202 protein-coding genes and 4 tRNA genes (1 of these 206 running past the window's edge) are annotated in these 209037 nt (G+C 67.3%); 96 read left to right on the top strand and 110 right to left on the bottom strand.

Annotation, left to right across the window (positions count from 1 at the left end; genetic code table 11):
• The 5 genes from B146_RS28270 to lipB form a co-directional block, all read right to left on the bottom strand.
• Nucleotides 1–169 (bottom strand): helix-turn-helix domain-containing protein (locus B146_RS28270; protein WP_155897396.1); only part of this gene is annotated, 169 nt, incomplete at its 3' end.
• Between the two features lie 91 nt (nucleotides 170–260).
• The gene (locus B146_RS0107260; RefSeq protein WP_019995762.1) at nucleotides 261–1040 is read right to left on the bottom strand and encodes a molybdopterin-binding protein; all 780 of its coding nucleotides are present in this window, start codon (nucleotides 1038–1040) and stop codon (nucleotides 261–263) included.
• Entirely contained in the window at nucleotides 1037–1861 is an 825-nt protein-coding gene (locus B146_RS0107255; protein WP_019995761.1) for a cytochrome b/b6 domain-containing protein, read from the bottom strand. Before B146_RS0107255 ends, B146_RS0107260 begins: the two co-directional genes overlap by 4 nt.
• Nucleotides 1862–1943: 82 nt before the next feature.
• Entirely contained in the window at nucleotides 1944–2405 is a 462-nt protein-coding gene (locus B146_RS0107250) for a YaiI/YqxD family protein (protein ID WP_019995760.1), read from the bottom strand.
• Nucleotides 2402–3151, bottom strand: a complete 750-nt coding sequence (gene lipB, locus B146_RS0107245) for a lipoyl(octanoyl) transferase LipB (protein WP_019995759.1) — start codon at nucleotides 3149–3151, stop codon at nucleotides 2402–2404. The genes B146_RS0107250 and lipB overlap by 4 nt, the downstream gene beginning before the upstream one ends.
• A gap of 217 nt (nucleotides 3152–3368) precedes the next feature.
• Here lipB and B146_RS0107240 point away from each other — a divergent pair.
• Nucleotides 3369–3453, top strand: a tRNA-Leu gene (locus tag B146_RS0107240).
• A gap of 103 nt (nucleotides 3454–3556) precedes the next feature.
• On the opposite strand, the gene B146_RS28935 is transcribed toward B146_RS0107240, so the two are convergent.
• The 5 genes from B146_RS28935 to B146_RS0107215 form a co-directional block, all read right to left on the bottom strand.
• Nucleotides 3557–3910 carry a hypothetical protein gene (locus B146_RS28935; RefSeq protein WP_155897395.1) on the bottom strand — a complete coding sequence of 118 codons (354 nt, stop codon included), beginning with the start codon at nucleotides 3908–3910 and terminating at the stop codon, nucleotides 3557–3559.
• A gap of 320 nt (nucleotides 3911–4230) precedes the next feature.
• Entirely contained in the window at nucleotides 4231–5163 is a 933-nt protein-coding gene (locus B146_RS0107230; RefSeq protein WP_019995757.1) for a sugar phosphate isomerase/epimerase family protein, read from the bottom strand.
• 69 nt (nucleotides 5164–5232) lie between these two features.
• Nucleotides 5233–6744 carry a glycerol-3-phosphate dehydrogenase gene (locus B146_RS0107225; protein WP_026358417.1) on the bottom strand — a complete coding sequence of 504 codons (1512 nt, stop codon included), beginning with the start codon at nucleotides 6742–6744 and terminating at the stop codon, nucleotides 5233–5235.
• Entirely contained in the window at nucleotides 6744–8381 is a 1638-nt protein-coding gene (locus B146_RS25305) for an FGGY-family carbohydrate kinase (protein ID WP_019995755.1), read from the bottom strand. The genes B146_RS0107225 and B146_RS25305 overlap by 1 nt, the downstream gene beginning before the upstream one ends.
• Nucleotides 8382–8511: 130 nt before the next feature.
• Complete coding sequence (locus tag B146_RS0107215; protein ID WP_019995754.1) at nucleotides 8512–9483, bottom strand: sugar-binding transcriptional regulator; 972 nt, start codon at nucleotides 9481–9483, stop codon at nucleotides 8512–8514.
• Between the two features lie 336 nt (nucleotides 9484–9819).
• On the opposite strand from B146_RS0107215, the gene B146_RS0107210 reads away from it, so the two are divergent.
• The 7 genes from B146_RS0107210 (at nucleotide 9820) to B146_RS0107180 (ending at nucleotide 18374) form a co-directional block, all read left to right on the top strand.
• Nucleotides 9820–10479 (top strand): DUF2291 family protein, encoded by a 660-nt coding sequence (locus tag B146_RS0107210; RefSeq protein WP_019995753.1) that lies wholly within the window; start codon nucleotides 9820–9822, stop codon nucleotides 10477–10479.
• Nucleotides 10479–12017, top strand: a complete 1539-nt coding sequence (locus B146_RS0107205) for a sugar ABC transporter ATP-binding protein (RefSeq protein ID WP_026358416.1) — start codon at nucleotides 10479–10481, stop codon at nucleotides 12015–12017. The genes B146_RS0107210 and B146_RS0107205 overlap by 1 nt, the downstream gene beginning before the upstream one ends.
• Before the next feature lie 29 nt (nucleotides 12018–12046).
• A complete protein-coding gene (locus B146_RS25300; RefSeq protein ID WP_019995751.1) occupies nucleotides 12047–13135 on the top strand; it encodes an ABC transporter permease in 1089 nt (362 codons plus the stop codon).
• 83 nt (nucleotides 13136–13218) lie between these two features.
• On the top strand, nucleotides 13219–14163 hold the full coding sequence (locus B146_RS0107195; protein WP_019995750.1) for a D-ribose ABC transporter substrate-binding protein: 945 nt from the start codon (nucleotides 13219–13221) through the stop codon (nucleotides 14161–14163).
• Nucleotides 14164–14362: 199 nt separating this feature from the next.
• A complete protein-coding gene (locus B146_RS0107190) occupies nucleotides 14363–15889 on the top strand; it encodes an FGGY-family carbohydrate kinase (protein WP_019995749.1) in 1527 nt (508 codons plus the stop codon).
• On the top strand, nucleotides 15889–16665 hold the full coding sequence (locus B146_RS0107185; protein WP_019995748.1) for a DeoR/GlpR family DNA-binding transcription regulator: 777 nt from the start codon (nucleotides 15889–15891) through the stop codon (nucleotides 16663–16665). The genes B146_RS0107190 and B146_RS0107185 overlap by 1 nt, the downstream gene beginning before the upstream one ends.
• Nucleotides 16662–18374 carry a glycerol-3-phosphate dehydrogenase/oxidase gene (locus tag B146_RS0107180; protein ID WP_019995747.1) on the top strand — a complete coding sequence of 571 codons (1713 nt, stop codon included), beginning with the start codon at nucleotides 16662–16664 and terminating at the stop codon, nucleotides 18372–18374. Before B146_RS0107185 ends, B146_RS0107180 begins: the two co-directional genes overlap by 4 nt.
• Before the next feature lie 126 nt (nucleotides 18375–18500).
• On the opposite strand, the gene B146_RS0107175 is transcribed toward B146_RS0107180, so the two are convergent.
• On the bottom strand, nucleotides 18501–20480 hold the full coding sequence (locus B146_RS0107175) for a BCCT family transporter (RefSeq protein WP_019995746.1): 1980 nt from the start codon (nucleotides 20478–20480) through the stop codon (nucleotides 18501–18503).
• Here B146_RS0107175 and B146_RS29350 point away from each other — a divergent pair.
• Complete coding sequence (locus B146_RS29350) at nucleotides 20440–20613, top strand: hypothetical protein (RefSeq protein ID WP_162141925.1); 174 nt, start codon at nucleotides 20440–20442, stop codon at nucleotides 20611–20613. The two genes, B146_RS0107175 and B146_RS29350, sit on opposite strands and share 41 nt — an antisense overlap.
• Nucleotides 20614–20628: 15 nt before the next feature.
• On the opposite strand, the gene B146_RS0107170 is transcribed toward B146_RS29350, so the two are convergent.
• From B146_RS0107170 to B146_RS0107150, 5 genes are all read right to left on the bottom strand, one after another.
• Nucleotides 20629–21648: a sulfate/molybdate ABC transporter ATP-binding protein gene (locus B146_RS0107170; RefSeq protein WP_019995744.1), complete on the bottom strand. Its 1020-nt coding sequence runs from the start codon at nucleotides 21646–21648 to the stop codon at nucleotides 20629–20631.
• The gene (gene cysW / locus B146_RS0107165) at nucleotides 21645–22517 is read right to left on the bottom strand and encodes a sulfate ABC transporter permease subunit CysW (RefSeq protein ID WP_019995743.1); all 873 of its coding nucleotides are present in this window, start codon (nucleotides 22515–22517) and stop codon (nucleotides 21645–21647) included. Before cysW ends, B146_RS0107170 begins: the two co-directional genes overlap by 4 nt.
• Nucleotides 22514–23335, bottom strand: a complete 822-nt coding sequence (gene cysT / locus B146_RS0107160) for a sulfate ABC transporter permease subunit CysT (protein WP_026358414.1) — start codon at nucleotides 23333–23335, stop codon at nucleotides 22514–22516. The genes cysW and cysT overlap by 4 nt, the downstream gene beginning before the upstream one ends.
• 82 nt (nucleotides 23336–23417) lie before the next feature.
• On the bottom strand, nucleotides 23418–24422 hold the full coding sequence (locus B146_RS0107155; RefSeq protein ID WP_026358413.1) for a sulfate ABC transporter substrate-binding protein: 1005 nt from the start codon (nucleotides 24420–24422) through the stop codon (nucleotides 23418–23420).
• 243 nt (nucleotides 24423–24665) lie between these two features.
• Nucleotides 24666–26861 carry a lytic transglycosylase domain-containing protein gene (locus B146_RS0107150; RefSeq protein ID WP_019995740.1) on the bottom strand — a complete coding sequence of 732 codons (2196 nt, stop codon included), beginning with the start codon at nucleotides 26859–26861 and terminating at the stop codon, nucleotides 24666–24668.
• Between the two features lie 314 nt (nucleotides 26862–27175).
• Between B146_RS0107150 and dapA the strand changes: the two genes are divergently transcribed.
• The 3 genes from dapA (at nucleotide 27176) to B146_RS0107135 (ending at nucleotide 29318) form a co-directional block, all read left to right on the top strand.
• On the top strand, nucleotides 27176–28060 hold the full coding sequence (gene dapA / locus B146_RS0107145; protein WP_019995739.1) for a 4-hydroxy-tetrahydrodipicolinate synthase: 885 nt from the start codon (nucleotides 27176–27178) through the stop codon (nucleotides 28058–28060).
• 89 nt (nucleotides 28061–28149) lie between these two features.
• The gene (gene smpB, locus B146_RS0107140) at nucleotides 28150–28626 is read left to right on the top strand and encodes an SsrA-binding protein SmpB (RefSeq protein ID WP_019995738.1); all 477 of its coding nucleotides are present in this window, start codon (nucleotides 28150–28152) and stop codon (nucleotides 28624–28626) included.
• 107 nt (nucleotides 28627–28733) lie between these two features.
• Nucleotides 28734–29318: a peroxiredoxin gene (locus tag B146_RS0107135; protein ID WP_040408362.1), complete on the top strand. Its 585-nt coding sequence runs from the start codon at nucleotides 28734–28736 to the stop codon at nucleotides 29316–29318.
• 4 nt (nucleotides 29319–29322) lie between these two features.
• On the opposite strand, the gene B146_RS0107130 is transcribed toward B146_RS0107135, so the two are convergent.
• Together B146_RS0107130 and B146_RS0107125 are read right to left on the bottom strand one after the other, a co-directional pair.
• Nucleotides 29323–30036 (bottom strand): uracil-DNA glycosylase, encoded by a 714-nt coding sequence (locus B146_RS0107130; protein ID WP_407638536.1) that lies wholly within the window; start codon nucleotides 30034–30036, stop codon nucleotides 29323–29325.
• A 5-nt stretch (nucleotides 30037–30041) separates the two neighbouring features.
• Nucleotides 30042–30641 carry a LabA-like NYN domain-containing protein gene (locus B146_RS0107125; RefSeq protein ID WP_019995735.1) on the bottom strand — a complete coding sequence of 200 codons (600 nt, stop codon included), beginning with the start codon at nucleotides 30639–30641 and terminating at the stop codon, nucleotides 30042–30044.
• A 229-nt stretch (nucleotides 30642–30870) separates the two neighbouring features.
• Here B146_RS0107125 and rpoZ point away from each other — a divergent pair, with 229 nt between their 5' ends.
• From rpoZ to recO, 9 genes are all read left to right on the top strand, one after another.
• Entirely contained in the window at nucleotides 30871–31278 is a 408-nt protein-coding gene (gene rpoZ / locus B146_RS0107120; RefSeq protein WP_019995734.1) for a DNA-directed RNA polymerase subunit omega, read from the top strand.
• A gap of 114 nt (nucleotides 31279–31392) precedes the next feature.
• Nucleotides 31393–33570, top strand: coding sequence for a RelA/SpoT family protein (locus B146_RS0107115; RefSeq protein WP_019995733.1), 2178 nt, complete (start codon nucleotides 31393–31395; stop codon nucleotides 33568–33570).
• 37 nt (nucleotides 33571–33607) lie between these two features.
• A complete protein-coding gene (pyrE, locus tag B146_RS0107110; RefSeq protein ID WP_019995732.1) occupies nucleotides 33608–34186 on the top strand; it encodes an orotate phosphoribosyltransferase in 579 nt (192 codons plus the stop codon).
• Nucleotides 34187–34214: 28 nt separating this feature from the next.
• Nucleotides 34215–34811 carry a DUF2062 domain-containing protein gene (locus B146_RS0107105; protein WP_019995731.1) on the top strand — a complete coding sequence of 199 codons (597 nt, stop codon included), beginning with the start codon at nucleotides 34215–34217 and terminating at the stop codon, nucleotides 34809–34811.
• Nucleotides 34808–35215 (top strand): holo-ACP synthase, encoded by a 408-nt coding sequence (gene acpS, locus B146_RS0107100; RefSeq protein ID WP_019995730.1) that lies wholly within the window; start codon nucleotides 34808–34810, stop codon nucleotides 35213–35215. The genes B146_RS0107105 and acpS overlap by 4 nt, the downstream gene beginning before the upstream one ends.
• A 167-nt stretch (nucleotides 35216–35382) precedes the next feature.
• On the top strand, nucleotides 35383–36117 hold the full coding sequence (gene lepB, locus B146_RS0107095; protein WP_019995729.1) for a signal peptidase I: 735 nt from the start codon (nucleotides 35383–35385) through the stop codon (nucleotides 36115–36117).
• Nucleotides 36105–36827 carry a ribonuclease III gene (gene rnc / locus B146_RS0107090; RefSeq protein WP_019995728.1) on the top strand — a complete coding sequence of 241 codons (723 nt, stop codon included), beginning with the start codon at nucleotides 36105–36107 and terminating at the stop codon, nucleotides 36825–36827. The genes lepB and rnc overlap by 13 nt, the downstream gene beginning before the upstream one ends.
• Before the next feature lie 47 nt (nucleotides 36828–36874).
• Nucleotides 36875–37873, top strand: coding sequence for a GTPase Era (era, locus tag B146_RS0107085; protein ID WP_081630928.1), 999 nt, complete (start codon nucleotides 36875–36877; stop codon nucleotides 37871–37873).
• 105 nt (nucleotides 37874–37978) lie between these two features.
• Nucleotides 37979–38701 carry a DNA repair protein RecO gene (gene recO, locus B146_RS0107080; protein WP_019995726.1) on the top strand — a complete coding sequence of 241 codons (723 nt, stop codon included), beginning with the start codon at nucleotides 37979–37981 and terminating at the stop codon, nucleotides 38699–38701.
• Here the strand turns inward: recO and B146_RS0107075 are convergent.
• The 3 genes from B146_RS0107075 to ygfZ are packed head-to-tail and all read right to left on the bottom strand — an operon-like array spanning nucleotide 38698 to nucleotide 40720.
• On the bottom strand, nucleotides 38698–39213 hold the full coding sequence (locus tag B146_RS0107075) for a tyrosine phosphatase family protein (protein ID WP_019995725.1): 516 nt from the start codon (nucleotides 39211–39213) through the stop codon (nucleotides 38698–38700). The genes recO and B146_RS0107075 overlap by 4 nt on opposite strands.
• Nucleotides 39210–39878 (bottom strand): HD domain-containing protein, encoded by a 669-nt coding sequence (locus B146_RS0107070; protein ID WP_019995724.1) that lies wholly within the window; start codon nucleotides 39876–39878, stop codon nucleotides 39210–39212. Before B146_RS0107070 ends, B146_RS0107075 begins: the two co-directional genes overlap by 4 nt.
• Nucleotides 39875–40720: a CAF17-like 4Fe-4S cluster assembly/insertion protein YgfZ gene (gene ygfZ, locus B146_RS0107065; RefSeq protein WP_019995723.1), complete on the bottom strand. Its 846-nt coding sequence runs from the start codon at nucleotides 40718–40720 to the stop codon at nucleotides 39875–39877. Before ygfZ ends, B146_RS0107070 begins: the two co-directional genes overlap by 4 nt.
• A 113-nt stretch (nucleotides 40721–40833) precedes the next feature.
• Here ygfZ and B146_RS0107060 point away from each other — a divergent pair, with 113 nt between their 5' ends.
• Nucleotides 40834–42174, top strand: coding sequence for a dihydroorotase (locus B146_RS0107060; protein ID WP_019995722.1), 1341 nt, complete (start codon nucleotides 40834–40836; stop codon nucleotides 42172–42174).
• Nucleotides 42175–42208: 34 nt separating this feature from the next.
• On the opposite strand, the gene B146_RS0107055 is transcribed toward B146_RS0107060, so the two are convergent.
• The 4 genes from B146_RS0107055 to B146_RS25295 form a co-directional block, all read right to left on the bottom strand.
• Nucleotides 42209–43114 carry a hypothetical protein gene (locus tag B146_RS0107055; protein WP_019995721.1) on the bottom strand — a complete coding sequence of 302 codons (906 nt, stop codon included), beginning with the start codon at nucleotides 43112–43114 and terminating at the stop codon, nucleotides 42209–42211.
• A gap of 31 nt (nucleotides 43115–43145) precedes the next feature.
• On the bottom strand, nucleotides 43146–43403 hold the full coding sequence (locus B146_RS0107050) for a hypothetical protein (RefSeq protein ID WP_026358407.1): 258 nt from the start codon (nucleotides 43401–43403) through the stop codon (nucleotides 43146–43148).
• Nucleotides 43404–43492: 89 nt separating this feature from the next.
• A complete protein-coding gene (locus tag B146_RS28265) occupies nucleotides 43493–43906 on the bottom strand; it encodes a TIGR02301 family protein (protein WP_244498146.1) in 414 nt (137 codons plus the stop codon).
• 127 nt (nucleotides 43907–44033) lie between these two features.
• Nucleotides 44034–44483: an NUDIX domain-containing protein gene (locus B146_RS25295; protein ID WP_019995718.1), complete on the bottom strand. Its 450-nt coding sequence runs from the start codon at nucleotides 44481–44483 to the stop codon at nucleotides 44034–44036.
• Nucleotides 44484–44608: 125 nt separating this feature from the next.
• Here B146_RS25295 and B146_RS0107035 point away from each other — a divergent pair, with 125 nt between their 5' ends.
• From B146_RS0107035 to B146_RS0107025, 3 genes are all read left to right on the top strand, one after another.
• Nucleotides 44609–45355 carry an SOS response-associated peptidase gene (locus tag B146_RS0107035; protein ID WP_019995717.1) on the top strand — a complete coding sequence of 249 codons (747 nt, stop codon included), beginning with the start codon at nucleotides 44609–44611 and terminating at the stop codon, nucleotides 45353–45355.
• Between the two features lie 110 nt (nucleotides 45356–45465).
• On the top strand, nucleotides 45466–46506 hold the full coding sequence (locus B146_RS0107030; RefSeq protein WP_019995716.1) for a M42 family metallopeptidase: 1041 nt from the start codon (nucleotides 45466–45468) through the stop codon (nucleotides 46504–46506).
• A 183-nt stretch (nucleotides 46507–46689) separates the two neighbouring features.
• Nucleotides 46690–46875: a hypothetical protein gene (locus B146_RS0107025; RefSeq protein ID WP_019995715.1), complete on the top strand. Its 186-nt coding sequence runs from the start codon at nucleotides 46690–46692 to the stop codon at nucleotides 46873–46875.
• A 75-nt stretch (nucleotides 46876–46950) separates the two neighbouring features.
• Here B146_RS0107025 and B146_RS0107020 read toward each other — a convergent pair whose 3' ends face one another.
• Nucleotides 46951–47136, bottom strand: coding sequence for a hypothetical protein (locus tag B146_RS0107020; protein WP_019995714.1), 186 nt, complete (start codon nucleotides 47134–47136; stop codon nucleotides 46951–46953).
• 293 nt (nucleotides 47137–47429) lie between these two features.
• On the opposite strand from B146_RS0107020, the gene cysS reads away from it, so the two are divergent.
• The 4 genes from cysS to rarD all read left to right on the top strand — a co-directional run bounded on the left by cysS (nucleotide 47430) and on the right by rarD (nucleotide 51358).
• Nucleotides 47430–48869 carry a cysteine--tRNA ligase gene (cysS, locus tag B146_RS0107015; RefSeq protein WP_026358405.1) on the top strand — a complete coding sequence of 480 codons (1440 nt, stop codon included), beginning with the start codon at nucleotides 47430–47432 and terminating at the stop codon, nucleotides 48867–48869.
• Nucleotides 48869–49822 (top strand): prolyl aminopeptidase, encoded by a 954-nt coding sequence (pip, locus tag B146_RS0107010; RefSeq protein WP_019995712.1) that lies wholly within the window; start codon nucleotides 48869–48871, stop codon nucleotides 49820–49822. Before cysS ends, pip begins: the two co-directional genes overlap by 1 nt.
• A 17-nt stretch (nucleotides 49823–49839) precedes the next feature.
• A complete protein-coding gene (locus tag B146_RS0107005; protein ID WP_019995711.1) occupies nucleotides 49840–50301 on the top strand; it encodes a GFA family protein in 462 nt (153 codons plus the stop codon).
• A 136-nt stretch (nucleotides 50302–50437) separates the two neighbouring features.
• The gene (rarD, locus tag B146_RS0107000; protein ID WP_019995710.1) at nucleotides 50438–51358 is read left to right on the top strand and encodes an EamA family transporter RarD; all 921 of its coding nucleotides are present in this window, start codon (nucleotides 50438–50440) and stop codon (nucleotides 51356–51358) included.
• A 61-nt stretch (nucleotides 51359–51419) separates the two neighbouring features.
• Here the strand turns inward: rarD and B146_RS0106995 are convergent, their stop codons facing one another.
• The 5 genes from B146_RS0106995 to B146_RS0106975 form a co-directional block, all read right to left on the bottom strand.
• The gene (locus tag B146_RS0106995) at nucleotides 51420–52025 is read right to left on the bottom strand and encodes an LOG family protein (protein ID WP_026358404.1); all 606 of its coding nucleotides are present in this window, start codon (nucleotides 52023–52025) and stop codon (nucleotides 51420–51422) included.
• 64 nt (nucleotides 52026–52089) lie between these two features.
• The gene (locus tag B146_RS0106990) at nucleotides 52090–52680 is read right to left on the bottom strand and encodes an energy-coupling factor transporter transmembrane component T family protein (RefSeq protein WP_019995708.1); all 591 of its coding nucleotides are present in this window, start codon (nucleotides 52678–52680) and stop codon (nucleotides 52090–52092) included.
• Nucleotides 52677–53351, bottom strand: a complete 675-nt coding sequence (locus B146_RS0106985; RefSeq protein WP_019995707.1) for an energy-coupling factor ABC transporter ATP-binding protein — start codon at nucleotides 53349–53351, stop codon at nucleotides 52677–52679. The genes B146_RS0106990 and B146_RS0106985 overlap by 4 nt, the downstream gene beginning before the upstream one ends.
• A gap of 10 nt (nucleotides 53352–53361) precedes the next feature.
• Nucleotides 53362–53931: a biotin transporter BioY gene (locus B146_RS0106980; RefSeq protein ID WP_019995706.1), complete on the bottom strand. Its 570-nt coding sequence runs from the start codon at nucleotides 53929–53931 to the stop codon at nucleotides 53362–53364.
• A 66-nt stretch (nucleotides 53932–53997) separates the two neighbouring features.
• Complete coding sequence (locus B146_RS0106975; protein ID WP_019995705.1) at nucleotides 53998–54855, bottom strand: D-amino-acid transaminase; 858 nt, start codon at nucleotides 54853–54855, stop codon at nucleotides 53998–54000.
• 200 nt (nucleotides 54856–55055) lie between these two features.
• Between B146_RS0106975 and xylB the strand changes: the two genes are divergently transcribed.
• Nucleotides 55056–56516, top strand: coding sequence for a xylulokinase (xylB, locus tag B146_RS0106970; RefSeq protein ID WP_019995704.1), 1461 nt, complete (start codon nucleotides 55056–55058; stop codon nucleotides 56514–56516).
• Between the two features lie 154 nt (nucleotides 56517–56670).
• Here the strand turns inward: xylB and B146_RS0106965 are convergent, their stop codons facing one another.
• The 6 genes from B146_RS0106965 to B146_RS0106940 form a co-directional block, all read right to left on the bottom strand.
• Nucleotides 56671–57780 carry a branched-chain amino acid ABC transporter substrate-binding protein gene (locus B146_RS0106965; protein WP_026358403.1) on the bottom strand — a complete coding sequence of 370 codons (1110 nt, stop codon included), beginning with the start codon at nucleotides 57778–57780 and terminating at the stop codon, nucleotides 56671–56673.
• Between the two features lie 154 nt (nucleotides 57781–57934).
• Entirely contained in the window at nucleotides 57935–58291 is a 357-nt protein-coding gene (locus B146_RS0106960; protein WP_019995702.1) for a DUF6867 family protein, read from the bottom strand.
• Nucleotides 58291–59058: an ABC transporter ATP-binding protein gene (locus B146_RS0106955; RefSeq protein ID WP_019995701.1), complete on the bottom strand. Its 768-nt coding sequence runs from the start codon at nucleotides 59056–59058 to the stop codon at nucleotides 58291–58293. Before B146_RS0106955 ends, B146_RS0106960 begins: the two co-directional genes overlap by 1 nt.
• On the bottom strand, nucleotides 59055–60062 hold the full coding sequence (locus B146_RS0106950; RefSeq protein ID WP_019995700.1) for an ABC transporter ATP-binding protein: 1008 nt from the start codon (nucleotides 60060–60062) through the stop codon (nucleotides 59055–59057). The genes B146_RS0106955 and B146_RS0106950 overlap by 4 nt, the downstream gene beginning before the upstream one ends.
• Before the next feature lie 2 nt (nucleotides 60063–60064).
• Entirely contained in the window at nucleotides 60065–61531 is a 1467-nt protein-coding gene (livM, locus tag B146_RS0106945) for a high-affinity branched-chain amino acid ABC transporter permease LivM (protein WP_019995699.1), read from the bottom strand.
• A 4-nt stretch (nucleotides 61532–61535) separates the two neighbouring features.
• Complete coding sequence (locus B146_RS0106940) at nucleotides 61536–62438, bottom strand: ABC transporter permease subunit (protein WP_019995698.1); 903 nt, start codon at nucleotides 62436–62438, stop codon at nucleotides 61536–61538.
• Nucleotides 62439–62726: 288 nt separating this feature from the next.
• Between B146_RS0106940 and rirA the strand changes: the two genes are divergently transcribed.
• On the top strand, nucleotides 62727–63200 hold the full coding sequence (gene rirA / locus B146_RS0106935) for an iron-responsive transcriptional regulator RirA (RefSeq protein WP_026358401.1): 474 nt from the start codon (nucleotides 62727–62729) through the stop codon (nucleotides 63198–63200).
• Nucleotides 63201–63211: 11 nt separating this feature from the next.
• On the opposite strand, the gene B146_RS0106930 is transcribed toward rirA, so the two are convergent.
• Nucleotides 63212–64429 (bottom strand): glycosyltransferase family 4 protein, encoded by a 1218-nt coding sequence (locus B146_RS0106930; RefSeq protein ID WP_019995696.1) that lies wholly within the window; start codon nucleotides 64427–64429, stop codon nucleotides 63212–63214.
• Nucleotides 64430–64580: 151 nt separating this feature from the next.
• Here B146_RS0106930 and B146_RS0106925 point away from each other — a divergent pair, with 151 nt between their 5' ends.
• Nucleotides 64581–65606, top strand: a complete 1026-nt coding sequence (locus B146_RS0106925; protein WP_019995695.1) for an acyltransferase family protein — start codon at nucleotides 64581–64583, stop codon at nucleotides 65604–65606.
• A gap of 5 nt (nucleotides 65607–65611) precedes the next feature.
• Nucleotides 65612–66793, top strand: coding sequence for an acyltransferase family protein (locus B146_RS0106920; protein WP_244498147.1), 1182 nt, complete (start codon nucleotides 65612–65614; stop codon nucleotides 66791–66793).
• 16 nt (nucleotides 66794–66809) lie between these two features.
• On the opposite strand, the gene B146_RS0106915 is transcribed toward B146_RS0106920, so the two are convergent.
• Nucleotides 66810–67856, bottom strand: a complete 1047-nt coding sequence (locus tag B146_RS0106915; RefSeq protein ID WP_019995693.1) for an SGNH/GDSL hydrolase family protein — start codon at nucleotides 67854–67856, stop codon at nucleotides 66810–66812.
• A 286-nt stretch (nucleotides 67857–68142) separates the two neighbouring features.
• Between B146_RS0106915 and B146_RS25290 the strand changes: the two genes are divergently transcribed.
• From B146_RS25290 to B146_RS0106890, 5 genes are all read left to right on the top strand, one after another.
• Entirely contained in the window at nucleotides 68143–69543 is a 1401-nt protein-coding gene (locus B146_RS25290; RefSeq protein WP_155897394.1) for a LysM peptidoglycan-binding domain-containing protein, read from the top strand.
• Between the two features lie 199 nt (nucleotides 69544–69742).
• On the top strand, nucleotides 69743–71593 hold the full coding sequence (locus B146_RS0106905) for an ABCB family ABC transporter ATP-binding protein/permease (protein ID WP_019995691.1): 1851 nt from the start codon (nucleotides 69743–69745) through the stop codon (nucleotides 71591–71593).
• Nucleotides 71594–71702: 109 nt separating this feature from the next.
• A complete protein-coding gene (locus B146_RS0106900; protein WP_019995690.1) occupies nucleotides 71703–72401 on the top strand; it encodes a phosphatidylserine decarboxylase in 699 nt (232 codons plus the stop codon).
• A gap of 4 nt (nucleotides 72402–72405) precedes the next feature.
• Complete coding sequence (locus B146_RS0106895; RefSeq protein WP_019995689.1) at nucleotides 72406–73203, top strand: CDP-alcohol phosphatidyltransferase family protein; 798 nt, start codon at nucleotides 72406–72408, stop codon at nucleotides 73201–73203.
• 12 nt (nucleotides 73204–73215) lie between these two features.
• Nucleotides 73216–73770 carry a pyridoxamine 5'-phosphate oxidase family protein gene (locus tag B146_RS0106890; protein WP_019995688.1) on the top strand — a complete coding sequence of 185 codons (555 nt, stop codon included), beginning with the start codon at nucleotides 73216–73218 and terminating at the stop codon, nucleotides 73768–73770.
• A 12-nt stretch (nucleotides 73771–73782) separates the two neighbouring features.
• Here the strand turns inward: B146_RS0106890 and B146_RS0106885 are convergent, their stop codons facing one another.
• The 10 genes from B146_RS0106885 to rpsF form a co-directional block, all read right to left on the bottom strand.
• Nucleotides 73783–74523 (bottom strand): SDR family NAD(P)-dependent oxidoreductase, encoded by a 741-nt coding sequence (locus tag B146_RS0106885; protein WP_019995687.1) that lies wholly within the window; start codon nucleotides 74521–74523, stop codon nucleotides 73783–73785.
• 94 nt (nucleotides 74524–74617) lie between these two features.
• Complete coding sequence (gene purF, locus B146_RS0106880) at nucleotides 74618–76069, bottom strand: amidophosphoribosyltransferase (RefSeq protein ID WP_019995686.1); 1452 nt, start codon at nucleotides 76067–76069, stop codon at nucleotides 74618–74620.
• 157 nt (nucleotides 76070–76226) lie between these two features.
• Nucleotides 76227–76865, bottom strand: a complete 639-nt coding sequence (locus B146_RS25285; protein ID WP_040408354.1) for a CvpA family protein — start codon at nucleotides 76863–76865, stop codon at nucleotides 76227–76229.
• A 79-nt stretch (nucleotides 76866–76944) separates the two neighbouring features.
• Nucleotides 76945–78333 carry a DNA repair protein RadA gene (radA, locus tag B146_RS0106865; RefSeq protein WP_019995684.1) on the bottom strand — a complete coding sequence of 463 codons (1389 nt, stop codon included), beginning with the start codon at nucleotides 78331–78333 and terminating at the stop codon, nucleotides 76945–76947.
• Nucleotides 78334–78337: 4 nt separating this feature from the next.
• Entirely contained in the window at nucleotides 78338–79480 is a 1143-nt protein-coding gene (gene alr, locus B146_RS0106860) for an alanine racemase (RefSeq protein WP_019995683.1), read from the bottom strand.
• 23 nt (nucleotides 79481–79503) lie between these two features.
• Nucleotides 79504–80988, bottom strand: coding sequence for a replicative DNA helicase (locus B146_RS0106855; RefSeq protein WP_019995682.1), 1485 nt, complete (start codon nucleotides 80986–80988; stop codon nucleotides 79504–79506).
• Between the two features lie 267 nt (nucleotides 80989–81255).
• Entirely contained in the window at nucleotides 81256–81831 is a 576-nt protein-coding gene (gene rplI / locus B146_RS0106850; protein ID WP_019995681.1) for a 50S ribosomal protein L9, read from the bottom strand.
• Nucleotides 81832–81849: 18 nt separating this feature from the next.
• Nucleotides 81850–82800 (bottom strand): hypothetical protein, encoded by a 951-nt coding sequence (locus B146_RS0106845; RefSeq protein ID WP_019995680.1) that lies wholly within the window; start codon nucleotides 82798–82800, stop codon nucleotides 81850–81852.
• 211 nt (nucleotides 82801–83011) lie between these two features.
• On the bottom strand, nucleotides 83012–83260 hold the full coding sequence (gene rpsR / locus B146_RS0106840; RefSeq protein ID WP_019995679.1) for a 30S ribosomal protein S18: 249 nt from the start codon (nucleotides 83258–83260) through the stop codon (nucleotides 83012–83014).
• Complete coding sequence (rpsF, locus tag B146_RS0106835) at nucleotides 83260–83703, bottom strand: 30S ribosomal protein S6 (protein ID WP_019995678.1); 444 nt, start codon at nucleotides 83701–83703, stop codon at nucleotides 83260–83262. The genes rpsR and rpsF overlap by 1 nt, the downstream gene beginning before the upstream one ends.
• Nucleotides 83704–84111: 408 nt before the next feature.
• Here rpsF and fabD point away from each other — a divergent pair, with 408 nt between their 5' ends.
• The 7 genes from fabD to gmk all read left to right on the top strand — a co-directional run bounded on the left by fabD (nucleotide 84112) and on the right by gmk (nucleotide 90437).
• Nucleotides 84112–85053, top strand: coding sequence for an ACP S-malonyltransferase (fabD, locus tag B146_RS0106830; RefSeq protein WP_026358399.1), 942 nt, complete (start codon nucleotides 84112–84114; stop codon nucleotides 85051–85053).
• A gap of 30 nt (nucleotides 85054–85083) precedes the next feature.
• Nucleotides 85084–85821, top strand: coding sequence for a 3-oxoacyl-[acyl-carrier-protein] reductase (gene fabG / locus B146_RS0106825; RefSeq protein WP_019995676.1), 738 nt, complete (start codon nucleotides 85084–85086; stop codon nucleotides 85819–85821).
• A gap of 178 nt (nucleotides 85822–85999) precedes the next feature.
• A complete protein-coding gene (locus B146_RS0106820; RefSeq protein WP_026358398.1) occupies nucleotides 86000–86236 on the top strand; it encodes an acyl carrier protein in 237 nt (78 codons plus the stop codon).
• 40 nt (nucleotides 86237–86276) lie between these two features.
• A complete protein-coding gene (gene fabF / locus B146_RS0106815; RefSeq protein WP_026358397.1) occupies nucleotides 86277–87542 on the top strand; it encodes a beta-ketoacyl-ACP synthase II in 1266 nt (421 codons plus the stop codon).
• A gap of 163 nt (nucleotides 87543–87705) precedes the next feature.
• Nucleotides 87706–88830, top strand: a complete 1125-nt coding sequence (gene mltG / locus B146_RS25280) for an endolytic transglycosylase MltG (RefSeq protein WP_019995673.1) — start codon at nucleotides 87706–87708, stop codon at nucleotides 88828–88830.
• A gap of 45 nt (nucleotides 88831–88875) precedes the next feature.
• Nucleotides 88876–89763, top strand: a complete 888-nt coding sequence (locus B146_RS0106805) for a YicC/YloC family endoribonuclease (RefSeq protein ID WP_026358396.1) — start codon at nucleotides 88876–88878, stop codon at nucleotides 89761–89763.
• Nucleotides 89760–90437: a guanylate kinase gene (gene gmk / locus B146_RS0106800; protein WP_026358395.1), complete on the top strand. Its 678-nt coding sequence runs from the start codon at nucleotides 89760–89762 to the stop codon at nucleotides 90435–90437. Before B146_RS0106805 ends, gmk begins: the two co-directional genes overlap by 4 nt.
• A gap of 57 nt (nucleotides 90438–90494) precedes the next feature.
• Here the strand turns inward: gmk and rsmA are convergent, their stop codons facing one another.
• The 6 genes from rsmA to B146_RS0106770 all read right to left on the bottom strand — a co-directional run bounded on the left by rsmA (nucleotide 90495) and on the right by B146_RS0106770 (nucleotide 98158).
• Complete coding sequence (gene rsmA, locus B146_RS0106795; RefSeq protein WP_019995670.1) at nucleotides 90495–91325, bottom strand: 16S rRNA (adenine(1518)-N(6)/adenine(1519)-N(6))-dimethyltransferase RsmA; 831 nt, start codon at nucleotides 91323–91325, stop codon at nucleotides 90495–90497.
• A complete protein-coding gene (gene pdxA / locus B146_RS0106790; RefSeq protein ID WP_019995669.1) occupies nucleotides 91322–92386 on the bottom strand; it encodes a 4-hydroxythreonine-4-phosphate dehydrogenase PdxA in 1065 nt (354 codons plus the stop codon). Before pdxA ends, rsmA begins: the two co-directional genes overlap by 4 nt.
• A gap of 10 nt (nucleotides 92387–92396) precedes the next feature.
• Complete coding sequence (locus tag B146_RS0106785) at nucleotides 92397–93332, bottom strand: SurA N-terminal domain-containing protein (protein ID WP_019995668.1); 936 nt, start codon at nucleotides 93330–93332, stop codon at nucleotides 92397–92399.
• A gap of 98 nt (nucleotides 93333–93430) precedes the next feature.
• Nucleotides 93431–95887 (bottom strand): LPS-assembly protein LptD, encoded by a 2457-nt coding sequence (locus B146_RS0106780; RefSeq protein ID WP_026358393.1) that lies wholly within the window; start codon nucleotides 95885–95887, stop codon nucleotides 93431–93433.
• Between the two features lies 1 nt (nucleotide 95888).
• Nucleotides 95889–96968 carry an LPS export ABC transporter permease LptG gene (lptG, locus tag B146_RS0106775; protein ID WP_019995666.1) on the bottom strand — a complete coding sequence of 360 codons (1080 nt, stop codon included), beginning with the start codon at nucleotides 96966–96968 and terminating at the stop codon, nucleotides 95889–95891.
• The gene (locus B146_RS0106770) at nucleotides 96965–98158 is read right to left on the bottom strand and encodes an LptF/LptG family permease (protein ID WP_019995665.1); all 1194 of its coding nucleotides are present in this window, start codon (nucleotides 98156–98158) and stop codon (nucleotides 96965–96967) included. The genes lptG and B146_RS0106770 overlap by 4 nt, the downstream gene beginning before the upstream one ends.
• A gap of 268 nt (nucleotides 98159–98426) precedes the next feature.
• Here B146_RS0106770 and B146_RS0106765 point away from each other — a divergent pair, with 268 nt between their 5' ends.
• Both B146_RS0106765 and B146_RS0106760 read left to right on the top strand, forming a co-directional pair.
• Nucleotides 98427–99926, top strand: a complete 1500-nt coding sequence (locus B146_RS0106765; protein ID WP_019995664.1) for a leucyl aminopeptidase — start codon at nucleotides 98427–98429, stop codon at nucleotides 99924–99926.
• A gap of 1 nt (nucleotide 99927) precedes the next feature.
• Nucleotides 99928–100380 (top strand): DNA polymerase III subunit chi, encoded by a 453-nt coding sequence (locus B146_RS0106760; protein ID WP_019995663.1) that lies wholly within the window; start codon nucleotides 99928–99930, stop codon nucleotides 100378–100380.
• On the opposite strand, the gene B146_RS0106755 is transcribed toward B146_RS0106760, so the two are convergent.
• The 3 genes from B146_RS0106755 to B146_RS0106745 form a co-directional block, all read right to left on the bottom strand.
• The gene (locus B146_RS0106755; RefSeq protein WP_019995662.1) at nucleotides 100331–101206 is read right to left on the bottom strand and encodes an alpha/beta fold hydrolase; all 876 of its coding nucleotides are present in this window, start codon (nucleotides 101204–101206) and stop codon (nucleotides 100331–100333) included. The genes B146_RS0106760 and B146_RS0106755 overlap by 50 nt on opposite strands.
• A gap of 142 nt (nucleotides 101207–101348) precedes the next feature.
• A complete protein-coding gene (locus B146_RS0106750; protein ID WP_019995661.1) occupies nucleotides 101349–103250 on the bottom strand; it encodes an ABC-F family ATP-binding cassette domain-containing protein in 1902 nt (633 codons plus the stop codon).
• Between the two features lie 42 nt (nucleotides 103251–103292).
• Nucleotides 103293–103799 carry a DinB family protein gene (locus B146_RS0106745; protein ID WP_019995660.1) on the bottom strand — a complete coding sequence of 169 codons (507 nt, stop codon included), beginning with the start codon at nucleotides 103797–103799 and terminating at the stop codon, nucleotides 103293–103295.
• 29 nt (nucleotides 103800–103828) lie between these two features.
• Here B146_RS0106745 and B146_RS0106740 point away from each other — a divergent pair, with 29 nt between their 5' ends.
• On the top strand, nucleotides 103829–104521 hold the full coding sequence (locus tag B146_RS0106740) for a glutathione S-transferase family protein (RefSeq protein ID WP_026358392.1): 693 nt from the start codon (nucleotides 103829–103831) through the stop codon (nucleotides 104519–104521).
• A gap of 73 nt (nucleotides 104522–104594) precedes the next feature.
• On the top strand, nucleotides 104595–105017 hold the full coding sequence (ndk, locus tag B146_RS0106735; protein WP_019995658.1) for a nucleoside-diphosphate kinase: 423 nt from the start codon (nucleotides 104595–104597) through the stop codon (nucleotides 105015–105017).
• A gap of 99 nt (nucleotides 105018–105116) precedes the next feature.
• Here the strand turns inward: ndk and B146_RS0106730 are convergent, their stop codons facing one another.
• From B146_RS0106730 to uvrC, 4 genes are all read right to left on the bottom strand, one after another.
• Nucleotides 105117–105578: a molybdenum cofactor biosynthesis protein MoaE gene (locus B146_RS0106730; protein WP_019995657.1), complete on the bottom strand. Its 462-nt coding sequence runs from the start codon at nucleotides 105576–105578 to the stop codon at nucleotides 105117–105119.
• A gap of 1 nt (nucleotide 105579) precedes the next feature.
• The gene (gene moaD, locus B146_RS0106725; protein WP_019995656.1) at nucleotides 105580–105831 is read right to left on the bottom strand and encodes a molybdopterin converting factor subunit 1; all 252 of its coding nucleotides are present in this window, start codon (nucleotides 105829–105831) and stop codon (nucleotides 105580–105582) included.
• Between the two features lie 104 nt (nucleotides 105832–105935).
• Nucleotides 105936–106517, bottom strand: coding sequence for a CDP-diacylglycerol--glycerol-3-phosphate 3-phosphatidyltransferase (gene pgsA / locus B146_RS0106720; protein WP_019995655.1), 582 nt, complete (start codon nucleotides 106515–106517; stop codon nucleotides 105936–105938).
• 146 nt (nucleotides 106518–106663) lie between these two features.
• Entirely contained in the window at nucleotides 106664–108790 is a 2127-nt protein-coding gene (uvrC, locus tag B146_RS0106715; protein ID WP_019995654.1) for an excinuclease ABC subunit UvrC, read from the bottom strand.
• A 341-nt stretch (nucleotides 108791–109131) separates the two neighbouring features.
• Here uvrC and B146_RS0106710 point away from each other — a divergent pair, with 341 nt between their 5' ends.
• The gene (locus B146_RS0106710) at nucleotides 109132–109785 is read left to right on the top strand and encodes an outer membrane protein (RefSeq protein ID WP_019995653.1); all 654 of its coding nucleotides are present in this window, start codon (nucleotides 109132–109134) and stop codon (nucleotides 109783–109785) included.
• A 69-nt stretch (nucleotides 109786–109854) separates the two neighbouring features.
• On the opposite strand, the gene B146_RS0106705 is transcribed toward B146_RS0106710, so the two are convergent.
• From B146_RS0106705 to B146_RS25275, 3 genes are all read right to left on the bottom strand, one after another.
• Nucleotides 109855–110451 carry a glutathione S-transferase family protein gene (locus tag B146_RS0106705; RefSeq protein WP_019995652.1) on the bottom strand — a complete coding sequence of 199 codons (597 nt, stop codon included), beginning with the start codon at nucleotides 110449–110451 and terminating at the stop codon, nucleotides 109855–109857.
• Between the two features lie 11 nt (nucleotides 110452–110462).
• Nucleotides 110463–110909, bottom strand: a complete 447-nt coding sequence (locus B146_RS0106700; RefSeq protein ID WP_026358389.1) for a hypothetical protein — start codon at nucleotides 110907–110909, stop codon at nucleotides 110463–110465.
• 70 nt (nucleotides 110910–110979) lie between these two features.
• A complete protein-coding gene (locus B146_RS25275; RefSeq protein ID WP_019995650.1) occupies nucleotides 110980–111822 on the bottom strand; it encodes a 23S rRNA (adenine(2030)-N(6))-methyltransferase RlmJ in 843 nt (280 codons plus the stop codon).
• A gap of 130 nt (nucleotides 111823–111952) precedes the next feature.
• On the opposite strand from B146_RS25275, the gene B146_RS0106690 reads away from it, so the two are divergent.
• Nucleotides 111953–113065 carry an alkene reductase gene (locus B146_RS0106690; protein WP_019995649.1) on the top strand — a complete coding sequence of 371 codons (1113 nt, stop codon included), beginning with the start codon at nucleotides 111953–111955 and terminating at the stop codon, nucleotides 113063–113065.
• Nucleotides 113066–113169: 104 nt separating this feature from the next.
• Nucleotides 113170–115275, top strand: a complete 2106-nt coding sequence (locus tag B146_RS0106685; protein WP_019995648.1) for a molybdopterin-containing oxidoreductase family protein — start codon at nucleotides 113170–113172, stop codon at nucleotides 115273–115275.
• Between the two features lie 159 nt (nucleotides 115276–115434).
• On the opposite strand, the gene B146_RS0106680 is transcribed toward B146_RS0106685, so the two are convergent.
• From B146_RS0106680 to purM, 3 genes are all read right to left on the bottom strand, one after another.
• Complete coding sequence (locus B146_RS0106680; RefSeq protein WP_019995647.1) at nucleotides 115435–116028, bottom strand: HdeD family acid-resistance protein; 594 nt, start codon at nucleotides 116026–116028, stop codon at nucleotides 115435–115437.
• Nucleotides 116029–116108: 80 nt separating this feature from the next.
• On the bottom strand, nucleotides 116109–116795 hold the full coding sequence (gene purN / locus B146_RS0106675) for a phosphoribosylglycinamide formyltransferase (protein WP_019995646.1): 687 nt from the start codon (nucleotides 116793–116795) through the stop codon (nucleotides 116109–116111).
• Entirely contained in the window at nucleotides 116792–117862 is a 1071-nt protein-coding gene (purM, locus tag B146_RS0106670) for a phosphoribosylformylglycinamidine cyclo-ligase (RefSeq protein ID WP_019995645.1), read from the bottom strand. The genes purN and purM overlap by 4 nt, the downstream gene beginning before the upstream one ends.
• A 337-nt stretch (nucleotides 117863–118199) precedes the next feature.
• Between purM and B146_RS0106665 the strand changes: the two genes are divergently transcribed.
• The 4 genes from B146_RS0106665 (at nucleotide 118200) to B146_RS0106650 (ending at nucleotide 123988) form a co-directional block, all read left to right on the top strand.
• Nucleotides 118200–119369: an AI-2E family transporter gene (locus tag B146_RS0106665; protein ID WP_019995644.1), complete on the top strand. Its 1170-nt coding sequence runs from the start codon at nucleotides 118200–118202 to the stop codon at nucleotides 119367–119369.
• Between the two features lie 2 nt (nucleotides 119370–119371).
• Nucleotides 119372–120058, top strand: coding sequence for a P-loop NTPase family protein (locus tag B146_RS0106660; protein WP_155897409.1), 687 nt, complete (start codon nucleotides 119372–119374; stop codon nucleotides 120056–120058).
• 62 nt (nucleotides 120059–120120) lie between these two features.
• Complete coding sequence (locus B146_RS0106655; RefSeq protein ID WP_019995642.1) at nucleotides 120121–122478, top strand: RNA degradosome polyphosphate kinase; 2358 nt, start codon at nucleotides 120121–120123, stop codon at nucleotides 122476–122478.
• Complete coding sequence (locus B146_RS0106650; RefSeq protein ID WP_244498148.1) at nucleotides 122453–123988, top strand: Ppx/GppA family phosphatase; 1536 nt, start codon at nucleotides 122453–122455, stop codon at nucleotides 123986–123988. Before B146_RS0106655 ends, B146_RS0106650 begins: the two co-directional genes overlap by 26 nt.
• A gap of 64 nt (nucleotides 123989–124052) precedes the next feature.
• Here B146_RS0106650 and rnd read toward each other — a convergent pair whose 3' ends face one another.
• Nucleotides 124053–125204: a ribonuclease D gene (rnd, locus tag B146_RS0106645; protein ID WP_019995640.1), complete on the bottom strand. Its 1152-nt coding sequence runs from the start codon at nucleotides 125202–125204 to the stop codon at nucleotides 124053–124055.
• A gap of 169 nt (nucleotides 125205–125373) precedes the next feature.
• Between rnd and aspS the strand changes: the two genes are divergently transcribed.
• Nucleotides 125374–127164: an aspartate--tRNA ligase gene (gene aspS / locus B146_RS0106640; protein WP_019995639.1), complete on the top strand. Its 1791-nt coding sequence runs from the start codon at nucleotides 125374–125376 to the stop codon at nucleotides 127162–127164.
• Nucleotides 127165–127213: 49 nt separating this feature from the next.
• Here aspS and B146_RS0106635 read toward each other — a convergent pair whose 3' ends face one another.
• Nucleotides 127214–127729, bottom strand: coding sequence for a 2'-5' RNA ligase family protein (locus B146_RS0106635; RefSeq protein ID WP_019995638.1), 516 nt, complete (start codon nucleotides 127727–127729; stop codon nucleotides 127214–127216).
• Nucleotides 127730–127798: 69 nt separating this feature from the next.
• Entirely contained in the window at nucleotides 127799–128980 is a 1182-nt protein-coding gene (locus B146_RS0106630; protein ID WP_019995637.1) for a hypothetical protein, read from the bottom strand.
• Between the two features lie 221 nt (nucleotides 128981–129201).
• On the opposite strand from B146_RS0106630, the gene parC reads away from it, so the two are divergent.
• Nucleotides 129202–131448 carry a DNA topoisomerase IV subunit A gene (gene parC, locus B146_RS0106625; RefSeq protein WP_019995636.1) on the top strand — a complete coding sequence of 749 codons (2247 nt, stop codon included), beginning with the start codon at nucleotides 129202–129204 and terminating at the stop codon, nucleotides 131446–131448.
• On the opposite strand, the gene B146_RS0106620 is transcribed toward parC, so the two are convergent.
• The 3 genes from B146_RS0106620 to hemB all read right to left on the bottom strand — a co-directional run bounded on the left by B146_RS0106620 (nucleotide 131441) and on the right by hemB (nucleotide 133914).
• Nucleotides 131441–132235, bottom strand: a complete 795-nt coding sequence (locus B146_RS0106620; RefSeq protein ID WP_019995635.1) for an arginyltransferase — start codon at nucleotides 132233–132235, stop codon at nucleotides 131441–131443. The genes parC and B146_RS0106620 overlap by 8 nt on opposite strands.
• Before the next feature lie 127 nt (nucleotides 132236–132362).
• Nucleotides 132363–132827 carry an RDD family protein gene (locus B146_RS0106615; protein WP_019995634.1) on the bottom strand — a complete coding sequence of 155 codons (465 nt, stop codon included), beginning with the start codon at nucleotides 132825–132827 and terminating at the stop codon, nucleotides 132363–132365.
• A gap of 64 nt (nucleotides 132828–132891) precedes the next feature.
• Entirely contained in the window at nucleotides 132892–133914 is a 1023-nt protein-coding gene (gene hemB / locus B146_RS0106610) for a porphobilinogen synthase (RefSeq protein WP_019995633.1), read from the bottom strand.
• Nucleotides 133915–134196: 282 nt separating this feature from the next.
• Between hemB and B146_RS0106605 the strand changes: the two genes are divergently transcribed.
• The 9 genes from B146_RS0106605 (at nucleotide 134197) to nusB (ending at nucleotide 141687) form a co-directional block, all read left to right on the top strand.
• Nucleotides 134197–134613, top strand: coding sequence for a DUF6163 family protein (locus B146_RS0106605; protein WP_019995632.1), 417 nt, complete (start codon nucleotides 134197–134199; stop codon nucleotides 134611–134613).
• 168 nt (nucleotides 134614–134781) lie between these two features.
• Complete coding sequence (gene ldtR / locus B146_RS0106600) at nucleotides 134782–135291, top strand: transcriptional regulator LdtR (RefSeq protein WP_019995631.1); 510 nt, start codon at nucleotides 134782–134784, stop codon at nucleotides 135289–135291.
• 315 nt (nucleotides 135292–135606) lie between these two features.
• A complete protein-coding gene (locus tag B146_RS0106595) occupies nucleotides 135607–136938 on the top strand; it encodes a L,D-transpeptidase family protein (protein WP_019995630.1) in 1332 nt (443 codons plus the stop codon).
• A 160-nt stretch (nucleotides 136939–137098) separates the two neighbouring features.
• Nucleotides 137099–138418: a serine hydroxymethyltransferase gene (glyA, locus tag B146_RS0106590; protein ID WP_040408266.1), complete on the top strand. Its 1320-nt coding sequence runs from the start codon at nucleotides 137099–137101 to the stop codon at nucleotides 138416–138418.
• A gap of 9 nt (nucleotides 138419–138427) precedes the next feature.
• The gene (nrdR, locus tag B146_RS0106585; RefSeq protein WP_026358386.1) at nucleotides 138428–138910 is read left to right on the top strand and encodes a transcriptional regulator NrdR; all 483 of its coding nucleotides are present in this window, start codon (nucleotides 138428–138430) and stop codon (nucleotides 138908–138910) included.
• Nucleotides 138897–139988: a bifunctional diaminohydroxyphosphoribosylaminopyrimidine deaminase/5-amino-6-(5-phosphoribosylamino)uracil reductase RibD gene (gene ribD / locus B146_RS0106580; protein WP_019995627.1), complete on the top strand. Its 1092-nt coding sequence runs from the start codon at nucleotides 138897–138899 to the stop codon at nucleotides 139986–139988. Before nrdR ends, ribD begins: the two co-directional genes overlap by 14 nt.
• A complete protein-coding gene (locus B146_RS0106575) occupies nucleotides 139988–140602 on the top strand; it encodes a riboflavin synthase (RefSeq protein ID WP_026358385.1) in 615 nt (204 codons plus the stop codon). The genes ribD and B146_RS0106575 overlap by 1 nt, the downstream gene beginning before the upstream one ends.
• 140 nt (nucleotides 140603–140742) lie before the next feature.
• Entirely contained in the window at nucleotides 140743–141189 is a 447-nt protein-coding gene (locus B146_RS0106570) for a 6,7-dimethyl-8-ribityllumazine synthase (protein ID WP_019995625.1), read from the top strand.
• A gap of 3 nt (nucleotides 141190–141192) precedes the next feature.
• Nucleotides 141193–141687 carry a transcription antitermination factor NusB gene (nusB, locus tag B146_RS0106565; RefSeq protein ID WP_019995624.1) on the top strand — a complete coding sequence of 165 codons (495 nt, stop codon included), beginning with the start codon at nucleotides 141193–141195 and terminating at the stop codon, nucleotides 141685–141687.
• A gap of 111 nt (nucleotides 141688–141798) precedes the next feature.
• Here the strand turns inward: nusB and B146_RS25270 are convergent, their stop codons facing one another.
• Entirely contained in the window at nucleotides 141799–142296 is a 498-nt protein-coding gene (locus tag B146_RS25270) for an outer membrane protein assembly factor BamE (protein WP_040408265.1), read from the bottom strand.
• A gap of 176 nt (nucleotides 142297–142472) precedes the next feature.
• On the opposite strand from B146_RS25270, the gene B146_RS0106555 reads away from it, so the two are divergent.
• The 8 genes from B146_RS0106555 to B146_RS0106520 all read left to right on the top strand — a co-directional run bounded on the left by B146_RS0106555 (nucleotide 142473) and on the right by B146_RS0106520 (nucleotide 147498).
• Complete coding sequence (locus B146_RS0106555; protein WP_019995622.1) at nucleotides 142473–143024, top strand: ubiquinol-cytochrome C chaperone family protein; 552 nt, start codon at nucleotides 142473–142475, stop codon at nucleotides 143022–143024.
• The gene (locus B146_RS0106550; protein WP_019995621.1) at nucleotides 143011–143574 is read left to right on the top strand and encodes a YceD family protein; all 564 of its coding nucleotides are present in this window, start codon (nucleotides 143011–143013) and stop codon (nucleotides 143572–143574) included. The genes B146_RS0106555 and B146_RS0106550 overlap by 14 nt, the downstream gene beginning before the upstream one ends.
• Nucleotides 143575–143714: 140 nt before the next feature.
• Nucleotides 143715–144767, top strand: coding sequence for a phosphate acyltransferase PlsX (gene plsX, locus B146_RS0106545; protein WP_040408344.1), 1053 nt, complete (start codon nucleotides 143715–143717; stop codon nucleotides 144765–144767).
• Nucleotides 144764–145738 carry a beta-ketoacyl-ACP synthase III gene (locus B146_RS0106540; RefSeq protein WP_019995619.1) on the top strand — a complete coding sequence of 325 codons (975 nt, stop codon included), beginning with the start codon at nucleotides 144764–144766 and terminating at the stop codon, nucleotides 145736–145738. The genes plsX and B146_RS0106540 overlap by 4 nt, the downstream gene beginning before the upstream one ends.
• Nucleotides 145739–145855: 117 nt before the next feature.
• Complete coding sequence (locus tag B146_RS0106535; RefSeq protein WP_026358383.1) at nucleotides 145856–146197, top strand: integration host factor subunit alpha; 342 nt, start codon at nucleotides 145856–145858, stop codon at nucleotides 146195–146197.
• 15 nt (nucleotides 146198–146212) lie between these two features.
• Complete coding sequence (locus tag B146_RS0106530) at nucleotides 146213–146761, top strand: MerR family transcriptional regulator (protein WP_040408343.1); 549 nt, start codon at nucleotides 146213–146215, stop codon at nucleotides 146759–146761.
• Nucleotides 146762–147002: 241 nt separating this feature from the next.
• Nucleotides 147003–147079 (top strand) — tRNA-Pro (locus B146_RS0106525).
• A gap of 161 nt (nucleotides 147080–147240) precedes the next feature.
• Entirely contained in the window at nucleotides 147241–147498 is a 258-nt protein-coding gene (locus B146_RS0106520) for a TRAP transporter large permease subunit (protein WP_019995616.1), read from the top strand.
• Nucleotides 147499–147730: 232 nt separating this feature from the next.
• Here the strand turns inward: B146_RS0106520 and B146_RS0106515 are convergent, their stop codons facing one another.
• Entirely contained in the window at nucleotides 147731–149341 is a 1611-nt protein-coding gene (locus B146_RS0106515) for an ABC transporter substrate-binding protein (RefSeq protein WP_019995615.1), read from the bottom strand.
• A gap of 487 nt (nucleotides 149342–149828) precedes the next feature.
• Between B146_RS0106515 and B146_RS0106510 the strand changes: the two genes are divergently transcribed.
• A complete protein-coding gene (locus tag B146_RS0106510) occupies nucleotides 149829–151637 on the top strand; it encodes a glycoside hydrolase family 15 protein (RefSeq protein ID WP_019995614.1) in 1809 nt (602 codons plus the stop codon).
• 321 nt (nucleotides 151638–151958) lie between these two features.
• On the opposite strand, the gene B146_RS0106505 is transcribed toward B146_RS0106510, so the two are convergent.
• Together B146_RS0106505 and B146_RS0106500 are read right to left on the bottom strand one after the other, a co-directional pair.
• Nucleotides 151959–152186: a hypothetical protein gene (locus tag B146_RS0106505; RefSeq protein ID WP_019995613.1), complete on the bottom strand. Its 228-nt coding sequence runs from the start codon at nucleotides 152184–152186 to the stop codon at nucleotides 151959–151961.
• A 276-nt stretch (nucleotides 152187–152462) separates the two neighbouring features.
• Nucleotides 152463–152537, bottom strand: a tRNA-Gln gene (locus tag B146_RS0106500).
• A gap of 174 nt (nucleotides 152538–152711) precedes the next feature.
• Between B146_RS0106500 and B146_RS0106495 the strand changes: the two genes are divergently transcribed.
• Nucleotides 152712–152788, top strand: a tRNA-Pro gene (locus B146_RS0106495).
• A 705-nt stretch (nucleotides 152789–153493) separates the two neighbouring features.
• On the opposite strand, the gene B146_RS0106485 is transcribed toward B146_RS0106495, so the two are convergent.
• From B146_RS0106485 to B146_RS0106460, 6 genes are read right to left on the bottom strand one after another with little or no spacing between them, the layout of a single operon-like run.
• The gene (locus tag B146_RS0106485; RefSeq protein WP_019995612.1) at nucleotides 153494–155386 is read right to left on the bottom strand and encodes a bifunctional sugar phosphate isomerase/epimerase/4-hydroxyphenylpyruvate dioxygenase family protein; all 1893 of its coding nucleotides are present in this window, start codon (nucleotides 155384–155386) and stop codon (nucleotides 153494–153496) included.
• 30 nt (nucleotides 155387–155416) lie between these two features.
• Nucleotides 155417–156250 carry a shikimate dehydrogenase family protein gene (locus tag B146_RS25265; RefSeq protein ID WP_019995611.1) on the bottom strand — a complete coding sequence of 278 codons (834 nt, stop codon included), beginning with the start codon at nucleotides 156248–156250 and terminating at the stop codon, nucleotides 155417–155419.
• 11 nt (nucleotides 156251–156261) lie between these two features.
• Nucleotides 156262–157011 carry an amino acid ABC transporter ATP-binding protein gene (locus B146_RS0106475; protein WP_019995610.1) on the bottom strand — a complete coding sequence of 250 codons (750 nt, stop codon included), beginning with the start codon at nucleotides 157009–157011 and terminating at the stop codon, nucleotides 156262–156264.
• A 55-nt stretch (nucleotides 157012–157066) separates the two neighbouring features.
• On the bottom strand, nucleotides 157067–157888 hold the full coding sequence (locus tag B146_RS0106470) for a transporter substrate-binding domain-containing protein (protein WP_019995609.1): 822 nt from the start codon (nucleotides 157886–157888) through the stop codon (nucleotides 157067–157069).
• A 49-nt stretch (nucleotides 157889–157937) separates the two neighbouring features.
• Complete coding sequence (locus B146_RS0106465) at nucleotides 157938–158594, bottom strand: amino acid ABC transporter permease (RefSeq protein ID WP_019995608.1); 657 nt, start codon at nucleotides 158592–158594, stop codon at nucleotides 157938–157940.
• A 10-nt stretch (nucleotides 158595–158604) separates the two neighbouring features.
• On the bottom strand, nucleotides 158605–159273 hold the full coding sequence (locus tag B146_RS0106460; protein WP_019995607.1) for an amino acid ABC transporter permease: 669 nt from the start codon (nucleotides 159271–159273) through the stop codon (nucleotides 158605–158607).
• Between the two features lie 145 nt (nucleotides 159274–159418).
• Here B146_RS0106460 and B146_RS0106455 point away from each other — a divergent pair, with 145 nt between their 5' ends.
• Entirely contained in the window at nucleotides 159419–160333 is a 915-nt protein-coding gene (locus tag B146_RS0106455; RefSeq protein ID WP_019995606.1) for a LysR family transcriptional regulator, read from the top strand.
• An 11-nt stretch (nucleotides 160334–160344) separates the two neighbouring features.
• Here the strand turns inward: B146_RS0106455 and B146_RS0106450 are convergent, their stop codons facing one another.
• Genes B146_RS0106450 through B146_RS0106435 form a run of 4 tightly spaced genes read right to left on the bottom strand, consistent with a single transcriptional unit; the run spans nucleotide 160345 to nucleotide 163478 of the window.
• Nucleotides 160345–161025 carry a type 2 periplasmic-binding domain-containing protein gene (locus B146_RS0106450; protein WP_019995605.1) on the bottom strand — a complete coding sequence of 227 codons (681 nt, stop codon included), beginning with the start codon at nucleotides 161023–161025 and terminating at the stop codon, nucleotides 160345–160347.
• Nucleotides 161022–161795, bottom strand: coding sequence for a 4-hydroxy-2-oxoheptanedioate aldolase (gene hpaI / locus B146_RS0106445; RefSeq protein ID WP_019995604.1), 774 nt, complete (start codon nucleotides 161793–161795; stop codon nucleotides 161022–161024). Before hpaI ends, B146_RS0106450 begins: the two co-directional genes overlap by 4 nt.
• Nucleotides 161792–162574, bottom strand: coding sequence for a 2-oxo-hept-4-ene-1,7-dioate hydratase (gene hpaH / locus B146_RS0106440; protein WP_019995603.1), 783 nt, complete (start codon nucleotides 162572–162574; stop codon nucleotides 161792–161794). Before hpaH ends, hpaI begins: the two co-directional genes overlap by 4 nt.
• Nucleotides 162575–162584: 10 nt before the next feature.
• Complete coding sequence (locus B146_RS0106435; protein WP_019995602.1) at nucleotides 162585–163478, bottom strand: dioxygenase family protein; 894 nt, start codon at nucleotides 163476–163478, stop codon at nucleotides 162585–162587.
• 326 nt (nucleotides 163479–163804) lie between these two features.
• Between B146_RS0106435 and B146_RS0106430 the strand changes: the two genes are divergently transcribed.
• The 10 genes from B146_RS0106430 to B146_RS0106380 all read left to right on the top strand — a co-directional run bounded on the left by B146_RS0106430 (nucleotide 163805) and on the right by B146_RS0106380 (nucleotide 173451).
• The gene (locus B146_RS0106430; RefSeq protein ID WP_051091522.1) at nucleotides 163805–164488 is read left to right on the top strand and encodes a GntR family transcriptional regulator; all 684 of its coding nucleotides are present in this window, start codon (nucleotides 163805–163807) and stop codon (nucleotides 164486–164488) included.
• On the top strand, nucleotides 164485–165303 hold the full coding sequence (locus B146_RS25260; protein ID WP_019995600.1) for a sugar phosphate isomerase/epimerase family protein: 819 nt from the start codon (nucleotides 164485–164487) through the stop codon (nucleotides 165301–165303). Before B146_RS0106430 ends, B146_RS25260 begins: the two co-directional genes overlap by 4 nt.
• A gap of 368 nt (nucleotides 165304–165671) precedes the next feature.
• Nucleotides 165672–166511: a transporter substrate-binding domain-containing protein gene (locus B146_RS0106415; protein ID WP_019995599.1), complete on the top strand. Its 840-nt coding sequence runs from the start codon at nucleotides 165672–165674 to the stop codon at nucleotides 166509–166511.
• Nucleotides 166512–166590: 79 nt separating this feature from the next.
• Complete coding sequence (locus B146_RS28930) at nucleotides 166591–166758, top strand: hypothetical protein (RefSeq protein ID WP_019995598.1); 168 nt, start codon at nucleotides 166591–166593, stop codon at nucleotides 166756–166758.
• A gap of 43 nt (nucleotides 166759–166801) precedes the next feature.
• Nucleotides 166802–167248, top strand: a complete 447-nt coding sequence (gene aroQ, locus B146_RS0106405) for a type II 3-dehydroquinate dehydratase (protein ID WP_019995597.1) — start codon at nucleotides 166802–166804, stop codon at nucleotides 167246–167248.
• 26 nt (nucleotides 167249–167274) lie between these two features.
• Entirely contained in the window at nucleotides 167275–168300 is a 1026-nt protein-coding gene (locus tag B146_RS0106400; RefSeq protein ID WP_019995596.1) for a Gfo/Idh/MocA family protein, read from the top strand.
• Nucleotides 168301–168420: 120 nt separating this feature from the next.
• Entirely contained in the window at nucleotides 168421–168732 is a 312-nt protein-coding gene (locus B146_RS0106395) for a type 2 periplasmic-binding domain-containing protein (protein ID WP_019995595.1), read from the top strand.
• A gap of 199 nt (nucleotides 168733–168931) precedes the next feature.
• Nucleotides 168932–169489: an SCO family protein gene (locus B146_RS25255; protein WP_162141930.1), complete on the top strand. Its 558-nt coding sequence runs from the start codon at nucleotides 168932–168934 to the stop codon at nucleotides 169487–169489.
• Nucleotides 169490–169538: 49 nt separating this feature from the next.
• The gene (locus B146_RS0106385; RefSeq protein WP_155897391.1) at nucleotides 169539–172346 is read left to right on the top strand and encodes an RICIN domain-containing protein; all 2808 of its coding nucleotides are present in this window, start codon (nucleotides 169539–169541) and stop codon (nucleotides 172344–172346) included.
• A gap of 259 nt (nucleotides 172347–172605) precedes the next feature.
• Entirely contained in the window at nucleotides 172606–173451 is an 846-nt protein-coding gene (locus B146_RS0106380) for a sugar phosphate isomerase/epimerase family protein (protein WP_019995592.1), read from the top strand.
• Between the two features lie 104 nt (nucleotides 173452–173555).
• On the opposite strand, the gene B146_RS0106375 is transcribed toward B146_RS0106380, so the two are convergent.
• The 10 genes from B146_RS0106375 to B146_RS0106330 all read right to left on the bottom strand — a co-directional run bounded on the left by B146_RS0106375 (nucleotide 173556) and on the right by B146_RS0106330 (nucleotide 184110).
• The gene (locus tag B146_RS0106375) at nucleotides 173556–174404 is read right to left on the bottom strand and encodes a GGDEF domain-containing protein (protein WP_019995591.1); all 849 of its coding nucleotides are present in this window, start codon (nucleotides 174402–174404) and stop codon (nucleotides 173556–173558) included.
• A gap of 72 nt (nucleotides 174405–174476) precedes the next feature.
• Nucleotides 174477–176231 (bottom strand): acyltransferase, encoded by a 1755-nt coding sequence (locus tag B146_RS0106370; RefSeq protein WP_019995590.1) that lies wholly within the window; start codon nucleotides 176229–176231, stop codon nucleotides 174477–174479.
• 4 nt (nucleotides 176232–176235) lie between these two features.
• The gene (gene kduD / locus B146_RS0106365) at nucleotides 176236–176979 is read right to left on the bottom strand and encodes a 2-dehydro-3-deoxy-D-gluconate 5-dehydrogenase KduD (protein WP_019995589.1); all 744 of its coding nucleotides are present in this window, start codon (nucleotides 176977–176979) and stop codon (nucleotides 176236–176238) included.
• Nucleotides 176976–177800, bottom strand: coding sequence for a 5-dehydro-4-deoxy-D-glucuronate isomerase (kduI, locus tag B146_RS0106360; protein WP_026358380.1), 825 nt, complete (start codon nucleotides 177798–177800; stop codon nucleotides 176976–176978). The genes kduD and kduI overlap by 4 nt, the downstream gene beginning before the upstream one ends.
• Before the next feature lie 102 nt (nucleotides 177801–177902).
• A complete protein-coding gene (locus B146_RS0106355; RefSeq protein ID WP_019995587.1) occupies nucleotides 177903–179159 on the bottom strand; it encodes an ABC transporter substrate-binding protein in 1257 nt (418 codons plus the stop codon).
• A 4-nt stretch (nucleotides 179160–179163) separates the two neighbouring features.
• A complete protein-coding gene (locus tag B146_RS25250; protein WP_019995586.1) occupies nucleotides 179164–179910 on the bottom strand; it encodes a DUF624 domain-containing protein in 747 nt (248 codons plus the stop codon).
• An 11-nt stretch (nucleotides 179911–179921) separates the two neighbouring features.
• On the bottom strand, nucleotides 179922–181031 hold the full coding sequence (locus tag B146_RS0106345) for an ABC transporter ATP-binding protein (RefSeq protein WP_019995585.1): 1110 nt from the start codon (nucleotides 181029–181031) through the stop codon (nucleotides 179922–179924).
• 43 nt (nucleotides 181032–181074) lie between these two features.
• Nucleotides 181075–182274, bottom strand: a complete 1200-nt coding sequence (locus B146_RS0106340; protein WP_019995584.1) for a glycoside hydrolase family 88 protein — start codon at nucleotides 182272–182274, stop codon at nucleotides 181075–181077.
• A complete protein-coding gene (locus B146_RS0106335) occupies nucleotides 182271–183164 on the bottom strand; it encodes a carbohydrate ABC transporter permease (RefSeq protein WP_019995583.1) in 894 nt (297 codons plus the stop codon). The genes B146_RS0106340 and B146_RS0106335 overlap by 4 nt, the downstream gene beginning before the upstream one ends.
• 10 nt (nucleotides 183165–183174) lie before the next feature.
• A complete protein-coding gene (locus tag B146_RS0106330; protein WP_019995582.1) occupies nucleotides 183175–184110 on the bottom strand; it encodes a carbohydrate ABC transporter permease in 936 nt (311 codons plus the stop codon).
• A 169-nt stretch (nucleotides 184111–184279) separates the two neighbouring features.
• Between B146_RS0106330 and B146_RS0106325 the strand changes: the two genes are divergently transcribed.
• The 4 genes from B146_RS0106325 (at nucleotide 184280) to B146_RS25245 (ending at nucleotide 189845) form a co-directional block, all read left to right on the top strand.
• A complete protein-coding gene (locus B146_RS0106325) occupies nucleotides 184280–186163 on the top strand; it encodes a heparinase II/III domain-containing protein (RefSeq protein ID WP_019995581.1) in 1884 nt (627 codons plus the stop codon).
• A 13-nt stretch (nucleotides 186164–186176) separates the two neighbouring features.
• Nucleotides 186177–186989: a hypothetical protein gene (locus B146_RS0106320; protein ID WP_019995580.1), complete on the top strand. Its 813-nt coding sequence runs from the start codon at nucleotides 186177–186179 to the stop codon at nucleotides 186987–186989.
• A gap of 93 nt (nucleotides 186990–187082) precedes the next feature.
• Nucleotides 187083–187841 carry a FadR/GntR family transcriptional regulator gene (locus B146_RS0106315; RefSeq protein ID WP_019995579.1) on the top strand — a complete coding sequence of 253 codons (759 nt, stop codon included), beginning with the start codon at nucleotides 187083–187085 and terminating at the stop codon, nucleotides 187839–187841.
• 111 nt (nucleotides 187842–187952) lie between these two features.
• Nucleotides 187953–189845: a DUF2264 domain-containing protein gene (locus tag B146_RS25245; RefSeq protein WP_019995578.1), complete on the top strand. Its 1893-nt coding sequence runs from the start codon at nucleotides 187953–187955 to the stop codon at nucleotides 189843–189845.
• A gap of 44 nt (nucleotides 189846–189889) precedes the next feature.
• Here B146_RS25245 and B146_RS0106305 read toward each other — a convergent pair whose 3' ends face one another.
• The 4 genes from B146_RS0106305 to B146_RS0106290 are packed head-to-tail and all read right to left on the bottom strand — an operon-like array spanning nucleotide 189890 to nucleotide 196005.
• Complete coding sequence (locus tag B146_RS0106305; protein WP_019995577.1) at nucleotides 189890–191887, bottom strand: acetyl-CoA carboxylase biotin carboxylase subunit; 1998 nt, start codon at nucleotides 191885–191887, stop codon at nucleotides 189890–189892.
• Nucleotides 191888–191896: 9 nt separating this feature from the next.
• The gene (scpA, locus tag B146_RS0106300) at nucleotides 191897–194059 is read right to left on the bottom strand and encodes a methylmalonyl-CoA mutase (RefSeq protein ID WP_019995576.1); all 2163 of its coding nucleotides are present in this window, start codon (nucleotides 194057–194059) and stop codon (nucleotides 191897–191899) included.
• Nucleotides 194046–194462: a methylmalonyl-CoA epimerase gene (gene mce / locus B146_RS0106295; protein ID WP_019995575.1), complete on the bottom strand. Its 417-nt coding sequence runs from the start codon at nucleotides 194460–194462 to the stop codon at nucleotides 194046–194048. Before mce ends, scpA begins: the two co-directional genes overlap by 14 nt.
• A gap of 16 nt (nucleotides 194463–194478) precedes the next feature.
• Nucleotides 194479–196005, bottom strand: a complete 1527-nt coding sequence (locus B146_RS0106290; RefSeq protein ID WP_019995574.1) for an acyl-CoA carboxylase subunit beta — start codon at nucleotides 196003–196005, stop codon at nucleotides 194479–194481.
• Between the two features lie 117 nt (nucleotides 196006–196122).
• On the opposite strand from B146_RS0106290, the gene B146_RS0106285 reads away from it, so the two are divergent.
• From B146_RS0106285 to B146_RS27610, 4 genes are all read left to right on the top strand, one after another.
• Nucleotides 196123–197517, top strand: coding sequence for a helix-turn-helix domain-containing protein (locus tag B146_RS0106285; protein WP_019995573.1), 1395 nt, complete (start codon nucleotides 196123–196125; stop codon nucleotides 197515–197517).
• Between the two features lie 207 nt (nucleotides 197518–197724).
• Nucleotides 197725–198336: a hypothetical protein gene (locus tag B146_RS27615; RefSeq protein WP_019995572.1), complete on the top strand. Its 612-nt coding sequence runs from the start codon at nucleotides 197725–197727 to the stop codon at nucleotides 198334–198336.
• Between the two features lie 210 nt (nucleotides 198337–198546).
• Nucleotides 198547–199197 (top strand): hypothetical protein, encoded by a 651-nt coding sequence (locus tag B146_RS0106275; protein ID WP_026358375.1) that lies wholly within the window; start codon nucleotides 198547–198549, stop codon nucleotides 199195–199197.
• 247 nt (nucleotides 199198–199444) lie between these two features.
• Complete coding sequence (locus tag B146_RS27610; protein WP_019995570.1) at nucleotides 199445–200467, top strand: helix-turn-helix domain-containing protein; 1023 nt, start codon at nucleotides 199445–199447, stop codon at nucleotides 200465–200467.
• Nucleotides 200468–200595: 128 nt separating this feature from the next.
• Here B146_RS27610 and B146_RS0106265 read toward each other — a convergent pair whose 3' ends face one another.
• From B146_RS0106265 to B146_RS0106230, 8 genes are all read right to left on the bottom strand, one after another.
• Nucleotides 200596–202323, bottom strand: coding sequence for an ABC transporter substrate-binding protein (locus tag B146_RS0106265; protein ID WP_019995569.1), 1728 nt, complete (start codon nucleotides 202321–202323; stop codon nucleotides 200596–200598).
• Between the two features lie 147 nt (nucleotides 202324–202470).
• Nucleotides 202471–202761: a DUF2160 domain-containing protein gene (locus tag B146_RS0106260; RefSeq protein ID WP_019995568.1), complete on the bottom strand. Its 291-nt coding sequence runs from the start codon at nucleotides 202759–202761 to the stop codon at nucleotides 202471–202473.
• Nucleotide 202762: 1 nt separating this feature from the next.
• On the bottom strand, nucleotides 202763–203575 hold the full coding sequence (locus tag B146_RS0106255; RefSeq protein WP_026358373.1) for a carbohydrate ABC transporter permease: 813 nt from the start codon (nucleotides 203573–203575) through the stop codon (nucleotides 202763–202765).
• A gap of 83 nt (nucleotides 203576–203658) precedes the next feature.
• Nucleotides 203659–204546: a carbohydrate ABC transporter permease gene (locus B146_RS0106250; protein ID WP_019995566.1), complete on the bottom strand. Its 888-nt coding sequence runs from the start codon at nucleotides 204544–204546 to the stop codon at nucleotides 203659–203661.
• Entirely contained in the window at nucleotides 204543–205625 is a 1083-nt protein-coding gene (locus B146_RS0106245) for an ABC transporter ATP-binding protein (protein WP_019995565.1), read from the bottom strand. Before B146_RS0106245 ends, B146_RS0106250 begins: the two co-directional genes overlap by 4 nt.
• Before the next feature lie 13 nt (nucleotides 205626–205638).
• Nucleotides 205639–206718 carry an ABC transporter ATP-binding protein gene (locus B146_RS0106240; RefSeq protein ID WP_019995564.1) on the bottom strand — a complete coding sequence of 360 codons (1080 nt, stop codon included), beginning with the start codon at nucleotides 206716–206718 and terminating at the stop codon, nucleotides 205639–205641.
• Nucleotides 206719–206793: 75 nt separating this feature from the next.
• Entirely contained in the window at nucleotides 206794–208302 is a 1509-nt protein-coding gene (gene glpD, locus B146_RS0106235; protein ID WP_019995563.1) for a glycerol-3-phosphate dehydrogenase, read from the bottom strand.
• Between the two features lie 83 nt (nucleotides 208303–208385).
• Nucleotides 208386–209037: the 3' portion of a DeoR/GlpR family DNA-binding transcription regulator gene (locus B146_RS0106230; protein WP_019995562.1), read on the bottom strand. Its footprint extends 140 nt past the window's final position; the window shows 652 of its 792 coding nt (coding positions 141–792); the start codon falls outside the window, past its right edge — the gene reads right to left on this strand; it ends in the stop codon at nucleotides 208386–208388.

Here is a 209037-nt window from a genome sequence, read left to right as displayed (position 1 = left end):
CGCCCATCTTGCCCGGAGCCAACGAGCCCGTCGTGCGATAACGTTGCGACCACTTTACCGCCGAGGACACCGCGACCCCAAACCGCGTGGCCGCAGATCGGCAGCTCTCGCCGGCTTCGATCGCACCAACGACCCGCTGGCGAAGATCATGCGAAAGAGGTGCTGTCATCCGATGCCGGCCTCCCATCCAGTCAGCATCTTGAATCACACATCAGCCGCGATCGGAACCACAAGTCGATTCCGATAAAACCCGAAACGCTCTAGATGCCCGCGAACCACTCGTAGCCGCGATCTTCCCAATAGCCGCCCTGGCCCTCGCCGAAGGCGGTGAGGCTGTCGGCGAGGGTGATGGCGCGGATATATTTCGCCATCTTGTAGCCGAGCTGCCGCTCGACGCGCACGCGCAGCGGCGCGCCATTTGCGACGGGGAGGGCCTGACCGTTCATGCCATAGGCGAGGATGGTCTGCGGATGGCGCGCGTCGAGAAGATCGATCGACTCGTAGTAGCGCACCGGCCCGGCGAAGCTGTTTTCCAACGTGTCGAAGCAGGAGAACACGACATAGCGCGCCTGCGGCTTCACGCCGACCTGATCGAGAAGAGGCCCGAGCGGCGTGCCGGTCCAGGCCGCGATACAGCTCCAGCCTTCCACGCAGTCGTGCCGCGTGATCTGCGTGCGCGCCGGCATGGCGCGAAGCTCGGCCAGCGAAAAGCGTCCCGGCCGCTCCACGAGCCCGCCGATCTCCAGAGCGTAGGTCTCGAAGCCACGGTTCGCCAAGGCCAGATAATCGGCGTCCTGCGGGTTGGTGACGCCGTTCGGGCGCATGGGCTGGCGGATTTCCGACGCGGAGAATTCGCGCGCCAGATGGTCGCTTCCCAGAAGCAGCCGCTGGGCGCGGTAGGTCAGGTCGTTGGCCTTCGCGAGAAAGCCGCGCACCTGCGAATCCTGCTGCAGGAGCGGGTCGAAGCAGCCCGCCAGCGCCGAGGTCGAAGCGATTGCGGCGCCGGTCAGGAAGCGGCGGCGATCGATCTTGAAGCTCATCGGACGTCCTCCTCGCGATCGATCCGCATTCGGCCGGTTGTCATGGAGCGCAACTCGTTGATCGGGCCGGCGAGCAGCACCATCGCGACATGCACCACGACAAACAGGACGAGCAGCAGCATCACGACGAAATGGATCGTGCGCGCCGTCTGCCGCCCGCCGAACAGATCGAGCATCCAGGGCGCATAGGCGTTGATGCCGGGCGACATGGTGAGGCCCGTCGCGATCATGAGCGGCAGGGCCACGAGGAGCACGCCGAAATAGGAGAGCTTCTGGAGCGGGCCGTAGGTGCGGCGGTGATGGAGGCGCAGCCGGGCATGGTCCGCGACGTCCCGCCCGAGGCCCGCCATGTCGCGCCCACGCGGCAGGATGTCCCGCGACAGGTGCCGGTTGAACAGGCTGCCGAGCAGCCAGACGAGAAGCGTTCCGACGAGAAGCCAGGCGAAGAAGAAATGCACGATGCGGCCGGTCGCGAGGTCGCGGTAGGACGGCACGGTCATCCAGGAGGGGAAGGTCTGCGGCTGAAGCGTTCCGGCGCGCTCGATCGCGCCGAGCCAGCCGGTCGTGTCGAAGGTCGAGCCGAAGAGCCGCGTGACGCCGACGAGCTGCCCGTCCTGATAGGCCGCGCCAACGGAGAGAACCGTGTTGTCGAAGGTGAAGCCCGATTGCTGGCCGATGTAAAGGTCCGGCCGCGCCATGAAGATCTGCAGGCCCGACAGGAGCAGGAAGAAAAGGCAGAGCGCCCAGAGCCAATGCGTGAGGCGTGTGGTGAGGGCGTGGCGGCGGACGATCGGTCCGTCGCGCGGAGCGGTGAGTTTCATCGGGCAGGCACCATGCGGTCGCGAAGGGCTGGTCTCCCATATACGGCGCATCGGGCCGTCGGGATGCCGGCAACGCGGATTTTTATGCGGTGAGCCGTCGCAGGGCCCGGTCCAGCTCGGCGCGAAAGCGCGAGCGGTCCTGCGGCGTGAAGCTCTTGTTCAGCCCCTTGCTCTCGCCGGTTTCGCGTAAATGCTGGTTGAAGCTGCGCATGGACAGGGCATAGCCGATGGATTCGGGCGTGAAGGCGCGCCCGTCCGGATGCAAGACGAGGGCACCCTTTTCCAGGGCGCGGGCGGCGAGCGGAATGTCGGCGGTCACCACGATGTCGCGCGCGCCCGCCGCTTCCGCGATCCAGTGATCGGCCGCATCCGCCCCGGCCGAGACGGTGACGAGCCGCGCGCCGGGATAGCGCGAGGGTCGTAGGCCGCCATTCGAGACGAGCACGGTTTCGGCGCCGAAACGGTCGCCGACCTCCAGCGCCTCGTCCTTCACCGGGCAGGCATCGGCATCCACGAGCAGGCGAAGCGGCGCGATATCCGTCATGCGGCTTCGAAGGGGCGAGTGACGGTCGGGCCGAACACGGTTTCAAAGCGCGCACGCATCACGCTGTCGACTTCGGGCACGGACACCGGCAGGCCGAGATCGACGAGGCTGGTGACGCCGTAGCCGGAAATGCCGCAGGGCACGATGCCTGAGAAATGCGTGAGGTCCGGATCGACATTGAGGCTGATGCCGTGAAACGTCACCCAGCGGCGCAGGCGGATGCCGATCGCGGCGATCTTGTCCTCGGCCGGCGATCCGTCGGGCAGGGGCGGGCGGTCGGGGCGCGGAACCCAGACGCCGACGCGATCCTCGCGCCGCTCGCCGCGCACATGATACTGCCCGAGCGTGTCGATCACCCAATGCTCCAGCGCCGAGACGAAGGCGCGAATGTCCTGCCGGCGGCGCTTGAGGTCGAGCAGCACATAGGCCACGCGCTGGCCCGGCCCGTGATAGGTGTATTCGCCGCCGCGCCCCGCCGCGAAGACCGGGAAGCGGTCGGGCTGGAGAAGGTCGGAGGCCTGCGCCGAGGTGCCGGACGTGTAGAGCGGGGGATGTTCGACGAGGAGCACCGCTTCGCTCGCCTCGCCGCGCGCGATGGCGTCCACCCGCGCTTCCATCCAGGCGAGGGCTTCCGGATAGGGCGTGAGGCCGTCCCGGATGATCCATTCCACGGGCGCGCTGCCCTCCGCCGGCAGGAAGCGGACGGATTGCGTGGCGAGTCGGGGCTGAGGCGAGGGGGCGTCCATGAGCGAAGCCTAGAGAAGGGGACGAGCGATGTCCCGAACAGAGCTCACGTCTAGCCTTCCACGACGAAACTGCAAAGAGCGTTCGCCAGTGCGATCAAGGGCTTCGAAGAAATCGCCGCGCGCTTTCGCGAAAAGGCTTGTGCGCTTCGGGGGCGTTTGCTACACGCCGCTTCACCGGTCGCAAGGCCGGCCCCGAGCGAAAGCGCGGGCACGACGTGCGGTCGTGGCGGAATTGGTAGACGCGCAGCGTTGAGGTCGCTGTGGGGCAACCCGTGGAAGTTCGAGTCTTCTCGACCGCACCATTCATCCGACGATGACATTCTCCGACATCTCGTCCCGATCGCTGCATGGCCCTGGCCTGTGTCCGCTGCTCGAAAGGGCACATCGAGCCTTATGGCTCCCTTTTTAAAGCCTGTGCACTTTTACAAGTTGACCGAGTTGTATTTCTACAACCTTGGCAATGTCATCCTCGCGTGCGATCAGCATATTGACAAAGGTCGCCGCTTGATCTGGGCTCGCCTTGAAGCCGGATCCATCGACAAATTGGTGATCGCGGGAGAACACTGAGTACAGCAGGTGCTCGACCATTTGTATGGATTGCGCATTCCCGTTTACGACTTCCAGCGTCCATAGAGCCTTCCAAGGCCTATTCTGGGTCGTCCAATTTTCAGGATTTTGTTTTCGTCTGTGAAAGCTGAGCCGGCTGTGGAAACTGCCTCCCCTCAGGCCTGCGATGCCTATGCGGAAAAGCTCCTGCACTTTCTCGGATTGGAGAAGGTAAGCCCCATGGAGAGTGATTTTTCCGATTGGCCGAGTTGGCACCGTGGCGGAAAATCAACGTCGTTTCGGAGGGCTTGCTCATGATGTCCTTGAGACCTTTTCCTGTCACATGCCGACGCCGCGTTGGTATGCGCCCGAGTGGGATAGCTGATCCTATTATTGAACAAAGAGCCACCCAGGCGCGCACCGCTTGTGCGCTTAGGATTATAGTGGGTGTTGGCGCTTTTCGCGTTTGGCGCGCCTTTCCCTGCCGAATCACGGGCAAAGAAAAGGCCGGCGCTGAGGCCGGCCTTGTTCCGTCAGATCTTGAGGTCGCCCGCGCCCGTGTCGATATGGGGCGCCCAGAAGGCGATGCTCTCGGCGATCGCGGGAATCACCGCCCGGTCGTTCGGCTCCCGCTCCTTGAAGGAGAGCTCGAGGCAGATTTCGTTGTCCACCGCGCCGCCTTCCGCAAAGGCCGTCAGGAGCGGCTCGGGCTGGATGCGGCCCTTGGCATTGTGCTCGGCCGTGAAGGGGCGATGGCCGCTCTTGTCCATCGTGGATTGCTTGATGTGGATGATCGGCGAGACCTTCGGCACGGCGCGCGCCCAGGCATAGGGGTCGGTGTCGTCCGGGTTGGGGGAGGTGATGTCGCCATGGTCGATATCGGCCATCATCCACATGGGCACGGCCATGTTGGCCGCCGTCAGCCGGTCCTGCAACGCCATGGTCTCGGCGATCGTGTGGCCGAACTCCCGGCCGACCGACATGGGCTCCCAATAGACATAGGAGAGGCCCGCGCCCTTCGCATGCTCGGCGACCTCGGCCCAGCAGTCGATGGATATCTGGATCAGCTCCTCGCGCCGCGCCGCATCGTCATAGTCCTGATAGGTGAAGATCGCGAACTGCGTGCCGACCGACTGGCCGCCGAGATCGGCGGTGATATCGGCGAAGGTCTTGAACCAGTCGACATAATAGCGGCGCACGTCGCGGTCCGGGTGGCCGAAATGGTTGAGCCGGCCATAGGGGCCGGTCATGCCGGAGGTCACGCGAACGCCCGTGCGCTGAAGCGCGGCGCCCATCTGCCGCGTCAGGCGGCGGATGACGGGCGCTGGCCAGGACGGGTTGATGAACTCGTGCGTCAGCTGAAGGTCACGGATGCGCAGATCCCGCGCGACGGTCTCGATCAGATCGTCCGGATCGGCGAAGCGGTTCACCAGGGGATTGGTGTTGAGGGAAAGGGTCAGGGCCATGGGGCTCGTCTCAGGATAGGAGGAGGCGGGGGCGCGCGGCCGGCGCGAGGCTCGGCCGCGCTGCGACCCTCAGGCGGCGCGCAGCAGCTCGCCGTCGAACCATTGCGCGAAGGCTTCGCGCTCGGCCGGGCTCATGTGCAGCCCCTGCTTGGTGCGGCGGAACAGGACGTCCTCGGCGCTGAGCGCCCATTCGTTGTTCACGACATGGCGCACTTCGGCCTCGTAGAGCTTGGCGCCGAAATGGCGCCCGAGCCCGGCCATCGAGGTGGCACCCGCCAGAAGCTTCGTCATGCGCGCGCCGTAGAGATGGCCGTAGTGGTGCAGGAGGCCGCGCGGCAGCCAGGGATAGGCCTCGCGCATCCGCTCGGTGAAGCCGACGAAATCGGCATTCTCGATCTCGCCGCCCGGCAGCTTGGATTCGGCCGTCCAGTCCGGCCCCATCTCGGGGAAAAACTTGCCGACCTTCTGGACGGCATGTTCGGCCAGCTTGCGGAAGGTCGTGATCTTGCCGCCGAAAATGTTGAGCAAGGGCGCGCCTGATGTTTCATCGAGATCGAACGTGTAGTCGCGCGTCACGGCGGACGGATTGCCCTGGCCGTCGTCGAAGAGCGGCCGCACGCCCGAGAAGGTCTCGATCACGTCGCTTCGGCGCAGCTTTTCCTTGAAGTAGCGGTTCACGGCGGCCAGCAGATATTCGACCTCCGACTCGTCGGCCTTCACCTCTTCCGGCCGGCCTTCATAGGGAATGTCGGTCGTGCCGATCAGCGCCTTGTCGCCCTCGTAGGGGTTGATGAAGATGACGCGCTTGTCGTGGTTCTGGACGAGATAGGCATGGTCGCCGTCCCAGAATTTGGGAACGATGATGTGGCTGCCCTTCACGAGGCGCACGTTGCGGCGCGAATTGCTGCCGGCCACGCGGCCGACGATGTCGTTGACCCAGGGGCCGCCGGCATTGATGAGGCAGCGGGCGAGAACGGTGCGCACCGCGCCCGTGCGCTCGTCGCGCATCTCGACCCGCCAATGGCCGTTCTCGCGGCGCGCGCTGGTGCAGGCGGTGCGGGTCAGGATTTCGGCGCCCTTCTCGGCCGCGCCGACGGCGTTCAGCACCACGAGGCGCGCATCGTCCACCCAGCAGTCCGAATACTCGAAGCCCTTGGTGTACTGGTCGAGGATCGGCGCGCCCTCGGGGTCGCGACGCAGATCGAGCGAACGCGTGCCCGGCAGCTTCTTGCGACCGCCCAAGTGATCGTAGAGGAACAGGCCGAGGCGAACGAGCCAGGCCGGGCGATCGTCGGGGCTGTGCGGCAGCACGAATCGCATCGGCCAGATGATGTGGCTCGCCGAATTCAGAAGCACTTCGCGCTCGATCAGCGCTTCGCGCACGAGGCGGAACTCGTAATATTCGAGATAGCGAAGCCCGCCATGCACGAGCTTGCCCGAACGCGAGGAGGTGCCCTGCGCCAGATCGTCCTTTTCGCAGAGAATGACCTTCAATCCGCGCCCGGCCGCGTCGCGCGCTATGCCAGCGCCGTTGATACCGCCGCCGATCACGAAGAGATCGACCATCGGGATGTCCGTCATCATGCGCTCCTTTCGGCCGAAATGGCCGCGAGTAGAGTCTGTTCTGTGTGTTCGGGTTCCGCCTGAACGGGCAGGGACGCCGCTTCGCGCTCTCGGGCGAGCTGGCTCCAGACCGGAACGAGCGCCCGGCGTGCCTCGGCATAGGCCGGGAAGAGGCCTCGATAGGTGCGCACGAGATCGGCGTTCGGCGCTTCTGCCTCGCCCAGAAGCGGCGTCACCCACTCGGCGATGCAGGCGTCCATGGTCGGATAGGCGCCGACCGCGACGGCCGCCATCATCGCCGCGCCCGCCGCGCCCGCTTCTTCGCGCGCGGAGACGCGAACCGGCGCTTCGACGCAGGCCGAGAGAACCGCGCGCAGGGCTTTCGAGCGCGCCGCGCCGCCAGTGAGGCGCAACTCGCCCGGCAGCTCGCCCATCGCCGCGTAGCAGTCGCGCGCGGCGAGGCCCAAACCTTCCACGACGGCGCGAAGAAGGTCCGGGAAGCGGTGATTGGCGGACAGGCCGATGAAGTCGGCGCGTGCGTCGGCGTTCACGAAGGGGCCGCGCTCGCCGGTGTCGGAAATATAGGGGTGGTAGAGAAGGGCGCCCGGCTGGCTCCGCTCCATCCAGCCCTCGATGCGCCCGACGAGATCGGCATGGCTCGTCTCGCAGCCCATCTCGGCCAGAAGATCGCCCGCCATGCGCAGCGCCCAGTCGATATTGAGCGTCGCGGCCATGTTGGTCTGGACCTGCGTCACGATGCCGGGAATCGGCAGCGCGATCACATAGCCCGTGCCTTCCGCGTTCAGCATCACGTCCGTCGCCGGAACCGCGCGCGTGTGGACGCCGGTCGAGCCGACCGTCGAGCAGGCGGCCGGCGCGCCGCCGGCATGAACGCCCGCGCCGAGCGCCGTCATCACCATGTCGACATAGCCAAGGCTCACCGGCGTTCCGGCGAGAAGCCCCGTCGCGCTCGCGGCCTCCTCGGACAGGGGATGCGTCGTCTGCGTCCCCTCGACGATCTCAGGCAGGAGCGAGCGGCGATGGGTGAGGCCGAGCGATTCGATCACCGTGTCGTCGTAAGCCCTCGTGCGAAAATCGCCGAAGGTGAAGCTCGCCTCGGACGGGTCCGTCGCGCGGACGCCGGTCAGGTTGAGATAGAGCCAGTCCTTGCAATGGAGCGCGACTTGCGCGCCGTCGAGCAGCTCGGGCGAGGTGGCGTCCATATGCGCCATCTGCGCGCCCTGCTGGCAGGTGTTCAGCCCCGTGCCGGTGCGCTCGAAGCGCTGGCGCTCGAGGGGCGAGCGCACGAGCCGGCGCACGCTCGGCGCGGCGCGGGCATCCAGCCAGAGCCAGGCGTCGGTCACGGGCCGGTTGCCGGCGCCGACGAGCCAGGTCCCGTCGCCCTGCGCGGTCACGGCGAGCGCGGCGGTGCGCCGGGCGAGCCCGTCCACCTTCGCGCCGAGATCGCGCAGCGCGCGGGCGCAATCGTCCCAGGTCTGCGCGAGCGACTGGCGCGCCGAGCCGTCGCGGCCGATCGTGTAGTGGTTCAGAACCGAGGCGACGGCGATCTGCCGGCCGCCGAGATCGAAGGCCACGGCCTTGATCACGGACGTGCCGGCGTCGATGCCGATCAGAATGTCCCGAGACTCAGTCATGACGGGCTCCGGCCGCTCGCTTCTGCCGCGCCCATCCCTTTCGAATGGTCGAAACCTGCATCCGAATTCCTCCCCTTTGGCACCGGCCATGCGATCGTTCGGATCGTCTGACGGCCGGCTGCCGCGTGTCTCAACAGGCGGTGTCGTCGTCGCTGACGAGAACCGTCGCGGTTTCCTCGTCGGTCACGAGGCCGGCCAGAAGCCCGCTGCGAAGGATCGAGGCGAGGGCGCGGGTCTTGGCGGCCCCGCCGGCGATCGCCACGACGCGACGGCCGCGAAGCGAGTCGAGATCGGGCGACAGCGTGCGCGCGGTGAGCGAGGTGGCGACGGGCAGTCCCGCGCGGTCGAAGAAATGGCCGAGAATCTCGCCGACCCCGCCGCCGTTCTGGACCTCGCGGATTTCGTCGCGGTCGATCATGCCGGCGCCCACGAGCTGCGCGTCGGGCTCGGTCGTGCCGATGCCGACGATCATCAGGTCCGCCCGGCTGGCAAGGTCGAAGACCTCCGCGACGCCGCGCTGCGACAGGAGCACGTCCCGGTCGGCGGCGGAATTGGCGACGAAGGGCACGGGCAGGACATAGGCCGAGCTGCCCGTGCGCTCGGCCAGCCGGTGCATGACGTCGTGCGGGTTGGCCGCGAAATTGCGCGTGAGGCCGCCCATCAGCGACACGAAGCGCGTCGAGCCGCAGTCGATCCGGGGCAGGGCGGAAATCGCGGCGGCGAGCGTGCGCCCATGGCCGATGCCGATCACGCGGCCTTCGGCGCTCTCGATCTCGCGCTTCAGGTAGCCCGCGCCCGCAATGCCGAGCGCCCGAAGCGGCAGGCCCTCTTCGTAGAGATTGGGAACCACATGGGCATGGGCAAGGCCGAATCGCGCGCAGAGGCGATCTTCGAGCCGCAGGCATTCGGTGACGTCGCCGTCGATCGTCACCTTCACCGCGCCGGACTGGCTCGCCCAGCTCACGAGGCGATGGGCCTTCACGCTGGACACGCCGAGCCGTTCGGCGACCTCGGCCTGCGTCAGGCCGGCGGCGAAATGCAGCCAGGCGGCGCGAATGGCGAGGCTGTCGTCATCGACGCGCTTGGCGGCATTGCGAGCCATGTCCGATCCCAGAGAGTTGCGTATTGAATTATTTTTCAATTGGTGCAAAGTCTTTCACGCAGACTCGCTCTTGTCAACGAAATCACAAGGCGGAAGCGGGAGTGTGCAGGCGCTTGCGGCGGGCCGAACGACGGCAGAACGCGAGGCGCCGAAGGGCCGCCCGGCGTGGAGGAAACGGGCTGGGGCGGCCTTTGACGGGAGGAGAGCCATTGCGTATCGACGCGACATCGATCAACGCCAGCCCCGGGCTCGCCGCCCGGCCGTGCGTTGCCGCGCGCCTCGCTCCCCGCACGCTCCGCTCGCGTTCCCGGCATCAATCTCGTGGGAGGTCGTCTCATGACCGCACCTAGCTTTTCCGCGCCCAAGGCCAAGCGCCGCCTCGTCGGCACGGGCACGATCGTCACCTCGCTGATCGGGATCGCGCTTCTCGTCGGCATCGCCATCGACACCAAGGTCGTGCGCATCGGCTCCGAAGCGGCCACCGGACCCGTCGGCTTCTCGGCCGAAACCTACGGCCCGACCGAATTCCCCAAGGTGCGCGACGCGATCGCCGCCAAGGCCGTGGACGCGCCGGTGCTCGCCGCCGCGATCACCGAGGACAAGGCCGCCGCGACCGAGAAATACGGCGTCGCCTCGGGCGGAACGGCGGTCTTCCCGGTCACCTTCACCGGCACGGCGGGCGAGCCCAAGGCCGGCATCTACACGATCACCGTGCCGGACATGCCGGCGGGCGTCGTGGTGCGCGTCCAGACCGGGCCGGCGATCAACGGCACGGAGCTGCGCGATGCGACCGGCACGATCGAGTTCGGCCAGTTCACCAACCAGATCGAATATCAGGACGCCGGCTCGTCGCTGAACAACGCCATGAAGGCCGAGGTTCTGGCACCGGTCGACACCAAGGCCCTGTCGGGCAAGACCGTGACCGTCACCGGCGCCTTCCGCCTCGTCAATCCGAAGAACTGGCTGGTCACGCCGGTCAAGCTGACGGTGCAGTGATGGCGAAGGCTTCCGCAGCCCCCGCCTTCACCATGGGCGAGACGGTTATTTCGGCCCGCAACGTCGCCAAGATCTACGGCAGCGTGCAGGCGCTGAAGGGCGTCAATTTCGACATCCGGCGCGGACAGGTGACGACGCTGTTCGGCGAGAACGGCGCGGGCAAGTCGACGCTCATGCGCATTCTTTCAGGCGTCACGCCGCCGAGCTCGGGCGAGATCGTCTTGGACGGCGAGCCGGTGGTCTTCGCCTCGGCCAACGACGCGCGCGACCGGGGCATCTCGATCATCCATCAGGAGCTGAGCCTCGCGCCGAACCTCAGCGTGCGCGACAACATCTTCATGGGCCGCGAGATCCAGACCGCGACGGGCGTCGATTTCGAGCGCGAAGCCGAGATCACCCGCGCTCTGATGGTCGAGCTGGAAGAGGATATCGACCCGCTGACCCCCGTCGAGGCGCTTCGCCTCGGCCAGCAGCAGATCGTAGAGATCGCCCGCGCGCTCGCCATGAACTCGCGCATCCTGATCATGGACGAGCCGACCTCGGCGCTCAGCGCCTCGGAGGTCGAGGTCCTGTTCAAGGTGATCCGCGACCTGACCAGCCGCGGCGTCGCGATCGTCTATATCTCGCATCATCTCGAGGAAGCGCTGCAGATCACCGATCATGCCGTGGTGCTGCGCGACGGCGCGATGACTGCCTATGCCGAGCGCCGCGACATCGATCTGGAATGGATCGTGCGGCACATGGTCGGCGAGAATTTCGATTTGGGCTCACCGCCCACGGGCTACGCCTTCGGCGAGACCGCGCTCTCGGTGCGCGATGTCAGCGTCACGCTGCCGACCGGCGCCGATGTGGTGGATCGCTTGTCGCTCGACGTGCGGGCCGGGGAGATCGTCTGCATCTACGGGCTCATGGGCGCCGGGCGCACCGAGCTTCTGGAAGCGGTCGCGGGCCGCACCCCCGTCAGCGGCGGCCACGTGCTCCTGCGCGGCGAGGACATTTCGGACCTGTCGATCGCCGAGCGCATCCAGGCGGGCCTCGTTCTCGTGCCGGAAGACCGGCAGCGCGACGGTCTGGTGCAGACCATGTCGGTCGGCGAGAACCTGTCGCTCGCCAGCATCAAGGCCTTCACCCGCCGCCTCTTCACCTCGGGCCGGGCGGAGCGGGATCTCGTCGCCGATTCGATCCGCCGCGTCCACGTCAAGACATCGGGCGGCGACGCGCCGATCGGCTCGCTCTCGGGCGGCAACCAGCAGAAGGTGGTGATCGGCAAGATGCTGGCCACCCATCCCAAGGTCGTGCTCTTGGACGAGCCGAGTCGGGGCATCGACATCGGCGCCAAGTCGGAAGTCTTCAAGCTTCTGGCCGAGCGGGCGAGGGACGGGCTGGCCGTGGTGTTCTCGACCTCCGAAGTCTCGGAATGCCTGAGCGTCGCCCATCGGATCATCGTGATGAGCAAGGGCCGCATCGCTGCGGAATTCCCCTCCGACGTCACCAAGGAAAAGATCATGGCCGCGTCGGGCGAGGCGGTGGTCGCGTGAACAAGAAAGCAGAGAGCGGAACTCCGATCATGAGCACCAGCACCGCCGCCCCGAGCGCCAAGGCAGGCTCGGAAGGCTTCGACCTCGCCCGCCTGCTTCTGGAAGGGCGCGCCTTCTTCGCCCTCGTCGCGATCATCATCGTCTTCTCGATCCTGTCGCCGTTCTACTTCACGGTGAACAACTTCCTGATCATGTCCTCGCACGTGGCCATTTTCGGCCTGCTGGCGATCGGGATGCTTCTCGTCATCCTCACCGGCGGCATCGACCTGTCGGTCGGCTCGACGCTGGGTCTTGCGGGCGTCGTCGCCGGCTTCCTGATGCAGGGCGTGTCTCTGCCCCTGTTCGGCGTCATCCTCTACCCGCCGGTCTGGGCCGTGGTGGTGATGACCTGCGCGCTCGGCGCCCTGATCGGCGTCCTCAACGGCGCGCTGATCGCCTATCTCAAGGTTCCCGCCTTCGTCGCGACGCTCGGCGTCCTCTATGTGGCGCGCGGCGTCGCGCTTCTGATGACCAACGGCCTCACCTACAACAATCTCGGCGGCCGGGCGGACCTCGGAAACACCGGCTTCGACTGGCTCGGCTTCAACCGCCTGTTCGGCGTGCCGATCGGCGTCCTGATCCTGGCGGCGGTCGCGATCATCGGCAGCGTGCTTCTGGCGCGCACCGCCTTCGGCCGCTGGGTCTACGCCACGGGCGGCAACGCCCGCGCGGCCGAGCTGTCGGGCGTTCCGGTCAAGCGCACGCAGATCCTCGTCTATGTCCTGTCGGGCGTCTGCGCGTCGATCGCCGGTCTCGTCCTGTCCTCGCAGCTGACCTCGGCGGGGCCGACGGCCGGCCAGACCTACGAGCTGACCGCCATCGCGGCGGTGGTGGTCGGCGGCGCGGCGCTGACGGGCGGGCGCGGCACGATCCGCGGCACGCTGCTCGGCGCCTTCGTGATCGGCTTCCTGTCGGACGGCCTCGTGATCATCGGCGTGTCCTCCTATTGGCAGACCGTCTTCACCGGCGCGGTGATCGTCCTGGCGGTTCTCCTCAACAGCCTTCAATACGGCCGTCGTCCCAAGCGCTCCGGCGCCGGCGCGGCCGCGCCTTCCCCGCAGCAGGGAGCCAAGGCCTGAGATCAGGCCGGACCGACGCGCGGAAAGTTCCGGGTCGCTGCGGCCCGGCGCAACCTCAGCCACAGACCAAATGGGAGAGTAGCATGTTGAAATCGGGCAAGAGCCTCCTGCTCGCGGGTATCATGGCCATCGGCCTCGCCAACTCGGCTTGGGCCGACGGCCTGATGACGATCATCGTCAACGATCCGTCCAACCCCTACTGGTTCACGGAAGGCGAGATCGCGTCGAAGACCGCCAAGGACCTCGGTTACGAGACGGTCGTCGCCTCGCACAAGGGCGACACCAACACCGAGAGCAACCTGATCGACACCGCGATCACCAACCGCTCCAAGGCGATCATCCTCGATCCGGCCAATGCCGACGGTTCGGTCGGCGCGGTGAAGAAGGCCGTCGCGGCCGGCATCCCGGTCTTCCTCGTGAACGCCGAGATCAATCAGGAAGGTCTCGCCAAGGCGCAGCTCGTGTCGAACAACGCGCAGGGCGCGGCGCTCGGTGCGCAGCAGTGGGTCGAGACGGTCGGTGACACCGGCAATTATGTCGAGCTCCTCGGCGCGCCTTCCGACAACAACGCGGCCACGCGCTCGAACGGCTACAAGACCGTTCTCAGCCAGTATTCCGACCTGAAGCTCGTCGGCTCGGACGTCGCCAACTGGGATCGCAGCCAGGGCTACTCCAAGATGCAGAGCCTGATCCAGGCCAACCCGAACATCATCGGCGTCATCTCCGGCAACGACGAAATGGCGCTCGGCGCCATCGCCGCGCTGAAGGAAGCCGGCAAGCTCTCGGGCATCACGGTCGGCGGCTTCGACGGCTCGCCGGACGCGGTCTCGGCCATCAAGGCCGGCGAACTCGCCTACACCGTGCTTCAGCCGGTCGCCGTCTTCTCCAAGGAAGCCGTGCGTCAGGCCGACAACTTCATCAAGACCGGCAAGACGGGTGCCGCCAGCGAGAAGCAGCTCTTCGACTGCATCGTCGTCAACAAGGACAATGTGGACCAGTACGCTTCGCCCTTCGTCATGAAGGAGTAAGCGGCGCGGCCGCAAGGCTGTCGCACTGCTCTGACCTCACGAGCCGGTCGCAGCGTCGCTGCGGCCGGTTTTTTCGTGTTGCCGGACGCAACACGCCGGCAAAAATACCATCGCGATCCGTTACTCTAACGCGATTATCTGTTAGATTTTTCGCACGGAAGGCGGCCGGTTGAGGTCGCCGCTCACTCGGAACACATGCATGGCCAGCCTTCTCGGCATCGACAACGGTCTCACCGTCACCAAGGCCGTGATCTTCGACGCGGACGGAACGCAGCTCGCCGTGGCGCGGCGGCGCGTTCCCCAGTCCATGCCCCGGCCGCGCTGGGTCGAGCGCGATCCCGCCGGGCTCTGGCGCGCGACCGCCGAAGCGATCCGCGAGGCGATCGCGCTCTCCGGGCGCCCGGCCGCCGACATCCGCGCCGTCGCGGCGACTGCCCATGGCGACGGCGTCTATCTTCTCGATCGCGACAAGCGCCCGCTGCGGCCCGGCATCCTGTCGCTCGACAGCCGGGCACTCGATCTCGTCGCCCGCTGGCGCAAGGACGCGCTCTTTGCCGAGGCGCTGGCGCTCACCGGCCAGACACCGCATGTCTCGGCGCCGTCCGCTCTGTTGGCCTGGATCAAGGCGGAAGAGCCCGAAACCTATGCCCGCATCGGCCATATCCTCGCCTGTAAGGACTGGCTGCGCTTCTGCCTGACCGGCGAGGTCGCAACCGACCGGACGGAAGCCAGCACCTCCTTCACCGATGTCGCCACGCAACTCTATTCCCCCCGGGCGCTCGAACTCTTCGGTCTCACCGATCTGAACCAGGCCCTGCCGCCGATCTTCGGCTCGGGCGAGATCGTCGGCGCGGTGACGCGCGAGGCGGCCGAAGCGAGCGGCCTTAATGAGGGCACACCCGTCGCCTGCGGCCTCCACGACGTGACGGCCTCCACACTCGGCATCGGCGCGCACCGGACGGGCGTCGTCGGGATCGTCGCGGGCACCTATTCGATCAACGAAGTGGTGAGCGAGGCGCCGCGCACCGACCCGCGCTGGTTCTGCCGCAACGCCATCGAACCCGGCCGCTGGAACAACATGGCGATCTCGCCGGCCTCCACCGCCAATTACGACTGGTTTCTCGACCGGCTCTGCGAGCGCGACCAGCGCGCGGCGATCGAGGCGGGCCAGTCCATCCACGTGGTTCTGGCCGAGGAGATGAAGGCGGCCTTCGACCGATCCTCGACGCTCTTCTTCCACCCCTATCTCTTCGGCTCGCCGCATGGCGAAGCGTCCAGCGCCAGCTTTCTCGGGCTTCACGGCTGGCACGACCGGGGCGACATGCTGCGCGCGGTACTGGAAGGGATCGCCTTCAACCACCGCGTCCATGTCGATGCCTTGCGCGACGGGTTTCCCTTCGACCGGGCGATGCTGACCGGCGGCGGCTCGCGCAACCCCGCCTTCGCCCAGCTCTTCGCCGACGTCCTCGCCATGCCCGTCGCCGTGCCCGGCACGGAGGAAGCGGCGGCCTTCGGCGCGGCGCTCTGCGCGGGGGCGGGCGTCGGCCTCTATGCCTCGCCCTTGGCCGATCCGCGCGATCTCTCCAGCGTCACGCGCCTCTTCGAGCCGAATGCCGCGCGCGCTAGCGAGATGAACGAGCGCTATGCGCTCTTCAACCGCTTGGCCGAGGCGATGAAGCCCTATTGGGCCGAGCTCGAGGCGATCGGCTCGGGCGGGCAGGGCTGATGGGCAAGGGGGATCGACGGCGCGAGGAGATCGCCAATTTCGTGATCGCGCAGGGACAGGTGCGCATCGACGATCTGATCGAGCGCTTCGGCGTGTCGCGCATGACGGTGCATCGCCATATCGACCAGCTCGCCGCCCAGGGGGTACTCCGCAAGCTGCATGGCGCCGTCTCCGCCCAGCCGAGCGGCATCTACGAGAGCCTGTTTCGCTACCGCACGACGCTCGCGACCCCGCAGAAGCAGGCGCTGGCCCGCGCCGCGCTCGATCTGATCGAGCCGGGACAGGTGGTGATGCTCGACGATTCCTCCACCGCTGCAGCCCTCGCGCCGCTTCTGCCCGAGCGCGCGCCGCTCACCGTCGTCACCAACGGCCTGCCGGTCGCGACCGCGCTGAAGGAGGCGGACGGCGTCGATCTGATCTGCCTGGGCGGCCAGTATCATCGCACCTACGACGCCTTCATCGGCCTCGTCTGCGAAAGCGCCATCGCGCGGCTCAGAGCCGATGTTCTCGTCTGCTCGGCTTCGGCCGTGTCGGGCACCAGCGCCTTCATTCAGGACGGGCAGATGGTGCGCGCCAAGCAGGCGATGATGGCGGCGAGCGCCCGCCGGCTCCTGCTTCTGGACGACACCAAGTTCGGCCGCACGGCCCTGCATCTTTTCGCCGACCTTTCCGCCTTCGACACCGTTCTCGCCAGCGCCTCGCTCGACGCCGAAACGGTGCGGAGGCTGGACGAGGCCGGCATTGCCCTCCGTCTCGTGGAGACCGAAATCCGATGACCGCCCCTGCTTCCGCCGCTTCGCTCTTCGACCCGGAGCGTCTCGCCTCTCTCGACGGGGGCGAGATCGACGTCCTGATCCTGGGCGCCGGCGTCAACGGCGCCGGCCTCTTTCGCGATCTCTGCGAACAGGGCCTGACCTGCGTCCTTCTCGACAAGGGCGACTACGGCTCCGGCACCAGCGCCGCGCCCTCGCGGCTCATCCATGGCGGGCTGAAATATCTGGAGACCGGCGAGTTCGGCCTCGTCGCGCAGTCGACGCTGGAGCGCAATCTCCTCCTGCGCAACGCCCCCCATTGCGTCGAGCCGCTGCCGACCGTGATCCCCGCCTTCTCCTGGACCAAGGGCATCGGCGCGGCGCTGCGCACGCTTCTGGGCTCCACCACCGCGCCGCGCAGCCGGGGCGCGGTGCTCGTCAAGATCGGCCTTGCGCTCTACGATTTCTACGGCTCGCGCCACCGCGTCATGCCGCGCCACCGCCTGTTCGGCCGGGCCCGCTCGCTGCGCGACATGCCCATGCTGACGCCCGCCGTGAAGGCGACCGGCCTTTATTACGACGCCAAGATCGCGCGGCCCGAGCGCCTCGTGCTCGAACTCGTGATGGATGGGCTGAAGGCCTCGCCGCGCTCGGCCGCCGCGAACCATGTCGAGCTATTGGGCGCGGAAGCGGGCGCGGTGGCGGTCCGCCTGCCCGAGGGCGAGCGTCGCACGCTTCGCCCGCGCCTCGTCGTCAACGCCGCCGGCCCGTGGATCGACCATGTGAACGCCGCGCTCGGCGCGCCGTCCAGGCTGATCGGCGGCACCAAGGGGTCGCATATCCTTCTCGATCACCTCGAACTCCTGCGCCAGCTGGATGGGCGGATGATCTATTTCGAGGCCGACGACGGGCGCATCTGTCTCGTCTTCGACTATCTCGGCCGGGCGCTCGTCGGCTCCACCGACATCAAGGCGGCAAATCCCGACGAGGTGCGCTGCGAGGAGGACGAGATCGACTATTTCCTGGCGAGCCTGCGCAGCCTCCTGCCGGGCCTCGGTTTCGAGCGCAGCCAGATCGTTTCCACCTATAGCGGCATCCGGCCTCTGCCGGCGTCGGACGCGGCCAATCCCGGCCTCATCAGCCGGGATCATTCCGCGCCGGTGGCGGAGGCGACGGGCGAGCGTGGCTTCGCGATCATCTCGCTCGTCGGCGGCAAATGGACGACCTTTCGCGGCTTTGCCGAAGAGGTCGCCGACACGGTGCTCGGCCGGCTCGGCGGCGCGCGGCGCATCTCGACGCAGCACCTGCCGATCGGCGGCGGGCGCGACTTTCCGACCGACACGGTTGCGCGCAAGGCCTGGGTGACGCGCGTCGCGAGCGAAAGCGGCCTTGCCCCAGCGCGGGTGGACGAGCTTCTTTCGCGCTACGGCACGAGCGCGTTGGCCGTGATCGAGCACAAGGGTCAATGGACGGATGCCGACCGTCTGCCGGGCGCGGAAAGCTATTCGCTGGGGGAGATCGAACATCTCGTGGCTTGCGAGGCCGTCGGGCATCTGAGCGATCTCGTCCTGCGCCGAACGACGCTCACGGTGCGCGGCGAGATCACCCGGGCGATCCTCGAACGGCTCGCTTATGTCGCGGCGGAAGGGCTCGGCTGGAGCGAGGCGAGGCGGATGGAAGAGGTGGAGCGCACGGTTGCGACGCTCGCCGCGCGACACGGCATCATTTTGTAGGGCGGACAGTCCGCGCCGATCGGTCGGGTGGTCCGGGGCGGTTGCGCCGAAATCGATCATCCGAAATGCGCCGGGGGCGGCCTTCGCCACCCCCGGATTTTCTACCTGTCGGATCTCGAGCGCGCGTCAGGTGGCCGGCGTCGGGTCCGGGGAGGCCGTGTAGAGCGAGGTGCTCGGCGCCTCGGTCAAGACGCGGTAGCGCTCGAACTGCGCCAGAACGTCCGAGATCAGATCGTCGCGGTTGAAATCCGCGACGTCGTAGCCGCGCGAGCCGTCCGAAAACACGGTGCGCGCGACCCAGACCTGTTCGCGCCGCGTGTCCGAACGCGAGGCGTCGCCGGCCGAGAAGACCATGGCGGGCCGCGCCGTCGGCGTGACGCCATAGACGAAGTTGCGCGAGGCTTCGGACGGCACGGTCAGCGTCACGCCGCCATCCTCGTCCCGCTCGCTGACGGCGCCGAGCCCACGCTTGTTCAACTCGCGGCAGACCTCATCCAGCGCTGGCGCGGCGGTGCGCTCCACGAAGGCGAGAATGTCGCGCTTCGTCGGCTGGTTGAGAATGGCGCCGAGGCGCGACTGCCAGTTCGACGAGCGGGTGCGGATCGCCGGGCGCGACTCGCGATGCGTGTCGAGCCGAGCCATGTCGGCGCGCATTCCCTTCACGAGGCCGAAGCCGAGGAGGAGCAGGATCACCGCGAAGGGCAGGGCGGTGATCAGCGTCATGGTCTGCAGCGCGCCGAGGCCGCCGGCCAGAAGCAGCGCCGCCGCCACCACGCCTTCGAGGCCGCACCAGTAGATGCGCTGCCAGACCGGCGTGTCGGAATTGCCGCCCGCCGCGATCGTGTCGATCACCATGGAGCCGGAATCGGCCGAGGTGACGAAGAAGATGGCGACGAGGGCGCAGCTGAGCGCCGAGGTGATCATCGTCAGCGGCAGATGCTCGAAGAACTGGAACAGCGACACCGAGATATCGGCCGCGACCGCGCGGGAGATCGCGCCCGCCGCTTCGCCCATGTCGAGGGAGATCGCGGTGTTGCCGAATACGGTCATCCAGAAGAAGGTGAAGGCGGAGGGTACGAACAGGACGCCGACGACGAACTCGCGCACCGTGCGCCCGCGCGAGATGCGCGCGATGAACATGCCGACGAACGGCGACCAGGAGATCCACCACGCCCAGTAGAAGAGCGTCCAGTCGCTGATCCAGTTCTTCGGCTCGTAGGCATAGAGCTTGAAGGTGCGGCTCACGAAATCGGACAGATAGGTTCCGACATTCTGCACGAAGGCGCGGAAGATGAACTCCGTCGGCCCGACCACGAGTACGAAGAGCATGAGAACGACGGCCAGAAGGAGATTGCCCTCCGACAGGCGGCGAATGCCCTTGTCGAGACCGGACAGGACCGAAATGGTCGCAAGGCCCATGACCACGGCGATGAGGCCGACCTGGATCAGCGGCGTCTGCGGCAGGCCGACGAGATAGTTGAGGCCGGCATTGATCTGGAGAACGCCGAGGCCGAGCGAGGTCGCGATGCCGAACATCGTGCCGCAGATGGCGAAGATGTCGACCGCGTTGCCGATGGGCCCGTGGATGCGGTCGCGGATCAGCGGATAGAGGCCGGCGCGGATCGTCAGGGGCAGATTGTAGCGGAAGGAGAAATAGGCGAGCGACAGGCCGACCACCGCATAGATCGACCAGGCATGGATGCCCCAGTGGAAGAAGACGATGGACATGGCCTGACGCGCCGCGTCGAAGCTTCCGGGCTGGGCTTCGGGGGGCACCGAATAATGCAGGATCGGCTCGGCGACGGCGTAGAACATGAGGCCGATGCCCATGCCGGCGGCAAACAGCATGGCGAGCCAGGAGACATAGGGGTAGTCCGGCTCGGCGTCGTCGGGTCCGAGCTTCAGCGTGCCGTAGCGGCTGGTCGCCAGGAACAGGATGGTGAAGACCAGAATTCCGACGGCGAGGAGATAGAACCAGCCGAAGGTCTCCAGCACGAAACTCTGCACGGCCGAGAAGATGCGCGCCGCGTCCTGTGGGTACACGACGCCGATGAAGGCGAGCAGGATGATGATGGCGCTGGCCGTCAAGAAGACCGGCTTGTTCATGGTGGATGAAGGCAAGGGGCAGATGTTCCCGGGTCTGTTGTCGATCGCCGCGCGCGAGCGAACGAGAGCGGCAAGACCCGAGATAGGCCACGATCCGGTCTTGGGAACGTTTTTTGGCCACAAAGCGGCCTAGATCGACCGCCCGACGCTATCGCGCGGCGAAAACCTGGGCGCGCGTCGCGGTCAGCGAGCCGATGTCTCCCTTGGCGACGGGCTGGTCCAGGGGCGCGTCGAGTTCGGCGATCGTGCCGTTTGGGGCTTCCACCACGAGGCGGCGGGAATCGGGCCGCTCCAGAACGCGCAGGATGGTCGCGGGGATGCCGAGGCCCGCCGCGGACCAGACGAGGTCGCGCGGCCGGGCGAAGAGATCGGCCGGTCCGTCCCCGAGCCCGGGCGCCGGCCAGACGAGCGCGCCGACGCGCGCTTCGCCGCCCCGCACTTCGGCGGCGAAGCGGTTGGTGTCGCCGAGAAACCCCATGACGAAGCGCGTCGCCGGCCGGCGCGTGACCTCTTCCGGCGTGCCGCGCTGGACGATGCGGCCACCGTCGAGGATCACGACCTCGTCCGCGAGATCCAGCGCTTCCTCCTGGTCGTGCGTGACGAAAAGCGTGGTGATCGGCATGTCCTCGTGCAACTCGCGCAGCCAGCGGCGAAGGTCGCGCCGCACGGCCGCGTCGAGCGCGCCGAAGGGCTCGTCCAGAAGCAGAACGCGCGGCTCGACGGCGAGCGCGCGGGCGAGCGCCACGCGCTGGCGCTGGCCGCCGGAAATCTGGTTGGGATAGCGCGCGCCGAGACCGTCGAGCTTCACGAGGCGCAGAAGCTCCGCCGCCCGCTCGCGGATATCGGCCTTGGAGCGCTTGCCCTTGGCCTCCATGCCGAAGGCGATGTTCTCGGCGAGCGTCATGTGCGGAAACAGCGCGTAGTGCTGGAACACGAAGCCGACGCCCCGGTCGCGGATGGCGATGTCGGTCGCGTCCTCCTCGCCGAAGAAGATGCGGCCCGCATCGGGAAACTCGAGCCCGGCCACCATCCGCAGGATCGTCGTCTTGCCCGAGCCCGACGGCCCGAGCAGCGCCACGAGCCGGCCGCTTTCGATTTCCAGGGACACGTCGCGCACGGCGCGGAACGTCTCGAACGTCTTGGAAACGGACTGGAGCGCGATCCTCATCGGGCGGCCTTTTCTGGTTCTGTGCCGGCGTCGCGCTGCGCGCGTCCCGCTCCATGCCCTTCCAGCCAGACCTTGGCGGCGAGCGTGACGAGCGCGAGCAGCGTCAGGATGGAGGCGGCGGCGAAGGCGCCGACCGTGTTGTAGTCGTTGTAGAGAAGCTCGATCTGCAAGGGCAACGTGTTGGTCTGACCGCGAATGTTGCCGGAGACGATCGACACGGCGCCGAACTCGCCCATGACGCGGGCGTTGCACAGGATCACGCCGTAGAGCAGCGCCCAGCGGATATTGGGCAGCGTGACCTTGACGAAGGTGCGCCAGCCGGAGGCGCCGAGCGAGGTCGCCGCCTCCTCCAGATCGCGCCCCTGCGCCTGCATGAGCGGGATCAGCTCGCGCGCGACGAAGGGCGCGGTGACGAACATCGACGCCAGCACGATGCCGGGCAGGGCGAAGAGAATGCGGATGTCGGCGCCCTGGAGCGCGGGACCGAAGAGGCCCTGCAATCCATAGACGAAGAGATAGGCGACGCCGGCCACGATGGGCGAGATCGAGAAGGGAATCTCGATCAGCACGATCAGGAGGCGGCGGCCGGGAAAGTCGAACTTCGTCACCGCCCAGGCGGCGGCGAGGCCGAAGATCGTGTTGAGCGGCACGGCGATCAGCGCCGTCACGACCGTCAGAAGGATCGCGTGGCGCGTTTCCGTGGCGGCGATCGTCGCGCCGAAATAGCCGATCCCCATCGAGAAGGCCTGCGCGAAGATGACCGCGAGCGGCGCGAAGATGAGGATCGCGGCGAGCGCCACGACGAAGCCGATGAGGAGGCGGCGGGCGAGCGGCCCTTCGCCGATGCGGGGCGGGCGATGGCTGGTCATGCGGCCCTCTTGTAGCGCAGGGCGCGGGCCTGAAGCGCGTTCGTCACCGCCAACATCAGAAAGGCCGCGATCAGGATCACCGAGGCGATCGCGGCGGCCGCCGCGTAGTCGTATTCCTCCAGGCGGATGAAGGTCAGGAGCGAGGTGATCTCGGTGGAGAAGGGCTGGTTGCCGGCGATGAAGATCACCGCGCCGAACTCGCCCAGCGACCGCGCGAAGGACAGGGACGTGCCCGCCAGAAGCGCCGGCGCCAGAAGCGGCAGGAGAACGCGGCGGAAGATGCGGACCTCGCCCGCGCCGAGCGACAGCGCCGCTTCTTCGAGCGCCGGGTCGAGATCCTCCAGAACCGGCTGGACCGTGCGCACCACGAAGGGCACGGAGGTGAAGGTCATCGCCACCATGATGCCGAGCGGGGTGTAGGCGACGCGGATGCCGAGTTCGGCGAGCGGCGCGCCGAACCAGCCATTGGCCGAGAAGAGCGAGGTGAGCGCGATGCCCGCCACCGCCGTCGGAAGGGCGAAAGGCAGGTCCACCACGGCATCCAGAAGCCGGCGCCCCGGAAAGCGGTAGCGCGTCAGGACGAAGGCGAGCGCCAGCCCGAACACGACGTTGACGAGGGTCGCGACGAGGGCCGAGAGCACGGTGATGCGATAGCTCGCCAGCGCGCGGGGCGAGCTGACGATCGCCCAATAGGCCTCCGGCCCGAGGCTCGCCGCTTTCCACACGAGCGCGCCGAGCGGCAGGCAGACGATGAGGGAGAGATAAACGAGCGTGATGCCGAGGCTCAGCGGGAGCCCGGGCAGAACACGGCGAGACAGGGCCACGGACGATCCTCGGAACGAAATGCGCGGAAGCCGGCGCGAGGCCGGCTTCCGGTCGGGTCATTGTGCAGTACGAAGCTCAGCGCTGTCCGTAAAGCTGGTCGAGCTTGGCGCCCGAGGCGAAATGCTCGGCCTGGATCTTGTCCCAGCCGCCATAGACGTCCGCCACGGTCAGGAGGCGCACTTCGGGGAAGCGATCGGCGAACTCCTTGGAGACGCTCTCGTCGCGAACCCGGTTGCCGTTTTCGGCAAGGATGCGCTGGCCGGCCGGCGAGTAGAGGAAGTTGAGATAGGCGGTCGCGATCTCCCGCGAGCCGCGCTTGTCGGCGACGCGGTCCACCACGGCGACCGGGAACTCGGCGAGCAGGCTGACCGGCGGGATCACGGCCTGGAAGCGGTCCTTGCCGAATTCGCGGGCGATGCCCTGCGTTTCCGCCTCGAAGGTGACGAGCACGTCGCCGATCTCGCGCTCGGCGAAGGTCGTGGTGGCGCCGCGCCCGCCCGTGTCGAAGACCGGAACGTTGGAAAAGAGCTTCTTGATGAACGCGTCCACCTTCGCCTCGTCGCCGCCGAAGGCCTCTTCGGCATAGGCGCGGGCGGCAAGGTAAGTGTAGCGGCCGTTGCCCGAGGTCTTGGGATTGGGGAAGACGACCTTCACGTCGTCGCGCACCAGATCGTCCCAGTTGCGGATCGACTTCGGGTTGCCGGCGCGCACGATGAAGGCGGGCAGCGAGTAGTAGGGCGAGGCGCTGTTGGGGAAGGCCTTCTCCCAGTCGGCCGAAACGAAGCCGGTCTTCTGGAGGAAGTCGATATCCGTGACCTGATTGAGCGTCACGACGTCGGCCTCCAGCCCTTCCGCCACGGCGCGGGCCTGGCGCGAGGAGCCGCCATGGCTCTGGTCGACGGTGACATCCTTGCCCGTCTCGGCCTTGTAGGCGGCGGTGAAGGCGGGATTGATCGCCACGAACAGCTCGCGGGCGACATCGTAGGAGGCGTTGAGGATCTTGGTCGGCGCGTCCTGCGCCGAGGCCGGCGACAGGACGAGGGCGGCCAGCGAAACGCCGAGAAGCACGGAACGGATCATCGGGAAGGGCACCAGAAGCTGCGAGAAGCGGGTCGGTGCCATGATGACGCCTCGCCCGCTGCCACGCGAGGCCCGCGAGGCGGATGCTGCCGTCGCCGGAGAGCATAGCGTTCCAAGAATGCGGCGCTCGGCGACAGGATCGTTCCAGGCCGACGCCGACGCCACTGTCCGATCGCGAACAACTATTCCTGCCGGTGCTTTCGAGGGCGGCGCGATTCGCGCGCCGCCCGTCGAGCGGTCAGGTCATCCGCGCCGGCCCTGCATCAGGTCGCGTTCGATGTCGAAGCCGGCGCCGAGCCGCATCTTGTAGACCTGATAATTCTCCATCACGCGCTGCACGTAGTTGCGCGTTTCCGTGAAGGGGATCAGCTCGATCCAGTCCACCACCTTGTCGATGCTCTGGCCGCGCGGATCGCCGAAGCGGTCGATCCACTCCTTCGCCCGGCGCGGGCCGGCATTGTAGGCCGCGAAGGTGAGGATATAGGAGCCGTTGAAGTTGGAAATCTGCTGGCCGAGATACTGGCTGCCGAGCAGCGCGTTGTAGGACGTGTCGTTCAGGAGCCGTGCTTCCGAATAGGGAAGGCCGGCATTGCGGGCGAGGCCCTTGGCGGTGGCCGGCATGACCTGCAGGAGGCCGAGCGCGCCGACCGGCGACTTGGCGCGCGGGTTGAAGGCGCTTTCCTGGCGCGCGATGGCGTAGGCGAGGGCCTTGCCGCTGGCCGAAATGTTCGCGCTTTCGGGGATCACGCCGATCGGGAAGGCGAGGGCCGGCGCGTTGACGCCGCGCCCATAGGCTGTCTTGCCGACGCTGAGCGCCAGGGAATGGTCGCCCCGCCGCTCGGCCATCGAGGAGAGGATCGCGAGTTCGCCTGGACTGTCGAGATCGTCCGCCAGCGCCTTGTAGAGCGCGTCGGCGCGGCTTTCCGAGCCGATCTGCTCCAGCCGCCGAATGGCGCGGACGGCCTCGCGGTTCTCGAAGGTCCGGCGCTCGGCGTCGGACGGGCGCGGATAGGCGATCGCGCCGGGCGCGCGGCCGAGCTTGGCGGCGGCGAGCTGGCCGTAGAAGGTCGCGCCGTGGCGGGCGGCCTGCTCGTAATAAGTCCGCGCGCTGCCGGGCCCGCCGGCTTCGGCGGCGCGGCCGAGCCAGTAGAAGGCGCGCGACTGCGACAGGGGGCGCGAGGAAATCTGCTGGATGCGGCTGAAATGCTTGGCCGCCGTCGCCGGGTCGTTGAGGTAGCGCAGCGCGTACCAGCCGGCATGGAACTCCGCCTCGACGGCCTCGGTCTGGCCCTCGGCGGAATGGTTGGCGACGAGCCGGTAGGCGGCCTTCCGGTCGCCCTTCTCGAGCAGCATGCGCGACACGATGCGCCGCTCGTTCCACCACGCGTCGGGATCGACGAGGCTGGCGCGATCGCGCGGCGCGCGCTCGATCAGCGCGGCGGCTTCCGCGATGCGGTCCTTCTTGCGCAGGTTCTCGGCGGCGGTGAAGAGATAGCTCGGGTCAGAGCGCAGGTTGGCAGGGACCTTGGCGAGAAGCGCGTCGGCAGTGCTCTCGCCCCGGATCGAGGCGGCGCGGGCGCGGAACAGCGATTCCGCATTGGCGAGCGAGGCCATGCGCTGCGCGTCGCTGACCCGGTCCGCATAGAGCAGCATGTCCATGCGGAACTTGTGGTCGGCGCGCGTCAGAAGCGAGCCGAAGCTCGACAGCATCTGCGTTTCCAGCGGCTTGTCGAACTTCACGTTGCGCCAGAAATGGACGATCAGCCCCTTGGCCTTGCCGGCCTGGCCGAGCTCGATATAGGCGCGGGCGAGCGCCATCGCGCCTTCCGGCGTCTGGGGCGCGTCCTGCGCGAAGGCCGAGACGACGTCGCGCGCGGGCATCCGCTCGCGGTTGAGCGCGCGCTCCAGATTGGCGCGCACGGTCTTCATGCCCGGCCAGCCGCGCAGCTCGACGGCGGTGTGGGCGATCTCGGCGGCCGGCACGTCGGTCGTGCCGCGAAGGGCGATGGCCCAGGACAGGATGTGCCGGTCGAGCGAGCCCGGGGTCATGCCCTCGCGGATGGCGAGCGCGCGCGGAATGTCGCGCCAGGTGGCGTCGAGCCCGTCCTTCAGGTCGCCGCGGATGGGCGCGACGCTCGACACGCGCGATCCCATCGCGGCGATCGAGGAGGTGAAGGCCATCGTGTCGGTCGGCGCCGCCGCGCGGGGCGCCGGGGCGGCGGGCTGGCGCAGCAGCGGGTTGCCGGACGGGGCGGGTGCGCCGAAGCGCTCGGGCGTCGGCTCCGGCGCGGGGCGATCCCGGCCGAGTCCCAGATGCGGCATGCGGAAATTGGGCAGCGGCAGACGGTCGAGCAGGGATTCGGCGTTCGCGGATCCGGTCAGCAGCGCCGCCACGAGGGCGGGCAGGAGAAGGGCCTTGGCGCGGGTCGCGTGTCTCATGGGTCTTCCCGTTGCATCGCAATCACAGAGGCGCCCCGAAAGGCATCCATTCGTTAGACTTTCCATCAACGCTATGAAGAACTCGTAAACCATGCCCGATCGACGGCGCTCGCGGCGGAACGGCGCGGCGAGGCTGGGGACGCGAGGCGCTTGCTGCTTGTCTCCGTTCGGCGGCTTTATTATGGTGCCGCGTCCGCGCGTGGGTCGAGTGCGCTTCGATGTCGCCCGATGGCGGTGCGGATGGTCGAAAGCCGGCGGCGCGAGCGCCTCGCGCGGCGGACCTTCCCCTCTTTGTAAGTCGCCGGGAGTGACACATGACCTTCAAGGGCTCGCTGACGGCTCTCGTGACCCCCTTTGCCGAAGACGGCAGCGTGGACGAGAGCGCTTTCCGCGATCTCGTGGAATGGCAGATCGCGGAAGGCACGCACGGCCTCGTCCCGGTCGGCACCACAGGCGAAAGCCCGACCCTGACCCATGCCGAACACAAGCGCGTGGTCGAGCTCTGCATCGAGGCGGCGGCCGGCCGCGTGCCGGTGATCGCGGGCGCGGGCTCCAACAACACGGTCGAGGCGATCGATCTGGCGCGCTCGGCGGAGGCGGCGGGCGCCGACGGCATCCTCGTGGTGACGCCCTATTACAACAAGCCGACCCAGCGCGGCCTCTACGAACACTTTGCCGCGATCGCGCGCGCCGTGACCAAGCCGATCATCATCTACAACATCCCGCCGCGCTCGGTGATCGACATGAGCCCGGAGACGATGGGGCGGCTCGCGGCCGACTTCGAGAACATCGTCGGCGTGAAGGACGCGACCGCCAAGCTCGACCGCGTGTCGGAGCAGCGCATCACCTGCGGTCCGGACTTCATCCAGCTTTCGGGCGAGGACGCCACGGCTCTCGGCCATATCGCGCACGGTGGCCATGGCTGCATCTCGGTGACGGCCAATGTCGCGCCGCGCCTGTGCGCCGAGTTCCAGAACGCCTGCCTTTCGGGCGACTTCAAGAAGGCTCTGGACTATCAGGACCGGCTGATGCCGCTGCACAAGGCGATCTTCATCGAGCCGGGCCTGTGCGGCGTGAAATACGCGCTGTCGCGCCTCGGCAAGGGCCGCAACGGGGTGCGCCTGCCGCTGGTGCCGATCGAGGCCTCGACGGAAGCCGCGATCGACGCGGCGCTGCGCCATGCCGGGCTTCTGAATTGACGCCGGGCCGACCCGGCCTCATCTAAGAGACAACGCATCATGACGAACGGGGCGCTTCGAGCGCCCCGCTTCGCAACCGGACGGACCCCATGGCCAAGAAGCCGGCTCGAAACAATGTCGCCGCCGAGAACCGCAAGGCGCGCTTCCACTACGAGATCATCGACACGCTGGAAGCGGGCCTCGTGCTCACCGGCACCGAGGTCAAGTCGCTGCGCGAGGGCCGGGCGACGATCGCCGAATCCTACGCCACGGAGGAGGGCGGGGAAATCTGGCTGATCAATTCCAACGTCCCGGAATATCTCCAGGCCAACCGCTTCAACCACGAGCCCAAGCGCCGGCGGAAGATCCTCGTCCATGCCGCGCAGCGCAACCGGCTGGCCGGCGCCGTGCAGCGCGACGGCATGACCCTCGTGCCCCTCAAGATCTACTTCAACGACAAGGGCCGGGCGAAGCTGGAACTCGCGGTCGCCAAGGGCAAGAACGCGCCCGACAAGCGCGAAACGCTGAAGGAGCGCGACTGGAACCGCCAGAAGCAGCGCGTCATGAAAGAGGGCGGGCGGGACTGACGCCCGAGGGGCGCGGACCCTCCGGACCGAGGCTTCCCTTCACAATCTCCTTGCGCATGGCGGCCGGCGGCTTCAGCATGGCCGGAGCGCATTCGGGAGGTTGCGACATGACGGACTTCACCATTCTGCCGGAAGGACTGGAAGCGCCCGTCGACGACGGCGGCGCGTCCCATCTCGCCGGGCGGCGGTTGCCGTCGCTGCATCTGTCCTCCACCGCGGGCGGGCAGGTCGATCCGTCCCGCCTCAAGGGCGTGGCGGTTCTCTATCTCTATCCCATGACCGGCCGGCCGGGCCTGCCCTTGCCGGGCGGCTGGAACGAGATTCCGGGCGCGCGCGGCTGCACGCCGCAGGCCTGCGGCTTTCGCGACCATTTCGAAGAGCTGCGAAAGCTCGGCGTCGCCCATGTCTTCGGCATCTCGACGCAGACCACGGCCTATCAGCGCGAGGCGGCCGAGCGGCTGCATCTGCCGTTTCCGCTCCTGTCGGATGCGGCGGTGGACCTTGCCGAGATGCTGGACGTCCCGGTCTTCGACGTGGACGGCGACACGCTGTTCAAGCGGCTGACGCTGATCGCGAAGGATGGCGAGATCGTGAAGGTCTTCTATCCCGTCTTCCCGCCCGACCGGAACGCCGAGGACGTCGTGGACTGGCTGGCCGAGCACCGCGAGGCGCTGAGCCGGGCCGACATTTGACTGTTCAGACCGTCTTTGCCAGATGGCGGGCGACGGTCTCGAACACGTCCGTGAACATGGCCTCGGTCAGGCGGCCGGTGTTCGTGTTGTAGCGCGAGCAATGATAGCTCGACGCCACGAAATAGCCGGCCACCTCATGCGTGCCGCCATGGCTGAAAGGCGCGTCTTTCAGCTTCGCGCCGAGCGCGCGCAGCGTCGAATCGTGCGCGATGCGGCCGAGCGTCACGATGGCGCCGAGCCGGGGCAGGGCCTCGATCGTCGGTGTCAGGAAGCGCCGGCAGTCGTTGATCTCCTGGCCGATCGGCTTGTTCTCGGGCGGCACGCAGCGCACCGCATTGGTGATCGCCGCGCCGACGAGGCGCAAGCTGTCGTCCGGCCGCGCCTCGAACTCGCCCGCCGCAAAGCCGAAACGCTTCAGCGTGGCATAGAGAAGATCGCCGGCATAATCCCCCGTGAAGGGCCGCCCGGTGCGATTGGCGCCGCGCACGCCGGGCGCGAGACCTACCACGAGAAGCCGCACGCTCGCCGCGCCCTCCGGCGGCAGGAAGGAGCGCACGGGCGCATTGTGCCAGCCGGGCTCGCGCGCCCGCCATTCCTCTCGGAAGGCGGCGAGGCGCGGGCAGATCGGACAGTCCCTCGGCGGCGCGATCGCGTCCGGCTCGGTCGGCTGCGGGGCGGGGCTCGGCGGCGAAGTGTCGGGCAGGGCGGTGCGGGTCACGGCGCTCAATCGTCGCCGTCCGTCACGGGCAGCGTGTCGTCGGCCTCGATGCGGCGGGCGAGCCGCGCCTCGCGCTCGGCCGGGTTGCGCCCGACCTCGGCCTGCAGCGAGCGCAGGTCGATGAAGTGATCGGCCTGCCGGCGCAGATCGTCGGCGATCATCGGGGTCGGCGAGGCGAGGGTGGAGACGACCGAGACCTTGCGGCCCTTGCGCTGCAGCGCCTCGACCAGCGAGCGGAAGTCGCCGTCGCCCGAGAAGAGCACGAAATGGTCCACCGTCTCGGCCAGTTCCATGGCGTCGATGGCGAGCTCGATGTCCATGTTGCCCTTGATCTTGCGCCGGCCCATCGCGTCGGTGAACTCCTTGGCCGGCTTGGTGACGACGGTGTAGCCGTTATAGTCGAGCCAATCGATCAGCGGGCGGATGGAGGAATATTCCTGATCCTCGATCATCGCGGTGTAATAATAGGCGCGCAGCAGGTAGCCGCGCTTCTGGAAGCTGGTGAGCAGCTTCTTGTAGTCGATGTCGAAGCCCAGCGCCCGCGAGGTGGCGTAGAGATTGGCGCCGTCGATGAAGAGGGCGATCTTTTCACGAGGATCGAACATCGCTTCGCTTTCCAGTCATGCGAAAGGGCCGAGGGGACCCGGAGGCGACCCGGGCGCGGGAGGGCGCCGGGTGAACTTCGCTGCACAATAGGGTGGCGGCCGGGGCCTGCCAACTCGGCCCCATCCTGAGGATTTGGCCAGAAAGGCCGGCTTGCCTCTTGAGATTCATTTGTCAAGAGACTACACGGGCGGTTCAGCTCTTTGCCACCGTTCCCCAAGGAGACAGGCCATGGCCCGCGTCACCGTAGAAGATTGCGTCGATAAGGTCGAGAATCGTTTCGAGCTCGTCCTGCTCGCCAGCCACCGCGCGCGCCAGATCGCCCAGGGTCAGCCGATCACGGTGGATCGCGACAACGACAAGAATCCGGTCGTCGCGCTGCGCGAGATTGCCGACGAGACCCTGTCGCCGGACGATCTGAAGGAAGACCTCATCCACTCGCTGCAGAAGCATGTCGAGGTGGACGAGCCCGAGCCGGCCGCGCCCTCCGCCGGCGCGCTGGTGGATGCTCCCGCCGAAGGCGTCATCACGGCCGGCGACGACGAGGACGACAACATCGCCTTCGACCGCATGTCGGAAGACGAGCTCCTCGCCGGCATCGAGGGTCTCATCCCGCCGGAAAAGAACGAAGATTTCTAAACTTCGAGCGGATTGGGCCTTTCTCCGATTCCGCATTGCAACCTATATAAAGGGGACGCCGGCTGATGGGTCGGCGTCCCCTTTTTCGTGCGGTGATGGAGTGTTCGTCCGGTCATGATGCGGCAGTATGAGCTTGTCGAGCGCGTGGCCGCCTACAAGCCAAACCTCGACGAAGCCCTGCTGAACCGAGCCTATGTCTATGCGATGCAGAAGCATGGGGCGCAGATGCGGGTGAATGGCGACCCGTATTTCTCGCATCCGCTCGAAGTCGCGGCGATCCTGACCAAGCTGCATCTCGACGAGGCGACGATCGCCGTCGCGCTGCTGCACGACACGATCGAGGACACCGACGCCACTCGCAAGGAGATCGACCAGCTCTTCGGCGCCAAGATCGGCCAGCTCGTGGAAGGGCTGACCAAGCTGAAGCGCCTCGACCTCGTGTCGAAGAAGGCGGCTCAGGCAGAGAACCTGCGCAAGCTTCTCCTCGCCATCGCCGACGACATCCGCGTGCTTCTCGTCAAGCTCGCCGACCGCCTGCACAATATGCGCACGCTTCATCACATGAAGATCGAGAAGCGCGCGCGCATCGCGCAGGAGACGATGGATATCTATGCCCCGCTCGCCGGGCGCATGGGCATGCAGGACATGCGCGAGGAGCTGGAAACGCTCTCCTTCCGCCACCTGAACCCCGAAGCCTTCGAGACGATCTCGACGCGCCTCGCCGAGCTGATGGATCGCCACGCGCTCACCATCAACGAGATCGAGCGCACGCTGACCGAGAAGCTGAAGGAAAACGGCATCGAGGCGCTAGTCTCGGGCCGGCAGAAGAAGCCCTATTCGGTCTTCTCCAAGATGCAGCGGAAGGCGCTGTCGCTGGAGCAGCTTTCCGACATTTTCGGCTTCCGCGTTCTCGTCGGCACGGAAGAGGACTGCTACCGCACGCTCGGCATCGTCCACCGCACCTGGCCGCTCGTGCCCGGCCGGTTCAAGGACTATATCTCGATCCCCAAGCAGAACGACTACCGCTCGATCCACACCACGATCGTCGGCCCCTCGCGCCAGCGTGTCGAATTGCAGATCCGCACCCATGCGATGCATCACATCGCCGAATACGGCATTGCCGCGCACGAGCTCTACAAGGACGGCGAGCACGCGCTGTCGACCGAATCCTCCGCCTATGCCTGGCTGCGCCGCACGGTGGAGATGCTGGCCGAGGGCGACCAGCCCGAGGAGTTCCTGGAGAACACCAAGCTCGAGCTGTTTCAGGATCAGGTCTTCTGCTTCACGCCCAAGGGCCGGCTCATCGCGCTGCCGCGCGGGGCGACGCCGATCGATTTCGCCTATGCCGTCCACACCGATGTCGGCGACACCTGCGTCGGCTGCAAGATCGACGGGCGCATCATGCCGGTCGTCACCGAACTGACCAATGGCGACGAGGTGGAGATCATCCGCTCCAAGGCGGCGACCCCGCCCCCCGCCTGGGAAAGCGTCGCCGTCACCGGCAAGGCCAAGGCGGCGATCCGGCGCGCCACGCGCCTCGCCATCCGCAAGCAATATTGCGGGCTCGGCCAGCAGATTCTGGAGCGCACCTTCCAGCGTGCCGGAAAGACCTTCACCCGCGACGGGCTGAAACCCTACCTTTCCAAGGTCGGCCACCGCGACGTGGAAGACGCGCTCGCCGCCGTCGGGCGAGGGGAACTGGCCTCCAACGACGTGTTCCGCGCCGTGCATCCCGATTTCCAGGACACGCGCGTCACCAAGCCGGCGGCGCGGCCGGACGGCGATGGCTGGTTCGCGCTGCGCTCGGGCTCGGGCATGGTGTTCCGGCTGCCCGGCCATCTCGAAAGCAGGCATAGTGGCTTCGCGCAAGGCGACGTGCCGGTGCGCTTCAATCCGGACGGCGCCGTGCCGGGGGATCGGATCGTCGGCATTCTGGAGCCCGAAAAGGGCATCACGATCTACCCGATCCAGTCGTCCGCGCTGACCGCCTATGACGACGTGCCCGATCGCTGGATCGACGCGCGCTGGGATCTCGACGCGCAGATGACGCAGCGCTTTCCCGCCCGCGTGAAGCTCCAGTCCTTGAACGAGCCGGGCGCGCTCGCCGAGATCGCCGAGACGATCGCCCTCAACGACGCCAATATCCACGCCCTCAATCTCACCTCCACCGCGCCGGACGTGTCGAGCATGGTGATGGATCTGGAGGTCTGGGACCTGCAACACCTGACGCGCACGATCAATCAGTTGCGCGGAAAGCCTTGCGTGACGGACGTGGTTCGTGTGAACGGCTAGGCCCGGCAGGAATCGCGAGAAGGCTGGGCCGGGTATCATGGAAACCAACGACGTCATCGACATCTTCCGCAAGGCGGGCGCCTTTCTGGAAGGGCACTTCATCCTGACGTCCGGCCTGCGCAGCCCGATCTTCCTGCAGAAGGCGCGGGTCTTCATGCACCCGCACTACACCGAGACCCTGTGCCGCGCGCTGGCCGAAAAACTGCGCGCCGGGGTCGAAGGGCCGATCGACTACATCGTCGGCCCGGCCGTCGGGGGCCTGATCCCCGCCTACGAGACCTCGCGCCATCTCGGCGCGCCCTCGATCTATGTGGAGCGCGAGAACGGCACGTTCCGGCTGCGCCGCTTCGAAATCCCGGCCGGCGCCCGCGTCGTGATCGTGGAGGACATCGTCACCACCGGCCTGTCGATCCGCGAGACGGTCGCCTGCCTGCGCGATCTCGGGGCCGAAGTGCTCGCCGCCGGCTGCGTGGTGGACCGCTCCGCCGGCAAGGCCGAGATCGGCATCCCCCTGATTTCCCTCGCTCAATACGAGGTTCCAGCGTATCATCCGGACAATCTGCCGCCCGAGCTTGCCGCAATTGCGCCGATCAAGCCCGGTAGCCGCTCTCTCTGACGTTCCCTGATCGGAAGCTAGGTTCACGATGCTGTTTCGGCGGCGACAGCCAGAAACCCGACTTCAGCGCCTGCGCGCCACGCTTTGGCCGCGGCGCTCCTGGCGCCGGTCGCTGCGCTACATGCAGAAGCGCGTCCTGCGCCTTCGCGCGACGCCCCATGCCATCGCGGCGGGCGTCGCGGCGGGCGTCTTTGCGACCTTCACGCCGTTTCTCGGCCTGCATTTCATCCTGGCCTTCGCGATCGCCTATTGCGTCGCCGGCAACATGGCGGCGGCGGCGCTCGGGTGCCTTCTCGGCAATCCGCTGACCTTTCCGCTCGTCTGGGCCTCCACCTACGAGGTCGGCCGCGCCATCCTGCGCGCCGAGGTGCCGGATGGCACCGCGCCGGCCGGGCTGGAAACGGCGCTGCGGCATTTCGATCTCGCGGCGATCTGGCAGCCCTATCTGAAGCCCATGCTGGTCGGGTCGATCCCGCTCGGCCTCGCCTTCGCGGGCCTCACCTATGCGCTGGTGCGCTTCGGCGCCGCCTCGTTCCAGGCGAGCCGCGCCCGCCGCGCGCAGGAGCGCTCGGCCACGCGCGCCCGGCCGGTTTCGGTCCGCACGCCCTCGGACGCGACGTCGTGATCGTCGGCATCGGCAGCGACCTGATCGATATCAGGCGCGTGGAAAAGACGCTGGAGCGCCATGGCGAGCGCTTCGTGGCCCGCGTTTTCACGCCGGTCGAGCGCGAGAAATCGGAGCGCCGCGCCCAGCGCGCCGCCTCCTACGCCAAGCGCTTCGCCGCCAAGGAAGCCTGCGCCAAGGCACTCGGCACGGGGCTGGCGCAGGGCGTCTTCTGGCGCGACATGGGCGTCGTGAACCTGCCCGGCGGCAAGCCGACCATGGCGCTCACCAACGGCGCCGCGACCCGTCTCGCCGCGTTGATGCCGGCGGGGCACCGTCCGGTGATCCATGTCACCATCACCGACGACTTTCCGCTTGCCCAGGCCTTCGTCATCATCGAAGCGCTGCCGGACACGCCCTCTTAACGTTTCTCTAACGATTGCCTGCGAGCCGCCGACCCATTACACAGCCGGGACGAGACGCGGCTCCGCGACGGGCAGCGATCGATTCCTCACGGCTTCTCTTTCTGGCGCGCTTCAAGATGGCGCGACGAGACGAGAGCCGCAGGGGCGGCAACTAGGAAGGACTTCGCATGGTCGATCGGGCCGTTGGCAAGAAGAAGGAAGGCTGGGGCGAGACGGTCAAGGTCATCGTCCAGGCGCTTCTTCTGGCGCTCGTCATCCGCACCGTCCTGTTTCAGCCCTTCTCGATCCCGTCGGGCTCGATGATGCCGACGCTTCTGATCGGCGATTATCTCTTCGTGTCGAAATGGAGCTACGGCTTCTCGAAATATTCGCTGCCCTTCTCGCCGGACCTGTTCGAAGGGCGCGTCCTCGCCTCGGACCCGCATCGCGGCGACGTCGTGGTGTTCCGCAAGCCGAGTGAGCCGCAGACGGACTATATCAAGCGCCTCGTCGGCCTGCCTGGCGATCGTATCCAGATGCGCGGCGGCGTCCTCTACATCAACGGGCAGGCCGTGCCCAAGGAGCCGGCCGGTTTCTTCGTGACGGGCGGCGGCACGCAGATCCCGCAGTTCCGCGAAACGCTGCCGAACGGCGTCACCTATCTGACGCTCGACGCCGACCCGGATTCGATCGGCGACAACACGCGCGAATTCGACGTGCCGGCCGGCCATTACTTCATGATGGGCGACAATCGCGACAACTCGCTCGATAGCCGCTTCGACGTCGGCTACGTGCCCTTCGAGAATTTCGTGGGCAAGGCGCAGATGATCTTCTTCTCGATGGAGAACGACACCTCGCCGCTCGAAATCTGGAACTGGCCGTCGAGCCTTCGGCCGAGCCGGATCTTCACATGGCTCGGGTGAGGGGCTCCGGCCCGGCGCTCGACCGGCTGGAAGAGCGTCTCGGCCTCGCCTTCAAGGATCGCGCGCGCCTCGAGCGCGCGTTGACGCATTCGAGCCTCGCCAACACGGGCTCGAAATCGAGCTACGAGCGGCTGGAATTCCTAGGCGACCGCGTGCTCGGCCTGACGATCGCGCAGAAGCTCTTCGAGCTGTTTCCCCAGTCCGACGAGGGCGATCTGTCCTTGCGCCTCAACGCGCTGGTGAGCGCGGAGACCTGCGCGACCGTCGCCGACGAGATCGGGCTGCCGGAATTCATCCGCCACGGGGCCGACCTGAAGCGTGCCGCCGCCGGGCGCAACCGCAACATCCGCGCCGATGTGGTGGAGGCGCTGATCGCCGCGATCTATCTCGACCACGGTCTGGAAGCGGCGCGCAGCTTCATCCTGACGCATTGGGACGCGCGCTTCCACGACGTCGCCGAAGCGCGGCGCGATCCCAAGACCGAACTGCAGGAATGGTCGCACAAGCAGGCCGGCGTGCCGCCGACCTACGAGTTGATCGAGCGCAGCGGCCCCGACCACGAGCCGGTCTTCACCGTGCGCGCCTGCGTGCCCGATCGGGCGCCGGCCGAAGGGCGCGGGCGCTCCAAGCGCATTGCCGAACAAAACGCGGCGGAGGTCATTCTCCTGCGCGAGGGCGTCTGGCAGACCGGCGTGCCTGATAAGACCTGACCGACAAGAGCTGCCGAAACGATCCGCCTTCCCATGGGCGGGCTTGAATGAGACAAAAGGCGGGCCCCTTGGCCGGCCGACACGAGGAGAGCCGATTGACCGACGACCTGACGAACGAACAGCCCCATCCTGAAGCCGGCGAGACCGCGCCCGGCGCGACGCGCTCGGGCTTCGTGGCGCTGCTCGGCGCGCCCAATGCGGGCAAGTCGACCCTCGTCAACCAGCTCGTCGGCACCAAGGTCTCGATCGTCACGCACAAGGTGCAGACGACGCGCGCGCTGGTTCGCGGCATCGCGATCCGCGACAATGCGCAGATCGTCTTCGTGGACACGCCGGGCGTCTTCAATCCCAAGCGTCGGCTCGACCGCGCCATGGTCCGCACCGCCTGGGGCGGCGCCAAGGATGCCGACATCGTTTTGCCGATCGTCGATGCGCAGCGCGGCATCAGCGACGAGGTCGAGGCGATCTTGGAGCGCCTGAAGGACGTCAAGCAGCCCAAGGTCCTGCTCCTCAACAAGGTGGACCAGATCAAGCGCGAGAAGCTGCTCGGCCTCACGCAGGAAATCTCCGCCAAGGGCGATTTCGAGCGCGTCTTCATGATCTCGGCGCTGACCGGCTCGGGCTGCGACGATCTCATGGCCTTCCTGGCCCAGCGCCTGCCGGAAGGCCCCTGGTACTACCCGGAAGACCAGATTTCCGATCTGCCGCTGCGCCAGCTCGCCGCCGAGATCACCCGCGAGAAGCTGTTCCTGCGCCTTCATCAGGAAATTCCCTACGCCTCGACCGTCGAGACCGAGCTTTGGGAAACCCGGCCGGACGGTTCGGTGCGCATCGAGCAGACGATCTATGTCGAGCGCGACTCGCAGAAGGCCATCGTTCTCGGCCACAAGGGCGAGACGGTGAAGGCGATCGGCCAGGCCGCGCGCAAGGAAATCACCGAGGCCGCCGAGCAGAAGGTGCATCTCTTCCTGTTCGTGAAGGTGCGCGAGAACTGGGGCGACGACCCCGAGCGCTATCGCGAGATGGGCCTCGACTATTCGTCCTGATCCCGCGAGGCGGCGTTGAAAGCGCCGCCATCGGGACTTACCTTCTTCTGATAATGATCGGCCGCGAGGAGTGCTTCGCGGCCCTTTCTGTTTTGGAACCCTCTCATGGAATGGCGCGAGGAAGGCATCGTTCTCGGCGTGCGCCGGCAGGGCGAGACGAGCGCCGTCGCGGAGGTGATGACGCGCGAGCGCGGGCGTCATCTCGGCCTCGTGCGGGGCGGGCGCTCGCGCCGCCTCCAGCCCGTGCTCCAGCCCGGCAATCAGGTCGAGGCGACGTGGCGGGCGCGGCTCGACGAGCATCTCGGCTTCATGACCGTGGAGCCGGTGCAATTGCGCGCCGCGCGGCTGATGGAAAGCGCGGTCGGGCTGCACGGCATCCAGCTTCTCGCCGCCCATATCCGCCTCCTGCCGGAGCGCGACCCGCATCCGCGCCTTTACGACGCGATCCAGACCATCGTCGCGCATCTGGAAGAGCCGCTTCTGGCGGGCGCGCTCATCCTGCGCTTCGAGGTGATGCTGCTCGAAGACCTCGGTTTCGGCCTCGACCTCGAAACCTGCGCGGCGTCGGGCCGGCGCGACGATCTCGTCTATGTCTCGCCGAAATCCGGCCGTGCCGTCAGCCGCGAGGCGGGCGAGCCCTGGAAGGACCGGCTTTTGCCCCTGCCGCCGTTTCTCGCCGGAGAGGCGGAGGCGCCGAGCGCCGCGACGCTTCATCAGGGCTTTCGCATGACGCGCTTCTTTCTGGCGCGCCATGTGTGGGAGCCGCGCGCGTTGGAAGAGCCCGTGTCGCGCGGCGGAGCTTTGGCGGCGATCGGCCGTGGTTCCTAAAGCTCCAGCGGCAGAACGAAGGGCGTGCCGCTGAAGGCGTTTTCGCCGCGCCCGATGGAGCGGATCGCCTCGACCATCCGGCCGTCGCGGCCGAGCCGGCGATCGGCGATCGACACGAGAAGCGCGTTGGGCGTCGCGGACGGCGCGCGTCGGCGCAGCTCCTGCGCCAGTGCCATCTCGTCCAGCGCCGGGTTGATCGCGCAGGCCAGGATATAGGCCGCCGCCGTGGAGCGGCTGATGCCGGCCCAGCAATGGATCACCAGCGGCTGGTGGCGATCCCAGCGCAGGCCGAACTCCAGAAGCTGGTCGAGATGGCTTTCCCCCGGCGGCACGAGCCCTTCGGTGGGCGCCGCGATATCGTTCATGCCGAGAAACAGATGGCGCTCGGCGCTGACGCTCGCCGGCCGTTCCACCAGCGTGTCGGCATTGATGAGCGTGACGATATCGAGCGCCCCGTGCTGGGCGACCGTGCCCGGCATGTCGGCGAGCGAGGAAACGACGAGATAGGTCATGAGCGGGCCTTTCGGGCGGGCGGCGCGGGAGGCAGGGCGCTCAGCGCCGCGTCGAGCTGGTGGAATCGTTCGAGAAAGGCCGCGCCGACTTCGGCAGCGGGGCGGGGCGCGAAGAGGGCCTCGTCCGGCGCGTCGCGGCCCGGCCGGCCGAACAGCTCGTTGGCCTCGCCGCTCGTGAAGCCGGCGAGGAGCTTGGCCTCGAAATGGGCCGACAGTCGGTCGGCCGCCTTGACGAGTTTGAGGATCGCGGGCGGCAGATGTTCGGGCAGGCCGAAGCGGCGGTTGATCGCGCCCTGAAGCCGCGCCTCGACGCCGCGATAGTCGCCGCCGAGAACCGCCTTGAAGGGCGAGATCATGTCGCCGATCACATATTCCGGCCCGTCATGCAGAAGGGCGGCGAGGCGCCAGCGCGGATCGCTTTCGCTGACTGCCACGATGCTCTCCACGATCAGGGAATGCTGGGCGACCGAAAAGGCGTGATCGCCCAATGTCTGCCCGTTCCAGCGCGCGACGCGCGCCAGCCCATGCGCGATGTCGCCGATCTCGATGTCGAGCGGCGAGGGGTCGAGAAGGTCGAGCCGCCGGCCGGACAGCATCCGCTGCCAGACGCGCGGAACCTTGGCACCGCGGCGGGCGGGAGAGGTCGGGGGCAGCGCCGAACTCATCGCTCTCCTTCGGCCGGCTCGGCTGCGGCGTCCGGCAGCGTATAACCGGCCCAGGCAGGCACTTCGGTTTCCAGGGGCACGCCGTCGGCCGAAACGACCTGTCCGGCGCGCAGCGCGTCGGCGAGCTTGTCGATGCGCATCAGGCCGATGCCGAGCGAGCCGGAGGCACTGAGCACGGTGCCGACGGGTTTGCCGGCCGCTTCCACCACCGCGCCGGGCGTCAGATGGCGTTCCGCGCGCAGCACCATGACGCGCCGCCGCGCCGTGCCGCGATGCTGCATCCGGGACACGACCTCCTGCCCGACATAGCAGCCCTTGCGGAAGGAGACGCCTTCGTTCTGATCGAGAAGCACGTCATGCGGGAAGACGTCGGAGGCGGGAAAATCGCGCTCGGCCTCCGCGATGCCGGCCGACAGGCGCAGCCGCTCGAAGGCCTCGTTCTCTTCGCCCGCGCCGAGCGCCGCCTCGCCATAAAGACGGAAGACGCCGCCGGGAAAGCGCCGGTCGGCGAGCGCGCCTTGCGGCGCGGCTTCGTCCCAGAGCGCCGCCACCGCCTCGTCCACGGGCGCGATCGCGATCTTGGCGCGCAGCTTGTAGAGCGTCAGCCGCTTGGCGAGATCGCCGCGCGCGCCGGCCGCCACGTCGAGGCGCAAGCCCTCCGGCGTCGCGCTGACGAGGAAATCGAACAGGATCTTGCCCTGCGGCGTCAGAAGCGCGGCGGGGCGCGCTTCGCCCGCATCCAGCTTGTCGAGATCGGCGGTGACGAGATTCTGCAGGAAGGGTTTGGCCTCCTCGCCCGAAAGGTGAAGCGTCGAGCGATCGGTCAGGCGGGCGGAGGGCATGAGCGTGCATCCCATTTCGGCGCGGCCGGCGAACGAGGTTTGCGACGGCCGAGCCTTTGGCTAGAAGGCATGGGACCGTATTTGACGGAACGGCGGCAAGAAGCAAGGACGGGATGATGAGCAAAGGGTTCGAGCGGGTTCTGCGGGGCGGAACCGTCGTCAACCAGGATGGGGTCGGCGCGCGCGATATCGGCATTCGCGACGGGCGGATCGCCGCGATCGGGACGATCCCGGCCGGCAGCGGGGGCGAGGAGATCGACTGCACGGGCCTGCATATCCTGCCCGGCGTCATCGACAGCCAGGTTCATTTCCGCGAGCCCGGCCCGACCCATAAGGAAGACCTCGAATCGGGTTCGCGCGCGGCCGTGCTCGGTGGCGTCACCTGCGTCTTCGAAATGCCCAACACCGATCCGCTGACGACGAGCGAGGCGGCGCTGGCGGACAAGGTGCGGCGCGGCCATCACCGGATGCACAGCGACTTCGCCTTCTGGGTCGGCGGCACGCGCGAGAACGCGGGCGACGTCGCGGAACTCGAGCGCCTGCCGGGCGCGGCGGGCATCAAGGTCTTCATGGGCTCCTCCACCGGCTCGCTCCTCGTGGAGGACGACGAGGGCGTGCGAGAGATCCTGAAGCGCGCGCGCCGCCGCGCCGCCTTCCATTCGGAGGACGAGTTCCGCCTGCGCGAGCGCATGGGGCTGCGCGTCGAGAACGACCCGGCCTCGCATCCGGTCTGGCGCGACGAGGTGGCGGCGCTTCAATGCACCGAGCGGCTGGTGCGGATCGCCGAGGAGACCGGCGCGCGCATCCATGTTCTCCATATCTCCACGGCCGAGGAAATCCTGTTCCTGGCCGAGCACAAGGCCAACGCGACCTGCGAGGCGACGCCGCACCATCTGACGCTGTCGGCCGATGACTATGCCCGGCTCGGCACCAAGCTTCAGATGAACCCGCCGGTGCGCGACGCCAGGCATCGCGACGGCATCTGGTTCGGCATCGAGCAGGGGATCGTGGACGTGCTCGGCTCCGACCACGCGCCGCACACGCTAGAGGAGAAGGCCAAGCCCTATCCGGCTTCGCCTTCCGGCATGACCGGCGTGCAGACGCTGGTTCCGGTGATGCTGGACCATGTCGCCAAGGGCCGGCTGTCCTTGGAGCGCTTCGTCGATCTCACCTCGGCCGGGCCGCAGCGCATTTTCGGCCTGTCGGGCAAGGGGCGCATCGCGGTCGGCTGGGACGCCGACTTCACATTGGTCGACTTGAAGCGCCGCGAGACGATCCGCAACGAATGGATCGGCTCCAAGTCGCAATGGACGCCGCATGACGGGCGCGAGGTCACGGGCTGGCCGGTCGGCACGATCGTGCGCGGTCGTCGCGTCATGTGGGAAGGTGCGCTCGACGAGGCGGCACAGGGCGAGGCCGCGCGCTTCGTGGAAACGCTGGCGCCGCGCGGCTGAGACGTCGATCGGAAAACGAAAAAGCCGGCGACGCTCAGTCGCCGGCGATGAAGAACTCGAACCGGCCTTCGGGCGAGATGCCGACGCGGTAGAAATCATAGGAGCCGTTGCCGAGCATCCGCTCGTAGTCCCCGGCCGTGACCAGCTCGAACAGCTCCACGAGCTGCGGCTTGGTCAGCTTTTCCAGATTCACCTGCGTGAAATAGGGCCACATGAAGAGTTCGTTCTCGCCGCCCCGGTCGAGATGGACATAGCCCGCATCCAGCGTTTCGAGGAGGATGGCGAGGATTTCGACGCCCTGGCCGTCGCCGGACGCGTTCTTGAGGATTTCGATCGGGTCCTGCCCGTCGTCGCTGGTGGAAACCGCCGTGGCCTCCGAACCGGTTTCCAGGAGAGGGCGCAGCTTCTCGATGTCGCCCGACTTGGCGACCTCCAGGAGCTTGCGGCGCAGATCGCGCACGGGCGCCGGCAGCTTGTCCTCGCCATAGAGAATTTCGGCCGGCGGCACGTCGCTCGCCTGCGGAGCGCCCGTCGTGGCATCGGGATCGCCTTGGGGCGCCTGCGGCACGGCCTCGCCCGGCTTGGCCGGGTCCGGCGTCAGTTGCGATGCGGGGGCGGAGGGGGGCGATGCGGGAGCGGACGGTGTTGAAGAGCCGGCAGCGGGTGCGGCGGGCGCGTCTCCGGGCACTTGCGGGGCACCGGCCGGCGCGGCGGCGGGGGGCGTCGGCCCCGGCTGCGCGCCTTGCGCGGGCGGCGCGTCGGCAGGTGGGGTCGCCCCCGGGATCGGCGGCAGCGGCACCGAGACGATGCCGCCCTGGCGGGTCGCCGCCGCTCCGTCCTCGTCGGTGATCTGCGAGAAGGCGAGGGCGGGGGAGGAGACGCCGACCGCCATGGCCAGCGCCCCCGTCAACCGAAACGCGCGGAAGGAACGGGGTCGCATGGAAAACCTCGGAAAAACGCTCTGGAAAGCCCTATTGAAGGGCGCGGTCGGCCCGGAACTCGCCGTATTCGACGCGCTTGCGCAGCGAGTCGATCATGTCGAGCACGTCGGTCTCGCCATAGCGGCGCACGAGTTCGGTGACGGCTGTGGTGATCGCGGTCTCGGCGAGGATCTCGGTCTCGATCCCGTCCGAGATACCGTCCGCCCAGGCCTCGTTGTGATATTCGATGGCGACCTGTTTCTTTTCGGCGATGATCATCTCGTCGAGTTCGGAACCGTTCAGATCCATCATGCCGATGACTCCATCTTTCTGGTCGGGCTCCCGTGCATCATGCGCGGGCCGAAACGGGGCACGGAGCTCCGCTTCTTAATCCAATCTTAATTTCCGTACCTTGCGCTGATCTCTCGCGAAAGGTTGGCGCCTTCCTGGCGGTATCTTTCCATCGCAACCGTCGCAGCCGGGGTACACTTGCGATAGGTCGAGGCGAAGGCCCGGTAGCCCTGGTTGAAGCTCGCCACGAGAATGCGGCGGTCGGCCTCGTTAGGCGCCTGCGCCGTCAGGATGTCGTCCATCTTGGCGCGCCAGACCTCGGCGTCGGCATCTCCGCAGAGACCGCGAAGAAAGTGCATGGAGCCCAGAATCGTCGCCAGACGCCCGAGCGGCTTCATGAAGGGCGCGTTGCTCGGCTTCACCGTCTCCACGGGCGCGGGCTTGGGCTCTTCGGCCTTCGGCTTCTTGTCCTGCGCTGCGGCCGGCCCGCTCGGCGAAAGAGCCAAAACGACGACAAACACAGACAGAATTTGACACAAATCGCGCCGAAGGTTCATGTCCCGAGGTTTGCCGGGGGATTAAGGAGATTGCAAGACACGCTTGCGGCTTCGGCCCTGATCCCGCCAACATGGTTATCGCCGGAGCGGGTCAGCGCGGATCGGCCGCCCTCGCGATGGCGACGACATCGGCCAGACCCGGCGTCGTCGCCCCGGCGGCGTCCAGCGCGGCAAGCTCGGCCATCGGCACGAAACGCGCCTCCGCCGCGTCGTCGCTCGCGAGGATCGCCGCATCCTCAGCCGCGAGGGCCAGCGCGCGAAACACGGCGATCACGGCATGGGCGCCCTGCGCGGCGTCGATCGCCTCGTGCAGATGCACGAAGGCGAGGGCGGTAACGGGGAGGCCGGTTTCTTCGACAACCTCGCGCCGCGCGGCGTCCTCCAGCCGCTCGCCGAACTCCACCCGCCCACCCGGCAGGCTCCAGAGCCCCGCGAAGGGCGCGCGGCCGCGCAGAACCAGCAGCACGGCCGCGTCGCGATGGCTTTCTTCGCCGCGAAAGACGGCGACCGAAACGCCGACGAGAGGGCGGGGCGGGGGCATGGCGTTCCTTTCGGGCGGGGGAGGCGCTTCAACAAAGCGCGGCAAGCCGGTGAAGCGCACCTAACGCTGTGGGCGGCTTCCGGCCAGACCTTGCGCCAATGGAGCCCGTGCGCCACCTCTAGCCCATGTGTGGCCGCTTTACCCTGACCGACAGTCCGCGCGCGATCGGCGAGCGCTTCCTTGTGGACGCGCTGGAGCCCTTCCCGCCGCGCTACAACATCGCCCCGACGCAGCCGATCCTCGTTCTGCGCGCCGACGAGCATCGCCGGGCGGGCGATGGCGGCGTGCGGCGCATCGCGCATCTGGCGCGCTGGGGTCTTATTCCCGGCTGGACCAAGGACCCTTCGACGATCCCGCTTCTGTTCAACGCCCGCAGCGAGAGCGCGGGCGAGCGCAACAGCTTCAAGGCGGCCTTGCGCCATCGCCGCTGCCTCGTGCCCGCCAGCGGCTTCTACGAATGGCGGCGCGAGGGCGGCCGGCGCGGCACGCCCTTCTTCGTGCGGCCCCGCGCGCCCGGCCCGATCGCCTTCGCGGGCCTCTGCGAAACCTATCTTGCGGCCGACGGAAGCGAGATCGACACGGCGGCAATTCTCACCACGCACAGCAATGCCGCGCTGGCCGATCTGCACGAGCGCATGCCGGTCGTGATCGGCCCGGACGATGCCGAGCGCTGGCTGGATTGCCGCGACAGCGAGCCGCGTGATGTCGTCGATCTCCTGCGCCCGGCCGAGAATGCGTTCTTCGAGGCGATCCCCGTCTCGGAGCGCGTCAACGCGGTTGCCAATATGGGGCCGGAGGTGCAGGAACCGGTCGAGCCCTCATCCAAGCCCCCTGGCGAGCCGCCGCCCGCCGCGCAGGGCTCCCTGTTCTGACGGGTCGCCGGCGGCCCCGATCCGCCGGAGGCCTTTTCCTCTCGTTCCCGTTTCCGGCCTCAAAGGCTCCTCCCGCCTTCGCCGCCGAGACTTCCAGAAAGGCCGCTCGCATGAATATCGACCTTCTCAAGCGCCTGTGCGAAACGCCCGGCGTGCCCGGCCACGAGCATCGCGTGCGCGATCTGATCGCGGCGGAAGCGAAGGATCTGTTCGACACGATCGAGACGGACGTGATGGGCAATCTCGTCTGCACCCGGAAGGGGCAGGGCGAGAACCCCGAGCGCATCATGCTCGCCTGCCATATGGACGAGATCGGCTTTCTCGTCAGCCATGTTTCCGACAAGGGCTTCATCAACGTCTCGCCCGTCGGCGGCTTCGACCCGCGCAATCTCTTCTCGCGCCGCGTCCTCGTCTGCACCCCGAACGGGGACTACAAGGGCGTGATGATGGCCGAGGGCAAGCCGATCCACATTTCGGCGCCGGAAGACCGCAAGAAGGTGCCCGAGCCGACGGACTTCTTCGTCGATCTCGGTCTCGGCGCTGAGACCAAGTCCAAGGTGCGCATCGGCGACTTCGTGGTCATGGACGAGCCCTTCCTGGAACTCGGCACCGAGCGCATCGTCTCCAAGGCGATCGACAATCGCATCGCCTGCTGGCTCGGGCTCGAAGCGGTGCGCAAGCTCGTGGAGGACAAGGCCTCGCATCGCTGCGAACTGACGGTCGCCTTCACCGCGCAGGAGGAGGTCGGCCTTCGCGGCGCCAAGACCGTCGCCTATGCCAAGCGCCCGCATATCGGCATCGGCGTCGACACGACGCTCGCCTGCGACACGCCGGGCGTGCCGGAAAAGGATCGCACCACCGAGCTCGGCAAGGGCGCGGGTCTCCACCTGAAGGACGGTTCCTTCATCGCCGACATGGCGCTCGCGGACGAGTTCGACGCGCTGGCGGCCGCGCATTCCATCCCGCTCCAGCGCACGATCCTGGGTGGCGGCGGCATGGACAGCGCCTCGCTGCAACAGGCGGCGAGCGGCGCGCGGGCGATCGGCATCGTGGTCGGCACCCGCTACATCCACACGGTCGGGGAGATGATCGACCGGAGCGACGCGCTCGCCGCGCGCGACATTCTCGCGGCCTTCATCGCCGCGCACTGAGACCGACAAAGGGGGAAGGGCTACGGCTCTTCCCCGACCGCTCGGAGACGGGTGGAGACCTTTTGCCACGTCTTGCGCGGGCGCGCCGCCGGTCTAGCTGGTCTCGTGACGAGGGGTCCGAAGGCTGCGCCGCGCTCGATCGGTCGACCCGCCCCGCATCCCCGTCGGCCGGGGAGGGCGCGCATGTATCTCGACACCAAGAACGACTGGGACCCGCCGGACGGCCTGCCACCGCCGCCCCCGCGCTTGAACCCGCGCCAGGAGCGCGTGCTCCTGTGGCTTCTGGCTGTGAATCTGCTTCTGCTCTTCGTTGCGCCGCTGGCGGGCGTCACGATCTTCGAAGGGCTTTACGCGCTGCTCGTCAACTGACCGCGTGTCGAACGCACAAAAAAGGGCGCGCCGGACTTTCGTCCGACGCGCCCTTTTTCACTTGGAGATGTCCGATCAGGCCGACCGCTTGAGGGGCGCGGTCTTGAGCTGCCGGTCGGAATCCTTGGCCTGACGGCAGGACTCGTGTGCGGCGGCGGCGATCGCTGCGATCCCGATTTCGCGGTAATTCTTCATGAGATCGTTTTCGCGTTCCCGCTCGCGCTCACTGCGGGATTTGAAGACGATATTGGCGGCGGTCATCGAAGGGGCTCACTGCTGATGCGATGGGTGGATTAGGCGGCTCGATTGCGACAGTTTAGGGGCAAGTGTCTGAAAAATCGCTGAATCTATACTTAACAAATCGTTGCATGACGGGAATGTTGCGTGATGGTGACATGCTGCGCCGCGAAGGATCTTGCGCGTTGCCGATTTGTTCTTCCCGCCGGATGGCGCTGCGAAGACGGCCGGCACGGCTCCGCGGCGTTTGTGCGCGGCGGCTTTTTTCGGTAGCAAAACGGCCTCGGCCCATTCGGGCGCAGATGGAGACGCAGGTTTTGGACGACGGTTTTCGGGGTCTCTTCCTCACCAACACCCTGACGCGGCGCAAGGAGCGGTTCCTGCCGCTGGATTGGCGCGAGACCTGCCATGCCGTTCCCGAAGCGGATCGGCGCGTGCGCATGTATGTCTGCGGCCCGACCGTCTACGACTTCGCCCATATCGGCAACGCCCGCCCGGTGATCGTCTTCGACGTCCTGTTCCGCCTCCTGCGCCATCTCTACGGCGCGGACCGGGTGGTCTATGCCCGCAACATCACGGACGTGGACGACAAGATCAACGCGCGCGCTCTGCGCGACCATCCCGAGCTTTCGCTGAACGAGGCGATCGCCCGCGTGACGGAAGGCACCGCCGCGCAGTTCCACAAGGATGTCGCCGCGCTCGGCACCCTGCCGCCGACCTTCGAGCCGCGCGCCACAGGCTTCGTTACGCCGCGCGCCGACGGTCTGCCGGACATGGTTTCGATGATCGAGACGCTGATCGCGCGCGGACATGCCTATGTGGCCGCTGGCGAAGTGCTGTTCGACGTCGGCTCCATGCCGAACTACGGGGCGCTCTCGCATCGAAAGCTCGAGGACCAGCAGGCCGGCGCGCGCGTCGCCGTGGAAGCGCACAAACGCAACCCGGCCGATTTCGTCCTGTGGAAGCTTTCCTCCACGGATGAGCCCGGCTGGGACAGCCCCTGGGGCCGGGGGCGGCCTGGCTGGCATATCGAATGCTCCGTCATGAGCGAGGCCTATCTCGGGCGCACCTTCGACATTCACGGCGGCGGGCTTGATCTGATCTTCCCGCATCACGAGAACGAGATCGCCCAGAGCTGCTGCGCCCATGGCACGCAGAAGATGGCCGAGGTCTGGATGCACAACGGCTTCGTCCAGGTGGACGGCCGCAAGATGTCGAAGAGCGAGGGCAATTTTGTCACGATCGCCGACATTCTGGAAACCGACAAGGTCGGCGGCCGGCGCTGGCCGGGCGAGGCGGTGCGGCTTCTCATGCTGAAGACGCATTACCGCGAGCCGATCGATTTCACGGCGGCCCGGCTGGACGAGGCGGTGCGCGAACTCGACAAGTGGGAGCGACTGGCGCGCCAGGCCGACGCGCGGGCGGCCGATGCGCCGGACGAGGCCTTCCTTGCCGCCCTGTGCGACGATCTCGCCGGCTCGGTGGCGATCGCGCGCGTGCACCAGCTCTTCGACGAGGGGCGGGCGGCGGAAGCGCTGGCGAGTCTCGCTCTCGTCGGCATCGACCCGGTGCGCGAGAGCGGCGTCAGCGAGGACGTGGCGCGGCGGATCTCCGAGCGCCTCGAATGCCTGAAGGCGAAGGATTTTGCAGAGGCCGACCGCATCCGCGCGGAACTCGCCGATGAGGGCATCCTCCTGAAGGACGGCAAGGACCCCGAGACCGGCGAGCGCGTGACGAGCTGGGAACTGAAGCGTTGATGCGCACGCCCGGCGTGCTCTACCCGCCGATCCAGCCGTTCCGCACGGAGCGGCTGGATGTCGGCGGGGGGCACACGCTCCATGTCGAGCAATGCGGCAACCCGGCCGGCAAGCCGGTGATCTTCCTGCATGGCGGGCCGGGCAGCGGTTGCAGCCCGGCGCATCGTCGCCTGTTCGATCCGGCCCGTTACTGCGTTACCCTGTTCGACCAGCGCGCCTGCGGCCGCTCCACCCCGCTCGGCCTGCTCGAGGCCAACACGACCCACGATCTCGTGGCCGATATCGACCGCGTCGCCGATCATTTCGGGCTCGGCCGCTTCATGCTGTTCGGCGGCTCCTGGGGCTCGACCCTGGCGCTCGCCTATGCCGAAACGCGGCCGGAGCGCGTGAGCGAGATGGTGCTGCGCGGCATCTTCACCGGCCGGCGCGCCGAGATCGACTGGTACTACAAGGACGGCGCGAGCCGGCTCTTTCCCGACGAATGGGAGCATTTCATGGCACCCCTCTCGGAGGCCGAGCGCGCCGATCCGATCGCTTCCTACCATGCAAGGCTGGACCATCCCGACCGCGCCGTGCGCGCGCAGGCGGCCCGGAGCTGGACGGACTGGGAAGCGCGCACCGTCTCCATGCGCACGCTGCGCGACGGGGTCGGCGCCTTCGGGGCGAGCGACGCGGCCATAGCCTTCGCGCGGATCGAGAACCATTTCTTCATCCACGAGCTCTGGCTGGAGGAAGGGCAGCTCATCCGCGAAGCCGGCCGGCTCGCCGGCATTCCCGGCATCATCGTGCAGGGACGCTACGACGTGGTGACGCCGCCGGTCACGGCCTGGGACCTTCACCGTGCCTGGCCGGGTTCGGAACTCCAGATCGTGGAAGAGGCCGGCCACGCATTTTCCGAGCCCGGCACGCTTGACCGCCTCCTGGCCGCGACCGATCGTTACGCGGACGTCTGAACCTGCGCGAGGCGCCCATGACCCTCGACAATCGACCCGTTCACACCGGCGGCTGCCAATGTGGCGCCGTGCGCTTCCGCATCGAGGGAGCGCTCGGCCGCGCCTCGATCTGCCATTGCCGGATGTGCCAGAAGGCGTTCGGCTCGTTCTTCGCGCCGCTCGTCTCGGTCGATCCCGCGACGCTGCGCTGGACGACGCGCGAGCCGGATCGCTTCCCATCCTCCAATCTGGTGCAGCGGGGCTTCTGCTCGGCCTGCGGCACGCCGCTGACCTACGAGGCGCCGGACGGCCCGGCGCTCAGCATCGGCGCTTTCGACGATCCGACGGCGATCGCGCCCGACATCCAGTTCGGATGCGAGACCAAGCTGCCCTATGTCGATCGGCTGGCGACGCTGCCGGTTCGCAGGACGGAGGAGGACGAAGCGGACAACCCCTATCTCGGCGACATCCGCTCCTTCCAGCATCCGGACCACGACTGATCGAGCGCCGAGCGCCGGCTTTCCGCCCAGCGACCCATTCACGGGATTGATGCATCCATAAGGGGAAATCGGGTGTCGTTCGTAAGCGAGGCTGGTAAACCGGGGAGGACCGGACCCAATCTTCGAGAGTGACGCCATGTCGGATCTGCCCGCAGAAACCTCGCGCGGCTATGTCTACGGGGTTTCGGCCTTTCTGATCTGGGGCCTCGTGCTTCCCATCTACATGAAGGCCCTGTCGCACGTCCCCCCGCTGGAGATCGTCGCGCATCGCATTCTCTGGGCCATGCCCTTCGCGCTTCTGGTTCTGGCCCAAAGCGGCCAGCTTCGCGGGATCGGGCGGATTCTGACGCCGCGCATTCTCGGGATGATGACGCTGACGGCGGCGCTGATCTCGGTGAACTGGGGCACCTATGTCATCGCCATCATCTCGGGTCACGGCGTCGAGGCGGCGCTCGGCTACTACATCAACCCGCTTATCAACGTGCTTCTGGCGGCCGTCTTCCTCGGCGAGCGGCCGAACCGGCCGCAGGCGCTCGCCATCGCGCTCGCCGCCTTCGGCGTTCTGATCCTGACGGTGAAGGCCGGCGGACTGCCCTGGGTGTCGCTCGTTCTGGCGACCTCGTTCGGCTTCTACGGCCTGATCCGAAAGACAGTCTCCGTCAGCGCGGCGGAAGGGTTCTTCCTGGAGATCGCCATTCTCTTCGTGCCGGCGCTGCTCCTGGCCGGATGGGTGGCCGGAACCGGACAGAGCCATTTCGCCAGCGACGGAGCGGAAACGCTGCTCCTCATCGGCGCCGGCGCGGTGACGGCGATCCCGCTGATCCTCTATGCGGCGGCGGCGCGGCTTCTGCGCTTCACCACGATCGGCCTTCTGCAATATCTCGCGCCGACCTTCATCGCGCTGACGGCGGTGTTTGTGTTCGGCGAGCCCTTCGGCGTCTGGCAGGGCGTCGCCTTCGGCTTCATCTGGGTGGCGCTTGCCATCTACACATGGTCGATGCTGGCGGCCCGGCGCCCGAAGCCGGCGGTCGCCGCGCGATCCTGTCCGGCGGAATGATCCGGCCATGAAAAGGGCGGCTCCAGGGCCGCCCTCGTTGCATCCGTCAGCGTCGCGCGGCTCAGAGCCGTTCGATCACGGCTTCCACGCCATCGCGCTCGGCCGGCACGGCCGCGGCTTCGATGGCGGGCAGAAGGTCCTCGATCCGGTCGCGGATGATCGGGCGCACCTGATGGGCGGTGTGGATGAAGCCCGCTTCGCGCATATGGTCCAGAAGGCTGGAGAACGGGTCCCAGAACCCGTCGATATTGGCGATGCCGATCGGCTTGCGATGGCGGCCGAGCTGGCTCCAGGTCATGATCTCGACCAGCTCTTCCAGCGTGCCGATGCCGCCCGGAAGCGCGATGAAGGCGTCCGAGCGCTCGAACATCATGTGCTTGCGCTCGTGCATGTCCTCGGTGATCACCAGTTCGTCGAGCCGCTTCAGCTCGCTTTCGGTGGCTTCCATGTCGATCAGGAAGCGCGGGATGATGCCGGTCACCTGACCGCCGGCGGCGATCACCGCGTCGGACACGGCGCCCATGATGCCGCGCGTGCCGCCACCATAGATCAGGCGGATGCCGCGATGCGCCATGGCGGCGCCGAGCGCCTGGGCGGCTTGCACGTAGGAAGGATCACGGCCCGAAGCGGAGCCGCAGTACACGCAGAGAGATCGAATCGTCGTCATGGGCTGAAAGTCGGCCGGCGCGCCGTCCGGGTCAAGGCGCATTCGCCGGGAATGCTGCGTCGCGTCAGCTTCGCGCGTCGATCGCCTCGGCCACCTCGTCCGCCATCTTCAGCGTGCGCACCAGAAGCGGCACGAGAAGCGCGATCATCGAGCGATCGAGCCCACGTGCGCGCTGCGCCTCGCGCACCTGTTCCAGCACCGCTCCGAGCGCCGGCAGAAAGCGGATCGCGAGCGCGATCGCGAGACTCACCCGTTCGGGATCGACGCCGAGGGGGCGCAGCACCCTGAGGCCGCGCTCCAGCGTCTCGGTCATGTCGGAGACGCGCGTCGTCAGCGTCACCAGCGCGGCGGCAAGGAGAAGCGCCGCCAGCCGCAGCGTCACCACGAGGGCAGCGTCGAGCCCGGTGATCCAGAGCTGCGCCAGAAACAGGAGGGCAAGAACGATCGCGGCCGGGCGCAACTGACGGAGCGCCGTGCCGAGCGAGAAGGAGGCGAGGGGAAACAGGCCGATCGCGAGGAGAAGAAGCCCGAGGAGGGCGAGAGGGTGGCTGACGAAGATCGCAAGCGATCCTCCGAGCGCCAGAAGCGCGAGCTTCGCGCCGGCCGGGATCCGGTGCAGGAGGCTGTCGCCTGGTCGATAAAGGCCGCCGATCATGCCGTGAGCGTCAGATAGGTCTGGATGGCGCGGGCCGGCGGGGCATCGTCCACGAGCCGCCCGTTCTCGAACACGAGAACCCGGTCGAAGCTGTCCAGAAGGTCGAGATCGTGCGTCACCATGGCGACGGCGCAGGACATGGCATGAACCGCCTCCATCACGCGGCGCTTGTTGCGCCGGTCGAGAAGCGTCGTCGGCTCGTCCAGAACCAGGAGATCGGGGCGCAGGATGGCGACGCCCGCGATCGCCACCATCTGCCGCTCGCCACCCGAAAGCTCATGCGCCAGCCGCTCCTCGAAGCCGGAAAGGCCGGCTTCCGCCAGCGCCCGGCCGACCCGCGCGGCGATTTCGGGCTTGGGCAGTTTGAGCGGCTTCAGGCCGAAGGCGAGATCCTCGCCGACGCTTGGATAGACGATCTGGTTGTCGGGGTTCTGGAACACGAAGCCGACGCGGCGGCGCACCGCGCGCGCCGCGCTTTTCGTGTCCATTCCGAAGACATGGACCGTGCCGCTCGTGGGCAGAAGCAGCCCGTTCAGCAGACGGACGAAGCTCGACTTGCCCGAGCCGTTGGCCCCGATCACGCCGATCCGGCGCTCCGTCAGCTGCAGGTCGAGCCGATCGAGAACGAGGCGGCCGCCCCGTTCGAGCGACACCGCCTCGAACGCGATCACGACGCCTCTCTCAGAGCCGCGCGCTGCGCAGGGCGTTCGCCTCGATGAGCGGATAGGCGCGCTTGACGATGAGGATCGCGGCGGTCGCAAGGCCTGCCTTCACGAGGTCGCCGGGGATGAAGGCGATGGCGGACGTGGCGAAAGCCTTGCCGAGGCCGAGGCCCGAGAACGCCGCGAACCAGGGAACGCCCACCGCATAGATGATGCCGATGCCGCCGAGGACGCAGATCCCGAAGGCGGACACGGGACCCAGCCGATCCCAGCGCCGCTCCACCAGCCATCCGATCGCGAAGGCGGCGAGGACCCAGCCATAGATGAAGCCGGACCACGGACCGACGAAGGGGGCCAGACCCCCGCGCCCACCCGACAGGAGCGGCAGGCCCATGGCCACCAGAACGAGAAAGAGCAGCATGGAGAGCGCGCCGCGACGCGCGCCGAGAATGCCGCCCATCAGCATCGGACCCATGGACTGCGCCGTGATGGGAATCGCGATGATCGGCAGCATGAGCGGCGGAAAGGCGCCCAGAACGGCCATCAGGGCCGCGAACAGGGCGATCAGGACGATATCGCGAGTGCTCATCGAGGAGGTCCCGGTGTCGGTTGCGTGGAAATCAACGTTTCGTCATTAGCAGCGTCGCCGGAGACCTCAAAGCCCCGTGCGCAGCGCCTCTTCCAGGTAAAGGCCGCGCAGCCGGCGCGCGATCGGGCCGGGCCGCCCGTCGCCGACCGGAACGCCGTCGATCTCCACCACCGGCGTCACGAAGGCGCCGGCCGAGGTGATGAAGGCTTCGCGGGCGCCTTGCGCCTCCGCGATCGTGAAGGGGCGCTCTTCTACCGCCAGATCGGCTTCCGCCGCGCCACGCAGGATGGCGGCGCGCGTGATGCCGTGCAGGATCGCGTGGGACAGGGCGCGGGTGACGATCCGGCCCTCGTCGGTCACGATATAGGCGTTGTTGGACGTGCCTTCGGTGACGAACCCTTCCTCCACCATCCAGGCATCGTCCTTGCCCTGACGCTTGGCCTCCATCTTGGCGAGCGAGGGATAGAGAAGCTGGACGGTCTTGATGTCGCGCCGGCCCCAGCGCAGATCCGGCACGCTGACGACGCGCAGGCCTTCCTGCGCTTCGCGCGTTTCCACCGCGTCGCGACCTTGGGTGAACAGGACGAAGCTCGGCGGCGTGTCGCCCTTCGGCCAGACGAAGTCGCGGTCGGCCGCCCCGCGCGTCACCATCAGATAGACATGGCCGAAGGTGAGGGCGTTGCGCCGGAGGAGCTCGCGATGGATCGCGAGAATCTCCTCGTCGCTGGCGGGCGAGGCGAGTTTCAGTTCGGCGAGCGAGCGGCGCAGGCGCGCCATATGGCCGGGGAAGTCGAGAAGCTTGCCCTCGATCACCGCCGTCACCTCGTAGACGGCATCGGCGAACAGGAGCCCGCGATCGAAGACCGAGAGCTTGGCTTCGGCTTCCGGCACATAGGCGCCATTCACATAGACGATGCGGCTCATGGGCGTTCTTCCCTTCAGATCGGCCAACCGGCTGGAGATTGCTGTAGCGCGAAGAGTCGCGTCGCGAAAGAAAAGTCCTTATGGAAAGACAGGGGCGAGGGGAGGCGCCGCGCCGCGCGAGGCGGCCTCGAAGCGTCTTCCTGCCCGATCGGCAATCCGCCCGCCTGGAAAGCGCGGGCCTTTGGAGGCTTCGCGTTCGCATGGGTCATTATCTCGGGCTCGATCTCGGCACCTCGTCGCTGAAGGCGCTGGTGATCGACGAGAACCAGAAGCCGCTGGCCAGCGCCACCGCGCCTTTGACGGTGGAGCGTCCGCATTTCGGCTGGTCGGAGCAGGACCCGGCCTCCTGGATCGCCGCCTGCGAACGCGTCATCGACGAACTCAACGCACGCGATCCCTCGCTGCTCGCCGGCGTCTCGGGCATCGGCCTGTCCGGCCACATGCACGGCGCGACGCTGATCGGCGAAGCCGACGAGGTCCTGCGCCCCTGCATCCTCTGGAACGACACGCGCTCCCATGCCGAGGCCGACGAGCTGGACGACGAGGAGTCGCGCGCCATCACCGGCAATATCGTCTTCCCCGGCTTCACGGCGCCCAAGCTTCTCTGGGTCGCCCGGCACGAGCCGGCGATCTTCGCCAAGGTTCGCCGCGTTCTCCTGCCCAAGGACTATCTCCGCCTCTGGCTGACGGGCGAGGCCGTGTCGGAGATGTCGGACGCGGCCGGCACGTCCTGGCTGGATACGGGCGGACGCGACTGGTCGAGCGAGATGCTGGAGCGCACCGAACTCACGGTCGAGCAGATGCCGCGCCTCGTGGAAGGCACCGAGGTCAGCGGCACGCTGCGCTCCGAACTCGCCGCCCGCTGGGGCATGGGGTCGGGCATCGTCGTGGCGGGCGGCGGCGGCGACAACGCGGCCTCGGCCTGCGGCGTCGGCGTGACCCGGCCGGGCACGGGCTTCCTGTCGCTCGGCACGTCGGGCGTCCTGTTCACCGCGAGCGCCGGCTACGATCCGGTGCCCGACACGGCGCTCCACACGTTCTGCCACGCCATTCCGGGCCTGTGGCACCAGATGGGCGTCACGCTCTCGGCCGCCGGCTCGATCGAATGGCTGTCGCAGGTGCTCAAAGAGAAGCCGGGCGAGCTGACCGGCGCGCTCGGCTCCGACCTCAAGGCGCCGGGCCGCCTCCTGTTCCTTCCCTATCTCTCCGGCGAGCGCACGCCGCACAATGATTCGGCCGTGCGCGGCGCCTTTATCGGGCTCGAGGCCGACACGACACGCGAGGACATGACCCGCGCCGTCATGGAAGGCGTCGCCTTCTCGATCCGCGACTGCCTGGACGCCGCGCCGGACGCGTCCTGGGTGCGCCAACTGATCGCCGTCGGCGCCGGCTCGCGCTCCGAGCTTTGGCTGAAGATGATGGCGAGCGTTCTGGAAACGCCGATCGCGCTGCCGGCGGCGGGCGATTTCGGCGCGGCCTTCGGCGCGGCGCGGCTCGGCCTCTGCGCGGCGACCGGGGCGGACCCGGCAAGCGTCATGGTGGACCCGCCGATCTCCGCGCGGTTCGAGCCGGACACGGCGCTGGTGGAGGCCTTCGCCGCCGCGCATCACCGCTACCAGTCGATCTATCCCGCGCTGAAGGAAGCCGCGCGCCGGCATTGATCGCAGAGGGCGAGGCGGGTTCAGAGCCCCCTCGCTATCCGCGCTGGGGGGCTCTGACCCCGCCGAGACACGAAGAAGCCCGGCCGCTCGCGCGACCGGGCTTCTTTCATGGGTGTCGGCGCCGCCGGAGCGGCGCCTTGTCCGGCCTTGCGCCTTACTTGGCTTCGGCGGTCAGGTAGTCGTACTTGCCGTTCTTCCACTCGTAGATGACGTAGCCCGGAAGGGTGACGTCGCCCTTGGCGTCGAACTTCAGGTCGCCGATGACGGTCGGCAGCGAGTCGCTGTTGAGGGCGGCGGTGACCTTCTCGAAGTCGGTCGAGCCGGCCTTCTTGGCGGCTTCCGCCCAGGCCTGGATCGCGGCGTAGGTGTAGAGGACGTAGCCCTCGGCCGTCTTGCCCTGCTTCTCCAGCTCGGCGACGATGGGGGCCGCCTGAGGGTTGCGGCGCGGATCGGGCGAGAAGGTCATGAGCGTGCCTTCGCCGGCCGGGCCGGTGATCGCCCAATATTCGTCGGTCACGATCGCGTCGCCCGACATGACCTTCGCGTCGAGGCCCTGCTCCTTGGCCTGGCGGGCGATGAGCCCGGCCTCGGTCTGGTAGCCGCCGATATAGATCAGCTTGACGTCGGCCTGCTTCATCTTGGTGATGAGCGAGGAGAAGTCCTTTTCGCCGACCGTGTAGGATTCGGAGATGGCGGCCTTCTTGCCGGCCGCTTCCATGAACTTCTTGGTCTGATCGGCCAGACCCTTGCCATAGGCCGACTTGTCGTCGAGCACGGCGACGGCGCCGTCCTTGTAGTTGTCGGCGATGTATTTGCCGGCGACTTCGCCCTGCTGGTCGTCACGGCCGCAGACGCGGTAGATGCCTTCGCCGGCGCGCTTGTCGGTGAAGTCCGGGTTGGTGGAGGCCGGCGAGATCTGGACGATGCCTTCCTCGGCATAGACCTGGCTGGCCGGGATCGAGGAGCCCGAGCAGAAATGGCCGGCCACGAAGGGCACGCTCTGCGAGGCGAACTGGTTCGCCACCGCCACGGCCTGCTTCGGATCGCAGGCGTCGTCGCCGACCGAAAGCTTCAGCTGCTCGCCGTTGACGCCGCCCGCCTTGTTGATGTCGGCCACGGCCTGCTCGGCGCCGATGCGCAGCTGCTCGCCGAAGGCCGCGTTCTGGCCCGTCATCGGGCCGGCGACGCCGATCGTGATGTCGGCGAAGGCGGCACCCGAAAGGAGGACGTTGAGGGCCACACCGGCCAAGAACGCTTTTTTCATGTCGAACTTCCCCATTGATCTATCGCCGCTTCGCCCACTCTTGATGAGCGGTTTCAAGCCGTTGCGGTCGAGAGATTAAAGACCAGCTTGAGCGCGCCGAAAATAGGCAAAACGCTGATTCGGCGCGTTTTTACGCGAAAAATAAAGTCGAAGCTCAGCTCCCGTTTCCGGCCGACAGAAAGCGATATTGCCGGGCCATCTGCGCCGAGCGCATCGTCAGCCGCCCGGCGGCCGCGAAGGCGACCAGCACCACGAAGTCCACCAGCGCATAATGCAGCGCCGTGCCGACCGTGGCCGGGGGCAGGAAGAACGTGCCGTGGAACAGGCTGAAATGCAGGAACCGGATCGCGACCGTCAGAAGCAGGACGTCGAAGACCAGGACGCCCCAGCCGCTCCAGCTCCGGGCGGTGGAGCGGCCGATCGCGAAGGCGAGGCCCCCGCCGATCACCACGGTCACGATCAGGAACTCGACCAGCGAGACTTCCCAGAGGAGAGCCATTTCGGGTGTCATCAGTGATGGCCTCCTTCCAGATAGGCGCTGCGCACTTCCTCGCGGGCGAGAAGCTCGCGCCCCGTGCCCTTCATGGTGATGCGCCCGTTGACCATGACATAGCCGCGATGGGCGAGGCGCAGGGCGTGGAAGGCGTTCTGCTCCACGAGGAAGACGGTGAGGCCTTCCGTTCGGTTGAGTTCGCGGATCACCTCGAAAATCTGCTTCACCACGATGGGAGCGAGGCCCAGCGAGGGCTCGTCCAGAAGCAGAAGGCGGGGGCGGCCCATCAGGGCGCGGGCGATGGCCAGCATCTGCTGCTCGCCGCCCGACAGGGTGCCGGCGCGCTGCGAGGCGCGCTCCTTGAGGCGCGGGAACATCTCGAAGACCCGGCGCAGGTCCTGGTCGAAATGCTCGAGACCCACCAGCGTCGTGCCCATCTGGAGGTTTTCCAGAACCGTCATCCGCCCGAAGATGCGCCGGCCTTCCGGCGACTGGGCGATGCGGCGCGACATGATCGAGTGGGTGGGAAGCTGCGCGATGTCTTCGCCGGCATAGACGATCTGCCCGGCGCGGGCGCGCGGATTGCCGCAGATCGTCATCATCAGGGTCGACTTGCCGGCGCCGTTGGCGCCGATCAGCGTGACGATCTCGCCTTCGTGGACGTCGAGATCGACGCCCTTCAGCGCCTGGATCTTGCCGTAGAAGGTCTCGACGCCGCGAATGGAAAGGAGCGGCGTGCGGGTCGCCTCGGCGGTGGCCGGAGCCTGCGTCATGACGGTGCTCATCCCTGCGTCCCCCCGCTCACATGCGCGCTCGCGACGGCGCCGTCGACATCGCCCTTGTCCAGCTTCTCCTCCACCTCTTCCACTTCCTCGTCGTCGACGCCGAGATAGGCGGCGATGACCTTCGGATCGTTGCGGACCTCGGGGGCGGTGCCGTCCGAAATCTTCTTGCCGTAGTCGAGAACCACGATGTGGTCCGAGATTTCCATGACGACGCCCATGTCGTGCTCGATCAGCAGAATCGAGGTATCGAACTGCGAGCGGATCTGGCGCAGGAGTTCGTTCAGCTCGGCCGATTCACGCGGGTTGAGACCCGCCGCCGGCTCGTCGAGGCAGAGGACCGAAGGGCCGGTGCACATGGCGCGGGCGATCTCCAGACGACGCTGGTCGCCATAGGAGAGGTCGGCCGCCGGATCGTCCGCCCGGTGAAGGAGGGCGGTGCGCTTCAGCCAGTCGACCGCCAGATCCTGCGCCGCCTCGCGGGCGCGCCGGTAGCCCGGCAGGCCGAACAGGCCGGCGATGGTGAAGCCGGAGGCGCGCATCAGGGCGTTGTGCTGGGCCACGAGAAGGTTCTCGTAGACCGTCATGCCGCCGAACAGGCGGATGTTCTGGAAGGTGCGGGCGACGCCGGCCGTGCGCGTGATGCGGAAATCGCTCATGCGCTCCAGAAGGAAGACCTCGCCCTTGTCGGTCTTGAGGCTCTGGGCGCCCGAGCGGGTCAGCTCGGCCAGCGCCTCGTCCGTGATGCCGCGCCCGCGGCGAAGCGAGATGCGCCCTTCGGTCGGCTTGTAGAAGCCGGTGACGCAGTTGAACACGGTGGTCTTGCCGGCCCCGTTCGGGCCGATCAGCGCGGTGATGTCGCCGCGCCCGACCGAGAAGGACAGATCGTTGATGGCGACGAGGCCGCCGAAGCGCATGGTCAGATGCTCGACGGTCAGAACCGGATCGTCGAGCCAGCGGCGCGGCTCCGCGCCGAGAGGGGCGGGGGTCTGCTGTGCGTTCGTCATGGTCAATGTCCCTCGCCCTGGGCCACCATGTCGGCGCCGATGCTCTTGCGTTCCTTGTAGACCGCCGAGGGTTGTCGGGACGACACGAGGCCTCGCGGCTTCCAGACCATGATCGCCACCATGGCGACGCCGAAGAGCACCATGCGGTAGCGGCCGGGATCGAAGTCGTTGCCCAGAATGTCCTGGATGAAGGTCAGGTTTCGCATCAGCTCGATGCCGCCGATCATCACCAGCGAGGCGAAGACGACGCCGAGCTGCGAGCCGAGACCGCCGAGAACCACGATGGCGAGAATGATCGCCGATTCCAGGAAGGTGAAGCTTTCGGGCGAGATGAAGCCCTGGCGCGTCGCGAAGAACGAGCCGGCAAAGCCGCCGAACATGGCGCCCGTGGCGAAGGCCGTGAGCTTCACGTTGGTCGTGTTGATGCCGAGCGCGCGGCAGGCGATCTCGTCCTCGCGCAGCGCTTCCCAGGCGCGGCCGACCGGCATCTTGCGAAGCCGCAGCGTCACGAAATTGGTCAGGAGCGCCAGCGCCAGGATGATGTAGTAGAGGAAGATGAAGCGGTGGATGCTGTCGTAGGGAATGCCGAAATAATCGGAGAAGGACCCTTCGCCGCGCCCGAAGTCGAGGCCGAACAGGGTCGGGCGGGGAATGCCGAGAAGGCCGTTCGGGCCGCCCGTGAACTCGCCCCAGTTCAGGAGAACGACGCGGATGATCTCACCGAAGGCGAGCGTCACGATGGCGAGATAGTCGCCGCGCAGGCGCAGCACCGGGAAGCCAAGCACGATGCCCCACATCGCGGCGAAGAGGCCGGCCATGGGTAGGCAGACCCAGAAGCCCAAATCGAAATTGATCGCGAGCAGCGCGAAGGAATAGGCGCCGACCGCGTAGAAGGCGACATAGCCGAGGTCGAGAAGACCGGCGAGACCCACCACGATGTTGAGACCCCAGCCGAGCATGACATAGGTCAGGATCAGGATTGAAAGGTCGATCAGGTAGCGCGAGCTGGACGGAAGGACGGTCTGGATCAGGAAGGGCAGGACCAGCGCGACCACGAGGAAGACGGCGCTGAGCACCTTGCCGAGCGTCAGGCCGCTCTTGGCCTTGACGCTCTTGGTGGTCTTGGACGCCTTGCCCGCCACGCCTGCGGCGCGGCGCTGAAAAAGCGCGAGGCTGAGCACGAGACGCACCGCGAAGGCGATGGCGACGAGCGTCAGCCACAGGTCCCAGCGGGTGTAGAGGACGAGGCCGCCCGGCGCGATGTCGCTGCGCACGGCCACGAAGAAGAGGGTGAGAAGACCGACGATCGCGGCCGTGATGGCCGCCTCGCGGAAGGCTTGTCCGAAGGACAGGCGGAAGGCCGGCTCGGGCGTGAAGGGCGGCTCGCCGGAAACGGCGTCGCGCTGGTTCTCGAACTCGCGCTCGGCGCCGACGGGCGACGAGGAGGGGACGTTGGGCGTCGTGGCCATATCTTCAGACCTTCTCGACTTCCGGGCGGCCGAGAAGGCCGGAGGGCAGGAAGATCAGCGTGATCGCCAGGATCGAGAAGGCGGCGACGTCCTTGTATTCCACCGAGAAATAGCCCGACCAGAAGGTTTCGATGAGGCCGATCGCCAGACCCCCGAGCATGGCGCCCGGCAGGGAGCCGATACCGCCCAGAACCGCTGCGGTGAAGGCTTTCACGCCGGCCAGGAAGCCGATGTAGAAGTCGATCACGCCGTAATAGAGAAGGTACATCGTGCCGGCGACGGCGGCGAGCGAGGCGCCCATCACGAAGGTCAGCGAGATCGTGCGGTCGACGTTCACGCCGAGGAGCGAGGCCATCTTGGCGTCCTGCTCGCAGGCGCGCTGCTGTCGGCCGAGCGGGGTGCGCGTGATGAGGATCGTGAAGCCCGCCATCAGAACGATCGTCGTCAGGATGATGACGATCTGCATGTAGGAGATCTGGACGCCGTCCATGACCGCGATCGAACCCTGCACCTGCGGCGGCAGCGGCTTGACGCGCGCCCCTTGGGCGAGCTGCACGAAGTTCTGCAGGAAGATCGACATGCCGATCGCCGTGATCAGCGGCGCGAGGCGGAACGAGCCGCGCAAGGGACGATAGGCGATGCGCTCGATGGACCAGCCCCAGAGCGCAGTGAAGATCATGGCCACGACGACCATGAGGAGAAGGATCAGGGGCAGGGAGCTGAGGCCGATCGCGGTCAGGATCAGGAAGACCGTGAGCGCGATGAACGAGCCGATCATGAAGACCTCGCCATGGGCGAAGTTGATCATGCCGATAATGCCGTAGACCATCGTGTAGCCGATGGCGATCAGCCCATAGATGGAGCCGAGCGTCACTCCGTTGATGAGCTGTTGGAGGAAATAATCCATGAAACGCCTTTGTCTCGTGCCAAACCCGCCGGATTGCCCTGCGCTGCACAAACGATTTGCGCGCCTCTCTTGGAGGCATTCCCGATTCCTTACCAATCGTTGAATGCTTCGCCAATGGCCGGTCCTCGCGCCAGTCGTGGAAAATGCCGGTGTGCGACGCTTCCGTGACAAAAAGGCCGTCGCGAAGGGGTTACGGCGCACCGTCTTCCCTTGAACTTGGAATTATTCTAATGATCTACGGGAAGACAGCGCTTGCCGACCGAAGCGGCGCGCCTCGAGGAGTGCGCCATGCGCCTGACCCGCCAGACGAACTACGCCATTCGCATTCTGATGTACTGCGCCGCCAACACGGACCGTCTGAGCCGGGTGGGCGAGATCGCGGCGGCCTACAACGTCTCGGAACTCTTCCTGTTCAAGATCCTCCAGCCGCTGGTGGAAGCCGGTTTCGTGCAGACCGTGCGCGGCCGCAACGGCGGCATTCGCCTGGCCCAGCCCGCCGGAGCGATCACGCTGCAAGCGGTGGTCGAGGTGACGGAAGAAAGCTTCGCCATGGCCGAATGCTTCGAGACCGGCGCGGTGGACTGCCCCCTCATCGACAGCTGCGCCCTCAACGCCGCGCTGCGCGAGGCGCTGAACGCCTTCCTGTCGACGCTTGGCGGTTACACGATCGAGGCGCTCGTGAATTCCAGCGGCGCGATCCGAAACCGGCTCGGCCTGACGGTGCCGACGCCCGCCCCCGCGCTGGCCGCCGCCCTCAACTGAATCGTCGGCGTCTACCCGATCATCTCGGCCAGAAGCGTGAGCTGCCGGGGCAGGCAGACGCGCTTGAGGTCGTAGCGATCCAGGATCGTCTGCCGCGCGGCCTCTCCGAGGTGCCGGAAGCGCTCCGGCGCGCGCAGCGCCTCCGCGACGCGCTCGGCAATGCCGTCCACGTCGAAGAAATCCACGAGACAGCCGTTCGCACCGTCCTCGATCACCTCCCGCACCGGAGCGGTGTCGGAGGCAATGACGAGGCAGCCCGTCGCCATGGCTTCGAGAACCGACCAGGACAGGACGAACGGGTAGGTCAGATAGACATGCGCCCGCGAGACCTGCAGCAGGTTCAGATAGGTGGCGTAGGGCAGTCGCCCCGTGAAATGGACGCGCGAGAGATCGATCGGCGCTTCGCTGAGCGCGCGTTCACGATAGGTCTCGCCCTCCGGCAGCCGCGCGCCGTAGCTCACCTCGTCTCCGCCGACCACGACGACCCGCGCTTGCGGATGATCGGCGAGGATGCGCCGTGCGGCACGTATGAAGATGTGGAAGCCGCGATAGGGCTCGAGGTTTCGCGCCACATAGGTGACGACCGGCACGCCTGAATCGAGGCGCGTTCCATCCGGCAGCGTCACGCTCGGGGCCGGCGAGGGGTGCGCGATGTCGGTGTCCACCCCGTCGTGGATCACGCCGATCTTCGGCTGGAAGGCGAGGGGCAGGCGCGACTTCTGCCAATGGGTCGGCGAAAGCCCGCGATCGGTCGCCTCCAGACACGAAAGGAGGCCCTGGTTTCGGATGCGGAGGCGGAAGGCGGCGTCCGGGTCCGCCGGGAATTCCGGGTCGAAGCCGACATCGGCGCCCGTCGCGCTGTAGAAGAATTCGAAATAGCTGAGAAGCGGCACGTCGGGAAAGACGTCCTTGACGAAGAGCGTCTCGCCCCAGCCCGTATGGCCGATCACGAGATCGGGCCGGACGCCTTCGGCCCGCAGCGCCAGAAGACGCCGCGCCGTCGCCTGGCCTTGGAGCACGGCGCGCTCGGGGCCCGCGAGATAGGGATGGATGCGCGGGTCGGGCTCGCGATGCGGCGCGTCTTCGAGGAGTTGGACGCCGGGCAGCCGGTTCGGCGATCTGCGGCTGAGGAACAGGACCCGGTTGCGCCGGGCCAAGGCGGCGCAGAGATGCCGGAACTGGCCGGGAAAGTTCTGATGGAGAAAGAGGATCGTCCGGTTCTCGATCATGCGGAACGAGCCCTCCGGCCGCGTGCGAGGTCGACTAAGCCGGTCCGGTCTCCAAACCGTGAGCGGGAATGACGGCATTAGACCCTTTTGCTTGAGCGGCCGTTAACGATCCTCCGGTAGCGTCCGCATCCAAGCCGAGGCCGCGACGTCCATGATCATTCAGATCCAGTATCTGCGCGGGATCGCCGCCCTGATGGTCGCGGTGTTCCACGCCTTCGAACTCATCGAGCGCCAGAGCGGCATCGCCAACCCGTTCAAGGTCGGGGCGCTGGGCGTCGACATCTTCTTCGTGGTCAGCGGCTTCATCATCTTCGTGGCGGCCGAGAAGTCCGAGCCGAGGCCGGCTGATTTCATGATACGGCGCATCCTGCGCATCGTGCCGCTCTACTGGGCGCTGACGCTCTTCATCGCGGGTCTCGCGCTGGTGCGGCCCGATCTCCTGGCCTCCACCGTCTTCGATCCGGTCCATCTCCTGGCCTCGCTGTTCTTCGTGCCGATGGCCCATCCCAAGCTCGGCGAGCTCTTCCCCGTGCTCATTCCCGGCTGGACGCTGAACTACGAGATGGCCTTCTATCTCGTCATGGCCGGCGCGCTTCTGGCGCCCCGCGCGCACCGCCCCTGGATCGTCCTCCTCGTGCTCGTCGCCCTCGTGGCCCTCGGTGCGATGGGCGCGCCGATCCCCGCCTTCTACGCCAATTCGATCATCCTCGAATTCGGCTTGGGGCTTCTGATCGGCATGGCTTACCGCGCCGGGCGGCGGATAGACGGCGGGATCGGGATGATCGTGACGCTCGCCGGCTTTGCCGCGCTGGTCTGGCTCGAGCCTCTGGATCTGCCACGCATCGTGAAGGCCGGCCTGCCGGCGGCCCTGATCGTCGGCGGCGCAGCGCTGGGCTTGCGCCCGGCCGCGCGCGCGCCGCAGCCGCTTCTCCTCCTGTTGGGGGATGCGTCCTATTCGCTCTACCTCACGCAGGCCATCGTCCTGCCCGCCGTGGCCAAGGCGTGGGACGCGGCCGGCCTGTCGCTTGCGCTCGGCGGCGGTCTGCCCTTCGTGGCGGCGGCGAGCGCCGTCGCGGCCCTTTCCGGCATCGCTTGTTACATGACATTGGAAAAGCCGCTTCTCGGCCTGTCCACCCGGCTTCCAAGGCGGCCCAAACCTTCGGTGAACACATGGTAGATGGCGTGGCACAGAGGCGAATCGGGAGTGCGGGCGAGACGCGTTTCGACGCGCTGGACGGCTGGCGCGGCCTTTGCGCGCTGATGGTCGTGTTTCTCCATGCGCCGATCGCCGGGCCGATCGGCCAGTCGGGCTTCGTGCGGCACAGTTTCCTGTTCGTGGACTTCTTCTTCGTCCTGTCCGGTTTCGTGATCGCCCATGCCTGGGGCGAGCGGCTCTGGACCGAGGGCAATTGGAGAGCCTTTCTCAAGGCGCGCTTCTGGCGGGTCTATCCGCTGCATCTCGTCATGCTCACGGCCTTCGCCGTGTTCGAGGCCATCCGCATCCGGCAGGGGCCGACCGGCGTCGTGGGACATGCCGAGACGCCCTACAGTTTCGTCCACAATGTCCTGCTCACCCATTCGCTGGGTTTCGTGCAGAATCTCGGCTGGAACTATCCGAGCTGGAGCATCTCGGCCGAGTTCGTGTCCTATGTCCTGTTCGCCGCGCTTCTCCTCTGGATGCCGCGCCGGATGGGCACGATTCTCGCTATCGCCGTCCTCGGCGGGCTTCTGTTCCTTCTGGTTCGGCTCGGTCATATCGAAGCCCATGTCGATTATGGCTGGCTGCGATGCCTGGCCGGCTTCTCGCTCGGCGCGCTCCTGCGGCTGCGGGTCTGGAACGCGCTGCGCTGCGACGTGCGCTCCGATCTCGCGTCTCAATGGACGTTGGTCGAGATCGGGACGGTCGCCTATGTGATCGCCTTCGTCGCCCTGTTCGGCACGTCGCCGATCTCGGTCGCCGCGCCATTCGTCTTCGCGGTCGCGATCTTCGTCTTCGCCCATGAGGGCGGCGCGCTCAGCCGCCTTTTGAAGACGCGTCCGGCTGCGATCCTCGGCCTCCTGTCCTATTCGATCTACATGACCCACGCCTTCGTCATCGCGCGCGTGACGAATGTCGGCACGCTCCTCGAGCGGCGCCTCGGCTGGGACATCTTCGTCGGGCCGGCGCCGGACTCGCGCCTTCTGGCGGACAGTCTCGGACGCGAGCTTCTCGCGCTCGGCCTGATCGTTGGGGGAACGCTGGTCCTATCCGCCGTCACCTGGCGTCTGGTGGAAAAGCCCGGTCAGGCCTGGGGGCGCTCGCTCGCGCGCCGCGAGACGCAGCGCGCCGCGAAGGCGCGCATCGGAAAGGCGCGCCGTATCTGAGGCACGGTCGGCGGGGCTACCAGCCGAGATCGCTCTTCAGGCGTGCGGCCAGGAGATCGGCCATCTGACGGTTGGCGGCGACGCTCGGGTGCCAGTCGCAGCCATAGGACGAGGAGGGCGCGGGAAAGGCGAGGAAGCGCACCGCCCGGTCGCCCGCCTTCTGCCGGCGCGTCAGCGCGTTCTCGATACCGGCTTTGGCGAGGTCCAGACGATCCGGCCCGAGCATGGGACCGATCAACGCGTAGATCGGGGCGCTCGGATAGCGCGCGCGCAGCTTTTCCAGAAGCGCGACATAGGCGGTCTCGAACCCGTAGGGTTCCTCGCTGCCGCTGAAATCATTGGTGCCGAGGTGAACGAGAACGAGATCGAACGGCCCGCGCGCCGTGCCGGCGGGCGTCGGCTCGCCCGGCAGGGCGCGGTCCATGAGGTCGCGCATCGTGCCCTCCCGCGCGCCGCTGTAGTTGCGCACCAAGCCCCGGCCGGAGGCCGCCAGCGTGACATTCTGCGCGCCGAACCGCTCCGCCACCTGCGCGGCATAGGTCAGCGTCTGGTTCTGCGTGTCGGGCGAGAAGGGACAGTTCGGCCCGGCCCCTTCGATCCCGTAGCCCGCCGAGATGGAATCGCCGATCACGAGAATCCGCCGCTCGGGCGAGGGAGCCTCGAGGAAGCGCCCGTCCGTCTCCGCGCCGAGAAAGCGCACGAGGCCGACATCGCCTTCCGTGCGCTTGCGCAGCTCGATCACATGCGATCCGGCCGGCCCGTCGAACAGCGTGTAGGTCTTTTCGCCGGGCGCCAGATCGATGCGTTTGCGGAGGCCGTCGATCGTCGCGACGAGACTGTTCTCGCCATGGTTTCCGAGGCGCACGGTGAGCCGGCGTCCTTCGAAGCGCAAGGCGAAGCCGCTGCCCGGCCAGCCGAAGCGCTGGCTCGTCTCGTCGACGCGCCCGATCCAGCGCCCCGGCGCCTTCGCGCTGTCGGCCCGCGCGGGCGCGATCGGCGACAGCCCGAGCAGAGCCGCGCAGGCCACACGAGCGAAGGCCGTCCTGGCCGATTGGCGCATCATGCGCTCCCGTTCTCGAAGTCCTCGCGCCAGCATAGGCGCTTGGCCTGTCCGGGGCTTGGTCGGCGGCGGGTGAGGCGATCGGCACTTGCCGCCTGTTGCCCTTGCGTCACGTTTGGCGACCGCAGGCGTACCCAGACCCCGGTGCACGGTTCGACGGCACCGGAAACTCGGGGCGAGCGTTGCCGTGACAAGGCGGCGCGGCTAAACTCGGTGAGGAATCAAGTTTTTACATCAAATTGGCAGTAATCGGATGAAGGCGCGTCTGGGAGTCTCGGTTTTGGCCATCATGGCGGCAGCCTTTGCCGCCGGGTGGCATTTCGGCCTGTTCGAGACGCCGAACCCGGTCGCGACGGTGGCTGGCACCTCCGCGCCTGCGGCCCCGACATCGGCCCCTATGTCGGCCTCCGCTTCGGCCGCTTCCGCGCCCCAAGCCTCTACGCCGGCCCCCGCGGCTTCGACGCCGCCGGCCGCGCCCGCCGAACCCGCGAAAACGCAGGAGGCTGGCGCCGCCGCGTCGGCCGAGCCGAGCGCGCCGAGCTTCGACGTGGTTCGCGTCGAACCCGATGGCGCCACCGTCCTGGCCGGCCGTGCCGCGCCGAACGCCACCGTGAGCCTCCAGAGCGGCACGGAGCGCTTGGCGGACGTCAAGACCGACGCCAGCGGCGCCTTCGCGCTCGACCTGACGCTGCCGGTCGGCCAGCATCGCCTTGCCCTCAACGACGGAACGGGGCGGGCCGACGCCTCGAAGCTCGAGACGGCGATCGTCAATGTGCCGCCGAAGGGCAAGGAGGGCGAACTCCTCGTCATGCTGGAGCGGCCGGGCGAGGCGTCCGAAATCCTGGTGAAGCCCAAGCCCGAGGCGGCGATGGCTTCGACGCCCGCGACCGAGACACCAGCGCCCGAAACCAAGGCCGAGACGCCCCGGCCGACGGACACCGCCGCGCTCGCTCCGAGTGCCGGAGAGCAGGCGACCACCACCCAAACGCCGGCACCTCAGCCGGACAAACCCGCCGCGCCGGCCAAGCCTGCCTCGCCTTTGAGCGTCGAGGCGGTGGAAGCGGAAGGCGGCAAGCTTTTCATCGCGGGCGCCGCCAGCGAAGGCGCGCGCGTGCGCGTTTATCTCGACGATGCGCTGGTCGCCGAAACGCGGGGCGGGGCGGGCGATCGCTTCATCGCGAGTGCGCAGGCGCCGGTCGCCGTCGGCGATCACCGCGTGCGGGCCGACGAGGTGAATGGCGCGGGCGAGGTTCTGGCCCGTGTGGAAGTCCCGTTCAACCGGCCCGACACCGCACCGCTCGCCGCGATCGCGCCGCCGCCGGCCGCCGAACCCGCCGCAGATGCGCAAACGGCCGATGCCCCGGTCGCATCTCCCAGCGTTGCAGGGTCCGCGCCTTCGGCTCCGATCGAGAGCGAGAGCCCGGTTGCCGCCGCGCCGGCGGCGCCGACGGAAAGTCCGGTCGTCGCCGCGAATGCGCCCCCCGCCGGCACCACGGTGCAGCCCGCGCTGGAGCGGGTCGAGGCGCGGGTCATCATCCGCAAGGGCGACACGCTCTGGCGCATTTCGCGCAATTCCTATGGGCGCGGCAGTCGCTTCACGGTGATCTATCTCGCCAATGGCGATCAGATCCGCGACCCGAACCGCATCTATCCGGGGCAGGTCTTCCGCGTTCCCGACAAGGACGGTTGACGCGACCTCAATCGTGCCGGTCCGTTCACCGGACGGCGGGTGAACAGGGCTGGTCTCGGACAGGGGGCAGGACTAGAACCGATCCAAATCGGGCGGCGCGCGAGCCGCCCTTGCGGCGCCGGCCCTGGCGCCGCCTTCTGATTGGATCGCTTCCTTGTCCGACACCCAACCCAAAGCCGTTTCCGGCGACAGCGGCGCCATGTGGCAGACGCTGAAGAATCTCTGGCCTTATATGTGGCCGCAGGAGCGGCCGGACCTGAAGCGGCGCGTCCTCTGGGCGAGCTTCTTCCTCGTGCTCGCCAAGTTCCTGACGGTCGGCATTCCCTATTTCTTCAAATGGGCCGTCGATGCGCTGGACGGCACCAATTCGGCGGTCGGCTGGCTGCCGCTGGTCCTGACCGGGGCGGTGACGCTCGTCGTCGCCTACAACGTGGCCCGCATCGTCTCGGTCGCGCTCAACCAGCTGCGCGACTCGCTGTTCGCCAGCGTCGGCCAGTATGCGGTGCGCATCCTCGCCTACCGCACCTTCGTCCACATGCATCAGCTCTCGCTGCGCTTCCATCTGGAGCGCCGCACGGGTGGACTCAGCCGCATCATCGAGCGCGGCACCAAGGGCATCGAGACGATCGTCCGCTTCACGATCCTCAACACGCTGCCGACGCTCATCGAATTCGCACTGACGGCGGCGATCTTCGGCTTCTCCTACGGTGTGTCCTATCTCCTGGTCATCACCGCGACCGTGGTCTTCTACGGCTGGTTCACGATCAAGGCGAGCGACTGGCGCATCACCATCCGCCGCGAGATGAACGATAGCGACACCGACGCCAACACCAAGGCGATCGACTCGCTCCTGAACTTCGAGACGGTCAAGTATTTCGGCAACGAGACCATGGAGGCGGAGCGCTACGACCGCTCCATGGCCCGCTACGAGAAGGCCGCCACGCAGACCTGGACCTCGCTCGGCTGGCTGAATTTCGGCCAGGGCGTCATCTTCTCCGTGGGCATGGGCATCGCCATGGTCATGTCGGCGCTGGAGGTGCGGGCGGGCACGCAGTCGCTCGGCGATTTCGTCTTCATCAACGCGCTCTTGATGCAGCTCTCGGTGCCGCTCAACTTCATCGGCTTCGTGTATCGCGAAATCCGGCAGGGGCTGACCGACATGGAGGAGATGTTCAACCTCCTCCACATCCGGCAGGAGGTGCGCGACCGCGCCGGTGCGACGGATCTCGTGGTGGGGCAGGGCGCCATCCGCTTCGAGGACGTGCGCTTCGGCTATGACCCCGAGCGCCAGATCCTGCGCGGCGTGTCCTTCGAAGTGCCGGCCGGCAAGTCGGTCGCCATCGTCGGGCCGTCCGGGGCGGGCAAGTCCACCATCTCGCGGCTTCTCTTCCGCTTCTACGATCTCGATTCCGGCCGCATCACGATCGACGGGCAGGACATCTCGGACGTTCGCCAGGAAAGCGTGCGCAAGGCGATCGGCATCGTCCCGCAGGACACGGTCCTCTTCAACGACACGATCCGCTACAACATCCGCTATGGCCGCCCTTCGGCGTCGGACGAGGAGGTGGGGAAGGCCGCCGATCTCGCGCAGATCTCGCGCTTCATCGAGCTTCTGCCCGATGGTTTCGACACGATGGTCGGCGAGCGCGGCCTCAAACTCTCAGGCGGCGAGAAGCAGCGCGTGGCGATTGCCCGCACGCTTCTGAAGAGCCCGCCCATCCTCGTTCTGGACGAGGCGACCTCGGCGCTCGACACGCACACGGAACAGGAAATCCAGAGCGCGCTGCAGCTCGTCTCGCGGCACCGCACGACGCTGACGATCGCGCATCGCCTCTCCACCATCGTCGATGCCGACGAGATCATCGTGCTGCGCGCCGGCGTGATCGTGGAGCGCGGCTCGCATCGCGATCTTCTGGCCTCGAACGGTCTTTATGCCGAAATGTGGCGGATGCAGCGCGAGGAAAGCGAAGCGGAGGAAACGCTGCGCCGCGCCCGCGAGGCGGATGCGCTCGGCGTGCTCGAACGCAAGCGGCCGACGGAAAGCGTCTGATCTCCTATCGGAGCGGGCCGGCGTTGAGTGCCGGCCCGTTTCTCCCTATGTGTCGTGTCCCGGCGGCCTGCCCTGTGGCCGCGTCGTGCAGCGAAGGACCGATTCCCTGATGGACATGATCGCCTCGATCCGAAACGCCTTGGTGCCGATCCATCGGGCGGGCTATCCCTTCATCGCCGGCTTCTTCGTCGCCTCGATCCTGCTCGGGCTCCTGTGGGAGCCGCTCTTCTGGGCCGGCCTCGTCCTGACGCTCTGGTGCGCCTATTTCTTCCGCGATCCCGAGCGCGTGACGCCGGTGGCCGATCACCTTGTGGTGAGCCCGGCCGATGGGCGCGTGTCGCTGGTCGGCCATGTCGTGCCGCCCGCCGAACTCGGCCTCGGCGACGAGCCGCTCCTGCGCGTGTCGATCTTCATGAACGTCTTCAATTGCCACGTGAACCGCGTTCCCGTGCGCGGCCGCATCGCGCGCATCGCCTACAAGGAAGGCAAGTTCGCCAATGCCGAGCTCGACAAGGCGAGCGAGGTGAACGAGCGCTCCTCCCTGGTGATCGAAAGCCCGCGCGGAGAGGTGGGCGTCGTGCAGATCGCCGGCGCCATCGCCCGGCGCATCGTCGTGTTCTCCCGCACGGGCGATCATCTGGAAGCTGGCGAGCGCTTCGGCCTCATCCGCTTCGGCTCGCGGCTCGACGTCTATCTGCCCGATGGCGCCGTCCCGCGCGTTGCCGAAGGGCAGACGGCGATTGCCGGCGAAACCGTGATCGCCGAGTTCACCGACGCTCCGGCGCATGTCTCCTGGCGCAAGGATTGATCCGATGAGCCATGCGATCCCTCCCGGCGACGGCGCCCCCCGCCCGCCGGCGCCGCGCGTCACCTTCCGGCAGGTCCTGCCCAATATCGTCACGATCCTGTCGATCTGCGCCGGCGTCACCGGCATCCGCTTCGCCTTCGAGGGGCGGTTCGAGCTGGCGGTCGGCCTGGTGCTGGGCGCGGCCTTCCTGGACGGGATCGACGGGCGCATCGCGCGCCTCGTCAATGGCCAGAGCCGCTTCGGCGCGGAGATGGATTCGCTCGCCGACATCGTGAATTTCGGCGTCGCCCCCGCGCTGCTCCTCTATGCCCATTCGCTTCACGCGGTCGGCTCGATCGGCTGGATCGCCGCGCTTCTCTACATCGCCGGCTGCGCGCTGCGCCTCGCGCGCTTCAACACGATGCTGGACGAGCCCAACCGGCCGGCCTGGAAGAGCGCCTATTTCACCGGCGTTCCCTCGCCGGCGGGGGCGGGGCTGGCGCTGTTCCCGGTTTACCTGAGCTTTGCCGGCAATCTGAACATGCCGGAAGTCTCGGGCGCCTTCGCCTCGGTCTATCTCGTCTGCGTCGGCCTTCTCATGGCGAGCCGCATCCCGACCTTCTCGGGCAAGACGATCGGCCTGCCGGTGCGGCGCGACCATTTCGTCTGGATCGTTCTCGTGGTCGTTCTCTATATCGGCCTGCTTCTCAGCTTCTTCTGGGAAACGCTGACCGTCTCGGCGCTCGCTTATTACGCGGCGATCCCCTTCTCGGTGCGCTCCTATCGCCGCCAGGAAGCCGCGCACGCCGCCAAAACCGTCTAAAGGCTTCCCGAAATGGCCAAGCAGTTCCCACGGATCGACGAGCGCCTGGCCGGTTTCATCGACGCGCAGGCCATCTTCTTCACGGCGAGCGCGGCGGAGGGGACGCGGATCAACATCTCGCCTCGGCCGACCGACCATTTCCATCGGCTCGGCCCCAACGCCGTCGCCTATCTCGATCTCACGGGGTCAGGCAGCGAAACGGCGGCGCATCTGCGGGTGGACGGTCGTCTCACCATGATGTTCTGCGCCTTCCAAGGTGCGCCGCTGATCCTCCGCCTTCACGGTCAGGGCCGCGTGGCCTTTCGCGGCTCGCCCGACTATCGCGCCTTTCTGGAGGCGCATTATGCGGGCGTGGAGCCCGTCGGCGCGCGGCAGGTCGTGTTTCTCGACATCGACCTCGTGCAGACCTCCTGCGGCTTCAAGGTGCCCCTGTTCGAGCCGGCGGGCGAGCGCCCGACGCTGGATCGCTGGGCCGAGGCCAAGGGCGAGGAGGGTCTGCGCGCCTATCGGCAGGAAAAGAACCTCACCAGCATGGACGGGCTGCCGACCGGCTTCGTGGAAGGCTGAGGCCGGCGCGCCCTATTCCGGGTCGCGGTAGCGCAGGAAGCGGTTCTTTCTGACATCGAAGAGCTGGCCGGTTTCCGTCACGCTCGGGAAGGCGAGCGGCAGGATCTTGGCGGCGACCTCGGCCGGGCTCGGCAGCGTGGCCGGGTCTTCGCCGGGCATCGCAAGCGCGCGCATGGCCGTGCGCGTGCCGCCGGGATTGACGGAATTGACCCGCAGCGGCGTGTTGACGGTCTCGTTGGCCCAGGAGCGCACGAGCGCCTCTTCCGCCGCCTTGGTGGCCGCGTAGAGCCCCCAGAACGCCTTGCAGGAATGCGCCGCGCCGGACGACAGGACGATGGCGCGCCCGGCGTCCGAAAGGCGCAGGAGCGGATCGACCGTGCGGATCACGCGCCAGGTCGCGTTGACGTTCACGTTCATCGTCTTTTCGAAGGTCTTGGCCTCGATATGGCCGATCGGCGCCAGAATGCCGAGAACGCCCGCATTGGCGACGAGCACGTCGAGCTTGCCCCAGCGCTCGTGAATGGCGCCGCCGAGCCGGTCGATGCCGGCCATGTCCGTGAGGTCGAGGGGAACCAGCGTCGCGGAGCCGCCCGCCGCCTTGATCTCGTCGTCGAGATCTTCCAGCCCGCCCACCGTGCGGGCCACGGCGATCACATGCGCGCCCTCGGCGGCCAGGAGCTTGGACAGCTGATAGCCGATGCCGCGCGACGCGCCGGTGACGAGCGCGACGCGCCCTTCGAGTTGACGAGCCATAGCCTGAAGCCTCCCGTTGCGGAGGCGGCCGACAGGCCGCGTCCTTCGGCGGCCTGTCTATCCCATGAGGATGCGGGTTTGAACCCGGTTCGGCTCAGCCGTTGCCGCCGAGCATCGACAATTGGCGGACATTGTCCGCGCCGTCGAAGTCGGTGAGCGCGGTCGGATAGTCGCCCGTGAAGCAGGCATCGCAGAACTGCGGCGCATGCGGGTTGCGCTCGGGCTCGAAAGAGGCGCGGTAGAGGCCGTCGATGCTCACGAAGCCGAGGCTGTCGACCTGGATATAGTCGCGCATTTCCTCGATCGTCATGCGCGAGGCGAGGAGCTTCGACTTCTCCGGCGTGTCGACGCCGTAGAAGCAGGAGGCGCGCGTCGGCGGCGAGGCGATGCGCATGTGGACTTCCACCGCGCCGGCCTCGCGCACCATCTGCACGATCTTCTGCGAGGTGGTGCCGCGAACGATCGAATCGTCGACCAGAATCACGCGCTTGCCCTCGATCATCGCGCGATTGGCGTTGTGCTTCAGCTTCACGCCCATGTGGCGGATCGAGTCGGTCGGCTGAATGAAGGTGCGGCCGACATAATGGTTGCGGATGATGCCGAGCTCGAAGGGAAGCTTGGCTTCCTGCGCGTAGCCGATCGCGGCCGGCACGCCGGAATCGGGAACCGGCACGACGATGTCGCCCATTTCCTTGCTTTCGCGCGCGAGCTCCGCGCCGATGCGCTTGCGGATCTCGTAGACGTTGCGGCCCTCGACGTTGGAATCGGGCCGCGCGAAATAGACATATTCGAAGATGCAGAAGCGCGAGCGGCGCGACTGGAACGGGAAGGCGGACTCGAGGCCGCTTTCGGTGATCGTCACCATCTCGCCCGGCTCGATGTCGCGCACGAACTCCGCGCCGATAATGTCGAGCGCGCAGGTTTCGGAGGCGAGGATCAACGAGCCTTCGAGTTCGCCGAGGACCAGCGGACGGATGCCGAGCGGATCGCGCACGCCGATCATGCGGCCGGGCGCCATGCCGACCAGCGAGAAGGCGCCTTCGAGACGCGACAGGGCGTCGATCAGCTTGTCGTTGAAGTGCCGCGCGCCGCTCGTCGCCACGAGATGCAGGATCGTCTCGGTGTCCGAGGTGGAGGAGAAGATCGAGCCGCGCCGCTGAAGCTCGCGCTGCACGGTGAGGGCGTTGGTGAGATTGCCGTTATGGGCGACCGCGAAGCCGCCGGCCGAAAGCTCGGCGAAGAAGGGCTGGACGTTGCGCAAGCCGCCGCCGCCGGTCGTGGCGTAGCGCGTATGGCCGATCGCCGCCTCGCCGGGCAGGCGCTCCAGAACCGACTGCTTGGTGAACGTGTCGCCGATCAGGCCGGCATGGCGCTCCACATGGAACTGCTTGCCGTCGAAGGAGACGATGCCGGCCGCTTCCTGGCCGCGATGCTGGAGGGAATGAAGCCCAAGCGTGACGAGAGCCGCCGCGTCGGCCCGCCCGAAGATTCCGAAAACGCCGCACTCTTCATGCAGGCTGTCGTCGTCGAAAGGTGTCTCGTCCATGCTCGAACTTTCCCTGCACGCCGTTTCCGGCCTTTCGCTCCCCGTTTGTCATATAAGGGGTCGGCCACTGAAACACGAATGAAAAACCTAAAAGGCCCGGGACGTTGCTGCCCCGAGCCACATGCGCTCGCTTGGAGGGGCCGAGGGCCCCGTGCCTCTAGTTGGCCGGCGCTTCGGCCGGCTGTTCCTCGTTCTGCTGGATCGCGTCCTCGATCGAGGCGGGCTGGTCGGCCGGGGCCGCGTTGCCCTGCACCGCGCCGCCGGTGGCCGGCTGCGTCGTGCCTTCGAAGCGCTGGCGGATCGTGGCTTCCGGATTGTCGGGGAGGGCGGCCACGAGCTTCGTGCCGAGCTCGTCCAGCATGGGCTTCGATCGGGCCTGCATGACCCAGGCCGGCTGGTTGCCGCTTTCGGGCGGCGTCAGCCAGTTGAAGAAGACCATGGCGACCACGACGAGAAGAAGCCCGCGCGCGGCGCCGAACACGAAGCCGAGCGTGCGGTCGAGCGCGCCGATGCGGCTGTCGATGATGAAGTCCGCGATCTTCAGCGTGATGAAGGAGACGATCAGCAGTGTCAGGAAGAAGATGCCGGCGGCGGACGCCGCCATCGCGACCTTCTCGTTGTGGATATATTGCAGCGCGAAAGGCGTCAGCTGCTTGTAGAACAGGAAGGCCGCCGCCGCCGCCGCGACCCAGCTGAGGACGGACAGGACCTCGCGGGAGAAGCCGCGCACCATGGCGAGCAGCGCGGAAACGAGCATGATGGCGACGAGGATCGCATCGAGAAGCGTCAGGGTCATCGGTTCCATGCCTTCGGCGGGCCGTTTGGGACGGCTCTCCGCCCGATCAGGGTTCTTTGCCGTGCGATCGGGCGAAAAATCAAGCCTCGACTTCGATCTGCCGGCCCGCGACTTCGGCCACGAGATGGGGAAGCGTCTCGATTTCCAGCGTCTCGACCTCCTTGGCCTTCGGCGTTTCGCCTGTGGATGCCGGCATCATCGAGCGGCGGAAGCCGAGCTTCTCGGCCTCCTTGATGCGCTGCGCCGCATGCGACACGGGGCGCACCGAGCCCGAGAGGCTGATCTCGCCGAAGAACACGCATTCGGCCGGAAGCGGTCGGCCCGACAGCGAGGAGACCAAGGCGGCGGCGACGGCGAGATCGGCCGCCGGCTCGCGGATGCGATAACCGCCCGCGACGTTCAAATAGACGTCATGCTGCCCGAGCCGCACCCCGCAATGGGCTTCCAGAACCGCCAGCACCATGGCGAGGCGCGGCGTGTCCCAGCCGATCACCGAGCGGCGCGGCGTGCCGAGCGGCGAGGGCGCAACCAGCGCCTGGATTTCCACCAGAACCGGCCGCGTGCCCTCCATGCCCGCAAAGACCGCCGCGCCCGGCGACTTGCCGTTGCGCTCGCCGAGGAAGAGTTCGGACGGATTGGCGACCTCGCGCAGCCCCCCGTCGCCCATCTCGAAGACGCCGATCTCGTCGGTCGGGCCGAAGCGGTTCTTCACCGTGCGCAGGATGCGGTAGTGATGCCCGCCTTCGCCCTCGAAATAGAGGACGGCGTCGACCATGTGCTCCACCACGCGGGGGCCGGCGATCTGGCCTTCCTTGGTGACATGGCCGACGAGAATCACCGTCGCGCCGCTCGATTTGGCGTAGCGGATCAGCGCCTGCGCCCCGGCGCGCACCTGCGTCACCGTGCCGGGCGCCGATTCCGCCATGTCGGTCCAAACGGTCTGGATCGAATCGATGATCACGAGATCGGGGCGCTTGTCCTGCGCGAGGGTCGCGAGAATGTCCTCGATATTGGTCTCGGCCAGAAGCTGGACGCTCGTGTCGGCGGCGTGCAGGCGCTGGGCGCGCAGGCGCACCTGCGCGACCGCCTCTTCGCCCGACACGTAGACGACCCGGTGCCCGCCGCGCGCCAGGGCGGCGGCGGCCTGCATCAGGAGCGTCGACTTGCCGATGCCGGGATCACCGCCCACGAGAAGCGCCGAGCCGCGCACGAAGCCGCCGCCCGTCACCCGGTCGAGTTCGGGAATGCCGGAGACGATGCGCGGTGCTTCCTCCATCTCGCCCGACAGCGGCAGGAGCGCGGCCGGGCGGCCCTTGCGGCGCGACTGCATCGGTCCGCCGCCGATGCCGCCCGTCATGTTCTCCTCGACGATCGTGTTCCACTCGCCGCAGGATTCGCACTTGCCCATCCAGCGCGAATAAACCGAGCCGCAGTTCTGACAGATGAAAGTCGTCTTGGTCTTGGCCATGGCGTCAGACCGCGAAACGCTGGACGCGGGGTCCAAGCGAGGTCAGGAGCTCGTAGGAGATCGTGCCGCAGCGCCGCGCCACCTCGTCGAGCGGAACGGTCGGGCCGAACACCTCCGCCACCTCGCCCGGGCGCACCGCGTCCTCGGGCAGGTCGGTCACGTCGAGAAGGGTCATGTCCATCGAGATGCGGCCGAGCACCGGGGCGCGGTGGCCGCCGATCGCCATTTCGGGCGCGGGCTCGCTCGCGCGCAGTGGCGTCACGCCGGAGGCCGCGCGCGGATAGCCGTCCGCATAGCCGATGCCGACCGTCGCGATGCGCGTCGCGCGCTCCAGACGCGCGCTCGCGCCATAGCCCGCCGCCTCGCCGCGCGGGGCGGTGTGGACCTGAAGAATGCGGGCGTGGAGCGTCACGACCGGCCGGATCGCGCCGAGCGGGTCGAGCCCCGTCTCGCCGCCATAGAGGGCGATGCCCGGCCGCGTCAGGTCGAAATGGAAGGGCGCGCCGAGAAACACGCCGCCGGAATTGGCGAGCGAGCGCGCCACATGCGGAAACAAGGCGGCGAGGCGCTCGAAGCTCTGGCGCTGCCGGTCGTTCTCGGGCGAGTCGGGATCGTCGGCGCAGGCGAGATGGCTCATCACCAGCGTCACGTCGAAGCCGCCCTGACGGGCAAGGCCGAGCGCCTTGCGTGCGTCCGCCTCGTCGAGCCCGAGCCGGTTCATGCCCGTTTCGAACTGGAGCGCGGCCGGCGCTGGCAGCGCGCCGGAGGCCGCTTCGGCGAAGAGCCGCACGTCGTCCAGAGTCGAGAGAACCGGGATCAGGCGATGCGCGCGGCAGAGTTCGGCGGCTTCCGCGTCCAGCCCCTGCAGCACGAAGATGCGGCAATTGGTGTTGGCGAGCGCCTGTCTCACCTCCACGCCCTCGCTCGCCCAGGCGACGAAAAACTCGCGGCAGCCGGCGGCGAAGAGCGCCTTCGCCACGAGCGCGGCGCCCAGCCCGTAGCCGTCGGCCTTCACGGCCGCGCCGGTGCGCGCGCCGGGCGCGAGATTGGCGAGATGGCGCCAGTTGGATTTCAGCGCCCATCCGTCGATCGTGACGAAGGGGCCGCGACCGCTGACGGGAACGGCGGAAAGGACGGATTGGGTCATGGCTGTCAGTCTGGCTGGGTCTGCTATTCGAAGCGTTCCGGCAGATGGCTCTCCTCGGCGAGATCCGAGAAGCGGGTGAACTCGGCCTGGAAGGCAAGCGGCACGGTGCCGGTCGGTCCGTGACGCTGCTTGGCGATGATGACCTCCGCCTTGCCGCGCGCCTCGTTCATCTCCTGCTGCCACTTCAGGTGATCGTCGGTGCCGAGCTTGGGCTCCTTGCTCTGCAGATAATATTCGTCGCGGTAGACGAAGAGCACCACGTCGGCGTCCTGCTCGATCGAGCCCGATTCACGAAGATCGGAGAGCTGCGGGCGTTTGTCGTCGCGCGATTCCACCTGACGCGAGAGCTGCGACAGGGCGAGGATCGGGACTTCCAGCTCCTTCGCCAGGGCCTTCAGGCCCGTGGTGATCTCGGTGATTTCCTGCACGCGGTTGCCAGCCGTCTTGGCCGAGCCCTGCATGAGCTGCACGTAGTCGATCACCATCACGTCGAGGCCGCGCTGGCGCTTCAGGCGGCGCGCGCGGGCGGCGAGCTGGGCGATCGAGATACCGCCCGTCTGGTCGATATAGAGCGGAGCCTTCTGCATCATCTCGGTGCAGGCGACGAGCTTGGAATATTCCGCGTCCGTGATGTTGCCGCGCCGGATCTTCGAGGAGGACACTTCGCTCTGCTCGGAAATGATACGGGTCGCCAGCTGCTCGGCCGACATTTCCAGCGAGAAGAAGGCGACGACGCCGCCGTTCTTGGCCTTGTGCGAGCCGTCCGCCTGCTCCACCGGCTCGTAGGCCGAGGCGATGTTGAAGGCTATGTTGGTGACGAGCGAGGTCTTGCCCATGGCCGGACGGCCGGCCAGGATGATGAGGTCGGACCGCTGAAGGCCGCCGAGACGCTTGTCCATCTCGCGGATACCCGTCGAGATGCCCGACAGGCCGCCGTCGCGATCCTTCGCCGCGCCCGCCATTTCGATGGCCTGCGCCATCGCGTCCCCGAAGGACTGGAAGCCGCCGTCGTAGCGGCCGGTTTCGGCGAGCTGATAGAGCGCGCGCTCGGCATCTTCGATCTGCTTGCGCGGCTCGGCATCGACCGGCGCGTCGAAGGCGACGTTCACCATCTCCTCGCCGATCCCGATCAGGGAGCGGCGGATCGCCAGATCGTAGATCGCGCGGCCATAGTCGGCCGTGTTGATGATGGTGGTGGCTTCCGTCGCGAGCCGGGCGACATATTGCGCCATGGTCATGTCGCCGACGCGGTCGTTGGCGGCGAGGAAGGTCTTGAGCGTGATCGGCGTCGCGATCTTGCCCATGCGGATCATCTGGCCGGCCTTGAGGAAGATCTCCTTGTGGATCGGCTCGTAGAAATGCTCGGGCTTCAGGAAGTCGTGGACGATGTAATAGGCGTCGTTGTTGACGAGGATCGCGCCGAGAAGTGCCTGTTCCGCCTCGATATTCGCCGGGGCTTCCCGGTAGAGCGGCTGCTCCTCCTCGAACTTGCGCGCGGCTTCCGCCATTGTCCTGTCACTCCATGCGTCGGGTAAAGAACCCTTCTACAGGAGATCGGCATCGGGAACCAAGTTCGCGAGGGGGCGTATCCAAGTTTTGCTGCGGCCCAGTGTCCTCCTGGCGGATATCAGGTGGAAAACCTGTGGACGGCCGGGCGCGGGGCACCCGCCCGAAAGCGAGCCGCCTATGAAAAAAGAAGGGCCGGCGCGAGCCGACCCTTCTTTTCATTCGCATATGGGCTCGTCGGCTTGCAGCCGCCGAACCGGGCCCGATGATCAGGCCTTGTCTTCTTCGGTCTCGCCCTCGGCGTCGTCGGCCTCGTCCTCGAGTTCCTCTTCCTCGTCGATGCCGTAGATGGCTTCGGCCGAGGTGAGGGTCTCGCCGCGCGCCTGACGCTCGGCCTCATCGGGCGAACGGGCGACGTTCACCTTCACGGAGACGTCGACTTCCGGGTGCAGGGCGATCGAGACGGTGTGGAGACCGATCGTCTTGATCGGCAGGTTCAGCTCGACCGCGTTGCGGTTCACGGCGAAGCCCTGCTCCTTCAGGAGGTCGGCGATGTCGCGCGCCGAGACCGAACCGTAGAGCTGGCCGGTTTCGCCAGCCGAACGCACGATCACGAAGCTCTTGCCGTTGAGCGTGCCGGCGACGCCCTGGGCTTCCGTGCGGCGCTCTTCGTTGCGGGCGATGAGCGAGGCCTTCTGGGCTTCGAACTTGGTGCGGTTGGCCTCGTTGGCGCGCAGCGCACGGCCGGTCGGCAGGAGGTAGTTGCGGGCGTAGCCGTCGCGCACGCGGACGGTGTCGCCGATGCCGCCGAGACGGTTGATGCGCTCGAGAAGAATGACGTCCATGGTCTTTTTCCTTGGGTTTTAGCGGGTTTGGTCACTGTCGGCCGCCAGGGCCGGCGATTTCGCGGTCTCGAACATGCCGAGAGCCAGGAAGGCGAGAAGCGGGATCGAAAGAAGGACGATCGCCACGTAAGCGGTGAAGAGAAGGAGGCCGCGCCCCGTCCGGCCGCGCGAGCGCCGGTGCATGGCGGCAAGGCCGACCAGCGTGAAGGCGCATCCGAGCGCGCCGGCGAACACCGCGCCGAGGAGCGCCACCGTTCCGCCCGTGAAGCACAGGGCGAGCGCGAGGGCGAAGAGCGGAAGCGCGATGCGGGGCAGGCCGGCCGTGGCCGGCACGTCGTCCTTCGGGCGCGGCAGGCGGCCGCTCGTGCGCACGATCGCGGCCGAAACATAGAGGCAGACGGCGAGCGTCAGAACCAGAAAGGCCGGCTGGATATAGGGGATGACGGAAACCACGAAGCGGGCGAGCTCCGCGATCTGCTGGGGCGGCACGGTGGCCGTGGCTTCGCTCGACAGCGCCTGCGACACGGCGGGCGCGAGTTCGGCGGGGTCGTAGTCGATCAGCCAGCCCATGGCGATGCAGCCGAACGAAGCCAGAAGCACCATCGCGAACAGGATGCGCGGGAGCGGAAACCAGACGAGCTCGGGCGCCGCATCGCCGGCGCGAGCCGGCGCATCGACGGGACGGGCGAGGCCCGCGACATGGCCGAGAACGGCGGAAGGAAGACCGACGCTGAGGAAGATCGAGAGGCCCGCATAGACGGAGCCGAGCGCGCCGGCGACGGCGCCGAAGGCCGAAAGCGCCGCGACGAAGCCCACCACGCTGCCCCAGCCGAGGCTCGCGATCAGGATCGGCACCGGCGCGACGAAGGCGAGCGCCACGGCGCTGGAGGCCTGCGTCACGAGACCGGCGAACAGAAGCGCGGACGCAAGTCCGGCCAGAAGTCCGATCAGGATGGATTTGGCGTTCATGGTCTGGTGTCGCTGTCCTGCGGCGTGGCAGTTAGGGGCGTTAAGCCCCAACTCGGCTCGTTCGGGGAAACCGGGGCGCCGAACGGAACCGGTTTCCGACAACCCGTGACGAAACATCCCTCGCAAGGCGGTTTCGTCACGGGTTAGGCGCGCGGCCGATCGAGGGCCGCGCGCCGAGCTTTGAGATCGGAGCCCCCGAAGGGGCGCCCGATTACTTCAGGACGTAGGGCAGGAGGCCCAGGAAGCGGGCGCGCTTGATGGCCTGGGCCAGGGCGCGCTGGTTCTTCTGGGAAACCGCCGTGATGCGGGACGGGACGATCTTGCCGCGCTCGGAAATGTAGCGCTGCAGGAGACGGACGTCCTTGTAGTCGATCTTCGGCGAGTCGCTCGCCGCGAACGGGTCGGACTTGCGGCGACGGTGGAACGGACGCCGGGTCGGGAGCTGAGCCACGTCAACCATTATGCAGCCTCCTCGGTGCGGGGACGGCGCGGACGATCGTCGTCGTCGCGGCGCGGACGGTCGTCGCGGTCACGGCGCGGACGATCACCGCCGTCGCGGTCCGAACGGCGCGGACGGTCGTCGCGCTTCTGCATCATGGCCGAGGCCGCGTCGTCATGCGCTTCGACGCGCACGGTGAGGTAACGCAGGATGTCCTCGTTGAAGCGCATCTGGCGCTCCATCTCCTCGACGGCGGCCGAAGGCGCGTCGATGTTCATCAGCGTGTAGTAGGCCTTCCGGTTCTTCTTGATCCGGTAGGTGAGGGTCTTGAGACCCCAGTTCTCGATCTTGCCGACCTTGCCGCCATTGGCCTCGATCACACCGCGGTACTGTTCCACGAGTGCTTCGACCTGCTGGCCGCTGATGTCCTGTCGGGCAAGGAATACGTGCTCGTAGAGCGCCATATCGTGTCGCCTTTCCTTCGGTTGCGATTGCGTCGAACCAGCGGCTAAGCCTCTGCGACTCTCCTGTTGGCCGCTGGGGCCGAATGGGGAAAGGCGCGCTCTTAGAGACGGTCGAGAGCGGGAACACGGGAAGCGGATGGCAAGCATCCAACGGGCAAAAGCAAGCCGTCTTCCGTTCAGCCCCCGGCTGGTTCGGACAATACGGTGCGGCGCATATCCCGTTTCAGCCCGTTTGGCAAGTCGGCGGTCGGGCGATCGCCGATCGAAAGAGTCCGCGCGCGGGTCGCGAATCGCGGCGTCCGCGGCTTCAGCGAAGCTTCGCCATGACATGTAAATGTCGCGCTAAACTTGACACTCCGCCGGCGCGCCCCCATTCACCCCGACGATCCAACGATAAATGGGATGGCGATGTCGCTTGCTCTAGTGTTCCCCGGCCAGGGAAGCCAGACCGTCGGGATGGGCCGCGCGCTCGCCGACGCGTTCCCCGAAAGCCGCCGCGTCTTCGAGGAAGTCGACGAGGCGCTCGGCGAGCGCCTGAGCGACACGATCTGGAACGGGCCGGAAGACAAGCTGACGCTGACGGCCAATGCCCAGCCGGCCCTGATGGCCGTGTCGGTCGCCGCGATGCGCGCCCTGGAGGCCTCCGGCTTCGATCTCGGCGAGCGCGCCGCCTTCGTCGCCGGCCATTCGCTCGGCGAATATTCCGCGCTCGCCGCCGCCGGGGCGCTGACCGTCACGGACGCCGCCCGTCTCCTGCGCATTCGCGGCGAGGCCATGCAGGCCGCCGTTCCGGCCGGCGAGGGCGCCATGGCGGCGATTCTCGGCCTCGACGAAACCGCCTTGGCCGAGGTCTGCACGCAAGCCGGCCAGGGCGGCGTCTGCCAGATCGCCAACGACAATGGCGGCGGTCAGATCGTGATTTCCGGCACCAAGGCGGCGGTGGAGCGCGGCATGGCACTGGCGCTCGAAAAGGGCGCCAAGCGCGCCATTCCGCTGCCGGTCTCCGCGCCCTTCCATTCCATGCTCATGCAGCCCGCCGCCGAGCGGATGCGCGAAGCGCTGGCGAGCGCACGAATCGAGGCGCCGCGCGTGCCCCTCGTCGCCAATGTGCTCGCGTCCGCGATCTCCGATCCGGACGAGATCCGCGAGCGGCTGGTGGAGCAGGTGACGGGGCAGGTGCGCTGGCGCGAAAGCATGGTCTATCTCGCCGATGCCGAGGTCGATCTCCTGTTCGAGATCGGCAATGGCAAGGTTCTGGCGGGCCTCGCCAAGCGCATCGACAAGCGCCTGTCGGCCGTCTCGATCGGCGCGCCCGCCGATATCGAGCCCGCGCTCGCCAAGCTCGCCTGACGCACCTTTCTTGAGAATCGGGGACACACGATGTTCGATCTTACCGGCCGCAAGGCTCTCGTCACCGGCGCCAGCGGTGGTCTCGGCGAGGCGATCGCCAAAGCGCTGCACGGCGCGGGCGCGACCGTCGGCCTGCATGGCACGCGCCGCGAGAAGCTGGAGGAGGTCGCCGCCTCGCTCGGCGAGCGGGTCCACGTCCTGCCGGCCGATCTCGGCTCGCGCGAGGGGCAGGCCGGCCTTGCCGAAGCGGCCGACGCCGCGCTCGGCGGCGTCGACATTCTCGTCAACAATGCCGGCATCACCAAGGACGGCCTCTTCGTGCGCATGTCCGACGAGGACTGGGACCGCGTGATCGAGGTCGATCTCACCTCCGTCTTCCGGCTGACCCGCGCGCTGACGCACCAGATGATGCGCCGCCGCTATGGCCGCATCATCAACATCACCTCGATCGTCGGTGTCACCGGCAATCCGGGCCAGGCGAACTATTGCGCGGCCAAGGCCGGCATGATCGGCTTCTCCAAGTCGCTCGCGCAGGAAATCGCCTCGCGCAACGTGACCGTGAACTGCATTGCGCCGGGCTTCATCCAGAGCGCCATGACCGACAAGCTCAACGACAAGCAGAAGGACGCGATCATGGGCGCGATCCCGATGCGTCGCATGGGGGCGGGCGAGGACATCGCGGCCGCCGCGCTCTATCTCGCTTCGGAGGAGGCGGCCTACGTCACCGGCCAGACGCTGCATGTCAACGGCGGCATGGCGATGATCTGAACACCCGGCGCCGGTTTCCCCGCCTTGGATGGGAACCGGCTCCGTGCTAAGCCGCCGAGGTGGGGCTTATCCCCGTCGTTCGGCATAGATCGGCGCGTCCTCTCGGGGCGCGCTGCTTGATTAACCAGACTCCGGCGTCTAACGAAGCGACGGAAGCCAATCCAACTGAGGAATGACTATGAGCGATACCGCTGAACGGGTTAAGAAGATCGTCGTCGAGCATCTCGGCGTCGAGCAGGAGAAGGTGACGGAAAACGCCTCCTTCATCGACGATCTCGGCGCCGACAGCCTCGACACGGTCGAGCTCGTCATGGCCTTCGAGGAAGAGTTCGGCGTCGAAATCCCCGATGACGCGGCCGAGACCATTCTCACGGTCGGCGACGCGGTGAAGTTCATCGAGAAGAACCAGGCCTAACGCTCTGGCGGACGTGTCCGCCGCTGCTCGCGAGTACCGAATGAGACGAGTCGTCATTACCGGCGTCGGTATGGTCAGCCCTCTTGGCGCCGGGGTCGAAGTCACTTGGAAACGCCTTCTGGAAGGCCGCAGCGCGGCCTCTCGGATCGAAGGGTTCGAAGTCTCCGACCTGCCCTGCCAGATCGCTTGCCAGATCCCGAAAGGGGACGGCTCCGAGGGAACCTTCAATCCGGATCTCTGGATGGAGCCCAAGGAGCAGCGCAAGGTCGACGACTTCATCGTGTACGCCGTGGCGGCCGCGTCCGAAGCCCTGGACGATGCCGACTGGCATCCCGAAACGGACGAAGATCAGTGCGCCACGGGCGTGCTGATCGGCTCCGGCATCGGTGGTCTCCAGGGGATCGAGCGCAATGCGCTTCTTCTGGCGGAGAAGGGGCCTCGACGCATCAGCCCCTTCTTCATTCCCGGCAGCCTGATCAATCTGGCCTCCGGCCATGTGTCGATCCGCAACAAGCTGCGCGGCCCGAACCATTCGGTCGTGACGGCCTGCTCGACCGGCGCGCACGCCATCGGCGACGCGGCCCGGCTCATCATGCTCGGCGATGCCGACGTGATGGTGGCGGGCGGCGCCGAATCGCCGGTCGGTCGCCTGTCGATCGTCGGTTTCTCGGCCTGCCGCGCTCTTTCCACCAGCTACAACGACAATCCCACCGCCGCCTCGCGCCCCTATGACAAGGGCCGCGACGGGTTCGTGATGGGCGAGGGCGCCGGCATCGTCGTTCTCGAGGAGCTGGACCATGCGCTGGCGCGTGGCGCCCGCATCTATGCCGAGGTGATCGGCTACGGCCTGTCCGGCGACGCGCATCACATCACCGCCCCCGCCGAAAACGGCGACGGCGCGTTCCGCTGCATGAGCATGGCGCTGAAGCGCGCCGGCATCGCGGCCAGCGAAATCGACTATATCAACGCGCACGGCACTTCGACGCCGCTCGGCGACGAGATCGAACTGCGCGCCATCGAGCGGGTTCTGGGCGAGGCGGCCGAACGGGCCACCATGTCCTCCACCAAGTCCTCGATCGGCCATCTTCTCGGCGCGGCGGGCTCGGTCGAAGCGATCTTCTCGGCGCTCGCGATCCGCGACAATGTCGCCCCGCCGACGCTCAATCTCGACGACCCCTCCGTGGAAACCGCGATCGACCTCGTCCCGAAGGTCAAGCGCGAGAAGCAGATCGACGTCGCCCTGTCGAACTCCTTCGGCTTCGGCGGCACGAACGCATCCCTGGTGCTGCGCCGCTACAAGGCGTGATCGACGCCGCCCTGTCTGAACCGGCTTTCGCCACATTCGGATGATGGTTCGGACCTCAATGGCATGGCTGCGAAAGCGGCCATCGGCCCGACCCATTTCACGATGACGAGCGAGGCACCGAGCCCGGTCCTCGCCCGTCTCGTTTCGATTCGAAGGGAGCCTCATGGTGAACGGTTCTGACGAGACCTTGATCGACCGTGAGACGGATTCCGGCGAGACCGATCGCCCCCGGCGCGTGCGTTCGAAATCCGCCCGAAACAGCTTCGTCGCCTTTCTCAGCTTCTGCTTCAGCGGCGCCCTGGCCCTGGTCCTGGCCGCCGTCGCCGTTCTCTACTGGGGCAAGACGCAGTTCGACGGTCCCGGCCCGCTGCGGCAGGAGGCGACCTTCCTCGTGCCGAAGGGCGGCGGTCTCGACGGCATCTCGGCCTCGCTGGAGCGCAGCGGCATCGTCAGCGACGCGCGCATCTTCGAATACGGCGTTCGCTTCGAGCGGGCGGCGGGTCAGTTGAAGGCCGGCGAATACGCCTTCGCGCCGGGCGCCAGCATGCGCGACGTGATGAACACGATCCGCTCGGGCAACTCGATCCTCCACGCGATCACGATTCCCGAGGGCTGGACGGTCGCGCAGATCTACGCGCGCATCGCCGCCGACGACACGCTGGTCGGCGATCTGCCGCCCGAAGCGCCGGAAGGCTCGCTCCTGCCGGAAACCTACAAGTTCACGCGCGGTCTCAGCCGGGCCGAACTCGTGTCGCAGATGTCGGCCGCGCAGACCAAGCTCGTGTCGGACATCTGGAAGACGCGCGAGGATGGCCTGCCGATTTCCGATATCGGCCAGTTCGTGACGCTCGCCTCGATCGTGGAAAAGGAAACCGGCATCGATTCCGAGCGCCCGCATGTGGCCTCGGTCTTCGTGAACCGGCTGCGCAAGAACATGCGCCTCCAGTCGGACCCGACGATCATCTACGGTATCTGGGGCGGGGCGGGGAAACCGGCCAACGAGCCGATCCGCCAGTCGCATATCGCGAGCGACACGCCCTACAACACCTATGTGATTCGCGGCCTGCCGCCCGGTCCGATCGCCAATCCCGGCCGCGCGGCGCTGGAAGCCGTCGCGCACCCGCTGGACACCGACGATCTCTACTTCGTCGCCGACGGAACCGGCGGTCACGCCTTCTCGCGCACGCTGGACGAGCACAATTCGAATGTCCGGCGCCTGCGCGACATCGAGAAGCGCGCGGCCGTCACCCGTGGCCAGTCGGCGGCGCCGGGCGCCGAGGTCGAATGAGGAAAACGTCCGCGCTTGTGATGACCCTAGACCGGAAGGCCCGCAATGCCCGTCAGTAGCATGACGGGCTTTGCCCGTTTCGAAGGCCAGGCCGAGGGCGCGGGCTTCGTCTGGGAGCTGCGCTCGGTCAACGGCAAGGGGCTGGAGCCTCGCATCCGTCTGCCGCAGGGCTTCGAGAGCATCGAGGCCGAGGTGCGCAAGCGTCTCGGCGCCCGTCTGTCGCGCGGCAATCTGCAGGTGTCGCTGACGCTGGACCGGCCGGAAGGCGTTTCGAACTTTTCGATCAACCATGCCTTTCTGAGCGAGCTTCTGCGCCTGTCGGACGAGATCGTGCGCAGCGAACGCGCCGCGCCGCCGCGCGCCGATGGATTGCTGGCGCTGCGCGGGGTGATCGAAGTCTCCGACGAAACGCATTCATCGGACTGGTTCACGGCGCGCGCGCCGGCTGTGCTGCAAGGGCTGGACGGCGCGATCGCCGCGCTGGTCGCGGCGCGCCAGAGCGAAGGGCTGGCGCTGAAGGCCATTCTGGACAGGCGCGTCGACGAGATCGAGGCGCTGGCGAAAGCGGCGACCGACGATCCCTCCCGCTCGCTCGCCGCCATTCAGGCGCGCTTGCAGCGGCAGGTGAGCGAGCTTCTCGGCCTTGACGCCGGGCTCGACGCCGCTCGCCTTCACCAGGAAGCGGCGATGATCGCCGCCAAAGCCGATATCCAGGAAGAACTCGACCGGCTGACGGCCCATGTCGCCGCCGCGCGCACGCTTTTGAGCGAAGGCGGTCCTGTCGGTCGTCGTCTCGACTTCCTATCGCAGGAATTTAACCGCGAATCGAATACGATCTGCTCCAAGTCCCATACGGCGTCGCTGACGGCCATCGGCCTGCAGCTCAAAACCGTCGTCGATCAGTTTCGCGAACAGGTTCAGAATCTCGAATGAAACCTCACTTGGATGTGGAAACGAATCCGCCGATCGCGCGACGCGGCCTGATGCTGGTGATTTCCTCGCCATCGGGCGCAGGCAAATCCACGATCGCGCGAAACCTCCTCGAACTTGACCCGAAATTCTCGCTCTCGATCAGCGTGACGACGCGCAAGCGCCGCCCGAGCGAGATCGACGGGGTGCACTACCATTTCATCACGATCGAAGAGTTCGAACGCCTTCGCGCGTCCGACGCGCTTCTGGAATGGGCGCAGGTCCACGGCAATTTCTACGGAACGCCGCGCGCGGCGGCCGAACAGGCGATGCGCGAAGGGCGGGACATGCTCTTCGATATCGACTGGCAGGGCGCGCTGCAGCTGCAGGAACAGGCCAAGACGGATATCGTCTCGATCTTCATCCTGCCGCCGTCCATGGACGAACTCGCGCAGCGCCTGATGCGCCGGGCCGAAGACTCCAAGGAAACGATCGCGATGCGGCTGAAGAACGCCTGCGTCGAAATCGAGCGCTGGCGCGACTACGAATATGTCGTGATCAACGACGATCTCGACCGCGCCTTCTCGGCCGTCCTGTCGATCGTCAACGCGGAGCGCCTGCGCCGCGACCGTCGGCCGGGCCTGTTCGACTTCACCGCCAAGCTTCTGGACGAGGCCACCAAGGCCTCCAACACCTGAAATCGCGATCCCTTGAAACGAAAGCGGCGCCCTCGGGCGCCGTTTTCGTTTGAGATCTCAGGACAGCGCGTTGGCGAGCCGGACGAATTCGGCGACGTCCAGCGTTTCCGCCCGCCGCGTCGGATCGATCCCGACGCGCGAGAGCAGCGCTTCGCCGCCGACAGGCTTCAGACTCTGGCGCAGCATCTTGCGGCGCTGGCCAAAGGCGGCGGCCGTCACGCGCTCCAGCGCTTCCAGCGAAACGGGGAGAGGCTCGGAGCGAGGCACGACATGCACGATCGCCGAGGTCACCTTGGGCGGGGGCGTGAAGGCCTCGCGCGACACGTCGAACAGGATCTCGGCTTCGGTTCGCCAGCCGGCGAGAACGCCGAGCCGTCCGTAATGATCGTCGTCGGCGCCCGCGACGATGCGCTCGGCGACTTCCTTCTGGAACATCAGCGTCAGATCGGTCCAGCGCGGCGGCCAGACGGGAACCGTGATCCAGTTGAGAAGCAGCTGCGTGCCGACATTGTAGGGCAGGTTCGCGACGATCTTGTAGGGCTCGGCGGTGAGGCTGGCGGGATCGATTTCCAGCGCATCGCCTTCGATGAGGGTGAAGCGGCCCGGATAATGCGCGCCGATCGCCTCCAGTGCGGGTCGGCAGCGCGGGTCCTTCTCGATCGCGATCACATGCGCCGCGCCATGCGCCAGCAGCGCGCGCGTCAGGCCGCCGGGGCCGGGCCCGATCTCGATCACGGTTCGCCCTTCGAGCGAACCGGCCTGACGCGCGATGCGGCCCGTCAGGTTGAGATCGAGAAGGAAGTTCTGGCCGAGCGCCTTGCGCGGGTCGATGCCGTGGTCGGCCAGCACCTCGCGCAGCGGCGGCAATCCGTCGAAGGCGAGGGTCATGCGTCGGCTTCGCCGGAAAGGGCGGCATTCTCGCGCGCGATCTTGGCCATGCGGCTGGCGAGCCGGAGCGCCGCCACGAAACTGTTCGGCCGCGCCGTGCCCGTGCCGGCGATGTCGCCCGCCGTGCCGTGGTCGGGCGAGGTGCGGATGATCGGAAGGCCGAGCGTGACGTTCACCGTCTCGTCGAAGGCGAGCGTCTTGGCCGGGATCAGCGCCTGGTCGTGATACATGCAGAGCGCCACGTCGTAGCGCCGGCGGGCTTCCGGATGGAACATCGTGTCGCCGGGCAGGGGACCGACCACGTCGAACCCGTCAGCCTGAAGCATCGCGACGGCTGGGCGGATGACGCTCTCGTCCTCGCTGCCGATCGCCCCGCGCTCGCCCGCATGGGGGTTAAGGCCGGACACGGCGAGGCGCGGCGCATCGAGCCCGAACCGGGCCTGGAGGTCGGCGAGGACGATGCGCGCGGTCGAGACGATGAGGTCGGTCGTGAGCGCGGCCGGGACTTCGGCCAGCGGAATGTGGATCGTGACGGGCACGCAGGAAAGCTCCGGCCCCGTCAGGAGCATGACCGGCTGAAGGGTCCGGCCGGTCAGCGTGCCGCAGAGCTCGGCGAGATATTCGGTGTGGCCGGGATGGGCGAAGCCCGCGTCGTAGAGCGCCTTCTTGTCGATCGGATTGGTGACGAGCGCGTCCGCCTCGCCGGCGAGAACGAGCCGCGTGGCGCGGTCGATCGCCTCGATCGTGCCGGCGGCATTGGCCGGATCGATCTGACCCGGCGTGTCGCCATGGCGGTTGACGAGCGGAAGAACGGCAAGCTCGGTCGGCGCGACGTCGCCGGCCTCGGTGAGGGTCGTCAGCGTGCGGATCGTCACCTCCAGCCCCAATCGCGCGGCGCGCCCCGCGATCATCGCGGGGTCGGCCAGAAGCACGAATGGGGGCAAGTCGAGAAGTTCGCGGTCGCCAAACGCCTGGAGCGTGACATCCGGCCCGACACCCGAGGGCTCGCCGACCGTGACCAGAAGGGGACGGCCTTCCGGCCCGGCGTCGTCGCTCTGCATGAAACCGATCTTATCGACGGATGATTGCCGCCTTGGCGCGCAGCTTTTCGAGGAAGGCCTTGTCGGGCTCCTTCTTGCCCATGGCTTCCAGCTCCTTGGCCTGGAAGACCATCGCGGCCGTCTGGTCGTCCGACACGGAGCGGCTGTCGCAGACGGCGATGAACTCGACGCCGCGCTCGGTCGGCTGCGCCTTCGTGGTCTTGCCGCGCGAGGCGTTGACGATCTCGTCCTTCCAGCGCGGCGGCAGCTCGGGCTGCGGAATGCGGCCGAGATCGCGCACGGTCACGTCGCGCAGGCCCTTGGCAATGTCGTAGGTCGCCGGGCAGCTGGTGAAGCGCTGGCGCATGGAATTGGCTTCGTTCATGCGCTTCTGCAGCTCGGAGGAGCGCTTGTCCTGCGGCACGACGAAGATCACCTGCTGGAGCGTGTATTCCGTCGTGGTCGGCTTCTTGCCGCCATCCTGGATCATGCGCTGCACGGCCTGCTGTTCGGTGATCCGCTCGGTCTGGCGGACATTGGCGACGACCGCCTGACCCCAGCCCATCTGAACGCGGATATAGTCCTTGAAGCCCTTGGCCGAGAAGCCGGCGCGCCCGAGCACTTCGGAAAGCTGGGCTTCCGTCAGCTTGTTGTCGCGGGCGAAGCGCGCGAAGGCCTCGTCCACCGCGGCATCGGGAATCTGGATGCCCCGGCGGCGCATTTCCTGCGACTTGAGGGCCTCGTCGATCAGCTCGTTGGTGGCCGCTTCCGTGCCGCCCGGCGTGCGGCGCAGCTTCAGGAAGGCGGCGCGCTGCTGGATCTGGTAGCTCGTGATCGCCTGCTTGTTGACGACGACCTTGATTTCCGACGCAGCCTGGGCCGGCGCGGCGGACAGGCCGCCCACGACGAGAAGGGCAGCCAGAGCCGAACAGACGGCGAACTGTCGGGCGTGGGTGCGTAGGGTCATCGTATGCCTATCTCCGGCTCCAGATGCGGCCGGCAGGTCCGGGCGCGCATGGTCGCTCTTATGCGACGGCTTTGGCGAAACCATGGTCTTTTAACAGATCAGTTCGTGGAGCCAAGACCGTAGCTGTAGCCGACCTGAGCCAAGGTGCGGAACGAGAGCGTGACCATCACCTTGGTTTGAGCTTCGGTCAGGCGATATTGATCGTCCGTGTTCTGGTACTGCGCGATGAGGCTGAAGCACTCGTCCGCGTAGCCCACGCCGAAGGTCTTGTTGATGAACACGTCGTTCTCGATGTCGTAGGTCAGCGAGCCGAAGGTCTTGATCGTGTCCGTCACCTTGTAGTTCGCCCCGACCGAGACCTGCTTGCGGTCCTCGGGGAAACTGTAGATCGGCTGGGCGGCGATCTGCGAATAGACGAGCGAGGTGTCGATCCGTCCGTAGTTGAAGCCCGCCATCAGGTCGGTGCGCTTGACGTCGAAATCGTCCTTGTCGAAGCGCCCCTGCGCGCCGAGATAGACGCCGATCGGGGTGGCGAGCGAGACGGCCGAGACATAGTCGGAGCGGTCGTCTTCGAGGCCGGATTCGTAGCCGACCAGGGCGAGGTCGGGCTGCGCGAACGGGTTCTCGCCGGCCAGATGGAAGGACTGGCCGACCACCGCGTCGATCGCGTAGCCCGCGCCGAACACACCGCCATATTGCACGCCGACATTGGCGCGTGTGCCGCCCTCGATCCGGTCGTAGCCGGAGAACTTGTCCTCGTCGAAGAGATTGCCCGCGTTGAAGACGAGGCTTTGGGCGTCCTCGTTCGGCAGGAGGCCGGACTTCATCTCGTCCGGGCGCACCAGAAGCTGGGCGATCGGCGTGATGACGTGCGAGGAGGTCGCCGTTTCGATGAGGAAAGGATAGCGAACGTCGAGGCCGGCCGTCGCCATCCCGCGCGCGCCCGACTCGTCCACCTCGATCCCGCCGAGCCCGAGGCTCGAAGTCGTGCCGTAGGGAATGCCCTGGGCTTCCATGTCGGCGCGATAGAGATCGCCGCGAAGGCTCGCCGACGGCGTCACCTGAAGGCCGAAATCGGTCGTCAGCGTGCGCTTCCATTCGACATCGACGCTGGAGCGCGTGTAGTCGCCCTCCAGCACGTTGCGGCGGAAGACGTCGGTTCGATAGGGGAAGCCGAGCGTCCCGCTGCACACGCCGGCGTCGAAGCGCACCGGGTTGCACAGGAGGAGATAGCCCGGGCTCGTCGTCTCGCGCCGGATGTTGGTGACATTGGCGTCGATCTGCAGCTGACCGCCGAGAACCGAATCGTTCTCGATCCGCTGGTAGTCGAGCGAGGGCAGAACGAAGGGCTGCACGCGGCTCGGCAGCGTGTTGTCGGTCTGGACGCTGAAGCTCTGCGCGCGCAGGTCGAAGAAGCTCTGGTCGCCGAGACCCGTGAGGTAGACCTCGTTGGTGCGGTAGAGCTGGTCGAAATTCTCGATCTGGTAGTTGTGGCTGAAATTGCTGTCGCTCTGCACGAGCGCGTCCCAGCCGAAGGTCCAGTTCTCGTTCAGCGCGAAGCGGCCCGTGGTGCCGATCATGGCGCGGTCGCGATCGGCCGGATCGAGGCTGCTGAACACGTTGTCGGAGCGCACGTCGTTGAAGCGGCCGGGATCGAGCTGCGAGATGCCGGCGGTCTGGAGCGTGAAATAGCCGTTCTCGAAGGCCTTGCGGTATTCCGCCTCGGCGAGGAAGCCCTGCCGCGTGAAATAGGTGCCGGCGACCGTCGCGTCGGAGCTCTCGTCGATCGCGAAATAATAGGGAACGCGCAGGCCGACGCCGACCTTCGAGGACGACTTCACGCTCGGCGGCAGGAGGCCGCTCTGGCGCTTCACGGTCGGATCGGGCGAGGCGAAATAGGGCAGGTAGGCGAGCGGCTTGCCGAAGAGCTCGAAGCGCGCGCCGTAATAGCGCACGACCTTGTTCTTCTGGTCCCAGACGATGCGCCGCGCCTTGACCTGCCAGAGCGGCGGACGCTCGGGATTCTTCTCGCACGCCTCGCAGGCGGTGTAGACGCCGCGCTCGAAGGTCGTCGTGTCGCCGTTCTGGCGCACGGCCTGGCCGGCGGCAAAGCGCGTGTTGTCGGGCGTCTCGATGCGCAGGGCGGCGATGAAGCCGTTGGCGAAGTCGTCGGTGACGTCGATCGAATCAGCGTAGATCTTATTGCCCGACGGCTCGATCAGCTCCACGTCGCCGGATGCGACGAGGCGGCGCGCGCGCTGGTCGTAGGTGATGTTGCGGGCGACGAGCTTGTAGCTGCCATAGTCGATCTGGATGCCGCCAGCCGCCGTCACGACCTGCTTTTCGCTGTCATAGGTGACGGTGTCGGCTTCCAGGAAGAGCTGCGTTCCCTCGGGCACGGAAACGGAGGTGCCGAGGTCGCCGAGCGACGTCTGCGCACGCGCCGGCACGCTCGCGACCATGATGGCCGAGATGGCGGCGCCCGTCAGGAGAGCGCCCTTGAGGAGAGACCGACCCCCGGCCCCCCATCGGCGCGAGTTCCCCCTCGCTGTCATTCTATCCGTCCTCCTGATGGAGCAGGATTGTCGTCCCGAACAATCCCGCCGCCACGACCGGGAACCAAGCCGCCACGACGGCCGGAATCACGGAGTTGCTTCCCAGCGCCTGAGCCAGGAACGTTACGACGTAAAGCACGAAGCCCGCAGCGACGCCACCGACGATCGTCCCTGTGGATTGTCCCAATCGCGTGTAACGCACAGCCACGGTGGCGGCGACGAGCGTCATGGCGACGAACAGGGCAGGGCGGGCGATCAAGGCGTTGAACCGCATGGCGAAAGCATCGGCGTTGTAGCCCAGGCTGCGGGCCACCTCGATCTTGCTTCCCAATTGCCAGATGGAGATCGCGTCCGGATTGGCGAGTCGTTGCTCGATGAATTCCGGAAGAAGCGTGGTGGGCAGGAGAACGAGCTTCTCGCGCACGGGCGGCGAGCCGACGCGCGTCACCAGCGGGTTCTCGATGCGCCATTCGCCGTTCTGAAGGCGGGCCTGCGCGGCGTCGATGCGCTCCGACACGACGCCTTCGTCGCGCAGGACGAAGGCGGTGACGCCGCCGAGCGTCGATCCCCCGTCCGAGATGGCCTTCGCGCCGATGATCGATTCCACGCCCTTGCCCTTCTGCCGCAGCCAGGGCGAGCGGTCGGAGCTTTGCGTGACGACGCCGGCCGCCCCGGTCTGCAACCGTTCGGAATGGGCCTGCGCCGCCGCCGCGATCGGATTGTAGAGGGCGACGGAAAGGACCCCGATCAGGAAGGAGCCGAAGGCGAAGGGCGCGATGATCTGCCAGACCGACATGCCGCCGGCGCGCGCGATCACGAGTTCGAGCTTCCGGTTCAGCGAGACCAGCGTGAAGATCGAGGAGAACAGGATGATGAAGGGAAAGGCCTGCTCGATGAAGGCCGGCACCCGCAGCGCCGAGATCATCGCGATCGTGGCGAAGCCCACATCCGCCGAGGCTCCGCGCCGGCTGACCTCGATCATGTCGATGAGATAGGTCAGCGCGAAGACGGCGATCAGCGTCGAGGCGAAGCTGACGAGATAGCGGCGCAGGAAATAGAGGTTGATCGTGCGCCGGGTCATGCGCCACCCGCCCGCGTCTGGCGTCGCTCGGAGGGGAGAAGCCGGCCGATCTGGCCGCCGATCCAACGGAAGCCGTCGCCCGTGCGGCGCACGATCGGATGTTCGGTCACGTTCACGTCACGCCAGAGAAGCCAGATGTCGAAGAGGATCGCCAGGATCGGCAGCGAATAGATCACGGCGGCATAGCGCGGATTGCGCTCGATCAGGGAGAGCGACACGAAGCCGAGCGCCTTCAGCGCCAGGGCGCCGCCAAGACCGAGCGCCATGGCCGGGCCGGGGCCCTGCCGGTTGGTGCGCGGATGCGAGGCGACCACGAGCGCCCAGAGCGCGAAGGCGATCGGGAACAGCCAGTCGGTGCGGCGCTGGGCCAGTTCCTCGACGAACTGGTTCGGGTGGAGCTGGAACACCTTGTCGTTCGGATCGGGATTCAGGAGGTCGCGCGTCGAGCGCTCCGACATGCGAATCCAGTCCCCGGTTTCCACCGGCCGCAGATTGGCGAGGTCGAACGCATAGGTCTGAAATTCGATGATCGAGACGGTGCCGTCGGTGTTGTTGCGGCGATGGAGCTGCCCGTCGTCGAGCACGAGATAGGACTGCCCCTCCCGTTCCACGACCTGCGCCTCGCGCGCGAAATAGGTGAGGTCGAGATTGGGATCGCGCGTGTCGGACAGGAAGAGGCCGCGCACATTGGAGCCGCGCGCCTCGTCGATGCTCATCACCAGCCCGTCCTGCACCCGCTCGAAACGGCCCGGCTGGAGAAACAGGCTGATCGCGTCGGCATTGATGGCGCGGATGCCGTTCTGGAAGGCGCTGGAGGCGGCCGGTCCGACGAAGTTCGAGTTGATGACGATCAGGAAGGCCGCGCCGAAGGCCAGATAGAGAATCGGCTTGAAGATCACCTTGCGCGAGCCGCCGGCCGCCGCGATCACCGCGCGCTCCGAATCGGCGTTCAAGGAGTTGAGGGCCTGGATCGAGCCGATCAAGACGGCGAAGGGGAGGACGCCCGCCGCCAGATCCGGCATCAGCATCAGGGCGATCCAAACGATGTCGCCCGCCGCCGTCGCGCTGGTGCGCACGATGTCGAGGCGCTGGAGGACCTGGACGATCCAGACGATCATGACGAGCGCGGCCAGCGAACCGCCGCTGTAGAGAGCGACCCGCCTGAGGATGTAGCGTTCGATGAGCTTCATGCAGTTGTCGTTCCGGCAGTCCCGTTTCGGGCGCCGGATATCGGCGCAGCGTTCGAACCCGTTCGTTCGACTTATCTGGCTGCCGTAGACTGCTCCAGCTTGGCTAAAGAAGGGCGAACAAAAATGGTTAACGCTTTCTTACAATCTTGACCACCCTTGCATTCGCTTCGTCCCCGACCAGAATGCTGGGGAGGCCGACTCTCCCCGGAGCCCGCCCTTACCCATCTCGGGGCCGTCCGGCTCCCTGCTTCGCCATCGAGGTTCTCCCATGTCCCATTTGCCGACCATCCAGTTCGCCGCGCCGCAATTTCCCGCCTCGGGAGTTCTGGTGGTTCTGGCGGGCAAGGACGGGGCGCTGCCCGCCGGACTGCCGGACGGCGTGCGCGGCGCGGCGGAGCGCGCCGGCTCGCTCGGCAAGTTCAAGGGCAAGGGCCTGTCCACGGTCGAGACCATCGCGCCGGCCGAGAGCGGGCTCGACCGGATCGTCGTGGTCGGCACGGCGGGCGAGGAGCCCTTCGGCGAGGAAGACTGGCTGAAGCTCGGCGGCACGATCCAGGCCAAGCTGGCCGGCGCCAGCGTAGCGACGATCTGGACCGAGGGCGCAGCGGCGGCCCCGCAGGCCCGCGAAGCCGCGACCATCGGTCTCGGCATTCTCCTGCGCGCCTACAAGTTCGACCGCTACAAGTCCAAGAAGGCGAAGGACGGCGAGGAGGACACGGCGGATCAGACGCTCACTGTTACGATCGCCGTCGCCGAACCGGACGCCGCCCGCGCCGCCTTCGAGCCGCTGGACGCGCTCGGCGAAGGCGTGCGCCTGGCGCGCGATCTCGTGAACGAGCCCGCCAATATCCTGACCACGACCGATTACGCCGCGCGCATCGAGGCGCTCTCGTCCACCGGCCTCGAGATCGAGATTCTCGACGAGAACCGGATGCGCGAACTGAAAATGTTCGCGCTGCTCGGCGTCTCGCTGGGCTCGCCGACCCCGCCGCGTCTCTGCATCATGCGCTGGAACGGCGGCGCGGAGGGCGAAGCGCCCGTCGCCTTCGTCGGCAAGGGCGTCGTGTTCGACACGGGCGGCGTGTCGATCAAGCCGGCCGCCGGCATGGACGAGATGAAGGGCGACATGGGCGGCTCGGCCGCCGTGGTCGGCCTCATGCGCGCGCTCGCCGGCCGGCAGGCCAAGGTCAACGCGATCGGCGTCGTCGGCCTCGTGGAAAACGCGGTGGACGGCATGGCCCAGCGGCCGGGCGACATCGTCACCGCCATGTCCGGCACGACGATCGAGGTTCTGAACACCGACGCCGAAGGTCGCCTCGTGCTGGCCGACGCGCTCTGGTACACGCAGGAGCGCTTCAAGCCGCGCTTCATGGTGAACCTCGCCACGCTGACCGGCGCCATCATCGTGGCGCTCGGCAACCAGCATGCCGGCCTCTTCTCCAACAATGACGAGCTGGCCAACCGGCTTCTCGCGGCCGGTCTCGCGACCGGCGAGAAGGTCTGGCGGATGCCGCTCGGCAAGGACTACGACAAGATGATCGAGGGCAAGTTCGCCGACATCAAGAATGTCGGCAACGGGCGCTCGGCCGGTTCGATCACCGCCGCGCAGTTCCTCCAGCGCTTCGTCAACGATGTGCCCTGGGCGCATCTCGACGTCGCCGGCACGGCCATGGGCTCGCCCAGCAACGAGTACAACCAGTCCTGGGCCTCGGGCTTCGGCGTCCGGCTCCTGAACAAGCTGGTGGAAGAGCATTACGAAGCCCGCTGAGATGGCGGAGGTTCTCTTCTACCACCTTACCGAAAGCCGTCTCGAGGAGGCCCTGCCGGACCTCCTCGAACGCTCGATCGCACGCGGCTGGCGCGTGATCGTGCAGACCGCGACGCCCGAGCGGCGCGACGCGCTGGACCAGCATCTCTGGGTCTACAAGGACGACGGTTTCCTGCCGCATGGCACGGATGCCGACGGGTCCGGCGCGCTCCAGCCGATCCTCCTCACCACGGAGCCGGAGCAGCGCGCCAACGATCCGCATGTCCGCTTCATGGTGGAAGGGGCGGTGCCGGCGAGTCTCGAAGGCTACGAGCGGGGCGTCTATCTCTTCGACGGGCACGACGGCGATCAGCTCGCCTCGGCTAGGGCGCGCTGGACGGCGGAAAAGGCCGCCGGCCATGCGGTCACCTACTGGCAGCAGACGGACGATCGTCGCTGGGTAAAGAAAGCGTAGCCTGCCGGATCGGGCCGCTCGGCGTCGCGGCGAGTTCGGTGTCGCTCTTGTCGAGGAAGGACAGAACCGCCTCGGCATAGCCTTCCGGGTCTTCGAGCGGCGCCGAATGGCCGACATCGGGCAGGACGACGAGGCGCGCGCCCGGGATGGTGCGCGCGAGATATTCCGTGTGGCGGCGGCTGATCGCTTCGTCGTGGTCGCCGATCACGATCTCGGTCGGCACGCGGATCGAGGCGAGCTCCTGGTCCGTGAAGTTCGGCTCGTTGGCCCAGAGCGCTTCGATCTCGTCCGCGACATTGTCGTAATGCTTGAGTTCGGGCACCACGGCGGTCTTCGGATCGTAATGCTTCACGCCGGCCGGCGTCGCGTTCGCCGCCTGGATGAAGATGCGCGACAGGCGCTCGGGATGGTTGATCGCAAGGTCCAGCCCGATGATGCCGCCGTCGCTCCAGCCCACGAGATCGGTCTTCTCGATGCCGAGCCGGTCCAGAAGCTCCAGATAATCCTCGCTCATCAGATCGTAGGTGATCGGCTCCTCGGTGCGCGTCGAGCGCCCCTGGCCCCGGCTGTCGGCGAGAATGATCATGTGATCGGCCGAAAGCGCGGCGATCTGCGCGCGCCAGACGCGGCTGTCCGACAGGCCGCCATGAATCAGGAGGATCGGCGAGCCGTGTCCGTAGACGCGGAAGAACATCTCGATGCCGTTCACCGAGGCGAAGCCGGTCTGGTTCGGCATCGGGCCGTTGGCCTTGGCGAGCGGCTGATTGGTGGCGGGAATCGCCGCCAAGAGAAAGGCAATCGAGAAAGTGGCAAGAGATCGAAGCATGGACCGAACCCCGAATCGACCGCGCCGACCGAGGCTCGTCGAATGGGCGCTGAACGGGAAATTAAGCGGGGAGGTTCCCCCGGCCAAGCCTTAGCGTTCGAGCCTTGCCTTAACTTTTCGACAGTTAGGAAATCTCAACCTTTCACTCGGCCGCCATCGCGGCGTCATGTTCCTCGCTGAGTTCCAGCCATTCGCCCTCGCATTTCTGCAGCGTGCGCTCGGCATTGGCCTTCTGCTTGCCGAGATCCGCGGCCTTGGCGGGGTCCTTGGTGTAGAGGGCCGGGTCGGCGAGTTTCCTGTCGAGGTCGGCGATCGTCTCCTGCAGCCGACCCATCTGGATTTCCAGCGCCGAGATCTTCTTCTTGAGCGGCTTCAACGCTTCGCGGCGCTCGGCCGCCGCGCGCCGCTGGTCCACCTTGGAGAGCGTCGGCGCTTCCACGACCGCGACGCTCTCGCCCTGGTTGCCGCCGCCCGAGCGCGCGCCGGACAGGATCAGCTTCTTGTAGTCTTCGAGATCGCCGTCGTAGCGCGACACCGTGCCATCGCCGACGATCCAGAGTCGGTCCATCGTGGCTTCCACCATGTGCCGGTCGTGGCTGATGAGGATCACCGCGCCCGAATAGTCGTTGAGCGCGTGAACGAGGCTTTCGCGCGCCTCGATGTCCAGATGGTTGGTCGGCTCGTCCAGAATGAGGAGGTTCGGCGCGTCCATGGTGGCGAGGCCCATGAGAAGCCGCGCCTTCTCGCCACCCGACAGGCTGTCGGCCACCGTGTCCATCTTGGCGGTCGGCAGGCCCATCTGGGCGACGCGGGCGCGCACCTTGGCTTCCGGGGCGTCGGGCATGTGCCGGCGCACATGCTGCACGGCCGTCTCGTTGGGGCGCAGATCGTCGATCTGGTGCTGCGCGAACATCGCGATCTTCAGGCCCGGCGCGCGGGTGATGCCGCCGCTCTGCTCGCGCAGCCGGTCGGCGATCAGCTTGGCGAAGGTGGACTTGCCGTTGCCGTTGGCACCGAGGAGCGCGATGCGATCGTCCGCGTCGATGCGCAGATTCAGACCACGCAGGATCGAGCGATCCGGCGAGTAGCCGACCGCGACGTTTTCCATGCGGATGATCGGCGAGGCGAGGATCTTTTCCGGTTCGGGAAAGCTGAAGGGCGTGACGTGCTCTTCGACGATCGCCTGAAGCGGCTTCATCCGCTCCAGCGCCTTGAGGCGGGACTGCGCCTGCCGGGCCTTGGTGGCCTTGGCGCGGAAGCGCTCCACGAAGGCTTCCATATGCTTGCGCGCGGCGTCCTGCTTGACGATCGCCTTTTGCAGAAGCTCGATCTTCTCGGCGCGCTGGCGCTCGAAACTGTCGTAGTCGCCCCGGTAATAGACGAGCTTCTTCTGGTCGAGATGGATGATCGCGTTGACGGCGTTGTTCAGAACGTCGCGATCATGGCTGATGATCAGCACCGTGTAAGGGTAGCGCGAGACGAAATTCTCGAGCCAGAGCGTGCCTTCGAGATCGAGATAGTTGGTCGGCTCGTCCAGAAGCAGAAGATCGGGGCGGGAGAAGAGGACGGCCGCGAGCGCGACGCGCATGCGCCAGCCGCCCGAGAAGCTGCCGACGGGGCGCGCCTGCGCTTGCGCGTCGAAGCCGAGGCCGGACAGGATCGCGGCCGCGCGCGCTTCGGCCGAATGGCTCTCGATATCGGCAAGGCGCATGTGAATGTCGGAAATGCGCGCCGGATCATCGGCCGTCTCGGCCTCGGCGAGGAGCGCCACGCGCTCCTCGTCGGCCTTCAGGACGATTTCGAGAAGCGTTTCGGACGTGCCCGGCGCTTCCTGCGCCACCTGGCCGATCCGTGTGCCGCGCGGGATCGACACATTGCCGCTTTCGGACGCGAGGTCGCCCGTGATGACGCGGAAGAGGGTCGACTTGCCGGCGCCGTTGCGGCCGACGAGCCCGGCCTTGGTTCCGCTCGGGATCGTCAGGCTGGCATGGTCAATCAGAAGGCGCCCCGCGACGCGGGCGGACAAGTCGTTGATCTGAAGCATGGCCGAGCTTGTGCCATGTTTGGCGCGCGCGCGGAAGGGCGCTCAATCCCGCCCGGTTTCGCGGATGAAGGCGATGAGGTCGAGCCCGGGGGCGGGAAGGCCGAAGCCGGTGAGGACCGCATGGGCCTGCCCGCGATGATGGGTCTGGTGGTTGAACAGATGGAAGAGCGCCGGCCCGAGACGGCCGGAGACGTCCACCGGATTGGTGATCGGCTTGTAGCGGAAGGGGGCGGCCAGCCGCGCCTCGTCGAGCGACGCGACATAGGCCTCGATCCGCGTGTCCTCCGCACGGCGCGCCTCGCGGAGCGGCTCGAACGCCTCGAACAGGATCGCGTCCAGCCGGTCCGGCGCCTCGCCCTCGCCGGTGAAACGGCGCATCCAGATGCGATCGGCCGCGAGGAGATGGTTCAGCGTGCCGCTCATGGAGCGGAAGAAGACGCCGCGATCCTCGCCGAACCGCTCCGGCCCGAGCGCGGAGGCGGCCTTAAAGAGCCGCGAGTTCGCCCAGCTGTTATAGGCCGCGAGCGTTTCGAGCTGTTCGTGATACATCGGGTCCGTCCAATCCGGGAGACAGGCTGATGACCCTAGCATTGTACGAACTCGTCGGACGCGATTCGGCGCGGCCCTTTTCGCCTCACTGCTGGAAGGCGCGCATGGCGCTGGCGCACAAGGGGCTCGCCTTCGAAACGCGCCCCGTTTCCTTCACGGGCGTCGCCACGGTCGAGAACGGCACGAACCGCACGGTGCCGGTGCTGCGGGACGGCGAAAGCGTCGTGCAGGACAGTTTCGCGATCGCCCAGCATCTCGACGCGCATTACCCCGATCGTCCCTCGCTGTTCGGCGGCGAGGCGGGCGAGGGCGTGACGCGCTTCGTGGAAAGCTGGTCGCAGCGCACGATCCATCCCGCGATCGTGTCGGTCGCGGTTCTCGATATCCACGAGACCCTGGACGAGGAGAACCGAACCTTCTTCCGTGCCAAGCGCGAGGCCGCCTTCGGCCGCACGCTGGAGGAGATTCAGGACGGACGCGGCGAAGAGAAGCTCGCCGCCTTTCGCCGCTCGCTGGAGCCCTTGCGCGCCACCTTGAAGCGCCAGCCCTTTATCGGCGGCGAGACCCCGCGCTTTGCCGATCACATCGTCTTCAGCCCGTTCCAGTGGCTGCGCATCGTCTCGACCTTCCGCGTTCTGGAGGAGGGCGATCCAGTGGCGGCCTGGGTGGAGCGCTGCCTCGACCTGTATGAGGGCGCCGCGAGGCGTGTTCCGGCGGCGTGAGCCCGTCCTTGCCGAGGCGCGGGGGCGCGGCTATAGAGCGGCCGATCCTTCAACTCCCAAGGAAAAAGAGCTTATGGCGATCGAACGCACCTTCTCCATGATCAAGCCCGACGCGACCCGTCGCAACCTCACCGGCGCGATCACCAAGATGCTGGAAGAGGGTGGCCTTCGCGTCGTCGCTTCCAAGCGCGTGTGGATGAGCCGCCGCGAGGCCGAGGGCTTCTACGCGGTCCACAAGGAGCGTCCCTTCTTCGGCGAGCTGGTCGAGTCCATGTCGGCCGGCCCGACGATCGTTCAGGTCCTGGAAGGCGAGAACGCCATCTCGCGCAATCGCGAGCTGATGGGCGCCACCAACCCGGCCCAGGCCGCCGAAGGCACGATCCGCAAGGTTCATGCCCTGTCGATCGGCGAGAACTCGGTCCACGGTTCGGACGCCGCCGAGACCGCCAAGGAAGAGATCGCCTACTGGTTCTCCGAGACCGAGATCGTCGGCTGATTTCAGCCCGATCCGCTGATGCGACGCCGGCCTTCGGGCCGGCGTTTTCGTTTGAAGGGCTTTCCAGCGAAAGCCGGCTCGGACGCCCGTTCTCGGTTCTCAGAGCCGGTGCCAGCGATCCGTCGCCGCGTCGTCCGTGTCCTTGGCCGCGACCCAGCCGCCGATCGTGCCGTCCACGAGATGCTCGCGCTTCCAGAAGGGCGCGCGCGTCTTCATGAAATCCATGACGAAGCTCGCCGCCTCGAAGGCCGCGCCGCGATGGAGCGAAGCGGCCGCGACGAAGACGATTTCCTCGCCGGGCCGGATCAGCCCGTGCCGGTGGATGCAGCAGAGGCGCAGGAGCGACCAGCGCTCGACCGCCTCGCCTGCGATGCGGCCGATCTCGCGTTCGGCCATGCCGGGATAATGTTCGAGTTCCAGCGCCGACAAGCGGCCCGCCTCGTCGCGGCAATAGCCGGTGAAGGTGACGACGGCGCCCGCGTCGCCGTCCGGCGCGAAACGCGCCATCTCGGCGGCGAGGTCGATCCGCTCGGGCCGGACGCTGACGCTGGCTTTGTCCATGTCAGCCGCCGGTCATGGGCGGAAACACCGCGATCTCGCGGCAATCGCCGAGCGGTTCGGAATGCTCGACATGCTCCTGGTCGAGCGCCACGCGCACGCTCTGCGGCGCCTGCAGTGCATCGGCGAAATTCTCGCCGCGCCCTTTCAGCCAGTGAAGGAAGTCCCCGACCGTGACGATGCCGGCCGGCAGCGCGACTTCCTCCTCGTCCAGCCCGACGCGCTCGCGGATCCAGGCGAAATAGACGATCTTCATGCCCCTTGTCCTCTACGCCGTGACCGGGCCGCTTCGCGGCTCGACGGTCTGATGTCCTGCATGATCCCCTCGGGACAGCCGATGCGGCGCCCCGAGAAGCCTGTTCAGACGTCGATATGGCGCAGGCCGGCGCGAAAGTAATCGTAGCCGGTGTAGAGCGTGATGATCGCGCTGATCCACAGGAGGACGATGCCGGCCTGCGTCACGAAGGGGATGATGGCCTCGCCGGCCGGACCGGCGAGAAGAAAGGAGATCGCGACCATCTGCGTCGCCGTCTTCCATTTGGCGAGCCGCGTGACCGGCACGGAAACCTTCAGCTCGGCGAGATACTCGCGCAGGCCCGAGACGAGGATTTCGCGGCACAGGATGACGATCGCCGCCCAGATCGTCCAACCCGCGATCGTGCCGTCGGCGGCCAGCACCAGAAGCGCGGCGGCCACGAGCAGCTTGTCGGCGATCGGGTCGAGCATCCGGCCGATGGTCGAGGTCTGCTGCCAGGCGCGGGCCAAATAGCCGTCGAGCCAGTCCGTCACGCTCGCGGCGACGAAGAGGCCGAGCGCCCACCAGCGCGCGGTGTCCGAGCCGTGCAGCTTTCCTTCCACGAAGAAGCAGAGAACCACGAGGGGCACGGCGACGATTCGCGCATAGGTCAGGACGTTGGGAAGGTTCAGCGCCTTGGAGGCCATGGGTTCGGTCCGGTTCGGATTGCGGCAGGAGGCGGATGCGACTGCCATGGGCTTGCTGATTGCCTGTTCAAACGTGGCTTGGCAGCCGCGTCAACATCGCGCGCCGTTTTTGCGGGCAGGAAACGTGCTCCGGCCAGTCGGCTTGGTCACTGGCGTTCGTGGAAATGGTCGTAGATCGTCTTGGCCATGGCCGCCGAAATGCCCTCGACTTTGAGAAGATCGTCGAAGGCCGCGCGCGAGACGGCTTTCGCCGTTCCGAAATGGTGGAGGAGGGCGCGCTTTCGAGAGGGACCGATGCCGCCGATCTCGTCCAGCGGATTGGCGGTCAGCTCCTTCTTGCGCTTGGCGCGGTGGGTGCCGATGGCGAAACGGTGCGCCTCGTCGCGCAGGCGCTGCACGAAGTAGAGCACCGGATCGCGCGGCGGCAGCGAGAAGGGATCGCGCCCTTGCACGATGAATCGCTCGCGGCCGGCATCGCGATCGACGCCCTTGGCGACGCCGATCGTTGTCACCTTGTCGGCGATGCCGAGCTCGTCCAGAATCCGGCGCACCGCCGAAATCTGGCCCTTGCCGCCGTCCACGAGAACGAGGTCGGGCCAGGCCGGCATTTCGGCGGTTTCCAGCGTCTCCTCGGTCTCCGGCTCCTCGGTCGCCCCTTCCTGGGGAAGCGGGGCGGAGGGCTGCGGCCCCGCGTCGCCATGCTCCTTGATGAGGCGCGAGAAGCGGCGCGTCATGACCTCGCGCATCATGCCGAAATCGTCGCCCGGCGTGATGTCGGTGCCCTTGATGTTGAACTTGCGATACTGGCTCTTGGCAAAACCCTGCGGCCCGGCGACGATCATCGCGCCGACGGCATTCGTGCCCATGATGTGCGAATTGTCGAAGACCTCGATCCGGCGCGGGATGCGCTCCAGCGCGAAGGTCTCCTTGAGGCCGGCCAGGAGCCGCGCCTGCGAGGAGGTTTCGGCCAGCCGCCGACCCAGCGCCTCGCGCGCGTTGCCGGTGGCGTGGTCCACCAGATCCTTCTTTTCGCCGCGACGGGGCACGCTGATCTGAACGCGCCGGCCGGCCTTCGTGGCGAGCGCTTCGGCGAGGAGGGCGGCGTCCTCGATCTCGACCGGCAGAAGCACGAGCGAGGCGGGCGGCTTGTCGTCGTAGAACTGGCCGAGGAACGCGCCGAGCACTTCGCCCGGCTCCAGCGTCGAATCGGCCTTCGGGAAATAGGCGCGGTTGCCCCAGTTCTGGCCGGTGCGGAAGAAGAAGACCTGAATGCAGGTCAGCCCGCCTTCCTGATGGATGGCGAAGACGTCGGCTTCCTCGACCCCGTGCGGGTTGATGCCTTGGTGCCCCTGGATATGCGCGAGCGCCGACAGGCGGTCGCGGAACACGGCGGCACGCTCGAAGTCGAGATCCTCCGCCGCTTCCTGCATGGCCGAGGCGATGGCCTGCTTCACCTGGCTGGAGCGGCCGGACAGGAAGCCCTTCGCCTCGTTCACCAGCGCCTGATACTCCTCCAGCGGAATCTCGCGCGTGCAGGGGCCGGCGCAGCGCTTGATCTGGTGGAGAAGGCAGGGGCGCGAGCGCGTCTCGTAGACGGAATCCGTGCAGGTGCGCAAAAGGAAGGCGCGCTGCAGCGAGGCGACCGTGCGCCCGACCGCGCCGCCCGAGGCGAAGGGGCCGAAATAGCTACCCTTTCGCGAGCGCGCCCCGCGATGCTTGAAGATCGCCGGCGCCTCGTGATCGTCGGACACGAGGATATAGGGGAAGGACTTGTCGTCCCGCATCAACACGTTGAAGCGCGGGCGCAGGCGCTTGATGAGATTGGCCTCGAGAAGCAGCGCCTCGGTCTCGGTGCGGGTGGTGACGAACTCCATGTGCCGCGTCGCGCGGATCATGCGCATGATGCGGTTGGTGTGGCCCTGAAGGCGGGTGTAGCTCGCGACGCGCTTTTTCAGCGACTTCGCCTTGCCGACATAGAGGACCTCGCCCCCCTCGTCGAACATGCGATAGACGCCGGGGCTGTTCGGCAATTGCTTCTGGAAGGCCGAGATGAGGTCCGCTCCGACGAGCGTCTGGTCGACGTCGCGCCCGCCGTCGTCCCATTCGATGGCGGCGATCAGCGATGCGGCGGCGGAGGGCTCGGCGGCGATGTCGGATTCCGTCTCGTCGCCCGCGAAATCCTCGTCCTCGTCGTCGATCTCGGGAATCACTTCGTCGGTCATGTCGTCTTCGCTGCCGAAGCGCGGGGAGAGGCCGCGCCCTTTGTGTCGCATGGGGGCGCCGCGTCGGCGCCATGCCCGGCTCGTGGGCAAGGTCAGTCCTTATATGATTCTTCGCCGCGCCGATGGGAGGGGGCTTTTGCGCGCTTTGTGCGTCTTTGCCCGCCTTTCGACCGGCGAGGACGGCGTGATTGGGATGGGAGTGTCACCGCGCTGCAATTGGCGACGGGCGGACATCGCGCTTATATCGGTTGGAGCGGACCAAGCCGAAGTCAACCATCCTCTGGTGATGGTTTTTTTGAGGCGACAGGTTCGGGAACGCCGCGGCTCTGGCGCGCGTTCGCGAAGAGAGTTTCGAACCGGCGGAATGATCCGCCTCGGATGGAGTGGGATCGATGAAGGTGGTGCGCACCTTTGCCCTTGGCGCAGCTCTGACGCTGCTGGCCTCCACGGCCCAGGCGGCGGATGCCGTCCTGCCCGAGGCGGCCGCGCCGATCGCTCCCGTTGCCAGCGCCTATACGTGGTCCGGCCCCTATGCCGGCGGCTTCGTCGGCTACAATTTCGCCAAGTTCGACCAGAGCGGCGGCGCGAGCTTCGACGGCGAAGGCGTCGTCGGCGGCGTCTATGCCGGCTACAGCCTCCAGACCGAGCGCTTCGTCTACGGGCTCGAGGGCGATATCGGCGCGTCCGACGTCGATGCCGGCGGTTTCAACGTCGCGACCGGTGTTCCGATCTCGGCCGATTCCACGGCCTTCGGCTCGCTGCGCGCGCTGGTCGGCGTCGCCTATGATCCGATCCTCCTGTTCGCGACCGGCGGTCTGGCCGTGTCCAACAAGGAGCTGACGCTGCGCGGCGCGAGCGACGACCAGACCCATCTCGGATACACGGTGGGCGCCGGTGTCGAGGCCAAGGTGACGGACGGCGTCACCTCGCGCGTCGAATATCGCTACTCCAATTTCAGCGACAAGACCTACGATCTGGGGAACGTGTCCGTCTCCTCGGGCTTCGACGAGCATTCGATCCGCGCCGGCCTCGCGCTGAAGTTCTGATCGCGTTTCATAGCCCCAAACGAAAACCGGCGCCGCGAGGCGCCGTTCTTGTTTGGGGAAGGGTGGAAGTCAGGCCGCCGGCTTCAACTCGGCATAGGCCGGGTTCGCCGCGTAGAAGGCCTCCAGCCAGCGCACGAGGCCGGGATTCTTCTCCTCGAACGTGCCGGGATAGCGAAGCTGCACCCAGCCGAGATCGCTCGCCACCGCGAAATGGGCGAGGCTCGGCGCTTCCGGCAGGTGGGGGAGGTCGGCTTCCAGCACGTCCAGCGCGCGATGGGCGCGGCGCCATTGCTTGTCGACCCAGGGCTGGTGCCGCTTTTCCTCCGGCCGGTAGCGCACCTCGTAGAGCGTCGCCATGACAGCCTCGGTCATCCCGTCCGCCAGCGCCTCGATCCGCTTGCAGAGCGTCCAGCCTTCCAGCGTCTGCGGGATCAGGAGATTGCCGCTCGCCCGGTCCAGATATTCGCAGATCACCCGGCTGTCGTAGAGCGTCGAGCCGTCGTCGAGTTCCAGCGCGGGGATCTTGCCGAGCGGATTGGTGCGAAGGAGATCGTCGCCTTCCGCGCCCGTGTCGGTCGGCACGCAGTCGAGCGCGATGCCGCAAAGATGCGCGGACATGCGCACCTTCGAGGAATAGGGCGAAGGCTTGGAATAGAGAAGACGCATGAAGGCTCCCGTCAGAAGCGGCGAAGCGACTCGCAGTTCGCCCCGTACACCTTCCACGGATCGAGGCCGAGAACGCAACCCTCGGCGCGCCAGCCGACGCCCGCATAGCCCATCGGATATTCGATGACGTAGTAGAGCGTCCGGCGCTCGCCCGACGAGATCAGCGCCGTGCCCTGGCAGTAGCGGCGCTCGATCTGCCGGTATTCGTCGCGCGGCTGGTAGGCCTTCTCGTAGAGATCGGAGAATTCCACCACCTGCAGCGCGGCCGGGATGGTGCGCGGCGCGCCGTATTCGAACTGGTCCTCGACCTGCGCCATGACGCGCGGGTTCTCGCAGGTCGGCACGAGCGCGTTGGTCACGACCACAGCCGGCGCGCGCGAATAATCGGCGGCATAGGCGGGCGCGGCGCTGGCGGCAGAGGCCGCGAGGCAGACGAGGGCGGAAAGATGTCGACGCATGGTGCGGCTTCCTCGGATGCGGCCGGCGCGGCGCGCGGGAATCATCAGTTCGCCATCATATTGCACCGGATCATTCTTCGACCAGCACATGAATGCCACATTGCGCCTCCGACGAAAGCCGCAGGACGGGCGCCAGGAGATCGAAGATCGCCTGCGCCTCGGCGGCGAAGGTGAAGGGCGGGTTGACGACGACGAGACCCGTGCCGACCAGCCGCTCCTCGCCGCCATGCGGCTCGCGCCAGAAGTCGGCCGCCAGGATGTTGCGAACGCCGCTCTCGACGAGGAGATCGTGGAAGCGCCGATGCTGGGCTGGCCGCTTGATCGGATACCAGACCGCATAGACGCCGCCCGGCCAGCGCGCATGGGCGCGCTGCAACTGCTCCACGATCGTCTCGATCTCGTCGGTGCGCTCGAAGGGCGGGTCGATCAGGACGAGGCCGCGCTTTTCCTTCGGCGGCACATGGGCGCCGAGCGCCAGCCAGCCGTCGAGTTCGATCGCCTTGACCTGTGTGTCGCCCGCAAAGAGCTCGGCCAGCGCCTCGGCGTCCACGGGGTGCAGTTCGTAGGCGCTGAGGCGATCCTGCCGGCGCAGGAGATGGCGGGCGATCAGGGGCGAGCCGGGATAGGTGTCGGCGCCGAACCGCGCCCGCGCCGCCTCCACCGCCGCGCGATATTCGGCCAGAAGCGGATCGTCCCAGGCGGGGGAAGCGACGAGCCGGTCGATGCCCTCGGCGGCCTCGCCGGTGCGCCGCGCTTCGTCTGCTGTCAGGTCGTAGACGCCCCGGCCGCCATGCGTGTCCATGACGCGGAAGGGTTTGTCCTTGCGCCCGAGATAGGCGATCAGGCGCGAGAACAGAGCGTGTTTCACCACGTCGGCGAAGTTTCCGGCATGGAAGGCGTGGCGGTAGTTCAAGTCGGCCTCTTTCTCGCTTGGAAGACGCAGCGTTCACTCATGCGATACCGCAGCGCGGAACCGGAGCCCTTATATCGTCGTCTGATAGCCGAAGCGCGGCAACGCGCGAAACCATCGCAAAGGAATTCCGATGGCTCATACCAAGCTCTTCGAATCGTTCGACCTCGGTCCGCTCAACCTGTCGAACCGCACCGTCATGGCGCCGCTGACCCGCTCTCGCGCCACGTCCGACGGTGTGCCGAAGGCGATGCATGTCGAATATTACCGCCAGCGCGCCGGCGCCGGCCTCATCATTTCCGAGGCGACCAACATTTCCGTCGAAGGGCGCGGCTATGCCTGGACGCCTGGCATCTATTCCGACGAACAGGTCACCGAGTGGAAGAAGGTGACGGACGCGGTTCATGCCGAAGGCGGCAAGATCGTGCTCCAGCTCTGGCATGTCGGCCGCATCTCGCATCCCGACCTTCAGCCGAACGGCGCGCTGCCGGTCGCCCCCTCGGCGGTGAAGCCGAGCGGCAAGGCCTTCACGGAAGAAGGCTTCAAGGATCATGTCGAGCCCCGCGCGCTCGATGAAAGCGATCTGCCGCGCGTGATCCAGGATTACGTCAAGGCGACGCGCAACGCGCGGGCGGCCGGCTTCGACGGCGTCGAGGTCCATTCGGCCAATGGCTATCTCCTCGACCAGTTCCTGCGCGACGGCACGAACACGCGCACCGACCGCTATGGCGGCTCGATCGAGAACCGGATGCGCTTCCCGCTGGAAGTCGTGGACGCCGTGGTGGCGGCCTGGGACAAGGAGCATGTCGGCATCCGCATCTCGCCCGTCACGGTCATGGGCGGCTCCAGCGAAAGCGATCAGCAGGGCCTCTTCAACGCCTATGTCGAGGCGCTCGACAAGCGCGGGCTTCTCTATCTCCACGTGATCGAGGGCCAGACGGGCGGCGATCGCGGCAAGGACGGGTTCGACTACCACGCCCTGCGCCAGCGCTTCCACGGCACCTACATGGGCAACAACGAATATGACGTCGAACTCGCCAAGAAGCGGCTGGACGACGGCGAGATCGACCTCGTCTGTTTCGGCAAGCTCTTCATTTCCAACCCCGATCTCGTCACGCGCCTGCGCCTCGGCGCGCCGCTGAACGAGTGGGACAACAACACGTTCTATGGCGGCGACGAGCATGGCTACACCGACTATCCGGCGCTGACGCCGGAAGAGGTGGCGCGCTACAGCCACGCCGCCTGACATCGCCCGAGGCCGCTTCGCGAGAGGCGGCCTCACGGCTTTTGATGGTTCTCATTCGCAAATTGAATTGGGGCCGAGGGCGCGCCGTGCGATAGGGTCGGCCCATGAACCAGCACGTCTCGCCCCGCACCGGCTTCACCGCCTGCCCGCATGATTGCCCCTCGACCTGCGCGCTCGAGGTGGAGATCCTCGCCCCCAACCGCATCGGCCGGGTGCGCGGGGCGGAGGGCAACAGCTACACGGCCGGCGTCATCTGCGCCAAGGTCGCGCGCTATGCCGAGCGCGTCCACCATCCCGACCGGCTCCTGAAGCCGCTTCAGCGCATGGGCGCCAAGGGCGAGGGCGGCTGGCGCGAGATCGGCTGGGACGACGCGCTCGACCTCGTGGCCGAGAAGTTTCTGCAAGCCGAGGCGCGTTACGGCTCGGAAGCCGTCTGGCCCTATTACTATGCCGGCACGATGGGCCTCGTGCAGCGCGACGGCATCAACCGCCTGCGCCACGCCAAGCGCTATTCGGGCGAGTTCGACACGATCTGCACCAATCTCGCCTGGACCGGCTTCGTCGCCGGCACCGGCAAGCTCGCCGGCGTCGATCCGCGCGAGATGGCCAAGTCCGACTGCGTGGTGATCTGGGGCACGAATGCGGTGGCGACGCAAGTCAATGTCATGACCCACGCCATCCGCGCCCGCAAGGAGCGCGGCGCGCCGATCGTCGTGATCGACATCTACGACAATCCGACCATGAAACAGGCCGACCTCGCGCTGAAGCTGCGGCCGGGCACGGACGGCGCGCTCGCCTGCGCCCTCATGCACATCGCCTTCCGCGATGGCACTGCCGACCGCGCCTATCTCGCGCGCTATGGCGACGATCCGGCTGGTCTGGAGGCGCATCTTCAAACGCGCACGCCGGACTGGGCGAGCGCCATCACGGGCCTTTCGGTGGAAGAGATCGAGCGCTTCGCCGCCCTGATCGGCCGCACGCAGCGCAGCTTCTTCCGGCTCGGCTACGGTTTCTCGCGCCAGCGCAACGGCGCGGTGGCCATGCACGCGGCGCTGTCCGTGCCGACCGTCTACGGCCATTGGCAATATGAAGGCGGCGGTGCCTTCCACAACAACGGCGCGCTCTGGCGCTTCGACAAGGCGCTGATCGAGGGCCTCGGTGATCAGGACGCCTCGATCCGCCATCTCGACCAGTCGCGCATCGGCGCCGTGCTGACGGGCGACGCCGGCGCGCTGGCGGGCGGTCCGCCGGTCACGGCCATGCTGGTGCAGAACACCAACCCGGCCAATGTCGCGCCCGAGCAGCGCGACGTCGTGCGCGGTCTCCTGCGCGAGGATCTCTTCGTCGCCGTCCACGAGCAGTTCATGACGGACACGGCCCGGCTCGCTGACCTCGTGCTGCCGGCCGCGACCTCGATGGAATATGACGACATTTATCGCGGCGGCGGGCAGAGCCACATCCTGTTCGGGCCGAAGCTCATCGAGCATCCCGAGACGGTGCGCACCAACCATTTCGTCATCGAAGAGCTTGCCAAGCGCCTCGGCGTCGCGGACCGTCCGGGTTTCGGCCTGACGGAGCGCCAGCTGATCGACGATCTTCTCCAGCGCAGCGGCTACGAGGGGCTGGCCTCGCTCGAAGCCGAGCGCTGGCTGGACGTGCAGCCGGGCTTCGAGGACTCGCATTTCCTCGGCGGTTTCGCGACCGAGACCGGCCGCTTCCGCTTCCAGGTCGATTGGGCCGGGCTCGACGCGCCGAACCGGCCGCCGGAATCCATGGGCCTTCTCGGCCCGGTCGAGAAACTGCCCCGTTTCCCCGACCATGCCGGGCTGATCGAGGAGGTCGACGCCGACCATCCGTTCCGTCTGGCGACACCGCCGGCCCGGCAGTTCCTGAATTCGAGCTTTGCCGAAACCGAAGGCTCGCGAAAGCGCGAGGGCCGGCCGGAGCTGAAAATCCATCCCGACGACGCCGCGCGGCTCGGGCTCGGCGATGGACAGCGCGTCGAGATCGGCAATCCGCGTGGGGAAATCGTGCTGCCCTTGAAGATCGACCCGGCGGCCAAGCCCGGCGTTCTCATCCACGAGGGCCTCTGGCCGAACGGCGCCTTCGAGCGCGGGGAGGGCATCAACGTCCTCACCGGCGCGGATGCGGCCGCGCCCTTCGGGGGCGCGGCCTTCCATGACAACAAGGTGTGGCTGCGGGCGGTTTAGAGCCGGGGACAAAAACCCTTCGGGTCGATCCGCCGGGTCTTTCCGTCCCCGATCGTCGTTGCCGATGCTCGCCGATGCGCTGCATCGCCTCCGCTCGGCGCCTCGCCGGGAACGAAAATCCCTCGCCGGCTCTCCGCCACAGGGTTCTGCCCCCGGCTCTTAGACCCCCGCGCTCTTCCGGGCGTGGATGGCCGCGGCCAGAAGGCCGACGCCCGAGGAGATGAAGGAAATGCCGAGATAGACGCCGATCGCCCAGACGGCGGTGCCCGGCAGGCCGAGAACGAGGATCGCGGCGAGCACGACGTTCAGGACGCCCGAGGCGAACAGGACGAGGTGCTGGCCCGTCGAGGCCTTCACGGCCCTTGCGATCGAGAAGCAGGCGACGCCCACCATCACGAAGTAAGCCGCAAGGGCCCAGGTCAGCGTGATCGCGCCCGCCACCGGGTTGAAGAGGATCACGACACCCAGCACCGCCGCGAGCGCGGCGAGAAGCACATGGGACCAGAAGCCCGGCGCTCCCTTGGCGCGCAGAGCCGACACGATGCCGACCACACCGGCGATCAGCATGAGCCAGCCGAAGAAGATCGTGGATGCCAGCGTCGCCGCGAGCGGGACGGCGAGGGCAAGAACGCCGACGACGATCAGAAGCGCGCCCTGGAAAGCGTAGAACGTCCAGTGATCGCGCATGTGGCGCTGCGTTTCGGCGGCTTTCCGCCGGACCGTCTTGTCGGAAAAGTCGGAAAGCGGAACCATCGAAGCCTCCTTCGTGCGACATTTCGACGCTTGAATGGGTGGCTGACGATGATGGTTCCGCTTCGCTTCGTGAAGCTTCGTTAATCTTGGAGAAGAAGGCTCCGGCCACCGACCGACAGAAGCGCCGGCGCCTTGGCGTCCGACGATCCGCCGGCAAACTGCGAGCGGGCGCCCTCCATCGCGACGCCGCCCGAAGCGACGAGCGCGAGGCTTTCGACATAAAGCCGATGCTCCACCGGGATCAGCCGCGCGGCGAGACCGTCCGGCGTGTCGTCCGGGCGAACGGGAACCACGGCCTGTCCGATGATCGGGCCTTCGTCCATGACCTCCGTCACGAAATGCACGGTGCAGCCATGCAGACGTGCGCCCGCCGCGATGGCGCGCTCATGCGTGTGCAGGCCGGGAAAGAGCGGCAGGAGCGAGGGATGGACATTGATCATGCGCCCGGCCCAGCGCGCCGTGAAGCCCGGCGTCAGCAAGCGCATGTAGCCGGCGAGGCAGACGATGTCGGGCCGCGCCCGGTCGAGCGCCGCGTTGACCTCGGCCTCGTGCGCCTCGCGCGAGGCGAAGGGCTTGTGATCGACGGCCACGGCTTCGATGCCGGCCTCGCGGGCCGTTTCCAGCCCGCCCGCATCCGGGCGGTTCGACAGAACGAGGACGATCTCGGCCGGATAGTCGGGCGCCTTCGCCGCTTCGATCAGCGCCTTCATGTTGGAGCCGCGTCCCGAGATCAGGACCGCGACCCGCTTGCGGGCCGATCCGTTCAAAGCGCGAGCTCGCCGTTGAAGGTGACGGCCGGGCCGTCCTTGCGCGCGAGGATGCGGCCGAGCGGAACCACGGTCTCGCCTTCGCTCTGAAGGATCGCTGCGATCGAGGCGGCGTCCGCTTCCGCGACGACCACGATCATGCCGACGCCGCAATTGAAGGTGCGCAGCATTTCGGCCTGCGCCACGCCGCCCTGTTTCGCCAGCCAGCCGAAGACGGGGGGAACGGCGACGGCCGGAAGGTCGATATCGGCGCGCAGGTGATCGGGCAGGACGCGGGGAATGTTCTCGGGGAAGCCGCCGCCGGTGATGTGGGCGAGCGCCTTGACGCCGTCGCCGGCGCGGATCGCGGCGAGAAGCGGCTTCACATAGATGCGCGTCGGCTCCAAGAGCGCCTCGGCAAGCGTCCGGCCGGCATCGAACGGGGCAGGGGCGTCATAGGCCGCGCCCGCCCGCTCGACGATGCGCCGAACCAGCGAATAGCCGTTGGAATGGACGCCCGAGGAGGCGAGGCCGAGAATGACGTCGCCCTCGGTGAGTTCGGCGCTCGGCAGAAGGCGTCCGCGCTCGGCCGCGCCAACGGCGAAGCCCGCGAGGTCGTAATCCTTCTCGGCGTAGAGGCCGGGCATTTCGGCCGTCTCGCCGCCGATCAGCGCGCAGCCGGCCTGCCGGCAGCCCTCGGCGATGCCGGCGACGATCGCCTCGCCCTGCGCCGGGTCGAGCTTGCCGGTCGCGAAATAGTCGAGGAAGAAGAGCGGCTCGGCGCCTTGCACCACGAGGTCGTTGACGCACATGGCCACGAGGTCGACGCCGATCGTGTCGTGTTTTCCCGCGTCGATCGCGATCTTCAGCTTGGTGCCGACGCCGTCATTGGCGGCCACCAGAACCGGGTCGGTGAAGCCTGCCGCCTTCAGATCGAACAAGCCGCCGAACCCGCCGATCTCGCCATCGGCGCCCGGCCGGCGCGTCGAGCGCACCAGCGGCTTGATGCGGTGGACGAGTTCGTTGCCCGCGTCGATGTCGACGCCGGCTTCGGCATAGGTCAAACCGTTTTGGGTCTCGGCGGTCATGGCAGTGTTTCCCCTTTGGGGCGAGTTCGCACGATCGAACCGCGCGGGCAAGTCCTTGGCTGCCGCACGAATAACCGATTCTGAGCCGTCGCGCTTCGGCGAAATGGAGACGGTCCGCGAGCGGATCGCCACCGCCGCCGCGCAAGGGTAAAGGATGGGTGAAGAGGGCGGCTCTTGTCCCGGCCGCGCCGCTGGTCCCGGCGCGATTGTCCCCTCTCTCCACATCCCGCCCGGGCAGGACTTGACCCCCTCCCGAAGCGCTGCCTATCTCGAAGAACCGGCGGGCTCATGCGCCGGCCGCCTTTCGCGCCGGTTCGCGCCTCGGAGCCCTGTCTGGATGGTTCAAGATCGCGCCAAGCTCCTGAAGCGCCAGATTCTCTTCTGGAGTCTGGCCGCGCTCGGTCTCGGCCTGTCGCTCTGGCTGTTCCGGGGCATTCTCCTGCCCTTCGTCCTCGGCATGGTGATGGCCTATTTCCTCGATCCGATCGCCGACTGGCTGGTGCGGCGGGGCCTGTCCCGGCTGGCCGCGAGCCTCCTGATCCTGATCGGCTTCGTGATCGTGATCGCGCTGGTGATCCTGATCGTCGTGCCGGTGATCGGCTCGCAGGTGTCGGGCTTCGTGGATCGCCTGCCGCAATATCTCGGCCGCTTGCAGGAACTGGCGCTGGAGATGCGAAACGGTTCGCTGTCGCGCTTCTTCAATGGCGACGACCAGACCCTCCGGCAGGATTTCCAGGCGCTGGTGCGCCAGCTCTCCGGCTACACGACGGCGCTTGTCGCCTCGCTCTGGTCCTCGAGCCTGGCGGTCGTGAACTTCGTTTCGCTCTTCGTGGTGACGCCCGTCGTCGCTTTCTATCTGCTTCTCGACTGGGACCGGATGATCGCCAAGATCGACGCGCTCGTGCCGCGCCAGCATGTGGCGACGGTGCGGCGTCTGGCGCGCGACATCGACCGCGCGGTGGCCGGCTTCGTGCGCGGACAGGGCAGCGTCTGCCTGATCCTCGGCACCTATTACGCCGTCGGCCTGACGCTGGTCGGGCTGAATTTCGGCCTCCTCATCGGTTTCTTCGCCGGCATCATCTCCTTCGTTCCCTATGTCGGCTCGGCGATCGGCCTGATCGTGGCGATCGGCGTCGCGCTCGTGCAGTTCTCGCCGGACTGGGTCTGGGTGGCGGCGACGGCCGGCGTCTTCTTCACCGGGCAGTTCGTGGAAGGAAACATCCTCCAGCCCAAGCTTGTCGGCGCGTCGGTCGGCCTTCATCCGGTCTGGCTGATGTTCGCGCTCTTCGCCTTCGGCGCGATCTTCGGCTTCGTCGGCCTTCTGATGGCGGTGCCGGCGGCGGCGGCGGTCGGGGTTCTCGTTCGCTTCGCCATCCATAAATATCTGGAAAGCGAAATGTATTTCGGGCGCACGATCGAGGTCGGCGCGCCGCGCGAGATCGAAGGAGGCAATCTGGAACTCGCCTTGAAGAACCAGTTCGATCCGAAAACGGGAAAGTCCGGTTGATCGTGCGTCAGCCCTCGCAGATACCCTTCGACCTTTCGCCCAGTCCCTCGCTCGCGCGCGACGACCTCGTGGTCGGCGAGGGCAATGCGCTCGCGGTCGGCGCCGTGGACGCCTGGCCGAACTGGCCGCATCCCGTGCTCTTTGTGGTCGGCCCGGTCGGCTCGGGCAAGACCCATCTCGCGACCGCCTGGGCGGAAGGCGCTGACGCCACGCCCTACCGGCCGGGCGAGGCGGCCGCCGACCTCATCAGCCGGACGCCCTTCGCGGCGCTGGTGGAGGATGTCGACCGGGCGGGGTTCGATGAAACCGAGCTTTTCCAGCTTCTGAACGCGGCCCGGCTCGGCGGCGGTACGGTGCTTCTGACCTCCCGCGTGCCGGCGAGCGCGCTGCCGTTCCGTCTGCCCGATCTCCTGTCGCGCCTTCGCGCCGCGACCGTGGCGGAGCTGCGCGCACCCGACGAGATGCTTCTCTCCGGCGTTCTCATGAAGCTCGCGGCGGATCGGCAGATCGAGCTCGATCCGCGGTTGATCGACTACGCCGTGACGCGCATGGAGCGCTCGCTGGACGCGGCGGCGGACCTGATCCGGCGGCTGGATCTGGAGGCGCTCGCCTCCAAGGAACGCATCTCGCGCACGCTTCTCCAGCGCATTTTGAGCGAAATGGAGGAGGAGAAGGCCCGACAGTCATGAAACAGTCGTGCAACTTCCTTAAGGCGACCAAGTAACTGCATTTTTCGAGGCGACGGCTGGGCATGAGCGACGTGATCTCTTCCGACAAGACGCAACAATCGTCCGTGGACACGAGCCCGGACGGCGTGGAGGAGGCGGAACTGGCGCTCGAAGCCTCCGAGATCGATGCCGAGAACGAACTGGAGGACGAGGGCTTCGACAGCGAGCCGCTGCCCGACCAGCCCCTGATGGAGGCGATCGGCATCGTTCCGGTCTCCGCCCCGCCGCCCGAGCCCGTGGTCAGCGAACTGCCGGCCGACCGCTACGTGAACCGCGAGATTTCCTGGCTCCAGTTCAACCGGCGCGTCCTGGAGGAGTCGCAGAACGCGGCGCATCCGCTTCTGGAGCGCGTGCGCTTCCTGTCGATCTCGGCCGGCAATCTCGATGAGTTCTTCATGGTGCGCGTCGCCGGTCTCGCGGGGCAGGTGCGCGAGAAGGTCGAGGTGCGCAGCGTCGACGGCCTGCTCCCGCAGGAGCAGCTCGATCGCATCCTGGCCGAAGTGTCGAGCCTTCAGGAAGAGCAGCAGGCCTCGCTCGCCGCGCTGGTGAAGGAACTGAAGGCCGAGCGCATCTCGATCGTGGGCGCCGGCGACGTGAAGCGCGAGGATCGCGACTGGCTGGAGCGCCATTTCAACGAGGCGATCTTTCCGGTTCTCACCCCGCTTTCGGTCGATCCGGCGCACCCGTTCCCGTTCATTCCCAATCTCGGCTTCACCATGGCCCTCTCGCTCGTGCGCGAGCGCGATTCGCAAGGGATGAATGCGCTCCTGCGCCTGCCGGTGGCGCTGCAACGCTTCGTGGAACTGCCGCTGACGGACGAGGGCGAGGCCCGCTTCGTGCCGCTCGAAAGCGTGGTCGCGACCTTCATCTCCAAGCTATTCCCAGGCTACCGGGTGAAGGGGCAGGGCACGTTCCGCATCATCAGAGACTCCGATATCGAAGTCGAGGAAGAGGCCGAGGACCTCGTGCGCCTGTTCGAGACGGCTTTGAAGCGGCGTCGGCGCGGCTCGGTGATCCGTATCGAGTTCGACCATGTGATGCCCGAATCCCTGCGCAACTTCGTGGCCGGCGAACTCGGGGTCGCCGAGAACCGCATCTCGGTGATGGACGGTCTCCTGGCGCTCGATTCGGTGTCGCAGATCGTCAAGCTGCCGCGCGACAACCTCAAGTTCGACCCCTATATCCCGCGCTTCCCCGAGCGGATTCGTGAGCACAACGGCGATTGTTTCGCGGCGATCCGCGAGAAGGACATCGTCATCCACCACCCCTACGAGAGCTTCGACGTGGTGGTGCAGTTCCTGCGTCAGGCCGCGCGTGACCCGGACGTGGTGGCGATCAAGCAGACGCTCTACCGCACCTCCAACGACTCGCCGATCGTGCGCGCTCTGATCGACGCCGCCGAATCGGGCAAGTCGGTGACGGCGCTGGTGGAGTTGAAGGCGCGCTTCGACGAGGAGGCCAACATTCGCTGGGCGCGCGATCTGGAGCGCGCCGGCGTTCAGGTCGTCTTCGGCTTCATCGAGAAGAAGACGCATTCCAAGCTGTCGCTCGTGGTGCGGCGCGAGGAAAGCAAGCTCACCTCTTTCGTCCATGTGGGCACGGGCAACTACCACCCGATCACCGCCAAGATCTACACCGACCTCAGCTACTTCACGACCGATCCCGACATCGCCCACGATGTCGCGCATATCTTCAACTACATCACCGGCTATGCCGAGCCGACCGAGCTGCGCAAGCTCGCCATGTCGCCGCTCTCGCTGCGCAAGCGCATTCTCCAGCATATCGAGGAGGAGATCGAGCACGAGAAGGCGGGCCGCCAGGGCCAGATCTGGATGAAGATGAACTCGCTGGTCGATCCGCAGATCATCGACGCGCTCTATCGGGCGAGCCAGGCGGGCGTCGAGATCGATCTCGTGGTGCGCGGCATCTGCTGCCTCAAGCCGCGCGTGCCGGGCCTGTCGGAAAACATCCGCGTCAAGTCGATCGTCGGCCGCTTCCTGGAGCACAGCCGCATCTTCTGCTTCGGCGCCGGCCATGGCTTGCCCTCGGAAAAGGCGCTGGTCTACATGGGCTCGGCGGACATGATGCCGCGCAACCTGGATCGACGCGTGGAAACCCTGATTCCGATCACGACGCCCACCGTCCACAGCCAGGTCTTGTCGCAGATCATGCTCGCTAATATCCTCGACAACCAACAAAGCTGGTCTGTCCTGGCGGATGGAACGTCGCGGCGGATCGAGCCTTCCGAGGGCGAACAGCCGTTCAACGCCCAGCGTTATTTCATGACCAATCCGAGTCTCTCGGGTCGGGGGAAGGCCCTGAAGTCGAATGCACCCAAGCTCATCGCAAGGCAGCGTGCCGAGCACTCACGCTTCGATTGATCTCCTGCATCCGAACGGCCGGATTCCCGGCCGTTCGCCGGTGGCGGTCGTCGATATCGGATCGAACTCGGTTCGCCTCGTGATCTACGAGGGCAATGTCAGGGCGCCGACCACCCTCTTCAACGAAAAGGTCCTGAGCGGTCTGGGGCGCGGCATCGCCCAGACCAACCGGCTGGACGACAAGTCGGTGGCGAGCGCCCTCAGCGCCCTCAAGCGTTTCCGCGCCCTGTGCGACCAGAGCGGCGTGACGGAAATTCACCCGATCGCCACGGCCGCCGCGCGCGAAGCCGCCAACGGGCCGGACTTCGTGGCCGCCGCGGAAGCCGCGCTCGGCTGCCCGATCACCATTCTGTCCGGCGCCGACGAGGCGCATTTCGCGGCCGAAGGCGTCATGGCCGGCTTCCATGCGCCGAACGGCATCGCCGGGGATCTCGGCGGCGGCAGTCTCGAGATCGTCGAGATCGCCGACGGGCGCATCGGCAAGGGCGTGACCATGCCGCTCGGCGGCCTGCGCCTGCAGGACCTCTCGGGCAACGACATCGCCCGCGCCCGCGCCATCGCCGAAACCCATGTCGCCCAATCCAACTTCGCCTCGATCGCCACCGGGCGGCCCTTCTATGCCGTCGGCGGAACCTGGCGAAACCTGTTCAAGCTCCACATGGAGCAGACCGGCTATCCCGTGCATGTCATGCACGGCTACCGGGTGAAGGCGGCCGAGGTCGAAGCGTTTTTGGCGAATGTCGCGCGGGGCGATCCGGACAAGCTGCCGGGCATCGCGGCCATCTCGCGCAACCGACGCTCGCTCCTGGCCTTCGGCGCGGTGGCGATGCAGGCGGTGATCTCGCAGCTGAAGCCCTCCGAGATCGTGCTGTCCGCCTATGGCGTGCGCGAGGGCTACCTTCATTCGCGCCTGTCGGAGGAAGAGAAGGCGCTTGATCCGCTGCTCGAATCGGCGCTCGAACTCTCCTTCCTGCGCTCGCGCTCGCCGCTCCACAACGAAGAGCTGGCGGACTGGTCGGCACGAACCTTCGAGGCGCTGTCGATCAACGAAACACCCTACGAGGCGCGGCTGCGCAGGGCGGCCTGCCTTCTCACCGACATTTCCTGGCGCGCCCATCCCGATTATCGCGGGCGGCAGAGCCTTTCGATCATCATCAACGCCAATATTCCGGCGGTGGACCATCCGGGCCGCGTCTATCTCGCGCTCGCCAATTACTACCGCTACGAGGGCGAGTTCGACGCGAGCGTTCTCGAATCGATCGGCAGCGTACTCGATCCGCGCCTGCTTTATCTGGCGCGCGTGCTCGCCTCGCTCTTCCGCGTCAGCTACCTGCTGACGGCGGCGATGCCGGGCGTTCTCGGTCGTCTGCAATGGAAACAGGACCCGCGCGGCGGGTTCTCGCTGGTCGTGCCGCGCGGCCTGGAGCCGCTTCTCGGCGAGCGCCCGGAGGCCCGCCTTCAAGCCTTCGCCAAGGTCGTGGAGCGCACGCTGCGTTTCGACGTGCGCTGAACGCAGGATTTCATCGGATGATTCGAGGGGCGGCGTCCGGGGAGGGCGCCGCCCCTTTCGCGTCTCAGAGCGAGACGATCTCGACCTTGCGATTGCGATAGACCAGCGCCGTCTGGCCGGCCAGGAGTTCCAGCGCCCGGGCGCCGAACAGCTCGCGCCGCCACCCCTCGAGCGCCGGCACCTCGGCCTTGTCGCCATCCACGGCGAGCTTCTCCAGATCGTCGCTGGAGGCGATGAGACGACCGGCGACGCCGCGCTCCTCGACCACGATCTTCAGGAGAACGCGCAGGAACTCCACTGCCGCCGCCGTTCCCTCGGGCAGGGCCGGGGGCTTGGGGATCGGGGGCAGCTGCGATTTGGGAATAGCATGGGCGCGCGCCACGGCCGCCAGAAGCTCGCGGCCGGCATTGGAACGCTCGAAGCCCTTGGACACGGTGCGAAGGCGCGACAGCGCCTGCTCGTCGCGCGGCTGCTGCTGGGCGATCTCGTAGAGCGCGTCGTCCTTCAGGATGCGCGAACGCGGCTGGTCCTTGGCGCGTGCCTCGCGCTCGCGCCAAGCGGCGATCTCTTTCAGAACGGCGAGCTCGATCGGCTTGCGGATGCGCAGCTTCAGGCGCTTCCAGGCATCGTCCGGATGGATGTCGTAGGTGCCGGGGTCGGACAGAACGGCCATCTCGTCGGCCAGCCAATCCTCGCGCCCCTCGACTTCCAGCGCCTTGGCGAGGAAGCGATAGGCGTCGCGCAGATAGGTGACGTCGCCCAGCGCATATTCGAGCTGCTCGGGCGAGAGCGGGCGGCGGCGCCAGTCGGTGAAGCGCGAGGTCTTGTCGATGCGCCCCTTGGTGGTGCGCGCGACGAGCTGGTCATAGGCGATCGACTCGCCGAAGCCGCAGACCATGGCGGCGACCTGCGTGTCGAAGAGCGGGGCGGGAATGAGGCCGCCGAGCTTGTGGATGATTTCGAGATCCTGCCGCGCGGCGTGGAAGACCTTGAGGACGGACGTGTCGGCCATCAGCTCGAAAAAGGGCTGGAGGTCGATGCCCTCGGCCAGCGGATCGACGAGCACGGCGAGGTCGTCGGAGGCCATCTGGATCAGGCAGAGTTCCGGCCAGAAGGTCGTCTCGCGAATGAACTCGGTGTCGACGGTGACGAACTCGGCCTTTGCCAGGGTGCGGCAGGCGTCGGAAAGGGCGGCGGTGGTCGTGATCGGCTCCATGCTTCGATCCATAGACGATGCGCGCGCGCGATGGAAAGCGCCGGTTGCGCGCAAAACTTGACAGGGCCGGCGCTTGGTGTGCTTTTCCCGCGCAAAAAGCAGGCGGCGTCCCCTACGGGCGCGGCCACAGAGCGCCTCCCGGAATTTCGAGGCTCGGAGAAAGATCGCCATGCACCGCTATCGCAGCCATACCTGCGCCGCCCTGCGCACCGCCGAGGTCGGCCAGACCGCTCGCCTGTCGGGCTGGGTCCACCGGGTGCGCGACCATGGCGGCCTTCTCTTCATCGACCTGCGCGACCATTACGGCCTGACGCAGATTGTGGTGGACCCCGAATCTCCCGCCTTCAAGACGGCCGAAACCGTGCGCTCGGAATGGGTGATCCGCATCGATGGCGAGGTGAAGGCCCGCACGCCCGAGACGGTCAACACCAAGCTGCCGACCGGCGAGATCGAGGTTTTCGCGCGCGAGATCGAGGTTCTGGCGCAGGCGCAGGAACTGCCGCTTCCGGTCTTCGGCGATCTTGAATACCCCGAGGACGTGCGCCTCAAGTACCGCTTCCTGGACCTTCGCCGCGACACGCTGCACAAGAACATCGTCAAGCGCACGCAGATCATCGCCGCCATGCGCCGCGAGATGACGGGCGCGGGCTTTGCCGAATACACGACGCCGATCCTGACGGCCTCCTCGCCGGAAGGCGCGCGCGACTTCCTTGTGCCGAGCCGCATCCATCCCGGCAATTTCTACGCGCTGCCGCAGGCCCCGCAGCAGTACAAGCAGCTTCTGATGGTGGCCGGCTTCGACCGCTACTTCCAGATCGCGCCCTGCTTCCGCGACGAGGACCCGCGCGCCGACCGTCTGCCGGGCGAGTTCTACCAGCTCGACGTCGAGATGAGCTTCGTTACGCAGGACGACATCTGGACCACCATGACCCCGGTCATGACGCAGATCTTCGAGGAATTCGCGGAAGGCAAGCCGGTCACCAAGGAATGGCCGCGCATCCCCTATGACGAGGCGATCCGCAAGTATGGCTCCGACAAGCCGGACCTGCGCAACCCGATCGAGATGCAGGCGGTGACCGAGCATTTCGCGGGCTCGGGCTTCAAGGTCTTTGCGGGCATGATCGCCTCCAACCCGAAGGTCGAGGTCTGGGCGATCCCGGCCAAGACCGGCGGCTCCAGAGCCTTCTGCGACCGCATGAATTCATGGGCGCAGGGCCAGGGCCAGCCGGGCCTCGGCTATATCTTCTGGCGGAAAGAGGGGGAGGCGCTGGAGGGCGCGGGCCCGCTCGCCAAGAATATCGGCCCCGAGCGCACGGACGCGATCCGCGCGCAGCTCGGCCTTGGCGATGGCGATGCCTGCTTCTTCGTGGCCGGCGAGCCCTCGAAGTTCTACAAGTTCGCGGGCGAAGCGCGCACGCGCGCCGGCGAGGAGCTGAACCTCGTCGATCGCGACCGGTTCGAGTGCTGCTGGATCGTGGACTTCCCCTTCTTCGAATACAACGAAGACGAGAAGCGCATCGATTTCGCGCACAACCCGTTCTCGATGCCGCAGGGCGGCATGGAAGCGCTGGAAAACCAGGACCCGCTGACCATCAAGGCCTATCAGTACGACGCGGTCTGCAACGGCTTCGAGATCGCGTCGGGCTCGATCCGCAATCAGTCGCCCGAACTGATGGTGAAGGCCTTCGAGATGGTCGGCCTGTCCAAGCAGGACGTGGAAGACCGGTTCGGCGGCATGTATCGCGCCTTCCAGTACGGCGCCCCGCCGCATGGCGGCTGCGCCTTCGGCATCGACCGCGTGGTCATGCTGCTCTGCGGCGCGAAGAACCTGCGCGAGATCACGCTGTTCCCGATGAACCAGCAGGCCTTCGACCTCCTGATGAACGCGCCGTCGCCGGCAACGCCGCAGCAGCTCCGCGATCTCCAGATCCGCCCCATGCCGCAGGCACCCAAGGCCTAAGGCCAGCCACACGACCGAACGAGAGAAAGGGCGCTCTAGCGCCCTTTTTTTATGGTGCGGCGTTGAAGCCGAACGCGCCTGCGCGCTCCCATGGCCCGCCGCGATAGCGCCAGAGGAGAAGCCCCGTGGCCGTGCCCTCGAAGGGCTGGAAGCCGGCGCGCAGCGTTTCGAGAAGGGCGCGCGCCTCGTCGGGGGCGACCTTGTTCTGGATGGTGACGTGCGGGCGATAGCCCTGCGCGTCCTGCGGCGTCAGCCAGTGGCGCCACTCGTCGGCGAGCGCGCGCCGGAGCGCCAGAAGCGGCGGGCTCTCGATCTCGTAGGCGACGCCTCGGCCGAGCGAGCGGAGCGACGGCACGGTGAATTTGAACGTGTCCATCTGGCCGGCGAGGTCCGACAGATGCCTGACGATCGTCGGTTCCTGGTCCCCGGGCAGGGCATGGAACAGCGTGACATGCGCCGGAATGAGATTGCGCTCGGGCGGAAAGAAGCGCCGACGCGCGCCGTCGAAATGCTCGAAGCTCGTCTCGTCCATTCGCAGCGTCAGGATCAGGGGGACCTCGTTCATGCGAGCCCAACGCAAAAGCCGCGCCCGGTTTCCCGGACGCGGCCTCGTGTCTCATTCAGCTGTCAAAGCTTAATTGCCCGAGCGCACCGTCAGGTTCAGGATCTGCGGCAGGGTCTGCGGCGCGCCCATGGCCGCGCCGAGAAGCTGCGTCGCCGGCACCGGGCTCGGCGGCGCGATCGAGATGTTGATCATGCGCGGGTTCTGCAGGAAGTCGCGCACCGCCGCCGTCACCTGGGCCTGGAAGTCCGGATTCTGCAGATAGAAGAGCGCGAGCGGCAGCGCGCCGACGAGCTGGTCCACCAGCTGCTCGCGGCTCTGGTTGTTCTGCTTGGCGTAGTAGTCGAGCAGCTTGTTGGTGAGGGAGCGGTCCGTGAAGGACAGTTCCGCCGAGCGCAGGTAGAGCTGCGAGATCAGGCCGATCACCGCCATGCCCGCGCCGTCATTGGCGCCCTGCGAGGCCTTCATCTGCTCGGTGAGCTGGGCGAGCGACTGGATGAAGCTCGGCGTGTAGCCGGTGATCGTGTAGGAGAAGGACAGAGCCCCGGCGTTCTCGACTTCGAGCTGCAGCGGATCGAGCGTCAGCGCGCCGGTCTGCGGGTCCCAGGCGCCCGAGCCCGTGAGATCGCCGGTCAGCTGCGGATAGCCGAGCGCCACGAGCGGCGAGGGCTGCGGGCCGTCCTGCATGGAGGTCGCGTCGAGCAGGAAGCGGCCGACGCCGAAATTCGAACGATAGCCCCCGTTCGCGGCCGGAAGCGTCTCGATGCGGCCGTTCTCCAAGGAGGCGACGGTCTTGCCGTCCTTGAAGACGGACACGCCGTCGATCTGGCCCTTTTCGAAGAAGATCGGCGAAAGCGACGCGCTCTTGTCGTTGGTGCCCTTGATCTGGACGCCCTCGGCGCGGATGCCCGAGACGGTGACGCGGGTTCCGTCCTCGGTCTGGTCCACGTCGGCGATCTCGACGCGGCCGGCGCGCCAGCCGTCCGCCGTGGAGCCGGTCACGTCCGCGAAGCGCACGTCGCCGAGCGGCACGGGCTGGGCGGCCGGCCCGTTCGGCGTGATCTGGGCGCCCTTCAGAATCACGTCGTCGTCGTCGGTCGAGACGCCGGAGAAGCTGAGCTGCGTGGACTGGCTGTCCATCACCGCCTTCAGACGATCGGCGAAGGCCTGTCCATCCACGGCGAAGGCGGAGGAGGAGCCGGCCAGCACGAAGGCGAGGCCCGCCAGGAGGCTGCGGGAGCGCGAGGCGATCATACGGGAACATACCTTTCGAACGGATCGGACGGGGCCCGTCGGCGGCAGCGGCAAGGGCTGATCCGGGGCGCAAGGAATCGCCCGTAATATGGCGGATTCGATGGCGAGTGTAAGCCCGCCAAATGGGTTTCTCTCCATATGGTTGCGCGCGGACGGATCAACGGGCGATCCCGGTTTGTTCTTCTCTTGTTCGCCGCCGGGCTTTGCGGTAACGAGCCCGCATGGGCAAGCCTGTGGATCCTCCCGCCAGCGGCGGCGACATCGAACCGATCGACCTCAAGACGGCGCTGGAAGAGCGTTATCTGGCCTATGCGCTGTCGACCATCATGGGCCGCGCGCTTCCGGACGTGCGCGACGGGCTGAAGCCCGTGCATCGGCGCATCGTTCACGCCATGCGCGTGCTGAAGCTCGACCCGGACCAGGGCTACAAGAAATGCGCCCGCATCGTCGGCGACGTGATGGGCAAGTTCCACCCCCATGGCGACGCCTCGATTTACGACGCGCTGGTGCGCCTCGCGCAGGATTTCTCGATCCGCTACCCGTTGATCGACGGGCAGGGCAATTTCGGCAATATCGACGGCGATAGCGCGGCGGCCATGCGCTACACCGAAGCGCGCATGACGGATGTCGCGACGCTGCTTCTGCGCGGCATCGACGAGAACGCCGTCGACTTCAAGCCGACCTACAACGAGGAGGACGAGGAGCCGATCGTCCTGCCGGGCGCCTTCCCCAATCTCCTCGCCAACGGCGCCTCGGGCATCGCGGTGGGCATGGCGACCTCGATCCCGCCACACAACGCGGCCGAGCTCTGCGACGCGGCGCTCAAGCTGATCGAGGACCCCGACGCCTCGCTCGACACGCTTCTGCGCTTCATCCAGGGGCCGGACTTTCCGACCGGCGGCGTCGTGATCGACAGCGCCGACATCATCCGCGAGGCCTATGCCACGGGTCGCGGCTCGTTCCGCGTGCGCGCCAAATGGGAGCGCGAGGAGCAGGGGCGCGGCGGCTATGTCGTCGTCGTCACCGAAATCCCCTTCCAGGTGCAGAAGTCGCGCCTGATCGAGAAGATCGCCGATCTGCTGGTCGCCAAGAAGCTGCCGCTTCTGGCCGATATCCGAGACGAGTCGGCCGAGGACGTGCGCGTCGTGCTGGAGCCCAAGTCCCGCACGGTCGATCCCGAGCTTCTGATGGAGTCGCTCTTCCGGCTGACGGATCTCGAATCGCGCATTCCCCTGAACATGAACGTCCTGTCGGGCGGCAAGGTGCCGAAGGTCCTGTCGCTGAAGGAAGTGCTGAGCGAATGGCTCGCGCATCAGCGCGAGGTGCTGATCCGCCGTTCGCAGTTCCGGCTCGATCAGATCGAGCGGCGGCTGGAGATCCTGTCGGGCTACATCATCGCGTTCCTGAATCTCGACGAGGTGATCCGCATCATCCGCGAGGAGGACGAGCCCAAGCAGGTGATGATGCGCACCTTCGAGCTCAGCGATCTCCAGGCCGAATCGATCCTCAACATGCGCCTGCGGAGCTTGCGCAAGCTCGAGGAGTTCGAGCTGAAGCGCGAGTTCGATCAGCTGTCGGAGGAGCGGGCCGACAAGCAGGCGCTCCTCGCCTCGACCGAGCTGCAATGGCAGCGGGTGGCGGGCGAGGTCCGCGAGGTGCTCGAGACCTTCTCCAAGAAGACCAAGCTCGGCAAGCGCCGCACGATCTTCGCCGACGCGCCGGAGCGCTCGCTGGACGACATCGCCGTCGCTTTGATCGAGCGCGAGCCAATCACGGTCGTCCTGTCGCAGAAGGGCTTCCTGCGCGCCATGAAGGGGCACGGCGTCGATCTCTCGACGCTCGCCTTCCGCGAGGGCGACGCGCTGAAATTCGCCTTCCCGGCCGTGACCACCGACAAGCTCGTGTTCCTGTCCACGAATGGCCGCGCCTTCACGCTCGCGGCGGACAAGCTGCCGGGCGGGCGCGGGCAGGGCGACCCGATGCGCCTTCTGATCGAGCTGGAAGACGATCAGGACCTCGTGCTCGGCTTCGTCGCCGACCCCGCGCAGAAGCGGCTTCTCGTCTCGACCGACGGCAACGGCTTCATCGTGCCCGAGGGCGAGCTCGTGTCGGGCACGCGCAAGGGCAAGCAGGTGCTGAACGTCGCCGAGCCCGCGCGCCTCGCCAAGGCCGAGCGCGTCACCGGCGACATGGTGGCGGTGGTCGGCGAGAATCGGAAGATGGTGGTCTTCCCGCTGGCGCAGGTGCCGGAAATGCTGCGCGGCAAGGGCGTGCGCCTGCAGCGCTATGCCGATGGCGGCCTTCTCGACGTCAAGATCTTCGCCATGAGCGAGGGTCTGACCTGGAGCGACACGGCCGGGCGCCAGCATCAGCGCAACGAGGCGGACCTTCTGGAATGGCGCGGCGACCGCGCCCAGGCCGGGCGGCTCGTTCCCAAGGGCTTCCCGAAAAGCGGGCGCTTCACCTGATCGTCGGGCGGGGCGGCTCGGCCTCCGTCAGCCGCCGGGCTTCCGGATCGTAGCGCTCCCAGCCCTTGGGCATCAGATGCTCCTGGGGCTGGTAGCGGATCTTGTAGTCCATCTTGCGGGACCCATCGACCCAATAGCCGAGATAGAGATAGGGCAGGCCCATCTCCCGCGCGCGCTCGATGTGATCGAGAATCATGAACGTGCCGAGCCCGCGCGAGGGCTCGTCGGGGTCGAAGAAGGAATAGACCATCGACAGCCCGTCGCCCATGACGTCGGTCAGCGCGACGGCCTTCAGATCGCCGTCGGAGCGGGTGGAGAAGGCCGAATCCGGTCCTTTCACGCGGTACTGGATCAGCCGCGTGTCGACCTGGCTGTCCTCCACCATCATCGCATAGTCGAGCACCGACATTTCCGACATGCCGCCGGACGTGTGGCGCGCGTCGAGATAGCGGCGGAAGAGGGCGTATTGCTCGGAGGTCGGCTCGGCTTCCGCCATGCGGCCGACGAGATCGGAATTGATCTGCCGCACCCGCTTCATGGATTTGCCTGGCTTGAACTCGTCCACGAGGATTCGCACCGACACGCAGGCGCGGCAGCGCTCGCAGGCGGGGCGATAGGCGATGTTCTGCGAGCGGCGGAAGCCGCCCTGCGTCAGGAGATCGAGAAGATCGGGCGCCCGGTGGCCGACGAGATGCGTGAACACCTTCCGCTCCAGCTGCCCGGGCAGATAGGGGCAGGTGGAAGGCGCGGTCAGAAAGAATTGCGGTGTCTGGGGATGCGCCGTCATGGGGTCCGCCCGCCTCGTCGTCCGGGCGCCGGCGCAAGGGTTGCGCCGACGTTTCTCACTCAGTGTGGGGCCAGAGGCACGCGTTGGAAAGGGCGCCGCGTGGTCGCGCCTCAGGTCTTACGGGTGATCAGCTCCGGCGCACCACGACGGTGCCCAGAAGCAGGTCCTGAAGCAACTGCTTGCGCGGCGTGAACAGGGCGAGGAGGACGATGAAACCCGAGGTCAGGACGCCGGCCGCCCAGAACAGGATGCTGTGCGCCGCGCCGAGCGCGGGATCGACGCGCCGGCCGTCGAGACGCTCCAGACGCAGGTCGAACAGGCGCATGCCGGGCGTCGCCTGGCTGGAGCCGCCGAGCGTGAAGGTCACGTAGGGCAGGGCGACCAGCGGGAAGATGATCGCATAGAGCATCCAGCCGAGGCCCAGCGTCAGAATGCCGAGCACCCCGATCAGGAAACCCATGGGAATGCAGAGAAGCAGGACGATGGAATAGTCCACCAGAAAGGCGAGGCTGCGCCGCGTCCGCACGCCCGAATAGGCGCGCGGCTCGTCGAGCCAGGAGCTGGCGGGGTTGTAGGACGTGGCGTTGCTCATGGGGGCGGTGTTCCTCCGGTTCTGACGAAACAGATGGGAACGCCGCGCCCGAAACTCAACTCCGTCAGCGCGCGCGAAGGGCCTCGGCGACGCGCGGCGAGAAATAGGAGAGGATGCCGCTCGCGCCGGCCCGCTTGAAGGCGCGCAGCGATTCGAACATCGCCCGGTCCCCGTCGATCCAGCCGTTCTGCGCCGCGGCCATGATGACCGAATATTCGCCCGAGGTCTGATAGGCGAAGGTCGGCATGCGAAATTCCTCGACCAGCCGAGCGAGGATGTCGAGATAGGGCATGCCGGGCTTCACCATGATCATGTCGGCGCCCTCGGCGATGTCCTGCGCGGCCTCGCGCAGCGCCTCGTCCGTGTTGCCCATGTCCATCTGATAGGTGCGCTTGTCGCCCTTCAGAGCGCCCGTCGAGCCGACCGCATCGCGGAACGGGCCATAGAAGGCGGAGGCGTATTTCGCGGCATAGGACATGATCATCGTGTCGCGCAGGCCCGCGCCGTCGAGCGCGGCGCGGATGCAGGCGACGCGCCCGTCCATCATGTCCGAGGGGCCGATGATGTCGCAGCCGGCTTGCGCCTGCACGACCGCCTGCCGGCACAGGACTTCCACGGTCTCGTCGTTGAGAATGCGTCCGTCCCGCACCAGCCCGTCATGCCCGTGGCTCGTGTAGGGGTCGAGCGCGACGTCGCAGAGAATGCCGATCTCGGGCACGGCGTCCTTGATGGCGCGCGTCGCGCGGCAGACGAGATTGTCCGGGTTCACCGCCTGGCTGCCGGTTTCGTCGCGAAGATCGGTGCCGGTGAAGGGAAACAGCGCCACCACGGGAATGCCGAGTTCCGCGGCGCGCTGGGCGGCTTCGACGCAGCCGCGCACGGAGTATCGGAACACGCCGGGCATGGAGGCGACCGGCTCGGGCGCGCCGTCGCCCTCGCGCACGAAGATCGGCCAGATCAGATCGTTCACGCCGACATCGCTCTCGCGCACGAGGCGGCGCGCCCACTCGGTCTGCCGCAGACGGCGCAGGCGGGTGCCGCCGGTGATCTGGTCGATGGTGCGCGAAAGCGTGGCGTCGTTCTTCATGGGAAAGGGCTCGTGCGGATGGTGGGCCGAAACGGATGAGACGGGGAAGGGCGGTCGCATCGGCCTCGAATCCCCGGCCTCAATCTAGTCCTCGGGTCCGGCTGACGAAACCGTGCGACCGGAAAAATCACCCGCGCTCTGCCATCTCGGAGCCATTTGCTCTACGTCTGGAGGCGGGAGCCGGTCCGCCATCGGCCGGAGCCGCGATACGGGATGCCTTTCATGACGCCACCGCTCTTCGATTCGCTCCTGCGCCCGTCCGGGAGGTGACGGACGCCAGAGATGACGATCGAACCTTTCAAGCGGGACCGCGAAAAGACCCTGAACCGGACCCTGACGGTGTGCCTGTGCCGCATCGCGGGCATGGCGCTCTTCGCCATGGGGCTGGTCTATTGGGTGCGGCTGATCGGCCTTTTCGACGGGCCGCTCTGGCGCTTCGACCTCATGCCCGTGTGGTGGCGCTTCGCCGCGCCGACGCTGGCGGTGCTCTATCCCGTCGCCGGGATCGGCCTGTGGCTCCTGGCCTCCTGGGGCTCGGTGATCTGGGTTCTCCTGACGCTCGTCGAGATGGTCATGCATATCGGCTTTCCGCATCTCTTCGGCGGCGAGATGCTCGCCGTCTCCCTCAACCTCGCCGGGCTCGGGCTCCTGGCGATGTTGCGGATCGTCGCGTTTCTCGAAGCGCGTCGACAATCTTAACGAAATATCACCATCTCCGGACAGGGTTTGTTAAGCAAAAATCGTAAACGACGAAGGCTAGAATTCGTTAACGCAGACGTTTAAGTCGAATTTTAGGGGCGGCCGCTAGTTTGGACGACAAGAAGAGGTCGAAAGAGACCTACGCCAAGCAACAACGGAGCCGTTCTCATGTCATCGACGCAAGCCCGCCGCGAGATTCAGCCTCCGGTCGAGAAGGTTGAACTGAAGTCCCTTTATCTCGAGACGCTCCAGCTGGTCGAGCGGCTTCACCGCCGGCTGCTGGACGTCATCAAGGACGAGTTCGACCGCAACGGGCGCACCGACATCAACGCCGTTCAGGCCCTGCTCCTGTTCAACATCGGCGATGCGGTGCTGACGGCGGGCGAACTGCGCTCGCGGGGCTTCTATCTGGGCTCCAATGTCTCCTACAACCTGAAGAAGCTCGTCGAGCTCGGCTTCATCGACCACCAGAAGTCCCGCGTCGACCGCCGCGCGGTTCGCGTGTCGCTGACCAAGGCCGGCCGCGAAGTCGCCGAAATCGTCGCCGAACTCTACGATCGCCATATCGGCTCGATCGACAAGGTGGGCGGCCTGGACGAGGGCGAGTTCCAGAAGATGAACAAGTCGCTCCAGCGCCTCGACCGCTTCTGGAACGATTCGATCATGTATCGCCTGTAAAAGGCAGGAAACGGCTACGTTCTCCAGTCCGTGCCGTTTCCGACTTGCCCTGCGACCGGCCCCACCGGTTGCAGGGCTTTTGCTTTCGGCGCCTCTGTAAGGGGCTTTCGGGCAACAGCTCGTCACAGTCTCGTTGGATGGGGCGGTGCCGGGCGCGGGGTCCACGCTTTCGCCCTATTTCGATGCGCTTTCAACGTCATGTCACCCGCAACGCATCGATCGCGGGTTCGTGTGCGACCCGTTTCCGGTTGGTTTACCACGTTGCCCTTAGGAAGAGGTCGACGCGAACGGGCGAAAACGTATCGAGAGGATTCCATGACGAAGAGCAGGTCCGACCGGGTGCTTGAAGGCATGTCGCGTCGTCGTTTCCTGACGGGTGCGGCGACGGTGGCGGGTGCGGCGGCCTTTGCCGGAGCGGCGCGGGCGCAAAGCGCGCTGGAGGGCGTCCTGACCGCCCCCAATCGCGGTGGCTGGACGGACCAGTTCGACACGCGCGCCGCCAGCGTTCGCAATGTCGCCTCCTATCAGCCGGTCTTCTCGCCGGAAACGCTGTCCTCCATGCAGGGGGCGGTCGGCCATTATCAGCAGATCGTCTCGGCCGGCGGCTGGCCGCAGGTTCCCGACAATGCCAAGCTGGGCCTCGGCGCCGAAAGCCCGGCCGTGCCGGCGCTGCGCCAGCGTCTGGCCGTGTCGGGCGATCTCGATCGCGAAGCCGGCAATTCCAGCGCCTTCGACACCTATGTCGACGCGGCGGTGAAGCGCTTCCAGGCGCGCCACGGCCTCCCGGCGGACGGCGCGGTCGGCGAATACACGTTCAAGGCGCTCAACGTGCCGGCCGACGTGCGCCTCAACCAGCTCTACACAAATATCGACCGGCTCCAGAAGATCCAGATCGATTCGGGCCGCTTCGTGATGGTCAACATCCCGGCCGCGGCGATCGAGGCGGTGGAGAACGGCCGCGTCGCGCAGCGCCACACGGCAGTCGTCGGCAAGATCGACCGTCAGACGCCGATCCTCGATTCGAAGATCACCAATCTCAACCTCAATCCCTACTGGCATGCGCCGGCCTCGATCGTCCGCAAGGACATCATCCCGCTCATGCAGAAGGACCCGACCTACCTCACGCGCAACGACATCATCATCTACGCGGCGGACGGCAGCGTCATTCCGCCCGAGACGATCAACTGGAACACGGACGAGGCGGTGAAGTATCTCTTCCGCCAGAATCCAGGCCGGATGAACGCGATGTCCTCGGTGAAGATCAACTTCCCGAACCCGCACGCCGTCTACATGCACGACACGCCGCAGCAGAGCGTGTTCTCGCAGCTCATGCGCTTCGAATCGTCGGGCTGCGTGCGCGTGCAGAACGTGCGCGACCTCATCGTCTGGCTGGCGCGTGACACGCCGGGCTGGGATCGCGCGGCGATCGAGAAGACCATCGCCGCCCGCACCCGCCAGGACGTGAACCTGACGAACCCCGTGCCGCTGCACTTTACCTATCTGACGGCCTGGGCCACCGACCCGACCGTGGTGCAGTTCCGCGACGACATCTACCATCTCGACGGCAATGCGCAGCTCGCCATGAACCGTCTCCAGACCACGGCCTATTCGGCGGGCGAACAGGCGAGCGCCGACCTGCCCTACTGATTTTTTTCGCGCCGTTTTTTCTGCTTACGACAAAAGAGGTCGGACTTGATGTCCGGCCTTTTTTCGTTGCGCATCATCCGGTTGGCCAAGGCTCCAGAACGTGTTAAGCGCCCGAAACCGGCCGGAATGGATCGTTTCCGGCGGCGATCAGGAGGTTCCCATGTCGCAAGCCCCCGTAATGGACACGTCGCCCCGCCTCGACCCGTTCTTCGGCGATGGTATCGCGACGGTGGACCCGGATCTCTTCGCAGCGATGCGCAACGAGTTGCACCGCCAGCAGCACGAGATCGAGCTGATCGCCTCGGAGAACATCGTCTCGCGCGCGGTTCTGGAAGCGCAGGGCTCGGTGCTCACCAACAAGTATGCCGAGGGCTATCCCGGCCGTCGCTACTACGGCGGCTGCGAGTTCGTGGACGTCGTGGAGCAGCTCGCGATCGACCGCGCCAAGGAGCTCTTCGGCTGCGGCTTCGCCAATGTTCAGCCGAGCAGCGGCAGCCAGGCGAACCAGGCCGTGCTTCTCGCGCTTTCCAAGCCGGGCGCGACGCTGCTCGGCATGAGCCTCGATGCCGGCGGCCACCTGACGCACGGCGCCAAGCCCAACCTGTCGGGCCGCTGGTTCAACGCGGTGCAGTACGGGCTCGACCTCGCCACCGGCCTCATCGACTACGATCAGGTCGAGCGTCTGGCGCATGAGCACAAGCCCGAGATCATCGTTGCGGGCGGCTCGGCCTATTCGCGCCAGATCGATTTCGCCCGGTTCCGGCAGATCGCCGATGCGGTCGGCGCCTATCTCTGGGTCGACATGGCGCATTTCGCCGGCCTCGTGGCGGGCGGCCAGCATCCGAGCCCGTTCCCGCACGCGCATGTCGCGACCTCGACGACGCACAAGACCCTGCGCGGCCCGCGCGGCGGCCTCGTTCTGACCAATGACGAGGAGATCGCCAAGAAGATCAATTCGGCGATCTTCCCCGGCCTGCAGGGCGGCCCGCTCATGCATGTCATCGCCGGCAAGGCGGTCGCCTTCGGCGAGGCGCTGCAGCCCGCCTACCGCACCTACATCAAGGCCGTGGTGGACAATGCCAACGCGCTGGCGCGCGTCCTGCGCGAAGGCGGGCTCGACATCGTGTCGGGCGGCACGGACACCCACCTCATGCTGGTGGACCTGCGTCCCAAGATGCTGACCGGCAAGTCCACCGAGATCGCGCTCGGCCGCGCCGGCATCACCTGCAACAAGAACGGCGTTCCCAACGATCCGGAAAAGCCGACGATCACCTCCGGCATCCGCGTCGGCACGCCGGCGGCGACGACGCGCGGCTTCGGCGTGGCGGAGTTCGAGGAAGTCGGCCGCCTGATCGTCGAGGTGCTGGACGGTCTGAAGGCCGCCAATTCCGAAGAGGGCAACGCCGCGACGGAAGCCCGCGTGAAGAGCAAGGTCGAGGCCTTGACCGCGCGCTTCCCGATCTACGCCACCCTCGGCTGACGGCGCTTCATGCGCTGTCCCTTTTGCGGATCGCAGGACAGCCAGGTGAAGGACTCACGCCCCGCCGAGGACGGCGGGGCGATTCGTCGCCGGCGAATCTGTCCCGATTGCAACGGTCGTTTCACGACCTTCGAGCGCATCCAGCTTCGCGACCTCATGGTGGTCAAGAAGTCGGGCCGGCGCGTGCCCTTCGAGCGGGACAAGCTCGCGCGTTCCGTCCACACCGCGCTTCGCAAGCGTGCGGTGGACGCCGAGCGCATCGAGCGGATGATCTCCGGCATCGTGCGGCAGCTGGAATCCAGCGGCGAGACGGACATTCCCTCCGAGCTGATCGGCCGGCTGGTGATGGACGCGCTGCGCCATTTCGACGATGTCGCCTATGTCCGCTTCGCCTCCGTCTATCGCGACTTCCGCGAAGCGCGCGATTTCGCCTCGGTGATCGAGGAACTGAAAAGCGATCCGATCGCTTCGAGCGACGATGAACGATCCTGAGGGGAACGCCGACGACGCGCGCTGGATGGCGGCCGCCCTCCGCCTCTCGCGCCGCCATGTCGGCCTGACGGACGACAATCCGAGCGTCGGCGCCCTCATCGTTTCGCCGGACGGGCGGGTCGTCGGACGGGGCGTGACCGCGCCCGGCGGGCGGCCCCATGCCGAGCGCGTGGCGCTGGCGCAGGCGGGCGAGGAGGCGCGCGGGGCGACCGCCTATGTCACGCTCGAGCCCTGCGCCCACCACGGTCGCTCGCCCCCTTGCGCAGACGCGCTCATTCAGGCCGGCGTCGCGCGCGTCGTCTATGGCGCGGCCGACCCGGACTCGCGCGTGAACGGGCAAGGCGCCGCGCGCCTGCGGGCCGCCGGCGTCGCCGTCACCCATTTCCCCGCCGATGCCGAGGGCGAGCGCCCCTTCGAGGGCTTTCTGTCGCGCATCCGGCTCGGCCGGCCCTTCGTCACGCTCAAGATGGCCATTTCGGCGGATGGGCTCGTGGGCCGGGCCGGGGAGGGGCAGGTCGCCATTTCCGGCGCGATCGCCCGGCGTCAGACCCATCTCCTTCGCGCCGAATGCGACGCGATCCTGATCGGCGCGGGCACGGCGCTCGCCGACCGGCCGCTTCTGACCTGCCGCTTGCCGGGTCTCGAGCGCCGTTCGCCCAAACGCATCGTGCTCGATCGCCGGCTTCGCCTGCCGCTCGACCACCCGCTCGTGCGCACGGCGCGCGACGTGCCGACATGGCTGGCGACGGCCGAAACGCGGCCCGGCCGGCTCGCGCCTTTCGAGACGATGGGCTGCCGGCTCCTGCCGCTGCCGCAGGACGATCTCGGCGCGTTTTTGCAAAGCCTCGTGCCTCTCGGCATCGCCTCGGTTCTGGTCGAGGGCGGGCCGGTTCTGGCGGCGGGATTTCTGGAAGCCGGGCTCGTGGACCGGCTGATCTCGGTTCGCTCCGAGCGCACGATCGGCGGCCTCGGCGTGCCGGCGCCGGCCGCATTCCTGCGGCCCGCCGGGTTCCGGCGCGGCCGGGATGAGAGATTGGGGCCCGATCGCTGGGTCGAATGGGAAAGGTCGAAGCGCTGATGTTCACGGGAATCGTATCGGATGTGGGCCGCATCACCGCCGTCGAGACGCTGGACGAGGGGCGGCGCTTTCGCGTCGAAACAGTCTACGATCCCGAAACCATCCTGATCGGCGCCTCGATCAGCTGCTCGGGCGTCTGCCTGACGGTGACGAAGCTTCCCGAGGCGGGGGCCAACAGCCGCTGGTTCGAGATGGAGGCCTGGGAAGAAGCGCTGCGCCTCACCACCGCCGCCGGCTGGGGCGAGGGCACGCGGATCAATCTGGAGCGCGCGCTGAAGGTCGGCGACGAACTCGGCGGCCATCTCGTGTCGGGCCATGTCGATGGGCAGGCGAAGATCGTCGCACGCGAGGAGGAGGGCGAGGCCGTCCGCTTCACGCTGGAAGCGCCGCCGCATCTGTCGCGCTATGTCGCGCCCAAGGGCTCGGTCTGTCTCGACGGCACCTCGCTGACGGTGAACGGCGTCGAAGGCGATCGCTTCGACGTGCTCCTGATCCGCCACTCGCTGGAAGTCACCACCTGGGGGGAAAAGCAGGTTGGCGATTCGGTGAACCTTGAGGTGGATCAGATTGCGCGCTATGCGGAACGCTTGTTCGGCGCCGGCCGTCCCGCCTGACGCGGGAAACGCCCGCCCCTAGAGTTTAAGGGCCGTTCGGCTGACGCCGGCCGGCCCTTGCATTTGTTGGAAATTCGCGTGCCGACCCGGTCCCTCCCCAAGCCGAGCGTCGCCGCTTCGCTTTGTGGAAGGTACCGCGCATGTCCGCGCCGCATATCCTGATCGTCGAGGCCCGTTTCTACGAGCATCTCGCAGACTTCCTCCTGGAGGGTGCCAAGGCCCATCTCGACGCCGCCGGCGCGACCTACGAGGTCGTGACCGTGCCCGGCGCCCTGGAGATTCCGGCCGCCATCGCCTTCGCGCTGGCTGGCGCGGAAGAGGGCGGGCGCGAGTATGACGGCTTCGTCGCGCTCGGCTCCGTGCTTCGCGGCGAGACCTATCATTTCGAGGTCGTCTCCAACGAGTCGAGCCGCGCCATCATGGATCTGACGGTGCAGGACGGCGTGGCCATCGGCAACGGCATCCTGACCGTCGAGAACGAGGCGCAGGCGCTGGAGCGGGCGCGGCCGGATCGCAAGAACAAGGGCGCGGGCGCGGCCGAAGCGGCGCTCACCATGATCGCCCTTCGCCAGCGATTCGGGGCCTGATCCATGTCCGACCCCCAGAACGTGCGCCCCGCCAACAAGCGCGGCGCGGCGCGCCTCGCCGCCGTCCAGGCCCTCTACCAGATGGATGTCGGCGGAACGAGCCTCCTCGAGACGGTCGCGGAATACGAATCCTTCCGCCTCGGCCGGGAGCTCGACGGCGACACCTATCGCGAGGCGGACGCGGCCTGGTTCCGCGACATCGTCTCGGGCGTGGTGCGCAGCCAGACCACGATCGACCCGCTGATTCATTCCTCGCTGACGTCCGATTGGCCCCTGTCGCGCCTCGACACGACGCTGCGCGCGATTCTGCGCGCCGGCGCCTATGAGGTGACGAGCCGCAAGGACGTGCCGATCGCCGTGATCGTCAGCGAATATGTCGATATCGCCAAGGCCTTCTACAGCGAAGAGGAGCCGCGCCTCGTCAACGCCGTGCTCGACCGCGTGGCCCGCCGGGCGCGCGGCGAAGGGCGCGGGCAGGAAGCGCGCGCCGAGGATTGAGGAAAGGCGGGCCGGCTCGACCCGGCTCCCTGAACCGCCCATGAAAAAGGCCGCTCGGCGTGACGCCGGCGGCCTTTTCGTTTTGGCGATTTCGAGCGCCAGGACCGGGGCTCAGCGCCCCGGCGAAACGCTCGACTTGCCGAGCTTGTCGAGAATGTCGCCGCTGCCCGGACCGTCGTCCGACAGGATCGAGCCGAGGAAGCTCGTGTCGCGCCCGCCAGTCGGCGTCGTGCGCGAGATGAAGTCGAACAGCCGGCCGTTCTCGAGCCCGTAATTGGCGATTCGCTCGACCGTGTTGTTCTTGTTGAAGTAGATCGCCAGAACGCGCTGCTCGACGAGGCGCGGGTTCATGAAGGCGACCGGGCGCACGCGCTTCTGCGAGATGTAGTAGAACACCTCGTTGTCGAAGGTCGCGGTGGTCGACGGCGTGCCGAGCGCCAGCAGAACCTGCTCGCGGCTGGAGCCGACGGGCACCTGCGCCAGCGTCTGCTCGTCGACAATATAGCCCTGATTGTAGACCTGCGAGGTCTGGCAGGCGCCGAGCGCCAGGCTGGCTCCGAGGCCGGCAACCAGGACCACGGAACGCAAAACTCGTTTCTGTTCGCTCACGCTGGCGCTACTCCCTCGGACGCACACGGCACTGGCGCGCCGCTTAGGCCCGACTTGGTCGGAAATTGAGGCAAAAGCCTCCGAAAAACATGGCGTCTTGGTAAAGCACCTTGGGAAACGTTGCAATCGCGCCGCGCCCGTGCGAACCCGATTGCAGGTCAGGAACAGGGGGCGGAATGCTCGAAGCCTTCCGTCGCAAGCGTCGGAACCGGATGATCGTCGAGGCGATCTGGGATCAGGTCGTCCTTCGGGCGCGCCGTCCGGTCCGGTTCGAAGAGGGCGGTCTGCCCGATACGGTGATGGGCCGTTTCGAATCCCTCGCCATCGAAGTCTTTCTCCTGCTGCGCCGTTGCGGCAAGGACCCCGCGCTCGCCGACCTCTCGCAGGATCTGGTGGACCGGTTCATGACCGATCTCGATCATTCGCTGCGCGAGATCGGCATCGGCTATCTCGCCGTTCCCAAACGCATGCGCGCGCTCGCCGCCCGCTTCTATCAGCGCGTCGGTGCCATGGAAGGGCCGCTTTCGACAGGTGATAGAACGGCTCTGGCCGCCGCGCTGCGGGCGGGCGCGTTCACGGACGCCCCAGGCGGGCGACCCGATGCGGCGGACGATCTGGCGCACCATATCTTCGCGGACGCCGCCTGGTACGACACTCTCCCGACCGATCGGCTTCTGGCCGGACGGCTCGATCCCAACACGGAACCAACGCTTCATGAATCGCCCTGACCCGAACACCGAGTCGGCCCCGCTCAAGCTGGAGGTCGGCGTCGCCAAGCTGCCGCAGAACGGGCTGCCGGTTCGCTTCGAGGCGAGCGAGGAGGAGCGCGCGGCGCTGGCCGAGCGTTTCGGCATCCTTTCGGTCGAGTCCCTCACCGCCGACCTTCTCGTTCGCCGCTGGAAGCGCGACGGGGTGGAAGTGGAGGGCCGCTTCCGGGCCAAGGTGTCGCAGGCCTGCGTCGTCACGACCGAGCCCGTGGCCGAGGCCATCAACGAGCCGGTGGACGTGATCTTCGTGCCGGATGGCTCGAAGCTCTCGCGCATCGCGCCCGAAAGCGACGGCGAGTTGCATCTCGATCCGGAAGGGGCCGACATCCCCGAGACCTTCACCGGCGACCGGATCGATCTCGGCGCTTACCTGACCGAGATCGTCGGACTGGCGCTCGACCCCTATCCGCGCGCCGAGGGCGCCGAGTTCAGCGACACCGACACGGACCCCGATCCCGACGGCGGCAAGGTCTCTCCCTTCGCCGCGCTCAGTCGTCTAAAGACCTCCTGACGAGCCCGGACGCGGCGCCCCACGCCGCCGGGATCGTCGGCGCGCTCGCGCGCCAGTTTCGATAGGCCGGCTCCGGCCGGATTTCTGAAAGCGAGCCAATCTTGGATTCGAAAGCCTCCATCACCCTCGCCCTGGATGCCATGGGCGGCGATCATGGACCCGATGTGGTTCTGGCGGGCGCGCAGATCGCCCTGGAGCGCCACCCCGACCTGCGCTTCATCCTGTTCGGCCAGGAGGACGCGGTGCGCCCCGTTCTCGCGCGCCTGCCCAAGCTCGCCAACTGCTCCGTCTTCCATCATTGCGACGTGTCGATCCGCATGGACGACAAGCCATCGCAGGCGCTGCGCCAGGGGCGCAACAAGTCGTCCATGTGGAAGACGATCGAGGCGGTGAAGACGGGCGAGGCGGATGTCGCGGTCTCCGCCGGCAACACCGGCGCGCTCATGGCCATGGCGAAGTTCTGCCTGCGCACCATGGCCAAGATCGAGCGCCCGGCCATCGCCGCCATCTGGCCGACGATCCGGGGCGAAAGCATCGTTCTCGATGTCGGTGCCACGATCGGCGCCGATTCGCAGCAGCTCATCGACTTCTCCGTGATGGGCGCCGCCATGGCGCGCGCGCTCTTCCATATCGAGCGGCCGACCGTCGGCCTTCTCAATATCGGCGTGGAGGAGGTGAAGGGGCAGGACGAGGTCAAGGAGGCCGCCCGTCTCCTCAAGGAAACCCCGATCGCGGGGCTCGACTATCGCGGCTTCGTGGAAGGCACCGATCTCGGCAAGGGCACGGTGGACGTCGTCGTCACCGAAGGCTTCACCGGCAATATCGCGCTGAAGACGGCGGAAGGCACGGCCAAGCAGATCGCCTCCTATCTGCGCGCCGCCATGACGCGCACCTGGATGGCCAAGATCGGCTATCTCTTCGCCAAGAGCGCCTTCGACCGGCTGCGCGACAAGATGGACCCCAACAAGGTCAATGGCGGCGTGTTTCTCGGCCTCAACGGCGTCGTCATCAAGAGCCATGGCAGCTCGGACGCCGAAGGAACGGCGGCGGCGATCGACGTCGCCTATGCCATGGCCGCCAACGGCCTTCTCGCCAAGATCGAGGCCGATCTCGGCGATGTCTACACCCAGGTCGCCACGGCGGCCGAGCAAGGGGCCCTCGAAGCCTCCCAATCCAAGGAAGCGCTTCAATGACCGTCCTCCGCTCCGTCGTCCTGGGCACCGGCTCGGCCCTGCCCAAGCGCCTCGTTCCCAACAGCGAACTCGAAGCGAAGGTGGAAACCAGCGACGAGTGGATTCAGCAGCGCACCGGCATCAAGCAGCGCTATATCGCGGGCGAGGGGGAGACCACGGTCTCGCTCGGCGAGGCGGCGGCGCGACAGGCGCTGGAGGCGGCCGGGCTTCAGCCGGGCGATATCGACCTCATCATCGTCGCGACGGCGACGCCCGACAACACGTTTCCCGCCTCCGCCGTGCAGATCCAGCGCCGCCTTGGCATCACGGCCGGCTACGCATTCGACATGCAGGCCGTGTGCAGCGGCTTCGTCTACGCGCTGACCACGGCCGATCTGCATCTGCGCTCGGGGCTCGCCCGCCGTGCGCTGGTGATCGGCGCGGAAACCTTCAGCCGCATTCTCGACTGGACCGACCGCACGACCTGCGTCCTGTTCGGCGACGGCGCGGCGGCGGTGGTTCTGGAGCGCCGCGAGGAAGCCGACGAAGCGGGACGCGGCCTGCTGACGGCCAAGCTGCGCTCGGACGGCAACCATTTCGAGAAGCTCTATGTCGACGGCGGCCCGTCCTCGACCGGAACGGTCGGCCAGCTTCGCATGGAGGGGCGCGAAGTCTTCAAGCACGCGGTCGGCATGATCACCGACGTCGTGGAAGATTCCTTCGCCGCGCTCGGAATTTCGGCCGAGGACATCGACTGGTTCGTGCCGCATCAGGCCAACCGGCGCATCATCGACGCCTCGGCCAAGAAGCTCGGCATCGCGCCCGAGAAGGTCGTCGTCACGGTGGACCGGCATGGCAACACGTCGGCGGCCTCGATTCCGCTCGCGCTCGACGTCGCGCGGCGCGACGGGCGTATCAAGGAGGGCGATCTCGTGCTCCTCGAAGCGATGGGCGGCGGCTTCACCTGGGGCGCGGTGGTCGTCCGCTGGTAAGCTGACGGCTTGATTGCGCTACGGTTTTCGGTATTTTCGATCATCATGGCAAACCGTTCCCGAATGGCTTTGGGGGCAAGGAACGGGTTTGGCCTTCGACTAGAGCAGGGGAAGCGCATGGGAGACAGGACGTTGACGCGGGCCGATCTCGCCGAGGCGGTGTTCCGGAAGATCGGTCTCTCGCGCACCGAGTCGGCCTATCTCGTGGAGTCGGTTCTGGAAGAAATCTGCTCGACCATCGCCAAGGGCGAGGCCGTGAAGATCTCCTCCTTCGGCTCGTTCCTCGTGCGGGCCAAGAACGAGCGCGTGGGCCGCAACCCCAAGACCGGCGAGGAAGTGCCGATCTCGCCGCGTCGCGTCGCCGTGTTCAAGCCGTCCAACGTCATGAAGGATCGCATTCTGGCTGCCCATGATCGGCGTGTGAACGCCGAGCAGGCGGTGCTGAAAGCGGCCGAGTAAGTGGCCTCGGATCGGATGGCCGACAAGAGCGCAGACGCCTTCCGCACCATCAGCGAAGTCGCCGAGGAACTCGATCTTCCCCAGCACGTCCTGCGCTTCTGGGAAACGCGCTTTCCGCAGATCCGCCCCATGAAGCGCGGCGGCGGCCGGCGCTACTATCGGCCCGACGATGTCGAGCTCCTAAAGGGCATCCGCTATCTTCTCTATGTCCGCGGCTTCACCATTCGCGGCGTGCAACGCATTCTCAAGGAAAGCGGCCCTCGCTCCGTGATGGCGATCGGCGGCGGCGACCTCAGCGGGCTGGACCGGCTTCAGTCGGGCCGCGCCGGAGGCGGGTCGGGCGATCCATCGGACGAGATCGAGGACGCGGCGGACGAAGCCATGCCTGTCTACACAACCGAAAAATCGCGCGGCGGCCTGTCGAATCTCCTGCGCCGGGAGCGTGAAGGCGACGTGATCGTGGGCGGCAGCGCGCCGGCTCTGTCGGGCGACAGCGCGACGCGCCTCAACGGCGTGATCCTCGAGCTTCTGGAATTGAAGCGCCTGCTCGATCAGGTCCGCTGACCGGCGTCGGACGGCCTTTTTCTGATTCCTGATATGTCAGCCGCGCTGGGCCAGCCCTGGCGCGGGTGACTTGCGTTGTGGGCTCGGTTGCAGCCGATCCACCGTGTCGTGCGTGGGGCAGACGGCTTTTCCCAGCCCCGTTCGCTCACCCCACGTTCTCCCTCCTTATTCCTCCTTTGGTCTAACGAATCGCCGAAACCGCTTGCTTTCCAACGTCTCATCTTCTACGGAGAGCATCAGTCGGAGCGTAGCGCAGCCTGGTAGCGCACCTGAATGGGGTTCAGGGGGTCGGAGGTTCGAATCCTCTCGCTCCGACCAGTCGAAACGATCGATCCAGCCGATGCCGCCGTGGGTTTACCGCAGGCGGTTTTTTTATGTCCACGCGAAGCGGGGCGGCTTTCGGCCGGGCGCTGTGAACCTCTCCCCTCGCTGGATGCGCCGCCGACGATGTCCGGCGCGGGGGCGGGGCGTTTGTGCCGTTGATCCCGCTCATCGCGCCGATCGTTGGGGCGCTCGGCCACGACCCGATCCGGTTCGGCGTCCTGTTCTCCCTGAACATGCAGGTGTCGTTCCCGGCGCCGCCCTTCTGGCCCGCCGCTTTCCACTTAAAGAGCGTCGCGCCGCCCGAGATATCGCTCGGCGAAATCTTCCGGTCCCTGCTGCCGTTCATCGGGATTCAGATCCTGACGCAAGCGCTCGTGACCGCGTTTCCAGCGATCGCCCTGTGCTATCGCTAAGGGGACTGGACCGCGTGACCCTGGCGCCTTCGGGCGCTCTACAGTCCCTTCGACAGGGGAATGCCCTGAACGCAAAAAGCCGAGGATGCCCTTCAGGCGTCCTCGGCTTTTCGTCGGGACCGTCCGTTCGGGGACCGCTCGGGAGAGACGGGCGAACAGGAGGGTGGAGTTTCGAAGGCTTGTTTCAAAGAGGCAGCGCGCCCAAGCGCTGCCCCTAGAAGTTCTGTGGGTCTCAGGCTTCCAGCCAGGCGTATTCGGCGACGGTGTAGCCCATCATGCCGCCGAGCGGATTGGCGACGAGGCCCTTCAGCTTCTGCGAGACGCCGTCGAGATTGGACTGGAACACCGGAATGACCGTTCCCGCCTCGTTGGAGATCATGGCCTGCATGTCGCCGTAGATCGCCTTGCGCTTGGCCTGATCGAGAAGGCCGCGCGCCTCGATCAGCATGGCGTCGAACTTCGGCGACTTGAAGCGGCTCTCGTTCCAGGCCGCATCCGACTGGTAGAGCAGCGAGAAGAGGATGTCCGGCGTCGGGCGCGCGTTGATATTGCCGAAACCGACCGGGTCCTTCAGCCAGTGGTTCGACCAGAAGCCGTCGGACGGCACGCGGTCGATGACGAGCTTCTGCCCGATCTGCCCGCTGGCCTGCTGCAGGACGGCGGCGTAGTCCACCGAGCTGCTGGCCGCGTCGGAGGCGACGATGCGGATTTCCTGGCCGAGCACGCCGGCCTTCTGGAACAGCGACTTGGCCCGCTCCGGATCGAACTCGCGTTGCTTCAGCTCGGCGTTGAAATAGGGATCCCAGGACGGGATCGGATGATCGTTGGCGATCTCGGCGAGCCCGCGCAGCACCGACTTCTGGATGATCTCGCGGTTGACGAGATACTTGAAGCCCTCGATCACGCCGGCCTTGTCGCCCGGCGCCATGTCGAGGCGGATGTTCAGGTTGGTGTAGGTGCCGAGCTTGCTGACGAAGCCGGTAACCGCCGGATTGCTCTCGATGATGCGCAGGGAGCGCGGGTTGAGATTGGCGCCCATGTGGATGTCGCCCGACAGGACGGCATTGAGGCGGGCGGATTCGTCCGAGATCGCGAAGAACTCGAAGCTGTCGACGTTCGGGCCGGTGCCCTTCCAGTAGGTCTCGTTGCGCGCCATGATCGAGCGCACGCCCGGCTGGAACTCCTTGAGAACGAACGCGCCGGTGCCGTTGCCCTTGGAGAAGTCGCTCGTGCCGTCGGCGACGATCATGAAATGATGCAGCGCCAGGATCGTCGGCAGATCGGCGTTGGGCGCCACCAGCGTGATCTCGGCGGTCAGATCGTCCACCGCCTTCACGTCCTCGAACTGCTTGGCGATCGCGTTGACCTTGGAGCCGACGGCCGGGTCGAGATGGCGCTTCAGCGAGAACACGACGTCCTTGGCCGTCAGGCTTTTCCCGTCGTGGAACGTCACATCCTTGCGCAGCTTGACGGTCCAGACCTTGGCGTCCTGGCTCTCCACGCTGTCGGCCAGTTCCATCGTGGTCTGGCTGTTGCCGTCGATGAAGGTGAGGCGGTTGTAGAGGGCGCAGATGCGCGAGTAGTCGGTGGAGTTCGAGGCCTTGGCCGGATCGAGCGTGTCGGCGGTCGAGGCCGAGAAGCCGGCGACCTTCAGATGGCCGCCCTTCACGGGCGTGGCGGCGAGCGCATCGCTCGCGCGGCCGAGGATGAGGCCGCCGGCGCTGAGCGCCACGCCTCCCATCAGCATCATCTTCAGAAGCTCGCGGCGGTTGGCGCCGCGGCGGATCGCGTTCTCCACCATCGCGTCGTCGGAGGCCGTCCAATTGGTCAGTCTGTCGTTCATGGCAGTTCTCTTGTTGACGACGTAGCGGCGCCCGGATCGGGCTCGTACGTGGCTCGGCGCTCGCCGAGAGAATGAGAAGCAAAGCGGCCGGGCGAATCCCGCCATCTCGCGAAGGGCCTCAGGGGAGCCCCGCCAATCCTCGTGCCGTTTCGGCGGCCCTACCGCCGGCGGGCTCCACGGGTATCGGTTGGGTGAGTTTGGCCTGTTGCCGTCGATGCAGGCGCTGAATTGCACGCTACGGGCAGCATAAAAGTTTGAATATGACGAAGCGGCGAAATCCGGGCAGATCGAACGATGGACCGATGGTCGGTCAATCCCTGCCGATGGCTCGAGAGATCGGATGCATCGCGGGCGGCGACGGGGCGCGCTCAGGCTGCGACCGATTTGCACGCGCGAAACTCGTTCGCCGCAAAAACATTCGGAAAGGATCAGTCCTGTCCGGCGTCGGCTCCTTCGGCCGTGTCCCTTGCGAGTCGAGTGGCGTTTCATGCTCAAGCCCTATCCCCGCGCGGGGGCCTTCCCCGATCGTGCCGAACTCGGCTACCTCCCGCTCAGCGCCTATGCCGCCCTCGGCGACGGGCGATCCGTCGCCCTGTCGGGCGCCGATGGGTCGATCGACTGGTGGTGCGTTCCCAATCTCGATTCGCCGCCCATGTTCGACCGGCTTCTCGCCGAAGAGGTCGGCGGCTCCTTCGCCATCACCCCGGTCGAGCCCTTCTCGGTGGAGCGCGGCTATCGCGAGGGCAGCAATGTCCACGAGACGATCTTCACCACGGCGAGCGGGCGGGCGGTCCTCACCGAATCCCTCAACACCGGGCCGGGCGGCCGGCTGCCTTGGTGCGAACTGGCCCGGCGGGTGGAGGGGCTCGACGGTTCGGTCGAGTTCCGCGTGACCCTGCGCTTCAGCACGCGCGCCGATTCGATCTGCCCCTATCTGTCGCGCAACGACAACGCCACGACCTTCCATGCCGGCGATGTCCTCGGCCTGTTTCGCCATTCGGACGGTGTCGAGATCACCGGCGAGAGCGACGAGGGCGTCGAGGCGCGGTTCCGGGTGGAGCGGGGCGAGCGCGAGATCGTCGCGATCATTGCGGGCGAGAACGAGCCGCTCGTGGTCGCCACGATGGAGGAGATCGACCGGCGCATCGACGTCTCCGACAAGGAATGGCGCGAGTGGTCGCAGGAGATCGGCTATGACGGCAAGTTCGCGCCGGAGGTCATGCGGAGCGCGCTCGCTCTGAAGTTCCTGCTCTATTCCCCGACCGGGGCGATCGCGGCGGCCGCGACCACCTCGCTGCCGGAGGGCATCGGCAATCACAAGAACTACGACTATCGCTACGCCTGGGTGCGCGACGCCTCCTACACGATCAAGGCCTTCCTGCGGATCGGCGCCAAGTCGGAAGCGAAGGCGGCCTTCACCTGGCTGATCCATCGGCTGGAAGAGCACGGGCCGCATGTCTGCTACGAGCTGAACGGCTCGCTGGTGGAGCCGGTCTGCGAGATCGACCTGCCGGGCTATCGCGACAGCCGCCCCGTGGTGCGCGGCAACCAGGCCGCCGCGCAGCTTCAGCTCGGCGTCTTCGGCGATATTTTCGAGACGGCCGCCCGCTTCGTCGCCGCCGGCCACATCATCGACCCGCATAGCGGCGAGGTGCTCGCCCGCATGGCCGACATCTGCGCCGATAGCTGGCGCAGGAAGGACGCCGGCATCTGGGAGCTGAACGAGGCCGAGCACTACACGATGTCGAAGATCAGCGCCTGGCAGGGCATGGCCCGCGCGGCGGAGCTCGCGGCCGGCGGCCATCTGCCGAAGACCTGCCAGCCGCGCTGGGAGCGCACGCGCGATCGCATCGCCGAATGGATCGACGCCCATTGCTGGAGCGAGGAACGGCAGTCCTATCTCTTCTTTCCCGGCAGCGACGCCTACGACGCGTCGCTCGCGCTCGCCGTGCGCTTCGGCTTCGACGGGCAGGACCGGCTGGAAAAGACGATCCGCGCGTTGGATCGCCAACTGGCCGCCGGCCCGTTCCACTACCGCTATTCGGGCGTCGAAGCCGACGAGGGCTGTTTCCTCGCCTGCTCCTTCTGGATCTGCGAAGCGCTGGCGCTGCTCGGCCATCGCGAGGAAGCCGAAGAGCGTTTCAAGGCCCTTGTCGACGGTCTCGATCTCGGCTCCGGCATCTACAGCGAGATGATCGACCCCAAGGAGCACCTCTTCCTCGGCAACATGCCCCAGGGCCTCACCCATCTCGCCCTGATCCAGGCCGCCGCGACGCTGTCGGGCAACGAGCTGTGAAGGCGCGGGTCGATCTTGGCCGGAGCCGGTCTCGATAAGGATCGGGCAGGGAAGGGGGGAATGGCTGGGGCGCGTAGACAATGATGCAATGGTCTCGCAACGCCCTGAAGCGAATGGATTGCAGGGTCTTCGGGTCTTGATTTGGGCTACCGGACTGGGCTGTCGCTGGGCTCCGGACTCCTTCCATTCGGGCATCCCATGGCGGCAGACAAACGATACCTAAAGAAGCATGGCAACCAGTGGAGGGTTGTTCTGAAGGTCCCCCACCGTCTGCAGCCCCCAGCGGAAGAACGCTACTCCGCTAGGGGCGACGGCTGCTCGCTACCGCTGGAGCGAGCGACTGATGTCCGTTAGGATGCCCAGAGTGATGGCAGCAGCCAACAGCATTCCTCCCCGGTCGATGGCTTCGCCCGACGTGCGGGACCCGATGTAGCGGGCGACGAAGGCTTGGTTGTCGGTGATGGCGGCGTAGAGGCCCATCCCGAAACGGTAGGCACCGCTGATGAATAGGAGCCACGCCAACACCCGTCCGGCCTTCGTGAACAGCATCCGTCATCCTCCATAGGGCACAACAACTTGCCCCTCGGGTTCCCGCATAGGGCGAAAGCTGGACGAACGATAGCCCACGCTCGGGTCTCGTTTCGGTATGTACCGCCGATACGCCTCGTGGCTTGCCACAGCCGCGCGGCTTCGAAATAGGCGGCTTCCGCTTCGGCTTGGTCGAAGAAGCTGAGCTACCGAAATGGTCTACCGCGGACTTACCCGAGCGAAATCCCATGCCGTGAAGGGTATGTTTCGAACCGGTTTTTCGCGACAACTGAAGGATGGCTGGGGCGCCTGGATTCGAACCAGGGGATGGCGGTACCAAAAACCGCTGCCTTACCGCTTGGCTACGCCCCAAGACCGACGGCAAGTTCGCGGACCTCTATAGTCGCGCCGACGCGCTCTGGCAACAGGATCGGTGGCTTTCACAGGAAGACGACGAGCGAATGTCGATTGCGCGAAATTCCTTCGAGGAGGGCCACGAAAGGTGTTGCCGACTCAGCGGCCTTTGGCTATATCCCCGCTCGGTCACGGAGTGTAGCGCAGTCTGGTAGCGCACCTCGTTCGGGACGAGGGGGTCGCAGGTTCAAATCCTGCCACTCCGACCATATGATACAGGGCTTCCCGGGCCCGCCTTACGAAACAATGCGTACAATTGGCACAGAGATTTGCACGTTTTGCGACTCTTCTGTCCTCCATTGGCTGCCTGTTTCGAGAAGAGTTGGTCGAACGGAATCCGAGATCAGGTTTCCTGCCGAGCCCATCGCTGAATGCATGGCGTTTGCCCGAGCATGGGGCAGAGACCGATTTCGTTGCTGAAGGTCCGCCCTCGCGCCGATATTATGCGGGGACGTCGAATCCATTCCAGGCACACGAGTGACTGTTCGAAATCTGCACTGATCCGGCATCCCAGCCGTAGAGCGAGTGTGCGCTTCGCGTCCCGGTCGCGACGATCGTCACGCCGCAGTCGACCTCGCTCGTGTCCTACCGGTGCCGCTTCTCCTAGGAGGTGGAATCCTCATAGAAGTCGTCGACCGGATCGTCCGGCCGGCGAGCGGTGTAGACCCCGTCCGTCGCGCCCTTCATTCTGGTAAACATCCTTTTGCCGAAGTCGCGCTCGGACGCGTGCTTGCGAACACTCCGGCGATCAAGCCATCCGGCCGCGACCAATCCCGGAAGGCTCGATCCGTATGTCGAGTCGCGCGGAACTCGGTGTCCGTCTTCGTTCTCGAAAGACCCGGACGCTCTTATGGATGTCGCCCATGCGACGGCGCCGAATCCTGTCGCCGCCGCTACTGGACGCGGCGTGAGGGTCAGCGCGTCGGCATGCCGGCGGGCTTCAATCGGGCCTGCGTGGCGAGGCGGATGGGCGCGTTCGGCGCGCCGAGGCCGCGATAACCGCGCCGCTCGACGATCTCGATGAAGAAGCCGCCGTCCAGCGCCGCGAGATAGATCTGGAAATACTCGCCCGCATCGTCCCGGTCGTAGAGGATGCCGTTCGCGCGCATGGCGTCCAGCACATCCGGCGCGAGGTCGAACTTGGCGTCGAGATCGTCGTAATAGTTCTGCGGGATCGGCAGGAGCGGGACGCCGCCCGCGCGCAGCATCGCGACGGTCGCGAAGAGGTCGGCGGTGCGGAAGGCGATATGCTGGACGCCCGGCCCGACGAACTCCGACACGAAGCGCGAGGACAGGGTGCGGTTCGACTGCGAGCCGTTGAGGACGATGCGAAGGCTGCTGTCCGGGTTCTCGAGAACCTGGCTCAGGACGAGGCCGCCGGGATCGGGCACCTCGACCGCCGGAAGCGGCCTCAAATCGAAGATCGAGCGGTAGAAGAGCGTCCAGGACAGGATGTCCTCGAAGCGGACGGTCTGGGCGATGTGATCGATCGCCTCCAGCCCTGCGCCCCGATGCGCATTCCAGCCCGGCTCGAGATCGAAGTCCACCTCCCATTGCCGGCCGAGCGCGTCGTCCTCGGGCACGAAATACAGAAGGCTTCCACCCAAGCCGCGGATCGCGGGAAGCTCCAGTTCCCCCGGCCCGACGGGCTGGGGGAAGGCGGTCGCGATCAGCCCTTCGGCTCGGCGCATCGCGGCGTCGGCGTCCTCCATCCGAAGCCCGAGCGCGGCGACATTGGTGCCGTGGACGATATAGGAGGAATGGGCGAACCCCTCCGTGTCCGTGTTGACGACGACGCGCAGGTCCCCTTGCGCGAAGAGCACGACATCCTTGGACCGATGCCGGCCGGCGCGGCGGAAGCCGATCGCCGTGAGAAGCTCGGACAGCGCGACGGCCGAGGCGTTGTCGGTGGCGAATTCCACGAAGGACAGGCCGGTGGTCCTGGCCGGCGGCGGCAGCGGGTTCGGTTCGGACGGGCCCTTGACCGCGCGCCCTTCCGCCTTCAGTCGGTCCATCATGTAGATCAGCGAGCGGCGGCCATCGACGGCGGTCTGGCGGGCCGAACCCGCGCGGAACTGGTCGTTGAAGATCTCGAGCGAGTAGTAGCCGTCGTAGCCCGTGGCCTCCACGGCGGCCATGAAGTCGGCGACGGGCAGTTCGCCCTGGCCCGGCATGTTGCGGTAGTGCCGGCTCCAGGAGAGGAGATCGAGGTCGAGCTTCGGCGCGTCCGCCATCTGGACGATGAAGATCTTGTCCTTCGGGATGGAGCGGATCGAACCGGAATCGATCCCGCGCGACAGCGAATGGAAGCTGTCGAGGATGAGGCCGACCTGAGCGTGATCGGCGCGGCGCACGATCTCCCAGGCGTCGCGGTGGTCGTTGACGAAGCGGCCCCAGGCGAGCGCCTCGTAGCCGACGCGAACGCCGTGCTCCCTGGCGATGTCGCCGAGCGCGCCCAAGTCCTCCGCCGCCCGGTCGATGCCGCCCTGCGCCAGCGGCGAGACGTTGGAGCAGATCAGAATCAGGTCGGTGCCGAGCTCATTCATCGTCTCGAACTTGCGCCGCGCCCGCTCGAAGGCGCGGGCGCGCTGGGGCTCCGGCAGGCCCTCGAAGTCGCGGAAGGGCTGGAAGAGCGAGATCTCCAGACCCGCGTCGCGCACCATCTGCCCGACGTCGCGCGGGCCCTGGTCGAAGGCGAGGAAATCGTTCTCGAAGATCTCCACGGCGCCGAAGCCCGCGGCCGAGATGGCGGCGAGCTTCTCCGACAGGTCGCCGGACAGGGAGACGGTGGCGATCGAGGTCTTCATGGCGCAGGTCTCCGTGGGAAGTGGGGCGCGTCAGTAGCGGATCGCCGCGCCCTGCCGCAGTTCGTCGACCTCCGCGCGCGGAAAGCCGAAGAATTCGAGATAGGCCGGGATCTGCTCGAACAGCATGTCCGTGCCGATCTGATAGCGGCAGCCCCGTTCGGCGACGGCGGCGAGGAACGGCGTGATCTCGGCCTTCATCACCACTTCGCCGACGAAGGTGGACGGGTCGATCCGCGAAACGTCCATCGGCAAGGGATCGCCGTCCTTCATGCCGAGCGGCGAGGCGTTGACGACGAGATCGAAGCCGGCGGGATCGTTGCCGCCCGTCTCGACGGCGAGCGTCTCGTAGGCGCCGCGCAGCCGCTGGCCGAGCGCGCGCGCGGACGCCTCGTTCACGTCGTAAACGTTCAGGCGCGCGACGCCGCTCTTGGCGAGCGAAGCCGCGATCGCCGAGCCGACACCGCCCGAGCCGACGACCAGAGCCGAGCGGCCTTCAAGCTCCACGCCCTTCGCCCGGACGCCGCGCACGAAGCCCTCGCCGTCGAACATGTCGGCCTCGATGGCACCGTCCTCCACGAGGCGCAGGGCGTTCGCCGACCCCGCGATCCGCGCCGTTACGGACACGCGGTCGGCGATGCCGAGGGTCGTGATCTTGTGCGGCATGGTGACGAGCGCGCCGTGGATGTTCGAGAGCCGGAAGAGCGAGCGGACGAAGGTCGGGTAGTTCTCCGCCTTGCACCCCATCGGCACCACGACGGCATCGATGCCGCGCGCCTCGAACCACGGGTTGTAGATCATCGGCGCCTTGAAGGTCGCCGTCGGGTAGCCGAGATGAGCGATCAGTCTCGTATGGCCGGTGATCATCGTGGCACGCCTTAATGCAGGATTTCGCCGAGGAAGGCGCGAGCCCGCTCGTGGCGCGGGGCCTGGAAGAAGGCTTCCGGCGTGTTCTCCTCGATGATCTCGCCGTCGGCCATGAAGATGACGCGGTCGGCGACCTGACGGGCGAAGCCCATCTCGTGCGTCACGCAGATCATGGTCATGCCGTCGCGGGCGAGGCCCACCATCGTGTCGAGCACTTCCTTGACCATCTCGGGGTCGAGCGCGGAGGTCGGCTCGTCGAAGAGCATGGCGATCGGCTCCATGCACAGCGCCCGGGCGATGGCCACGCGCTGCTGCTGGCCGCCCGAAAGCTGCGCGGGATACTTCTCGGCCTGGTTGCCGATGCGAACGCGCTCCAGGAAGCGCCGCGCGGTCGCCTCGGCCTCCTCGCGCTTGGCGCCGCGCACGCGCATCGGCGCCAGCATGCAGTTCTCCAGAACCGTCATGTGCGGGAAGAGGTTGAACTGCTGGAACACCATGCCGACCTCGCGGCGCACGATGTCGATCGACTTCTGCCCGTCGCTGAGCTCGGTGCCGTCCACCACGATCCGGCCCGACTTGATCGGCTCCAGATGGTTGATGCAGCGGATGAGGGTCGATTTGCCCGAACCCGAGGGCCCGCACAGGACGATCTTCTCGCCGCGCAGGACCGAAAGGTTCACGTTCTTCAGGGCGTGGAAGGAGCCGTAGTACTTCTCCACGTTCTCCATGCGGATCAGGATGTCGTCGCTGCTGCCGGTCATCGGTTCCTCCCGTGCCCGCGCGAGCGCCCGTCCGGGCGCCCGCACGAGGGTTTCCTTACTGGCTGACGGTGAAGCTGACGCCGTCGATCGAGGCCGGCAGGTCGCTCGTGGGGACCTGAAGCCACTCGGCATAGGAGGTCTTGTAGCCCTCGGTGCCGATATAGCTCTTCAGGAAGTCGTTGAGCGCCGTGTTCCAGTCGCTCTCGCCGAGCCGCGTCGCCACGCCCTGGTAGAGCTGGCCGATCGGGAACTTGTTCTCGTAGGTGCCGGGCGACGCCTTCTCCAGCCGCTGGATGTAGAACTGGTTGGAGCCGAGCGCCTGCACCTGGCCCGAGAGCAGCGCCTGGATATTGGCGGCGTCGTCGTCGAAGCGGCGGATGTCGGCCTTCGGCGCGTCCTTGGTGAGGATCGTGTCCATCGGCGCCGAGCGCGGCACGCCGACGCTGACACCCGCGAGGGCGGCGAGATCGGGCAGGGCGGTCGTCTTGGCGGCCGTCACGTAGAGCGTGTTGGCGGCGTAAGGATGGCTGAACTGCACGGACTTGGCGCGCTCGGCCGTGATGCCGACGGAGGCGATCAGCATGTCCACGCGGTTGGCGGTCAGCGCCGGAATGCGGTTGGCGACGGCGAGCGGCACGAATTCGGCCTCGAGGCCGAGGCTTTTCGCGAAGGCGCGCCCGACGGTGGCGTCGAAGCCTTGCGCCTCGCCCGTCGTCGAGAGGCAGCCCCAGGGGCAGTTGTCCGCCTGAATGCCGATGCGCACCTTGCCGGCGGCCTTGGCCTCGTCCAGCGTCATGGCGCCGGCGGGCAGGGCGGCCGCGACCAGGGCGATGGCGGCAAGGCCGAGGCCGAGCGTGCGGGTCAGTGTCGTCGTCATTCTATTCCTCCTCTTTGGTATCTTCGACTTCTGGCGAAGGGTGGACCCTTCAGCGGACCGCCTGCGCGAGGCGGCGTTCCATCCGGCTGCCCCAGAGCGACAGGGGCCAGCACATCAGGAAATACAGGACGCCGACGATCCCGAAGACCAGAAGCGGCTGGAAGGTCTGGTTGGAGACGATCTGCCCGGCGCGGGACAGTTCGATGAAGCCGACGATGGCGGCGAGCGAGGTGCCCTTCAGGAGCTGGACCAGGAAGCCGATGGTCGCGGGCAGCGACAGGCGGAAGGCCTGCGGCATGATGATGTCGCGCATCAGGCTCGGATATTTCAGGCCGAGCGCGTGGGCCGCCTCGCTCTGGCCGAGCGGCACCGCCTCGATCGCACCGCGCCAGATTTCGCCCAGAAACGCCGAGGCATGGGCGGTGAGGGCGACGGCGACCGCCAGCCACGGATCGACGTTGAGGCCGAAGAGCGGCAGGCCGAAGAAGACCACGAAAAGCTGCATCAGGAGCGGCGTTCCCTGGAACACCACGATCCAGGCCTTGGCGGGCCAGCGGAAAAGCCGGTTCTTCGACACGCGGGCCAGCGCCACCACGAGGCCGAACAGGATGCCGCCGACGAAGCCGAAGCCGGTCAGGATCAGCGTCCAGCCGAGGCCGCGCAGGAGGAAGAGAATTTCAGGAAAGCCGACGGTGCTCGTTCCCACAGGCAGGCCCTCACTTCGTCGGGTAGTTGAAGGACAGGCGCGCGACGGCGGCGAGCGCCGTCATCAGCAGCCAGGACAGGGCGAGATAGATGCCCGTGATGGTGAAATAGACCTCGAAGGAGCGGAACGTGTCGCCGTCGATGCGCTGCGCGACGCTTGTGAGCTCGAAGGCCGAGATCGAGGTCGCGATCGAGGTCATCAGCGTGAGCAGCACGAACTGGCTGGCGAGCGAGGGAAAGATCGCGCGCAGCGCCGGCTTCAGGATGATGAGGCGGAAGATGTCGGCGCGCGACAGGCCGAGCGCGAATCCCGCCTCGCTCTGCCCCTTGGGGATGCTCTCGACGCCGCCGCGGATGATCTCGATCGCATAGGCGCCGCCGTTGAGGCCGAGCGCCAGGATCGCGGTCGTGGTCGGGTCGAGGCGCACGCCGGCCAGAGGCAGGGCGAAGAAGATGAAGAAGATCTGCACCAGGAACGGCGTGTTGCGCACCAGTTCCACGAAGGCGATCACCAGCGCCGAGCCGATCCGCGAATTCGAGCGGCGCACGGCCACGCCCGCAACGCCGATCACCATGGCCAGGATCATGCCGCAGAGCGCGAGCCACAATGTGCCGAGCGTACCCCAGGCAAGCTCCGGCCAGCGCTCCAGTACGGCGCCGAAGTCGAATTGGACGTTCAAGCCAGTTCTCCCATCGATCCTTCCCCTGTCTCCCGGAAGGCCGTTCCCTTAGCCATCGCAAGAGGCGAACCGCACGTCAAATACCGATTTCACGACTTGCGGAACATGATGTTAATATCCTCTCCTCCAACACGGGGAGGGAGCGATGTCGAAGGCTTTGACGCTGCGCCAGATCGAGGTCATCCGCGCGGTGATGGTCGCGGGCTCTATCCAGGGCGCGGCCAAGCTCATGGGCGTGTCGGCGCCGGGCGTCAGCCGCCTCCTGAAATACACCGAGGACACGGTCGGCATCCGTCTCTTCGAACGCAAGGCCGGGGTGTTCCTGCCGGCGTCCGAGGCGCGCATGATCTTCTCCGTGGTGGAGCAGGTGCATCGCGAGATCGGCAATCTCAACGAGGCCGTCGCGCTCCTGCGCCGGGGCGACAGTTCGGTCCTGAGCTTCGCCTCCGCGCCCTCCATCGCGCAGTTCGTCGCCGCGCGCGTGATCCGCTCGCTGCACCAGTCCTTTCCCCATCTCGGCATCGATCTCAACGTCCTGAAGATCGAGGAAACGGCGGATTACCTGCTTCTGGAGCGCGGCGAGTTCGTCATCATGAGTTCGCCCAGCACCAATCCGGCGCTGGTCTCGCGCCCGCTCGCACAGGGCCGTCTCGTGGTGATCGTGCCGGAAGGGCACGCGCTGGCGGAGCGGCCCGAAATCTCCATTCACGAACTTGTCCGGGAGGCCGTGATCGGCGTCGATCCCGGCGATCCCTACGGCGCGATCCTCGCGCGCCCCTTCGTGGAGGCCGGCCTCACCCCGCACTACACGATGCGCGGCCGCTTCGCGCAGACCGTCGTGTCGCTGGTGCGCCACGGGCTCGGCGTCGCGCTGATCGACGAGTTCTCCGTGGCGGAAGTCTATATGCCCGGCCTCGTCCAGCGCCCGCTGGCCGAGCCGAGCGTGGTCGTGCCCTATGCCCTGATGAAGCGGGGCCGCGTCCTGTCGAGCTTCGCCGAGGACGCGATCGAGCGCTTCCGGGCCGAACTCACGCGAAGCTCCGGCACCGAACAGGCTTGAGAGGGCCGAGGTCACGCGCGGGCGCCGGCCGGCCCCGCGCCCGCCATCCAGGCGTCGAGGGCGGCGCTCGCGTGCGGCTTTCGAAGCGCGATGGCCAGCGCCTGGGGCACGCGCAGGAAATCGTCGTCCATCAGGCGCACGGACGGGTTCGCGCCCGCCATCCCCTCGAGCGTCGAGCGGATGCCCGCCACGAAATCGCAGGCGCCGCCGAGCATCGCCGCGCGTGCCTCCTTCGGACGGTCGAAGGCGACGAGCGTGGCCTCGGTCATGCTCGCCTCGAGATGGGCGGTGTAGGCGGCGCCCCGCACCACCGCGATCCGCACGCCCTTGGCGTCGGCACCTCGGCAGGTCGCGACCGGCGAGGGACCGACGGTCGCGAGCGTCGCATCCACGGTGGCGAAGGCGGGCGAGAAGTGGAGGCGGTCGAGGCGCGAGGGCTCGACCGCCAGGACGGCCGCGTCCCAGGCGCCCATGTCGGCGAGGATGGCCCCGCCCGACGCGAAGGGGACGATCTCCACCGCGATGCCCCAGTCGGCCGCGAGCCGCCGGACGAGATCGATCGCCTTGCCCTCGTAGGTGCCGGGGCTCCTTTCCGCCGCCATTTCGGCATTGGCGACGTTCACCGCCAGCCGCAAGGCGCCGGTCGGCAGGAGTTCGCGCCGCGCCGCCTCGGACAGGCCCCCGTCGCTCACGACTGGAACTCGGCTGCAAGGGCCTCCGTCTGGCGGGCGAGGATGCCGATATCGACGCCGACCGCCGTGAAACTCGTGCCGAGTTCGATACAGCACCGGGCGAAGGCCTTGTCGGGCGTCAGGATGCCGGCGGGCTTGCCGGCGGCCCGGATGCGCGCGATCGCGCCTTCCACGGCCGCGACCACCTCCGGGTGGCCCGCCTGGCCGACGAAGCCGAGGCTCGCCGCCAGATCCGCCGGGCCGATGAAGACGCCGTCGACCCCCTCGACGGCGGCGATCTCCTCCAGCCGGTCCAGCGCCTCGCGCGTCTCGACCTGGACGAGAAGGCACAGCTCGCTCTCGACGCTTTGCGCATAGTCCGCCACGCGCCCGAAGCGCGTCGCGCGCGTCAGCGCCGAGACGCCCCGGATGCCGCGCGGGGGATAGCGCATCGCCTCCACCGCCGCCCGCGCCTCGTCCGCCGACTGGACGTATGGGATCAGCAGCGTCTGCGCCCCGATGTCGAGGAAGCGCTTGATGAGGACGGGATCGTTCACCGCCGGGCGCACCACGGGCGACACGTCGTAGGCGCTGAGCGCCTGAAGCTGCGGCAGGACGGTGAGGACGTCGCCCGGCGAATGCTCGGTATCGAGGAGCATCCAGTCGAAGCCCGACCCCGCCAGCGCCTCCGTGACGAAGGCGTCGGGGATGGCCGACCAGAGACCGATCTGCGACCGGCCCTCGACCAGCCCGGCCTTGAAACCGTTGCGGGGCAGGGGGAGAGCCATCATGTGAAGGACACGCCGATCGCGCCGCAGGGGCCGTAGTCGGCATGGATCACGTCGCCGGGTGCGATGTCCACCGGCCGGGTGAACGAGCCGCCGAGCACGATCTGCCCCTTCTTCAGCCCCGCGCCGACGGCCGACAGCTTGTTGACGAGCCAGGCGATGCCCGCCGCCGGATGACCCATGATCGCCGCCGAGACGCCCGATTCCTCGATGATGCCGTTCTTCGACAGCGTCGCGCCGATCCAGCGCACGTCCACGTCGAAGGGGCGGAACACACGCCCGCCGACGACGATCGCCCCGAAGGCCGCGTTGTCGGCGATCGTGTCGGTGATCGCGCGCGGCACCTCGGTGCGATAATCGATGATCTCCAGCGCCGGGACGACGTATTCCGTCGCCCGCATCACGTCGTGGATGCGCGTGCCCGGCCCCTCCAGGTCCTCGCCCATGACGAAGGCGAGCTCGACCTCGAGGCGCGGCTTGATGAAGCGCGTCGCCGGAATCTGCGCGCCGTCGTTGAAGAGGGCGTCGTCGAGGATGCGGCCGTAGTCGGGCTCGGTCATCTTGGAGGCCATCTGCATGGCCCGGCTGGTCAGGCCGATCTTGTGGCCGGCGAGACGCGCGCCCCGGGCGATGCGCTCGTCGGCCCAGAGGTCCTGGATGCGATAGGCATCCTCGATCTCCATCTCCGGGTAGGTGCGGCTGAGCTGCACCACGGGCACCCGGGTCTCCTCGGCGCGCAGGATGGAGGCGGCGGCCTCGCGGCGTTGGTCGTCGGTCAGCATCGTCTGATCCTCACTTGATCGGCGGGCGCGGCAGCACGGCCTCGCCGGGCTCCATGACGTAGGTGTAGTCGAGTTGCACCCAGGGCCCCGCGATGTCGGGGCGGTCCGGGTGGGGCTCGGCGTGCTCGACGAAGTCGCCGGTCAGCGCCTTCGTCACGCCGAACTGCACGTCGCTCTCGATCCACGGGCAGGACGGGTCGAAGACCTGGGAGATCAGCACCTTGTAGCCCGTCTTGAAGATCAGGGCGTGGAGATGGGCGGGCCGGTACGGGTGGCGGCCTTGAGCCGCGAGAAGCCGCCCGACGACGCCGCCCGTGGGGATGGGATAGCCGACCATGCGCACCGACCAGAAGGAGAAGCGGCCGTCCTCGTCGGTGGTGAACTTGCCGCGCAGGTTCATCTCGGCCTGTTCGGGGTCCTGGTTCTCGTAGAGGCCGACGGGCGAGGCGTGCCACACGTCCACCTCGGCGCCCGCGATCGGGCGGCCCTCGGCATCCTCGACGCGCGCCGTCACGAAGAGGGGCGTGCCCGGCGTGTCGGAGCGGATGATCGAGCCGCCGTTCGGCACGCGCGGCGAGTTGAGGCGCCAGAAGGGGCCGAGCAGCGACTGGGAGGTCTCGGTCTGCCCGCCCTCGCCGTTGTTGAGGAGGCAGACCAGCGTCGAGACGCCGAGCGAGCCCGCCATCAGGACGAACTCGTTGTGGGAATCGCTGGCGAGCGCGCCGATCTCGTTGAGGATCGCGGTGGCCTCGCGGAACTCCGCTTCCGTCAGCCTCGTGTCGCGCACGAAGCCGTGGAGATGGGTGATGAGCGAGGTCAGGATCTCGCGCAGCCGCAGGTCCCGCGTCTGCGCCATGACGTCGAGAACGGCGGGCGTGACGTCCTCATGGGTTCGAATGAGCATGACCGGGCCTCCATCCCTTCGCCAGAGGACTGCCTTATCATCGATTATTCGTCAAGAGTGAGGAACGGGCCGCACTGGAATGGCAAGCGCCCAAGAGGGAATTATCGTGGATATTATTGCGGTTCTGCGCGATATTTTGCGATGCAACACGGCACAGGGCGCGATCTTCCCACACGCTCCTCCCCGCGCCTTGACAGGAATAATCGTTTTTCGTAGCCATCATCGGTGGATGCGTTCGAGCACGGGACAGGGTGTTGAGGGCTTCGTCGATCGATCGGGGGGAAGGCGGCGACGGCCCCAAGGCGGGGGCCGGCCCTTCGGCCGTCGTGCGCCCGCTGCTCGACGACGGCAAGAACACGATCGCCAGCCAGCTCGTCCACCGGCTGCGCGAGGCGATCGTCTCGGGCGAGCTGGAGGCGGGCGCCAAGATCAACCTCGACCGCGCGCGCCAGAACTTCAACGTCAGCCTCAGCCCGCTTCGCGAGGCGCTGGCGCGCCTCATCGCCGATGGTCTCGTCGAGTTCGAGGACAATCGCGGCTACCGCGTCACCCCGCTCTCGCTCGCCAACCTCGAAGAGATCACGCGGCTGCGGGTCGAGATGGAGAGCTTCGCGCTGCGCGAGGCGATGCGCGTCGGCGACGTGGAATGGGAGGGCAACGTGATGCGCGCGCTGCACCGCCTCAACCGCGCCGAGCGCGACCCCGCCCGGCCGGAAACGCTGGAAAGCTGGGAGGCCGCCCATCGCGACTTCCACCTGACGCTCATCTCGGGATGCCGGAGCCCGCTGCTTCTGAACTTCTGCGGCATTCTCCTCAATCTCAACGACCGCTACCGCCGCACCTTCCTGACCCGCACCTCGGGCGACCGGAACGTGGCGGCCGAGCACAGCGAGATCGGGCAAGGGGCGGTCGCGCGCGACGTGGACTACGCCTGCGCCAAGCTCGCCGACCACATCCGGCGCACAGGCACCAACCTCGTGCGCCATCTCGCCGAAAAGGGCATCGCATGACCGGCGCGGCCACACCCTTGGGCGTCGCCCATTTCTCGGCGATCGACCTGCCCCCGCTCGACTTCGTGCGCGCCGCCGCCGCGAGCGGCTTCGAACGGGTCGGCCTGCGCCTCCATCCCGCCTTTCCGGGCGCGCCCTTCTACGAGCTGCCCGTGGGAAGCCCGGCCGCGCGGGACGTGCGCGCCGCGCTCGACGACCACGGCGTCGCGCTCCACGACATCGAGTTCGTGGTCCTGTCGCCCGACTTCCGGCCCGAAAGCCTCGCGCCCATGCTGGAAGGGGCGGCGGCGCTCGGCGCCCGCCGTCTCAGCGTCTGCGGCGACGACCCCGACGAGAGCCGCCTCGTCGAGACCTTCGGCGCGCTCTGCGATCTCTGCGCCGGGTTCGGCATGGGCGTCGATCTCGAGAACATGGGCTGGCGGCCGGTCGCCACGTTCGAGGCGGCGCTGCGCGTCGTCGAGGCCTCTAGCCGCGCCAATGCGGGCGTGCTGGTGGACGCGATCCATCTGTTCCGCAACGGCGGACGGGTGGGGGACGTGGCGAAGGCCCCGCCCGGGCGCATCGCCGCCCTCCAGCTCTGCGACGTCCGCGGCGAGGGGCCGGTCGGCACGCAGGCCATGGTCGCCGAGGCGCGCGCGGGCCGCTTCGCGCCGGGCGAGGGCGTGCTGCCGCTGGCCGACCTCGCCGCCGCCGTGCCGTCGGGAACGGCCGTCTCGGTCGAGGTTCCCCTCGCGGACGGGCGCGGCGCCGCCACCCACCTCGCGCATCTCGCACGCTGCGCGCGGCGGGTGCTGGACGGGAGCCGCCGGACTTAGAGGCTGTTATGGACCTTGGACAGATGTTGTGTCGGATCAGCGAAGAGCAGCCCGCGAGGAGGCGAGTCGGGCCAAGACTGGTGGTCTTGGCCCGACTCGCCGACGCGGCGGATGACTTCGCTCATCCGACCCTGCGGGCTGGTCGCACGGGATCGCCGGAGGGCGTCGCCGACCTTGCCGATAGCGCCGCTATCGGCTGCGTCCCGCTCCTACCCGGCGATCCCGTGCGGCCAGCACAACACCTGTCCAAGGTCCATAACAGCCTCTAAGCATTACGCATCATCGAGGCCGGCCGGGAGGGCCGGGCCCTTTGAAGACCTTCGCCGCCGACGCGCGGCGAACCCATCGACACAACAGGGAGGACCACCATGATCAAAATTCTTGCAGGCGGACGCGCCATGGCCCGGCGGGCCGCCGTCGCCACCCTCGCCCTCGCCGCCGTCTTCGGCGCCCTCGATGCCCATGCCGCATCGTTGGAAGAGGCCAAGGCGCGCGGGCGCATCATCGTCGGCATCCAGGGCGACAACCAGCCCTGGGGCTTCGTGAACTCCAGCGGCCAGCAGGACGGCTTCGACGCCGACATCGCCAGGCTCTTCGCCAAGGAGTTGGGCGTCGAGGTCGAGTTCACCCCGCTCGCCGTCTCCAACCGCATCCCGGCCCTGACGACCGGCAAGGTCGACGTCCTCTTCGCCACGATGGCGATGACGGAGGAGCGGGCCAAGGCCATCCAGTATTCCAAGCCCTATGCCGGCAACGTCATCTCGCTCTACGGGCCGAAGGACAAGACCATGGCCAAGCCGGAGGATGCGGCGGGCATCGCCATCGGCGTGCCGCGCTCCAGCGCGCAGGACAAGGCCGCGACCGACATGATGGGCACCGTCGCGACCATCCGGCGCTTCGACGACGACGCCGCCTCCATCCAGGCGCTCCTGTCGGGCCAGGTCGAGGCCGTCGGCGGCAACCAGTTCTATCTCCAGCGCCTCGACGCCGCCGCGCCCGGCAAGTTCGAGCGCAAGATCGACTTCCTCACCGTCTACAACGGCGCGGGCACCCGCCAGGGCGAGAAGGACTGGAACGAGGCGATCAACAAGTTCGTCGACAAGATCAGGGGCGACGGCGAACTCGCCACCGTCTACGCGAAGTGGATGAAAGTCCCGGTTCCCGAGTTCCCGGAATCGATCCCGAACATCCCCTTCACGGTGCAGTAACCGATACGCGGCGAGGGTCGGAAGTCCGTCCCTCGCCGCGCCTGCGCCCGACATCCTCGCGCGCCGCGAGGCCCCCCGCATGAACCATCGCGGGCGACACGACGCCGAGCGTCCGGCGCCCGCCGACCGGCCCGGCGGCGGCATGACCGTGCATCGGGCAGGCGCCGCCTTCGAACGCTTCTGCGGCCGCGCGCCCGACGCCGCGCGCCTGTGCCGCCAGTTCGCCGATCCCTGCCGGGCGGGGTAAGACACGCCCGCCACCCGACGTTTCGACCCTCGAAAGCCGCACCATGAGCCTGATCTTCGTCCTCAACGGACCCAATCTCAACCTCCTCGGCAAGCGCCAGCCGCATATCTACGGCACGGAGACGCTGGCCGACGTCGAGCGCGACTGCCGGGCGCTCGCCTCAGAGCTCGGCCACGATATCCGCTTCCACCAGTCCAACCGCGAATACGAGATCATCGACTGGATCCACGAGGCGCGCGAGAGCGCGGCGGGCATCGTCATCAACCCGGCCGCCTTCACCCACACCTCGGTCGCGATCCTCGACGCGCTCAACACGTTCGAGCCGCCGGTGATCGAGGTCCACATCTCCAACGTCCACAAGCGCGAGAGCTTCCGCCACCATTCCTACGTCTCGCTTCGCGCCGATGGGGTGATCGCGGGCCTCGGGACGCAAGGCTATCTCCTCGCCATCCGCCGCGTCGCGGCGCTCTGCGCCGCGCCCAAGCCGTGAGCCGGACCCCGGCCCGGCTGGCGGTGATGGGCGCGGGCCTCATCGGCCGGCGCCATATCCAGCACATTCTCGCCGAACCGGCGGCCGAGCTGACGGCCGTCGTCGATCCGGGCGATGCCGGCCGCGAGATCGCGGCGCGAAACGGCGTGCCCTGGCATGCCAGCCTGCGGGACCTTCTCGCCGCGGGGCGGCCGGACGGCGTCGTCGTCGCGACGCCCAACCAGGTCCATGTCGAGAACGCGCTGGAGGCGGTCGCCGCCGGGGTGCCGGTGCTGGTGGAAAAGCCCATCGCCGACGATCCCGTCGAGGGCGAGCGCCTCGTGGCCGCGGCGGAAGCCGCCGGGGTGCCGATCCTCGTCGGCCACCACCGCCGGCACAACCCCATCATGCGCGCCGCGCGCGAGATCGTGGCGTCCGGCCGGCTCGGCCGCATCGTCGCCGTCAATGCCCTGTTCTGGCTCTACAAGCCGGACGACTATTTCGGGCCGGCCTGGCGGCGCGAGCCGGGCGCGGGGCCGGTCTTCCTCAACCTCATCCACGACGTCGACAACCTGCGCTATCTCATCGGCGAGATCGTCGCCGTGCACGCCGTAGAATCCAATGCGGTGCGGGGCCACGCGGTCGAGGAGACGTCGGCGATCATCCTCCAGTTCGCCTCTGGCGCGCTGGCGACCGTCTCGGTCTGCGACACGGTGGTGGCGCCCTGGAGCTGGGAGATGACGACGGGCGAGAACCCCGCCTATCCGCAAGCCGACGAGGCCTGCTACCTCCTCGCCGGCACGGAAGGGTCGCTGTCGCTTCCCAAGCTCGAGGTCTGGAGCAATGCCGGCCCGCGCAGCTGGTGGGAGCCGCTCCAGCGCGCGCGCCTCGGCGTCGCCCCGGAGGATCCGCTCGCCCTCCAGATCCGCCACTTCGCCGCCGTGATCCGGGGCGAGGAGGCGCCGCTCGTCAGCGGGCGCGAGGGGCTGCGCACGCTGGAGGTCGTCGCGGCGATCAAGCGCGCATCGGCAACGGGGCAGCGTGTGATCCTATCGCCCCCCGCTGGTTCGTGATCGTCCGGTCCAGCGCTTCATTCGTCTCGCCCTGAAACCGCTCGGCGACAGGCCGACTGGGATCGTGCCGATCTCTGGCGATCATCGAACGGCGCTCTGGGCGACCAGCGCCTCGCGGCCATGCGCGCGGCGGGCGAGGCGGGGCCGGTGCGCTCGGCCCATCACGAAGTCGTGCGCACGATGGTCGCCAACGGTTACGGCTATTCGATCCGCAACGTCACGCCGCGCTCGGACCTTGCGCTCGATGGGCGCCACGTCGTGCGCCTCGCCGGCCGTCACCGCCCCATGACGATCGGCCTGGCCACCTTGCGCTCGCTGCGCCGGACGAAACCCGTCACGTCCTTCAGCCGGCATTGTGAGGCTCGTATCTCGCAATCCTGCATCCGGAGACTGCACTTCCTCCGACAGGCACTGGCGATCACGGCCCTTTGAGCGGATGTTCCGAGCGCGATTGACCGAGCGTCAGGACGTAGATTTCACCCCTATGCCGAAGGCGTGACCTCCGAATTACTGGATTGGTAAGCATGCGAACGCGCTGCCACACGCGCGCACCTCGCATTTGGCGCCACCAAATAAGGAATATTTAGTCCGGGGAAAGTATCGTCCGCGCCATATGTTCGCGGAGAGGTCGATGCTCAGATTGCTTCAGGTTGCCGTCGCGCTGATGATGCTGTCGACCGGCGGCGCCTTCGCGCAGGGCCAGGTTGGCGGTTTGGTCGATCAGACCGGCGCAAGCTTCGATCAGACGTCGCTTTCAGGCGGTTTCCACCTCGTTTACTTCGGCTTCACCAACTGCCCGGAGGTCTGCCCGACCTCGCTCTTCGAGATGACCGCCGCGATCGATCTTCTGCCGGAAGCCGAGCGCAAAAAGGTCACGCCGGTCTTCGTGACGCTCGATCCCGCGCGCGACACGTCCGAACTCATGGCGCGCTATGTCCAGCCGCTCGGCCATGGCTTCGTCACCGTCAGCGGCCCGGTGGAGGCGATCGACCGCTTCGCCGCCCAGAACAGGATCGTCGCCGTCCGCAACCTGCCGGAGCCCGACGGCAGCTATTCGGTCGATCACTCCAGCGAAGTGATCCTGTTCGGCCCGGATGGGCGCGAGATCGAGCGTTTCCCCTATTCGATGGACTATCGCGAGGTCGCCCAGCGCCTCGGGAACCATGTCGCCTCCACTCCGCGATCCTGACCGTTTGTCCGCCGCTCTTCCCGTTTCCAACGCCTGGATAGTTTCTGATATGAAATCAGACCGTCGCCTTATCGTATCGTCGAAGCGGCCCGTGCTCGCCGCCGTGTCGGCGCTCGCGCTGGTTGCCTGCGCCATGCCGGCGCTGGCCGCGCCCGCCAATGTCGAAGGGCGCTGGACCGACGTGCTGGCCTGGCCGCGCATTCCCATTCACATGGCGCTTCTGCCCGACGGCAAGGTCGCGACCTTCGGCGCGACGCCGCAGGGCGGGCAGGGCGGGCTCGACATCGACATCTGGACGCCGGGCCTCGGCGTCGGGGCGGACGCGCATGTCACGCTTCCCAACGGCATCAACGTCGACACGTTCTGCGCGGGGCTCGTCCTGTCCTCCTGGAGCGGCGATCTCGTCGCCGTGGGCGGCGCGACGGGCGACGGCTCGAGCACGCTGAAGGCCTCGCGCTTCTCCTACAAGACGCGCACCCTGACGGCGATGGAAGCCGTGAAATACCCGCGCTGGTATTCCACCACGACGACGCTGCCGGACGGGCGGATCATCGTGAATGGCGGCGTGGTTCCCTACAGCAATTCCGCCGATGCCACGACCACGGCCGAGCTCTACACGCCCGGCCAGGGCTGGCGGGCTCTCACCGGCACGACGCAGGCGCGCCAGCCCGCCTCCGACACCGAGCGCCGCTACTGGTTCCCGCATGTGTTCGCGACGGCCAACAACAAGGTCTTCGTGATCGCCGGCAAGGTGATGTACCAGCTCGGCTATGACGGAAACGGATCGGTCGGAAACTTCCAGGCCTTCAACGGCCCGAACTGGGGCGGCACGTCCACCGCCGTGATGTTCGCGCCCCGCAAGGTGATCCAGTTCGGCGGCGGCTGGACCATGAACGACGAGGGCGCCGCCCCTCCGGGGTCGAAAAGCAGCTCGATCATCGATTTCTCGACCTATCCCTACAAGGTCTCGCAGACGGGCTCGATGAGCTTCGGTCGCCATTGGTTGACCGGCACCGTCCTGCCGACGGGCGAGGTTCTGGCGACGGGCGGCGCGGAGGGCAACAACGCGACCACCAACGTCGCCTATGCCGCCGAGATCTGGAACCCGCAGACCGGACAGTGGCGCACCGGCGCATCCATGAAGATCCCGCGCCTTTACCATTCCACCGCGCTACTCCTGCCGGATGGACGCATTCTGTCGGGCGGCGGCGGCGCGCCCGGGCCGGTCTATGGCAACAATGCCGAGATCTATTCGCCGCCCTACCTCTTCGCCGCCGACGGCTCGCCCGCCCCGCGCCCGACCATCGCGACGGAGCCCGGCACGATCCGGCTCGGCCAGACGCTCCAGGTGAAGGCGGGCGGCGATCGTCCCATCGCACGCTTCACCATGATCAAGACGGGCGCGGTGACGCACGGCTTCAACACCGATCAGCGTTTTCTGGAGGTGCCCTTCACCAAGACCGCCGATGGGTATGCGCTTCGCATCACCAATGACGGCGTCGACGCGACGCCCGGCTATTATCTCTTCTTCGCGCTGGACGATGCGGGCGTTCCCTCGGTCGGCAAGATGATGCGCATTCCCTCGCCGACCGCCGATAGCGGCGAGGCGCCGCCCACAGGCCAGACCGGCGAAACGGCCGGCGTCGGCGCGGCCGGCACGGCGGGCGGCAATGGCGCTGGCGGCACCACGGCCGGCAACACCGGCGGCGGCGATGCCGGCGGCACCAATGCGACAGTGACGACACCGGCAGAGGGCACGTCCGGCCCGCTGCGCGCGTCGCATTCCAATCTCTGCCTCTCGGTGCAGGGCGGCTCGGGCGTGGAAGGCGCGCGGCTCGTTCAGGACGGCTGCAACGGTTCGGCGATCCAGACCTGGACCTGGCGCGCGGCCAATGGCGGCTCGACGCTGGTCAACGCCCAGACCAACAAGTGCCTCGATCTTCTCGACTTCAAGCCCGAGGACGGCGCGGCCCTCGCCCAATGGACCTGCAATGGCGGCGACAACCAGATCTGGCGGGCGAGCCCCAGCGTGAACGGCGGCCTGGCGCTCGCTTCCAAGCAGACGGGCAAGTGCATCGACGTTATGGGTGCCGCGACGCAAGCCGGCGCGCAGGTTCTCCAGTGGACCTGCAACGGGCAGGCCAACCAGAGCTGGAAGGCGCCCGCGCCGACCGCCGCGACCGGCAATGCCGGCGGCACGCAGATTGGCGTCGAGGCCGCGAAGGTCGCCTCGGCCGCCGACGGCACGACGCTCGTCGTCAACGCCAGGACCGGCATCGTCTGGCGCTCCAACACCGGCGACACCTGGGCCGCGCTCGGCACGCGGGCGATGCGCGAAGTGGCGACCGGCGGGGCGAACCGCATCTACGCCATCGGCGCCGACAACAACGCCTATCGCTGGAACGGCACGGACTGGATCTTCATCGGCCCGAACGCGCGCACCATCGCGGCGGCCTCCGACGGGACCGTGGTGGTGACGAACCCGGCCAACGAGATCTGGGTGAAGGCGGCAGACGACTACAAGGCGAACTGGACACGCTCCGGCGGAGCGGCGCGCAAGGTGGTCGCGATCGGGGCGAACCGCTTCTGGTCGGTGGGTCTCGACGGCAATGTCTATCGCTCGGCCGGCAACGGCGCCTGGGCGCAGATGGGCACGAATGTCTCGGACATCGCGGTGGCCTCGGACGGGGGCGTGGCTGTGATCAACAAGGACACGGGCGAGACCTGGCGCAAGGCGAACGAGGACGCGGCCTGGACACGTTCCGGCGGCAAGGCGCTGCAGGTCTCGGCGCAGAGCTCGGGTCGCTGGATCACGGTCGGAACCGACAACAACGTCTACCGCGTCCAGGCCAACTGAGGCGTGCAAGCCGAACATGACGAGGCCGGTCGGATCGAACATCCGGCCGGCCTCGTCGCGTGTCGAAACCGATCACCGAACCGGTCGGCGCGCCGGCCTTGTCGGTGGCGCGAGCCCCGGCAGCTTGGGCGAGGGGCGTTCGCGAGGCAGCAACTCTCTCGCCGTCCGGCCGGGCTCCGCGCCGCGCCGTGGTGGCGATCGCCCGATCCGTCTATGACGGCCCATGCGCCACAGGGGCGGGTTCGGGGAGAAGTGGTCGATGAAGCTCGGGATTTTCGCCAAGACCTTTCCGGGCTCGACGCCCGAGACCGTGCTCGCGGCCACGCGTTCGGCCGGATTCAGAGCCGTCCAATACAACATGGCCTGTTCGGGTTTCGCCGCGATGCCGGACGCGATCGAGCGCGACACAGCGCTCCGTGTCGCCCGCGCTGCGCGGGAAGCGGGGCTGGAGATCGTCGCGGTGTCCGGCACCTACAACATGATCCATCCCGACCGCTCGGTGCGCGAGGCGGGGCTCCGGCGGCTCGAAGTGCTGGCCTCGCGCGCGTCCGAAATGGGGACGCGCCTCGTTACCCTCTGCACCGGCACGCGCGACCCGGAGGACCAATGGCGCGAGCATCCGGGCAACCATCGTCCCGACGCCTGGCGCGATCTTCTGGAGGCGATGGAAGCGGCCATCGCCATTGCGGAGCGCCACGACGTGGACCTCGGGATCGAACCGGAACTCGCCAATGTCGTCGATGGCGCCGCGACGGCGCGCCGTTTGATCGACGAATTGGGCAGTGCGCGCCTTCGGATCGTGCTCGATCCCGCCAATCTCTTCGAGCGGGCCGATCTGGCCGAGCAGCACCGTCTCGTGTCGGAGGCGACCGATCTCCTCGCCGATCGCCTGGCGATGGGCCATGCGAAGGACCGCATCCCGGATGGCGGCTTCACGCGGGCGGGCCGGGGCGTTCTGGATTATCCGCATTATCTCGCCTGCCTGAAGGCGGCGGGCTTCCATGGCCCGATCGTCGCGCATGGGCTCGGCGCCGAGGATGCGGGCGAGGTCGCGGCCTTTCTCCGCGCCGCTTTCGATCGGGCCGGGATTCCAGTCGAGCCCTGATCTGCCTCAACGAGGTGAACTCCCGCTCCATCCGAGGAGATGGAAGGCGAGGGGCCGCCGGCCTGTCTTTCGAGAATAGGCCGCGCGGCGATCGCGTGGACCCGTCAAGCCGCCTTGTCGCGCTTGGCTTCGTACATGGCGGCGTCCGCCGCCGATCTCAAATCGTCGGCGGACATGCCGGGCCGCCACAGCGCCGCGCCGAGACTGATGCCGATCGACACGGTGACGCCGCATGAGCGGATCGGCTCGGCGAACTGGCGGCCGATCATCTGGAGCGCGACCGAGATCGCGCCGTCCGTGGCGGAGGAGAGAATGGCCGCGAACTCGTCGCCGCCGATGCGGGCGCTCTTGTCGGTTCTGCGGATACCGCTGCGCAGCCGAACCGCCGTCTGGCGCAGAACCTCGTCGCCGAAATGATGCCCGAACGTGTCGTTGATCGACTTGAAGCGATCGATATCGGCCAGGATGAGCGTGAAGGGCAGGCCGCTTTCCGCAGAACGCTCCATTGCGGCCGCGAGATCGAGATCGAAGCGCCGACGGTTCGAAATGCCGGTGACGGCATCGATGAAGACAGCGCATTGCAGCTCCAGCTCCGCCCGCTTGCGCGCGTCGATATCGGCGGAAAGGCCGAGAAGCTGGATGATCTTGCCGTTCGCGTCCACGACCGGCGTCAGGATCGTGCGCCACCATCGCAGGCCCGAGGGCGTCGCGGCCAGTTCCTCGTATTCGTCCATCACCCGGGAGGACAGACACCGCCGGTAGTTCGCTTCCCAGGCCTGCGCGCCTTCGAAGGACATGAACTCGGCGGCGGTTCGGCCGATGAAGGACTCCTTCGTGAAGCCGGACAACTCGCATAGGATGTCGTTGATCCCGTCGTAACGCAGGATTCCGTCGTCCGTGATGGCGACCGAAAATGCCGGAACGGCAAGCGAATCCACGTTGATCTTCGACATCGGTCCCGAGCCCATTCCCCCACGTAAGGTTGCAGACCCCGAGTAAACGCGGCGTAAAGTTCGGTTGGCAGACTAAGGACGTTGTGTCGCAGCCTGGGGTTTGGGGATGGCGTCCGGACGGCGTTCCATTTCACTGTCTTGGCCGCTCGGAGCCGGAGGCAGGAGCCAGCCGGCCGCTTCGGTCCGATGAATTCCGCGCGGCACGAAGGGGAAGATGCCGTCGAGATCGAGAAGGCGGGCGGCGAGGTGGATCGTGCTCAGCCACATCTCCGTCCCCTGCAGGCTCGGCTCCTGACCATCGGCGAAAGCGAAGCCCCGGCCGTCCCGCCAGCGATCGGGGGCGCGTTCCAGAAGGTCGGCGGCGATCGCAAGCGCCTGGTCGCGCCGGTGGTCGCACTGCCGAAGGCAGAGCCAGAGCGGGTGGATCGTATCGAGAAGATTGCAGGCGTTGTAGGCCGTCCCGCGAAACCCCTCATGCGCGCGGTGGTTGGCGAGCACGCTTTCGATCGTCGCCTCGGGCCTTGGAACGGGCAATCCGAACTGGGCGAAGGTGCCACGCGTGATGCGATAGAAGCCGTTCACGGGGCGCAGCAAGCCGCTGTCCTGCGTCGGCCAGCCCCACAATCCCGTCGCCCGGTCGGCATGAAGCGCGAGCCAGCCGAACAGGGTTTCGATCCCCCGCCCGCTCCTGAAATACCGCGTGTTGAGATAAAGTCCGGTGCCGATCGCATCGACGACGGCGCCAGCATTCCACGCATCCCGCCGCCAGGGCAGGCCTTCCAGCCAGGCACAGAGCGCCGGCGCATCGAGCTCCACCGCGCGCACGGGATGAACGGGGGCAGCCCCGAGGCATTCCAGCGCGTAGCCGACGGCGAGCACATTGTAGAGCGCGATCGGGTCCTCGCGCGGCTCGCGGAAGGCGGGGCGGTCGGGAGCGGTTTCGAGAAACGGGTCGGGAAAAAGGCCGCTCGGCCCATCCTGAAAACCCTGCAGGCGGGTGACCAGATCGCCTCGCGAGCCGATCGCGTCGAGCCCGTCGAAGCCGGCCGCGATCTCCACCGCGTCGCAGAGATGCCGCACGGCCGGCCCGACGCGCCCCTTCGCATCGGCGGAAACATAATCGTCGCCCTGCCTGTGACGGGCGAGAACATCCTGCCATTCTTCGCCGACGCGCCGGGCCAGAGCCGTGAGCGCGCTTTCGGCGCGGCCTTTCGGTGAGCGGACCGGCTCGCCGCGATAGCGCAGGACGCGAGCGGGCACGCCGCCGACGATGGCCAAGGGCGGAACCTCGCCGCGCACCACGGCTCCGGCCGCGATCACCGCGCCCCGGCCGATCCGCGCCCCGTCCAGCACCACGGCATTGGCGCCGATCCAGACATCGTCGCCGATCTCGATGCCGAGCTGCTCATGGGGCTGGCGGTGGATCGGCGTTTCTCGATCCTCGAACCCATGGTTGAAGCCGACAAGCGCCGCGCCGGAGGCGATGCGCACGTCGTCGCCACAGGTGATCCGGCCGGACAGGGCAGCGAAGGCGTTGACGCTGCACCGCGCGCCGAACCGGAGATGCCCGCGCAGGAGGGCACCGGCCGCCAGGATCGAGCCGGGGCCGAGATGGAGACTGTCCGTGTGGACCTCGGCACCCGGCGCGACGAAGGCGCTCTCGGTGATCTCGGCGCCCGCATGGCGGGTGAGAAACGCGACACGGGCGCGATGCTCGGGCGCGGCGAGGTCTTCCGCGCGGCGCTCCCAGGGGAGATAGGCGAGCCGGGCGATCCGACCGGCCTCTTCGTCCGCTTCGCTCGCTGGAGGCGGCTCCGGAACGCTCATCCTCTCACCGCGCCAGCCAGCCGCCGTCCACGGCCAGCACCGTTCCATGCACATAGTCGGCGGCGGGCGAACAGAGAAAGGCTGCGGCGCCGGCGATGTCGCTCGCGCGGCCCCAGCGCCCGGCCGGTATCCGCTCCAGGATCGACCGGCTGCGGTCGGCGTCCTCGCGCAGCGCCTGCGTGTTGTTGGTCTCGATATAGCCGGGCGCGATGGCGTTGACGTTGATCCCGCGCGCCGCCCATTCGTTGGCGAGGATCTTGGTGAGGCCGGCCACGCCATGCTTGGCGGCGGTGTAGGCGGGCACCCGGATGCCGCCCTGGAAGGACAGGAGCGAGGCGATGTTGACGATCTTGCCCGGCGCGCCGCGCGCGAAAAGCGCCCTCGCGAAGGCCTGCGAGGTGAAGAACACGGCCTTCAGATCGACATCCATCACCGCGTCCCAGTCCGCCTCCGTCACGTCCGTGCTGTCGTCGCGGCGGATGATGCCGGCATTGTTGACGAGGAGATCGAAGCCGGCTCCCTCGAACAGGCCGGCGGCGGCGAGCGGGTCGGCGAAGTCGAGCCGGACCTGGCTCGCCCGCCCGCCCGCTTGCGCGATGAGGTCCAGCGTTTCGCCGCAGTCGCTGCGGCCGGCGCAGACGATCTCCGCGCCCTCCTCGGCGAGCGCCAGCGCGATCGCCTGTCCGATGCCGGTGTTGGCGCCCGTCACCAGGGCCTTGCGGTTCGACAGGGAAAAGCGAGCGCTCATCGAAGGCCGCTCGCCGGCACGAAATCCATGTCCGTGTAGTCGACATTGTCGCCGGCCATGGCCCAGATGAACGTGTAGCGGCCGGTGCCCGCGCCCGAATGGATCGACCAGGGCGGCGACAGGACGCCTTCCTCGTTGCCGACCACGAGATGGCGCGTTTCGGTCGGCTCGCCCATCAGATGCAGGACGCGGGCCTCCTCGGCGAGGCCGAAATACAGATAGGCCTCCATGCGCCGGTCGTGGACATGGGCCGGCATCGTGTTCCAGACCGAGCCCGGCGCGAAGCTCGTGTAGCCGAGAACGAGCTGGCAGCTTTCCATGACCTTGGGGTGGATGAACTGGTTGATCGTGCGCCGGTTGGAGTTCTCGTCCTCGCCGAGCTCCATCCGGTTCGCCTCCGACAGGCGCACGAGCCGCGCGGGCAGGGCGCGATGGGCGGGCGCGGAGGTGATGTAGAAGCGCCCGTCGCCGCCGAACGTGACCGGGCCGCTGCCCATGCCGAGGTAAAGGACGTCGCCCCGCTCCAGCGCGTAATCGGTGCCGCCCGCCGATACCGTGCCCGCCGCGCCGATATTGACGATGCCCATTTCCCGGCGCTCGAGGAAGGTCGATGTCCGGGTCTCGGCCACCTCGTCCAGCACCAGAACCTTGCCGGCCGGCACCGCGCCGCCCAGCGTGAAGCGATCGTAATGCGTGTAGACGAGGCGGATTTCGCCCTCGACGAAGAGGTCGGAGGCCAGAAAGTGGCGGCGCAGCTCGGCCGTGCCCATGGTTCGGGCGTGTTCGGGATGAACCGCGTGGCGGGTTTCAACGCTCAGCAAGCGAGCCTCCATCGGGCAGGGCGCATCCCCTCGGGGGATGCTGACAGGATACGGGAAAGGCGGCAGGGCGAACGGGGCCGCCCTGCCGGACTGAGGAGAGGCTCAGCGGTCGAGAACGGCGCCGACGTCGCGGTTGAGATCGGCCAGACCCTGCTCCACCGAGACATTGTCGGTCATGATCGCGTCATGGGCGCGGTTGAGAACGAGCTCCACCTGGGCGGCCTTCGGATCGATCGGCAGTTCCAGATAGGTCTTGGGCGCATTCAGCGCCTCGCGGCTCGCCGCGTCCGTCGGGAAGCCTTCCTTGGAGGTCACGGTCTTCACCACCGCCTCGTCGCGGATCGCCGGCAGCGTGCCGGTGGAGGCGATGATCTTGGCGCCTTCCGGGCCGCTGACGAAGTTCACGAAATCGGCCGCCGCCTTGGCGTTGGGCGAATTGGCGTTGACGCCGAGGCTCGTCACCTGCGCCGCCGTGGTGCCGGGCGCGACGCCGTCCGGATGGGGCAGGGACACGATGCCCCAGTTGGACGACAGGGACTCGCCCGACTTCACCTTGGCGATCTGCGTGGCGATGAACCACGTCCCCATCGGCATCATGGCGACCTGCTCGTTGAAGAAGGGGCCGGAATAATGCGTGCTCGTGGATTTCAGCGAGCCGTAGGACTGGATCGCCCCGTCCTTCTGGAGTTTCAGGACGCGCTCGTAAAAGGGCGCGAGGAAGCCGTAGTCGCGCGAGACCAGCGTCTGCTTGCCGTCGAGAATGGCGGGCAGCTGAACCGTCGAGCGCCAGGTGTGGAGATGGCCGCCATAGACCTTCTTCGAGCCGAAGCCGCTCGTCATCTTGCGGGCGAGATCGGCGAACTGGTCGAGCGTCATGTCGTTGGTGGGCGGGGCGACGCCGGCTTTCTCGAACAGGCCCCGGTTGTAGTAGAGAACCCAGATGTCGGACCGGAAGGGAACGGCGGCGAGCTTGCCGTTCACGGTCATGGATTCGATCAGCCCGTTATAGGGGGCGGGGTCGACCGGCTTTTCGAGCAGGGTGTTCAGATCGGCGAGCGCGTTGGCGTTGACGAGCTGCGCATAGCCCGGGCTGTCCTTGACCGTCACGATGTCGAGATTGGTGGCGCCGCCGGTGAGCTGCGTCATCAGCATCTGGTTGTAGTCGGCCGAGCCGAGATCGGTGTGATTGATCGTGACGCCGGGATGGGCCTTCTCGTAGGCCTCGATCAGCGGCTTGTAGAAGACCACCTTGTCCCAGTCCCACAGCGCCCAGTTGAGCGTGACCGGGGTCTGGGCGCTCGCGCCCGCCGGCAGAAACGCGGCGGCGGCGAGGAGCAGGGCGGATGCCAGTTTGCGCATGTCGTTATCCTCCACAGATGGCGTTCGTTGGGGAGGACGCCTCCTCCGGCGTCCGCTCGCCGGCGGAAACCGCGGCCAGATCGGCGACCCGCGCGAGCCCGCCTTGCGCCGCGAAGGCGATGGCGAGAAGCCCGAGCGAGACATTGAAGGCCACGGGCATGAAGACCGAGACCGGATAGAACAGGACGTGCAGCAGCCAGAGGAGCGCGACGAAGCCGAGCGCGCCGAGAACCGGCCAGGGGCGGGCGAGCGTCGCCAGGAAGGCGAGGCGCAGCATGGCGCGCGCCGATCGCCCGCCGTCCGAAACCAGCACGAAGAGATGCACGGCGAAGACCGCCAGAACGGCTTCGGTGCCGAGCGCCAGACCGAAGGGGATCGCCAGCGCGATGTCCCGTGCGGCCATCTGGCCGTAGATATAGATCGCATAGGCGCCGAGCCCGAGCGCCAGCGAAAGGCCCGCGCCCGCCACAGTGGCCGCCCAGAAGCGCGCGCGAAAGGCGCGCCAGAAATCCTCGCCGAGATAGGTGTTCTCGTCCCGCGCCATGGCCGTGGCGACCCGGAGGCCCGCCGCGTGGGCGGCAAAGAGCGTGACCACCGGCAGCGAGACCAGAACCACGAGGAGGTTCAGCTTGAACAGCTCCGCCGCCTCGCGCCAGACGGTTTGCGCAAAGAGCGCCGCGCCCGTCCGCTTCGGCAGGTCCTTGGGGATTCCCGGTCCCTCGCGATGGAACCGCTCGGTCAGCCACTGCATGGGAAGCGCCTTCAGGCCAGGATGGAGCGTTCGGTTTCGGGGTCGAAGAGATGCGCGCCGGTGAGGTCGGCCACGAGGTCCACCGTTTCGCCGTCGCGCGCCCGGCAGCGCGGCGAGACGCGCGCGATGATCGGACGCCCGGCGGCCAGAAGATTGAGATGGATTTCGGCGCCCATCGGCTCGGCGAGTTCCACGGTGGCGGGAAAGCGCACCGTCGCGCCGGGGTCGATATCGGCCGGCGGCACCTCGTGGAAGTTTTCCGGCCGGATGCCGAGCACCGCCCTCCGGCCCTCGTAGGGCGCGATGCGCGCGCGATCGAGGCTGGGGGGCAGCGGCAGTTCGCGATCCTCGAAGCGCGCGACGAAGCCCTCGCCGCGCCGCTCTATCGTCACCGGCAGCATGTTCATCTGCGGCGCGCCGATGAAGCCGGCGACGAACATGTTCACCGGTCGGTCGTAGAGCGCCTGGGGCGTGTCGACCTGCTGGATATGGCCGTCCTTCATGACCACGATCCGGTCGGCCATGGTCATGGCCTCCACCTGATCGTGCGTGACATAGATGAAGGTCGCGTCGAGCCGCTTGTGCAGCTTGGTGATCTCGGCGCGCATCGTGCCGCGCAGCTTGGCGTCGAGATTGGACAGGGGCTCGTCCAGAAGGAACACGTCGGGATTGCGCACCATGGCGCGGCCGAGCGCGACGCGCTGGCGCTGGCCGCCCGACAGCGCCTTCGGCTTGCGGTTCAGGAGATGCTCGATGTCGAGGATGCGCGCCGCCGCCTTCACCTCGCCGTCGATCGTCTCGCGGGAGACTTTGCGCAGGTGCAGGCCGAAGGCCATGTTCTTGTAGACGGTCATATGCGGGTAGAGCGCATAGTTCTGGAACACCATGGCGATGTCCCGGTCCTTGGAGGGCACGTCGTTGACGAGATCGTCGCCGATCCAGAGCTCGCCGTCCGAGATTTCCTCCAGCCCCGCGATCATGCGCAGCGTCGTGGACTTGCCGCAGCCCGACGGCCCGACGAGGATGATGAACTCCTTGTCGGCGATCTCGAGGTCGATATCGTGGACCACGGTCAGCGCGCCGTAGGTCTTGTTCAGCTTCTTCAGGGAAATGCTCGACATGGGGCGTCCTTTGGCGACGAGGGAAAGGCAGCGCGTCGTCGGCCTACCAGTAGCTGGTCCAGTTGCCCTTCAGGCGCGTCAGCGCCTCGAAGTAGAAATAGTCGCCCCAGGAGACGCACTCGTCGACGCCTTCGCCGCGGCAGGTGTTGTGCGGCGTCTTCTTGGAATAGGTGCCGTGCAGCACCAGCCCGTTGGAAGGCGAGGGCGGCTTGACCGCATAGTCGCGCCAGAGGCTGCCCATCATGCGGGTCGCCAGATCGCGCCAGCTCTCGCCTTCTGCGCCGCCGACGAGATCGGCCATTTCCAGAAGCCCGCAGGCGGCGATCGAGGCCGAGGAGGAATCGCGCGGCTCGTCGCCCTCGGTGAAGACGAGGTCCCAATAGGGCACGAGATCGGCGGGCAGGCGCTCGAGATAGAAGGCGAGGAGCCGCTCGAAACTCTCGCGATAGGCCGGCAGGCGCTCGTAGCGGTAGGACAGGGCGAGCCCGTAGAGCGCCCAGGCCTGGCCGCGCGCCCAGAAACTGTCGTCGCTATAGCCCTGCTTCGTGGCGCCGCGCACCGGCGCGCCGGTCTCGGGGTCCATGTAGAACGTATGGAAGGTGGAGCTGTCGGGCCGGACGGAATGGGCGAGCGTGGTGCGGGCATGGGCAAGCGCGCGCTCGCGGTATCGCGCCGTTCCGGTTTCGGCGCTGGCCCAGTAGAGAAGCGGCAGGTTCAGAAGGCAGTCGATGATGTAGCGGTATTCTTCCGGCCGGCCCTTGCGGCCCCAGGCCTGGAAGAAGGCGCCCTTTTCCTGCCAGCGCTCATCGAGCTGCTCGGCGGCAAGCAGCGCTGCGCGATGCGCGTCCGCGTCGCCGACCAGCTTCCAAGCCGCCACGCAGGAGGGCGAATACAGGAAGCCCATGTCGTGATGATCGGTCTCGATCCGGTTCTCGATCCGGTGGAGAAAGCTTTGCACCTGGATCTGCCCGGCATGGCGCAGCACCGGATCGCCCGTGTGCTCGAAGGCGAGCCAGACCGTGCCGGGCCAGAAACCGGCCGTCCACTGGTCGTTGGCGACGGCCGGATAGACATTGCCGACGCTCGAATGGTTCTGCGCGGCGAAGGTGAAGTCCTTCAGGGAGCGGCGAATGGCGCCGCTCGCGACATCGAGAGCTTGCGTCAGCTCGGCCGGCGACAGGGGGGCGATGAGCGAAGGCACGGGCGGGGCGAGGGGCGAAGCGGTGGCGGACATGGGCATCATCCCTTGAGGCCGGTGGAGGCGACGCCTTCCACGAAGAAGCGTTGCAGAGCGAGGAAGACGACGAGAACGGGGATGAGCGAGACCACGGAGGCCGCCATGATCAGCCCGTATTCGGCCGAATATTGCGAGACGAACATGCGAAGGCCGATCTGCACGGTCTTCAGCTCCGTCTTGGTCAGGTAGATCATCGGCCCCAGGAAGTCGTTCCAGGTGTTGACGAAGGTGAAGATCGTCAGCGTCGACAGCGCCGGCATGGAAAGCGGCAGCATGATCTTGCGCCAGATCTGATACTCGCTCATTCCGTCGATCCGCGCCGCTTCGCACAGCTCGTCGGGGATCGACATGTAGAACTGGCGCATCAGGAACACGCCGAAGGCGCTGAAGGCCTGGAGCAGGATGAGCGCCAGATGCGTGTTGTTCAGCCCGAGTTCGCGCATCAGCACGAATTGCGGCACCATATAGACCTGCCAGGGCATGGCGATGGTCGCGATATAGGCCAGGAACAGCGTGTTGCGGTAGGGAAAGCGAAGCTTGGCGAAGGCATAGGCGGCAAAGCTCGACGTGAAGAGCTGCAGCACCGTCACGATGATCGTGAGCTTCGCCGTGTTGTAGATGAAGAGCGCGAGCGGGATCTGCTGCCAGATATCGAGATAGTTCTGCCAGCGGGGCGCTGAGGGAATCCACTGGATCGGAAATTCGAATACTTCGCGGTTGAGCTTCAGCGAGGCCGAGAGCATCCAGGCGAAGGGTAGCAGCATCAAGACCGTGATGGCGAGCACCAGGGCGTAGAGCGCGGCGTTTCTCAGCCGCTTGCGGTGGCTGCGCGTCTTCGTCTTCGGGCGGCCGAGGGCCGCGCTCCGGCGGTCGAGAAGGGGCGAGGCGGTGCTCATCTGCGGCCCCTCAATCTTCGCGCTGCAGGCGGAACTGCACGACCGTGATCGTCAGCACCATCAGGAAGAGGACGAGCGCGACCATCGAGGAATAGCCGAGGTCCCAGCTCACGAAGGCTTCGTTGTAGATGTGGTAGACCAGAACCAGCGTGGACGTGCCCGGCCCGCCCTGCGTGATCAGATAGATCTGATCGAACACCTTGAAGGACTGGATGGTCAGCATCACCGACACGAAGAAGGTGGTGGGCGCGAGCTGCGGCACGGTCACGTGCCAGAACTTCTGCCAGCCATTGGCCCCGTCCAGATTGGCCGCCTCGTAGAGCTCGGCATTGATGCCCTGAAGCCCCGCGAGATAGATGACCATGTAGTAGCCCATGCTCTTCCAGACGCCGAAGAACACGACCGTGACCATCGCCCAATGCCGGTCGGCGGCCCAGCCCGGCAGGTTCTGCGGATCGATGCCGAGCGTGTAGAGCAGCATGTTCACCGGCCCCATCTCGGGGTTGAACAGCATGTTCCAGACCACGGCGACCGCCACCAGCGAGGCGACATAGGGAAAGAACATGGCGGTTCGGAAGAAGTCCCGTCCGAACATCGGCCGGTTGAGGAGGATCGCGAGGCCGAGCGCGCAGACCAGCGTCAGCGGCACCGAGAAGAGCGTATAGAGAAGCGTGTTCCAGAAGGCCGCCAGGAAGGCGCGGTCCTCGAACAGGCGCCAGAAATTGGCGAGGCCCGCAAAGCGGATCGGGTTGGAGCCGTCCCAATGCAGGAAGGCCAGCGCGAAGGCGAAGAGGATCGGTCCGAGCGTGAAGATCGCGAAGCCGAGGAAATTCGGCGCGATGAAGGAATAGGCCACGAGATGAGCGCGGCGCCGGCGCTGCTGTTTGGTCAGCAGGACGCGCCGCGAACGGCGGGCCGAAGCTGCGTCCGCGTCGATAGTGGACATGCTCTGTCCTCCCTGACGAGGGCCTTGGCCCTCCCTCCCGCACGGGGCTCTCCCTCCACCGCGCAAACTTGTCGTACTTGTATTTTTGCGGTAGCACAAGTTCGATTTCGGCGCGGCGGTTTCACGAATTTCGGAGCAAGTGGTATGACGAGTTCTGCGGGTGGCCGGCATGAGCGCCGACATGGGCATTGAGCGGACCGGCGAGAGTGAGAGGGCCGAGCGTGAGACGCCTGTGACCGGCAATGCGACCGCCGCCGCTCCCTTCTCGACGGCGCTGGTGCGTCTGCCAGCCGCGCTCGGCGCCTTTTCGCCGGGACCCGTCTTCGAGGACCGTGCGGCCTGGGACGCGCTTCCCGAGGCGGTGCGCCATGCTCTCGTCGCGCGCGGCGAGGCGATGCAGGCGCGCCCGTGGCCGCAGCTCCTCGCCAGCGACTACCGCGCCTATGTGCGCGAAGGCGACCGCGCCCGTTTCGAGGCGCTCTATTTCGATCGCCGCCGGCAGCTCGCCGCGCTGGTTCTGGCCGAATGCGTGGAGGGGCTGGGCCGCTTTCTGGACGCCGTGATCGACGGAATGATGCTTCTTTGCGAGGAAAGCGGCTGGCAATTGCCGGCCCATAACAGCCACGTGCGCGGCGGGCCGCGCCTGCCGCTGCCGGACAACGAGCGCCCGGTGATCGACCTCTTCGCCGCCGAGACCGGCGCCCTTCTGGCGGTGGCGGGCCATCTGCTCGCCGGGCCGCTCGATGCGGCGGACCCCGCGATCCTGCGGCGTGTCGACCGGGAAATCGAGCGGCGCATCGTGACTCCCTATCTCGACGTTCATTTCTGGTGGATGGGCGACGGCGACGAGCCGATGAACAATTGGACGGCCTGGTGCACGCAGAACGTCCTGCTTACGGTCTTTTCGCGCCCGCATGGCGAAGGTACGCGCCGCCGCGTGGTGGAGCAGGCCGCGCGCAGCCTCGACGCCTTCTGGAAGGATTACGGCGAGGACGGCGCCTGCGCGGAAGGCGCGCTCTACTGGCGTCATGCCGCGCTGTGCCTCCATGGCGCGCTGGACATCCTCTCCAGCGTCGCCCCGGGCGCGTTCGCGCCGCTCTGGCATCTTCCAAAGCTCAAGGCGATGGCCGAGTTTCTGGCGGACATGCAGGTGGAGGGACCACATTATTTCAATTTCGGGGATGCCTCGGCCCGGCTGGAGCCCTGCGGCGCGCGCGAATGGCGCTTCGGGCAGGCGGTCGGCTCGCCCTTTCTGGAGCGGTTCGCAGCAAGCGACGCCGCGAGGGCCGCGAGCTTCGAGCGGCCGGACGAGATCAATCTCTGGTATCGACTGCGGGAAGCGCTGGACCATGAGGCGCTGACCGCTGCAGCCAAGGGCGAGCCGCCCCGGCGCGATCGGCACTATCCAAGCATCGGGCTCACCGTCGCGCGCGACGCGCGGTTCGCCCTCGCGGTGAAGGGCGGCCACAATGGCGACAGCCACAATCACAACGATGTCGGCAGCGTCACCCTCTGGCGCGGCGGTGCGCCGGTGCTGATCGATCTCGGCGTCGAAACCTATACGGCCAAGACCTTCTCGCCGCGCCGCTACGAAATCTGGACCATGCAATCGGCCTGGCACAACCTGCCGAGCTTCGAGGGCGCGATGCAGGCGGACGGCGTGGCGTTCGGCACGAGCGAGCACGAGGTCCTGCTCGGCGAGCGGGAAACGCTGATCGACATGGAGATAGCCGGCGCCTATCCGCCATCGGCCGGGCTTCGCTTCTATCGGCGCTCGGTGCGTTTCTCGAAGGGCGGAGCGGTCGAGATCGAGGACCGCTGGCAAGGCGAGCGAGCGGGCGAGTTGTCGCTCCTCTTCGCCGAAGCCCCGCAGCTGGAGCCCGGCACGATCATGCTGCCCGTCAGCGGCGCGCGCATCGTCGTGGAGGGGGCCGGGCCGCCGCTTTGCGAGACGGTCGAGATCGCGGATGCGCGGCTCGGCCTTGCCTGGGGACCTCGCATCTGGCGACTTCGCCTCCCTTTGCTTGGCCCGCTGAAACTCACCATCACCTGAAAGGCTGGAAGCGATGAATCTCACCTTGAGCGTTCTGGACGGCGAGGGACGCCCGCGCGCGCAGCGCACGGCGGCGGACGAGGTGTTTCTCGTCTTCCGCGAGACCTATGCCGAGGGCGACGTCGTGGCGGTCGAGACAGGGGGCGAGACAGGGGGCGAGACGGCGGGCGAGGGCACCTTCGTTCACCTCTCGCTGGACGACGCGATGGCGCCGGCGCTGGTCTTCCTCAAGGGCGGCCGCTTCGCCCTGCCGGTGCCCTTCGGCCCACGCCGCAAGACCTATTCGCCGCGCGCCTTCTCGGGCGAGCTGCATCGCCTTTCGGTGCGTCTGGCGCGGCCGGAGGAACTCGCGGCGCGTCGCGATCTGGCGCTCAATCCCTATGACGACCCCGGCAATGCGTCGGCCTTTCCCCATGCCAGCGCCAATGTGGAAACGCGCGGCGAGGCGGTGTTCGCGGCGCGCAACGCGATCGACGGCGAATGCGCCAATGACGACCACGGGTTCTGGCCCTATACGAGCTGGGGCATCAACCAGGACCCGAACGCCGCCTTGACCCTCGACTTCGGACGGCGCGTGCGCCTCGACGAGGTGGCGCTGACCCTGCGCGCCGACTTTCCGCACGACGCCTGGTGGCGTCAGGCGGATATCGTTCTGTCCGACGGCTCGCGCGAGACGTTGAACCTCGCGAAGACCGGTCGGCGGCAGGGATTTCCGATCGTGCCGCGCGTGGTGGAATGGCTGCGGCTGGAGCGGCTGGTGAAGGCCGACGACCCATCGCCCTTTCCCGCGCTCACACGGATCGAGGCGTTCGGCCACGAAGTCTGATCGCCCGAAGCCATGAGACAAGTTTGAGAGTTGTCGCAACTTGTAGAACATGTCATGAAGGGTGAGGCGAGGTCCAAAGGGGAAAGAAGCGTCATGGGACAGATCAGCGTCGCCCGGCGGCCCGCCGGAAGCCTCGTCCTGAAGCTCAGCGACGCGCTGCGCGACGCGATCGTCGGCGGCGAGTTCCAGCCCGGCGACAAGCTGCCGAGCGAGGCGAAGCTGACCGAGCATTACGGTGTCAGCCGAACCGTGGTGCGCGAGGCGATCGCCACGCTGCGGATCGAATCCCTCGTGGAGGCCCGGCAAGGGGCGGGCGTCTTCGTTCGCGACATGCGCGCGCCGAGCGATCCGCTGCGCCGGGTCGAGCGCGCCAAGGTCACGTCCGCACTGGAAATTCTCGAAATCCGCACGCCGATCGAGATCGAGGCCGCCGGCCTTGCCGCCTCGCGCCGTTCGCCGGCGCAGGAAGAGGACATCCTGGAGCGCCATGGCGCGGTGGTCGCCTGCACGAAGCAGGGCGCGCCGATCCGCGAAGCTGACTTCGCCCTGCACCTCGCCATCGCGCAGGCCACCAACAATCCGCATTTCGCCGAGTTTCTGATCGCGAACGGACAGACGGCCATTCCGAAATCCGAGATCGTCACCCGCAGCCGGGCCGAGGCCGAGCGCAGCTATCACGGCCAGCTCAATGCCGAGCACGAGCGCATCGTTCTGGCGATCTCGCGGGGCGATGCGGACGAGGCGCGCGAGGCGATGCGCGCCCATCTCAAGGGCAGCCAGGAGCGCCACCGCGAGCTTCTGCATCGCGGGCATATCGGCGCGGCGGCCTCGAGCGCTGGCCAGCGGGGCTAGGGCGCCGGCGATCAGGCGTGAGCCGTCGCGACGCCGGACATCGATCGCCCCAGATGCGCTGCGCAGGCCGATGCGAGCGAGGGCCGATCCTTGAGTCAGGAGGAAATCAGAATGAGTCGAGCCGCGCCGAGCGCCTGGGCGGAGGAAGCGGCCGTGCGCCGGCTGGTCCACTGCAACCCCTTGCATGGCAACAAGCTGGAAACGCGAGCCGATCTGCAGGAAGCCGTGCGCGCGCTCCATGCGCCGCTCCTGCCCTGGTACTCCGAAAGCGGCGCGCGGGTTCGCCTCGGCGTCGGCGGCGTGCATTACGCGAGCGCGGCGGCGGAGATGGAAAGCTTCACCCGGCCGCTCTGGGGTCTCGCGCCCCTGGCCGCCGGCGGCGGTGCCTTCGAAGGGCTGGATCTCGTGCTGTCCGGGCTCGACCACGGCACGAACCCCGATCACCCCGATTATTGGGGCGATGTTGGCCGGCACGACCAGCGCATGGTGGAAATGGCGGGCCTGTCGCAGGCTCTCCTGCTCGCCCCCGAGACGTTCTGGGCGCCGCTGCCGGACGCGGCCAAGCGCCGGCTCGCGGCCTGGATGCGGTCGATCAACGCGCATCCGACCGCCGACAACAATTGGCTCTTCTTCCGCGTCTTGACCAATCTCGCACTGCGCCGCGTCGGCGAGGACTGGTCGCGCGAGGCGGTGGAAGAGGCGCTGGATCGGCTCGACACGTTCCACATCGCCGATGGGTATTACCGCGACGGCAAATGGTACCAGCTCGACTATTACACGCCGATGGGAATGCATTTCTACGGGCTGATGCTGGCGCAGCTCGCCCCCGATCTCTTCCCCGACCACGCCGCGCGCTTTCGCGAGCGCGCCCGGCGCTTTGCCGAGGATTTCCAGTTCTGGTTCGCCGATAGCGGTGCGGCGATCCCGTTCGGGCGCTCCATGACCTATCGCTTCGTTCAGGGCGCCTTCTGGGCGGCCTGCGCCTTCGCGGGCGAGGCGGTTCTTCCCTGGGGACGGATCAAGGGCCTTCTCCTGCGCCATCTCCGCTGGTGGGCGAACCAGCCGATCGCCGATCGCGACGGCATTCTGACGATCGGCTATGCCTATCCCAACCTCCTCGTTTCGGAAGCCTATAACGCGCCGGGCTCGCCCTATTGGGCGCTGAAGACCTTTCTGGTCGCGGCCCTGCCTGAGGATCACCCGTTCTGGATGGCCGAGGAGGAGGAGCCGGAGGCGCTGCCGGATGGCCCGCGCCTGTCTTCGGCCGGCGGCTTCGCGCTGCGGCGGGAGCCGGGCGAAGCGCTCATGCTGACCGGCGGGCAGGACGGGCGCGAGCACCGCTGTTCCGACGCCAAATATGGCCGCTTCGCCTATTCCGCCGCCTTCGGCTTCTCGGTGGCGAGCGATGCCTGGGCGCCCGATCGGCCCGAGCGCAGCGCGGTCGACAGCGGGTTGATGGTGTCGCGCGACGGGCTCGTCTGGCAGTCGCGCTGCCGGATCACCGAGGCTGGGACGGATCAGGGACTCGTCTGGGGGCGCTGGCAGCCCGACGATGGCCTCAGCATCGAGACCTGGCTCGATTTCGCCGGGCCGGGCTGGCATGTGCGGCTTCACCGGATCGACACCGACGCGCCGCTCCACGTCGCCGAGGGGGGCTTCGCGTTGGACCGCACCGGCGACGGGCATATCTCGCCGGAAGACTGGTTCGAGATCGAGCCGGGGCGCGGCTTCGTTCGAACGCGCTCGGCCCTCTCCGGCCTTCTCGATCTCTCGGGCCAGCGCGAGGCGAGCGTGATCAGGGCAGCGCCCAACACCAATCTCCTGGTTCCCCGCACCTTCTTTCCGCGTCTTGCGGGCGTCGTGCCCGCCGGGCGCAGCGTTCTCGTCACCGCGGCGTTCGGCGTCCCCGACCCGGAGGCGGTGGCCTCGCCCCCCATGCTCACCGACAGGTTCCGGACGGCCGCGCGGGCGGTCGGCTGGTCCGGGGAGACGCGGGCGGGCTGATCGGGTCGCGTCGCTGGCCGAGCGTCAACGCCGCTCGGCCGGCCTCACTCGAATTCGAGGATCACGAAGTCGGCGGGCAGGCTGTCGCCGACGCTCGCGTGGACGGCCGCGATCGTCGCCGCTTTGAGCGCGCGCAGATTGTTTTCCATCTTCATCGCCTCGATCGTGCCGAGGATTTGACCGGCTTCCACCCGGTCTCCCGGCGCGACGCGAAGCTGCGTCAGAAGGCCCGGCATCGGGCAGATCAGAAGGCGCGAGAGATCGGGCGGAGCCTTCTGGAGCATATGCCGCGAAAGCTCGGCGATGCGCGGCGGGAGGACCCTTAACGCATGGGTCGCCCCGCGCGTCGTCAGGCGAGCGCCCGTCAGCGTCGGAGCGACGCGCATCCACAGGGGCTCGCCATCGAGCGTGACGCGCGCCATCGCCTCGCCGGGGCTCCAGTCCAGCCGCGCCGGGACGGGCGGCGCGCCGTCGATCGACACGTCCCGCGCCGATCCCGTGCCGGACACGGTGATGTCGAAGCGTCGTTCGCCGAGTTCGGCGATCCGCCGTGGCGAGGGGCGGATGGCGGGGCCGAGCTGACCGTCGATCGTGGCATCGCGCTCGGCGCGGGTGAGCGCGACCATGACGGCGGCGACCGCGAGCCGGCGCGCCAGGGGCTCGTCCGGCTCCTGGCCGGTGAAGCCGTCCTTGTATTCTTCCGCGATGAAGCCGGTGGTCAGCGCGCCCCTTTGGAAGCGCTCGTGCTGCATGAGGGCCGAGAGGAAGTCGATATTGTGCCCGAGCCCGCTGATCGCGAAGCGATCCAGCGCCTCGACCTGCCGCTGGATCGCTTCGTCGCGCGTCGTTCCGTGGGTCACGAGCTTGGCGATCATCGGATCGTAGAACATCGAGACCTCGCCGCCCTCCGCGACGCCATCGTCCACGCGCACTCCGTCGCCGGCCTCCGGCGGGCGGTAGCGCACGAGCCGGCCGGTGGAGGGGAGGAAGCCGCGATAGGGGTCCTCGGCGTAGACGCGCGTCTCGATCGACCAGCCGTCGAGGCGAACCTCGTCCTGGGTGAGGCGAAGCCGCTCGCCCGCCGCGACGCGGATCATCTCCTCCACCAGATCGAGCCCGGTGACCATTTCCGTGACGGGATGCTCGACCTGGAGGCGCGTGTTCATCTCGAGGAAGTAGAAGCTCTCCCCCGTCGGGTCGGCGCCCGAGACGATCAGTTCCACCGTGCCGGCCGAGTGGTAGCCGACGGCTTTGGCGAGCGCCACGGCCTGCTCGCCCATCGCCTTCCGCATGTCGGGGGTGACGAAAGGCGAGGGCGCTTCCTCCACCACCTTCTGGTGCCGCCGCTGGATCGAGCATTCGCGCTCGCCGAGATAGAGGACGGTGCCGTGCTTGTCGCCGAGCACCTGGATCTCGATGTGGCGCGGCTCTTCGATGAACTTTTCGATGAAGACGCGGTCGTCGCCGAAGCTCGACAGGCCCTCGCGCTTCACCGCCTCGAAGCCCTCGCGAACATCCTCCTCGTTCCAGGCGAGGCGCATCCCCTTGCCGCCGCCGCCGGCCGAGGCCTTCATCATCACGGGAAAGCCGATCTCGGCCGAAATGCGCACCGCATGCTCGGTATCGTCGATCTCGCCGAGATAGCCCGGCACGACGTTGACGCCGGCTTCCTTCGCCAGCTTCTTCGACTGGATCTTGTCGCCCATCGCCGCGATGGCGGATGGCGGCGGGCCGACGAAGGCGATGCCGGCCTCCTCGCAGGCGCGCGCGAAACTCTCGCGCTCCGACAGGAAGCCGTAGCCAGGATGGATGCAGTCCGCACCCGTCGCCTTCGCCGCCTCCAGGATCAGGTCGGCGCGCAGATAGCTCTCGGCCGCCGGCGCGGGGCCGAGGCGCACCGCCTCGTCGGCCATGAGGACATGCGGGCTCAGCGCATCCGCGTCGGAATAGACGGCGACGGTCGCGAGCCCCATGCGCTTGGCGGTGCGCATGACGCGGCAGGCGATCTCGCCGCGATTGGCGATGAGGATCTTCTTGAACACGAGCGGTCCTTATTCTGCGGCACTGCGGCCGGACGTGTCGTCGGCCGGCGGCATGTTGTGGCCGAGAAGGCGCAGCACCTCGGCCGCCGCCTCCACGAGATTGGTGCCGGGGCCGAAGATCGCGGACACCCCGGCCTTTCGCAGCGCCTCGTAATCCTGCGCCGGGATGACGCCGCCGGCGACGACCTTGATGTCGGCCCGGCCCGCTTGCGCCAGTTCGGCGATGAGTTCGGGGATCAGCGTCTTGTGCCCGGCGGCGAGCGACGAGGCGCCGACGACATCGACGTCGGACTCGACCGCCAGCGCGGCGGCCTCCTGCGGCGTCTGGAAGAGGGGGCCCGGCACGATCTCGAAGCCGAGATCGCCGAACATGGAGGAGACGAGATTGGCGCCTCGGTCGTGCCCGTCCTGGCCCATCTTGGCCACCAGCATGCGCGGCCGGCGGCCGAGGCGGCGCTCGGTCGAGGCCACGGCGTCGGTGAGGCGCGTCCAGCGCGGATCGTCCTTGTACGCCCCGCCATAGACGCCCTTCACGGGCGATGGCTGGGTGCCGAAGCGGCCGAACACGTCCTCCATCGCGGCCGAAATCTCGCCGAGCGTCGCGCGGGCGCGCGCGGCTTCGACCGCGAGGGCGAGGAGGTTGCCCTTGGCCCTCGCGCCTTCGCGCAAGGCCTCCAGCGCTTGTCCCACGGCCTGCCCGTCGCGGCTCGCCTTGACCTGTTCGATCCGCCGCACCTGCGCCTCGCGCACCGCGTGGTTGTCGACGTCGAGGATGTCGATGGGGGCTTCCTCCGATAGCCGATACTTGTTGACGCCGACGATCACGTCCTCGCCGCGGTCGATGCGCGCAGCCTTCGCGGCGGCCGCCTCCTCGATCATCGCCTTCGGCCAGCCCGCCGCGACGGCCTTCGCCATGCCGCCCTCGGCCTGGATGCGCTGGATCAGCTCCCAGGCGCCGTCGACCAGCGCCTTGGTCAGGCTCTCGACATAGTAGGAACCCCCCAGCGGATCGACGACCTTCGTCATGCCCGTCTCCTCCTGGAGGACGAGCTGCGTGTTGCGGGCGATGCGGGCGGAGAAGTCCGTGGGCAGCGCGATGGCCTCGTCCAGCGCGTTGGTGTGGAGCGACTGCGTGCCGCCGAGCATCGCGGCCATGGCCTCGATCGTGGTGCGCATGACGTTGTTGTAGGGGTCCTGCTCGGTCAGCGAGACGCCGGATGTCTGGCAATGGGTGCGCAGCATCTTGGAGCGCTCGTCCCGCGCGCCGAGTTCGGTCATCGCCCGGTGCCAGAGGACGCGCGCGGCCCGGAGCTTGGCCACTTCCATGAAGAAGTTCATGCCGATGGCGAAGAAGAAGGACAGACGGCCCGCGAAACCGTCGATGTCGAGGCCCGACGCGACCCCGTACTTCACGTAGTCCATGCCGTCGGCGATGGTGAAGGCGAGCTCCTGGAGCTGCGTCGCTCCCGCCTCCTGCATGTGGTAGCCGGAGATCGAGATCGAGTTGAACTTCGGCATCTCGGCACTCGTATAGGCGAAGATGTCGGAGACGATCCGCATGGAGGGTTCGGGCGGGTAGATATAGGTGTTGCGGACCATGAACTCCTTGAGGATGTCGTTCTGGATGGTCCCGTCGAGCTTCGCGCGCGGCACGCCCTGTTCCTCGCCCGCCACGATGAAGAAGGCGAGGATCGGAATGACCGCCCCGTTCATCGTCATCGACACCGACATCTCTGCGAGCGGGATGCCGTCGAAGAGGATCTTCATGTCCTCCACCGTGTCGATCGCGACGCCCGCCTTGCCGACGTCGCCGGTGACGCGGGGGTGGTCCGAATCGTAGCCGCGATGGGTGGCGAGGTCGAAGGCGACCGACAGGCCCTTCTGCCCCGCCGCGAGGTTGCGCCGGTAGAAGGCGTTGGAGGCCTCGGCCGTCGAGAAGCCGGCATATTGCCGGATCGTCCAGGGACGGCCGGCATACATCGAGGCGCGCACGCCCCGCGTGAAGGGCGCGAAGCCGGGGAGGCCCGGCTCCCATCCGGCCACGTCCTCTTCCGTGTAGAGCGGCTTGACTTTGATGCCCTCGGGCGTCTGCCAGTCGAGGTCGCGGCCCTTCACCTCGCGCGCGGCGAGCGTCTCCCAGTCGCTGAGGGTCGGGCGTTCAGTGTCCGCCATCGGGCGCCTCCATGAGTTCGACGAGGACGCCGCCCATGTCCTTCGGATGCAGGAAGACGATCCGCGTGCCGTGCGCGCCGAGGCGCGGGGTGCCGAGGACGCGCGCGCCATGGGCCCTGGCGTCGTTGATCGCGATGTCGAGATCGGCCACCTCGAAGCAGAGATGATGCTGCCCGCCCGCCGGGTTGCGCGCGAGAAAGCCGGCGATCGGCGAGGCGTCGCTGAGCGGCTCGATCAGTTCGATCTGCGTGTTGCCGGCCTCCACGAAGCAGACCCTGACGCCCTGTTCGGGCAGGTCGAAGGCCTCGCTCACAGCCCCGTCGCCGAAGAGCCCGGCATAGTGCTCCCGTGCCTTGGCGATCGAAGGCGTCGCCACGCCCACATGGTTCAAGCGTCCGAACATCGCGGCGTCTCCCCTTCTAAAGCGGGATGTTGTCGTGCTTCTTCCAGGGGTTCTGCAACTGCTTGCCCCGCAGCTTGCGAAGCCCCAGCGCCACGCGGCGGCGCGTCGAATGGGGCATGACGACCTCGTCGATGAAGCCCTTGGAGGCCGCGACGAACGGGTTGGCGAAGCGGCGCTCGTATTGCGCCGTGCGCTCGGCGATCTCTTCCGCGCTCCGCCCCCGGAAGATGATCTCGACCGCGCCCTTGGCGCCCATCACCGCGATCTCGGCCGTCGGCCAGGCGTAGTTGAGGTCGCCGCGCAGGTGCTTGGAGGCCATCACGTCATAGGCGCCGCCATAGGCCTTGCGGGTGATGACGGTGATCTTCGGCACGGTCGCCTCGGCATAGGCGAAGAGGAGCTTCGCGCCGTGCTTGATGATGCCGTTGTGCTCCTGTGCGACACCCGGCAGGAAGCCCGGCACGTCCACGAAGGTGACGATCGGGATTTCGAACGCGTCGCAGAAGCGCACGAAGCGCGCGGCCTTCTTCGAGGCATTGATGTCGAGGCAGCCGGCGAGCACCATCGGCTGGTTGGCGACGATCCCGACCGGCCGCCCCTCGATCCGCCCGAAGCCGGTGAGGATGTTGCCGGCATGATCAGGCTGGATCTCGAAGAACTCAGCCTCGTCGACCACCTTCGCGATCAGCTCGTGCATGTCGTAGGGCTGGTTGGGGCTCGGCGGGATCAGGCTGTCGAGGCTCGGCTCCAGCCGATCGAACGGATCGCCCGAGGCGCGCTCCGGCAGGCCGGAGCGGTTGGACGCCGGCAGGAAGCCCATGAGGTCGCGGGCGGCCAGCAGCGCCTCGATGTCGTTCTCGAAGGCGCAGTCGGCGACGGAGGATTTCGTCGTGTGCGTCACCGCGCCGCCGAGATCCTCCTGGCTCACCACCTCGTTGGTCACCGTCTTCACGACGTCCGGCCCGGTGACGAACATGTAGGACGAGTCCTTCACCATGAAGATGAAGTCGGTCATGGCCGGGGAATAGACCGCCCCGCCGGCGCAGGGCCCCATGACGAGGCTGAGCTGCGGCACCACGCCCGACGCCAGCACGTTGCGCTGGAACACCTCGGCATAGCCGCCGAGGCTCGCCACGCCCTCCTGGATGCGCGCGCCGCCCGAATCGTTGAGCCCGATCACAGGCGCGCCGACCTTCAAGGCCATGTCCATGATCTTGCAGATCTTGGCCGCGTGGCGTTCCGACAGCGAGCCGCCGAAGACGGTGAAGTCCTGGGAGAAGACGAAGACGAGCCGGCCGTTGATCGTGCCCGATCCCGTCACCACGCCGTCGCCGGGGATGACCTGCGCCTCCATGCCGAAATCGGTGCAATTGTGCTCGACGAACATATCGAGCTCCTCGAACGAGCCCTCGTCGAGCAGCACCTCCAGCCGCTCGCGCGCCGTCAGCTTGCCCTTGGCATGCTGGGCCGCGATGCGCCGCTCGCCGCCGCCTTGGCGGGCCTCGGCGCGCCGTTCCTCCAGTCGGGTGAGACTGTCCAGCATCGAGGGTCCTCCCGGTGAAAATTCGCAAATTCCGAGCTGTTGTTCCAGCCCGGTGGCGGATATGCAAATGTGGTGTCGTGAAGCAGCGTCTGCGAAATTTCACAAAAGGGAAAGGCGATGGTGGATTATGTCGGGTCCGACCTTCGCGCCCTGCGGGCGGCGCAAGGGCTCGGACAGGCCGGGATGGCGGCGCGGCTCGGCATCTCCGTCAGCTATCTCTCGCAGATCGAGAACGATCTCCGCCCGCTGACCCCTCCCGTCGCGGCGCGGCTCGCGCAAGCCTTCCCGCTCGACTGGCCGGGCGGGCGTCTGGCGCAAGGGCGCCCGGCCGTCTCGCTCGCCCATCTCCTCGACGATCCGCTGTTCGACGGGTTGGACGACCCGAGGCGCGTCCTGAAACTCCTGGAGCGCCAGCCGGCGCTGGCCGAGCGGATCGCGCGGCTCCACGCCTCCTGGCGCGCCATGCAGGAGCGCCGCTCGATGGACGACGAGGCGCTGGCCGACAACGCGGTGGCGGGCGGTCGCCTGCCCTGGGAGCGGATCCGCGACTGGTTCCACGAGGCCGGCAACTACATTCACGAGCTCGACCTCGCGGCGGAGGCGCTGGCGGGGGAACTCTCCGGCGACCCGCCGCGCGAGGCCGATCTCCTCGCCTATCTCCAGGCGCGCCACGGCGTCAGGCTGGAGGAGGCGGGCGAGGCGGCAGGCGAGGGCATCCTGCGCAGCTTCGACCCCGGCACAAAGCGGCTCACCCTCGGCCGTGCGCTGCCGCCCGAGACGCGGCGCTTCACCCTCGCCAACCAGATCGCGCTCCTGTCCTTCGGCGCCATCATCGCCGACATCGCGAGCGCCTCGAAACTGCCGAGCGAGGAAGAGCGCCATCTCCTCCAGGCGGGGCTCGCCAATTACGGCGCCTCGGCGCTTCTCATGCCCTACGAGCGGTTCCGCGCTCGGGCGCGGGCGTTCCGGCACGATATCGACCGGTTGCGCGAGAGCTTCGCGACGAGCTTCGAGCAGACCTGCCACCGGCTCTCGACGCTGCAGAGGCCGGGCGCGCTGGGCGTGCCCTTCTTCTTCTGCCGGGTGGACATGGCCGGCAACATCACCAAGCGCCATTCGGCGACGCGCCTGCAGTTCGCGCGCTTCGGCGGCGCCTGCCCGCTCTGGATCGTGCACGAGGCCGTCGCCATCCCCGACCGGGTGCTGGTCCAGCTCGCCGAGATGCCGGACGGGGTGCGCTACGTCTCCATGGCCAAGGGCCTCGTGAAGCCGTCCGGCTCCTATGCCCGCCCGCCCCGGCGCTATGCCGTCGCGCTCGGCTGCGAGGCCGAGCACGCGGGCGCCTTCATCTATGCCGACGGGATGGACGTGTCGGGCACGGCGACGCCGATCGGCGGCACCTGCCGCCTCTGCCCCCGCGCCGACTGCGACCAGCGCGCCTTTCCGCCGACCGACCGCGAGATCGTCGTCGATCGGGATGTGCGCCGCTTCGTGCCCTATCGCGTCTTGTGAGATCGGCGCGGGTTCGGCCGGCGTTCGGAAGCTGTCCGCTCGCCCGTCCCGAACCCGCTTCCGCAAGCTGTGCCGCAAAGCTGCTGCATTTCATTCGCAACCATCAGTGCGGCTGATCGTCATTTCCGCTTTTTGATCGGCCGGAGGAGGAGACGCGACGGAGCGCGCGAGAAGCGACGCTTCCGTCCCGAAATCGGAAGGCAACCGATGAAGACGTCCATTCAGATCGCCGCGACCCTTGTCGCTCTCAGCGCCGCGCCGGCATTTGCCGAGACCTATGCCAAGGCAGGCTCGGAACTGCGGGCGGGGGAGGCCGCGACCGTTCCCCATCTCGTTCCCAAGGGGCCGGAAGTGCCCATCGAACTGAAGGTCACCGCGATCGAAGAGGGCTCGAAAAGCGACCTCGCGGGCTTCGAAATCCCCGCCGATCTGCGCAATGCGCGCCCGTATTATGTCCGATACGAATACACCAATCTCAGCGACGAGGACCTGTCCGCTCAGCAGATCGGGGCCTTCGTCGGCATCGACGACCGTGATCAGGAACAGGCGCCGGCCCTTGCCATGAGCGGTGGCAGCTTCACCAAATGCATGACGCCGCCGGCCAAGGGGCTCACCAAGGGCCAGTCGGGCAAGGGCTGCGTCATGTTCATGATTCACGAGAACGGCCGCCTCGCCGCTGCCGCCTACAAGGGCCATTACCGCAGCGAGGGCTCGGCCAACACGCAGGCCGACTACCCGATCTACTACAACCCGGTGAAATGGACGCCCGCCGCGTCTGCGTCGGCGCCGACGGGGAGCAAGGGCGTGGTGGTCCAGTAGGCCCTCACGAACGGAAGACCGACGGGCACGCCCGAGGCCGCGAGCGGTCGGGCAGCTGGCTGTCTGGGGCTGGCGTCTTGTGGATCGACGCCGAACGTGGGCCGGGCAGCGCGCCTGTCCGGTCTGCCGCCATGGCGGCCCCGAGCCTCGTTCTCTCCTTCAACACGAGTGTCCGCCAAGACCGCTCGCGACGTGGAGTTCTCTGAAATCATGCGCAAGCTCGCGTTTCTTTCCGTTCTTCCCGGTCTCCTCCTTGCCGGCGCGGCTCATGCCGAAGGCGAGGTCCTGCTGGATTATCGCGACACGGCCTTCACCTCGGGGCAGGCCTTCTACGCGCAACCCGATCGCCGACGGATCGCCGCGCTCCTGAAGACGGCGTCTCCCGAGGCGGCTCGGGACATGGGCGAGACCTTCGCGATCCTCGGCGACGCGGACGGAACGTTCGCGAACGGGAGCGGGCGCGTTTATCTGATCCAGAGCCGCGCGCCGGCCGCGATCGAGCCGTTTCCCGACGGTCCGGCGCCGGTTCTCCTCGTCACGGGGCAAGGCGAGGCGGCGCAGCTTTTCCGGCTTCCGCCCGATGTCCAGTACCAACGCCTCGTCGCCGCGGCGGACGGCAATGGCGACGGACGCGACGAAGTGCTTCTCGAGGCGAGCTTCACCAATATGGGCCAGACCACGACGGCTCTCGACGTGATCCGCCTCGAAGCGGACGGAACGGCGAAGCCGGCTCAGACCCTGCGCGACGTGACTTTGGACGCTTGCGACAATCCGAGCGGCGAGCGCACGCGCAGCGCCGCGACGGTGCGGATCGGCCCGGAGGGCTTCGAGGCGAAGCCGCACGCCCTTCCTTGCCCTTGAGAGAACCGCGCCTTCCGCCCCGTCCTTGAACGCAGACCGTGCCGGCTTCGGCGGCAGGCTGGCGCCCGCGCGCAACTCGTTCTGCAGTCGCGCCTGCGGATTTCGTTTGCTCACTTATGGAACGGATCGCGTCCTGAACTGTTGACGCGACCGAAATCTCTTCGACATTTTTCGCTCCATTCGCACATGACGAACGCGATACTGTTGTTTGCGAGGCGGTATTGCCTGTGTTGCGGATAGGAGGCCCATGACCGACCGGCTGCCCTTCGTCCGCATTCGAAGCGAGGACACGACGCCCGAAGCGGCGTTTCGCAAATGGCAGGCGGTTCTTCCGCAATACAGCATTCGCCTTCCCGACGGGCACGATATCGGCGATTTCGACATGGACGCCTCCGCCTGGTTGCTGGAGCCCCTCGTGGTCATGGCCGGGCGTACTAGGGCGGCCTGGGTGGACAGGCTGCCGAGCGGCGAGTCCAAGGGCGAGCAGACGAATCTCGTCTTCGCGCTTTTCTGCGAAGGCCGCTGGAAGGGGGAGGCGGAAGGAAGGCCCTTCGATTTCGGCGATGGCGAACTGATCGGCCTCGACACGTCGCGCGCTTCGACCGGCCTTTCGACCGACAGCCACTGGATCATGATCAACGTGCCCCGGCGGGCGCTCGCCAAGCTCGTTCCCGCCATTCCCGATCTGCACGGCCATGTCTTCCGCTCGGCCAGCGCCGGTTTTCTGATCGACCACATGATGTCGCTGGAGCGCCATCTGCCGACGCTCTCGACCGCCGAGGCCGAGCGCATCACGCGAGCGTCGCTGACGCTGATCGCGGCGGCGCTGGACGAACTCGCCGCGCGCAAGAAAACCAACCAGGCCTCGACGCCGCCCGCCATCCGCAACCGGGTGGAGCGCTATATCCAGCAGAACCTCTCCTCGCCCGCGCTGACGCCCGACATGATCTCGAAGGATCTGGAGATCGCCCGCTCGACCCTTTATCGCGCCTTCGCGGAACTCGGCGGCGTTTCGGCCTTCATTCAGGAGCGACGGCTGGAAGCGGCGCGCGCCATCCTGTTCCATCCCGAGGATCATCGCACGATCGGCGACATCGCCAATGTGCTCGGCTTCGACAACACGGCGACGTTCTCGAAAGCGTTCCACCGCCGCTTCGGCTGCTCGCCCCGCGTCGCCCGCGCTACGGGCACCACGCGCATTCCGCTGAGCGGCCGGCAATTGTTCGATTTCTGGACGGACGTTCTGGGGGATGCGAAACCGCCGGAGTGACCAGCGGGCCGGCCGCCTCGCTCCGATCCTCGCGCGGCGACCGCCGCCGCTAAGGCCCGTGTTCGAGAACAAGGGAAGCGGCGGCACGAGCACCCGTGCCGCCGCTTCGTCGTCAGACCCAGCTATGCTTACTTCGTGGGAGCCGGCGCGTCGGCCCAGCTCTTCACCAGCTCGTCATAGTTGACGGTGATCGGCTTTTCCTTCTCGTCGGCCTTCTTGGGCTGGGGCGCGATCGTGCCGTTCTTCTTGGCTTCCTCGACCCAGTAGGCCATATCGTGCTCTTCGTTGAGCACCGGGCCCTTGTCGCCCTGGACCTTGGCGCGCTCCAGGCGCGCCATGACCTTCTCCTGCTCGGCGCAGAGCGTGTCCATGGCTTCCTGCGGCGTCTTGTTGCCGGCCGCCGCATCGCCGATCGCCTGCCACCAGAGCTGCGCGAGCTTCGGGTAGTCGGGCACGTTGGTGCCGGTCGGCGACCACTGCTTGCGGGCGGGCGAGCGGTAGAACTCGACGAGGCCGCCGAGATCCTTGGCGCGCTCGGTGAAGCTCTTGTCGCGGATCGTGGATTCGCGAACGAAGGTCAGGCCGTAATGGGCCTTCTTCACATCCACCGTCTTGGAGGTGACGAACTGCGCGTAGAGCCAGGCGGCCTTGGCGCGGTCGGTGGGCGTGGACTGCATGAGGGTCCAGGAGCCCACATCCTGATAGCCGAGCTTCATGCCGTCGACCCAGTAGACGCCGTGCGGCGAGGGGGCCATGCGCCATTTCGGCGTGCCGTCGGCGTTGACCACCGGCAGGCCGGGCTTCACGGCGTCGGCGGTGAAGGCGGTGTACCAGAAGATCTGCTGGGCGACCTCGCCCTGCGCGGGCACCGGGCCGCTTTCGGAGAAGTTCATGCCCTGCGCGGTCGGCGGGGCGTATTTCTTCAGCCATTCGAGATATTTCTCGATGGCATAGACCGAGGCCGGGCCGTTGGTGTCGCCGCCGCGCGCCACGCACGAGCCGACAGGCTGCGACTTGTCGTTGACGCGAATGCCCCATTCGTCGACCGGCAACCCGTTCGGCAGGCCCTTGTCGCCATTGCCAGCCATGGAGAGCCAGGCGTCGGTGAAGCGCCAGCCGAGCGAGGGGTCCTTCTTGCCATAGTCCATATGGCCGAAGACCTTCTTGCCGTCGATCTCGCGGCCGGTGAAGAACTCCGCGATATCCTCGTAGGCCGACCAGTTGACGGGCACGCCGAGGTCGTAGCCGTATTTGGCCTTGAAGTCGGCCTTGTTCTTCTCGTCGTTGAACCAGTCGTAGCGGAACCAGTAGAGATTGGCGAACTGCTGGTCGGGTAGCTGGTAGAGCTTCTTGTCCGGCGCGGTGGTGAAGCTCGTGCCGATGAAGTCGGCGATGTCCAGCGTCGGGGAGGTGACGTCCTTGCCCTCGCCGGCCATCCAGTCGGTGAGGTTGCGGACCTGATTGTAGCGCCAGTGGGTGCCGATCAGATCCGAGTCGTTGACATAGGCGTCGTAGATGTTCTCGCCCGACTGCATCTGCGTCTGCAGCTTCTCGATCACGTCGCCTTCGCCGATCAGATCGTGCGTCAGCTTGATGCCGGTGATGTCGGAGAAGGCCTTGGCGAGGACCTTGGATTCGTATTCATGCGTGGTGATCGTCTCGGAGACGACCTTGATCTCCATGCCGGCGAAGGGCTTCGCGGCATCGATGAACCACTGCATCTCCTTTTCCTGGTCGGCGCGCGACAGGCTGGAGAGGTCCTTGATCTCGGCATCGAGGAAGGACTTCGCGGCGTTCATGTCGGCAAAGGCCGGACCCGACGCGAGGGCGAGGGCGGCGAGCGCCGCCGAGGCCATCCAATGTCGTTTCTGCATGTGTCTCCTCCCAGAGTGTTCGAGGCCGATCGGGAAGGGCCTTTGCGCGTCGATCGGCCGGTGACGCGAAGACCTTGGTGCCGCTCCGTCGCCTTCGCCCGCGCTCTCCCGGCGCGGGTGGCGAAGGTCTCAGACGAAGCGGAAAACGAAGAGGGCGAAGAGGAACGAGACGCCGAGCGCGACCCAGAGATTGGCGTCCTCGCCGCCGAGGCCCACGAAGCCGAGGCAGATGAAGGCCGAGCCGAGCAGCGACAGGAACAGGCGGTCGCCCCGCGTCGTCTCGAAGCGCAGGATGCCGAAGCGCGGGCTGCCGCCGGGCGCGACATATTCCCACAGGCCCATGAGGGCGACGAGAAGGGCGATCGAGGCGAAGAAGAGCGCGGTCGGCGTGGTCCAGGCCATCCAGGAAAAGTCGGGCATGTCACACTCTCCCCAGGGCGAAGCCCTTGGCGATATAGTTGCGCACGAACCAGATCACGATCGCGCCGGGAATGATGGTGAGGACGCCCGCCGCGGCGAGGACGCCCCAGTCCATGCCGGCGGCCGAAACCGTGCGCGTCATGATGGCGGAGATCGGCTTGGCGGCCGTGACCGTCAGCGTGCGGGCGATCAGGAGTTCGACCCAGGAGAACATGAAGCAGAAGAAGGCCGCGACGCCGATGCCGCTCGCGATCAGCGGCATGAAGATCTTCACGAAGAAGCGCGGGAAGGAATAGCCGTCGATATAGGCGGTCTCGTCGATCTCCTTCGGCACGCCCGACATGAAGCCTTCGAGAATCCACACCGCCAGCGGCACGTTGAAGAGGCAGTGCGCGAGCGCCACCGCGATATGCGTGTCGATCAGGCCGAAGGCGGAATAGAGCTGGAAGAAGGGCAGGGCGAAGACCGCCGGCGGCGCCATGCGGTTGGTCAGCAGCCAGAAGAAGAGATGCTTGTCGCCGAGGAACCGGTAGCGCGAGAAGGCGTAGGCCGCCGGCAGCGCCACGGCCACCGAAATCACCATGTTAAGGACGACATAGGTGATCGAGTTCACATAGCCCATGTACCAGGACGGGTCGGTGAAGATCGTCCGGTAGTTGGCGAGCGTCGGCTCGGCCGGCCAGAGCGTGACGCCGCCGATGATCTCGCCATTCGTCTTGAAGCTCATGTTGACGAGCCAGTAGATCGGCAGGAGCAGGAACACGATATAGAGGATCGGGATCAGCGCCTTGGCCCGGAAATGGCCGGACGCCATGCGCGAGCGCGCCTTCAGGGCGCCTTCCGAATGAAGCGCCGGCGGCAGCGCGCCGGCGCGGGCGGGAGCGAGATCGGTCGCGCTCATCGCGAGCCCTCCTTGGTCGGGCGGTCCGTGCCGGCATTGGTCATCACGGTGTAGAAGACCCAGGACAGAAGAAGGATGATCAGGAAGTAGATCAGGCTCATCGCCGCCGCCGGGCCGAGGTCGAACTGGCCCACCGCCATCTTCACGAGGTCGATCGACAGGAAGGTGGTCGAATTGCCCGGCCCCCCGCCCGTCACCACGAAGGGCTCGGTGTAGATCATGAAGCTGTCCATGAAGCGCAGGAGAACGGCAATGAGGAGCACGCGGCCCATCTTCGGCAGCTGGATGTAGCGGAACACGGCCCAGCGCGAGGCGCCGTCGATCTTGGCGGCCTGATAATAGGCATCGGGGATCGACACGAGGCCGGCATAGCAGAGGAGCACGACGAGGCTCGTCCAGTGCCAGACATCCATGACGATCAGCGTCACCCAGGCGTCGAAGGCGTTCTGCACGTAGTTGTAGGGAATGCCGAGGCTTACCAGCGTGTGGCCGAGAAGCCCGATATCGGCGCGCCCGAAGACCTGCCAGATCGTGCCCACCACGTTCCAGGGAATGAGAAGCGGCAGCGCCATCAGAACGAGGCAGACCGGCACCCAGATGCCCTTCTTGGGCATGGCGAGCGCGACCAGAATGCCGAGCGGCACTTCGATGGCGAGGATGATCGCCGAGAACAGGAGATTGCGCCAGAGCGCGTCGTGGAAGCGCGGCGAGGTCAGGATCTCGCGGAACCACTCGGTGCCGGCCCAGAAGAACTCGTTGTTGCCGAAGGAGTCCTGAACCGAGTAGTTCACCACGGTCATCAGCGGGATGACGGCGGAAAAGGCGACGAGAACCAGAACCGGCAGGACCAGGAACCAGGCGCGATTGTCGAAGGTCTTGTTCATGCTTGAGCCCTCCCTTCCACGAGCCAGCTGTCGGCGTAGAGATGCAGGGCCTTGGGATCGAAACTGACATCGGCCTCGGCCGGGAGCGCGGTGCCGTCGGGCACGACGGAGACGATCTTCTGCCCGTTCAACTCGGCGCGAACGATGCGCTCGGCGCCGACATCCTCGACCCGTGTGATGCGCACCGGCAGCCCTTCGCCGCGCGGCACGAGGCGGACGAATTCGGGACGGATGCCAAGCTCGGTGCGCGCCCCGCCGCGCGGCGCGGCGCGGCCGGTGAGCGCGACGCGCGCGCCGGAGACGACGGCGTCCTCTCCGTCGAGATCGCAGGGCAGAACGTTCATGCCGGGCGAGCCGATGAAATAGCCGACGAATGTGTGGCGGGGGCGCTCGAACAGCTCTTCGGGCGTGCCGATCTGCACGACCTGGCCTTCCGTCATCACCACGACCTTCTCGGCGAAGGTCAGCGCCTCGGTCTGGTCGTGCGTGACATAGACCATGGTCATGCGGAACTGGCGGTGCAACTCCTTCAGCTCCGAGCGGAGCTGCCATTTCATGTGCGGGTCGATGACGGTCAGCGGCTCGTCGAAGAGGATGGCGTTGACGTCGGAACGCACCAGGCCGCGCCCCAGCGAGATCTTCTGCTTCTCGTCGGCGGTGAGCCCTTGCGCCTTGCGCCTGGCCTTCGCCTCCAGCCCGAGGCGGCGCAGCATGTCGGAAACGCGCCGGTCGATCTCGGCTTTCGGAACCCGGCGGTTCTTCAGGGGGAAGGCCAGATTCTCGGCCACCGTCATCGTGTCGTAGACGACCGGGAACTGGAAGACCTGCGCGATGTCGCGGGCTTCCGGCGAGAGGGCGGTCACGTCCTTGTCGTCGAAGCGCAGCGTGCCTTCCGACGGGATCAGAAGCCCCGAGATGATGTTGAGAAGCGTCGTCTTTCCGCAGCCCGAGGGGCCGAGCAGCGCATAGGCGCCGCCGTCCTCGAACGTGTGGTCGATCTCGCGCAGCGCATAGGTGCCGGCTTTGGCGAGGTCCGGCGTGTAGGCGTGGCGGATATGGTCGAGCTGGATGCGGGCCATGGATCGGTTCTCCTCAGGCCGCGAGCGGCACGGGCTCGCCGACGGCGCGCCCCTGTGCGTCGAAGATCAGCATGTTGGCCGGGTCGAAATGCAGCGTCACGGGCGCGCCGGGCTCGACGCGCTGGACGCCCGGCAGAAGCGCCACGACGCGCTGGCCCGCGACATCGGCATGAACGAACGTGTCGGAGCCCGTGACCTCGGCGATCACGGCCATGCCGTTCATCGCCACCGTTTCCGGCCGGGCTTTCAGCGAGAGATGATGCGGCCGGATGCCGATCTGGTAGGCGCCATCGGGCAGCGCGCGCAGGCGCTCCGACAGGGGCGTGGCGAAGCCGAGCTGCGAGCGGAGGCCCTGCGCGGTCTTCTCGGCCGAGGCGACGTTCAGCGGCGGGTCGGAGAAGGTGCGCGCGGTCAGAAGATCGGCCGGCCGGCGATAGATCGCGGCGGTCGGGCCGAACTGCGTCACGCGCCCTTGCGAGAGCGCCACCGTGTTGCCGCCGAGAAGCAGCGCCTCGCTCGGCTCGGTCGTGGCATAGACGAAGATCGCGCCGGACTCGGTGAAGATGCGCGGCAGTTCCTCGCGCAGTTCCTCGCGCAGCTTGTAGTCGAGATTGGCGAGCGGCTCGTCGAGGAGAACGAGATCGGCGCCCTTCACCAGCGCCCGGGCGATGGCGGTGCGCTGCTGCTGGCCGCCCGAAAGGTTCAAGACCGTGCGTTCGAGATAGGGCTCGAGCTTCAGGAGCCTGGCGGCGCGCCGGACGGCCTCGTCGATCTCGCGCTGCGGACGGCCGGCGACGCGCAGCGGCGAGGCGATGTTCTCGTAGACCGTGAAGGCCGGGTAGTTGATGAACTGCTGGTAGACCATGGCGACGTTGCGATGGCGCACCGACAGATTGGTCACGTCCTTGCCATCGGCGACGATCCGCCCAGAACTCGGCCGGTCGAGCCCGGCCATCAGGCGCATGAGGCTGGTCTTGCCGGCGAGCGTCGGCCCGAGCAGGACGTTCAGCGAGCCGCGCTCGAGGCGCAGCGACACGCGGTCGATATGCGTCTCGGCCCCCACCACACGGGTGACGTCGATCAGTTCCAGCATCGGCCCCTCCCAGGCTCCCCAACGCTCTTATCGTTTCGCGGGCCGCCGGCTCCCCCCGGCGTCTCCTTCCCGCGATCAGGCGGCTTTGATGGTCTTGTCCGCGATCAGTTTGTCCAGATGCCGCGCCAGCGCCTCGACCTCGGCGGCCGAGAAGCGCAGCCCGAGCTTGGAGCGCCGCCAGAGAACGTCCTCGGCGCCGACAGCCCATTCGCGCTCCACCAGCCAGCGCAGCTCGGCCTCGTAGAGGCCGTGGCCAAGGTCGCGCCCGAGGCCGGCCCGTGCGATCACGAGCGCGTCGCTTCCATAGGCGGCGACCATGCGGGAGGCGGTCTCGGGCGAAAGCTCGGGTGCGAGGCCCCGAAGCTCGGCTTCCAGCGCGCCGACGCCGTCGGTCTTCAAATCGCCGCCGGGCAGCGGGCGGCTGCCCGTCCAGGGCGCGCCGCGCTTGCCGATCTGTTCGCCGATCCGCTCCAGCGCTTCTTCGGCGAGCTTGCGATAGGTGGTGATCTTGCCGCCGAACCCGTTCAGCACCGGCGCTTCGCCCCTGGCCGCATCGCCTTCGAGCTTCAGCACATAGTCGCGCGTCGCTTCCTGCGCCTTGGAGGCGCCGTCGTCGAAGAGCGGACGCACGCCGCTATAGGTCCAGACCACATCGTCGCGCGTCACCGGGCGCTCGAAATAGTCTGAGGCCGCCTGACAGAGGTAATCGGTCTCGCCTTGCGTAATGGCGACCTCGGACGGATCGCCCTCGTAGTCGCGATCCGTGGTGCCGATCAGCGTGAAGTCGCGCTCGTAGGGGATCGCGAAGATGATGCGCTGGTCCGCGTTCTGAAAGATATAGGCGCGGTCGTGATCGAAGAGCTTGCGCGTCACGATATGCGAGCCCTGCACGAGGCGGATGTGGCAGGCCTCGGTCCGGCCCATCGCACGCTGGATGACGCGGTCGACCCAGGGGCCGGCCATGTTGACGAGGACGCTCGCCGTCACCGTGCGCTCGGCGCCGCCCGCGCGCTTGTCGCGCAGGCGGATGCGCCAGGTCTTGCCCTCGCGCCGGGCCTCGATCACTTCGGTTCCGACCATGATCGCGGCGCCCCGCGCTTCGGCGTCCCGCGCGTTGAGGACGACGAGCCGCGCATCGTCCACGCGCGCGTCGGAATATTCGAAACCCTTGGTGTAGCCGCTCTTCAGGGGCGCGCCGAGCGGACCCGTCAGATCGACCGTGCTCGTCGCGGGCAGCTGCTTGCGCCCGCCGATATGGTCGTAGAGAAACAGGCCGAGGCGCAGCAGCCAGGCGGGGCGCAGGCCCGAATGATAGGGCAGCACGAAGCGCAAGGGGCGAACGATATGGGGCGCGATGCCCCAGAGCACCTCGCGCTCCATGAGGGCTTCGCGCACAAGGCGGAACTCGTAATGCTCAAGATAGCGCAGGCCGCCATGGATCAGCTTGGTGGACCAGGACGAGGTGCCGGATGCCAGATCGTTCATCTCGGCGAGACCGACGCTGTAGCCGCGCCCGGCCGCGTCGCGCGCGATCCCGCAGCCATTGATGCCACCGCCGATGATGAAGACGTCGAAATGCGACATTCCGGTTCCGCTCCCTTTCGCATCGCACCAAATTCGCGCGACTTACGAAATTGGAACCGAGCGTATCGAAAGGAAAGCGAAAGTCAATCGCTCGTGATCACCCGCGTGGAACCGGGCGGCAGGACCTCGATCAGCCGCACCTGCTCGGCCTGACAGACGCGGCGAAACTCCTCGACCGGGCAGTGATCGGTCACGAACGTGCCGATCTCGCGGATATTGCCGATTCGCACCGAGGCGGTTCGCTCGAACTTCGTGGCGTCCGAGACGAGAATCGTATGCCGCGCATTGGCGATGATCGCCTGGGCGACGCGCACTTCGCGGAAGTCGTAGTCGAGCAGCGTGCCGTCGGCCTCGATCGCGGAGACGCCGATCACGGCGAAATCGACGCGGAACTGCTTGATGAAGTCCACCGCCGCTTCGCCGATAATGCCGCCGTCCGACCGCCGCACCGTGCCGCCGGCGATTACCACCTCGATGTCGGGATAGGGCCTGAGGGTGGTGGCGACATTGATGTTGTTGGTGACGACCATCAGCCCGGAATGGCGGGAGAGGGCCGTTGCGACCGCTTCCGTCGTGGTGCCGATATTGATGGTGAGCGAGGCGCCGTTCGGCACGAGTTCGGCCACAGCGCGCCCGATCGCGGCCTTCTCGGTCGCGGCGATCAGACGCCGCGCGTCGTAGCCGACATTCTCCACCCCGAAGGACACGACGGCTCCGCCATGGACGCGCGACAGA

The sequence above is a fragment of the Aureimonas ureilytica DSM 18598 = NBRC 106430 genome, from assembly GCF_000382705.1.
Lineage (GTDB): Bacteria > Pseudomonadota > Alphaproteobacteria > Rhizobiales > Rhizobiaceae > Aureimonas > Aureimonas ureilytica.
The sequence above is the reverse complement of the archived record's forward strand: the minus strand, read 5'-3'. Positions and strand labels throughout refer to the sequence as shown.

Coding starts and splice junctions, on each gene's coding strand:
- B146_RS0107260 (WP_019995762.1), bottom strand. CDS start 1,040: ATGAGCTTCAAGATCGATCGCCGCCGCTTCCTGACCGGCGCCGCAATC.
- B146_RS0107255 (WP_019995761.1), bottom strand. CDS start 1,861: ATGAAACTCACCGCTCCGCGCGACGGACCGATCGTCCGCCGCCACGCC.
- B146_RS0107250 (WP_019995760.1), bottom strand. CDS start 2,405: ATGACGGATATCGCGCCGCTTCGCCTGCTCGTGGATGCCGATGCCTGC.
- lipB (WP_019995759.1), bottom strand. CDS start 3,151: ATGGACGCCCCCTCGCCTCAGCCCCGACTCGCCACGCAATCCGTCCGC.
- B146_RS0107230 (WP_019995757.1), bottom strand. CDS start 5,163: ATGGCCCTGACCCTTTCCCTCAACACCAATCCCCTGGTGAACCGCTTC.
- B146_RS0107225 (WP_026358417.1), bottom strand. CDS start 6,744: ATGACGGACATCCCGATGGTCGATCTCTTCGTGATCGGCGGCGGTATC.
- B146_RS25305 (WP_019995755.1), bottom strand. CDS start 8,381: ATGACTGAGTCTCGGGACATTCTGATCGGCATCGACGCCGGCACGTCC.
- B146_RS0107215 (WP_019995754.1), bottom strand. CDS start 9,483: ATGGCTCGCAATGCCGCCAAGCGCGTCGATGACGACAGCCTCGCCATT.
- B146_RS0107210 (WP_019995753.1), top strand. CDS start 9,820: ATGACCGCACCTAGCTTTTCCGCGCCCAAGGCCAAGCGCCGCCTCGTC.
- B146_RS0107205 (WP_026358416.1), top strand. CDS start 10,479: ATGGCGAAGGCTTCCGCAGCCCCCGCCTTCACCATGGGCGAGACGGTT.
- B146_RS25300 (WP_019995751.1), top strand. CDS start 12,047: ATGAGCACCAGCACCGCCGCCCCGAGCGCCAAGGCAGGCTCGGAAGGC.
- B146_RS0107195 (WP_019995750.1), top strand. CDS start 13,219: ATGTTGAAATCGGGCAAGAGCCTCCTGCTCGCGGGTATCATGGCCATC.
- B146_RS0107190 (WP_019995749.1), top strand. CDS start 14,363: ATGGCCAGCCTTCTCGGCATCGACAACGGTCTCACCGTCACCAAGGCC.
- B146_RS0107185 (WP_019995748.1), top strand. CDS start 15,889: ATGGGCAAGGGGGATCGACGGCGCGAGGAGATCGCCAATTTCGTGATC.
- B146_RS0107180 (WP_019995747.1), top strand. CDS start 16,662: ATGACCGCCCCTGCTTCCGCCGCTTCGCTCTTCGACCCGGAGCGTCTC.
- B146_RS29350 (WP_162141925.1), top strand. CDS start 20,440: ATGATGATGGCGCTGGCCGTCAAGAAGACCGGCTTGTTCATGGTGGAT.
- B146_RS0107175 (WP_019995746.1), bottom strand. CDS start 20,480: ATGAACAAGCCGGTCTTCTTGACGGCCAGCGCCATCATCATCCTGCTC.
- B146_RS0107170 (WP_019995744.1), bottom strand. CDS start 21,648: ATGAGGATCGCGCTCCAGTCCGTTTCCAAGACGTTCGAGACGTTCCGC.
- cysW (WP_019995743.1), bottom strand. CDS start 22,517: ATGACCAGCCATCGCCCGCCCCGCATCGGCGAAGGGCCGCTCGCCCGC.
- B146_RS0107155 (WP_026358413.1), bottom strand. CDS start 24,422: ATGATCCGTTCCGTGCTTCTCGGCGTTTCGCTGGCCGCCCTCGTCCTG.
- B146_RS0107150 (WP_019995740.1), bottom strand. CDS start 26,861: ATGAGACACGCGACCCGCGCCAAGGCCCTTCTCCTGCCCGCCCTCGTG.
- dapA (WP_019995739.1), top strand. CDS start 27,176: ATGACCTTCAAGGGCTCGCTGACGGCTCTCGTGACCCCCTTTGCCGAA.
- smpB (WP_019995738.1), top strand. CDS start 28,150: ATGGCCAAGAAGCCGGCTCGAAACAATGTCGCCGCCGAGAACCGCAAG.
- B146_RS0107135 (WP_040408362.1), top strand. CDS start 28,734: ATGACGGACTTCACCATTCTGCCGGAAGGACTGGAAGCGCCCGTCGAC.
- B146_RS0107125 (WP_019995735.1), bottom strand. CDS start 30,641: ATGTTCGATCCTCGTGAAAAGATCGCCCTCTTCATCGACGGCGCCAAT.
- rpoZ (WP_019995734.1), top strand. CDS start 30,871: ATGGCCCGCGTCACCGTAGAAGATTGCGTCGATAAGGTCGAGAATCGT.
- B146_RS0107115 (WP_019995733.1), top strand. CDS start 31,393: ATGATGCGGCAGTATGAGCTTGTCGAGCGCGTGGCCGCCTACAAGCCA.
- pyrE (WP_019995732.1), top strand. CDS start 33,608: ATGGAAACCAACGACGTCATCGACATCTTCCGCAAGGCGGGCGCCTTT.
- B146_RS0107105 (WP_019995731.1), top strand. CDS start 34,215: ATGCTGTTTCGGCGGCGACAGCCAGAAACCCGACTTCAGCGCCTGCGC.
- lepB (WP_019995729.1), top strand. CDS start 35,383: ATGGTCGATCGGGCCGTTGGCAAGAAGAAGGAAGGCTGGGGCGAGACG.
- rnc (WP_019995728.1), top strand. CDS start 36,105: ATGGCTCGGGTGAGGGGCTCCGGCCCGGCGCTCGACCGGCTGGAAGAG.
- era (WP_081630928.1), top strand. CDS start 36,875: ATGAGACAAAAGGCGGGCCCCTTGGCCGGCCGACACGAGGAGAGCCGA.
- recO (WP_019995726.1), top strand. CDS start 37,979: ATGGAATGGCGCGAGGAAGGCATCGTTCTCGGCGTGCGCCGGCAGGGC.
- B146_RS0107075 (WP_019995725.1), bottom strand. CDS start 39,213: ATGACCTATCTCGTCGTTTCCTCGCTCGCCGACATGCCGGGCACGGTC.
- B146_RS0107070 (WP_019995724.1), bottom strand. CDS start 39,878: ATGAGTTCGGCGCTGCCCCCGACCTCTCCCGCCCGCCGCGGTGCCAAG.
- ygfZ (WP_019995723.1), bottom strand. CDS start 40,720: ATGCCCTCCGCCCGCCTGACCGATCGCTCGACGCTTCACCTTTCGGGC.
- B146_RS0107060 (WP_019995722.1), top strand. CDS start 40,834: ATGATGAGCAAAGGGTTCGAGCGGGTTCTGCGGGGCGGAACCGTCGTC.
- B146_RS0107055 (WP_019995721.1), bottom strand. CDS start 43,114: ATGCGACCCCGTTCCTTCCGCGCGTTTCGGTTGACGGGGGCGCTGGCC.
- B146_RS0107050 (WP_026358407.1), bottom strand. CDS start 43,403: ATGGATCTGAACGGTTCCGAACTCGACGAGATGATCATCGCCGAAAAG.
- B146_RS25295 (WP_019995718.1), bottom strand. CDS start 44,483: ATGCCCCCGCCCCGCCCTCTCGTCGGCGTTTCGGTCGCCGTCTTTCGC.
- B146_RS0107035 (WP_019995717.1), top strand. CDS start 44,609: ATGTGTGGCCGCTTTACCCTGACCGACAGTCCGCGCGCGATCGGCGAG.
- B146_RS0107030 (WP_019995716.1), top strand. CDS start 45,466: ATGAATATCGACCTTCTCAAGCGCCTGTGCGAAACGCCCGGCGTGCCC.
- B146_RS0107025 (WP_019995715.1), top strand. CDS start 46,690: ATGTATCTCGACACCAAGAACGACTGGGACCCGCCGGACGGCCTGCCA.
- B146_RS0107020 (WP_019995714.1), bottom strand. CDS start 47,136: ATGACCGCCGCCAATATCGTCTTCAAATCCCGCAGTGAGCGCGAGCGG.
- pip (WP_019995712.1), top strand. CDS start 48,869: ATGCGCACGCCCGGCGTGCTCTACCCGCCGATCCAGCCGTTCCGCACG.
- B146_RS0107005 (WP_019995711.1), top strand. CDS start 49,840: ATGACCCTCGACAATCGACCCGTTCACACCGGCGGCTGCCAATGTGGC.
- rarD (WP_019995710.1), top strand. CDS start 50,438: ATGTCGGATCTGCCCGCAGAAACCTCGCGCGGCTATGTCTACGGGGTT.
- B146_RS0106995 (WP_026358404.1), bottom strand. CDS start 52,025: ATGACGACGATTCGATCTCTCTGCGTGTACTGCGGCTCCGCTTCGGGC.
- B146_RS0106990 (WP_019995708.1), bottom strand. CDS start 52,680: ATGATCGGCGGCCTTTATCGACCAGGCGACAGCCTCCTGCACCGGATC.
- B146_RS0106980 (WP_019995706.1), bottom strand. CDS start 53,931: ATGAGCACTCGCGATATCGTCCTGATCGCCCTGTTCGCGGCCCTGATG.
- B146_RS0106975 (WP_019995705.1), bottom strand. CDS start 54,855: ATGAGCCGCATCGTCTATGTGAATGGCGCCTATGTGCCGGAAGCCGAA.
- xylB (WP_019995704.1), top strand. CDS start 55,056: ATGGGTCATTATCTCGGGCTCGATCTCGGCACCTCGTCGCTGAAGGCG.
- B146_RS0106965 (WP_026358403.1), bottom strand. CDS start 57,780: ATGAAAAAAGCGTTCTTGGCCGGTGTGGCCCTCAACGTCCTCCTTTCG.
- B146_RS0106960 (WP_019995702.1), bottom strand. CDS start 58,291: ATGACACCCGAAATGGCTCTCCTCTGGGAAGTCTCGCTGGTCGAGTTC.
- B146_RS0106955 (WP_019995701.1), bottom strand. CDS start 59,058: ATGAGCACCGTCATGACGCAGGCTCCGGCCACCGCCGAGGCGACCCGC.
- B146_RS0106950 (WP_019995700.1), bottom strand. CDS start 60,062: ATGACGAACGCACAGCAGACCCCCGCCCCTCTCGGCGCGGAGCCGCGC.
- livM (WP_019995699.1), bottom strand. CDS start 61,531: ATGGCCACGACGCCCAACGTCCCCTCCTCGTCGCCCGTCGGCGCCGAG.
- B146_RS0106940 (WP_019995698.1), bottom strand. CDS start 62,438: ATGGATTATTTCCTCCAACAGCTCATCAACGGAGTGACGCTCGGCTCC.
- rirA (WP_026358401.1), top strand. CDS start 62,727: ATGCGCCTGACCCGCCAGACGAACTACGCCATTCGCATTCTGATGTAC.
- B146_RS0106930 (WP_019995696.1), bottom strand. CDS start 64,429: ATGATCGAGAACCGGACGATCCTCTTTCTCCATCAGAACTTTCCCGGC.
- B146_RS0106925 (WP_019995695.1), top strand. CDS start 64,581: ATGATCATTCAGATCCAGTATCTGCGCGGGATCGCCGCCCTGATGGTC.
- B146_RS0106915 (WP_019995693.1), bottom strand. CDS start 67,856: ATGATGCGCCAATCGGCCAGGACGGCCTTCGCTCGTGTGGCCTGCGCG.
- B146_RS25290 (WP_155897394.1), top strand. CDS start 68,143: ATGGCGGCAGCCTTTGCCGCCGGGTGGCATTTCGGCCTGTTCGAGACG.
- B146_RS0106905 (WP_019995691.1), top strand. CDS start 69,743: ATGTGGCAGACGCTGAAGAATCTCTGGCCTTATATGTGGCCGCAGGAG.
- B146_RS0106900 (WP_019995690.1), top strand. CDS start 71,703: ATGGACATGATCGCCTCGATCCGAAACGCCTTGGTGCCGATCCATCGG.
- B146_RS0106895 (WP_019995689.1), top strand. CDS start 72,406: ATGAGCCATGCGATCCCTCCCGGCGACGGCGCCCCCCGCCCGCCGGCG.
- B146_RS0106890 (WP_019995688.1), top strand. CDS start 73,216: ATGGCCAAGCAGTTCCCACGGATCGACGAGCGCCTGGCCGGTTTCATC.
- B146_RS0106885 (WP_019995687.1), bottom strand. CDS start 74,523: ATGGCTCGTCAACTCGAAGGGCGCGTCGCGCTCGTCACCGGCGCGTCG.
- purF (WP_019995686.1), bottom strand. CDS start 76,069: ATGGACGAGACACCTTTCGACGACGACAGCCTGCATGAAGAGTGCGGC.
- B146_RS25285 (WP_040408354.1), bottom strand. CDS start 76,865: ATGACCCTGACGCTTCTCGATGCGATCCTCGTCGCCATCATGCTCGTT.
- radA (WP_019995684.1), bottom strand. CDS start 78,333: ATGGCCAAGACCAAGACGACTTTCATCTGTCAGAACTGCGGCTCGGTT.
- alr (WP_019995683.1), bottom strand. CDS start 79,480: ATGACCCAATCCGTCCTTTCCGCCGTTCCCGTCAGCGGTCGCGGCCCC.
- B146_RS0106855 (WP_019995682.1), bottom strand. CDS start 80,988: ATGGCGGAAGCCGCGCGCAAGTTCGAGGAGGAGCAGCCGCTCTACCGG.
- rplI (WP_019995681.1), bottom strand. CDS start 81,831: ATGGACGTCATTCTTCTCGAGCGCATCAACCGTCTCGGCGGCATCGGC.
- B146_RS0106845 (WP_019995680.1), bottom strand. CDS start 82,800: ATGAACGCCAAATCCATCCTGATCGGACTTCTGGCCGGACTTGCGTCC.
- rpsR (WP_019995679.1), bottom strand. CDS start 83,260: ATGGTTGACGTGGCTCAGCTCCCGACCCGGCGTCCGTTCCACCGTCGC.
- rpsF (WP_019995678.1), bottom strand. CDS start 83,703: ATGGCGCTCTACGAGCACGTATTCCTTGCCCGACAGGACATCAGCGGC.
- fabD (WP_026358399.1), top strand. CDS start 84,112: ATGTCGCTTGCTCTAGTGTTCCCCGGCCAGGGAAGCCAGACCGTCGGG.
- fabG (WP_019995676.1), top strand. CDS start 85,084: ATGTTCGATCTTACCGGCCGCAAGGCTCTCGTCACCGGCGCCAGCGGT.
- B146_RS0106820 (WP_026358398.1), top strand. CDS start 86,000: ATGAGCGATACCGCTGAACGGGTTAAGAAGATCGTCGTCGAGCATCTC.
- fabF (WP_026358397.1), top strand. CDS start 86,277: ATGAGACGAGTCGTCATTACCGGCGTCGGTATGGTCAGCCCTCTTGGC.
- mltG (WP_019995673.1), top strand. CDS start 87,706: ATGGTGAACGGTTCTGACGAGACCTTGATCGACCGTGAGACGGATTCC.
- B146_RS0106805 (WP_026358396.1), top strand. CDS start 88,876: ATGCCCGTCAGTAGCATGACGGGCTTTGCCCGTTTCGAAGGCCAGGCC.
- gmk (WP_026358395.1), top strand. CDS start 89,760: ATGAAACCTCACTTGGATGTGGAAACGAATCCGCCGATCGCGCGACGC.
- rsmA (WP_019995670.1), bottom strand. CDS start 91,325: ATGACCCTCGCCTTCGACGGATTGCCGCCGCTGCGCGAGGTGCTGGCC.
- pdxA (WP_019995669.1), bottom strand. CDS start 92,386: ATGCAGAGCGACGACGCCGGGCCGGAAGGCCGTCCCCTTCTGGTCACG.
- B146_RS0106785 (WP_019995668.1), bottom strand. CDS start 93,332: ATGACCCTACGCACCCACGCCCGACAGTTCGCCGTCTGTTCGGCTCTG.
- B146_RS0106780 (WP_026358393.1), bottom strand. CDS start 95,887: ATGACAGCGAGGGGGAACTCGCGCCGATGGGGGGCCGGGGGTCGGTCT.
- lptG (WP_019995666.1), bottom strand. CDS start 96,968: ATGACCCGGCGCACGATCAACCTCTATTTCCTGCGCCGCTATCTCGTC.
- B146_RS0106770 (WP_019995665.1), bottom strand. CDS start 98,158: ATGAAGCTCATCGAACGCTACATCCTCAGGCGGGTCGCTCTCTACAGC.
- B146_RS0106765 (WP_019995664.1), top strand. CDS start 98,427: ATGTCCCATTTGCCGACCATCCAGTTCGCCGCGCCGCAATTTCCCGCC.
- B146_RS0106760 (WP_019995663.1), top strand. CDS start 99,928: ATGGCGGAGGTTCTCTTCTACCACCTTACCGAAAGCCGTCTCGAGGAG.
- B146_RS0106755 (WP_019995662.1), bottom strand. CDS start 101,206: ATGCTTCGATCTCTTGCCACTTTCTCGATTGCCTTTCTCTTGGCGGCG.
- B146_RS0106750 (WP_019995661.1), bottom strand. CDS start 103,250: ATGCTTCAGATCAACGACTTGTCCGCCCGCGTCGCGGGGCGCCTTCTG.
- B146_RS0106745 (WP_019995660.1), bottom strand. CDS start 103,799: ATGTATCACGAACAGCTCGAAACGCTCGCGGCCTATAACAGCTGGGCG.
- B146_RS0106740 (WP_026358392.1), top strand. CDS start 103,829: ATGACCCTAGCATTGTACGAACTCGTCGGACGCGATTCGGCGCGGCCC.
- ndk (WP_019995658.1), top strand. CDS start 104,595: ATGGCGATCGAACGCACCTTCTCCATGATCAAGCCCGACGCGACCCGT.
- B146_RS0106730 (WP_019995657.1), bottom strand. CDS start 105,578: ATGGACAAAGCCAGCGTCAGCGTCCGGCCCGAGCGGATCGACCTCGCC.
- moaD (WP_019995656.1), bottom strand. CDS start 105,831: ATGAAGATCGTCTATTTCGCCTGGATCCGCGAGCGCGTCGGGCTGGAC.
- pgsA (WP_019995655.1), bottom strand. CDS start 106,517: ATGGCCTCCAAGGCGCTGAACCTTCCCAACGTCCTGACCTATGCGCGA.
- uvrC (WP_019995654.1), bottom strand. CDS start 108,790: ATGCGACACAAAGGGCGCGGCCTCTCCCCGCGCTTCGGCAGCGAAGAC.
- B146_RS0106710 (WP_019995653.1), top strand. CDS start 109,132: ATGAAGGTGGTGCGCACCTTTGCCCTTGGCGCAGCTCTGACGCTGCTG.
- B146_RS0106705 (WP_019995652.1), bottom strand. CDS start 110,451: ATGCGTCTTCTCTATTCCAAGCCTTCGCCCTATTCCTCGAAGGTGCGC.
- B146_RS0106700 (WP_026358389.1), bottom strand. CDS start 110,909: ATGCGTCGACATCTTTCCGCCCTCGTCTGCCTCGCGGCCTCTGCCGCC.
- B146_RS0106690 (WP_019995649.1), top strand. CDS start 111,953: ATGGCTCATACCAAGCTCTTCGAATCGTTCGACCTCGGTCCGCTCAAC.
- B146_RS0106685 (WP_019995648.1), top strand. CDS start 113,170: ATGAACCAGCACGTCTCGCCCCGCACCGGCTTCACCGCCTGCCCGCAT.
- B146_RS0106680 (WP_019995647.1), bottom strand. CDS start 116,028: ATGGTTCCGCTTTCCGACTTTTCCGACAAGACGGTCCGGCGGAAAGCC.
- purM (WP_019995645.1), bottom strand. CDS start 117,862: ATGACCGCCGAGACCCAAAACGGTTTGACCTATGCCGAAGCCGGCGTC.
- B146_RS0106665 (WP_019995644.1), top strand. CDS start 118,200: ATGGTTCAAGATCGCGCCAAGCTCCTGAAGCGCCAGATTCTCTTCTGG.
- B146_RS0106655 (WP_019995642.1), top strand. CDS start 120,121: ATGAGCGACGTGATCTCTTCCGACAAGACGCAACAATCGTCCGTGGAC.
- rnd (WP_019995640.1), bottom strand. CDS start 125,204: ATGGAGCCGATCACGACCACCGCCGCCCTTTCCGACGCCTGCCGCACC.
- aspS (WP_019995639.1), top strand. CDS start 125,374: ATGCACCGCTATCGCAGCCATACCTGCGCCGCCCTGCGCACCGCCGAG.
- B146_RS0106635 (WP_019995638.1), bottom strand. CDS start 127,729: ATGAACGAGGTCCCCCTGATCCTGACGCTGCGAATGGACGAGACGAGC.
- B146_RS0106630 (WP_019995637.1), bottom strand. CDS start 128,980: ATGATCGCCTCGCGCTCCCGCAGCCTCCTGGCGGGCCTCGCCTTCGTG.
- parC (WP_019995636.1), top strand. CDS start 129,202: ATGGGCAAGCCTGTGGATCCTCCCGCCAGCGGCGGCGACATCGAACCG.
- B146_RS0106620 (WP_019995635.1), bottom strand. CDS start 132,235: ATGACGGCGCATCCCCAGACACCGCAATTCTTTCTGACCGCGCCTTCC.
- B146_RS0106615 (WP_019995634.1), bottom strand. CDS start 132,827: ATGAGCAACGCCACGTCCTACAACCCCGCCAGCTCCTGGCTCGACGAG.
- hemB (WP_019995633.1), bottom strand. CDS start 133,914: ATGAAGAACGACGCCACGCTTTCGCGCACCATCGACCAGATCACCGGC.
- B146_RS0106605 (WP_019995632.1), top strand. CDS start 134,197: ATGACGATCGAACCTTTCAAGCGGGACCGCGAAAAGACCCTGAACCGG.
- ldtR (WP_019995631.1), top strand. CDS start 134,782: ATGTCATCGACGCAAGCCCGCCGCGAGATTCAGCCTCCGGTCGAGAAG.
- B146_RS0106595 (WP_019995630.1), top strand. CDS start 135,607: ATGACGAAGAGCAGGTCCGACCGGGTGCTTGAAGGCATGTCGCGTCGT.
- glyA (WP_040408266.1), top strand. CDS start 137,099: ATGTCGCAAGCCCCCGTAATGGACACGTCGCCCCGCCTCGACCCGTTC.
- nrdR (WP_026358386.1), top strand. CDS start 138,428: ATGCGCTGTCCCTTTTGCGGATCGCAGGACAGCCAGGTGAAGGACTCA.
- ribD (WP_019995627.1), top strand. CDS start 138,897: ATGAACGATCCTGAGGGGAACGCCGACGACGCGCGCTGGATGGCGGCC.
- B146_RS0106575 (WP_026358385.1), top strand. CDS start 139,988: ATGTTCACGGGAATCGTATCGGATGTGGGCCGCATCACCGCCGTCGAG.
- B146_RS0106570 (WP_019995625.1), top strand. CDS start 140,743: ATGTCCGCGCCGCATATCCTGATCGTCGAGGCCCGTTTCTACGAGCAT.
- nusB (WP_019995624.1), top strand. CDS start 141,193: ATGTCCGACCCCCAGAACGTGCGCCCCGCCAACAAGCGCGGCGCGGCG.
- B146_RS0106555 (WP_019995622.1), top strand. CDS start 142,473: ATGCTCGAAGCCTTCCGTCGCAAGCGTCGGAACCGGATGATCGTCGAG.
- B146_RS0106550 (WP_019995621.1), top strand. CDS start 143,011: ATGAATCGCCCTGACCCGAACACCGAGTCGGCCCCGCTCAAGCTGGAG.
- plsX (WP_040408344.1), top strand. CDS start 143,715: ATGGGCGGCGATCATGGACCCGATGTGGTTCTGGCGGGCGCGCAGATC.
- B146_RS0106540 (WP_019995619.1), top strand. CDS start 144,764: ATGACCGTCCTCCGCTCCGTCGTCCTGGGCACCGGCTCGGCCCTGCCC.
- B146_RS0106535 (WP_026358383.1), top strand. CDS start 145,856: ATGGGAGACAGGACGTTGACGCGGGCCGATCTCGCCGAGGCGGTGTTC.
- B146_RS0106530 (WP_040408343.1), top strand. CDS start 146,213: ATGGCCGACAAGAGCGCAGACGCCTTCCGCACCATCAGCGAAGTCGCC.
- B146_RS0106515 (WP_019995615.1), bottom strand. CDS start 149,341: ATGAACGACAGACTGACCAATTGGACGGCCTCCGACGACGCGATGGTG.
- B146_RS0106510 (WP_019995614.1), top strand. CDS start 149,829: ATGCTCAAGCCCTATCCCCGCGCGGGGGCCTTCCCCGATCGTGCCGAA.
- B146_RS0106505 (WP_019995613.1), bottom strand. CDS start 152,186: ATGCTGTTCACGAAGGCCGGACGGGTGTTGGCGTGGCTCCTATTCATC.
- B146_RS0106485 (WP_019995612.1), bottom strand. CDS start 155,386: ATGAAGACCTCGATCGCCACCGTCTCCCTGTCCGGCGACCTGTCGGAG.
- B146_RS25265 (WP_019995611.1), bottom strand. CDS start 156,250: ATGATCACCGGCCATACGAGACTGATCGCTCATCTCGGCTACCCGACG.
- B146_RS0106475 (WP_019995610.1), bottom strand. CDS start 157,011: ATGACCGGCAGCAGCGACGACATCCTGATCCGCATGGAGAACGTGGAG.
- B146_RS0106470 (WP_019995609.1), bottom strand. CDS start 157,888: ATGACGACGACACTGACCCGCACGCTCGGCCTCGGCCTTGCCGCCATC.
- B146_RS0106455 (WP_019995606.1), top strand. CDS start 159,419: ATGTCGAAGGCTTTGACGCTGCGCCAGATCGAGGTCATCCGCGCGGTG.
- hpaI (WP_019995604.1), bottom strand. CDS start 161,795: ATGATGGCTCTCCCCCTGCCCCGCAACGGTTTCAAGGCCGGGCTGGTC.
- hpaH (WP_019995603.1), bottom strand. CDS start 162,574: ATGCTGACCGACGACCAACGCCGCGAGGCCGCCGCCTCCATCCTGCGC.
- B146_RS0106435 (WP_019995602.1), bottom strand. CDS start 163,478: ATGCTCATTCGAACCCATGAGGACGTCACGCCCGCCGTTCTCGACGTC.
- B146_RS25260 (WP_019995600.1), top strand. CDS start 164,485: ATGACCGGCGCGGCCACACCCTTGGGCGTCGCCCATTTCTCGGCGATC.
- B146_RS0106415 (WP_019995599.1), top strand. CDS start 165,672: ATGATCAAAATTCTTGCAGGCGGACGCGCCATGGCCCGGCGGGCCGCC.
- B146_RS28930 (WP_019995598.1), top strand. CDS start 166,591: ATGAACCATCGCGGGCGACACGACGCCGAGCGTCCGGCGCCCGCCGAC.
- aroQ (WP_019995597.1), top strand. CDS start 166,802: ATGAGCCTGATCTTCGTCCTCAACGGACCCAATCTCAACCTCCTCGGC.
- B146_RS0106400 (WP_019995596.1), top strand. CDS start 167,275: ATGGGCGCGGGCCTCATCGGCCGGCGCCATATCCAGCACATTCTCGCC.
- B146_RS0106395 (WP_019995595.1), top strand. CDS start 168,421: ATGCGCGCGGCGGGCGAGGCGGGGCCGGTGCGCTCGGCCCATCACGAA.
- B146_RS25255 (WP_162141930.1), top strand. CDS start 168,932: ATGCTCAGATTGCTTCAGGTTGCCGTCGCGCTGATGATGCTGTCGACC.
- B146_RS0106385 (WP_155897391.1), top strand. CDS start 169,539: ATGAAATCAGACCGTCGCCTTATCGTATCGTCGAAGCGGCCCGTGCTC.
- B146_RS0106380 (WP_019995592.1), top strand. CDS start 172,606: ATGAAGCTCGGGATTTTCGCCAAGACCTTTCCGGGCTCGACGCCCGAG.
- B146_RS0106375 (WP_019995591.1), bottom strand. CDS start 174,404: ATGTCGAAGATCAACGTGGATTCGCTTGCCGTTCCGGCATTTTCGGTC.
- B146_RS0106370 (WP_019995590.1), bottom strand. CDS start 176,231: ATGAGCGTTCCGGAGCCGCCTCCAGCGAGCGAAGCGGACGAAGAGGCC.
- kduD (WP_019995589.1), bottom strand. CDS start 176,979: ATGAGCGCTCGCTTTTCCCTGTCGAACCGCAAGGCCCTGGTGACGGGC.
- B146_RS0106355 (WP_019995587.1), bottom strand. CDS start 179,159: ATGCGCAAACTGGCATCCGCCCTGCTCCTCGCCGCCGCCGCGTTTCTG.
- B146_RS25250 (WP_019995586.1), bottom strand. CDS start 179,910: ATGCAGTGGCTGACCGAGCGGTTCCATCGCGAGGGACCGGGAATCCCC.
- B146_RS0106345 (WP_019995585.1), bottom strand. CDS start 181,031: ATGTCGAGCATTTCCCTGAAGAAGCTGAACAAGACCTACGGCGCGCTG.
- B146_RS0106340 (WP_019995584.1), bottom strand. CDS start 182,274: ATGATGCCCATGTCCGCCACCGCTTCGCCCCTCGCCCCGCCCGTGCCT.
- B146_RS0106335 (WP_019995583.1), bottom strand. CDS start 183,164: ATGAGCACCGCCTCGCCCCTTCTCGACCGCCGGAGCGCGGCCCTCGGC.
- B146_RS0106330 (WP_019995582.1), bottom strand. CDS start 184,110: ATGTCCACTATCGACGCGGACGCAGCTTCGGCCCGCCGTTCGCGGCGC.
- B146_RS0106325 (WP_019995581.1), top strand. CDS start 184,280: ATGAGCGCCGACATGGGCATTGAGCGGACCGGCGAGAGTGAGAGGGCC.
- B146_RS0106320 (WP_019995580.1), top strand. CDS start 186,177: ATGAATCTCACCTTGAGCGTTCTGGACGGCGAGGGACGCCCGCGCGCG.
- B146_RS0106315 (WP_019995579.1), top strand. CDS start 187,083: ATGGGACAGATCAGCGTCGCCCGGCGGCCCGCCGGAAGCCTCGTCCTG.
- B146_RS25245 (WP_019995578.1), top strand. CDS start 187,953: ATGAGTCGAGCCGCGCCGAGCGCCTGGGCGGAGGAAGCGGCCGTGCGC.
- scpA (WP_019995576.1), bottom strand. CDS start 194,059: ATGGCGGACACTGAACGCCCGACCCTCAGCGACTGGGAGACGCTCGCC.
- mce (WP_019995575.1), bottom strand. CDS start 194,462: ATGTTCGGACGCTTGAACCATGTGGGCGTGGCGACGCCTTCGATCGCC.
- B146_RS0106290 (WP_019995574.1), bottom strand. CDS start 196,005: ATGCTGGACAGTCTCACCCGACTGGAGGAACGGCGCGCCGAGGCCCGC.
- B146_RS0106285 (WP_019995573.1), top strand. CDS start 196,123: ATGGTGGATTATGTCGGGTCCGACCTTCGCGCCCTGCGGGCGGCGCAA.
- B146_RS27615 (WP_019995572.1), top strand. CDS start 197,725: ATGAAGACGTCCATTCAGATCGCCGCGACCCTTGTCGCTCTCAGCGCC.
- B146_RS0106275 (WP_026358375.1), top strand. CDS start 198,547: ATGCGCAAGCTCGCGTTTCTTTCCGTTCTTCCCGGTCTCCTCCTTGCC.
- B146_RS27610 (WP_019995570.1), top strand. CDS start 199,445: ATGACCGACCGGCTGCCCTTCGTCCGCATTCGAAGCGAGGACACGACG.
- B146_RS0106265 (WP_019995569.1), bottom strand. CDS start 202,323: ATGGCCTCGGCGGCGCTCGCCGCCCTCGCCCTCGCGTCGGGTCCGGCC.
- B146_RS0106260 (WP_019995568.1), bottom strand. CDS start 202,761: ATGCCCGACTTTTCCTGGATGGCCTGGACCACGCCGACCGCGCTCTTC.
- B146_RS0106255 (WP_026358373.1), bottom strand. CDS start 203,575: ATGGCGTCCGGCCATTTCCGGGCCAAGGCGCTGATCCCGATCCTCTAT.
- B146_RS0106250 (WP_019995566.1), bottom strand. CDS start 204,546: ATGAACAAGACCTTCGACAATCGCGCCTGGTTCCTGGTCCTGCCGGTT.
- B146_RS0106245 (WP_019995565.1), bottom strand. CDS start 205,625: ATGGCCCGCATCCAGCTCGACCATATCCGCCACGCCTACACGCCGGAC.
- B146_RS0106240 (WP_019995564.1), bottom strand. CDS start 206,718: ATGCTGGAACTGATCGACGTCACCCGTGTGGTGGGGGCCGAGACGCAT.
- glpD (WP_019995563.1), bottom strand. CDS start 208,302: ATGTCGCATTTCGACGTCTTCATCATCGGCGGTGGCATCAATGGCTGC.